Source organism: Gluconacetobacter dulcium (assembly GCF_014174165.1).
Taxonomy (GTDB): Bacteria; Pseudomonadota; Alphaproteobacteria; order Acetobacterales; family Acetobacteraceae; genus Gluconacetobacter; species Gluconacetobacter dulcium.
The window spans coordinates 56,610-285,283 of the sequence record NZ_JABEQN010000001.1 but is presented as its reverse complement, the minus strand read 5'-3'; the positions used below and the strand labels follow the sequence as shown (position 1 = coordinate 285,283).

Sequence of the window (228,674 nt, the reverse complement as noted above, 5' to 3'; positions counted from 1 at the left end):
ACCGGAACGGCCAGGATGACGATCGGGCAGCCGGCTGCGCCCTCCAGCGTCGTCGCCGTGACCCCCGGCATGACGGGACCGGGCTGGAGGAGGGGATCGTGGACGCGGATGCGGCAATGGGCAGCCAGATGGGTGGCGATCAGCCGGCCGAAGGCGCCGAAGCCGAACAGGCCGACCAGGGGGAGAGACGCCGGGGCGGGAGAGGAGAGAGACGATCCGTCTGACATGACACTGCTTTCGGGAAGCTGCGTTGCCAGGAGGACTCTCGGAGGTTCGACCGCTGACGACGCAGCGGTTGACCATGATAATACGCCCCCGCCGCTATGAATGCGGCGCGTAATACAGTCCGGAGAGGAAGGACGGGGTGCTCATGCGACGCACCTAAGGGGATTTGGCGGGGCCGGTCAAGGTCGGCGGGGGCTTTGCCGGGGCGGCGACCAGCAGCCATGTCCCGACCACCTGGAGCGGCAGGCCGGCGACCAGCATCACGAATCCTGCCCAGTGCTGATCTTCAAGCGGTGTCAGATCCCATCGGCACAGTACGTCCAGATAGGGGGCGTACAGCACGCGCGGCGCCGTCATCCAGACGACCGCCACCACCGTCATCGGCAGGCTGCCCAGCAGCGCATAGGCTCCGGCCAGCGGGTTGTGCCGGATGAGCCGGCTGTCCGGCATCAACTGCGCCCAGAACAGCAGGCCGGCCAGCAGGTCCAGCAGGCCCAGCGGGGCGCTGAACAGCGCGTTGGCCAGCGAACGGTCGAGGATCGCGGGCAGGCCGGTGGCGATTGCCAGCCCGCCGAACAGGGCCGCCGCCACGCCGGGATCGCGTGCCCAGCCCGCGACATGGGGGGCGCGCCGGTGTGTCGGCATGGGCATGGCGAGCAGCAGGAACGGGGGGACGACCTGGCCCAGTACCATCAGGCCGGCGGTATATTGGGTCATCGAGGCCAGCGGGTCGCGCAGGCCGGTGCAGGAGGCCGCCAGCAGGGCCGTGCCGGCGCCCGCCGCCGCCAGTCGCCAGGATGGACGCTGGTGCCGGGCGGCCAGGAGCAGGATCGCGGAGCCGGCGAGCAGCCCGGCGGCGACCCAGCCGGCCTGGAACAGTGGGCTCCAGCCTCTCATCGGGACAGGACCGCGTGGATGTCGGCGGCCATGGATTCCGGGGCGTTGAGTTGCGTCATGCCGTAGCGCGCGCGCATCTGCCCGTCCGGGCCGACCAGCGTCAGGACCGAATTGTGGTTGATGTGGCCGTCGGTGCCCGTCCAGCCGATGCCCCAGGCGCGGGCCGTGGCGGCCAGTTCGTCCGGGCGGCCGGTCAGGCCGGTGGGAGCGGGCTGGAAATGGGAAAGGTAGGCATGCAGCACGGCGGGCGTGTCGTGGGCCGGGTCCAGCGTGACGAACAGGACGCCCGTTCGCGCCGCGTCGGGGCCCAGCCGGGCGAAGACCTGTTCCAGCGCCGCCAGCACCGTCGGGCAGACATCGGGACAGCGCACATAGCCGAAATAGACCAATGTTGCCCGGCCGCGCAGCGTTGCCGGGTCGAACGGGTGGCCCAGATCGTCGCGCAGGGCGAGGCGCGGGGCCGGGGCCGGCGGGACCGGAGAGCCGAACAGGCTGAAGCCGCCGCTCCAGCCGGCATAGAGGGCCAGCAGCGCCACGATGGCGGCCACCGTGCAGGCGGCACGGCGGAGCGACTGCCGGAGCGGTGGCGCGAGCGCCGTCATGCGTGCCCTACCAGAGAATCCAGCCCGGCGCCCGCGTGACGTGATGCAGGAACGGCCACAGGATGGGAATGTAGGCGGCGATGGTGGCCAGCGCCGTGATGCCGGTCAGCAGCCAGATATGATCCAGCGCGCGGATCAGCGGCGAGGCGGACCGGGCCGGGTTGGGCGGCGAGTCGATGGTGGAACTGGCCGGGCCGCCGAAGGACTGGGCGAAGGGAATGGGCGGCGGGGCCGCGTGCCGGCCGAACAGGAGGGTGCCGAAGAAGACGGCGAAGAAACTGTAGCTGGCCACCCACAGCAGGACGCCGCCGATGGCCACCAGCGCCAGCGGGACCGATGCCGCGCCGTAGAGCGCGTGATAGGTGCCGTGCGGCAGGGCGGAGACCCATGCCCGGCGCGGCACGCCGTACAGGCCCGCCCATGTCATGCCGATGGCGAAGATCGTCATGCCGATGAACCAGACCCAGACGGAGAACAGGGCCAGCCGCCGGCTGATCAGTTGCCGGCCGGTCAGGTGCGGCACCATCCAGAAGCTGATCGCCATGAAGGTCATGGCGGTGACGCTGCCGACGGTGACGTGGAAATGGCCGGGAATGAAGGTGGTGTTGTGGACGATGGCGTTGAGCTGCCAGCTTCCGTTGACGATGCCTGTGGCGCCGCCGAGGATGAAGGTGATGGCCGCGAGGACCTGGGCCGCCACGCTGGGATCGCCCCAGGGCAGGGCGCGGAACCAGCCGAACCAGCCCTTTCCGCCGCGCAGGCGGCCGGCATATTCCAGGCTCAGCCCGATGGTGAAGGCGGTCACCAGGCTGGGGGTCGCCACCGACATGGTCAGCACCACCAGGATGCCGCGCCAGATCGAGGAGAAGCCTGGGTCGGAGAACTGGTGGTGGGTGCCCACGGGCAGTGAAAAGATCATCAGCAGGGCGAAGGTGATCCGCGCCATCGGGTCGGAGACCAGCTTGCCGCCGACCTGGCGCGACAGCAGGCCGTACCAGGAGACATAGGCCGGCATCAGCCAGAAATAGACGATTGGGTGGCCCGTCAGCCAGAACAGCGTGCGGTTGATGATCGGGTCGACGGTGCTGATCAGCCCCAGCGACCAGGGGTCGAGTTGCAGCACCAGTTCGGCCACCACGCCCACGCCGGCCAGCCCCCACATCAGCATGGTGGTGAGCGACATGTACGTGACCAGCGGCGTGATTTCGCCGGGGCGGTGCCGGCGCCACGTCCTGCGCATGTCCATCAGGATCGGTAGCGGCATGGTGCTGCCGAGGGCCAGGAGGGTGATGCCGATATAGAAGAACGGGCTGCCCTTGAGCGGGGGATAGAACGTCCAGAGCACCGACGACGAATTGTCGCCCATCGCATAGAGCACGCACAGCGCGCCCACGGCCATGATCGCGAAACAGGCGCGCCACATCGTGAGATTCGGCGTGACCCCCAGTTCGCGGGCGGGGAGGTAGACCAGCAGCCCGCAGGTGATGAAGAAGGTGAAGACGTAGCCGTTCATCACCCCGTGGATGGTCAGGCCCTGGTAATAGCTTTGCAGCAGCGGGCGCAGGGCGGGATAGGCATCGACCCCGCCGTAATTCAGCGCCTGGAGCGGGCCGATCGTGGCCCCGACCAGCAGGGCCGAGAAGCCCGCGACCAGGAAGGCGAGCATCAGCCGGCGCATGCTGGCGGCGGCGCGATCGGACCCGGTTTGCGGAGGGGCGGACGCGAATGTGTCGGCCGCGATTTCGATGCTCATGGCGTACCTGCCGGATCGACGATGATGCGGGCCACCATGGCGTGGTGGAACATGCCGCAATATTCGTTGCAGATGATGCGGAACAGCCCGGTATGGTGGAACGTGTATTTCACCGTGCCGACCACGCCGGGAACGGCCGTGAGGTTGACCGGCGTGCCCTGGATTTCGAAACCGTGCAGCACGTCGGTGCTGGTGACGTAGAAGGTGATTTCCGCGCCTTCGGGCACATGGATCACGTCCGGCGACCAGTGCCAGGCGCGGCCGACCATGTAGACCGCGTAGGCGTTCGGGCCGGTGCGTACCACCTTGCCGTCCTGGAACGCGGCTTCGCGCGCCGGGGCCTGCGGGTCGGTCGCGTAGGAATGGGTGCCGGTCACCAGGCCGTAATCATGGACGACGTAGAACATCGTCCCGATCGTCAGCAGGACCAGCATCACCAGCACGCCGAAGATCCAGAACCGTTCGTGCCGTTCGGCCGAGGCGTGGAAGGCGGACTCGAGAGGGCTCATGCCCGTATTGTCGTTCATAACCGTTCCTCTCCCGTCACGCGCGATGCAGGAAGATCACCGAGACCAGGACCCAGACCGTCAGCACCGCCACCAGCAGCACGCCGCTGACGACCCAGGTGCCGACGGGCCGGACATCGATCATGGGCGGCGCGCCGCCGTCGTCGCTGTCGTGCTGTGTGGTCGGTGTGTTCATTTCGCGGCTCCCGCGTTCGGTCCCGGCAGGCTTTGCAGATAGGCCGCCACGGCCTGCATGTCGGCGTCGGTCATCGCGTGGGCTTCCGTCGCCATCATCTTGCCCATCGGATCGCGATCCTTGCCCTGGTGCCAGCCTCGCAACTGCTCCAGCAGATAGGGGGCGGACTGGCCGGCCAGATGCGGGGCGAAGGTGCCCATGCCCTGGCCCGCCGGGCCATGGCAGCCTCCGCATGGCATCACGCCGTTGGCCATGACCCCTTTCTCGAAGACCTCCTTGCCGCGCGCGCGCAGACCGTCGCTGGCCGGGTCGTTCTCGGGGGGAGGGGGTTCGGGCAGGCTGGCATAATAGGCCGCGACGTCCTGCATCTGCTTCTGCGTGAGCATCCGCGCGTAGGGCGCCATCCAGCTATTGCTGCGCTTGTCGGCGGCGAAGTAGCCGAGCTGCTGTTCGAGATAGGCGGCCGAGAAGCCTGCCAGGCGCGGTATGCCCACGTCGGGCTGGCCCGCGCCGTTCATCAGATGGCAGGCCGAACAGCCGACATGGCCGGTCAGGACACCCGTTTCCGCGATCGTCCGCCCTGCCGCCGCATCCGGCGTATCGGCCGCGCGGGACGGTTGCGCGGCCAGCAGGACAAACCCAAAGAGCGTCAGTACGCCAGCCCGTCGCCGGCCCGGACGGATGATGCTTCCCGCCGCCTCATGCATGCCTTTCTCCCGTTCGGCTGTCTTGCCGATATGATACGCTATGGGCGCTTGCCGGGGAGCGGGCCTGTCCCGCGCTCCCCCACGTCGCGATGTTCGTGCTTATTGTCCCGCGCGTGCTGTAGCCGGGACTTTCCGCTGTCGGCGATGGCCTGTCACGGGGGCGCCGCCGATCCGGAGATCCGACCTGTCGCAGAATTGAGACAGGATCGGACGAGCACGGCGGGGAAATCCGAAATATCGAGGCAGGATTATGGGCGCTTTCATCGTGGCGGCCATAATCTCTGAAACGTGATTATAGTCAATCCGTATCGATATCGCCGGGAAGAAAAGCGCCGTCCGGGCGTTTTTGCATCGCACCATGATGTTCGGGCCGTGTTGTTGTCCGGGCCGGCCCGGACTTGTCGCAGTTTTGCGACAGTCCAATGGCTCCATGCCCTTTCGGTGACGTGACAGAAACGACTGAACCGGCAAATGCTGGGAGGCCTGACACATAAGAACGACAACGTGCAGGTGGAGCATCGTCATGAACGGTTTTGCCTGGGGCAATTGAAGGATCCCGCAGCCGGACCCGCCGTTGGAGCGTTCCGCTTCCGCCGGGCGGCGTTCCGGCCGGTCGGGCGCGACCTTCGGTTGCTGAAAGCAGGTACCGCCGGCCTGACGATCCTTACCGGATAGAGTGTTGCGGGAGATCCAAGATGAAGTTCGCTTACCGTACCAGTGTCACCCGGCAGCCCCTGCGCAGGGCGGTGCTGGCTCTGCCGGTCGCACTGGCCTGTGCGACCGCGCTGACGGTTTCATCCCCCGTGCGGGCGGAAGGGCCGGCCGGGCCATACCAGCCCGTGACGAACGAGCGGCTGGCCCATGCGGCGCAGGGTGATGGCTGGCTGATGTACCGGCATGATTATTCCAGCACGGGATACTCGGTCCTCGATGGGATCAATACGGGCAATGTCGCCCGGCTCAAACCCGTCTGGGATTACGAGACGGGGTCGAAGAGCGGGCATGAGGCGCCGCCGATCGTCAATGGCGACTATATGTTCATCACCACGCCGAAGAACGGGCTTCTGGCCTTTCAGGCCAGTACCGGCAAGCTGCTGTGGAAATATCAGCGCGACCTGTCCGACGTGGGGCTGAAGACGATCTGCTGCGACGTGGTGAACCGGGGCGTCGCGCTGTACGGCAACAATGTCTACATGGCCACGCTGGACAATCATGTGCTGGCGCTGGATGCCACGACCGGCAAGGTGGTCTGGGACCAGGCGCTGGAGGCGCCGGACCTGGGCTATGCGATGACGCTGGCACCGCTGGTGGTCAAGGGCCATGTCATCGTCGGCGTCTCGGGTGGCGAGTATGGCGCACGGGGTTTCATCGCATCGCTGGATGCCACGACCGGCAAGCAGGTCTGGCGGCAATCGACCATTCCCGCACCGGGCGAGCCGGGTGGCGATACCTGGCCCAAGGGCGCGTACAAGACCGGCGGCGGCGCGACCTGGCTGACCGGCAGCTATGACCCGCAGACCGACTCGCTGATCTGGGGCGTGGGGAATCCGGGGCCGTGGCTGGCGGTGCTGCGGCCGGGCGACAACCTCTATACCGACAGCGTGATCGCGCTGAACCCGGCGACCGGCAAGATCAAGTGGCATTACCAGTACACGCCGAACGATACGTGGGATTATGACGGCACGAACGAGCCGGTGCTGACCGACCTGACCTATCAGGGCAAGGCCTACAAGGCGCTGGTCAGCGCCAGCCGCAATGGCTGGTTCTATGCCGTCGACCGGACGAATGGGAAACTGATCTATGCCGAAAAATTCGCGCACGCGACATCGGTTTCCGGATTCAAGGACGGCAGGCCGATCACGGACCCCGCCATGCGGCCGGATGTGGACAAGGAGGTCTTTACCTGCCCCAGCTTCCTGGGCGGCAAGAACTGGTGGCCCATCGCCGTCGATCCGCAGACCCATTTCGCCTATGTGCCGACCCTGCACACCTGCATGAAGATGAAGGGGGCCGCTGTTTCGTACAAGGCGGGCCTGCCGTTCCTCGGCGAGACGTTTACCGTCATGCGCGATCCGGAACATCCTGATGACTGGGGCTCGGTGCAGGCCATCGACCTGAATTCCGGCAAGCAGGCCTGGTCGTTCGAATCCGCGCTGCCGTGGAATGGCGGCATGCTGGCGACTGCGGGCGGGGTCGTCTTCTCGGGCAGCGCCGACGGATACCTGTATGGCTTCGATGCGAAAACGGGTTCCGTACTCTGGAAAAGTCCGAAAATGTCGTCGGGTGTGATTGGCGTGCCCAGCACCTGGAAGGTCGGCGACAGGCAATATGTGGGTGTTTATGCCGGCTGGGGCGGCGGCGTGCCGATCTGGGGTGGAGACATGGCGAAGGACCCGCGTGTCCGCTCCATTCCGCTGGGCGGCCATCTGTATGTCTTTGCGCTGTAAGGAGGACCGCATGCGCCAAAATATTGCCAGCCTGTCGCGTCGCGCCCTGGTCTGCGCTGTCGCGATCGGTGCTCTGGTGGCTGCTCGGCCGGCCGGGGCGACCGTCTCGGTCTGTATCGATTCCTCCAATCCGGCTCGTACGATGGATCGCCGGGTCGTCCAGGCCGTTGCGCGTCAGCAGGGTACCGATGCCGCGATCTATACGTTCGACGGCAGCGGAAAAGGGGACGACGATGGATTCGACGTCAAGACATTCAGCACGCTCGCGGCCTCGCGCTGCGCGCTGGTGCTGGGCTTTCCCGTGGATGCCCAGCATGGCGCGGTGCCTGAGGGGGTGCGGGCCACGGCGCCCTATGCGCGGATGGGATTCGTGCTGGTGACGCCACGCGGCCATGAGGCGGAAACGCTGGCGGCGCTGCCGAATGGAACGGATGTGGCGGTGACCTACCTGACGGCGCCGAACCTGTATTTCGTGAAGCATCCCAACGTGCAGGCCGATATCTATCCGACGGACGCGCAGACGATTGCCAGCGTGGTGCATCATACGAACCGGGCGGCGATGGTGTGGCGCGCCAGTGCCGTGGCCTATCTGCCCGGCGGGGACAAGGCGCGCGATTATTGCATCCATGCGCTGAACGAGCCCCATGCGGCCTGGGATGTGGTGGCGTTGTATGGGCCGCAGGGTGCGGCGGCGGCGGCTTCGTTCCAGAAGAGTGTCGAGGCGCTGCGGCGTTCCGGCCAACTGGCGGCCCTGTTGAGCCCGTATGCGACGTCACCGGCCAATCCGATCGTATTGGCGGCGGCGGATGTGCCGGCGGCCCCGGCGGCCGCGGCCGCTCCGGCTGCCGGTGGGGAGAAGCCCGCGCTCTTTACGGCGGCGCAGGCCGATGCGGGCAAGAAAGCCTATGCCGACAATTGCGCGCAATGCCACGGCGACAATCTGGAAGGGATGGCCGGTCCGGCGCTCAAGGGCAAGCATTTCGCCTCGCCCAAGGCGAATTTCCATGTTGGCGATATCTTCACCATCGTGTCGCAGAACATGCCGGCGACCCAGCCGGCCAGCCTGCCGCATGATGTCTATGTGGATATCATGGCGTTTCTGCTCCAGCAGAACGGCATGCCCGCCGGTTCGACCGCGTTGACGTTCGACGGCGCCAAATCGTCGACCGTGCCGCTGGTGTATACCGGCGAGTAACGGCGCAGCGGCGGCATGGCCAGGCTCCGCAAGGGGTCTGGCCGCATCGGCGCCGGGCGCGGAGGGACCGCGTGCCCTCCAAGACGTTACCGGAACATATACAGTTTTGTCATGTTTGGTGGTTCGCGCCTTAGATGGACGCTCTATAATAAAAACAAGAAACGATGGAGTTTGTCAGATGTCGGCAAGACATTGGGCGCATGTGGGTTTGACGGCCGTTCTGGCCGCTGGCGGCGTATCCATGCTGTCGGCTCGGTGCGCCCGAGCTGACGATTACAGTGATCTTCTTGATATTCTTCGGGCCAAGGGTGCGTTGACGCAGGTTGAATATTCGACCCTGCTGGCCAAACATCGGCATCATGCGGCGGAACCGGCTTCGGCCGAGGCGCCGCGACGGGGGCGGGGCGCCGCGCGTCATGGCGGGGTCGTAACGGCCGACGCCGCCGATGGCGCGGCAATGCCGGCGGTGCTGGCCGCGCAGCGGGCCGCCGACAGCGCGGCAGCGAGTGCCCGTGCCGCCGAAGCCTCGATGCTGGCGGCCCGCAGCACGATCGACAGCCCCAGTGTGGTCCGGGTTGCACCCTATGTTTCCGGCAAGGGGCTGACCTTCAAGGCCGGGCCGATCGATATCAATTTCTCCGGGTTCGTCAACGGGTTCTATAGCTACAACATGCCTGGCCACGGGTTGCCGGTGGCGGGGGGACTGTCGAGCGGCGGGAGCGGGTTCGATTCGTCGGCGGTGCGCAACGGCCTGTTGCCGGCGGGCTTCGTTCTGAAACTGTCCACGACGCAATCGGGGATCGACATGTCGGCGGTGCTGGGGCTGTATCCCGGCCTCAACAATGCCAATCCAGGTGCCTTCAACGCCAATTCCGGTGGGAGTCCGGTCGGGCTGGGGACGGCGGGTATCGACCTTCGTCAGGTCTATCTGACGGCGGGAACCAAGAGTTTCGGTACCGTCAAGCTTGGTCGCGACCTGGCGCTGTTCGGCTCCGATGCCATCCTGGAAGATGCGACGCTGCTCAGTGTCGGCTCCACGGGCAGCAATACCGCGCCGGCCAATACCTCGCTGGGGCGTATCGGCCTGGGATATGTCTATGCCGACTGGATTCCGCAGATTTCCTATGCCTCGCCGGTCATTGCCGGCTTCCAGGGGTCGGTTGGCGTCTTCCAGCCGCTGGATGCCTACAATTTTGCCGGTGGCCGCCTGTCCGCGGTATCGACGCAGCATAGTTCGCCGATGGTGCAGGGGAAGCTCACCTATACGTTCAAGGTCGGTGATCTGACGACAAAGCTCTGGTCCAGCTTCCTGATCCAGCATCAGCAGGGCCTGACGAGCACCATATTGGAGGAGGCCGAGCGGCGGGGCGCCATGGCCGAGGCTGGCGAAATCGGTGCCAAGCTGACCTATGGTTCGGCTCAGGCGGTGGTTTATTACTATCGCGGCAGCGGCCTCGGCACGACGGGCCTGTTCTTCGACGGGATCGCGCAGAACGGACGCAAGCGTGATTCGGAAGGCTATTACGTTCAGGGCGCGTATAACTTCACCAAGCGCTTCAAGCTGGTGGGGAGTTATGGCGTCAGCAATCTCTACCTGGCGGCGGGCGATACCGCGACAGGACTGGTGCGGCGCAATCAGTCCGAGATCGGCGCGGCTTATTACGACCTGACGGACTGGCTGAAGCTGGTGGCCGAATATGCGCATACCCAGGCGGCGGCGCATAACGGCAACTCTGCCAACGACAATACCGTTTCGGGCGGTGCGATCCTGTTCTTCTGAGAGGTTTTTGTCCGGGGGCAATGGAGCCCCCGGATTATTTCGAACGGCTTTATGCAGGTCATCGCGCCGAGACGATGGCCCGGACGCATGAACGTCTTTTTGCTTCTTTTTCGTAACGCCAAAGAAGCGTTCAGACCTTACGGCATTCGTCTGACGCCATCCATGGTGCCTCCCGCCTGTGTGGCGATGGCCAGGCGGATCAGGTCGACGGTACGGGCGACGCCCAGTTTGGTCTTGATCATGCCGGCGGTGTTGGCGACCGTCTTGTAACTGACGCCCAAAGTTGCCGCGATGTCGGACAGGCTGCGTCCTTCGCCCAGAAACCGCATGATATCCAGGTCGCGTGCTGTCAGGCGCCCGAAATCGCGGCCCAGAACGTCGCGATGTTCGTTCAGCATCGCGGCGATTCCGGCTTCGACGTAGCATTGTCCGGCCATGGCCTGACGGATGGCGTCCAGCAGGTCGTCGGCGCCGATCGTCTTCGAGACATAGCCTGTGGCCCCGGCATCCAGTGCGCGGCGGGCGTAGATCGGATCGGCGTGCATGCTCAGGACCAGCACGCGCAGGCCGGCGTCATGCAGGCGGGGCAGCAGCCACAGGCCGCCGGCGCCGGGGAGGCCGAGATCCAGCACCACGAGGTCCGGCTGTGTGTGCAAGGCGAGATCGTGGGCGGTCGGGGTGTCGGCGGCTTCGAGGATCGTGGCACCCAGGGCTGATGACAGCAATTGTCCCAGGCCGGCGCGCACCACCGTATGGTCGTCCACCAGCAGGATTTTCATGCGTCGTGCGCCTCCGGCGCCATGGTGCGGGGGGTGGGGGCCGGCACCGGGTGGGTGTCGGGATCGGGAAGGGTGGCGGTGACCGTCCAGCCGTGGTCGTGCGTGATGACGAGATGGCCGCCGAGGTCCGCGAGGCGGCGGCGCATGCCGGCGAGACCGAAGCCCGGTGTGCCGATGGCGGTCGTGCCGTTGTCATGGATCGAGAGGATGATCCGGCCTTCGTTGCGCGTGGCTTTCAGGGCGATGTGGGAGGGGTGTCCGTGGCGTGCGGCGTTGCAGACAGCCTCCTGAGCGACGTGGAACAGGGCCGCGCGGGTTACATCGTCCAGCGTGGCGAGTGTCGGGTCGCATGAGACCGTGAAAATGATGTCTGGTGCTATCGTGTTCCAGAACAGGGCGATCCCGTCGAGGGCTTCGGGCAGGCCGCCGCCGGGTGTGGTGTGCAGTCGCTTCAGGATGGCGCGCAGGGTGCGCTGGATGGAACGGGTGGCGTCCTGTATCGCACTGATCTGGGCGGGGATGGCGTTGTGGCGGCCCTCGGTGGCGGAACGGGCGAGGGTGGCGGCGAAGGTCGTGATTCCGAACAGCAGGGGGCCGACTTCGTCATGCAGGTCGCGCGCGATTTCGGCGCGTTCTTCCTCCGCGACGCGGGTGAGCTGGTCCTGGAGATGGCGGTTTTGCGCGGTTGCGGTGCGGAGTGCGCGCGCCATGCGATTGAAGGAGGCGGCTTGCCCGGCGATGTCGGCCGGGCCGGTTTCGGGGAGGTTCACCGTTTCGTCGCCTGCCGCGATGCGGGCATAGGCCTGGGACAATGTTGCAAGAGGACGCAGGCCGCGCACCACGATGACACAGCATGATCCGGCGATCAGCAGGACCACCAGTGTGATGGTGGCGATCTGTACCCGGAATTCTCCCCAGCGTTCGGCGGCTTCGTTGGTCGCATCGGCTTGCAGGTGCACTTGCCATCCGGCCGGGAAGCCGGTGGGGGAGAGCGTTATCGGGGCCATGGCCGGTGCGGTGGCGCGTAGGAACCAGGCGGGAGGGCGGGGACCTGTGGCCAGCTGGGATCGGTGTCGGAGACGCCCGGCCTGATCGGTTATTCGCGCCTGGATATGGCGGTTGCCGTCGAAACTGTCGCACAATTCCGCCGGCCAGGAGGCGGTGGACGCGGCTGGCGGGGGCGGCGTCGCGGCGATGTCGGCTTGAGCATTCGCCAGGGCGGCGGCGAGTTCCACCCGGATCGAGCGGGTTGCCTGCCACGCGGCGAGGCCGGAACCGGCCGTAAAGCCGATCGTGGCCGCTGCCGCGAGGGCGAGCAGCAGGCGCCCCAGCAGGCCCAGGCGCGTGGCGAAGGGCCGTGACGAGAAAAATCCCGTCCGGAACGGATTGTTTCTGCGGCGGTCGGGAAAATATCCCATCGACTTCCCTGGTTCCGTTCGGTCTGATGAACCGCGTGGCATGCCAATCAAAAGAGAAGAATAAACGCATGTTTGAAAAAATGACCGGGCGGAGGGCCATCTATCTGGCGTCCGCCGCATTGTGCTTTCTGCCCGCCCGCGCGGTGCTGGCGCAGACGGTGCCGGCGACGGCCGCGGATGGTGTGTCGGCCGGCGTACAGCCGGAAGACATTACCGTGATCGGTACCTCGCCCTTGCCCGGTTCGGGCATCGACCGCGACCGGCTGCCGGCGGCGACCGCCATCGTGACCGCGCATGACCTGCAACTGACCGGTACCGCTGACCTGCTGCATGCGCTGGATAGCCGCCTGGCGGGTGTCAGCCTCAATCTGGCCGCAGGGAATCCCTTTCAGCCCACCATCGTCATGAACGGATTTCAGGCATCGCCGTTGCAGGGCACGTCGCAGGGTATCGCGGTGTATCTCGATGGTGTGCGTTTCAACCAAGCCTTCGGCGATACGGTGAACTGGGACCTGATCCCGGATCTGGCGATCGAGCGGGTGGCGGTCGAGGGATCGAACCCCGTCTTCGGCCTGAATGCCCTGGGCGGGGCGCTGAATGTGCGAATGAAGAATGCTTTCAACACCCCGGCCGGCGGCGAGGCCGATCTTTCGGGCGGGTCGTTCGGACGGATCGTGGCGCAGGGCGATTATGCCGCGCGTCGGGGGAACTGGGGGGTGTATGTCGCCGGCCGGGAAGTGCATGAGGATGGCTGGCGGGACCTGCAAAGCACGGACATCCAGAGCCTGTATGCCGACCTTGGCTGGAAAGGGCTGGCGACCGAGGTGCATGGCAGCCTCGATCTGGCCAATTCGGTATTGAACGGCCCCGGAACGTCGCCGGTGGAACTGCTGCGCGCCGACCCCAGGGCGCAGTTCACCGCGCCCAATCAGATGGCGAACAAATTCATCCAGTTCGCGGTGAATGGCCGGCACAGCTTTACCGACACGCTCTCGGTGCAGGGGCAGGTGCATTACGATTATTTCCAGCAGCGGGTGAACAACGGCAACGCGCCCAACGATGCGCCGTGCGACGATGGATCGGGCCTGATGTGCACCGACGATGGCGATCCTTCGACCACGCGGGGCGGGGCGACGATTCCTGACTTTCTGGATGGGGGGGCGTATTCCGAACTGGATCTTCAGACGACGAACACCAACGGCTATGGCGTGTCGATGCAGGAGACCGAGGACCATTCGGTGTTCGGCCTGCGCAATCATGAAGTCGCGGGCGTCAGTTTCGACGGTGCGCAGACGATGTTCACCGGCTCTGCCGTGCTGGGGGGGCTGACCCCGGTGACGCGGGAATATTATGGCCCTGGCTATGTGATCGACGAACCGGGGGAGACCGTACCGGTACGGGTCCGGGTGAATGATGCGTATGTCGGCGTGTTCGCGACCGATACGATCGATCTGACACCGCGCCTCTCGCTGACCGGCTCGATGCGCTACAATTTCGCGCAGATCAATCTGGCCGACCAGAATGGTGGGGATTTGAGCGGCCACCATGCTTATTCGGCGGTCAATCCGGGGGGCGGCATCAGCTATCGCCTGACGCATTGGGCCACGATCTATGGCGGCTATGCCGAGGCGAACCGTGCGCCGACGCCGGCCGAACTCTCGTGCGCCGGGCCGGAGAATGCGTGCAGCCTGGCCAATTTCTTCGTCGGCGATCCCGAACTGAAGCAGGTGCGGGCGCATACGTTCGAGGCCGGCCTGCGGGGCGGATTCACGATCGGGACCGCCGGGCGGCTGAGCTACGATCTGGGGCTGTTCCGTACCGATGCCGACAACGACATCGTGTTCATCAACAGCGAGACGCTGAACCGTGCGTTTTTCGCCAATATCGGCGCGACCCGCCGTCAGGGCGGCAAGGTGCATCTGGCCTGGCAGGCGGATGGCTGGTCGGCCTGGCTGAACTATACCCATACCGATGCGACCTATCGCAGCGGCTTCGTCGAGGATGCGGGCAGCAACCCGGCCGGCGATGATGACGGCGACATTACCGTGCGCCGGGGCAACCGTCTGCCGGGGATTCCGCTGGACAAGCTGACCGGTGGGGTGGATGTGCGTGTTACCCCGATCTGGACCGTCGGTGGCGATTTTCTCTTGCAGGGCGGGCAGTATCTGTTTGGCGACGAAGCCAACCTGACGCCGCGCCTGCCGGGGTTCTTCGTGCTGAACCTGCATACGTCGGTCCAGGTGACGCGCTCGCTGCAATTGTTCGGCAGCATCTCGAATGTTACCGATCGGAATTACTACACGTTCGGCACGTTCTCGCCGACCGGTTCGGTCTATCTGGCGCAGGCGCCGGGGGCGACCAATCCGCGCAGCTACAGCCCCGCCGCGCCGATCGGCGGGTTTGGCGGCGTGCGCGTGACGTTCTGAGAACCCGATGGGTAATCCAGGCCGGGTGCCTGTCGGCACCCGGCTGACCCGTTGGGGGCGGGCGCTCAGAAGAACCCCAGTTTCTTCGGGGCGTAGCTGACCAGCAGGTTTTTGGTCTGCTGGTAATGGTCGAGCATCATGCGGTGGTTTTCCCGCCCGATGCCCGATTGCTTGTATCCGCCGAAAGCGGCGTGGGCCGGGTAGGCGTGGTAGCAGTTGGTCCAGACGCGGCCCGCTTTGATGGCCCGCCCGACGCGGTAGGCGCGGGTGCCGTCGCGGGTCCAGATGCCCGCACCCAGGCCGAACAGCGTGTCGTTGGCCAGTTTGACCGCCTCGGCATCGTCGCGGAAGGTGGTGACGGAGACGACGGGGCCGAAGATCTCTTCCTGGAAGATCCGCATCCGGTTGTCGCCCCTGAAGACGGTGGGCTGGATGTAGCAGCCGTTCGACAGTGCGTCGCCCACGTCGGCCCGGCTGCCGCCGGTCAGCAACTGGGCGCCTTCCTGCCGCCCGATATCGATATAGGACAGGATCTTGTTCATCTGGTCGACCGATGCCTGGGCGCCGACCATCGTCGCCAGGTCCAGCGGATTGCCCTGCCTGATCGCGGCGACCCGGCGCAGCGCGCGTTCCATGAAGCGGTCATAGATGGATTCGTGGATCAGGGCGCGAGACGGGCAGGTGCAGACCTCGCCCTGGTTGAAGGCGAACAGGACGAAGCCTTCGATTGCCTTGTCGAGAAAATCGTCATCTTCGGCGGCGATGTCGGAAAAGAAGACGTTGGGGGATTTGCCGCCCAGTTCCAGCGTGGCGGGAATCAGATTGTCGGCGGCGGCGTGGGCGATCATCTTGCCGGTCGGGGTCGATCCGGTGAAGGCGATCTTGGCGATCCGGCTGTTGGAGGCCAGCGCCGTGCCGGCTTCCCGTCCGAAGCCGTTGACGATGTTGAGCACGCCGGCCGGCAGGATGTCGGCGATCAGTTCGGCCAGGACCATGATCGAGGCCGGGGTCTGTTCGGCTGGCTTCATTACCACGCAATTGCCCGCCGCTAGGGCCGGCGCCAGTTTCCAGGCGGCCATCAGCAGGGGGAAGTTCCAGGGGATGATCTGGCCGACCACGCCCAGCGGTTCGTGGAAATGATAGGCGACGGTATCGTGGTCGATTTCCGACAGCGAACCTTCCTGCGCGCGGATGCAGGAGGCGAAATAGCGGAAATGGTCGACGCAGAGGGGGAGGTCGGCGTTGAGCGTCTCACGCAGCGGCTTGCCGTTGTCCCAGCTTTCGGCACGGGCCAGCAGTTCGAGATTCTCGTCGATGCGGTCGGCGATGCGGTTGAGCAGCAGTGCGCGCTGGGCCGCGCTGGTCTCGCCCCACGCATCGCGCGCGGCGTGGGCGGCGTCGAGTGCCCGCTCGACATCCTCGGCCTTGGAACGGGCGACCTTGCACAGGATGCGCCCGTCGACCGGTGACGGATCGTCGAAATACTCCCCGTCGAAAGGGGGCACCCAACGGCCGCCGATGAAATTGTCGTACTGCGCCTTGAACGGTGACGACATGTCGATTCGATGGCTTTCCAGCGAGTCCATGGTCATTCTCCTTCTTGGTCGCCGCGGATGGAGCGCGGTCGACATTCGAAAGAGTGGCGATGGGGACTGGATTTGTCAGCCGGCGGGGATGGGTATGACGCCTGATCTGTCGCAGTTCCGCGACAGTGGCGGGGCCTCAGTGGGCTTCGTGACGTTTCAGCCGGCGATGCAGCGTGGCACGGCTGACGCCCAGTTCCCGCGCTGCCGCCGAGATGTTCCCGTTGCAGCGTTTCAGCACCCTTTGCAGGGCGGCGTGGGCAGCGCGTGCGGGATCTTCGTGGCCGGTATCCGACAGCAGGTCAGGGAGCGTCATGGGTTTGTCGGGGCGGAGGCCGAACAGGGCGCGGGCGGCCTTGTTGGTGCCGACGATCACCTCGTTTTCATCGACCGCCAGCAGGGCCTGTGCCTCGTTGCCCAGCGAGATGATGCGGTGGTCGGCGAAAGCCTCGCCGAACAGCCTGGTTTCGATGCGGCGGGCGGCGTCTTCGACCACCAGGGCCAGAAAGGAGAGTGTCGCCGTGTCGCAGTCTTCGCGGCATGAGGAAATGTCGATCCCGCCGATCGGACTGCCCGAGGGATCGTGGATCGGCGCCATGGTGCAACTGAGCCCGGCGTTACGGGAGAAGAAATGCTGGTCGCGATGGATCGTCAGCACCCGGTCTTCGGCGAGGCAGGTACCGATGCCGTTGGTGCCTTCATGGGCTTCGTCCCATACGGCGCCGAGATTGAGGCCCCAGGAACTGAATATCTCTTCGTCGGCGGCCAGGCATCTCTGTTCCAGCGCGATGCCGCGCGCGTCGCTGAGCAGCATGCAGAAGCCGCCGCGCCGGACCGCCGAGGTCAGCCGGTCGAGAACGGGCTGGGCCGCATGCAGGAGCAGCGCGCTGCGTTCGCGTGCCTCGCGATAGCCTGGGGCATCCAGACGGTGGGGGGGAGCGTTATGATTCGGGCTTAGGCCGTAATGACGCAGCGAGCGTGACCAGGAGGCCGCGAGCGCCGAGCGGCCGGACGCGGATTCGTCCCTCAGCATGCTATAGACGCGATCCGCGTGGTGAATGCTCACTGAAGCGTGATGATTGTCGAGTGATCTTGTTTTCGTCACTCTTGGCCTCTGCATTTTGGGCATATGTGTTATGCCCATACGATAATCCTGATACGATCGGCCGGGCAATCATGTCGTGTTCACAAATGCGCGGGATCCTGGAGGGAGGAATCTGTCCTGGACCCGCGCTGGAAACCCGCGCGGCTGAATGCGGTTGAATGGCCGTAATGGTGGGAAGGTTACGATGTCCATACGTGAACATGACCATTCCGGGCCTCGGCGGCCGATGCCGACGCCCTCACCTGGACCGTATGATCCGGATGAGCCGATCCCTGGCGAGGTGCCGGACGAGGGACCGTTTGAACCCGACGATGATGACGAAGGACCGGTTTTGTAATCGTGCCGACTCCGGGGGCGTTCGGGCGGCCCGTCACGACCCGTTTGGCAATGTGCCCTGTTGGGAAATATGCGTTGCCAGGAAGGTCGTTAGATCATGCGGATGCCGACGATCGTGAGCACGGTGGCCAGAACCGTGCGCTGGATGCTTTCGCGGACCATGCCGACGAAGAGGCTGCCCAGAATGATGCCCGGGATCGAGCCGACCAGCAGGGACAGCAGCATGCCGCCATTGACCGAGCCAAGGAGCCAGTGGCCCAGACCGGCAACCAGGGTCAGCGGCACCGCATGCGCGATATCGGCCGCGACGATCCGCGCCGTCGACAGTCTGGGATACAGGACCAGCAGGACCGTGACGCCGATGGCGCCCGCGCCGACCGATGACAGTGAGACCAGAAGGCCGAGCAGTGCCCCGACGGCGATGGTCAGGATATGGGTCCGGCGGTCGGACAGGCTGGCGGAGAAACCGGCCAGACGTTGCATGATGGCGGCGCGAAACAGAATGCAGGGAGCCGTCAGCAGCAGGGCGACGCCCAGGCTGCGGGTAATGAGGTGGGTGGTGATCAGGGACGGCGCACCCATGGTGTGCAGCACGATGAGGGCCAGGGCGGAGGCGGGTATGCTGCCGCTGGCCAGGCGGCGGACCACTTTCCAGTCCACCCCGCCGGAGAAACCATGCACGCCCGTGCCGACCGCCTTGGTGATCGCGGCGTAAAGCAGGTCGGTGCCCACCGCCGTCTGGGGATGTACGCCGAACAGCAGGATCAGGAGCGGCGTCATCAGAGATCCGCCGCCGACGCCGGTCAGACCCACCAGAAACCCGACGCCCAGACCGGACAGCGCATATAACGGTTGGATCGTGTCAATAAAACTCATTACGGGAATTCCGGCGGGTTAAAAACCATCATGTACGGTCGATATGCGACAAACAGGTCGGCCCTCGAAGTCAGACGCATCATAATGCGGTATTTATTTTAATCAACGATCCAATGTGGTGATAAAATTTGCGGCCTCGATCCGATATCGTCGGCATCGCGGCCTGTTCGTTCTATTGTTTCGATGTCATTCTTATTCGCGGCCTGACGGATGGGAGCCGATGCCGCCGGAGGGCGACCGGCACGCCGAGGCCGTATCGTGCCGGCGCGGAGGGGCGCGTGATCATTCTTCTGCCGTTTCTGGTGTTGTGCGGGCTGTTGGCCTCGGTCTTCTTCATCGGCGCGGATCTGCCTGCCAATGCTCCGTCATGGGATGGTGCGATGGCCTGCGGCTTCATCGCCTATGTGTTGGTGGCCTTCCTGTTTTTCCTGACGGGGCGCCCGCTGCGGTTTCCTTTCAATGACGGCAAGTTTTTTACCGTTGCGCATCGCCTGCTCGGGTGCGTCGCGGGTGGGTTCATCGTTCTGCATGTCGGCCTGTCGCTGTGGGCCGAACCATTGACGGGTCGCTACCTTCTGCCGGGTGGTCCGGGCTACATGCTGGCGGGCCTTGCGGGGTTGCCGCTGGCCGCTTTGGCCATCGGTCCGTCCTTTCATGCCCTGCGCGGTCGGATCTGGCGGAAAGCGGCACGCTTTCGTCAGGCGCATGGGCTGATGGCAGTCGTCCTGCTCGGCACGGCCAGCTTTCATATCACGGGGGCTCGCCTGCATGTGCGGGCAAGGGAGCAGATGATCGCGCTGTCGGTGATCGCCGCCTGCTGCGCCGCCCTGCCGTGGGTGGGCCGCTATGGCAGGTTGCCCCGGCCTGCCGGGCATCGGCGCCGTCATACCGCGCCTGTCGCCGTTCGGCTGGCAATGGTGGTTGGCGGTGTCTCGCTGGGTGTCTGCGTTCTCTATGGCGTGCGTCTCAGCCAGTGGCTGGCGCCATGAAGGAGTGGCTCCCTGTCTGGGTACTGGCCGCGATTCTTGGCCTCGGGGGCGGCGTGGCATGGTGGTGTGGGTCGGGCATCAGCCACGCGATGCCGATCCCGGTCGTGTTCATGCATCGCGACCACGCGGCCTATAATTGTGTGCAGTGCCATCATGACGTGCTGGAGCCCGCGCTGGCTTCCGCCCCCGACCGGACATGCATCGGTTGTCACCGGACGCGGCCGGATCAGGCGGCCCTGGCATTGTCGACATTTCATGATTTCTGTGAGGGTTGCCATCTGGCGCGTCGTCGCGAGCATGGCACGGCTGGCCCTGTTCGGTTGTGCCGCGGTTGCCACCGGCCGCCGCAGGGCAGGAAGGGGCAGGATATCTTCTGAAGCGCCGGATTTCGGCGGGCCGCTAAACGGCCGGGTGGTTTGCTTCCCCTCCCTTTGCATCGGCAGGACGTACACAACGCGCCCCGACCTGTCCTGTCCTGTCGGCGCCGAAGCCGTTGGTGGCAATCGAATCGGCGGCAGTCGCATGAGGCAGAACCCGGGGGGAGGGATTATTGTTTCTTTACCGGAATTATGTGTGTGATGTTGGCCGCAGTGAGCTTCGACGTCGGAGTATATCGTGCGACGACCGGAGCATCGGTGGCAGGGCGGGGCAGGATGGAGCACCTGCTTCATCAGGCTGATTTGCCCGAGTTAAAACGGCAATAAAAACAATTAAATAAACGGATGTTTGCGATTGCCGCGGCAATGAGGACCTGGGAAGCATGTCGGGAAAACGGCAATAGATCGTGCGGGGCGACAGGGGGCCGGGCAAGGAGACGTTTGTTGCAACTTTGTCACGCGCAACGGATTTTTCATTCGTTTTTAAAAATGAGTTTGAATAATTAATGAAATTTCTGCTGCTCTCTATACAAAACCAGACCAATCGGTCAGGTTCCCGGAAAAATGACCTCGGGGGGTCATCTTTCATCAATGGAGATTGTATGACAAACTATATCAGGTCGACGATGCTCGCTCTGGTGTCTTCGACTGTGCTTTCGTCGATGGGGGGAGCTGCGTTCGCGCAGGACGTTGCGCCGTCGGCATCCAAGCCGGTTGCCAAGGCGCCCGCGACCAGAGAGGCACGTCCCGCCGAGAAGGTGGCCGACGCACGCGCGACGATGCTGGGGGCGACCGAGCCGACCGATCAGGAACGCATCGAGGTACGCGGCGTCCGGACCCTGGGCGACGGTGTGACCGGTCGCGCGTTCGGTGGCGGCCTGATGGGTAAGGAAGATGCGCCGAAATCCATCTCGGCCGTTACCCGCGACTGGATCGCCAAGCAGAATCCGGCGGAAAACCCGATGCAGCTGATCGCGCTGCTGCCCGGCGTCAATACCTCCGACACCGACCCGATGGGGATGACGGGCGGAAACATGTCGGTACGCGGTCTGACCGAAAGCCAGATGGGCTTCACGCTTGAAGGTTTCCCGATCAATGATATCGGGAACTTCGCCGTTTACCCGCAGGAAATCGTGGACTCGGAAAATCTGAAGACGATCCGCGTGGCCCAGGGTTCGGCGGATCTCGACAGTCCGCATCTGAGTGCCACGGGCGGCACTGTCGATATGTACATGATCGACCCGAAGGCGAAGATGGGTGGCCATGTCAATATGAGCTACGGCTCGTACAATGGCACGCGCGGCTTCCTGCGCTTCGATACCGGTTATCTGGGCAATACCAACCTGCGGGCCTATTTCTCATACTCGCAGGCGCGTCAGGACCATTGGCGCGGCCCCGGTGTCGAGGACAAGAAGCACGGCGAAATGAAGCTCGTCTCCGACTGGGGCGACGGCAACCGCTGGTCGTGGGCTGTAGTCGGCAACGGTATGGAAAACAATGCCTATCGGGCTGTCTCGCTGTCTTCCTGGGACCAGTATAAGCAGTATGGCGACAAGGGCGTGAACCCGCTAAGCCCGCCGGCGAACTACAGTGCCATCCCCTATACGGTCTCGCCGAACGGGACGAAGACCTACAACAGCAACTACTACAAGCTGCACCCCAATCCGTTTACGAACATCTATTCCTCGATGCCTTCGACGTTCAACCTGGGCCATGGCGTGGTGCTGACCGATACGCCGTATTTCTGGTACGGGTATGGCGGCGGCGGTGGCGGCCTGTCGACCTATTGCCTCGACGGCAATGCCTGTAGCGCCAACAAGATGTCGGTGGTCGGACAGACGGTGACCGGGTCGGTCGATGGCGTGACGTCGGGAACCTATCCGTTCTACTACACCAGCCTGACCCAGACCTATCGTCCGGGCAACACGGCCAAGGTCACCCTGACCACCGGCGTCAACCGGCTGATGATCGGTTACTGGTTCGAATATTCCAAGCAGACCCAGACGTCGCCCTACAGCCGGGTCGGCGAGGATGGCGCGCCGTTGAATTCGGCGGACGATACCGGCAACCTGGTCATCACCAGCGGTCCGTATCGCGGCGAGACCCTCCAGTATCGTGATTCGTTCACGCAGACCCGGGTTCATACGCCATTTATCGGTGATCAGCTCTCGCTTCTGAATAACCGCCTGACGATCGATGCCGGGCTGAAATATGCCATCGTCGATCGCAGTGGCAGCAACTATCTGCCGATGCCATCGCAGAAATATGTCACCACCAATTACCGGGTGGCGCTGCCGACCGGTGCGATCCGCTACAAGATCGACGCGCACAACCAGGTCTTCGCCTCGGTTTCGACCAATTTCCGTATGCCGCAGAACTATTCGCTTTATGATTCTGGTACATACAACACGAAGACGCACGGCTACAGCACGGTGCCCAACCCCAAGCAGGCGCCTGAAATCTCGATTTCCGAGGAAGCTGGTTGGCGTTATCAGGATAGCCTGATCTCGGCGGCGGTGACTTATTTCCATTATGCCTTCACTGGTCGCCTTTATACCCAATTGCTGCCGGACCAGGTGACTACGACCAACATCAATGCCGGTAGTTCGCATGCCGACGGTATCGACGTTGAGGTGGGAACGGCGCCGCTGCGCTATCATCTGCGCCCGTATGCCTCGTTCGAGTATCTGCATGCCGTGACCGACAGCAACATGCCCGCCGGTGGCGACTATCTGCGGACCAAGGGCAAGATCGCGCCGCAGGCACCGCAATACCAGGTTGGTTTCGGCCTCGATTACGATGATGGCCATGCGTTCGCCGGGTTCAACCTGAAATATGTGGCGCGGCAGTATTCGACGTTCATGAATGACCAGAGCATCCCTGGTTATGTTCGCATGAACATCCATGTCGGGTATCGTTTGCCGAAGCTCGGTTTCTTCCAGAACCCGGAGATCCGCCTGAACCTACAGAATATCTCCGACAACCGCTATCTCGGTTATGTCACCTCGCCGCAGGGCAATGCGGTGGCGACCGTCGGTGTGAACGGCAGGAAGATCGGGGCCAGTTATCCGAACTACTCGATCGCGTCGCCTTTCGCGGCGATGGCCACGATCGGTAGCGATTTCTGATCTCTATAGCCTCTTCGGGATCGTGCCTGCGGGGATGATCCCATCAAGCGGAATACGGCGCAGTGGCTTATGGCCACTGCGCCGTATTGTTTTTGGGGAAATGTCCGTCGCCTGATGCGACGGGTGACGCGACCGGAGGCGGTGCGGTGATCGTACGCGTGACGGTTCAGTTCAAGCTGGCGGGCGGCGATGAGGTGCCGCAAGGACCTGAAGGTCAGCGACGATGTGGCGGATCGGGTCCGACCAGTCGAGAGGTACGGCCTGCTGATAGATGCGCAGGCTGTCATACCATGGGGAATCGGTGCGGCCGGAAAGCCAGCGCCAGCATTGGTCGTAGCGAGACAGCATCCAGACCGGCTTGCCCAGTCCGGCCGCGACATGCGCGGTTGATGTGTCAACGGCGATTACCAGGTCGAGCGCATTGACCAGCGCGGCAGTGTCGCTGAAATCGTGCAACAGGGGGGTATGATCGACCAGATGCATGCCGGTAGGCGGGGTTCGGGCCTGCCAGGATTTTTCGCCGATTTGTAGGCTGTAGAATAGAATATTCGCATCTGTCCGGGCTAGAGGCGCGAAGGTTGCAAGGTCGGTCGAACGTCGCCGGTCGGCCAGTTCGGCCGCCTGGATCTCGGGATGCGGAGCGCCTGCCCATACCAGACCGACGCGGAGGGGATCGGGACGTGCCCCGTTTGCTGCGTCGTCCTGATGAAACATCTGGTGCCAAAAGGATGTCTTTTGCGCATCTGCGTGAAGAAAGCCGCCGGCGCCGGGGATGGTCGCCAGGGTCGTGCTCAGTGCGAAGGGCAGGCTCAGCACAGGGCATTGGAGATCGTGCGGCGGCACCACGTCGTCTTCGGAAAAAAACTGCTGTTCGGGAAAAGATTGCCGCAGCAGGGTCAGCAATTCCTTCCGTGCCCGGACGATGACATGGCCGCCCCGCTGGGCGGCCAAGGGAATGAAGCGGGAGAACTGGATCATGTCGCCAAAGCCGCCCTCGGTATGGATCATGAGGGTACGGCCTGGGAAATCCTCGCCTTTCCATTGTGGTACCGTCATGCCGTAGCTGCGCGAACTGTGCGTTGTCCAACGCCACTCATATTCTCGAAAACCGGCGACATAATCGCCCTGCGCCAGTAGTGAGATGGCATAGTTGGTGCGTGTATGCACGTTGTCGGGTGAAAGCTGTATGGCGACCTGATGAAATTTCTGGGCCAGTTCATGTGCGCCGCGATGGTCGAGGAGCAAGCCGAGATTGCTCAGGGCCAGGGCGTGCGCCGGATTGCGTTGCAGGCAGTTTCTGTATGCCGCGATCGCGTCATCGTAGCGTGCCAGGTGCAGCAATGTGTTGCCCAGGTTGGACCATGCATCGGGTTGGGTCGGGTCGAGCGCAATCGACCGGGTGAGGACTATGTATGCGTCGTCAAAACGGCTGCTTGCGTTTAACAGTCCGCCGTAATTGCTCAGGGTTCTGGGATCGTTCGGGGTGGATGCCAGCCGGATCTGATAGGCTGCCGCGGCCTCGTGCAGGCGTCCGGCAAGCTGCAATGCCTCGGCGCTGTCTTCGGGATGAAGCGCCTGTTCCGCAGAAGACCCGACTGTCTGGGACAATGACGTGCACCCCTTATGCTCTTGGGAGAAGAAAAATGGCGACGGAGGTGCGCGATTTTTCGGGAAATCGGCCTGACGGCTGCATGTTCTGACGGAAGATGGAAGGATGCGCTTCAGAGCGATGAAAACAGCTGATGGCCGGACAGCGCCGACAAAGCCGGCATCGAAGCAAGAAGGTTGGGCCTGATATCGGCACGCTATCGTCTGGAGAGGAAACGTGCGGATATCAGGGTGCGTTTTGCTGGTCGCTGGATCGTGTGCGGAAAGGCTAAAGCCTGCGAAGATTAGATATAATCTGCCAGCGTCATGCCCTTCATATCGGCAACCAGCTTGTAGGAGACTTCAAGCTGCAATTTGACGGATGCGACCTGGGTGGCGACGACAGCGGGATCGACACCCATGGAATCGTCAAGCTGATCTTCCAGCGTCGACTGGACATTGGTCAGCAGGCTCGATTGTGCCGTCAGGTTATTCTGGGTGGTGCCGACCGACGCTTCCAGTTCGGTGAGTTGGCTGATGGTGGTTTGCAGTGACGAATAAAGCTGCTTCGCCATGTCTGAAAAGCCGCTTGTCGATGATGACATGCCACCCATGGCCGAGGTCATCATCATGTCGCGCATCAGGTCGCGGATCGGCGATCCCGTCGATGTCGAGGACGCTGCGGAGGTCGTCGAGCTTTGTGTCGCGACGATACCGACATTTGTCGTCGAGTCGTTGTTCGTCACCGTGACACGCTGCTGGTCCTTGGCCGAATTGGCTGAAACCGAAATGGACGAGGCAAAGACAGAGAGCGGATCGCTGGAAGACGCATCGTTCGTTCCGGCGGCCGTCGTGGCCTGTTGCAGTGCCGATGTCGCGCCATCGGTGGAGAGCGCGTTCATGATGCCAGAAATCGTCGTTGCGAGCTTGCTGTTCGCGAGCGGCTCCGAGCCGGCGATCGTCGGCGTGTTGGTATCGGTTCCGGAAAAGATATAAGTCGAACCGCTGGTCGTATTGAGGACGCTCTTGAGGGCGGAGAGGGAACTTGTGGCCTGTTCGGCCACGGCCGATACCGCGCTGGTCTCGGTTGTGCCGGAAACACTGAGCAGGCTTGTCGCCATGGCCTGGGCTTGTGAGACAAGCTGGGCCAGGGCGCTGGCCGTGACGGTCAGGTCGGTCTGCGCATTCGTGATATTGGATTGCCATGCCTTGATCTGGGTGATTTTCGGCGTGAGGCTGATCGCTGTCGATCGTGTGGAACCGAGGCCGGCGAAGGTCGGAGCAATGGTGCCGTTGCTGGCCTGCCAGGTGAGGGTTTCCTGTTGGAGGGACATAGCCTTGATGCCGGCGGAAAGAATCAGTGAGGGCGCGCCGCCGCCATATTGATTGATTGCCGAACTCATCAGTTTTCTATCCCGATCTTGTATTAGTTGATGGCGTTCAGAAACGCGGTAAACATTGTCTGGACTGCGGATACGATCTTGGCGTTGGCAGTGTAGGCGTTCTGCAAGGCCACGACCTTGGCCAGTTCGTCATTGACGTTGACGCCGGAGACATCCGCGACTTTTGCCTGCAGGACGGTCTGGACCGATGTGCTGGCCGCCAGATTGCTGCTGGTCGCCGCGATGGTCGCGCCCTGGTCCGACGTGAGCGCCGTGGCCAACTGAAGCAGCCCCTGGGCGCCGGTATAGCCGGTCGAGATATTTCCGTTCACGCCCAGATTGTTTGTCGGGGCCGCGAGATCAGGGCCGCCGGAACTGGTCTGGTCGCTGACATTGGCGGCGCTGGTGCCGAATGCCTGGCTGAGAACCTGCTGAATGATGGTCGAATCGCCGGCCGTTGTCGTGCCGGTGGTCGTATTGGTGGCGGCCGTCGTCGTCTTGTTGCCTGCGTTGTCGGTTGTGGTCGTCGTTGTCGTCAGCAGAGACGGTGTATTGACATACATGGTGCTGACGCTGATCGCGGAGGACAGGCCGACGATGCCGGCCGGTGTCGTTTGCGTCGTGTTGGACGATTGGGGCACGGTCGTGCCCGTGGCATCGGTGCCGTTCGTGAACAGCGAGAGGCCCGCGTTATTGAAGCGGTTGATCAATGTATAGGAGAACGAATCCAACTGCGCCTGCGCCTTCGGGTAGGTCTCGTCGCGCAGGGTAATGTTTGCACCGAGCGTGCCGCCGGCCAGATGCGAGGTAATGTCGGTGCCGGTCAGCATGATGCCGGGGATCGCCGAGGTGCTGCCACCCGTGTAGGACATCGCTGATGTAACGGTCACGTCGCTGGTGCTGAGCGGCCAGGTCGTGGAAGGCAGCTTCTGTGAACTGTCGCTGAGTCCGATCTGGTCGGGACGGGTCGGCAGTTTCGTGCCGTCCTCGGTCCGGACGATCATGTCGCCGTTCGATGACTGGGAAAATGTGACCGACAGCTTCGACGACAGGTCGGTCATGACCCCCAGGCGCTGATTCTCGAGATCGGCCGTATCGGAGCCGAGCGACTTGAACTTCACGATCTGTTGCGAAAGAACGCCGATCTGCGTCAGGTCGGAATTGATGGCCGGGACCGTCGAGGCGACACTGTCCTGCGCATTCTGGCGCTGGGTCGCATAGGTCGATGACAGCGTATGGATCGTATTGGTCAGGGACTGCGCGCCCGTAATCACCTGTGTCTGCGCTACGCTTTGCAAGGGCGTGGAAATCAGCGATGTCAGCTCGGCCTGCACGTTGCCCAGTTGATCGGTCAGCGTATTGGTGGTGCCGGCAGGGGTGGTGTTTGTCGAATTCGCTGCCGTCGTGCCCTGGACCGCCGAAAGCGCGGTGAGTGAATTGTCCATCGCGGTGTAGGATGCGACCTGGGCATTCTGCGCATACAGGGCGGATTGCAGCGCCTGATTGATATGCAGTTGCGTCGCGCCGATACGGACGCCATTTCCGACGCCGGCGGTGACGGCGCTCGTGACGGTCGCCGTCTCGCTCACATAGCCTGTGGTGCTCTGGTTGGCGACATTCTGGGATGTGACGGAATATTGATATTCGATCGCATTCAGGCCGCTGGTGGCTACCGAGAGAGAGGATAACAGATCCATCGTTGTAAAATTCCCTGTACCTAGCCACCTGTCCGCGGAACATTCGCGTTCGCCGCCGAAATATGGCAGACCCCGAGACTATGTTATGGATTTTGCTATCCGTTAATGGTTTCTAAAAGGTTACGCGCAGCGCCGCCCGCTATCGCCGAACGGTCTTTCTTCAAAACGGTCTGTCTCAGACCGACGGCTCGGCGGTGATCTTGTCGATCGCGTTCATGTTGCGGGTCGATTCGGTCTGTATGAGCTGGAATGTCAGATCATAATCCCGCTGGATCTCGACCATTCTGGTCGCTTCCGAGACCGCGTTGACGTTGCTCGATTCCAGCATGGCCTGCCGGATCTCCGGACGGACGACGGTGTGGGTCTGGGTGGTTGGCCGAAGAAGAAAATGACCTTCGGGCATTAATGTCTGGGGATTGTCGACCGTTACCAGACCGATTGTTCCGACGACGCCGGTCTGGGTCGAGATGCTGCCATCGGTCGCGACAGAGAGCAGGTCTTCTTCGTTCTGCAGGACCAGGTTCCGGCCGGCATTGTCCAGAACGGGATTTCCCGATCCGTCGACGATCGTACCATCCATGCGGCGGTGGAACTGGCCATTGCGCGTCAGCCTAATTCCCTGGGTGGTGCGGACGGTAAAGTAGCCTTCGCCGTTGATGGCGAAATCGGTCAGGTTGCCGGTGGCCCTCAACGGGCCTTGAAGCTGGTCGCGATAGGTTGCCTGATCCTGCGTATAGGCTTCCTGCTTGTCCCCCGGCAGGGTGTTCGGCCCTTTCTGTTTGACGAGATATTCGGAAAACAATTGCCTGCTCGCCTTGAAGCCGTCCGTGTTGGCATTGGCGAGGTTGTTGGCCGTTACATCGAGAGCGCGCGTCAATGTATCGACGCGGGACAGGGCAATATAGGTGGTATTGTCCAATGTCGCTCTCCAGAAGGAACCGGGCGGAGCGCCCTCAGGCCGGTGTCCGTCCGATCAGTTGACCAGCAAGCCCGGCAGGCGGAAACGGCGACGGACCATGCGTGCCAAGAGTAACGAATTGCTCGTGCAACGGCAACAGGAGAGGCGCGCGTCTGCGGTCTGTGACCCTGCCGAAGGCGCCGTCCGGCTTGTCCTTATTTCATCAGGTTGATCGTGCGTGTCAGCATGGACCGCGTGATCTGCATGGTGTTGAGGTTGGCCTCGTACGAACGTTGCGCTTCATGCGTGTCCAGGATTTCGACCATCGCGCTTACGTTCGGCATCTTGACCAGGCCGTTGGCATCGGCTGCGGGATGGGACGGATCGTATTTTGTCTCGAACGGGGTCTGGTCCTGTCCGATTTCCTTGATGTCCACACCGGAAACGCCGGAGGTGCGATTCAGGGTTTCCTTGAACGTAATCGTCTTACGCCGATAAGGGTCTGCGCCGGCTGTCGTGCCGGTGGTTTCCTGGTTGGCCAGGTTTTCGGCCGCGATCTGAAGGCGCTTTGCCTGGGCACGCATGCCGGAGGCAGAGATGCCCATTGTATCGGAGAAATCCATGATGGGCCTCGTGCGATCAGGAGGATGAGGAGCCGAGGGCTATCGAGTACATTGACATATAGACGCTGTAGGCGTTCGTCGCGAGACGTTGCTGGTCGTTAGTGTCCGCGATCTTTTCAAGTTCGCCTTCGATGTTGACCTGATTTCCGTCGATGGAGGTGCTGGTGCCTGTTCGCGTTGCGCTGCCGACGGTGCTGCGTCCGGCCAGATGGCCCGGAGCGGTCTGTGCCAGCGTCATGGCCATCTGGTTTTGCAGCACACCCTGAAACGATGCGATGTCCTTGGGCGCATAGCCCGGCGTATTCGCGTTGGCGACATTGCCAGCCAACACGGATTCGCGGTTTTGCAGCCATTGCAGGCGGCGCCCGGCCAGGTCCAGCACATCGGTGCCGCTATGAGCCTGTGACATTTGGGATGACAAGGCTTCCAGCATACGCTGTCAATTCCCCTGGTTTTCGTTCTGGCTCAGATCCTGAGCGTGTGCTTTTCGTATATAGTGCGTATTGGCGTCTGAATAGTGTGCCTTTATGGCAAGAAGGCAGTTTTTTTAGTCCGGTTAGAGGGGAGCCGCCGCGGGCGACGTGTCTGCGCCTCCGTCCGGCGACTTGGTCATCAGCCTGAACATGCGTCCACGATCCCCGTCCGGCATCCGGTCTCCGACGCGGTCGGCCACCCAGCCCAACAAGGTTTGATCGGCCGCCTGCGAGGCATCCGAGGCTAGGCGGAGGGCCAGGATCTGCTGGCTATCGGTCAGGGGGCCGGTTGGGGGGAGCAGGTCTGCTGCCATCTTGCGGACGTCGCTGGCCGCGGCTGCCCATTCGCCTTTCTGTTCATGCACGCGGGCTGTCAGGTCGAGCGCGGAGGTGTTCGCGCTGTTGCGGAGAAGGGTCAGGGCCTTGGCCTGGTCGCCAGTTGCAAGCGCGATGCGGGCGGTGAGCACCTGTCTGGTGGTCTTGATATCGTCCGGAAGGGAAGGATCGTCCGTGATCGTCAAAGCCTGCGCCGCCTCCTGGGGAAGCCTTCTTTCGATATCGGTTTCCGCCAGTGCCGCGCCTGCCAGCGCACGCAGATCGGGGGCGGTGAGCATGGGAATGGCATCGGAAAACGCCTGGGCCGCATCATCCGGCAGGCCGAGGGCGAGAAGCATCCTGCCGTAAGAGACCAGAATGTTGCCCTTCCGTGCTCCTGGCGGCAGATCGGGCAGATGGACCTTCAGCATCGCCGTATCGTGCAGAAGACCTTTCTTGTCCGATGCGGGGGGGATCGAATCGGCAAGGCCGGTGAGGGCCTGGGACAGTAATGGCGCCACCATGTCCTTTGACGAGGTGTCGGGGTGCAGCCGGGCTGCGTCTATGGCCTGGAGTGCGTCGCTCCAGCGCTGCGTCTGCATATAGGCGTCGGCCTGCATCAGGCGGAGCTTGGCCTCGCGGCCGGCCAGTCGCGCGTCTGGGATCATGGTTTCGAAGAGTTCGGCCGCCGCGTCCGGTTTGATGCGGCCATCGGCGAGTTCGATCGCTGTTTTCTGTTCGAGCGCCTTTTCGGCGACCTGGGGATCGCGACTGTCGGCCAGCTTCTGGAACGCGGCGTAGGCTAGGTCCCGCTTGCCGGAGCGCATCTGCCTGAATGCTGTTGCGAGTTGATAGGCAGGGCCGCTGGGCAGGTCGTCCAGCGCCGCGAGATCGTCCGGCGTGCCGTAACGGGCGATTTCCTCGGAGGCTATCGGCAGGAGTACGTCGCGAACCGGGGCGGGATAGGATTTGAGTCGCGCGAAATCGCGAGCCAGCAGTTGGGCCGCCGCCGCATCATTCTCGCCGGTGGCGGCCAGATAGAGCCCCTGCCATAGCTGGGTTGCGCGCTTCTGGCTGGCAGGCCAGGGGCCATTGAGCATCGAGGCGCCGTCCATGTCGCCGCACAGCAACTCGGCGGCGCCCAGAAGGAACCGGACGTCGGGCAGGGCGGCTTCTTCCGGGTCGTCCTGGAGGGCGACGGTGAGGATGCCGCGGGTCTCGACGAAGGCGCCGAGGCTGAAGGCGGCTTTCGCCGCCTTCAGCCGCTGCGTGAACCGATGGAAGGGATCCGAATCCGCGGCGGCGAGAAGAGCGGCGTGATAGCGTCGGGTCAGGGCGTCCAGGGGAAGATTCTGTAGCCCCAGCCATTTCAGATCGACATCGTTGGCATAGGCGGCTTCGCCGTGATCCAGAAAGCCCTTGCCGTCCTGGGTCAGGAGGATGCCGCTGGGGACAGGTTTCAGGTCAATGCGCGGCGAGTGGGCCGCGATCACGACGCCTTCGGACGTCGGCCATACGTCATAGCCGTCGCCGTTTCGCAGGGAGAGAATACCGCCATCGTCCAGGATCGACGTGCCGACCAGCAGCCGATCTCCGGACGCGGGATCCGCGATCGAAAGGACGCGACCGGATCGGCGCATCGGATACAGGATGCCGCTGTCGGTATATTGCGGATTGATCACGCGCCTGTCGTCGTAATGGTCGCCTGGAGGCGGCTTGTCGCCCAGCACCCACCCTTCCGCTTGCTGGGAAAGGTAGAGACGTCGCGTATCCGGGAGGCGGACCTGGATCAAGGTCGCGTCCGGGAGGGTCTTGACGGACAACGTCGAGAAGAGGCCGTCACCGCGCAGGGCGCTGGTATCCATCGGCTCCGCATTGTCGACGACAATAATGAATCTGTCGCCGCTCTGAAAGGCCGCGATGCCCATGCGCGACGGCACCGGAAGCAGAATGCGGCTGGTGGACGCAACGCTTTGTGGGGGAGCCCCGGCACCGGCTGTCGCGGGCGTCTTCGATGAGGATACGCGTGACGCCTCTTTCGTACCGCTCTTCGCGGTGGCTGGTCCGGTGGGAGGTGTCGTGGCTGGCACCTGCGGCGGGTCCATGAGCGTTGCCCGCCAGGAGGAGGGCAAGCCCTTGAGCAGGATCGAATCGGGCAGTTCGACATCCTGCGACGGATCGGGCGTCGGCTTCGCGGCTGGAGATGCAGGTGCCGGGGGAGGGCTGGAAGACGAGGCGGCGTTGCGTCCGGTGTGGCGGTGGGCCGCCGCATGTGGATTTGCCGCCATGGCGGACGGAAGGGTGGAGCAGGACAGACATACGAGGACTGAAAGCGTGACACGGTGTCTTACGCGGGAAGGTCGGCTGAAAGGCACGTGTCTTTAATCCTGACGGGGAGTATTTCCCCGCTGTCTCGAGGTCATCGTCTCTGAACGGATCTTATCGCTAGATGTCCGCGAAGACAGGATTGGAGTAGCCATGTCGTCAGACGGGACGCTGTGGATCGATCGGGAAGAACAAAGCCGGACGAATTTCATCTGCCAGCAGGCCGGTCATACGACAAAGACATGCTGGCAGCGAATAGGCCGGCCGGCGGCGATCGATCAGGCGAAGAGATCAACGGCGCTGGCGGTCGCGGATTCCTTCTTGTTCTTCGTGCCGGTCGGCACAATCTGGCCGCTGGCGTCGAACTTTATGGACGAGGACGAACCATCAATGCCGCTGGAGCTTATATTGACGCCAGTCGCTGCCGCATGCGCGGGGCGCGCGCTGCGGTAGGCGACGTGAGAGGCCGTCGAGGTCGCTTGGCGGAGGCTGGACGCGAGAAGCGAGGCAGCCGTGATGTCAACCATTTCGTTATCCTTCAAAACCAGAAAGCAAAATAAATACCGGCTGAAAACGCAGCCGCGAGATGCCTCACATTCCCGATCCGCCTGTGTGCCGGGCGGCAGTCATATGGTCCAGCCACGAGGGGCTAAGGCAGATTATCCCTGATAAGCGTTCCCTGTCGGACAAAGTGCGTCTTTCCCGGACCCAATCCAGTTATGCGGCTACACGTCCCGGCTTTCGTTTCGAGGAAACGCGGTGCGAAAGCTACAGAAATGATTCAGTCATATCTCATAGTATAACCGAACTATGCTCCCTTCAGTTTATGGGATGGCTGCGGCTTCGCCAAGATGGTTTTTTCCTGTTCAGGGCGTGCCGCCGATAATCGTTCAAGGCTGCGGAGCCTGTGCAGTTGTCGCTGTCTGTGGCAGGTATGTGAAGACATGAGGGCAGGGTAGTGTTCTTCCGATGATAACGGTGCCGCCGTGATGTGTCGGCCTTGACACTTGCCGCTATATGGGGACTTTTGGACACACCACCTATTCCGATATTGAACAGACGTGACTGTCTGGCGGAAGCAGCAGAAAATTGGATAGAGGACAAGTATAGTCCTGTATTTCCTCGCGATAAGCGACCATACATTTGAGGCGGAAGTGGATATGCGCGTACTCTGCGTTGGCGAAGATTCGACTCGGGGAAATGGTCGACCCTACGAGGGATTGTCCAAGGCCGCGGTGGATGGGTCGGTCTCGATAACGATGTCGGGTTCTGCCGGAGTCGTGGAAACGCTGCGGCGGTCCCATTACGATATCGTCGTCATCCAGCAGGCTTCACCCGATATGAAGTTGCTGCGTCATATCCGCAACAGCCGGGTGCCGACGCCGGTTATGGTCATTGCCCTAACGTCCACGCCATTGGAAGTGGCCGAACTGCTGTCCATCGGTGCCGATGATTGTGTGCCGGCTTCGGTTGATCCCGCGGAGCTTCTGGCCCGACTCCGCGCCATTGTCAGGCGGGTCAGCGGACATGACAGCCTGACCCTGCATATCGGCCGCTTGACGGTTGGTGTCGACAGACGGGAAGTCCATATCGATTCCAAGCCGGTGCCCTTGACGCGCAGAGAGTACGACCTTGTGGAACTGTTGGCCCTGCGCAAGACGCAGGTTCTGAGCAAGGAAACGGTTCTGGATAGCCTCTATGCCGGGGAAAGTGAGCCCTATGGCAAGGTTATCGATGTCATGATCTGCAAGATACGTAAGAAAATGCGCAATTTCGGCATTGATGAGCCGTTTACGACCCTGTGGGGGATTGGCTACCGGCTGAATGAGGTAGCGTTTGCTCCGCTGGGAGCGAGAGCGAGTGCCGTAGAAAGCCGGACCGGTCAACCCGCGAAGGAGTCCTGTATTCCGGTCATGTCCGGCATCAACATCATGTCGTCGACGACGTTGGATCTTGTGTAATTTGCGGCAGGGGTAACGCGCGCCGGAATGTGTCTGATAGCTGGATTGTCTGGAGCCGCGCGCGGGCGGTAGGCCGGCGTGTGCTTCCTGCAAATTGGCTGTTCACGGCAATGGAATCGGGAGGGACTCTTTCAACGTGGCCCACTGATGTCGATCTGGTGGCGATGTTGCACGCTTCGTGACGGGCCGGCCATCAAGGCGGCCCCGTTCCAATGCTCAAAAAACACCCCGGACGCATGGTGCACGTCATGCGTCCTCGCGATCGGGATTGTCCGGGCTGAGGGGCCTCCTCCGGGGCGTGATGCCGGAAGAGGCGTATTTTCAGGAACTGGCGCTGCTTGAACCGGTGCTGCTTTTGGTTCCCGATGAGATATTGGTTACGTTCGACATCGGGATGGTGGCGCTGCCCATTTCGAGTTCCATATCGGAATCTCCTTTTTGGACGCCGGTGATGGTTCCCGTTACGGTGAAGGGAACGCTGGATGTGGTCCCGGTGGAACTGATCGTCTGTACCGAAACACTATAGGCGCCGTCGGCCAGTTGGTGGCCGTTATTGTCGGTGCCGTCCCATGTCCAGGTGTTGGTGCCACTGTCGGCGGTTGCGACGACATCCTTGACAATGGTGCCGGCGGAATTGGCCACTGCGATGGCGACCGTTGAGCCCGATGTGCCGGAGAAGCTGAGCGAGGCGGAACTGTTCTGAAGCGGCAACGTCGTCGTGCTTGCGGTTGCTTTCTGGCCGACCAGGGCGGTGCTGTCGGTCATCTGGCTGCTTTCATTCAGCGAGATCAGCGAGGAGAGTTTTGAATTCGTCTCGACCTGCTGCTCTACCCCGGCAAACTGCGCGAGTTCCGACGTGAAGGTGTCGGTATTCATCGGGCTGCTCGGGTCCTGATGCTTCAACTGCGTGGTCAGGAGCGACAGAAAGGTGGTGTAGTTATTCGCCAGAGAAGACAGGGCCGAAGTCGTGCTGCCGCTGCTGCTTGAACTCGAACTGCTGGAAGCGGATGTGTTCGCAGCACTCTTGGCGGCTGCTTCCGCTGCCTGAATAAGCTGGGTCTCGTTGCTGACACGCGATGTCGTCGTCATTTGCCTGTTCCCTTTCTCCCCGCGACGGCCATTGGGGTCATGCGGTAATGTTGACGCCGCTCCCGGCATAGGGGCCGGACGGTCTTGTGGAATGCGAGCCGCTTTGCGTCTCGGGATTACCTGCGCCCTGGTCGGACGCGATGCTATTGGTGCTCCCGGCGCTGCTGCCGTACGATTGCTGACCGTTGTGCCCAGAGCTGCCGCCAGACATGTTGCCGGAAAAACCGCCATTATATGCGGTGCCGTCGGCATTCTGGTTTTGGTTCTGGTCCTGAAAATTATCGCCATTGTTGCTGCTGGCGGTGACAACGTCAATTTTCAGATTGCTCACATCCACACCGGCGGCGCTGAGTGCCGCGACGAGTTCATGTCTGTTGTCGGCCATGTGGCGTGCGGTGCCCACGTCTTCGCTTTGAAGAAAGACCCCGGTTGTCAGGCCATCCGTACCTTCGAGACGCACATGCACTGGAGTGGAATCGTCGGTCATGATGGTCATGGAAAGAGATGTCGATCCGTCATCGGCTTGTACCGTGAGCGGGGAAGTTATCGTCTTGCCGTCCGTTTCACGCGACGTACCAGTCTCTTTCGAGGTGAAGTCCCCCTGGGGTGCCGACCCCGTGTCGTTCAGCGCGGTTACAAAGGCACCTGACGGCGTGAGGCTAAGGGGCAGATTGAGGCCGGTGGATGTCCGCGAGGCAGTCTGGGCGTTCGCTTCGTCGCCATTGTCGTCGGCGGAAGCGGATTCTCCGTGCGTGCCGCTATGTCCGCCTGATTGTATGGCAGAGCCGTCCGAGCCGTCGGGAAGAGGCGTGAGACTGGAGACAGGAGTTGTCGCATCGTCAGGCGAGAGTGACAGCGCGGCCGATGCAGGGCTGCGGTGCTGACTGTTCTGATTCGCTGAGGCGGATTGCCGGAGCGGAAGCGGAGGGGACGATCCACTGGTCGCGGATGCCGTGGTGACGGTCGCACTATCTTTCTGGATGGAAGACGTGTCATGCGATGCATGGCTGCGGTCGTTTGCCGTAGTGGCAGAGGCCGGGAGCGCCGATTGCCCTGCGGGAGAGGTGGTAGCGGTCAGGATCTGCGGGCTGTCCGGCGTTGGCGTGGTGCTGTTCTGGGTTGCGGTTGCCGGCGTGATTGTAGCGGACTGAGGCGCGGCGTTGGCCAGGGTCTGCGGGTTGTCGGGCGTCTGCGTCGGCTTGGCCGTGGTGCTGTTCTGGGTTGCGGTTGCCGGCGTGACTGTAGCGGAGTGGGGCGCGGCGTTGGCCAGGGTCTGCGGGTTGTCGGGCGTCTGTGTCGGCTTGGCCGTGGTGCTGTTCTGGGTTGCGGTTGCCGGCGTGACTGTAGCGGACTGAGGCGCGGCGTTGGCCAGGGTTTGCGGGTTGTCGGGCGTCTGCGTCGGCTTGGCCGTGGTGCTGTTCTGGGGTGCGGTTGCCGGTGTGGCTGTAGCGGAGTGAGGCGCGGCGTTGGCCAGGGTCTGCGGGTTGTCGGGCGTCTGCGTCGGCTTGGCCGTGGTGCTGTTCTGGGTTGTGGTTGCCGGCGTGGTTGTGGCGGGCTGGGGTGTGGTGCTGGCCAGGATTTGCGGCTTGCCGTTCGGCGTCTGGGCTGGTGTGGTCGTGGTGCTGTTCTGAGCGGTTGACACCATTGTTTGCGATGAGGTGGAGACCAGGATCTGTGTGCTGGCGGGTAACTGCGTGGAGGCGGCTTGGCCAGCCGCGCGTGCCACGCTCTGCGTCGGCGCGGTTGTTGGATTGCTCTGGTCGGTTGCCGCAGAGGAAGTCGCTGGCGACTGCGAGGCAGTGGTCGTGACCTGCTGGTTGTCCGGAATCTGGGCCAGGATAGCGGCGAAGGAGTTCGGATCGGTCATTGCAGTGTCGGACGGAGTCGCGAGTGCGACTTGCGGCTCGGACATGGATACCGGGGTCTGCTGGCTTGCGGCCACCTGTGCGGGAGCGGAGGTGGAGGGCGACTGAGACGACGGGTTTGCCGAGATGGCGGCGTCTGTCTGGCTGGCCGGCCTCTGTGGCTGTGATGACAAAGGAGGAAGGTTCTGCTGCAGTCCGAGGGTCTGAGACAGGATGTCTGTCAGCAGGTTCTGGTTCTGAGATGTCAGATCGGATTCCGTGGCGGTGTCGGTCGCTGTGTCCGGATCGGATTTGACCTTTTTCGCCTGACTGGCCGTGGATTGATCGGTCGCGGTATCCGTTGTCTTGACAATTTGTGAGGACAGCGCGGTCGTAACCGTGGCTGCCGGCAGGTCGATGGTCTGTGCCGTGTTTTGCCCGGCCCGATTGTCGGCCGGGCCCTTCGATGTCGTCTGGGGGGCGTGGGCAGCCGTTTCATGGGTGCCCGCATGGTCCTGCGATCCGCCAGCGTGTTCGTCTTGTGCGTTCTTGAGGTGGGCACTGAAGGACGCCTGCCCGTTGGAGGGGCGCCGTGTCGTCCGGGACCTGGACGTCGTCGCCCCGGAGGTGGCGGAGCCAGAAGAGACAGGGAGCGGCGAACCGGATGACGAAGAGGCAAGCGCCTGATCCGTTTTCGTCGAAACTTTTGACATCGTAATGCCCATCGGACGTACCGTATTCCCTGTCGTCATTCCGCTCCGTCAGGCCGCGGCAGCCATGGTGGGCTGCGACACGGATAATGCCGTATCGAGCTCTGTAAACGAAGGCATAAAAGCGGGCGGAATGTCCTTGCGTCCGATTTCGGCACTGACCTGAGGCGGGTTGCCTTGAAGATGCGCCACGAAGACAATCCGGATGATGTCCTGATAACGACCATCCTGGGTTATCACATCGCGCATCCGGGCAGCGAGAGGTGCTACGACGCCATAAGACAGCAGCACGCCGAGAAAGGTGCCGACCAGGGCGCCGGCGATCATTTCACCCAGAACGGCTGGCGGCTTGCTGATCGAGGACATCGTCTTGATGACGCCCAGGACCGCGGCCACGATGCCCAGTGCCGGCAGGGCATCCGCGATGCTCGTCAGGCATTCGGCGGTATGCAGCTTCGCCGTCAGGTTCTTTTTCAGCTCGCGGGCCATGACTTCGTCAAGCTGGTAGGCATCGTCCATATTGAGGCTGATCAGCCGCAGATAGTCACAGATCAGGTTGCGGGTTTCGAGATCGTCGCGGATGGCGGGCGATTGCGCGAAAATGCTGCTTTCGGCCGGGTTTTCGACATGTTCTTCAAGCGCCATGTTTCCCTTCGCATGGGCCAGGCGCGTGAACCGGAACAGCGTGAGCAGGAGTTCGGTATAGGCCGCCTTGTCGTAACGGGGGCCTTTCAACGTCGATTTCAGGTCGGGAAGCAGTTTTTTGAGTGCTCCGGCGGAATTCGACATCACGAAGATGCCGGCCGCCGAACCCATGATGGTCAGCATCTCGAAAGGCATCGAGGCGAGCAGAGGGGCCAGGACACCCCCGGAGGCCACGAACGAGCCGAAGACGCAGAGCAGCGCAAAGACGAGGCCCCCGATGAAGAGCATTGAGTTGTCTCCGTTTCACCCAGATATGCCGGCCGGCACCCGCCGGTCGCAGTGATATGCAGTGTTCTCGATCCCAGGCTGTCGGACCGACGTCTTTGGTGCCCGCTTCGTGGCTGCGGAGGGGCGTTATTTCGGCTTTGCCGCTTCGGATGCCTGCTGTTTCACGTCCGTTCCTTCGGGTCCGGGTGATACCGGAGCGGGATTGTCCGACAAGGGAAGGACGGGCGGGGCAGCATCCCCATACATCTTGTGCATGACAATCACGACCCGCCTGTTGGCTGCGGCCGAAGGGGTTGCGGGAACGGCCAGGGAGCGATCGGCTCTTCCCGAGACATCGAGGATATTGGTGTCGGGATAGCCGGCCTTGACCAACGCCTCACGGGCGTAATCCGCCCGCAGCGCGGAAAGGGTCCAGTTGGACATGCTCCAGTTCTTGCCGGGGCGGTACATGTCGGAATCGGTATAGCCGATGATGGAAATGCGTTCCGGCATCGGAGCGAGCCATTTGGCGATTTCGGCCAGCATCTGCCGGCCCTTGCTGTTGGGGGCCGGCGATCCCGAATCGAACATCGGTGTATTGTTGGCATCCCGAAGCTCGATCCGGATGTCGTTCCGGCCGAAACTGACCGCCACGTTGGAGCTGGCGTCGTGAAGGGTCGGGCTTTTCTGGATTGCCTGCTGAAGATCGGACGCCATCTGTTCGATCTTGCCCTGTTCGGCGGCTGCGTCGTCGGCGCCGACATAGGCCGTATGCTGGGCGCCGCCGCTGTCCGGTCCGCCAATCGGGACGACACTGGGGGGGCGTGGGACGAATGCTGTCCTGATCCCGTAGGTGATGTCGTCAGGAGCGCCACCTTCTATGGACGTGATAGGGCCGCGTCCTGCGCCGAGCTTTCTGGATTGTGGCGCGTTCGAACTCGTATCGTTCTTGATCATCTGCAACGATTTCCCCGCCGTGAGCGGGGATGGGGAGGCGTCGAGCACGCCATCCGTCGGCGGTACAAGAGTCTTGTTGTCCGCCATGGGATTGAAGAATTGCGCGATGCCCCGGCGTTGCTCGTCCGTTGTCGCGTTGAGGAGCCACATGACCAGAAAGAACGCCATCATCGCCGTCATGAAGTCGGCATAAGCGATTTTCCACGCCCCGCCATGATGGCCCGGCTCGTCGGAAGACTCGCCGCTGCGCCTGATGATGACGGGAGGTTTGTTGTTTCTGGCCATGTGGAACTACCGTGACCTTACAGGGCCTTGTGATGGACCATGCCGACGCGGCAGGACGGATCTCCGCGATAGGCCGCCCGCCCGGCATGGGTCAGGACAATGGAGGTATCGAGCCAGACTTCGCCACCGAGTTCGCGCCAGCGCCGGCAGAACGTGAAATCCTCGCTCAGATAGGTGCCGGTTTCCGGGTCGATGCTGGCGTCGAACAGGGCGTGATACAGGCCGGCATCTCCGCTGCCCGCGGTATCGATCCGGCGATAGGCGGTTTCGGGATAATGCTTGATCATGCGGGCGATCGCCTTCCGGCTGATCATCATGAACCCCGTGCCGGCGTAATGTGTCCGCATGAGCGGACCTTTTTCCCAGGTCTCGTGCATGGCGTCGGTCTCGCCGACATAGCGCAGGGAGGCCGATTCCTGGGGTTCGCCGCGCAGGATGTTTTCCTGGGTGCCTTTATCCCAGAACCGGTCCTTGATCGGATACATGCCCGCGATCAGGTCCTTGTCGGCCGCGAGAAGGCGCGCCGGCGCTTCCGCGGGGAAGCCGATATCGGCGTCGATGAAAAGGAGATGCGTGGCGTCGGACCGTGTGAAGAACTGATGGACCAGGGTATTGCGCGCCCTGCTGATCATCGCGTCGTCGCCGAGCAGGGAAAGAGTCATCGGAGTCCGCATCACGCCGGTGCAGGCGATAATGGATTCCATGTATTCCTGCGTTACCAGACCGCCGAAACAAGGCGTCGCAATGAATAATTTTGCGGTCTGTTGTTCTGTCTGTTCCATGCGCTTTCCTGGTCGCTCACGTCCATGGGGATGATCGGATCGATATCAGGCACGGTTACGCGCCGACCCCGATAATAGCGATAGCCGGGGCATTGCACTTACTCAAGGACGAAACAGGATAAAAACGACGATCGTCTTGTCGGAATGATACGTGAACATTGGAAGTCATCCTGGCGTCATGCGTACCCGTCGTGACAGGTCGTCGATTTCGGCCAGTTCCCGCCTCGTGCGGATCTCTTTTTCCTCTTTCATCCGCCGATCGAGGATCGAGGTTGCCGCCTTCAGAGCAGCATTGGCCTGCATGAGGGCTTCGCGCGCATGGTCCGCTGCCTGGCTGGCGCTGTGCAGCGTGTTCTCGGCACGTTCGACGGCCTCCTGTCCGAAGGGTAGCCAGCGACGGAAATCGTCCATCGAGACGTGCTCGGCCATGGCGGCCTGACGTTCGCTTTCGATCGTCGCCTGACAGCTTTCCAGTTGGAGGCGTGCGGTATGTTCGCTGGCCAGTGCCTCGGCCATGGCGGCCTTTGCCTGGTCGACCTTCGTTTTGTGGAGGCGGATCAGGGAGCGTAACGCGCGTGTGCGGGCATTCATCGCGATGTGCGGGAAGCCGAGAGCGCGCCGCGCAGGGCGTCGAAGCTTGCGGCGATCGTCGCCTTTTCCTGGCGTGACTGCTTCAGGATGCCTTCGATGACGGGCGCGACCTGAATGGCCTTGTCGGTGAGCGGATCGTTTCCTGCCCGATAGGCGCCCAGGCGAACCATGTCCTGGATATCTTCCCAGGTCGCAAGATCGGTTCGTGCTTCCTGGGTCAGGGCGTTTTCCTCCACGCTGTTGCATCCGGGAACGGTGCGCGAGAGAGAGCGGAGGACGTTGACGGCCGGATAGCGCCCGGCCTCGGCGATCCGCCGTTCCAGCACGACATGCCCATCGAGAATGCCGCGCACCGCATCGGCGACCGGCTCGTTGTGGTCGTCGCCTTCGACCAGTACCGAGAACATGGCCGTGATCTGGCCGGCCTTGCCGTCCGGCCCGGCGAGGCCCGGGCCTGCGCGCTCCAGCAGACGCGGCAACTCCGCGAAGACGCTGGGCGGATAGCCCCGGGTCGCGGGAGGTTCGCCGGAAGACAGCCCGATTTCACGCAGGGCCTGGCAAAAGCGGGTGACGCTGTCCATGAGCAGCAGCACTGATTTGCCTTGATCCCTGAAATATTCCGCTACCGCCATGGCCGAATAGGCGGCTTCCCGTCGCATGAGGGGGGACGTGTCGGAGGTGGCGACCACGACGACCGATTTGGCCAGCCCTTCCGGCCCCAGATCGTCTTCCACGAATTCCCGGACTTCCCGGCCGCGTTCGCCGACAAGCGCGATGACTGCCACGTCGCAGTCGGTATTGCGCGCCAGCATCCCCATCAGCGTGGATTTTCCCACGCCGGAGCCGGCGAACAGGCCGAGTCTCTGGCCTTCGCGGCAGGTCGTGAACAGGTTGAGCACCCGGACGCCGAGGTCGATGCGTGGTCCCAGGCGTGCCCGCAGGCCAGCTTCGGGAGGGGGGGCGTGCAGCCGACAGGGTTCCCCGCCTGGGGGAAGCGGCCCTTTGCCGTCAACGGGGCGCCCCATCGGGTCGATGACACGTCCTTGCCACAACGGACTGACGACCAGCGTGCCGCCCGCCCGGCGCCGCCTCTGTTCCTGATCATAAAGCCGGAACATTGCGCGGCAGCCGGAGCCTATGCCCGCCAGGGCTCCGAACGGCATGGCGATGGCCGTGTCTCCCCGGAACGCTACGATTTCCGCCTCTGTCTCGCGCCCGTCCAGTCCGATAATGCTGACCCGGTCTCCCACACCGGTGAAGTCGCGCATGCCGCTGAGGGAGACGGACAGGCCGGTCAGTCCCGTCACACGCCCTTCCAGCACGCCTACGGGAACATCGTGGAAGGGGCCGGCTACGGCCTGACGGAGCGCATGCAGGGTGTGGGCCATACCGCTGGCAAGCGCATCGTCCTGCGATGCTCGCTCGGTTTCGCTGTTCGTTTCGGCAGGCTGCATGCCGTGCTCACCCAGTCAGGCAGGTTGCGCCTGCAACCACCCCTTTAAAACAGGCTGGAATCAGGATTTCAGCTCGAGGATGACGTGTTGACGCCAAACAGTGCGGCGATGCCCTCGGCACTTGAACCGCCACCGTACAGATCCAGCATGGTTGCCGGCTTGTCGGGCGTCTGCGGGTTGACCTGGAGCATGGCCAGGTAACGCTCGGCATATTGCTGGATCTGCTGCGGGGTCGAGAGCTTGCTGAAATCTACCTTGTTCGTCAGCATCCGAACCTGTTGGTCGTAATCCAGGGTTCCGAATACCGAGGGATCGTAGCCTGCGACCGTTTCCGCGACTTTCAGCAATGTAGGGTCGGACATCAACTGCGCCAGGGTGGTGACGCCGCTCATCTTGCGCGTGAAGTAGAGCGCGTTGCCGACACCGTTATCCTGCATGTCGGTGCTGTTCTCGTACTGACTCAGCTCGAATTGCGAGACGGCAGTGTTGATATTGACCCCGGTTACCGTGCTGGCGACCGTGCTGTCGCTTGTCAGGGTCGAATTCTGGGTCAGCGGCGACGTCGAGAGATTCGGGGGTTGGACATTGACAGTGTATGTAACCCCGTTGACCTGCGCTTGCAGGGCGGGAATGTCGTGTGAATACTGGCCGTTGACCTGCATCACATTCCCCGTGTTGTCGAACGTGGTCGAAAAAGTCGTGCTGGTGACCTGCGTGCCGTAGGGGTCGATGATATAAGCCTGCCAGGTGGAGGGCGAGGACGTGTCCTGCACCCATTTGACGGACAGGGTGGTCCGGTTGGCGGCACTGGTGCCGTTTGCGTCGTCCGTGGCCTCGTTCGGGTCGAACGGGGCCGTGACGTATGTCTGGTTCGTTCCCGATGTGGTGCCGAGGGTAATGGACGGAAGGGTCAGGGTGGTGCTGGAGTCGGCCGAGGACGTCAGGCTGACGATCTGGCTTGGGCTGGCGGTGCTGGTGCCGGAGCTCTTCGGAGCCATGGTGACGCCGCTCGTTCCGCCCGGTGTTCCAAGATTCAGGTTGATGGATTGCTGGATGCTGCTTCCATCGGACTGCATGATGTTCAGGCTGATCGGCAGTGCGACGGTGCCCGCGGTGTCCGCTGCCACCGCCTTGCCGGTGGACATGTCGGTGGCTGATGCCAGGGTGCCGTCTTGATTGAAGAGGACCTGATAGGCATTCGTATCGATCGTTGCATTGCCGTCGGCATCATAGGCGCTGACGGTCCACGACAGGGGATTGCTGGAATCCTGGGTCCATTTGAGGGCCACCTGGTGAGCGTCCGAATTCGCATCGTAGGTTGTGACGGGCGCCGTGGTGTACGTCTGGCCTGTTGCGCTGGCGGAAGGAAGGATGGAACTGACCGAAAGGGTCTTTGTTGCCGTATAGGTCGTGCTGAGGACGTCGGAAGTCGCGTCGGTCAGGAAGGGCGATACCGTTGATGAGCCCTTGTTCTGACCCCAGGTCTTGAAGGCATCGGCAAAGGCCAGCCATGCTGCATTGCCTGATGATTTGGCGAGGGACGTGGAGGATGTCGGGTCCTGCGTCAGCAGGTCTTTGATCACGGCCGTCTGGCCGGCAAGGGAACTGAGACCGTAAGCGCCGAGCACCACCTGCAGGACCGAATAATTTTTCAGCAGCCCGTCAGCCGATGTAATGGACGCGGCGCTGTTCTCGAAGGCCGCGACTTCGAGCTTGGTCGTGCTGTCGACCTTTGCGTAGGTTTCCGCAGCCGTCGTTTCGTTCTTGATGGCGGAAACATATGTCGCAATCGGAGAGACGCTCGAGATGGACATCAGCCCGATCCTTCATATCCTGCCATGACGCGGAAGACGCGACCAAAATTCTATCCGGTTGGTATAGAACCTTCTGTTGGTCGTGACCATAGGGTCATTCTTTCGGTAGCGTGAAAGATGGTGGATCTGGTCGGGTGGACCACCTCTTTACCTGCGCCTCCATGGAGATGGAGGTGTATTATGGTCTATTCTTCTGCATTTCAGGTAATCGTTGCGATCGTCTTGATGCGGGCGCGTGGGTATATTTCAGATTGTGAGAGGACCGACACGTTCGGTCGGACGCGCTCCACGATCGAGCGCATGGAGTCGCGGACCGGCGTCGAGACGACGATGACGGGTACCTCGCCGCTGGACGAGAGGGTGTTGAAGACATCGCGCAGTCGCGTGACGAAACGATTCAGCAGCGAAGGCGGCATGGCGAGGCGCCGCTCCTCGCCTTGTCCGGTGATGTGGTTGATGAATTCCGCCTCCCATTCCGGGGACAGCGTGACCATCGGAATATAGCCGCCTGGCCCTTCCAGCGTGCTGCAGATCTGTCGGGACAGACGGACGCGCACATGGCTGGTCAGGTTCTGTATGCCGCGCAGGCCGAGGCCGCTGCCTTCCTGGATGCTCTCCAGGATGGTCGGAAGGTCGCGGATCGAAATGCGTTCGGCCAGCAGCGACTGCAGGACGCGCTGCACGGTGCTCAGTGTCACCTGGGACGGGATCAGGTCGTTGACGAGCTTCTGCTGCTCGCGAGGCAGATCGTCGAGCAGCGACTGGGTGGCGACATAGGTCAGGAGGTCTGGCAGGTTCTGCCTGACCAGTTCGCTGAGATGCGTCACGATGACGCTGGCGGGGTCGACCACGGTGCATTTCAGGGCGATGGCCTTGGTTTTCAGGGACGGATCGATCCATACTGCCGGCAGGCCGAATGCGGGTTCGATCGCCTTGTCTCCAGCCAGGGGCGGGGTGCCGCCCGACGGGCTCATGGCCATGAGCTTGCCGGGCTTCGCCTCGCCTGATCCGATCTCGATCTCCTTGAGCTTGATGACGTACTTCTCGGACGGAAGCAGGATGTTGTCCTGAATCCGGATGGGCGGTGTCACGAAGCCCATTTCGGTTGCGATCGCCCTGCGCAGCGCCTTGATCTGCTCGGTCAACTGGGAGTTATCGCCGCTTGTCAGCGGCAGCAGGCCGAAGCCGAGTTCGAGGCGGAGCAGGTCGAGCTTGAGGACGTCGGAAATCGGTGTCGTCGCCGGGGTGGGGGCGGTTTCGGTAATGTCGCCGTCGCTGTCCGTGGTGGGGGTCTTGTGGCGAAACCAGGCGCCCGCACCGGCCAGGGCGGCAATGGTGAGGAAGGGAAAAGCGGGCAGGCCGGGCAGCAGCGCGAAGCAGGCCGACAGGACTGCGGCCATGGCCATCGGCTTGGGATTGCCGCCCAACTGACGGACCAGCGTGACGTCGGCGGACCCGTCTGTTCCGCCCTTCGTGACGACGATGCCGGCGGCGGTGGAAACCAGAAGGGCGGGAATCTGCGAGACGAGGCCATCGCCCACGGTCAGGGTCGTGAAGGTGTTCGCGGCTTCGTTCACGGGCATGCCGTGACGCAGCACGCCGATGGCCAGGCCGCCGACGATATTGATGCCCGTGATGATGATTGCGGCGATCGCATCGCCGCGCACGAATTTGGCGGCGCCGTCCATGGCGCCGTAGAATGAGCTTTCCTCTTCCAGTTCCTTGCGCTTCAGGCGTGCTGTCCGGTCGTTGATCGCGCCCGAGGCCAGTTCGGCGTCGATCGCCATCTGCTTGCCCGGCATGGCGTCGAGGAAGAAGCGCGCCGCGACTTCGGCTATGCGGCCCGAGCCCTTGGTGATGACCATGAAATTCACCACCAGCAGGATGCAGAACACGATCCCGCCGATGACGACATCCCCGCCCATCAGGAAGCCGCCGAATGCGGCCACCACATGGCCGGCGGCATAAGCGCCTTCGTTGCCGTGGCTGAGGATCAGGCGTGTGGTCGCGATTTCGAGTGCCAACCGGAGGAGTGTGGTCAGCAGGAGGAGTGTGGGAAACGAGGTGAACTCGACCGGTTTCGCCAGAAACAGCGACACCATGAGAACCAGGGCCGAGGCGGTGATCGACAGCGACAGCCCCATATCGAGGATGAAGGTCGGTAGCGGGACGATGAGAATGGACAGGAGCAGCAGAACGCCGACCGCCAGGCCGATATCCGTGCCGGGGATGAGGGAACGCCAGGAAACGGCATTCAGGTTGCCGCCGCGCAGCAGACTGGTTGCAGAGGCCATGCCGCGCGAAAGGGATGGGAACTTGCCGCGCGCGGCGGTTCCGTCAGTCAGCTTGCCATCGCCGGGCCCGGCGATTGTGCTGCCATTGGCGGGGTCCAAGATGCCACATTCCCTTTCGCGTGCCGGTCATGGTCATAACGATATCTGGCGATGATCTGCGGCCATATGCTGCGAGATATACCGTACAGGACCGGTTTCTGGGGGCGATAAGTACCGTTATAGTCGGTTTTGAGCAAGGCGCGAAAAAGGGCGCCTGCGTGGAATATGGACCCTTCCGGCCGATCTGCCGGCGGGGAGGTGACGGGTTGATCTTCGGGTGGTTCGAGAACCGCCCCCCGTTGTGAGGCAGAGCGCTGGGCATGGCTCCCGGACGAGGCGAGGCAGGATTTGTGACGGATATTGAAACGAAGAGGGGCCTGGGGTCCGAAATGGGCGATGCCGCGCAGTTCGTGGATGTCGCGCTTCTGAAGGAAAGCCTGCTGCAATCGCCGACGCCAGCCCATCTGATCGAGGCGTGCGATAAGTTGGCGGCGAAAGCGCACCTCATCGAGGTTACCCGGCTGGTACTGGAGGTAACGTCACTGCATCTGGACGACGGGCAGTTGAGCCTGGCCGGTGCGACGGTGATCCTGCGGTACAGTTCCCGTTATGATATTGTCGAAACATTGGCGCGCAATACGCTGCGGGTCGATCCGGACGATGTGTCGGCACAGGCGTTTCTGGCGCATGTTCGCGTTGTTAGCGGCGATGTCGCCGGAGGGTGCGCCCTGTTCTCCGGCATGATGGAGCGTTATCCAGAGAAGCGTGCGAATATATGTGAATTCATATCGATGTCGCTTCTTGAAGCCGGATACCCGGTGGAGGCGCTGAAGATCCTGCAGTCTCATCTCATGAACGGAGACGTGACTGCGGCTCTTCTGAACAATATCGGATGCGCCCTGGGGCGTCTCAATCGGTCGTCCGAAGCCCTTCCCTGGTATGAAAGGGCGCTGGCACTTGAGCCGTCGCCCGACGCCAGCTTCGGTTATGCCTGCACGCTGCTGAAGGCCGGGAGGCTGGCGGATGGTTGGCAGATTTATTCTAAGCGGGACCTGATTGTTAAGGACAAGTCGGCATGGTACCTGGAATTACCGCGCCTGGGGCCTGATGATGACGTATCGGGGCGGAAGGTTCTGCTGTTCGACGAGCAGGGGTTCGGCGATACTATTCAATTCATCCGCTGCCTCCCTTATCTGCTGGAAAGGGGGGCGGAGGTGACTGTCGTCGTGCCTCCGATGCTCGTTCGTCTTTTGTCTCAGTCTTTCCCTGGCGTGTGCGTTCGCGACAAGTGGAGCTTTGGCCGGGAGGACGGCTACAGCTATGCTGCCCCGATTCCGGATCTTCCTTATATCAGCGGTGTGATGTCGGTGCGGGATATTCCGGCTGCCATTCCCTATCTGCGTGCCGAGGAGGGGGATGTCGCACGGTTTGCCGCCCTTTTGCCCGACAGGCGGCCGCGTGTCGGGCTGGTCTGGGCGGGCGAACGGCGGGCGCAATCCGAGTATGATCTGGCGGACAAGCGTCGTTCGACCACGTTGGCCGAGATGGGAGCGGCCCTTACCCCGGTGGAGGCCACGCTGGTCAATCTACAGTTCGGTGGGCCGCGCGCGGAAATCGAGGCATGGAATGGTCAACCGCTCTTCGACCCGATGGGCGATGTACGTGACATGGCCGATACCGCGGCGATCATGAAAAATCTTGATCTGGTCATTTCTGTCGATACGGCACCGCTGCATCTTGCCGGCGCCCTCGGCTGCCCCGTGTGGCTGGTCAGCCGTTGGGATGCCTGCTGGCGATGGGGCGATGAAGGAAGTGGCACGCCCTGGTATCCGAACATGCGCGTGTTCCGGGCGAGGGAGCGATCGTTCGCACCTGTATTGCAGGAAGTCGGGCGGGCTTTGCGCAACTGGCTCTAACGCTGGGCTGGTTCGGGCGGGGCGATGTTTCGCGTGGAACGGTTCGGCACGCCGGGCATCAGCCCGTCGGGCGGGCCAGCATGACGGGGTTGGCACGGTAGGATGCCAGCGTGCGCCCCCGCATGCCGCCCGTGGTCGGGCGGTGGATCGTGGGCTGGGTGAAATGCGCAAATCCCTGGAACGGGTGAAAGACCTTGGCCGGCGCCGGGGGAGCGCTGCCGTCGGTATCGGGTTGTGCGTCGGCCGTGAGGGTTGGTTGCTGTATCGTTTTGGGCGTGGACGGATGCATGGACGCTGGCGTGATGGAGGATGCCATGCGGACGTTCTGGCGCGCCGGCGCGTGTGTATCCCGTCCATCCTGCGGGATCGCCCAGGCTTCCAGGACCTTCCACTGGTAGGGGGTGCCGATGCCGGGTGTCTGGGAGTGGTATGCGGCTGCGGCGCGCGGCCAGCTTCCCGTCTTGTCATACATCTGGAGCAGGAACCGGCCGGCGTACAGCGTATTGGCGACCGGGTCGAATGCCTGGTCGAGCGAGGCGAAGGCGTCCGGATGCTGTTGCAGGTTGACCTGCATGCAACCGACGTCGATCGACTGGATCCCTTGCTGACGAAAGGCTTCCACGGCCGCGACGGCTTCGGCGCGCGTTGAATAATAATGGCCGATTCCCGACGCCGTGATCGTCCACGGCCATGCGGAAATGGTGCCGTCCGGGCCTGGCTTGCCGCTTTCGACCCGGCTCATGGCATTGAGAAAACCATCCGGGACATGGAGAGCCCGTTCCGCTTGCGCTGTCGCCGCGATGCAGAGCGACGCTTCCGGGGGGCGGGCGAATGCGGTGCGGGCCGGCAGGAGCAGGATGAGGACGGCCAGTGTCGTCCGACATGCGTGGTGTCGTGGAGCGTGGCAGCGCATGGCCGGTATCGGGGCTGGACCTATCACAGGCCGTCTCTCCCTGTATCGTAGGCCGTTCGGCGGCGCATGGAACGGCGAGGTCGTCGCGCATGCGTTCTGAAACGGGTCTATCGAACTTTGAGGTATGGGCAGTCGACCGGCTTTACCTCATTTCCTCGATGGTCCACAACCGGACGGAAGCCGAAGAGACAAGGCGGACTATCCTTCTCATTTCACGTCGTTGGGCCATTGAATGTGGTGGTCCCGCGGCGTATTCTCAAAATCTGCCATGGTCACTTCGCGGAATGCCATGGGCCGAAGTGCAAAAGGTGACCAGTGTCTATGAGGACTTGCCTCAGGGCGGCCAGCCTCTATCGCAACCATTTCGGTCGCGGCGATGGAACGGATGCCGCGTCTTTCAGTCGGAAAAGCATGCAGGTGCCTTGTTTCCGGCGGATTGTGGCGCTGGTTTCGACCGCGTTTCTCCTGATCGGGCTGCTCCCGTTTCCGTCGGCCAGTGCCGCGATGGTTCGGGTGAAGGATATCGTCGATTATGAAGGCGTGCGCGACAACCAGTTGGTCGGCTATGGCCTTGTCGTCGGACTCCGGGGTACGGGCGATCGACTGACCAATACCATTTTCACGCGCGAAACGCTGATCAGCATGCTGAACCGCCTCGGGGTGAATATTCGCGACCGCGAAGTGCAGCTTCAGACCCATGACGTGGCCGCCGTGATGGTGACCGCGACCCTGCCGCCTTTTTCGCACGGGGGCGGACGGATTGATGTGACGGTTTCCGCCGTCGGTGATGCGCGGGACCTCGCCGGCGGGACGTTGCTGGTGACGCCGCTTCAGGCCGCGGATGGCGAAGTTTATGCCGTCGCCCAGGGATCGCTGGTGACCAACGCATTCGCGGCCAGCGGAGCCGGCGGCGGCATGACGCAGAATATTCCGACCAGCGGCCATATTGCCAATGGGGCGGTGGTCGAACGCGAAGTGCCGGTCAATCTGGGGGCAGGCGGGATTATTCATCTTTCCCTGCGTAATGCCAATTTTACAACTGCGAACAGAATTGTCGATGTGATCAACCGCTCTATCGGGCGCGGCATGGCACGGGTTGACGATCCGCGTACCATTGCCATCGACCTCTCCGGGCGCAATGCGGCGACAACCCTGTATCGGATCGGCGACCTGAGCATCGAGCCCGATACGATGGCCAAGGTGATTGTCGATGAGGCCAGCGGAACGATCGTCATGGGCGACAATGTGCGCATCAGCACCGTTGCCATCGCACAGGGAAATCTGACCATCCAGGTTACGGAACTGCCTGTGGCGTCCCAGCCTGGCCCGTTTTCCAATGGAACGACCGCTATTCTGCCACGAACGCAGATTGAGGCGAACACGGGGAGTTCTAATCGGCTGGGGATATTGCGCGAGGGGCCGACTCTTGCCAGTTTGGTTGCAGGTATGAACGCTCTGGGCATGGGGCCGCGGGATATGATCGGTATCCTTCAGGCCATCAAGGCCGATGGGGCGCTCCAGGCCGATCTTGAGGTAAGGTAGCGACGCATGAGTGGTATAGGTGATGTCGCGTCCTCGTTGTCCACGATGAGCCGGCAGCAGGTTGCGACCGGGCAGGCGAACCAGGATTCGGCCCGTACGGAAGAGGCCCGCAAGGCGGCCGTCTCGTTTGAAAGCGTGACCATCGGCGAATTGTTGCAGCCCATGTTCGATACGGTGGACACGTCCAAAGGCATGTTCGGGGGCGGTGCGGCCGAGAAGCAGTTCCGATCGCTTCAGGTTCTGGAAATTGGCAAGCAGATCGCCAATAACGGTGGTATCGGCATTGCCGACAGCGTCTATCGCCAGATTCTGGCCATGCAGGAACAGGCGCAGCAGGAGCAGAGCCAGTCATGAGCCGCGCGTCGGCCGGAATGGCGGCTTCCCTTCTGACCAGCTTCCAGACGGTCTGCTCCGTGCTTGAGACTGAGAACGATCTTCTGAAAGCCGGCAGGCTGCGGGAGGTCGTGGATATGCTTCCGGCAAAGCAAAGAGAAATGGACGCTCTGGAGCGCATCCTGGCAGTGAGTCGTGCCGATTCGTTATCGGCCGACCAGATTCATGGTCTGAAGACGTCGGAAATCGAAGATGTGGCTGGCCGCTTCGGTGCATTGGTGCACGCCAATCGAACATTGCTGAAAAATGCGATCGACGCGCAGAATATCCTGATTCGGCTGATCGTCGTGGATGCGACGCAGGATGCAGGCGTCGGTTATGGTGCTTCGGGTCAATATATGCCCAATCCCTGCGCGCAGGCAGCACTGACATTGCGCAGCGATGTCTGACGCCGTCTGTTCGTTCGTTTCCTTCTGCCGTCGGAATGTGCCTGGACGGCATGCGGTATAGACTGAAGAGACCTCTTTGGGCTGGGCACGTCTGGATGGAAGGGGTTCGAATGTTCGGCTTCTCGGTATCCGGAAAAGAGAATTCATGAATCTACGATGTCATTTCGCGGCTTTGCTGCCTGATATCCGGCGGCATGCGATGCGGGTGGGTGCGGTGACCCTGGCGTCGGCCGGGCTTGCGGGCTGCCTGTCGCCGGCCAAGCCATATCTGGATATGGGACGCCGTCTGGCAGACGCCGGCTTTGTGGCGCACAAGGCGGACACGACCGCACGCTACGCCATGATGAATACGCTTCCGCCCGGCGAGGTCACGTATCGGCCGTCCACGGTCGGGCCGGTGTATCTCTATGCCGATCCGATCGGCTGTGGCTGTGTGTATATGGGGTCGGCGACAGCCTACAGCTATTATGTATCGTCGGTTTCCGCAGGGAAGAAAGCTGTCCCCGCCCCCTCGGCAATCCCTGCGATGGCGGCCGAAAACCGGCGCGATACCGCGTCGTGGGACTGGAGCGCATGGTCGCCCAACGCTGATCCCGGACCCAGCCAGCCCCGACATGTCATCGGTGGCTACTGGTAGAACAGGGGGGCTTTACCGAGCGGGCCGGCCGAGAAAAGTGTTCTCGAGCCTTTTCATCTGATGATTTTTCTGACGATTTGAGGTCGATGCTCGGCTTCTGGCATTCTTCGGCCCGTCATTTTCCCTTTCCGCTGCCGGAGGGGGACTCGGGCGAAGGGCCGGACTTTCATCGCGTGTCGCCCTGAGTGTGACGTTATCAGCCGCAGGTTGGGCGATTGGCGGTGTTGTGTTCCGAGGGGGGACAGGCTCGTCCTGCTTCGCGGATTGCTGTGACCGCGCGGGTTCGTGACGGTTCTCCTGTATCTCTGCCGGAACCGCGGCGGCAATGGTGTGCTCCGTGTCTTCGGATACAGGTTGGTTTTGGACTTCGGCATGCAGCTTTAGCTCGATTTCGGATGCTTTTTCGAGCAGTTGTTCAAGCTTCCTTTCGTGCGGAGAAGCCTTGATCGTCGCCATCTCCAGACGTCCGGCCGTCGCGTCGGCCTTCTCGACCATGGTGTCGAGTTCGGTGCCTGTTACCTTGGCCAATTCGATCATGCGGCTGAGTGGGCGGCCGCTGACTTCCCCGGCTATGCGCAGTTTCTCCACGCCTTCTTCCGCGCTTTTTACGCTGGCTTCGAGCTTTTCGACCAGGCCCATCAGGCTTTCGCGGTCGTGCTTCAGGTTGGAAAGAACCCGACTGAGATAAAAGCTGTAGATAATTCCCAGAAGCAGGAAGAACGATAAAACGATTTCGATGATCAGCTGGATCTGAGTCAGCATCTGCCAGATGTCTCCAGTCTGGCCCGGTTGGGAAGCGACGGGCGGGTCGTGAGAGAAGGAATCGGGGTTGTCCTGTTTGCTTATTCGCCTGACGCAGGCGGTGGGGTGGTGTGGGTATGGGGGCTGTCGGGCGGTACCAGCCGTCGTTCGATTTTCACTGCTGCCTTGCCGTGCAATTGGCCGAGCCTTCCCACGAAGAGAGAGGTTTGTCCGCACTGCAGCGTGACATGGATATCGGCGTCTTTCCTGTAGGGAAACGCGATCTGGGCACCGGGGCGCAGGTTGAGGACTTCGGAAAGGGAGACGAGCTTTTCCTCGAATACGGCCGACACTTCAACGTCGGTTTCGAGAATCTCGGAGATCAGATGGTTTTCCCAGATTGAATCGCGACCAAACCGTTCGCCCATGAACTGCTGGGACAGGCGATCGCGCACCGGTTCCAGGGTCGCATAGGGAATGATGAGATCCAGATTTCCGCTCTTGTCTTCCATGTCGATATGCAGCTTTGTCATCACTACGGCATTGGAGGCGCGGGCGATGGCAGCGAAACGGGAGCTGACCTCGAGTCGTTCGAAGGTGAGGTCGATGGTGCAGACGGGATTGAACGCCGCCGAGAGATCGTTGAGGGTCAACGTGATCAGTTTTTCGATCAGGGACCGTTCGATCGCCGTGTGCGGGCGGCCCTCGGTCCCGGCGTGACCCACGCCGCGCGGACCGCCCATCAGAATATCGATAATGGAATAGGACAGTGCGGAGTCGACGACGACGAGCCCGTAATTCTCCCACTGGACGGCCTTGAAAACCGCGAACAGCGAGGATGACGGCACAGTGTTCATGTAGTCGCCGAAACACATCGAGCGCGTGCTCTCCATGGTGATTTCGACGTTGTCGTTCGTGAAGCTGCGAAGCGTTGACGACAGGAGCCTGACGAGCCGGTCCAGCACGATTTCCAGCATCGGGAGGCGTTCGTACGCCACGAAGCCGGCCTTGATGACCCGTTCCATGCCGGTCTCTTCCCGGTCGGGGAGTCCGGCGAATGTATTGCCAAGCAGACTGTCGATTTCAGACTGATCCAGCACATGGCTGCTGATCATGCTGTTTTCGAAGCCCGTAGACGCATCTTCTCGCGTGGTATGGCCCGCATCCGACCCGTGGCCCGGCGTTTCGTGCGGCGCGTCGGCGCTGGCCTCATCGGGCTCGACGGCGTCCGGCGTGTCGTTTACGTCCTGCATATTGTCTTCGCCACGGTTTGATCTGTACTCTGTATGAACATCAAGTAAAACGTTCCGATTACTGAATTAGGAATTCAACCAGATACAGATTCGTCACCTGCAAGGGCGTCAATTCCGCCCTGAGACGACGGATCATCGCCTCGCGCAGCCGGTATATGCCATCACCCCGGATATCCTGCGGGCGTGTCTCATGGAGGTAGGTCTGAAATATGTCCTGCACCCGGGGAATCATATTCTGGAGCGAGGCTTCGTCTCGTGCGCCTGAAATTTCGACCTTGGCCGTCAATTTTACATAGACCGGGCGGCCATCGCCATTGTCGAGATTGGATACGATCGACGGGATACCGAGAATGATCGGCGGATGCAGCATCTGGCTGGCGCGGTCTGCCATTCCGCTTTGAACCGAATGGAGCAGACGACCCTTTTCGAGGAATACGGCACCGCCGCCGCCCACAGTGAGAACGAGAGCTGCCAGGCCGATGAAGAGAAACATCTTCCTGGAACGGCGGGGCTTCGCTTCCGCAGCGATGGATTGCCGCTTCTCATCCCCGGCAGAGGGCTCCGGTGCACCGCCGCCGGTTACAGTCTCGCTCATATGCAGGTGGCTCCCGGAGGGTGGATAAACGATTTATTGACAGTGTAGCTACTGGCGGGAGCATGCTCAATGGGATGGGTGCGGGGGGGGCGACAATAGACGGATATCACCGTCGTAAAAGCGGAAATTCCTGCACTCTAGGAGGGTATGGCAAGCGGCATTGGTCCGTCGATGCCTGGATTCAACGAGGGGAACAGGTGTATTCGACCTGCCTTGAAAAACCAGAATGAGAACAAAGTAATCTCCGACGTATGTGGACCCAGGTGGGTAGGTCCTGCATCTTCAGGTCCGGCCACATGTAGAAGATTACTTGTTTTTCGCGCCTGACAGTCTCACAAGAGCATCTTATGGAGACGTGTCTGTCAATTATTGGCTGGCTATGTCGAAGACACGGCCAGCCGGTTGGTTTTTACTGCTTCATGGCGATTGTTGTTTGCAGCAGTTGGTCCGCAGTCGTGACGATCTTGGTGTTGGCGGAGTAAGCCTCCTGCGCGACGATCAGGGCCGACAGGTCACTGGTGAGGTCAGTCGTGGACGATTCCACAGATCCTACCGACAACGTGCCAGTGCCATTTGCCCCGGCCAGACCGATCTTGGCGTCGCCAGAAGACGCCGTGGCGGTATATGCTTGTCCGTCGACCGCATTCAGACCGTCTACGTTGGCAAAATTCGCCAGTGCGATCTTGCCGATCAACTGGGTTCCGGTATCGAACTTGGCCATGAGCGACCCGTCGCTTTCGATTTCCACGCCCTGGTAGGTGCCGCTGGCGATGCTGTCGGATTGCAGGGCCGTCGTATCCGTTGGCAGACTGCTGGCCGTTGAAAGCGTCGTCTGGCTGAGGTTGACTGTATATGACGTGCCGCCAATTGTGGCGCTGAGTGCACTTAAAGATGTCGTCACACCTGTGGTACTGTCCGTAACCGACTGGACGCTGCCATCTGTGTTGAATACGACCTTATAGGTGTCGCTGCTAACGGGCGACGACGATGATGTATCGTAAGGATCGACCAGGGACAGTGACCATGTCGGCGGTGAAGCGGCCGTCTGAGTCCATTTGGCTGCAACCGGAGTACCGTTGGCATCGGTAGGCGATGTCATCGACGTTTGATTACTGCCGGTCGTGGTGCCGATCACATCGGATTTGCTCATGGTAAGCGTCGTGCCCGACGCGGTCAGAGCATTGGCTTGGTTGGTGCTCGCCGTACCTGTGGATGCTGCCATAACGGTACCGCTGGTGCCGCCGATCGTTCCCAGATCGAGCGTGATGTTTTGCGCGACGCCATTGTAATTGGCCGTAATGGGGATCGAAGCACTTGCCCCTGTCAGGGTCGATCCGATCGTCTGGCCAGTAGTAGCGTTGGCAACCGATGCCAGAGAACCGTTGCTGTCGAACGTCACCTGATAAGAGTTGTTGGCTATGGTGCCGGTACCGTCTGCGTCATACGCGCTGACGTTCCAGACCAGAGGGTTGGTGCCGCTCTGCGTCCAGGACAAAGCGATCTTGTGTGGTGTCGCCGACGCGTCATAGGTGGTGACGGGAGCCGTCGTATAAGATTGAGCATCCGCTGCCGTATAGCTGGCATTGCTGGACGGCATCGTTCCCACCGTCGCCGACAAGGTCAGCGTCGTGGTCTGCGTCGGGCGGAAGGCCACATTGGCGACATTGAGCTGCGTCAGCGATGCGTTCAGCGAGCCTGTGGTGGGGTCCACCATATAGCCGTCGAGGTAATAGCCACTGGTGTTGACCAGGTATCCGGAGTTGTTTTTGTAAACTTCTCCATTCCGGGTGTAGTAGTTCTGGGACTGAAATTGCGTGTTTTGGGATGTCGATGCGCCGCTTTCTTTGGAAACGACGAACAGGCCACTCCCTGAAATGGCAGTGGCAAGGCTGTCCGTGCTCGTGGCTGCGGTGCCTTGATTGTCCACATGCTGGACAGTGACGGCGGCTACTGAATCCGAGATATCGGCTGAAGACGCATTCTGGCCCAGTGAGCCGGCCACGAAATCCTGGAATGCCGTCGTGGTGGCTTTGTAGCCGACCGTCTGGCTGTTGGCGATGTTGTTACTCAGGTTCGTGAACGCGGTCGACTGGGCGTTGATCCCGCTGACTGCCGTGGTGAGGGCGTTGAAAACTGACATATGCCGTCCCTGCCTTGTGCGCGCAGTTAACTGTTCCGCCTACCGTCAGGCAGGAAAATCATGATCCGATCATGACACAGACCATCTTCTGGCATGATGGAATGTTCGGATCGGTGATCTTACGGACATGGAATGGTGGCTGAAACATTCCCCGCGCTGCACCTGTGCCTTTCTGAGCATCTGAGTAGCATGCGTAGCGCGAAATACAAGGATTTCCTGTATCGTTTTTAGGGGTAGCGATAGGGAGAAAGTGTTACGGAATTGTTTCCTGGCGGCGATAAAGGGGTATGTTTTATGAATGCGGGCATGAATGCATCGATGCGACAAGCGGCCCTGATGTTGGACTGACCGGAGGCATCGAACGGTCTTTTATTGCCTGGGCGCGCGCGAGCCGGGTGTCTTGAGTTTCATGACGTAGGCGATGATCGCGGCGACGGGCTGGAAATATTCCGGCGGTATTTCGGAATCCACAGGCAGGGCGTAGAGCGCGCGGGCCACGGGCGGATTTGAGACGATCGGGACTTTTGAGTCTTCAGCCGCCTCGCGGATTCGGGCGGCCACTTCGTCCGCGCCTTTGGCGACGATTTTCGGCGCCGCATCCGTGCCGTTGTCATAGGAAAGCGCCACGGCATAATGGGTCGGGTTGGTGACGATGACCGTGGCCTTTTTGACGGCCCGGATCATCATCTGTCGGGCGCGCCGCATGCGGATCTGTTTCTGCTTGGCCTTGACCTTGGGGTCGCCGTCTTCCTGGCGTATTTCCTCCTTGATATCCTGATGGCTCATGCGCAGCTTCTGCAACCGGTGATAGCGTGTCCATACCTCGTCGAGGACGGCGATCGCGGCCTGGATCATCAGAATGATCATCGTGGCATACACGAACCAGGAGATGAGCTCCGACGTCAGATGGTGGAGGGTCCAGCGTTCGGCCTCGGGCGCCACGCGCAGGGTGCCTTTTGCCACGCCGTAGAGCACCGCGCCGAAAACGACGAACTTGGTCAGGCTCTTCAGCATTTCAATTACGTTGTTCATGCTGAATACGCGCTTGATCCCCGATAGGGGGGACAGGCGCCCGATATCGGGAATGAGCGCCTGGGGGCGGAACAGCAGGCCCGTCTGAAGCAGGCCGGACACGACGACGACCACTGCGCAAACGAGTGCCAGGGGCGCTGCCAGAAGGATGCCTTCGCGGATGGACTGCTGGAGGGCGAGATAAAGTGCGCCGCCATCGGGCGAGACTGTGTCGAAATGCTCCATCAAACCCCGCATGTGGCGGAGAAACGTGCTGCCCGAGACGGCGGTCGTCATCGTGAAGACGGCCAGAAACGCGCTCAGGATCAGGAACATCTGCGTTTCGCGGGAGTGGGCGACATTGCCTTCCTCGCGTGCCTTCTGTAGCCGCTTTCCGGTCGGGGCCTGCGACTTGTCGTCGCTGGCTGATCCTTCTTCCGCCACGTGGGCCTATCCTCTTATGGTGCCGACATGCCGGACGGGCGCACCCCGCCGAAAAAGGGAGCGCCGCGCTATCGGCATGTCCGAGGTCCCGGCATAGTGCGCCGTGTGGATGGCGGCCGGGCCACGGTATGTCAATGTGGTGGCGGCGTTGCGCCTACGCCGGGCAGCGCGACGAGCAGATCGTTCATTCTTTCCTGCCAGACGCCGGTCATGACCTGGATCAGCATGGCCAGCAGAAGGATACCGCCCAGTAATTGGGCCGGCATGGCAATACCGTAGACCTGGATGGACGGCATCAGGCGGTTCAGTACGCCCAGCATGGTCGGCCACAAGGTTCCGATCAGGACAAAAGGGGCGGCTAATTGCAGCGCCAGGACGAATGACTGCGCCGTGGCAGCGACGATGCTCTTCGTCATGTCGCCGAGCATCGGCATGTGGCCGGGCGGAAACAGGTGGTAAGAGCCTGTCACCGCGGCCAGAGGGAAGACATACAGTCCGGTAGATAGAAAGATGACCGGCGTTAGAGCGGAGGCCATATGGCTGATAGCCGTGCTGGATGCCCCGAGTTCCGGGTCCGGCTGCAGGATGCTGGCCAGGCCGGCAAGGACGGCGATGAACTGCATCGCAATAATCAGCGCCATGGAAATGAGCCGGGCCAGGAGTCCGATGAATGCGCCGCATAGAAGTTCGCCCACGATGATGGCCAGCACCATGAACGGATGATGCAGTGCCGGCCCGGATACGGCCGCGAGGTGGTCCTGCACCACCGGCAGGATGGTAATGGTGACAACCAGCGCGATTCCGGCCCGGACCACCATGGGGGAGGTGGTTTCGCCAAAGCCGGGGGCCGTCATGACCATGGCGCTGACCCGGCACAGGGTCAGCAGAAACATGGCAGCCAGCACGGGGATGGAGCCGCCGGGAAAGAACAGGTCCCCGGTCATTCCGGAAGGGGCGCCGCCGGCATGCGGCCTGCTTTCACGAACCGCCCACCATGATCATCTGGTCGAAAATGGTGTGGGCGTAGGTATGAAGTGTGGAATACATGAACGAGCCCGTCAGCATGAGAGCGGCTGTCGCGGCTATGAATTTCGGCACGAAGGACAGGGTCGCCTCGTTTACCTGGGTTACGGCCTGGAACAACGAAACCAGAATGCCCGCGCAGAGGGACGACAAAAGGGACGGAGCCCCCATTTTGACCGCCACAAGCAGGGTCTGGCGCAGGATTTCGTGGATATCGACCGTATGCTGCATGCGTGACGGCTTAGATCGACATCTTCATGACGTCCTGATAGGCCTGAACGATCCGGTCCCGGACCGTGGTGACGGTCTGAAGGGTCAGCTTCGCTTCTTCCACGGACGTTGCGATGTCGGTCAGGTTGCCTTTTCCGGACAGGCCCTGGGCCGTCAGCGTCTCGGCACTCTTGCCCGTCTGAACCGCGTTCTTGAGCGCGCCGTCCAGAACATTGCCGAAGCTGGATACGCTATCGGACGAGGCGTCGTTCTGGGTGTCGTCGGTCGAAGGCTGCAACGCCTTCTGTGTCTGCCCATAAGCGTTGAGCGCATCGAAGCTGCGGGTGGTGATGTCGCTGATCATCGTGTGCGTGCTGCGCCCCTTGCTGCCTGGTCGGAGATCCCCGACAGAGTACCAGGATTCAGTGCCTAACCTAGTCTTGCCATAACGGCAAGGCCACCGTTTTTTACCTTTAATCGAAACAGCATGACTGATCGGGAACGCTTTTGAGCGGGCAGAATCGTTTGGGCTGGCGATCAAGGCGTTGGGTGGTCGGTGGATAAATTCGTCTCTGTCGGACGCTGTGCGGCGGGTAGGGATCATGATAGAGGGTGTGTTCGCGCGCTTCAGCCGTCATGGGGCGTCTGAGCCGTCGTGGCATGGCGACAGAAGATCGCCCGGTCGCATGTACGTGGAGTACGGCGTTGATAGGTCTTACAGAGTCAATATGCGACGTTCGGTGAATGCTGCCCGTGCCGAAGCCGGCAGGAGACGATTGGCCTACGCGACGGCGCTGGTTGCCTTGTTGGCCGTGGGGGGTGGCTGCGGAACTGCCGTGGCCAGGGGCAGCAGCAATGGCGGTACGAACACGACCGCGCATATCGGAGATGACGGCCTCCACTGCCCGGCGGGGCCGGTGCATATCGCTGAAATCCAGGCGATCACACGACAGAATAATGCCGGAGATCCGAATCTGCCGCTCGGTGAGGCTTCGATTGAGATCTGCGCGACGGATGCCACCAAATTCACCGATGTCGTGACGCGCGGTACGCCTGATGGCGGGGCGGCGGGCGGTTCGGTGGGGCAGAAGACGGGCGTCGATGGAACGCTGCAAATACGCGGCCGCACCGCGCAGATGGATGCAACGGTCTATGTTCCGCTAGCCGCGGCGGATATGGCGCAATGTAGCTTGCAGGACGATGGTCAGCAGCAGGATGGTGCTGGTAACGGCACATGCAGGCCGCATGGATTCGTCGCGAGCTTTGCCGGGACATGGGTGTTCTCGCCGGGAAAGTGGCAGAGCTTTCAGGCAGGAGCGGATTCTTCGGGGAATCCGATCGTTCTGGCCGTCAGGATTCTGAACGGTCCTGTGGAATGACGATCTGATCCGGCGGGGGAAAGACCGCTGGGACGCATGATGCGTATGCGGCTTCGGGGAATGGCTGCCCTGCTGTAGCCGGTTATTTTTCAACCGGGTTCGACAAGGGGCATAAAAAATGCCCCCGGCAATTGCCGGGGGCATCATCCATACTACGCTGTGAGCGCGGGAATGGATTACTGGAACATCGACAGGATGTTCTGCGACTGCGAGTTGGCAATCGTCAGCGACTTGATGGCCAGCTGCTGCTTGGTCTGCAGCGAGGTCAGCTTCGCGCTGGCAGCAGCCATATCGGCGTCGGTCAGGGCGCCAATGCCGTTGGTCAGGTTGTCGGAGATCGTCGAGCCGTAGGTGCTCATGCTCTTGATCACGTTGGTGTTCGAACCCAGGTCCGACGTGACGTAGGTCATCGCCTTGATCGCGGCCTGAACCTGCTTGATCATTTTCGCAACGGACGCGACGCCGGAGCCGACGTAGCTGGAGCCGAATGCGCCGTCGGTCGTCACGAACACGTTGGCCGTCGGGTTCTTGCCGGCGACGCCGCCGGTGGAAAGGCCGAGAAGGTCGGTCAGAGTGCTCGTGCTCGAGGCGCCAAGAGACCCACCCGAAGACGTCAGGTACTTGCCGATCGAGCCGTTGCCGGACGAGGCGGCGAAGCCGGTGACCGTCGTGACATCGCCCTGAAGGCCAGCGACATAGCTCAGCTTGCTGGTGCTGATGCCCAGCTTGGTTCCGACTGCTGCGTTGTTGTAATCCGGTGCCAGCAGGTTGACGCCATTGAAGGTTGCATTGCGTGCGATCGTATCGATCTGGGCGAGATAGCCGTTGATCTGAGTGCCGATCTGGGATTCGGAGGCATCGACGCCGAAGCTGTTGCCCAGCGAGGTGACGGCCTGCTGCACTTGCTGCAGCACGCTGATGATCTGGTTGGCGGCGCTGGCCGTCGAGCTGACCGTCTGGGCGGCGAAGGACAGGCCGTCATTCACGGCGCTCTGGCCGGAGACGTTGCCCTGCATCTGCTGCGCGATGCCGAAGGCAGCGGCGTTGTCGGCGGCGGTGGAAACCTTCAGGCCGGTCGAGACGACGTTCTGCGTGCTGCTCAGGTCGGTCTGGACGGCATTCAGCGTCTCGATGGCGACTTTCGAAGAGGCGTTGTTGTTGATGGAAAGGCTCACGGCATTTTCTCCATGCGGACTATCCTGGGGTAGACCAGGTCCAGGCCACAAAATCGGGAAATGGCTAAGAGAAGGTTACCAGAGAGGCGCGATGAGCATTTTTCCTGTGGAATGCGCCAGGCCGGGATAGAGGAAATGCTCTGTGCCGAGGGGCGGGCGGGATGGTCTTTGCGCGCGGAGTAGGCTAAGACAATGGGTGTCCATTATGACAAATTGCAGACGGTACGACGATGATTCATCCAGCACTTCGGGCTTACCAGACCGTGACGGAAACTTCCCTGACGGGGAGGGAGGCCGAAGCGGTTTGTTTCAGAATGCTTATCGATGAACTGGAAGCCGCTAACCAGAGCGCCGATTCGCAGGTTCGCAGCCGCGCACTGGAGCGGCATCAGCGTCTATGGTCGATGATCATGAAGGCCAATATCCTCGATAATGGTCTGACGGTGGAGGAGGATCGGAGGCTTTTTGTCAGGCTGGCCGATCAGGCGCAGAAATATGGCATCCAAGCCATTCTGGATCCGGAAATGTCTCTTGTTCCCCTGATCGAGATTGCGGAAAATGTTCTCGCCGGCCTGGAAATGGCTCCGGGAGGGAAAGAGCAGGGTTCCTCTGCCTTGGCCTGATCACCAGAGTGGACATGTCTGTTTCTGGCAGGAGATAAATCCCAAGCCGATTTGGTAGGGCGCGTCGATTTGGAATAAGAGCCTGTCTGCAAAAATCGCTGCTGGCGGTAGCATGGCGGGCTGCAATGCCGGGGCGTGAGTCAGATGGTGCTGGAAGCAGGCATCACGCTCTCACCAGAGGATTTTTTCAGGCAGTCTCCTAAAAGAGGTCCATTTCACCGGGCGTCGTGGTGTGACCCGGTGTGTCTTCACCCTTCAGCACCTGCACGACGTCGCCGAGTGTGATCCCCTCGTACAGGCGGGCCACGCTGACAGTGTCCTTGATGCCGGTCGGGGCAAGAGACATCAGGTTCTTGAGTACTGTCGCTGCGGAGGCGACTGTCTGCGTTGCCAGGTCCAGCTTTTGCAGGCGGCATATTTCCGAACTGGTCATGGACGTGTCGCGCATGCATTCCGCGACTGCCTGCTGGGCGTTCGTGAGTTCTTCACCGGCCATGTCCAGAAGGCGCAGAACCTTGAAGACAGTATCATGCACCGTGATTTTCACAGGGGGTGCCCCTTGTGTGACGGTGGAATGCATGGTCATCGCTGTCTCTCTTTCCACGCTCAGGTGATCAGAACAGTTCAATGCTGGAACTGGCCTCGCGCGCCCATCTGCGTTCGGCTTCGGCTTCCTGCCGGTTATAGGCCTCTTCCTGACGAACGATGGCCTGGCCATCCTGTATCAGGTTCTGCTGGGCTTTCCCCGATGTCGGCCAGAATCGCACGCGCCTGGCCTGCGTGCCTCCGAGGCTCTGGGCGATGCAGGGGATGCCTTCGTCCGCCAGATATTGCCGGACAAAAACGCTGTTTTCATGCCCGATGCGGCCGAGGGACGGGACGATCGCAGCCCCTCCGAACGCCTTGCAGCGCAGGCGGTCGCGTTTGCCGCCCGCCTTGAGAATGCCGTTGATGAGCTTTTCCATGGCATTGACACCGAAACGCATGGCCGTGCCATCATGGCTCTCGCCCCCGCCGGGCAAGAGAAAATGGTTCATACCACCGACCTGCGTCACCGGATCGAACATGCACACCGAAATGCAGGACCCCAGAAGGGTCGTGAGAAGAGCAGACGGATTGTCCGAAACGACGACTTCGCCCTGTACAACTGTCGTGGGTGCCAATGCGTGGGTCACGTTATGGGTCCGAATACCTTCTCGAGCACTTCCCGCAGTTTCGCGACCGTGTAGGGCTTGGCGAGAAAATTGTTCACCCCCGCCTTGACGGCCTCCTGAACGAGGTCGCGGCTGGCTTCGCCGGTCAGGATGATGAAGGCGACCTTCTGAGTCTTGGGATTGCCGCGAACGCCACGAAGCAGTTCCAGACCGTCCATGACAGGCATGTTGAAGTCGGAAATGACGAGGTGCGTCGGGTTCTGGGCAAGATACTCAATGGCTTCCTTGCCGTCCTTTCTCTGGGCGATATGGGCGAAACCCAGTTGCAACAGGCTGTTGGCCAGGATCTGGCGAATGGAAGACTGGTCATCGACGATGAGGACCCTGATCTGTGAAGCCGCGGGCAATTTTTCCTCCTCTTTCCCTTTTTAAGTCTGGCTGGGGCGCCGGTATCACTCGCTGTGCGCGCGTGGCTGTGATGCACGATCGCGCTGTCGTTCGGCTTGTATCAGCGTATTTGGGCGTTCATGGCGGCAGCACTGATCTGACCAAGGGGGACGATCTGGGAGGTCGCACCAAGCTCGGCTGCAACCCGCGGCATTCCATAGACGACGGAAGACGCCTTGTCTTGTGCAATTGTCCAGGCTCCGGCCCGGTGCATTGCAAGCAGGCCTTCGGCGCCATCCTGCCCCATTCCGGTCAGGATGATGCCCAGGGCATGGTTGCCCGCAGACTCGGCGACGGAGTCAAACAGGACATCGACGGACGGGCAATGTCCATTGACCGGAGCGGCTTTCAGCAGGCGTGTGACATAGTGGCCGTCGCGTCGCTCCACGGCTGTATGGCGATCGCCTCCCGGGGCAATCCGGACTGTGCCGGGCAGGAGGACCTCACCATTCCTGGCTTCGCCGATGGAAAGAGCCTCGATCTTCTGGTTCAGTCTGTTGGCGAAACTCGCCGTGAACAGGGCTGGCATGTGCTGGCAGATGACGATGGGTGGGCTCTGGCGCGGAAAGCCCGACAGGACCTGTTCCAGGGCTTCCACGCCGCCCGTCGATGCGCCGATCGCGACCAGCTTGAAATCATGGGTCCATGATTTCTGGTGCTGGGCGGCGCCCTGCTCGGTGCGCTGAAACTTCGCGACCGGGGAATGGGCGGCCTGTCGGACGAGACGAGCCAGGCCGGCAAACGCATCGCCTCCCGGCATGACGGAAGAGGGTTTCGGAAAGCAGTCGAACGCGCCCATCTGGAGCGCCGTGATCGCGATATCCGCGCCCCTGGCCGTGAGACCGGATACCATGACGACGGGAATCGGGCGCAGCCTCATGATCTTGTCGAGAAACTGCAGGCCATTCATGCTCGGCATCTCGACATCGAGCGTGATGACGTCTGGCTGATCCTTGATGATCAGATCCCGGGCTTCGATCGGGTTCGCGGCCTCGCCGCAGATGACGATGTCGGGGTGCTGCTCGAAAGAGCGCCGAATCAATGCCCTTGCTGTTCGTGAGTCGTCAACCACGAGAACCTTTATCGGCTTCTCCACGCTTTACTGGTCCTTTCGGTAAATAGTCGGAGCGACCTGTGTCAGGCCGCATTGGCTTGCGCAGGATACGCGTTCGGAATGGCCGACATACAGAAAGCCATTGGGTTCGAGCTTGTCCGCCAGACGCTGCCAAAGATGTTCTCGGGTGGCGTCATCGAAATAGATGACGACGTTCCGGCAGAAAATGGCTGAAAAGGACCCTTGGATCGGCCAGGACGCATTGAGGTTGAGGACACGGAACGCGGGCAGGCGACGGATCGGGCCGTCAAACCGGTAATCGCCGTTGCCGGTAGGCTCCATGAACTGAGATTTCCTGGCCGGGGGAATGCCTTCGATTTCTTCGGCGTTGTAGGTACCCTCGGTGGCCTGGGCGACGACATTGGCATTGATGTCGGTCGCAAGGATGCGAAAATCGTGCGAGGCCGCGTCGGGAAACGCCGTCATGACCGACATGGCGATGCTCCAGGGCTCCTGGCCCGTGGAACAGGCGGCCGACCATAGCCGCCCGCGTTTTCCGGCCCGGACCTTCATGGCCATCTGCGGAATCACGACGGATTCGAGATGATCGAAGTGGCTCCGTTCCCGGAAGAAACTCGTGACGTTGGTGGTCAGGGCGCAGATCAGGTTCTGCATCTCGTTCTGGCCGGCGGCCGTCGTTACGAAATTCAGATAGGCCTGGAACGAACTCTGGTTCAGTTCGCGCACCCTGCGGGAAACCCGGGAATAGACGAGAGCCTTTTTGGTGGCGGGAAGATGGATGCCGGCCTGTTCACGCGCGATCTGCCGGACTCTCTGGAAATCGGCATCGGTATATTCGGACTCGCTTACCGGAAACTGGTCTTTCATTCGGAAATGGTGTCCGTGACCAGTTGTCCGACGACGGTCTCCAGCCGGAGGAGACCGATCATCCGATTGTCGACCAGGACCAGGCCGCCCAGACAACTCCCGTCTTCGGACACGGCCTGGACATCGTTCAGATTGATATCCGCCATGTCGATAACGCGATCCACAAGGAGCCCGCAGACGACGCCATTCTTCGATTCGACAATGACCACGACGCGGCGCGGGTTGTCGGTCTGCGGCGGCACATTCAGATAGACCGCGAGATCGACCACCGTCAGGATGATCCCGCGCAGGTTGATGGCTCCGCAGACATAAGGAGGGGCAAACGGCAACGTCGTCGTCTTCTCGAACCCACGGATCTCGCGAACGCTGAGGATCGGAATGCAATATTCCTGCACGCCGATGGCAAACACGATCATCTTAACGATCTTGGTGTCCGTGGCTTCTTTGAGCTCTGTCTGTTCCGTCATGGTCGGTTCCCTGCTTAAATGTCGAACGCCAGTATGGTCTTGCTAGGCTGCCAGTTCGGCGCGGATGTTTGATGGCTTGATGTCGATATGTCCAATGGCCGAGGCCACCAGTGCCGAGACGTCGAGGATCAGGGAAACGCTGCCGTCACCGAGGATGGTTGCCGCCGACACGCCGAATATCTGCCGGTAATTGCTCTCGATGCTCTTGATGACGACCTGCGTCTGGTCACGGATTTCGTCAACGATGAGGGCAGCCCGGGCGCCGGATTCGTTCTCGACGACGAGGATGACCGAGGCATCGAGGCTATCCGGAGTCGAGGAGTTGGACAGTTTCAGGACTGTCGCCAGGGGAATCAGCGGCATGCAGTCGCCACGGATGGAAATCACGTTGCTGCCGTCGGGCAGGGCGTAGACATCGCTCTGATTGACGATCATGGTTTCGATGACCGACGAGATCGGAATGACCATGGTCGATCCGCTGGCAGAGATCAGCATGCCGTCGAGAATGGCCAATGTCAGGGGCAGGCTGAAACCGAATGTGGTTCCCTTGCCGGGCACGCTGCTGATCGAGATCCTGCCGCCCAGGCTTTGAATGGCCTGCTTGACGACATCCATGCCCACGCCGCGGCCGGAGAGGTTGGAAACCTGCGCGGCCGTCGAGAAACCGGGCATGAAGATCAGGTTATTGATCTCTTCATCCGACAGGACCGCATCTGCCGGGATAACGCCCCGTTTGACAGCCGTTTCGAAGACGCGCTGACGGTTGATGCCTGCGCCGTCGTCCTTGATGGTGATCAGGATCCGGCCGGAACGATGTTCGGCGGACAGCACGATGTGGCCTTCTGCCGGCTTGCCGGCGGCGATGCGGGCTTCCGGGCTTTCAATGCCGTGATCCACCGCGTTCCGCAGCATGTGGGTCAGCGGATCGGTCAGCTTTTCGACCAGTGTCCGGTCGACTTCCGTATCCTCGCCCTCAAGCGTCAGGACGATGTCCTTGTGAGTCATGGAGGACGCTTCGCGCACCACGCGCTGCATGCGCTGGAAGACGGCGCGGACGGGCTGGGCCCTGACCGCCATGACGGCGTCCTGGATATCGCGCGTCAGCGACTGCATGCTGCTGATGCTCTGGACCAGTTCGTGCTGTCCGGCCGCATCGGTCCGGCGGGAGAGGGATTCGATTGCCGCCTGCGCAATCACCAGTTCGCCGACCAGGTCCATCAGATCGTCAATCCGGTGCAGGTCGACGCGGATCGAGGCTTGTTCGGGCTTGCGGGCGGCAGTCTGGGCGGCACCATTGGCCGTTGACGACGCTGCGCTGCCGGCTGGGGAGGGGCCGGGATGCGCATCTGGCGTTGCCGGAGCAGGCAGGGGGGAGAGTATCTGGATCGGGTGCGCTACTGAAGGCGCCGGAGCAGGGGGCGGCGCCTCGTGGTCTTCCACGGGCGGCATGACGGCGACCACCTCGGCTGGTTCCGGCTGTTCTGCCGGGGGTTCCTGGGGCGCAGCGGCCTCGGCTCCTTCACGGACGATCGAAAAATCGCAATCTTCGCTGACCCAGTCGAAGACCGCATTGGCGCTGTCCTCGGAAACTGCGGGCGGCAGAACGACCTGCCAGGAGAGGTATGATTTGTCAGGCAGCAGATCGGTGAGAGGAGGCAGGGCCGATCGATCGCAGGTGGTCTGGATCTCTCCGTCACATTCACGAGCGAGATCGGTCAGGCCGATCAGGATGTTCCTTGCGTCATCTCCGCGCTCATACAGTGCGTCGTGAGGCCGAAAAGTCACGAGCAGCGATGCGGCAGCCGGGGTGGCTTCTTCTTCGCCAAAGTCAAAATCAAAGGGGACCGGTTCGAAATCCGTGGGAACGGGCTCGAAATCCATGGGGACGGGCGAGAAATCCGCTGGAATGACGTCTTCGGTCGTCGCGGCCTGCGAGGCGTTCTGGTTGCCGCCGGTGCCGCTGATGTCGGCCAGTTCGGCATGGCTTTCGGCGACGCGCGCCGAGTCGACCGTGGCCCCGCCACGGGCCTCGTTGACCAGATCGCTCAGGACATCCATGGCTTTGAGGAAAACCTTGACGACATCATGAGTCGGCGCAAAACGCCCCGAACGCAGGCCATCGAGGGAATTTTCGAAGACGTGGGCGAACCGGACAAGATTATCCAGTCCGAAAGACGCAGCGCCGCCCTTGATCGAATGAACGGCACGAAAGACGGCATTGACGGTCTCATGTTCGGACTCGCCATCCGACAATGCGGAAAGCCCGCGTTCGAGCTCCTGTAACTGCTCGTCACATTCCTGGAAGAAGATCTGGAGGATATCATCCATATCGGAACTCATGCCGTTCCCCCTTTCTTCAGGCTGTTACCCGACGGATCGCCGCAACCAGGCTGTCGGAGCTGAAGGGTTTGATGATCCATCCTGTCGCGCCGGCTGCTCTGGCGCGGGCCTTCTTTTCCGGATCGCTTTCGGTGGTCAGAACGATAACCGGCAGATGCTTGAAGGCGGGCATCTTGCGAACGGCCTCAATCACGCCGAAGCCATCCATGCGCGGCATGTTGATATCCGTAATAATCACATTGGGCGGGGGATCGGCGCTTTCCAGAACTTCGATGCCTTCGACACCGTCCCCCCCCTGAATGACATCGTAGCCGGCTTCTTCCAACGCCTTGCGCAGCATGCCTTGCATGGTTCGGGAGTCATCTATCGTCAGGACACGCAAAATTTTTTTTTCCGTCATGCTGAAAGCTCGCTAGAGGGAGTGGACGGTTCTGACAGGAATTCACTGACCCCAAAAAGGGCGAACGCTTCCCTGACTTTCTCCGACGGCGCGACCAGGGGGCGACCGCTTGCCAGAAGAACCTGAAGACACAGCCCGCCGACATAGGCAACGCCTGAGGCATCCAGAGCGGATTCCGTCGCCTCGGCCTGCTGCACAAGACCCTTGAGCACCCCGACCGTCGCGGTGTCCAGGCGTTCCGGCAATGGCACCGGCGCGGTGGAGGGCACGGCGGGCGTCTCGACGTCAGCGGTCATCAGAAATCTTCCCATCCCTGATCGGAGGACGTGGTCAGGAGCGCCGTTGCCGACGGGCTGACTGTGGACGACCGGGAGGGCTTGGGCGCGGGGGCGCGCGCCGACGGAATCGTGACGGTGCTTTCGTCGAACATGTTTTCCCGACGGTCATTACCGACTTTGAACCGGCTGATGGTCTGGGTCAGCGTTCTGGTTTCCGCCGTCAGGTTATGGCTGGCAGCCGTCGTTTCCTCGACCATCGCGGCGTTCTGCTGCGTCACCTGGTCCATGTCGCCGATCGCCGCCGTGACTTCGGACAGGCGCTGGGCTTGATCGCGAGTGGAGACGGAAATTTCTTCGACCCGCGTCGAAATATTCTGCGTGCTGCCGGCAAATTCGTTCAGGTAACGGCCGGTCTGCTGGACCAGATCGACACCCTTGTCGACCTGATCGGCCGAAACTGAAATCAGGCGCTTGATCTCACTGGCGGATTTGGCCGATTTTTCGGCAAGGGACCTGACTTCCTGCGCGACCACGGCGAAGCCGCGGCCTGCATCACCGGCCCGTGCCGCTTCGACACCCGCATTCAGGGCCAGCACGTTGGTCTGGAAAGCGATGCCGTCGATGACAGAAATGATCTCGCCGATCGCATCGGATGATTTCTTGATGCCATCCATCGCCTGCGTCGTTTCGGTCATGACGGCAGTGGCGGATTTCACCTTGTCCAGAGACTGTTTTGCTTCCGCACTGGCCTCGGTGCTGGCTTTGGCGGTGCGCTGGACGCCATCGGTAATGGTGCGGACCGAAGCAGCGGCCTGACCGAGATTGGCGGCCTGCTTCTCCGTGCGTTTCGCCAGATCGTCGGACGCGGTCGAGATTTCCGTGGCGCCCGTCGCGATCAATTCGGAATTGCTTGCCAGGGCGCGCAGTGCGTCGTTCAGGTGCGCCGCCGAATTGTTGAACGCATCGCGCAGGGGAGCGAACTCGCCGTCGAAGATATTGGAGGTGATCCGGCTCCGGAGGTCGCCGCGGGCCATGTCCGCCAGGGCGGATCCAAGTGCGTCGATCACTTCGTGGGTCTGTTTGTCGCGGGCCTGGCTATGTTCGAGGGACTGCTTGATTTCCTCGGCCATGGCGGACTGGCGGGTCTGCGCCTGCTGCTGTTCCTGCAGGCTGCGCGCAAACTCGACCATCACGCGGGCCATGCGGCCGGTGCAGTCCTTGTTCTCGAGAAAGGGAATACTCCCGCGAATATCTCCGCGGCCGAGCTGCTCACCCAGGTCGGTGAGGGTTTCAAGCGGCTCGGTGACCACGCGGGTCAGCATGAACCAGATGATCTGGACGACGATCGCGCCGAAAGCGAGGGCGCACATATTCACGACGAACATGTGCTGGATCGGCTCATGGACCAAATATCCAACGACCTCGATAACGATCTGAAGCAGGAGATATGCTTCCAGACCCAGCATCACCGTTCTGATCTTGCCTCGGAACGGTGCGTCCCGATACAGCCAATTCAACATGCTGACCTAACTTTCCTTACGCATCTGGCGGGGCGCCGTCATGTGGAGCCGCGCGCATACGGTCTCGCTTCGGGCGGAATGCCGGATCCCGATGGCTTTTCACGGCTGCCTCTTGGCTTGCGCCGAGGATAATGGGCTGATGCCTGTTCTCCAAGGCCCTGTGGGAACCTTGTAAACGGGTGATTCTATCCGAATGTGTGTCAGGGACGAAGGAGGGATGGCCAGCCAGCCGGCGCGGAGCCGGAAGGCAGGAAGTGGTCCTTGCATACGGTATTGCTCGCCAACTTCGAACGCTTGCATTGCCTGTTGGCCATTCTCGCTTTGTCTACCGCCGCCGGAACGGGCATGTCCCGAAGGGATGGTCGGAAGAAGGTCTCCCATACCCCGGGATATCGCTATTGGACATGACGTAAATCAATTAATAAGTCGTTAAATCTTATTGCAGATCGGGTGCCATCGATACCGCTTCGGAGGGCGGCTTTTCGTCGTGGCGGACGGATTCTGTCACCTGTCAAAAAGCGGGAACGATGCGGCGCGCATGCATTGTCCTGTTGCCAGGTGAGGATGGCTCATCCGCCGAAGCTTCGGACGAGGCCGCCTGCCACCATCTGCCAGCCATCCACCATGACGAAGAAGATCAGCTTGAAAGGCAGCGAGATCGTCGCTGGGGGCAGCATCATCATGCCCAGGCTCATCAGTACGCTCGCCGTGACGATATCAATGACGAGGAATGGAAGATAAAGCAGGAAACCCATTTCGAAGCCGCGGCTGAGTTCACCGATCATGAAGGCTGGCATGATGACCCGCCAGGGCGTTTCGGCAGTCGTCTTCGGCGGCGGAAGGTTGGCCAGATGCTGAAAAGTCGCGATGTCGGCCGGTCGTGCGTTGGCAAGCATGAAGGTGCGGAAGGGCTCGGCTGCTGCCTTCAGGCCATCGATTTCGCTGACCTGTCCTTCCATCATGGGGGCGATGCCATGGTTCCAGGACTGTTCGAGGACCGGCTGCATCACGAAAAAGGTCAGGAACATCGCCAGACCGATCACCACCGTGTTCGGCGGCGTTCCCTGCGCGCCGATGGCGCCGCGCAGCAGAGAGAGGACAATGATGATGCGTGTGAACGCGGTGACCATTACCAGCAGGCTGGGAGCAAAGGACAGCAGGGTGATGAGCGCCGTCAACTGAATGAGGCGGCTTGTCGTGCCTGTGTCTCCGAGCCCCTTGCCGAGATCCAGGGTCAGTGCCTGTGCATGGACCAGGTCGGGCATGACAGCCAGCACCGCAAAGGCAAGAATGCCTGTGATGATGGCCCCGAAACCGGCAGGACGGTTCGTGGGCAGTCGGGTCGTCAACGCATCACGCTCCCCTGTTCCTCTTGATCCCGAGGATGGTCCGAATCCGCATTGTGTGAAATTCGGTGCGGTTTCATTAAACGCTCTCATGGCGGTCGGGCAGGCTCGCGCATGCTTCGGGGGAGGTGCGCCTTCAGCCGGCATGGAGGTCCGCCGGCAGGATGGGCGAGGGCGGCTGTGAAGTGCCCTGCTCGTCCATCCATCCCAGGAACAGGTCATTTCCGCCGCCGGTCAGGATCAGTCCCGTTCTGCTGTTGTATCGTATGATACTGAGCCGTCGACGCTGGTCGATGGCCAGGCTTTCGACGATCGCCAGACTACGGGTCCGACGCCCTTTAAGCAGGTAGGGCTCCAGATATTTCAGACCGTGGCGGCTGAGGAGAATCAGCGCGATGACGATCACGAACGACGCAAGATAGGCAAGCCATGCGGAGGCGAAACTGCCGGTCCCGTGCGCCAGTGATCCCGCCTGGGGCGTAAGGAGGCCTGTTGCCGACATTCCGCCTCTTTCAGCCCTGCTGAGTGGGCGAGGAGGACAGGATTTCCGTCATCGTCACGCCGATATGGTTGTCGTCGACAACCACGACTTCACCGCGTGCGATCAGTCGGTTGTTCGCGTAGATATCCACCGCTTCGCCCAGCTTCTTGTTCAGTTCCACGACCGCGCCGCGCCCCAGTCGCAGCAGTTGGCTGACGGGCATGGTCGCCGTGCCGATGACGGCCGTGATCTTGACCGGGATGTCGTAGACCGCTTCCATCTGGCTGGCGCCAACGGTCGTTGCATCCTTGTCGGCAGGTTCCGTCGCGGCAGCGGCCGGTGTTGCCGCCGCGCTGGTGGCGAAATCTTCCAGTCCCATGTGTCCAGTATCCGAATTCATGATTCTCTCCGCCTGGTCTATGCCTTCGATGTTCGTTGATCCGCGCGCTGTCCGGCCAGGGCCGTGACAGCGGTGACAATCTTTTCCGCAACGGATTTTCGCCACTCTTGCGGATCGATGACAATGCTATTCGCCGCCGAGACGATGCTGATGATGGCGGGTTCGGTATCAGGGACAGTTTCTATCTGGATACGTCCCTCCGCCCCGATGACCGATTGCAGGAAGCCCGCGTCAGTCTCTCGGCAGCGGATCGTGACGGCGCCTTCGCACTCCGTGGCGAAGCATGCGGCATCTGCCACAAGATCGCGTTCCAGCCCGCCCAGTACCGTGTGATCCAGGGCCGTCAGGCTCCTGACAATCTCCACGACGGCGGCGACGAAGGATTGAGTGGCTTCCGCGACAACCTGATGCCGCCGGGTGCTCTCGGCCTCGAATGAGGCGGCAAGAGAGGCCAACTGGGAGGCAAATTCGTGACGGAGCGCCTCTTCCTTCTCTTTCGCGCCTTGTTCCTGACCTTCGCGGAACGCCGCGTCGCGTAGGGCTGCGATTTCGTCGCGATGCATCGTGACGAGATTCGGGTCCGGTGCGGGCTCGGCAGTGGCGGCGTCATCCGCCGTTATGCTTTCGGCATCCAGTCCCGGCGCCGCGCCGAAATCTTCCAGATCGAGCAGCGGTCGCAAGATGCGCGTATTGTTGACCGCGCGCGCGCCTTTCGGCCGGGTCTCTGTTCCCGCCATGTCAGGCACGCCCGGCCGGTTGGCGGGAGGGGGCGTCACGGAATGATTTCATCATTGCCGGCGCTTTCGGTCAGGTCGATTTCGCCGGCATTCGCCAGATTCTTGATCGTCAGGACGATTTCAGTCTGTGCCGTTTCGACATCTTTGACGCGGACAGGCCCCAGCGAGGCGACTTCTTCGAGCAGCATGCTGCCAGCGCGCTTGGACATGCATTGCAGGAACAGCTTGCGGATCGTGTCGGACGCGCCCTTCAGGGCTAGCGGCAATTTTTCACGATCGATCTCATTGACGATTCGCATGAGCGATTCACGCGGCAGCCGTTTGATGTCCTCGAACGTGAACATCAACGCCTTCACTTTTTCCATGTCGTCGTGATTGCGTTTGTCCATCGACTCCATGAGGCGCGCTTCGGTCTTGCGGTCGAAGTTATTGAAGACTTCGGCAAGCAGTTCAAAGCTGTCTCGCCGGGTCGACCGGCCGAGGGTGGAGATGAATTCGGAACGCAGGGTCGCTTCGACACTGTCCAGAACGTCGCGCTGGACCGTTTCCATATGCAGGATGCGCATCATGACATCGGTCGCGTAGTCCTCCGGCAGCAAGGAGAGGACGCGCGCGGCATGGGCGGGCTGCAGGCGGGTGAGAATGACGGCGGCGGTCTGCGGGTATTCGCTGCGCAGGTAGTTGGCCAGTACGGTTTCCTGCACGTTGCCCAGCTTGTCCCACATCGTCCGGCCGGCGGGACCACGGATTTCGTCCATGATCTTTTCGACCTGGTCGGATGGGAGAGCCCGGCGCAGGAATTCCTCGGTGGTTTCATATGTGCCGACCAGGCCGTCTGGCGACTCGAAGTTCTTTGTGAACTCGTGGCAGACGCTCTCGACCGCTTCGGCCCTGACGATGCCGAGGCTGGCCATCGCGATGGATATATCGCGGATTTCGTCCTCATGCAGTAATTTCAGCAGTTTGGCCGCCTTGTCGCGTCCGACTGCCAGCATAAGGATGGCGGCCTTCTGTTTGCCGGTCAGGTGGAGCACCTGGGGCGGCGACGGCGCCATGAATCCCGATGCGGCTTCCATGGCGCTGTCACTCACGGTCTCGTCCTTTCTTGATGTCCGGCGCGGCGAGCCAGTTGCGGATGATGAAGATGGTCTCGCGGGGGCTTTGCTCTATACGATCCGATACTTTCGTAAGGGCTGCCATCCGGAGTTTTCCTTCGATTCCCTCGATGGAAACCGTGTCGTCGACATTGCCTTCGACCGCGGCCAGAGCCGGGCCTGGCTGCCCTGGGATCTGGCCGACGGCGGCGGCGCCGGGGGGGGCTCCCGGCAGCGTCTCCAGAGGCGTCGTTGCAAGGAGTTCGGGCAGATTCTTGCCGCGCCGCAGAATGGGACGAATCGCCAGGAAGATGGCCCCGACCGCCAGGAGAATGGGAACGACCCATTCGGCGACGTAAATCAGGGTATCACGTGTGAACAGGCTGGAACTCTCCGCGCCGAAAGCGCCTTCGGGCTCTGCCATGAAGCGCATGGAGACGACATTGACCTCGTCGCCACGGCTCTTGTCATAGCCGACGGCGGTTCTGACCAGGGCCGTCAGCCTCTCGACCTCGGCGGTGTCCAGCGGCTTCCAGACGTCGTTGCCCGCCTTGTCCTTGCTGTATGTGCCGTCGACCAGAACGGCCAGACTGATTCTGGAGACCCGGGGGCGGGTCTGGCTTATGATCCGGACCCGCTTGCCGATCTCGTAATTGTCGGTCTCTTCCTCGCGGTCGTCATTGGAGCCGGTGCGATTGTTCTGGTTCGCATTGGCATTCGGCAGATTGTTCGCGACCGTGGTGTTGGGCGTCGCTTCGGTGTTGACGCTCTTGTCGGACGTCGTCTGCTGCGACCTCAGGACCTGCTGATTAGGGTCGTAATTTTCCTCGGTTTCGTGAATTTCGTCGGTATTGATGGTGACGGCCGCGCGCGCCCGGACATGGCCGCTGCCCAGCGTGGGGATCAGGATCTCTTCGGCGGCCTGGGCCAGGCGCTGTTCTTCGGCGTGGCGGAATTTCTCAAGCGAGTTGGCCTGGCCATCCGGGCTGTCGGGATCGCCTGGCTTGGCCAGCACGTCGCCGCGCGTATCGACGATCGAGATGTTCTGCGGGCGCAGGCCGGGTACGGCTGCCGCCACCAGGTTCTGGATGGCCTGGATGCCGTCTGGCGCGATACGCCCGCCGCGGCCGATATCGAGCACCACGCTGGCCTGGGAGGGGCTGGTCTGGGTCGAGAACAGGTCGCGGTGGGGCAGGACGAGATGAACCCGGACGTTGCGCACCCCCTGCAGGAGGCGAATGGACCGTTCCAGTTCGCCTTCCATGGCCCGGGTTTCGTTGATCGTCTGCTCGAACTGCGTGCTGGTGAGCGTCGCGCTCTTGTCGAACAGTTCGTATCCGACGCTTCCGCCGCTTGGCAGGCCGTCCTTGGCGAGTAGGAGGCGCGCGCTAGCGACCTGATTCTGTGGGACGTAGATGCTGGTGCCGTCGCTGTTCGTACGGTTGGGAATATGCGCCTTGGTCAGGTCCTCGACCATATGGGCGGCCTCATTGAGGTCGACACCACCATACAGGAGGGCCATCGACTGGCCGCTGCCCCGGAAGGCGAAAAGGCCGATTGCCGTAAGGAGGACTGCCGCGGCAGCCCCCATCACCATCAATCGCGTACGCCCGAGCCCCTTAAGGCCAGCCAAAAAATTTTGCATAAGAAAACCGCTACGTTGATACAGTGCCGGGCCGGGAACTTGTGTTATCCCCAGGGAGTTTGATCATTCGAAATCTCTGCCGTTCGCATTGCCACCGCGCTGTCAGGCGCATCAACGCGATCCGGAAGCACTGTGCCGCCATCATAGCGCAGCCGGTCTTCTCAGGAAGAGCGAAACGCCAATTCATGACGAAAACCCGCAAAAAACCGGATTCGGTCATGTGGCAATTGGAAGACGGATTGCCTCCGCTGTTCCTGTTCTGGACCCTGCGTCCTGTCCCACGGGTTCAAGGGATGTAATCGTTGGTCGGCGGCGCCTGTTTGACGTTCATGTTCAGTCGGTCCGCGTTCTGGTCCTGAGTCAGGCCGGTCGGACCCTGGGCCACTTGCCGTGCGACGTTCGGCATCTGGTCCGGACGGCCCCAGCAATCCACACCGTTCCAGCTCTGGGTGCAATAAGGCTGTGGAACGGGTGGTCTTTCCGGCGGCGCGCACCAATCCTCGCCTTTCTGGATGTAGCCGGCATTGCATTCACGGCCCGTGAGGTGCCGGGCGACCGTGTCGGCGGAGCAGCCCGCGAGAAGTGTGGTCATCAGTACCATCGCTCCGCGCCTGACTGTCATGACTGCCCGTTCCTGCCCCTCAGTAAGACTGCCTTCCGATCGCATGATGTCTGGGTGTTCCAGAATGCCGTACGGAAATGATGCCGAATATGCCTGCGCGCGCCCACCTTCACAACCGGTGGTGTCGGTTTTTCCGTGTGCAACATTCGGAAAGAAATCAATCCACTTTCGTGGTGGGTTCAAAAGTAAAAAACTACAATGTTGGATGTGATTATTTTCGAATCGGACGAATGGTCGTGAAACGGTTCCGTCATGGGGTGGAGGATCACTGGCGCGACAGTTTTAGGGCGTTCTGGTCGGCCCTCGATTTGGGTAACCAGGTCAGTGCTGCCGAATCTCCAGGCTGTCCGGTCATGCCATCAAGAGACGTGTGGAGAGGGCGGAATGTTCTGACCCCTGCCATGTATTGCGAAACGATATTGACCCGCTCGGGCATCATATACCCCATGACGGCCGATATTTTCCGGGGGCTCATTTTGTTGGCGATGGAAACCAGCACATGGATGTCCATGATGTTGAACACCGCCGCAGCTTCCTTGGGAGGCATTTCCTCGTAGATCCTGACCAGCCTGTCTGTTTCGGCTGACATCGTTTCGCGATGCGCGGCCTGCCGTTCGGCAAGGGCCGCCATTGAACTGTCCAGGTTCCGCATCTTTTCATTGATGGCGGCCTGGGCGGCATCAAGGATATGTTTCTGTTCTTCGAGGTTTTTCTGTTCGTCGTCGAAGGTGGATTGTCTCGTCAGAATGTTCTGGACCAGATCTGCTTCCGCTTTGGCGACTTCGGGATCGGCGCTCTGACTCGGCTTCGCTGCATTCGCCGCTACAGGAGGGCAATCTTCGTCCAGGCAGAGTTCGGAGGAGTGGGTGGCGGCTGCGGCGGTCGGCATGGCCGAGCCTGTGGCACGCTTTGCCACGTCATGTTCGTCCGAATAGAGAACCGAGGTCCACCCTTCGGTGGCATTCTTCGCGGTGTTCAAGGTGCGTTCTGTGGTTTCCGCAGGTCTGCCTTGGTCTTTCTGCGGGGCTGGGGTCTGCGTCGTCGTGTCGTCGGCCTCTATGGTGTCATCTTTCAGGTGGCCGGCGAGCGCATGCATGTTCATCGCCAGCAGCAGAGTCATCAGAATCGACGACACATGCACGAGCTTCCCGAATGACAGGCGAGGTATCAGCATCTTAACCTGATCGGCTTTCGGATTCGTGTCGAAGACGTGACATGGTGTTGGACCAACTCGGGAATACAGGCGATAAAATGGACTTACGCGGGCAACTCGTTACGGGTTTTCGCGCTTTGTCCATAATGAGTTTTGGCGGAATCTGTGACTGGCTTGCTTTTCTGCAAGTTACGGAGTCTCCGTAGGCATTGAATGCAACGGACGCGGTAATTCGGAAACCGAAATCGCATGTTTCTGTTGCCGCGCAATAAAAATGCTGGGAATGACGGCCTCTGTCAAGTCGGGCCATGGCTTGGCAGCTTGTTTTCTCAGGGCGGAGTAGAGCGCGGCCGGAGGAAAGGCAAGGGGCGATGTCGGGACGTATTTCCGGTTTGCGGGGCTTCAAAGCCGGCAGGCGGTTCCATACAGGGACCCGGGCGTGCTGGGTCAGGGTGACGTAGCGGAAAGAACTGACCTGGATTTACCGGATGGCTAATGGTCGGCTATTTGGGGGAAGAGCGCATTCTGTCATTGTATTGTTACAATTATTGTAACAATTTTGCCGCCGTTTTTTGAAAAAAGAATGGTGGAAGGGGTTGGATTCGAACCAACGTAGGCGTACGCCAGCGGATTTACAGTCCGCCCCCTTTAGCCACTCGGGCACCCTTCCGTGTTGGGAAGGGTGGTTAAGGCTATCGGCGGGACCTGTCAATGGGCTTGTCATGCGTTCTCGTGTGTCACGTCGTGACGGGCGAGGCAGTTCGCCCTATATCAAGGAGATGCGTAACCGCTCCCCGCGTCGTCCGGACGCCCGAATCGCCCCTCATTCGACCGATAATCGGGCGGAGACTGCTGCCCGTGAGCCCTCCCGACCTTCCCGGCGGAGCGGGGGAACCACGCCGCGCGGTACGTATTGGCTGTATGGCCTGCATCCGGCCCTCGCGGCGCTGGCGAACCCGGAGCGGCGAATCCGTCAGATCCTGACGACGGAAGAGGGGGAGGCCGCTCTGCGTCAGCGGCTGGAAGCGTCCCTGCCGATGCAGCCCCAGCGGGCTGACCGGGCGCGGTTCGAGGCTCTGTGCGGTCGTGACGCGGTACATCAGGGGGTTGCGATCCTGACCGACATCCTGCCGCCACTGGCGATCGAGGATGCCGTGGAGCGCCCCGGCCCGCTGCTGCTGCTGGACCAGGTGACCGATCCGCGCAATGTCGGGGCGATCCTGCGTTCGGCTGCGGCGTTCGGCGCCGCCGCAGTGGTGGTGATGGATCGCAATGCGCCCGACGAGACGGGGGCTTTGGCCAAGGCGGCTTCCGGTGCGCTGGATGTCGTGCCGCTGGTCCGCGTGGTGAATCTGGCCCGTACCCTGGATCTGCTGAAGGCGCGGAATTTCTGGGTCGTGGGGCTGGATGCTGGTGGGGGCGTGCTGGATGGAGGTACGTTCGGACAGCGGCGTGCCGCCCTCGTCCTCGGGGCCGAGGGGGACGGATTGCGGCGCCTGACCCGCGAACATTGCGACGAGATCGCCGGATTGGCGATGCCGGGTGACATGGAAAGCCTGAATGTTTCGAATGCCGCGGCGGTCGCGCTGTATGAGGTGACCCGTCGACGCTGACAGTGCGGGAGGGGGATTCTAAAATTGCCATCATGACCCGTGGAAGGCCGGGCGTTCTGCTGACGGAACCGCTGAGATCTGACATTCTGGGCCTGTCCTGCGGAGAACGTTTCCGACGAGAGCCGTTATTCCTCTTCGGTTCGTTGCGCCCCTCATGCTTGCCGGCTGCGTTGAACGGCGGTCCGACGGGATCATTGCCCGTTTCGATATTTCGATGGGATCGGTCACCGATGCCCATTTTGTACGGGAGTTCACGGTGGCGACCGGTCAGCCCGGCATTGTGAATACATGGTTCATGCTGAATCCGGACTGTTCGGTCGTCGGCCAGGTCACGGCGCGGGTGCAGGATATGTCGGCGCACGGCACGGTGACGGTCGAACCGGGGGCATACTATTCCAACTATGCTGTCGGCGACCAGCGACATGCCTGCAACATGCGGCCTCGACAGGGTGTGCGGGCCATCTATCATCCTGCGGGTGGCGCGGTGGGGCCAGATGGCTTCTCCATTCTTGTCATCTGGCTTTCCGGTGACCCGGAGGCTGTCATGCGTTGGGATCTGCCGACGGCTGCCAGCCTCGCCACCGCGATTTGCCGGACCTATGGCACGCCCGTTCCGCATGCCACGCGGAACGGGCAACTGATGATCGTTCCGGCTGGCACGCTGGACGACCCCGGCATATGGCCACGCCGACAGATCTTCACCGTTTCGCAGGCGGCTTGGTGCATCGATCTTGAAAATGTGCCGGCCGAGACGTGATCATGGCAGCCGGAACGTGATGGATGTTCGGTCATGCGACTATTGGCGTTGGCGCCGCCATGGCCTGTGGCGGCGGCGACGAGAGGGTCTCCGGTTCACGTCCCCATGATGGGTTGTGGGTCCGATTATTTCGGTGCCTATGTACGCGATCCGAACGGCGATAAACTGCACGTTGCCTGTGGGCGGCTGAAGGAGCAAGCGCTTCGTCCTGCTGACGGATTGATGGGGCGCGGCGCCGTTTCGTCACGAGGGAACTGGGTCTGTGGCCACACGAAGCGGGCAGGCGGCGATATCGAGATGAACCGGGGAAAACCCTTTTCTGTCGCCGTCGCTCTGGATAGGGATTGCGGCATGGGATGGCACCTCGACGGTCGTGGCGGTCAGGGTCCGCGCTCCCTTCTGCTTTCCGATCCGGCCGAGGAACAGGGAGAGAATTGTTCTTGCCAAGGCCAGCCTGCCGGATGTTTGGAACAGGATGACCGAGAATGCTTTCTGCTCGTGCGCGGAGTGGTGCGTCAACTTATACTTTCCGGCGTAGAGCGATCCTTTTGACACGATGATGGTCGTGGCCTGATAGGGAATATCATCAATGAGGGCGGTGAATTCCGTCAGTTCATACCGGAAGAGGGATGAGAGCGTGCTGGCGGCATAAGCGGCACGCCCAACCCAGCTCTTCAGCCGCGTCGATGTGCCGTGTACGATGTGGGCGTCGAACCCGATGCTTGCCATCTGCACGAAAAGCTGGCTTCCGGCGTTTGTGTGGAGATAGCCCGGCCAGATGGTCGTGAAATGCCCGGAGTGGATCAGGGTAGCGTTCCTGAACTCCTTGAAGGGGATCCTCAATTCCTGTGCCAGCACGTTGGCTGAGCCGAGGGGGAGGATGCCCAGGATGGCGGATGTGCCGATCATGCCCGCCGATACTTCTGCGATCGTGCCGTCTCCACCCGCCGCGACGATGTGGGAATAGGTTCCGCTCTCGGCGGCGTTGCGGGCCAGGAGGGTCGCGTGGCCTGGATAGTGCGTGCGTACGATCGTCGTGCGCAGGCCGGCCTGTTCCAGGTGGCGTATGAAGCGGGAAATTCTTGAACGACTATGATGCCCGGCCGTTGGATTTGTAATAATAATGACGTGTTTCATCGAAAATATTCATCTTCTGGAAAATTTTCGCGATCATTATACATGGATACGGCTGGTCATGGGGGCATTGAGACGGAAGGATTGGTCAGCATTCCGGGAAATTGACGGCCAGGCCACCCAGCGCTGTTTCCTTGTAGCGGTGGTTCATGTCCCGGCCGGTTTCAGCCATCGTGCGGATAACCTGATCCAGCGAGACATGATGTGCGCCGTCGCCATGCATGGCCAGCGACGCGGCGTTGATCGCCTTTACCGCACCGAAGGCGTTGCGTTCGATGCAGGGGATCTGCACCAGGCCGGCGACCGGGTCGCAGGTCATGCCCAGATGATGTTCCATGCCGATCTCGGCGGCGTTTTCGATCTGGAGCGGCGTTGCGCCAAGTGCCGCCGCGAGGCCCGCCGCCGCCATGGATGAGGCGACTCCCACTTCGCCCTGGCAGCCGACCTCGGCGCCTGAGATCGATGCATTGAGCTTAAACAATCCGCCGACCGCCGCCGCCGTCAGCAGGAAATCATGCATACCGGCGCGCGAGGCATCAGGACAGAAATCACGATAATAGCGCAATACGGCCGGAATGACCCCCGCGGCGCCATTGGTTGGGGCGGTGACGACGCGACTGCCGGCGGCGTTTTCCTCATTCACGGCGATGGCGAACAGGCTGACCCAATCCATCGCCTCATGCGGTGGACGTTGGTTGAGGCGCGCGCGTTCCATCAGGCGTTCGTGTAGTGCGGCCGCGCGGCGACGGACCTTGATCCGACCGGGTAGCGTGCCATGCTGGACCAATCCACGTTCGACGCAGGCCATCATGGTCTCGATGATCAGGTCCAGATAGGCTGCGATCTCGGTTTGGGGACGGAGTGCGCTCTCGTTGGCGAGGACGACGCCCGCGACGGTCAGGCCGCTTTGGCACGTTCGATCCAGCAGTTCGGTGCCGCTGGTGAAGTCGAGCGGCATGTCCGGCTGGGCATAACTGGCTTGTTTCGTTGCGTCTTCTGGCACGATGAAGCCACCGCCAACCGAACAGAAGCGCGCGGTATCCAGTACCGTCCCGTCGCTGGCCAGGGCCTCGAATTGCAAGGTGTTGGGGTGGATGGGCGGAATCGTCTCGCGATCCAGCACGATATCGCAGGTAGGGTCGAAGGCCACGGGGTGACCATGCACGAAGAGTCTGCGGTCGATGCCAATCTGGTGGACGATATCATCGGCTGCATCGGGATTGACGCTTTCCGGTGCTTCTCCCGCCAAACCGAGGATGACGGCCTTGTCGGTCGCATGACCGCTGGCGGTCCAGGCCAGCGAGCCATAGAGCGTGACGCGCAGTCGCGCCACCGGAAACGTGGGGTTGAGATGCGCGATGAAGCGCCGGGCTGCGCGCATCGGTCCGACCGTGTGGGACGAGGATGGGCCGATACCGATCTTGAAGAGGTCGAAGAGGCTGATCATGCTTCCTTATGGTGCGCGCTTGGCCGGTGCGGCACAAGGAGGAAGGAGGGGCATGAGGACAGCCCGCCTGCGTCCATCTTCAGACAGGCTATGAGATGACAGGTTAGGGCAGATTTTGTTTGAATGGGTGCGCTCAGGCCGGTGGAAATGCGCTAGAATGGCAGAACGCTATCCATAATCTGCTGTCCGTAACGCGGTGTCTGAATCCGGCTCAACTGACCGCGGCCACCGTAGGAAATTCGCGCTTCGGCAATTCTGTCGTGAGTGACGATATTGTCTTCGGTGATGTCTTGCGGTCGGACGACACCGCTGACCATCAACTGACGCAGTTCGCCATTCACACGGACTTCCTGCCGAGCCACGACAACGAAATTGCCGTTGGGCAGGACTTGGGTAATCGTGCCCGCAAGGGCGAGCGTGACCGTTTCGTTTCGCGTGATCGTGCCGGTGCCGGTATTGGCGCTGGCACTGCTGGTGTCCAGGGCCGAGGAACTGGACAGGGTCTTGCCCTGGGCGCCAAAGAAGCTCGGAATGCCGAATGTCTGTGAGCCGCTGCCTGCGGCGCTCGTATTGTTTCTCACCGCTGCATTGTCGGCGATATTGACGTCGATCGTGATCAGGTCGCCGACCTGCGAGGCTCGCTGGTCTTTGAAAAAGGCCCGGCTGCCCGGTCGCCATAGGCTTCCGACTTCTGTCGGAGGGGGCTGGAGTGGCGGCATAGGCATTGTGACCGGACGGTAATCGGGCGCCTGGGTCGGATCTGACGTTGTCGTCATGCGGGGAGGGTGGCCGATCTCGCTCATATCAGCGAGCCCGGTGCATCCGGACAGGCACAGTAATCCAGCGAGGACCGCCCCGGACAGGGGATGTTTCATGACAGGCAGGCTCCAGCGCATATGCGACCGCTACCGAAGGGACAGATCCGCGCGCGAAGCGTTGCGCGCAGGCGCCGTCAGGCGTCGCAGTGTATTCCCGTCGGAGGGAACCGGATTGCTCCCGGCCTCGACCTCGATTTCCGATGCGTTGACCACTCTGCCTGTTACGATCATGCCGCTCGATACGTTGAGGATACGGATATATTGGCCCGCACCGCCATCTTCCAGTGCGCGGCCTGTTGCGGTCAGATGAACGCCCGGAGCGGCGAATGTGATCATCGCCGGGTCGCCCTTGTGCATCAGCACGGTGCGATGGAGATCCTGGTCGAGGACGGGCGAACCGGCGACGACGCCATGAGTCACGGTCATGCCATCAATATCGGCCTCTTCGGTGTAGGCCCTTGAGGAAATGTGTCCCGCATAGGATTCATCGATCTGGACGTCGGAGGCTGAGATCACGCTGCCGGCGGGAAGAGCGTGGGCATAAACCAGCAGCCGGCGCGCCGCGTGGATGACGCCTGTCAGCATGAAGGAATCCTGCGTGATATCGCCGCTCGGCTGGCCGCGATAGACAGTCGCGGAAAACCATCCGCTGCGCTGATCCCATTTGACGTCGGACAGCACGACCGGCTTCGGGTCATCAGGCGCGACCATCATGGGATGAAAATCGCGGAGGTCGATGGAAACCGGGCCATTGCCGAGTTCCGGCAGGTTCTGCCTGATGAGGTCAGCGAAATAAGCCTGATCAAGCACGCGGCTCGCACGGGTAATGGTCGCCACGGCGTTGGGTGATTGATCGAGCCAGTCCACACCATACTGGTCCGCAATGGCGAGCAGTTGCGCGCCACCGACCTGAATGCTCGCGCCAGGAGCCGGACCCGGCCCGAGAGCGCGGTCCTGCCCCGGATCCAGATCGGCAAAGAGGTCGGACAGTCTGACTGTGCCGGACGTGATGACCGAGGCATTCCGGAGTGTCGCCGCCTGGGAATGCGCAACGGATGTTGCTATCAGGCCCGCCGCGAATATGCCCCCAATGACCCCGCGCTTCCGCATGTTATCTCAGGTTCGTCAGCGTCTGCAGCATTTCGTCGGAGGCAGTGATGACTTTGCTGTTCATTTCATAGGCGCGCTGCGCCGTGATCAGATCGGTGATTTCAGTGACCACGTTGACCGATGACTCTTCCACGAAGCCTTGCCGGACCGATCCGTAGCCTTCGCTTTGGGGCGTGCTGAGATTTGCCGTGCCTGATGAGGTCGTTTCGGTGAACAGGTTCTGCCCCATCGCCGCCAGACCGTTTTCGTTCTGGAAGGTCGCGAGCTGAATCTGGCCTGCGACCTGGGCCGTCGTCTGGCCGGACAGGGTGTACTGAACCTGGCCGGATTGGTCGATGGTGATGTTCTCGGCGTTGTTCGGCAGGGAAATATTGGGAGACAGAGGATAGCCGTCCGCCGACACGATGGTTCCGTCTTCCGATAGCGAGAACGTTCCATCGCGCGTATAGGCATATTCACCAGAAGGCAGCGTTACGCGGAAATAGCCGCGTCCCTCGATCGCGAGATCAAGTGAGTTGCCCGTCTGTTCGAGTGTGCCCTGTTCGTTGATCCGGTAGATGCCAGCGGTGCGTACACCAAGGCCGATCTGGGCACCTGCCGGGACAAGGTCGCCGGTATCGGAACTCATGGTCCCGGCCCGACGCAGATCTTGGTAAATCAAATCCTGGAATTCGGCGCGGCGACGCTTGTAGCCCGTCGTGGTCATGTTGGCAATGTTATTGGAAATCGTCTCGACATTCGTCGTCTGAGCCTGCATGCCCGTATTGGCGATATCAAGCGAACGCATCATGGGAAGAGAGTCCTCCGGGTGTGCCGCGTGCTATGCGGTTACCCACTATAACAAATGTAGGGCCGTAATATTCGCATATGCCATAGTCCGACGGATCGTATCCATCCCTGCATTGCCATGGACACAGCTACGATCATGTTGCGTGCATGGCAAGGTCTTTCCCTGATCGGGGGGCGTTAAATTTCTATGCCCGTACACTTCTTGTATGGAAGTCAGCATCTGGCAGGTTTCTCACGACCCGGCATATGCCGTTGCTCATGCAGGTCAAAGCGATCGGGGAGCGTCATATCTGGGCGGATCTACCCTGCGAACGGGGATTGGGGGGGGGGAGAACGAAGCGGAAGCTCTGTCGACGGCTTTTGTCGCTGCGGCGCATCATGCCGGGAATCCAGCGCACCGGTCCGGATGTAGCCGTGCGCTGCCGTCTGATAGCCGGCGCGTGTCAAGGAGTTGACTGTGCGACAGTGGCCGGGAACGATCGGCACGGTTATCGGTCGCCGATGAGGAAGATGGATCATGTCCTTGAAATCGCCCCATGTCTGGAAGCCGCTCAACTGGTTTTACCGGGACCGCCACCGGGCCGACCAGCCGCCGAGCGCCCCGCGATGGATCGACGCATTCAATGATCGCCTTGCCGTCAAGATGACGGTCATGTTCGGCAGCATCTGGTGTGTCTATATGTTTACCGTTTTCTCGCTGTTGCCGCTGGTCAATGCATCATGGCAGGGGCCATTGCTCTATATCAGCAACTGCATCCAGCTTGTCGCGCTCCCCGCGTTGATGGTCGGCAATGCGGTCATCGCACGCGGCACCGACCAGCGTGCGATTGAGGACCATACAGCCCTGATGGAAATCCTTAACGACGTGCGCGAGGAACTGGCGCAAGTGCGGGCCTTCACCGCCGGTATTGCCCAGGCCCAGAAGGAGAACACGGAGCGGCCGGCGGATATTATCTCCTTCGCCAATGAAGCTGTCATTACGGTGAACGAGGCAACCGCGTCGAAATCCTGAGCAGGAACAGTCTTCGCATTTTGCGGAGGCGGCGGCGGCGGCGATGTTCAGGGAGTGGCTGTTTTCTGCGGGTATTGGCGGAGAGGGTGGGATTCGAACCCACGGTACGCTTGCACGCACGGCGGTTTTCAAGACCGCTGCCTTAAACCACTCGGCCACCTCTCCGGCGGGATTGAACGGTATGGGCCATCAATCGTATCCGCGAACGGATACCACATATCGGCTTTCTCCGGTCAACCGCCATGTCGCGTTTCGCGACCTGACGACGCCCTGATGCCGGACTGATCGACGCGGACCAGCCCTCGTACCAGAACGTTGCTACTGGCGCGCCCTGCTGGATTCGAACCAGCGACCCACAGCTTAGAAGGCTGTTGCTCTATCCAACTGAGCTAAGGGCGCATGCGCAGTGGCGCTTCTTCTGCCAGAGCACGGTCAGTGCGTCCAGTTCTGGACCCGGTCGTAGCGGAAATTGTCGGCGTAGAGTTTCGGTTTGCGCACCCGGGCCACCGGCAGTTCCAGATCGTAGGGAACCGCATGTCGGTCGGCATAGGCGACGGCGCTTTCGCGGTCGGGAAATTGCAGACGCAACTGCGAACGGGTGTCGCGGCTGCCGGTCCAGCCCATCAGCGAGTCCTGCTGGCGGGGTTGGGTCTGTCCGTATTCCAGAATCCAGTCGTGGGTATTCGCCTGGCCAGATTGGGTGGCCGTCTTTGCCTGCCTGTAGATTCGGGCCCGCATGGAACGAAACTCCCTTTAATTTTTTGCTGGTCGGGGCGCCCGGACTCGAACCGGGGGCCTCGTGTACCCAAAACACGCGCGCTACCAGGCTGCGCCACGCCCCGAACCTGGGGGGAAGCTATGAGTCCTTGAGGGCGCTGACAAGCGCCCCACGAAATTTTTCCTATGGCCGCATGCGGATCAGCCAGTCGTGTTGCCCTTGCGTGCCAGGGGGGGGATGAACAGGGGCGCGGTATCCCATGGGAACAGGACCCAGGTCTCCTGCGGTACTTCGACCACGAACAGATCGGTCAGCGGCTTGCCGGACGGCTTGGCGTACAAGCACGCGAACAGCGCCTTGGGCAGGAGCTGGCGTACGATCTGGGCGGTGACGCCGGAATCGACCAGGTCGTCGATGATCAGGAATCCTTCGCCGTCACCAGCGGCCACGGGCGACTTCAGTACCGTGGGGAGGCCCTGTTCTTCCTCGTCGTAGGTCACGACCGAGATCGTTTCGATCAGCCGGCAGTCGATTTCCCGCGCGATGATGGCGGCTGGGATCAGGCCGCCACGGGTGACGGCCACGATTCCTCTGAAAGGGCCGCGGGGGATGAGGATTTCGGCCAGTTGGCGGGCATCGCGATGAAGCTGGTCCCACGTTACGGTTGCATAGTTGGTGGCCATCAGAACAGCTTTCCTCCATCTGGCACGGTCAGGTCGGGTCTGATCAGGACGACGTCGCCCTTCGTGTCGGGCATGCCCAGGGTCAGGACTTCACTCAGGAACGGGCCGATCTGGCGCGCCGGGAAGTTGACCACGGCGCAGACCTGCCGTCCGATCAATGTATCGGGCGTGTAATGGACGGTGATCTGGGCCGACGAGCGCTTCACGCCGATCTGCGGCCCGAAATCGATCCATAACTGATAGGCCGGCTTGCGGGCTGCGGGAAAGGGGCGGGCCTCCACGATGGTGCCCACGCGGATGTCGAGGCGTGCGAAGGTCTCGAAATCCGTGGGGGGAAGTGGCGCGGATGGGACGGTCTCTGTCATGGAACGGTTTTGCCCGTGCGGCAGCGGATTTGCAAACCACCTGCGGCCGTAGATGTTTGATGATCGGGGTGTGATGGCACGCACGAGAGACAGTGGATGGCAAAAATCCGTCATCGGGCTATTGTTCGTCCACCATGCCAGATCACTCGGACCGGGCGGACGAATCGCGGGCGCCATCCGCCGCCCCCATGCAACCGCCGGCGCGCCTGTTCAGCCATCGGGGTTTCGCCGTTTTTCTGACGGCCCGGACCCTGTCCTCGTTCTCTTCGCAGGTTCAGGCCGTGGCGGTCGGATGGCAGATCTACATGTTGACCCATAGCGCGAGTGCGCTGGGGTGGGTCGGTCTGGCGCAGTTTTTGCCGATGTTCTGCTTTACTCTGCTTGCCGGGCATGTTGCCGACCATTTCGACCGACGCTTCATTACCGCGACCTGCCAGATGCTCGAAGCCTGCGGGGCGTTCATCATGGCGATCGGGTCGTTCGGCGGCTGGCTGACGCCTGGCATGATCTACGGCATGGTCGCGCTGTTCGGAACCGCCCGGGCGTTCGAGATGCCTAGCCAGCAGACGTTCCTGCCGGCGCTGGTGCCTCCGGCACTGTTTGCGCGCGCGGCCGCGCTGTCGTCTTCGTTGTTTCAGGTGGCGTCGATCATGGGGCCATCGGTGGGCGGTCTGTTGTACGGTGTTGGGGCAGGGATCTGCTACAGCGTCTGCGTGGTCGGGTTCGGGCTGGCGTCGGTGGCGACGCTTGGTATGCGGCTGGAGGCACCGACGCGGGTGCGGCGGCCCATGACGCTGGAAACGGTCTTGGGAGGGCTTCATTTCATCCGGGCTCATCCTGAGATGATGGGGGCGATCTCGCTCGACCTGTTCGCGGTATTGCTGGGTGGGGCGACCGCGATGCTGCCGCTCTACGCCGATTCCATTCTGCACGCCGGGCCGACCGGATTGGGTATCCTGCGGATGGCGCCGGCGCTTGGGGCGCTGCTGGTCGCCCTGATCTTTGCACGCTGGCCGTTGAAGCGCCGGGCAGGCGAGGCGATGTTCGCTGCCGTCGCCGTTTTCGGTGTCGCGACGATCGTGTTTGGTCTGTCCCGTTCGCTGGTGGTGTCGGTGGTGGCCCTGGCAGTGCTGGGAGGGGCGGACGTGATCAGCGTGGTGGTTCGTGGCGCGCTGGTGCAATTGCGCACGCCTGACGAAATGCGGGGCCGGGTTTCGGCGGTGAACATGCTGTTCATCGGGTCGTCGAACCAGTTGGGCGAGTTCGAGAGCGGCATGCTGGCCAGCCTGATCGGTCCGGTGGAGGCCGTGGTGCTGGGCGGTGTCGGCACGATTGCGGTCACGCTGCTGTGGATGAGGCTATTCCCCGGCCTGCGGCGGCTGGACCGGCTGGACGATATCCATCCGGCGGGATGAGCCGGCAAGGCGCCGACCATCGGACATCATATAGAAGGAGCGGGCGGATCGGGGTATGGTGACGTTTCGAATGGATCAGGATAGCCGTTCTTCATGCCCGTCTCCACGCTTCCGACCGGTCCATCCATCGCGCTTGTCTGTCTGCTGATCGGGTTTCTCTGCCAGGTTGCCCGTCACTATCGGCGGGACCCGGCGCTGCTTCTGGTTGAGATGGGGACGTTCGCCGCGGGGGTTGGCATTCCGCTGGTGGTGATGCGTCCGGCGGTTCCGGATTTTATCGCCATTTCGTTCGGGAACGGAGCCCTGATGTTCGCCCTGGCCATGTTCTGGCAGGCCGTGGCGCAACTTAATGGCAAGTCTGTCTCGCGCTGCGGACTTGCTGCCCCGGTTCTGATCTGGCTGACTTTTTGCGCGTTGCCGCAATTCCGGCATTCGCTTGGCGTGCGTGTGGAAATCGCTATGGTGATGGCGATCACGCTGGTGGTGCTGGCGCTCCGACAACTGATCCGGCTTCCGCGCGAAACCCGCTCGCATCAGATGCTGATCATTGTATCGGGGTTGCATGTTCTGAGCTGTGTTGCTCGGGGGCTTCTGGTGGCGTTGCCGTCGCTGGCGCTTTGGGTGCCCCTCATGATGGCGACCATTCCTTTCGAGATGCTGACCTATGTGGTTCTTTGGCCCGGCCTGATGCTGACCCTGGTTGCTGAACGGGCGGTTCTCGAGGCGCGGGCGGCGGCCCTGCGGGATGACATGACCGGCTTGCTGAACCGGCGGGGGTTCTGGCAGATGGCGGAACATGTGCCGCAGCGGGGCATGCTGCTGTTCGATATCGATCATTTCAAGCGTATCAACGATACGTTCGGTCATGCGACAGGTGATTCTGTGATCAGGCATTTCGGCACCGTGGCGACGGCGGTCATGGATCGCGAGGCCGTTTTCGGGCGGATCGGCGGCGAGGAGTTCGCGGCGGCGGTCAGTGGCCTGTCCGAGGATCAGTTGGGCATGCTGGCCGAGCGGGTACGCTTGGCCTTCGAGAGGACGCCCCTGTCCGATGACCTGCTGGCGACGGTCAGCGTCGGCTATGCCTGTGCCACGATTCCCGACCGGTCGCTCGGTGAACAGATGGCGCTGGCGGACGCCGCTCTCTATCGCGCCAAGCAGCAGGGGCGTAATCGCGTGGAAGAGGCGGTTGCAGAGGGCAATTCCACCGTTTTCATGCCTGTCCGGGTTTGTCGCAGGACCATCGAAGCCGGGGAAAGCCTATCCGCGGACCTGGATTCGGTGGCTGCCGCTCCGAACGGCCAAGCCTGACCTCTTGCATCCAGACTCGCATCCGGACCTGACCGGCACCATGTACGTGCGCGGCGTGGTCGCTGCGCGCATTACGGGGACGGGGGCATCGCCCCGGTAAAAATTTTCATGAGATGTGTGATGAAGTGGATCGTCTGCGGCACATAAGCGTTTCATATCCCCAGAGCGGAAATGATTGGTCTTTCGTGGAGTGAGGAATGATCTGCCAGTGTCTCGGAACCTGGACGAGAATGCTTGTTGGTGGCGGTTTAGAAGTATTTGAAAATAAAAAGACAATAATATATCTTCCGGGAGGGGAATTTGTCATCGGGAAGAGAAAATGAAGGGAGGGTTTCTGTCGTTGTTCCCTTGTACAATCATGATTCATACATTGTGGGTGCGCTTCAGAGCGTGATTGACCAAGGAAATATCGTTAAAGAGGTTATTGTTATTGATGATGGCTCGAAAGATGACTCGCTGCGCATCGCGCGGCAATTTGCGATCGGCAACCCTCGGATCCGGATATCCAGCCAGAACAATTCCGGTGCCGCTGTAACCCTGAACCGGGGGGTGCAGATGGCAAGCGCCGAGTTTGTGGCCATTCTGAATTCGGATGATGTCTGGGCACCGGGTCGGCTTGATCGCCTTGTCAGGGCACTGGACCTGGATGTGGGGTTGGATCTTGCGGCCAGCGGCCTCTCGTTCATCAATGATGACAGTGTCGAGATTCGCAACGCCTGGTATGAAAAGGTGCGGGATAGATTCATCGAGCGCCGAGATCTTGGTCTGGCGCTGATGGATGCCAATATTCTGATGACGACATCGAATTTCGTCATCAGGCGTCGTGTGTTCGATGAACTGGGCGGCTTCGCGGACCTCAGATACGCTCATGATCTGGATTTCGGTCTGCGGCTGACGCTTAACGGTCGTCGGATCGGTTTCATCGACCGGGCGCTCATGGCCTATCGGGTGCATGAAACCAACACGATCAAGGAAAACCATGCCAGCGTCCGTGTCGACTGGGCTATGGTGGCGTCATTCTTTCTTTGGAGCCTGTTGCGCAACGGGTCGCGGAATGTTGAACGAATCCAGCTGGCTTGGCAGATTCTGGAGACGCACGATCTGACTAGGGCGGCGCGTGAATGCCTTCGCTATTTCGATGCTCATCCCTCCGCCTCGCTGGCCACCAGTGACCTGCTTGCCGATTCGGTCACGAAATCGAAGCTGCTGTTGGCGGTATGATGAAAATTCTCTTTGTCAGTAATCTTTTCCCCCCGAACCAGATCGGGGGCTACGAAGTCCTCTGCGCCCGCGTAGCCGGTTTGATGGCGCGGCTTGGGCACGAGGTGCATATTCTGACGAGCTGCTATGGCGGCAGGCTACCCGTCTCTGATGAAATGCCTGTCAGTCAGGGGCTGCGGTTGCTCTGTGGCGACACTATCTATCACCCTTTTGCCAAAGGGGATCTGCGTCGTCAGGTTATCTCCGACGACAATGCGGTCGTGACCCAGGAAATGGTTGAACGGCTGCGCCCCGATGTTGTGTTTGCCTGGAATCTCTACGGTCTTCATAGAGAGTATTTCCATGTGATCGAACGTCTCGGTGTGCCGGTTGTCTGCATGCTGACCGACAACTGGCTTGCCGAGATGATGGCGCGGGATTTCATAGGCACCTATTTCCAGCGTCAGGTTTATGGTGACAGGCCGGGTGGCGGTCTGGTTCCGGTCGAGCCCGTTCACAAGTTGAAGGTTTCGGCGATTTTTGGCGCTCGCTCGATGCAGGATCTTTATACCGCCGCCGGACTTGGCTTTCGGGACGCGACAGTCATTCATAACGGCGTCGACCTGACGGCGCCGCTCGCCCGTGAACGCAAGCCCCGCCGGGAGTGTGGCGACAATCCGATCCGGTTGCTATTCGCCGGCCGCCTTGTCCGGCTGAAGGGGGTGCATACCGCGATCGAAGCCCTGGCGGAACTCGATCGGCGTTCAGTCTCCGGGCAGCGATCCTTTGTCCTGAACATCGTCGGGGACGCGACGGATGAGGCTTACCTTGCCCAATTGACCTCCCTGATCGCGAAACTGGGACTGGCGGAACGGGTCGTATTCCTGCCGCCGGTTGCCGAGGCCGAGCTTCCCGACCTGTTCGACCGGCATGATGTCTACGTGTTTCCCTCGCTCTACGAACCGTTCTCGTTGACGCTTATCCATGCCATGGCGTCGGGGATTCCGATCGTGGCGTCCGCCGTCGGGGGGAATGTCGAGATCGTGGAGGATAAGGAGACCGGACTGCTTTTCGCGCCGGGAGACGCCAGCGATCTGGCCGCCAAGATTACATTGCTGGCGGATGACGGCGAATTGCGCGAACGGATATCTCGGGCGGGGAGGGACGTGGCGGCGCAATTCACCGTGGCACGGATGGTCGGCCAGATGGAAGATTATCTTATCAGGCAGAGTCAGGGATGAGGGCCGTGACGTTGGCCGGTCGGAGTTGCCTGGTTCTGGGTGCCGGCGGATTCATCGGTCAGGCGCTTTCCGACAGGCTGGTGGCGGAAGGGGCATTGGCCCGTGCGTACGGGCGGCGGCCACGCTTACGCGATCCCGATCCGCGCTTCGACTGGTGGGGGCACGATTTTTCCGACGATCTTGCCCTGGCCCGTGCCGTTGATGGCTGCGATTATGTCTTTCACCTGATTGGCGGAACCCTGCCTGAAAGCGCGAACAGGAATCCCGAAGCCGAGATCCTGGGCAGCGTCAATCGCACGATCCATCTGCTCGATCTCTGCCGGATGTCGGGTGTTCGCAAGGTGGTGTTCGCGTCCTCGGGCGGTACCGTCTATGGTATTCCGAAATCCATTCCGATCGGCGAGACCATGGAGACCTTTCCGATCTCGGCTTACGGCATCGCCAAGCTGACCATCGAGAAATTTCTTTATCTTTACAAATATCTTCACGGCCTGGAGTCCGTTGCTCTGCGGATTGCCAATCCATTTGGTCCCTATCAGGACCCTGGCAGGCGACAGGGGATTATCGCCGCTGCGATCGCGAGCATCTTCGCGGGCAGGCCGATCGAGATCTGGGGCGACGGAACGGTCATTCGCGATTTCATCTATATCGACGACGTGATATCGGCCTTTATTGCCGCCGCGGATTACGATGGGCCGACTGGTATTTTCAATATCGGATCTGGGATCGGCCGAAGCGTCAACGAAATCGTCGCCTCCGTTGGGCAGGCGATCGGTGTGGACGCGCCCCATAGGATCTATCGGCAGGGGCGTCCGAGCGACGTGCCGGTCAATGTGCTGGATATCGCCCTTGCCCGTCAGGAACTGGCATGGGCGCCGACGGCCGATTGGGCAGAGTCGCTCCGTAGTACGGCCGAGTGGCTGAAGACCTCGCAGACGGTGTGACCGTCGATTTGTCGTTCATTGAGGAATGATAGCTGTCGTGCCCGATATGAATCAGATTGAGACGATTTTTCAAGCCCTGCTTGGCCGGGCGCCGCTTCCGCATGAGGTGCGGGCCTATGAAGAGTTGCAAGACTCTCCGCAGGCGCTCGGTCTTCGACTGATAACATCGCAGGAATTTCGCAGGAGAGCGTTTCTGGGCGAGTTCCCCGCGGGGAGCACGCAATGGGTCTGTGCGGAGATCCGCGACGGACTCAGGCTCTGGGTTGACCTGATGGATGCAGGCGTGTCCGCTGGGGCTATTGCCGATAACTGGGAGCCGGCGGAGACCAGTTTCATTCTCTCGATTCTGCATAAGGGTGGAACATTCGTCGATATCGGCGCGCATATCGGCTGGTTTACGGTATTGGGCGCCCATAAGGTCGGACCGGACGGTCGGGTTTATGCTTTCGAGCCGCGTCCTGCGATTTTCGAGCGTCTGCGTGCATCTGTCGAAGCGAACGGCTTTCAGGATCGCTGTGTCCTGCATTGTGCGGCATTGTCGGACAATGCCGGCACTGTCAGCATGGCGACGTTCAGCCGCCAGCGCAATTCGGGCCACGCTGTCATGGTCTCCGACGCGGTCCCTGAAGATGCCAGTCTGGATGAGGATATTCCGGCCATCGTTCTCGATGGCCTGGTGTGGGATCGGCGGATCGACCTGATCAAGATTGATGTCGAAGGCGCCGAAGCGCTGGTGCTGCGGGGAGGGCGCGCATTGCTCATGCGTGACCGGCCCATCATCGTCAGTGAATTCTTTCCCGCTTGGCTGAGACGGGTCAGTTCCGTTTCCCCGGATAATTTCATGGCCTTCCTGAAAGAGCTTGGATATCGCGTGTTCGAACTGACATCGCAGGGGATTGGCCGCGAGATGCATGCGCTGGAAAGGAATCGCGCTTTTGACGAAGATTATTTCACCAATATCCTCGCGCTTACCGATGCGCATATCGATCAGTATCTGCTCCGTCCGCTCGACGGGAGTGTGAGGGCGTACGAAACCGCGTTTAAACATTTGCAGGCCGAGCGCGACGTGAAAAAAATGACGCATGAAGAGGAACTGGCGTGCGAGCGCGAACAACTGGCGCGCCTGCGCGAACAGAGGGAACTGCACGAGGCGGCCCTCGACCGTCTTCGGACGGAATTGGGCGCGGAGAAGGCCGTGCAGGCGCAGCAGGCCGAGCAACTCGCTCGGAGCGCCGCGGATCTTCAGGAGTTGCAAAGTCGGGCAGATAATCGGATCTTGCATATCTCGCAAGAAAATAGCGCTCTGATTGCCAAGGTTCATCTCCTGCAAGAGCAGCGGAGCAATTTGATTGCGCAGAATGAAGCCTTGCAGGCGAGCAATATCTGGCGGGCCTGCACGGTGTTGATACGGCTGGCCCGGCGGATCCCGGCGCCGTTGCGCAAGTTGATGGTTCGGAGCACGAAGCTCGGTTGGTGGACGGTGACGGGGCAGTTGCCTCGGCGCAGGCGGGAGTGGCGGCAGGCCCGGCAAAGGCGCAGTTTGGCGGCCGTAGGACCTCAGATAATGCTTCCGGCCCCCGTCGAGGATCCAGCTGCGGAACTGGCCAGATGGGCGGGTCGGCGGGGGCCGGTGGCTCTGATCGTGGATGATCGGTGGCCGGAGCCGGATCGGGATTCCGGTTCGGTGGATGCGGTCAATCTGGTACGGAACCTGATCTCGATGGGGTTCGATGTTGCCTATGCGGTGGCGAGCGATCTGGTCCAGGATAGGCGGTATCGCGACGGGCTGGTTGCCATGGGAGTTAGGGTGCTGCCGCAGAATGGCTTGGCCCATATCCGGAAATATATCGAGGATAATCGGGATATCTTCACGCTGGTCATCCTCACGCGGGTAACCTGGGGGGGCGTACTGTTCGAGCTTGTTCGTTATAATTGTCCTGACGCCAAGATCATCTTCAATACCGTCGACCTGCATTTTCTGCGCGAGCAGCGGGTGGCGCGATTGAGTGGAAGCGATGAAGCCATCGAAGCGGCGAACCGTACGCGGGACCGCGAGGAATGGCTGGTCGGGCATGCCGATCTGACAATCGTCGTGTCGGAGACCGAGCGGGAAATTCTCTCCGCATCCGTTCCGCGCGCGCCGGTCCTGCATCAGCCTCTGGTCCGCGATGTCATCCCGCCGACGGCGCCGTTTTCGGCCCGCAAGGGAATCGGATTCGTGGGAGGGTTCGCTCATCAGCCGAACCTGGATGCCGTTCGCTGGTTCCTGACCGACATCTGGCCCCTTGTCCGTCGGAGATGCCCGGATCTGACCTTTTCGATCGTGGGCACCAATCTTCCGGACGGTATTGCCAAAGCGGAAGAGGGGGTGACCTATCTCGGGCCGGTTGTTGACCTGCATGCATGGTTCGAGACCTTGCGCGCGTCGGTGGCGCCGTTGCGTGTCGGTGCCGGTGCCAAAGGCAAGGTCGCATCCAGCCTGGCGAGCGGTTTGCCCTGCGTGTTGTCGGCCGTTGCTGCGGAAGGCATGAATCTGGTTGACGGGGAGAATGTCCTGATCGCGGATACGCCCGAGATGTTTGCCGACAGGATCTGCGCGCTGACCTCCGACGACGTTCTATGGCAGAGGATTTCGGCCGGTGCGCTTGCCCTGGCGCGGCAGCAATTCTCTCATGAAGCCGCCCAGCACGGGCTTCATGCCGCGTTGATCAAAATGGGGGTGCCGGTGCCAAGGGCGCTTCCATTGGCGGAAGCCGTGGGATCCTATTGACATGTACCGGATTCGGCCGCTCTGCCGCCCGACTTAGCCGGGCTTGCGATAGCGTCGTTCGCGCCGGGGAGGGGAGGCTAGGGTGCAGTCCGGGTTCTCCAGCGTGTAATTCGGATTGTAATACGGATCATTCAACAGATCGTCGCGCCAGTGCGTGATCATGAAGTCTGTCTCGCGCCGGAACCGCTCCGCTTTTTCGCCGAACCTATCCTGCCCCCGCGATGCGCTTTCATGATGATAGAGTTCTGCGAATGGCGTGCAGACGATACGCAGCCCTAGTTTCCGGATCTTTAAGCATAAATCGACGTCGTTGAAGGCGACGGCCAGATTGGCTTCGTCCATTCCGCCCACCTGTTGCCAGACATCGCGTCGCAATGCGAGACAGGCGGCTGTGACCGCGCCGGCGCTGCGCAGCAGCCCCAGGGTGCCGAATGGTCCGGGATCTTCGCGCCGTGCGCCGACCAGAAGATGGCCACCGACGCCGCCGATGCCGAGTACGGTTCCTCCATGCTGCAATCGGCCGTTCGGATAAAGGAGCCGGCAGCCGACGGCACCGATGGCGGGCCTGAGTGCATGCGAAACCATCTCACGCAGCCAGATGCTGTCGATGACTTCGATATCATTGTTGAGCAACAGCAGGATTTCGCCGCGTGCCTCGGCAGCGGCCTGATTGGTGATCCGCGCGAAATTGAACGGGCCGGGCATATCGAGTACCCGTACGCGCGGGTCGGACTCGGTGGCCCGCAGGAGGGCAAGAGCATCAGGCTCCGTGCTGCCATTATCGGCGACCAGCACTTCGAGGGCCGGATAATCTGTCCGATTCAGAAGACCCTCCAGGCAGACCCGCAACAGGTTCGCCCGGTTGCGGGTTGGGATCAGGACCGACACTAGCGGTGCGGGTTCGGGCACTGGAAAGACGATCCGGTGATGGGATCCGGCCGTCGGCAGAAGCGTCACTTCGATTCCGCGCGCCGCTAGGTGTTCGGTGACAGCCTGACCTGTTAAGGCGGCGTGGTGCCTCATTGTGCTCTGGGAAACCGGTTGCCTGTCGGCAGGCTGGTGCTGATGATACAGGACGCGCGCAATATGACGCACGGCCGTTGGACCGCAGGCGGCGGTTGCGCGTAGAGCCAGATCATGGTCCTGGACGCCTTCGAACCCTTCGCGGAAACCGCCGATGGACAGGAGGAGGTCCCGCCGGTAGGCCGTGAGATGACTCAGCAGATTTTGTCCCAGGAGCAGGTCGGGATCGAAATCCGGCTTGAAGTAAGGCGTGTTGCGATTGCCCTGCGCGTCGATTCTGTCCTCGTCGGTATAGATGACCCGTGCTTCGGGATGATCGAGGATTTCGGCGGCCAGTTCGTACAGGGCGTCGGGCGGTAGCAGGTCGCCAGGTTCCAGGAAGGTCACCCATTCGCCCTGCGCCTGGCGCAGGGCGCCATTGGATACGGCTGAAATGCCGCCCTGCGTCGGGCAGGCGATGACACGCATCCGGGGATCGGCGGATGCGGCCCCCGGGCGCCTTGATGCCGCATGGGTGCCGCCCGACCCATCGGTCAGGCAGAGTTCCCAGTTTTCATAGATTTGGGCCTGGAGCGAGGCGATCGTCGCGCGCAGCGCGGCCTCGGGCGCCTGATGGGGCGCCATGACGACCGACAGCAGCGGCTGGCGTGGGAAGCGTGCGATATCGGCGCGAATGGCGGCGTCGTCCGCCTGGGTGATCGTTTCGTAGCGGACCATCCAGCTTTGATACTCGTCGCGTGAAATATAGCGCGACCGGAAGGGAATGATCGACGGCATGACAAGGTGCGCGGCAGGACGCAGCATACGTTTTACCGCTGGGTGCTTCCGAACGAAGCGATGCGCCGCGCCCATGACCTGATAGAGCTTTTCGACTGCCATTCTGCGGAGTGCTGGGGTTACTCGTCCGGTAAGCAGGGGCATGGCGTGGCTTTTCCTATGCGGCCAGATAAGATGCGGGACGGCCGTCGGTTCGAGGATGTCCTACGGACCGGCGCCGACCTTCGCCAGTTCCCTGAATGCCGCAGGCGGAAGGTATTGTTCGAGAATGCTCATTGGGTCACCGTCTCCCCTGATCTGACCGTTCTCGATCCAGAGCAGGCGATTGCACCATTCGATCAGGATCGAAGGAGAGTGGCTGGCCAGCACCAAGATGTCGGCGTGGCGGACCATGCCTTCCACTCTTTTCTTGGCCTTCTCCATGAAAACGGCGTCTCCGGCGAGTATCCACTCATCCATCAGCAGGATTTCGGGCGGGAAGGCGGTGGCCATCGCGAATGCCAGTCGAATCGTCATGCCGGAGGAATAGTTGCGTACCGGAAGATCGAGAAAATGTCCGAGTTCGGAAAAATCTTCCACATCCTTGACGAGTTCCATCGTCTGGGAAACGGACAGGCCGAGATAGAGGCCGCGCAGGCGGATATTCTCCCGGCCGGTGAGTTGGTGGTTCATGCCCTGTCCGGGGTCCAGCAGGGCCGTCAGGCGCCCGTCCGCCGACAGGACCCCCCCCGTTGGTTGGTATATCCCCGAAAGAACGCGCAGGAGGGTTGTCTTTCCCGATCCGTTCGAACCGATCAGTCCGAGACGATCGCCGGAATTCAGGGAAAAGGAGATATTCTGAAGCGCCTGGACCACGGGACGATTGTTGGTGTCTCGGCCGAAGCGTGCCGATGCTTGCCCGAGAATGGTCTTCTTCAGCGAGCGGCTGTCGCTGTGATACAGCGGAAAATCAATCGAGATGTCGGATGCGGTGAGATTTGCCATTGTGTTCAGACCCAGAAGGCGATCCGGCCGCGCGTTCGCGCGAAAGCGATCCATGAGAAAAGGATAAGGATACTGGAAATGAGCAGCGCGTAGATCCAGGTTTCGGCCGGCAATGGCGTGCCCAGGAGAGGAGCCCTGAGAATTTCAAGGAGGTAATAGAACGGGTTGAAGCGGATCAGAAAAAGTGCCTCGCGGTGGCCGTTGAGGATATTCGCGTTCCACATGACCGGCGTTATGAAAAAAGCGATCTGCATGATTGCCGAGATGATCTGCGGCACGTCACGGAAGCGGGCGCACAGGGCGCCGAACAGGAGCGAGAACGCGAATCCATCGACAAGCCACAGGCCGAATGCCGGTAGCGCCATGAAGGAAAACAGGGATTGGTGCACGCCCATGATCGCGAAAACCGCAATGACGATCACGATATTATGGGCAAGAATCATTGTGTTGCGCATAAGGCTGCGTGCCGCGTGAACGGTGAAGGGCATGCGCATGCCCTTGATGACGGAGTCGGACTGAATGAAACAGCCGCCGCCGTCGGTGACCAGTGCGTTCAGGTAGTTCCAGGCGATGAGGGAGAGGGACAGGAAGGGGAGATAGGTATGGATGTCGGTGTGGAAAAGATCGGCATAGATGAAGGCCATGGCCCCCACTTGGACGCCCATCGAAATGGTCAGCCAGAATGGTCCGAGTGCGGAACCGCGATATCGGAGTTTGATATCGAGAAAACCGAGGACCGCGATGAGTCTCCACAGATGGACCCCTTCGCGCAGATCAGCCAATGCCAGTTGGAACCGTTGTTTCCATCCGCGATCCGCTGACAGAATAAAATGGGCCGGTTTTCGAAAAGCTCCGTCTTGCGGCATCGTAGAGAGTGCTTTGGTCATGAGAATGGAGCCTTTGATACCCTTATATCTGCCTGGAACCTGGGCAAAAACGCGTGCGAAGGGTGATCCGGCACGCATTTGCGGTCAGGTTCCAGTGGGGTGACCATACGCGGATCGAACGTCGAGAGGCAAACCGGCGCAGATGGGAGATCCGGGTTCATCCCAGCACGAACCAGAGGCGGAAAATCATCTGCTCGGCACGGGTGCTGCGTCGCATCTCGGGCATCGTTCGCAGAAGCCGCCAGCGGGCGAGGCAGCCGGCCGGGCCGGGGATATCCAACGCCTGGCGGAGTCTGCCCAGGCGGGCGACCGCCGGGTCCGTCAACAGGTCCCCGTGGCGGAGAAGCTGCGTGACGTTGGCGCGGAAGGTGGACATGAACAGAGCCGGCCCTCGTCGAAGGGCGGCCCGTGCCCGCGCCGCGAAATGCGCGGGTGCGCCCACCACGTTGCTCTGGTGCTGGCGGTAATAGAGAGTGGGCTGGTTGTCCGTCACGACATGGCCGCCCGCACCGGTGACCAGAAGATAGCTCCACCAGTCATGCAGTGTTCCCGCCGGCGGTGGCATGGCGGCCCGCACCAGTCGGATCGCGGCCGGTGAGAGCATGATGGTGCAGCCGGTGGCGATGTTCTGGGTCAAGGCCATGGGAAAAGCGGGCTCGGGCGGCAATGCGGGCGAAAGGCCGAGACGGGCGATCGCCGAGTCCGTGAGCATCTGGCGGGAGCAATACAGGGCTGGCTCGTTGGTCGCGTGGAACGGCGCCAAGGCATTTACCGCGCGTTCCAGCTTGTCTGGAAACCAGACATCGTCCTGGTCGCAGAAAGCGGCCAGGTGACCGTCTGGCACATGATCCAGCAGCAGGCCGAACGATCCGGCTACGCCGAGGCGCTCCACGCTCCGGGTGACCTGGACGCAGCGCCCGGTGGGCAGGTTGTCGGCGAAGCGCCGCACGATCTGCGCGCTGTGATCGGTCGATCCGTCATCCCGCCAGACAAGTTGCCATGCCGCATGGGTCTGCTGTCCCAACGACTGGAGCAGGGCATCGAGAAAGGCGGCGCCGTTATGGACCGATAGCAGGATGCACACCGGCATGACGTTGCGCGCGGGAAGGCGGTCGGAACTCATCACGCGGAAAGATCCCATGCTGGAACGTTGGTTCAGGGGCGGCTGGGAATCTGGTCGACAGCCTGTGGAGGGTGCCTTCCCACCAAGGCTTGTCGTGCCGAGAAAGGGAGTGGCTATGATTTGAAAACGATGCCTGCGTCCCTCATATACGCTATGTCGCTATGTTTATTAAGAAGATTGGGGCGCCATCATGACGGACGGACAGTTTGAAACGAAGCTGGAAGAAGGGGTCGGTCGGCTTCAGGACGGGCTTGGCGGGTTGCTGGGTGATCCCGTGCTTCAGATGAAGGGCAAAGGGCGCGTGCTGTGTGCCAAGGCCCGTTCAGCCGGTCTTATGGCCGGAGATGCCGTGCGCGACCTGACGGTGGATCAACCGCTGGTAGCTGTGGTGACGGCCGGTTTGGCCGGGTTTGTCCTGGCCATGACGTGGGTGCGGCGCTGAGGAACCGCCGGCCCGACCCGGCGTTCGTCATGCAAGGATTATGGATGGAGCGTGGATGATGTTGAAGTTGGCCCTCTTTTTTCTGGTGATTTCGATCATCGCCGGCCTGTTCGGGTTTACCGGAATTTCCGCTGCATCCGCTGGTGTCGCGAAGATACTGTTCTTCCTCTTTATTCTTGCCTTCGTCGTCTTTCTGCTGATCGCGTTGCTGACAGCCAAAACGATCTTGTGACGACGCATTCCGGGCCGCACTGCGGCCCGGAATGTTGTCTTGGGGCTTGCAGGGCGGATGTGCCCTATTGATTCTTGTCTTTCTGGATGAAGGACGGAAGGAGTGGATTGTCGGTCTGGAGCGACGCCTTCGACGGCAGGCGTGCGGCATTCCATCCCCCTCCCAGGGCCTGCACCAGGGCTACGCTGTCGACCATGCGCTGCTGCTGGATGGAGAGGGTCGTTTCCGCGATCCCCAGAGCCGTGGTCACGTTGGTGATGACGGTGGTGTAGATCTGCGTTCCGGCTTCATACTGGTTCATCGAGACCTGGACGGCCTTGTTGGCGTAATCCAGCGCGACCTGCTGCTGTGCGGCCTGCTGGGCGAGGATACGCAGGTTAGACAATTGGTCTTCGGTGCCCTGCAAGGCCGTCAGCACGGTCTGGCGATAGGTGGCTACGGCGCTGTCATACTGGGCGTCGGCCGAGTGGACGGCCGCCGTGCGCGACCCGCCGCTGAACAGGGTCTCGGTTGCCGATGCACCCAGCGACCAGACGCGGTTGGCAACGCTCATCAACGAGGTCACCGGATCGCCGCCGCTCTGCGAATAGCTGGCATTGATGGTGACGTTGGGGAAGAAGGCCGCAATTGCGGCGCCGATCTGGGCGTTGTACTGCTCCATAGCGCGCTCGGCGGCGGCGATGTCGGGGCGGCGTTGCAGCAGGTCGGCGGGAACGCCGACCGGAATCGGCGGAATGGCGCGGCTCAGAGCGCCCGGCGTGATCGTCAGTTCGGCGGGCGAACGGCCGGCCAGCACGGCGATGGCATGTTCGTACTGGGCGCGGGCAACGCCGGCCTGGATCAGCGATGCGCGGTTCTGCTCCAACTGGGTGCGGGCCTGCATGACCGCCGTGGGGTCGGCGATGCCGGCATCGTACTGATTCTGGGCGATTTCCAGCGCCCGGGTGTTGAAGGCGACATAGCGGCGCAGCAGGTCCTGCAGCGAATCCTGGTAGCGCAGGTTGAAATAGGCCGTCGCGAGTTGTGCCTGGTAGGACAGGGTGGCGTTGGCCAGATCGGCGGCGCTGGCCTGCGCTGCCGTTACCTGACTCTGGATATTGCGGCGGATCTTGCCCCATAGATCCAGGTCCCAACTGGCGCTGGGGCCGATATTGTAGGAATTGTACTGCGTGCCGGAATTGGCATAGGAACTGCCCGACGAGGACAGGGACGAGCCGCCATGGGCATTGCGGTTGAAGCCGATGCTGCCGCTGATGGTGGGGAACAGCTGCGCGCGCACACTGTTGATGGTGGCCCGGGCCTGACGGTAATTCGCCTCGTACATCCTGACGTTCTGGTTCGAGATCGCGACCCGCGATTCCAGATCGTTCAGGATCGGGTCGTTATAGATCGTCCACCAGGCATCCTTGGGCAGTTCCGCCATGGCGGGTTGCGCCTTCACCCATCCGGGTGCCGGCACCAGTTCCTTGAAGCGGGCCGAAACCGGTGCGGTCGGGCGATGATAGGACGGGCCGACCATGCAGCCGGTCAGCACCAGTGGCGACAGGGCGGCGCCCAGCAGCAGGGCACGCCGACGCGGCGCGCGTGCGCCGGGGCGGGGTTTCGGGGCGATCGGGCGGGAGGGCGGCAGGGACATCCGGGTCAGGCATCCTGTTGGGAAAGGGGACCCTGCCGGCCCGTGAGGGCTTTGGCCAGGGAACGGAACTGGCGTCGGCACCATAGGCCGAAGCGGTCGAGATACAGATAGACGACAGGAGTGGTGTAGAGCGTGAGCGCCTGGCTGACGACCAGTCCGCCGACGATGGAGATGCCCAGCGGGCGGCGCAGTTCCGAACCATAGCCGTGACCCAGGATCAGCGGCAGGGCCCCGAAGGCCGCCGCCAGCGTTGTCATCATGATCGGCCGGAAGCGCAGCAGGCACGCGCTGTGGATGGCCTGTGCCGCCGGCTGGCCTTCGCGTTCGGCCGCGATTGCGAAATCGACCAGCATGATGGCGTTTTTCTTCACGATGCCGATCAGCAGGATCACCCCGATCATCGCGATCAGCGAGAAATCCTCGCCGGCGAGATCCAGAGCCAACAGCGCGCCGACGCCGGCCGAGGGCAGGGTGGAGAGGATGGTCAGCGGGTGGACATAGCTTTCGTACAGCATGCCCAGCACCATATAGACCGCCGCCAGCGCGGCCAGGATCAGCAATGGTTCGTTATTGACCGATTTCTGAAGCTGGCCGGCATTGCCCGCAAAGCTGCCATGGATGGTCGTGGGCACATGCAGGCGCACTATTTCGGCGCTCACGATCTGTGTCCCGCGCTCCAGCGGCACGCCGGTCGCGAGATTGAAGGACACCGTGGCGGCGACCGACTGGCCCTGATGGTTGACCGAGAGCGGCGTGAGCTGCGGGGCGACGGTGGAGACGATGCCGAGCGGCACCATGGTTTCGGAATTGGTCGAAACCGCCGAGCCGTTGGAAGCCGAGCTGCCGCCTGCGAGGCTGTTGGCGATCTGGTTGCGGAAGGACTGGCTGCTGAGGCTGCCGGCCTGACTGGTGGCGCTGGTTGCGGCCGAGACCCGGATGGTGTTCGCGCGGGTACCGCCACCGGCCGAGCCGCCGGCGGTGCTGACCCAGACCTGCTGGAGGCTGGCGGTGTCTTTCCAGAACCGGGGTTCGACCTCCATCACCACGCGATACTGGTTGAGCGCGTTATGGATGACCGAGGCCGCGCGCTGGCCATAGGCATCGAACAGCGTGTTGGCCACCAGCTGCGGCGTGATCATGGTACGGGCCGAGGTTTCGCGGTCCAGCGCCACGTTGAGGGCTGAACCGCCCTGCTGCACGTCCGACGAGACGTCGGTCAACTGCGGGTATTTCTGGAGGGCGGCCACCAGCTTGGGGGTCCACTCATACAGGTCGGTCGGTGAGTCGGATTGCAGCGTGTACTGATAGGCGGCGTTGGATTGCCGGGCGCCCATGCGCAGCGTGCCAGGGGCCATGGCGTAGAAATGCGCGCCCACCATGTTCCGCAGTCGCTCGCCGATGCGCATGATGGTGGTGCTGGGCGGGCCGTCGCGCTGGGACTTGTCCTTCAGCACCACGAACATGTTGGCCTGGTTGGACGAGCCGCGACCGCCGGTGAAGCCGGTGATGCTGACGACGTCGCGGTCGGACAGAACGGCCTTCTGGACCTCGTCGATCTTGCCGACCATGGCTTGGAACGAGATCGACTGGTCGCCCTGAAGATGGCCCATCAGCATGCCGGTATCGCTGTCGGGGAAGAAGCCCTTGGGCATGTGGATGAACAGCGCCACCATGAGGACGACGGTGCAGGGCAGCGACAGCAGCACGAGGCGCGGATGGGCCAGCGCCGCGTCCAGCGTCTGCGCGTACCCCCGCTGCATGGCGTGCAGCATGCGCTCCAGCATTGCCGAGATGCGAGCCCACGGGCCGGTTTGGGGTGGTGCGATGTGGGCGGGCAGGAACAGCGCCGCCATCATCGGGGTGAGGGTCAGCGACAGGACCATCGAGATGAGGATCGTCACCGACATCGTCATCGCGAATTCGTGGAACAGGCGGCCCGCGACGCCGCCCAGCAGCAGGATGGGAAGGAAGACGGCGATCAGTGACATGGTGATCGAGAAGACGGTGAAGGCGACTTCCTGCGCACCGAGCAGCGTGGCCTCGAGCCGGCCTTTGCCGTCTTCGAGATAGCGGCTGATATTTTCGATCACCACGATGGCGTCGTCGACTACGAAGCCGGTGGAGACGGTGAGCGCCATCAGCGACAGGTTGTCCAGCGAATAGCCCAGGAGTTGCATGGCTCCGAACGTGGCGATGATCGAGGTGGGGACCACGACCGCCGGGATCAGCGTGGTTCGGCCCGAGCGCAGGAAGACCAGCACCACCAGCACCACCAGCACCACCGATATGACCAGCGTATATTGGGTGTCGGCCAATGCGGCGCGGATGGTCACCGATCGGTCGAGGACGCTGTGCAGTTCGACCGTTGGTGGCAGGGCCGCGCGCAGGGCCGGGATTTCGGCCTTGATCTGGTCGATGGTGCGAATCACGTTGGCGCCCGACTGGGCGAAGATGATGGCCAGTACCGCCGGCTGGCGGTTGTAGTAGCCGGCATTGCGCAGGTCTTCGACGCCGTCATTGACCTGGGCGACATCCGCCAGACGTACCGGCCGGCCGGACCGGTAGGCGATGATCAGATCGCGATAGGCCTGGGCGTTTCGGGCCTGATCGTTGGTGTCCAGCGTGTAGCGGGTGCCCTGATGGTCGATGAAGCCCTTGGGGGTATTGGCGTTGGCCGAGGCCAGCGCGGCGCGGACGTCCTCGAACCCGATCCCGAATTTGTATAGGGGCAGCGGGTTCATCTCGACGCGCACTGCCGGGAGCGAACTGCCACCGACCTCGACCTCGCCCACGCCGCGGATCTGCGAGAGATGTTGCTGCAGGACGTTGGAGGTGAGGTCGTAGAGCTGGGACATCGTGCGCGTCTTCGATGTCAGGGCCAGGATCATGATCGGCGCGCCGTTGGGGTTCGCCTTGAAGTAGCTGGGGTTCTGGCGCAGCGACGACGGCAGGTCGGCCCGGGCGGCCTGAAGGGCGGCCTCCACATCGCGGGCGGCCCCGTTGATGTCGCGGTTGAGCGCGAATTGCAGGGTGATCCGGGCCTGGTTCTGCGTCGACTGGGACGTCATTTCCGTCAGGTCGGCGATGGCGCCCAGGCGCCGCTCCAGCGGGGCGGCGACGGAGCTGGCGATTTCCTCCGGCGACCCACCGGCCTGGCGCGCCTGGACCTGGATCACCGGAAAATCGACATTCGGCAGGTCGGCGACCGGAAGCGCCCGATAACCGATGATGCCCGCGATCAGCAGCGCGATCGTCAGCAATGTCGTGGCGACGGGCCGGAGGACGAAGAGCCGGACCGGATTCATGTTGCGGTCTGGTGCGGCGGAACGTCACGGGCCGGCGCGGTTGTCGCCCCGAAGCGGCGCCGCAGGTTCAGGCTGATCCGGTCCATCAGCAGATAGATGACCGGGGTGGTGAACAGGGTCAGCAACTGGCTGAGCAGCAGGCCGCCGACGATGGCGATGCCCAGCGGGCGGCGCAGTTCCGAGCCGGTGCCGGTGCCGATGACCATCGGCATCGCACCGAGCATGGCGGCCAGCGTCGTCATCAGAATCGGCCGGAAGCGCAGCAGGGCGGCGTGATGGATGGCCTGGACGGGCGGCATGCCTTCGATCCGCTCTGCTTCCAGCGCGAAATCGATCATCATGATGGCGTTCTTCTTCACGATGCCGATCAGCAGGACCAGGCCGATGATGCCCATGACGCCGAGGCCCGCACCGCTGAGTTGCAGGGCCAGCAGGGCGCCGACACCCGCCGACGGCAGGGTGGAGAGGATGGTGATGGGGTGGATGAAGCTCTCATACAGAATGCCAAGCACGATATAGACCGCGACCAGGGCGGCCAGCACCAGCCACATCTCGTTGCCCAGACTGTTGCGGAACGCGGCCGCCGTACCCTGGAACGAGGTCTGGAAGCTGGCGGGCAGGTGCAGCGTGCTTTCCACCCGCTCGATCGCATCCGTCGCCTCACCCAGCGAATAGCCGGGCGCGACGTTGAACGAGATCGTGGTCGCTGGGAACTGGCCGACATGAGTGATCAGCAGCGGCGCGGTGCTGCGGGTGACGGTGGTGACCGTACGCATCGGCACCAGGCCCGAAGTCGGCGCGCGGGTCGGGCCGGAGGTGCTGCTGCCCGAATTGCCGCTGATGCCGGGCAGGTACAGCTTGTCGAGTGACGCGAGGTCTTTCTGGAAGACCGGATCGGCCTCCAGGATCACGCGGTACTGGTTGGACTGCGTGTAGATGGTCGAGATCTGGCGCTGGCCGAAGGAATCATACAGCACGTTGTCGATCGTCTGCGGGGTGATCGAGTACCGTGCGCCGGTGGTGCGGTCGAGGGTGACATGGGCGACGAGTCCCTCGGCCTGGAGGTCCGACGTGACGTCGGCCAGGGCCGGTTCCTGGCGCAGGGCGGCAATGACCTTGGGCACCCAGGTGCGGAACTGGTCGTAATCGGGATTTTCCAGCAGGAACTGGTACTGGGTCGCGGACACAGTCGTGTCCAGCGACAGGTCCTGCACCGGCTGGAGATACAGGCTGGCACCGGGGATGTCGGCCGTCTCCTGCTGGATGCGGGTTGCGATCTGGGAGGCGGTCTCCGACCGGTCGTCATGCGGGCGCAGATTGATCAGGAACCGCCCCTGGTTCAGTGTCACGTTCTGCCCGTCGACGCCTATGAAGGATGACAGGCTGACGACATCCTTGTCCTGCAGGATGCGCCGGCCGAGTTCCTGCTGGTGGGCCGCCATCGCATCGAAGGACGTGGATTGCGCCATGACCGAGATGCCCTGGATTACCCCGGTATCCTGCACCGGGAAGAACCCTTTGGGGATCGACCAGGCCAGCAGGCCGGTCAGGCCCATCGTGGCAACGAAGATGGCCAGGGTCAGCTTCTGGTGGCGCAGCACGACCGTCAGCGCGCGGCCGTAGGCGGCGATCACCGCTTCGGTCCAGCGCTCGACGGCGGCCGACCAGCCCCGCGCGTCCGGTCCGTGCGGGCGCTCACTGAGCAGCCGGGCGCACATCATCGGCACCAGCGTCAGCGAGACCACGGCGGAGAGGACGATCGTGACCGACAGCGTGATGGCGAATTCGTGGAACAGGCGGCCCACCACGTCGCCCATGAACAGCAGCGGGATCAGCACCGCGATCAGCGAGACGGTCAGGGAGATGATGGTGAAGCCGATTTCGCCGGCGCCCTTGAGCGAAGCCGTCATCCGGTCGTCGCCCATTTCGATGTAGCGGGCGATGTTCTCGATCATCACGATGGCGTCGTCGACCACGAAGCCGGTCGCGATGGTCAGCGACATCAGCGACAGGTTGTCGAGCGAGAACCCCATCAGATACATGATCGCCAGCGTGCCGATCAGCGACAGCGGAACCGACAGGCTGGGGATGATCGTGGCCGGCACGTTACGCAGGAAGACGAAGATCACGGCCACCACCAGCGCCATCGCCAGCACCAGTTCGAACTCGACGTCGGCAACCGAGGCGCGGATGGTGGTCGTGCGGTCGGTCAGCGGCGTGATGGTGATGCCCGGCGGCAGCGCCTGCCGCAATTGCGGCAGGGCGTATTTGATATTGTCGACCACCGAGATGACGTTGGCGCCCGGCTGGCGCTGCACGTTCAGGATCAGGGCAGGCGTGGTGTTCGACCAGGCGGCGAGCTGGGTGTTTTCGGCTCCCTGGACGACGGTGGCGACGTCGCGGATGCGGATCGGGCCGCCGTTCTGGTAGGCGATGACCTGATTGAGCAACTGGTCGACGCTGGCGATCTGCCCGTCGACCCGCAGGGTGGAAGCCCGCTGCGCGCCGTCGAACGTGCCGGTGGGCGAATTGACGTTGACGTTGCCGATCGTGGTGCGCAGCGTGTCCATGTCCACGCCGAACGATGTCAGCTTGGGCACGTTGACGCGCACGCGGATCGCCTTGCGGTTGCCGCCCGACAGCGTGACCAGGCCGACGCCCGAGATCTGGCTGATCTTCTGGGCGAGACGGGTATAGACATAATCCTCGACCTCGGTCAGCGGCATCGTCTTCGAGGTGATGCCCAGCGTCAGCACCGGGGTGTCGGCCGGGTTGACCTTGGCATAGATCGGCGGCGCCGGCAGATCGGTGGGCAGCAGCATCTGCGCCTGGTTGATCGCTGCCTGGACTTCCTGCTCCGCCACGTCCATCGACATGGTCAGGCCGAACCGCAGCGTGACGATCGAGGCACCGCCGGAGGATTGCGATGTCATCTGGTCCAGACCCGGCATCTGGCCGAACTGGGTTTCCAGCGGCGCGGTCACCGACGTCGCCATGACGTCTGGCCCGGCGCCGGGATAGAAGGTCTGGACCGTAATGGTCGGGTATTCGACCTGCGGCAGCGCCGAGACCGGCAGGAAATGATAACCCAGCAGACCCGCCAGCATGATGGCGAGCATCAGCAGCGTCGTGGCGACCGGGCGTTCGATAAACAGGCGGGACGGATTCACGCACGGCTCTCCGGCTGAAGGCGACGGACCTGGTGTCGGGCCGGGATCATTGATGGGGTTGTCCGCCGGATGTGCCGCCAGAGGTGCTGTCAGTGGTGCCGCCGGTCGTGCTGCCGGTCATGTCGCCCTGTCCGCTCGCATTGTGGCGGCGGTGGCGATGCCCCTGTCCTGCCGCCGGGGTGACCGCATCGCCGGGGGCGGCGGTGCTGTCGGTTGCGCTCGGGATTGTAACCTTGGCGCCGGCACGCAGATGGTCGGTGCCGTCGGTCACGACCGATTCTCCCTCCTTGAGCCCGCTGGTCACCACCACGCTGTCCCCATGCGACGTGCCGGTCGCGATGTCGCGGACCTCGACGGTGTTGTCCGACTTGACGACATAGACGAACGATCCGCTCGGCCCGGTCTGCACCGCGTTGGCGGGGAGCAGCAGCACGTCATGCTCGGTATTGACCAGCAGGTGCGCATTGACGAACTGGTTCGGGAAAAGGGTTTCGTCCTGATTGGGGAAGATCGAACGCAGCTTGACCGTGCCTGTCGCGGTGTCGATCTGGCTGTCCAGCACGCTGACGGCACCATCGGCCAGCTTGCGCGTGTTGGTGCTGTCCCACGCTTCGACCGGCAGGGAGACGCCGCTGCGCAGCCGCTCGGCCACCCGGCCCAGTTCGGTCTCCGGCAGGGTGAAGATCACGGAGATCGGCTGCATCTGGGTCAGGATGACCAGGCCGTTGGTCTGGCCGGCGGTGATGTAGTTGCCCATGTCCACCTGGCGGATGCCGACACGGCCGTCCACCGGGGCAATGACGTGGCAATAAATGATCTGGAGCTTTTCGTTGTCGACCTGAGCCTGATCGACCTTCACCGTGCCTTCGAGCTGCGCGACCTTGTATTGCTGGTCGACGGCCGTCTGGGCCGCGATGCTGTTCTGGCGGATCAGGCGCTGATAGCGGGCATTATCCACCCGGGCCTGCTCCAACTGGGCGATGTCGGAGGCGAGTTGCCCTTGGTACTGGGCCAGCAGCACTTCGTAAGGCCGTGTGTCGATCAGCGCCAGGAGGTCGCCTTTTTTGACGTGCTGGCCCTCGGTGAACAGCACCTGCATCAAGTAGCCGTCGACGCGCGACTGAACTGTGACGTTGGTGATCGGGACCACCGTGCCCAGTTCGGTCAGTTCCACCGGCATATCGCCTTTGCGCACGACGGCAACCGCCACCGGTTGGACATCCGCCGCCATCTGGTGAGCATGCCGTCCGCCACCGCTCTGGCCGTGCGGCCTCAGAAAGGCCGCCGCAATCACGGCGGCACCCACCAGCGCCGTGCCCCATAGCAGTAAACGGCGGCGCGATTTCTTCCCGGCGCTGCCCTGCCGGCCGCGCCCCGTCGATTGCTGCGCAGGCGCGTCGGACGGGTCCAGAGTCGGTTTGTCCATGGTCCTCAGGTCTTCCTCAATCCAATGACGTCGGGCACGCCGCAGGCGTGCGATTTGTTGGGGCAGTGTTAGCAGCTACGCGAAAAAAGATGCCTAAATCCTTGCTTAGGAAACTGTCTAGAAATGTAACAATTTTTGTCGTTCGCCAACTGGCTGTCATGCGTTTTCATCGAATGCCATCAACTATTCCATTGGTGGCGGGATCTGGGCGCCCGCGATAGCGTGCCATCCGGTCCGGATGATCCGGTCCGCCCGGGGGCGGCATGCGCAACCGGGGCGTATTCGATCCGTTTCCATAGAACCGACCCGTGCGGGTTGGTCCGTTTGGAGGAGAAAAAAGCATGACGGAATCCGGTAACGACACATTCGTCGAGAAGGTGAAGGGCACGATCGAGGAAGGGACCGGTCGCCTGAAGGACGCGGCTGGTGGCCTGACGGGTGATCTGGGCATGCAGGCGGAGGGTAAGGTCGATCAATTGAGCGGCATGGCCCGCCGCGAGTTCGCCGAGCTTTATGAAGAGGGCGAGGGCAAGGTGGAGAAGGCGGTGCTGTTCGTGCAGGACCGGCCCCTCCTGTCGGTGGCGGTTGCGGCCGTGGTCGGGCTTCTGGCCGGCCTGATTCTGCTGCCGCGGCGGACATCGAAGGGCTGAAATTTCCGTGGCCCGAGTCCCTGGCGGAAGAAGTTTTTTGCGTTTGAAAGGACTCGGCATGGAATCAGTATCTTGCGCAACATGACGTAAAGATGGTTTCCATCCCTTCAGGACGTGATTCGGTGTGCGAATCGGGCGACAGGCGCCCGGCTCGGCCCGGTTCGGGATGGGGTGAATGCCGGATTACACGCGCGAAGCGCAGCATGGCGGCCGGGTTGCCGGGGTGGATGAGGTGGGTCGTGGCCCGCTGGCGGGTCCGGTTGTCGCGGCCGCGGTGATCTTTGATGGCGGCGTGCCGGCCCAACTGGCCACCCTGCTGGATGATTCAAAGAAGCTGTCTGCCGTGGCGCGGCGTCGTGCCTATATTGCGCTGCGTGGCGCCCGTGGGGTGCATATTGCGGTTGCCGCGGCTTCGGTCGCTGAAATCGCGCGCCTAAATATTCTGCATGCCGCCTTTCTGGCGATGCGGCGCGCTGTCGCACGCCTGTCCGTGCGGCCGGAACTGGTGCTGGTGGACGGAAATGCCGCCCCCGATTTCGGGTGCCCGACGGAATGCGTGGTGGGTGGCGATGGTGAAAGCCTGTCCATCGCGGCGGCGTCGATCGTGGCCAAGGTTGTGCGTGACCGGCTGATGGAGCGCCTCGCCGTCCGCTGGCCTGCCTACGGATGGGAGCGCAACGCCGGTTACGGCACTGCCCAGCATCGGGCGGCGCTTTGTGACGTCGGTAAGACCCCGCATCATCGGGAGGCGTTCGGCTTGGTCCGACAATTGTCGCTTGGCTTGCCCGCCGACGGCCGCCCCGCGGCCTGGGGTGTGTCATGAGCGGCGCGGTTATGATGGAATTGCCCCTTGATCAGATTCTGCGTGGCGATTGCATCGAACTGATGCAGACTCTGCCGAGCGGGTCGATCGACTGTATTTTTGCCGACCCGCCGTACAACCTTCAGTTGCGTGGTGAACTACGCCGCCCCGATGACAGCATTGTGGACGGGGTGGATGATGACTGGGACAAATTCAGCGATCTTGCGGAATATGACCGGTTTACCCGTGCCTGGCTGGGCGAGGCCCGCCGCCTGCTGCGCAAGGACGGCACGATCTGGGTGATCGGGTCGTATCACAACATCTTCCGGATCGGCGCGATCCTCCAGGATCTGGGGTTCTGGATCCTGAATGACGTGATCTGGCGCAAGTCGAACCCGATGCCGAATTTCCGGGGGCGGCGCTTCACCAATGCTCATGAGACGCTGATCTGGGCCGCGCGGGGTGCCGACAGCCGCTATCGCTTCAACTACCAGGCGATGAAGGCGCTGAACGACGACGTGCAGATGCGCTCGGACTGGTATCTGCCGCTCTGCACGGGGGGAGAGCGGCTGCGCAATGCCCATGGCCTGAAGCTGCACCCGACGCAGAAGCCCGAAAGTCTGCTGCACCGAGTGCTGGTCGCTTCGACCAATGTGGACGACATCATTCTCGATCCGTTCGCCGGCACGGGCACGACGACGGCTATGGCGCGGCGGTTGCGCCGCCGCTTCATCGGGATCGAGCGTCATCCGGATTATGCGGAAGCAGCAATCGGTCGTGCCCGGCGCGAGCGCCCGGTGCCTCTGGACAGCGTGCTGACCACACCTGCCCGCCGCGAGGCACCGCGCGTGCCGTTCGGCAGCCTGGTCGAACGTGGACTGCTGCCGGCCGGAACGATGGTCTATGATCGTCATCAGCGCGTGTCGGCCACCGTTGCGCCTGACGGCACGCTGGTCAGCGGTACGCAGCGCGGATCGATCCATAAGCTGGGGGCGTTATTAACGAATGCCCCATCCTGCAATGGATGGACCTTCTGGCATCTGATGCGCGAGGGGCAGATGGTTCCGCTGGACATCTTGCGAAGCGAAATCCTGTCACAGGACAGCGCAGCCAGCTAGAACACATTCTGTTTGAATGCGTGCATTCAAACAGAATGTTCGTAAAAACAATAAACTAGCATGTTCCGGAACGCCGGTCAGTGAAGCGATGTTTCCGTTCGGATTTGTCACTCGGAACGGGTGGCCAGCCTCACGAAATGGATTGTCAGCCGCCGCCGAAACCGAGGAACCCGATTTCGGGCCGAGGCGTGCCATTGTCTCGGGGGGCGGTACGGCTTGTCGCCATCATGACGCCCGATCGGGACCCATGGCTGGTGCCATCGATGGTCAGGTGGCCGCTGCCATTATGCATCGTGATGCCGGAATGGGTCGTCGAAGCCGCGATGACGTGCTCGTCATCAAGCGTGCGGAGCGACAGCAGCAGGAAGGTAATGTCGTTGCGGTTCAGGTCGATCGCCATGTCCAGAGGCGTCTGGCCCAGAACATTGTGACCTTCCATGTCGGCACCACGGTTCAGGGCTTCCTTGGCCGCGCCGAGGCTGCCGCGATTGATGGCGTCGAACAGGGCCGCGGTGGGATTCAGGTCGCCATTCGCATGACCGCCGATCTCTTCGTTCGACTCTGCGCCGGGCAGGGCGGCCGGTGGGGCTGAGGCGCGTGCGGCGCGACGGGCTTCGGCCTGCTTCGCCGCATCGGCAGCATCGGCTTCTGCCTCATCGTCATCCGACTGGGCACAGGCGAAATGCATCGGAGCCATGATTGCCGCGCTGCCGGTCAGCAGCGCGAGAAAGAGAAGGCGGATACCTGTTCTGATAATCATTATTCGTCTCAGTAACATTCGTCTCGATGACAGGCGCGACCTGTTCGGGGCGGATGCGAACCGTCCGATATGGACCGGCCTGCCGGACGCGGTCCCGGCCCCCTTTTATAGTCCAGATCGGGCTGAGATGCGATGGAAATCGCTGGATCGTGAGTCACGGGGCCTTTTGGAGAGGATGCTGCAAGCCGGCGGACCGGGGTGCAGCACTCTCTTTCAGCGGCCTTCGCGCCACCAGCCGGTCAGTAGAAGCATTGCGGCCAGCGCCAGTACCAGCCATGCGGGGAGAAGTGGACTGGCGGTGCGACCGGTGACCAGACGGGCATCGCGTTGCGGAAAGCCCATCCAGTCCGGTCCTGACACGCGGCCTGAGGCCGGGGCGCGCAGTGCGGGCAGGTGGAGATTGGCAGGGTCGTCACCCAGCCAGTAGATGCCGCCGCCCGTCTGGCCGGCGAGGGGAGCCGTGACGCTTGCCGTGGCACGCAGGTCCGACCATTCCACCGGATCGTCCTGGGTCGGAGCGGCGAAAGCGCGGTGCGTGCCATCATCGGCCATCCAGATGCCCTGCTGGGTCGCGGGCGCATCGGCCTGGGAGAGGCCTATGCCGGTGGTATGCAGGGGTATCTGGCGGGTGGTGCCGTCGGGCGCGGTGATTGTGACCGCGTGCGGCGCGACGGCGGCTGCGGTGCGGCGGGTTATGACGATCCGGTCATTGGCGATGGTGGCCGTCAGCTGTTCTTCTTCCAGTTCCGGTTCTTTCATCAGCCAGTGAGAGACGTGCCGCAGCAGTTCGGATTGCGGGCCGCCGCCACCCTCGCCGTGCGACCACAGCCAGATCTGGTCCGACAGCAGGAAGGCGACGCGGCCTCGGTCCACCCGGTCCAGAACCAGCAGCGGTGTATGGGCCGGACCGTCCATCAGGACCTGCCCGTGGACGGAATCGGTTCGCAATACACGGTACCATGGCCCCCAATCGGCATCGTGCCCGTCCGGTGCGGTGCCGGCTCCCGGCAGCCCCGCCGTGACGGGATGGCGATGACCGTCGGCCGTGAGGGCGGGGCGGAAGCGCTGTTCCACCAGCCCGCCTTCGGTTGGGACATGGGCCGGCAGGATGTCGCCCAGCGGCGTATCCTGCAGAGAGCCCGCCCCCAGGAATTCCGGGCCGCCGATCAGCAGCAATCCGCCGCCGTCACGCACATACTGGGCGATGTTTTCCAGATAGGTGCGCGGCAGGATGGCACGGTTCTCGAACCCGTCGAGGATGATCAGGTCGAACTGGCTGATCTTTTCCTGGAACAGTTCGCGCACCGGGAAGGCGATCAGCGCCAGGTCGGACAGCGGTGTGCCGTCATCCTTGTCGGGTGGGCGCAGGATGGTGAAATGCACCAGATCGACCGATGGGTCGGCCTTCAGCAGACGGCGCCAGACCCGTTCACCCTGGTTGGGCGTGCCCGAGACCAGCAATACCCGCAGCCGGTCGCGGACTCCGTTGATCCGTACCACATCCTGGTTGTTGACGGTCGAGACTTCACCCTCAAGTGGCGAGACCGATAGCCCGACCAGCATCGGGCCGGGATGGGTGACGGGCAGGGTGATGTCCTGAGGCTGGCCGACGCGGACGGTTTTGTGCAGCGGAGGTTCGCCGCCGCGATCCAGTGTCAGGTCGACTTCCGTGCCGTTATCGGGGTGCGGGCCCAGATCGTCCACCTGCACCCGCAACGTGGCATTCTGGCCGACGATGGCATAAGGCGGCGCCTGGAGGATGCGCAGTCGGCGGTCGGTTTCCTCTCCCCGTCCGGTCAAGAGCACATGCAGCGGCAGGGTTGCGTGCCGGCCGCCGGAATCGGCGGGGCGCAGTCGTTCGGGCGGCTGCGGCGGGGTATCGTGGACTTGTCCGTCGGTCAGCAGGATCGCGCCCGCCAGCCGGGCCGGCGGGATGTCGGCCGCTGCCTGGTCGAGAGCTGCGAACAGGCGCGTGCCCTGGCCATGGCCGTCATGCACCGTGACGGTGCGCAGCGTCAGCCCCGGCACATGCGCGGCTTCGGCCTGGAGGCGTTCCGCCGCCTGATGGGCTACGGCGGCGCGTTGGCCTACGCTCATGGAGGAGGATTGATCAACGACCAGGATGGCGGTTTCGGGCAGGGCCTGCCCGGTCTCGCTGATGCGTTCGGGGCCGGATAGCCACAGCAGGACGATCGCTGCCGCCGCCGCGCGCCACAGCGTGCCGCGCGCCCGGCGTAGCAGCCCGGCCAGCAGGACAATCATGGCCAGAATTGCCAGCGTGTAGAGCAGCCAGGGGGGCAGTAGCGGAGAGAAGGACGTCATGTGCCGCAGGGTGGTCAGGTTGGGCATGGTCATTCCCCCAGCCGCCGCAGCAGGGCCGGAACGTGGACCTGGTCCGCCTTGTAATTACCCGTCAGGGCGTAGAGTACGGCATTGACGCCGAACCGGTAGGCCATGACGCGCTGGGTGCTGCCGTCCGGCACCGTGGCGTAGGGGGTGTCGCCCTGTGCATCGACGGCCCAGGCATGAGCCCAGTCGCTGGATCCGATGATGACCGGGCTGACGCCGTCATTCGCGCTGTCGCCCTCGCGCGCCACCCAGACCGGCAATCCGTCATAGCGGCCCGGAAAGCTGTGCAGCAGGTAGAATGTGTGGGCCAGGACGTGCTTGTCGGTCAGCCGGGTAAGGGGGGGGACGTCCAGCCCCCTGGTCATGCGCCGCAGTGCCGCCGCCGTGCCGGGGGCCTGGGCGGCGAAGCCGGCACCGGAGGGGCTACCGGCGCCGGGCGCGGCGGGATCGACGCCCTGGCTGTCGATCAGCAGGATGCCGCCATGGCGCATATAAGCGTTCAGCGCCGCCGTGCGCGCGGGGTCGATCGTCGCGTCGGCCACCACCGGCCAATACAGCATCGGGTAGTAGGACAGGTCGTCGCGATCGGGCACCACCCCATCCGGGTGGCCCAGTACGGCGGAGGTCCGGGCGTTGGTGTAATCCGACAGACCTTGCAGCCCTTCACGCGAGACGGCGTCGATATCGGCGTGGCCGGTCTGGATATAGCCCAGCCTCGTTTCCAGTGCGGCGCCTGGTACGCCATCGGGGCGAGGATCGGCGCGGGCCGGGGACGACAGGGTGGCCAGCAGGATCGCGCCCGTCAGCGCTGCCTTTCGGCCTGACAGGCGGCCCGCCCGCAGCAGTAATGTCAGCATCGCGTCCAGCGCCAGCAGCAGCAGGGCGGCGGCGACCAGCCAGGGGCCGAGTGCGCGGTCGCGTGACTGGCCGCTCAACGTGACCTCGTGCCCGATGGTGCTTTGGGCGGCGAGTGGTCCGATGACGTCGCCCAGATTCAACGCCCGCCGACTGGCGCGTGGGCCATACAGGCCGGGCGGATGGGCGGCGGAGGCTGGTGTGGTGCCGAATGCATCGGATGGGAGAGCCCGCGCGGCCGGCGGGGGGGGGCTCAGGGTCGCGTCGGCATCCAGAGTCATGTAGGGCGCCAGCAGGCTGTGGTCGGCCGGGGCGTCGATACCGACCGAGCGTTCGGCCAGTCGGCGCAGCATATCGACGAACAGGCCCGACAGCGGCAGGTTGGACCATTCCGCCGTACTGGTGACATGGAACAGCACCACCTCGCCCGCGCCCAACGCGGCGTGGGTGACCAGCGGTGTGCCGTCGGTCAGACGCGCCCAGCTATGCGTGGCCAGGTCGGCTGCCGGGCGGGCCAGGACCTGACGGGATACCGTGACGTCGGCGGGAACCGCCAGTCCGTGGAACGGCGAATCATCGGGGAACGGAGCCAGATGTTCCGGCTTGCCCCAGGACATTGCGCCACCCAGTTGGCGTTCGCCGTCCATCAGGGGGACGGGGAGCAGGGCATCGGGTAGCGGGGAAGATGCGGCGGGGTTGCCCGAATCCATCCCTGAGTCCGGGGTGGTCGGGTCGTGGTCCGGACTGCCGTTCAGCAACGGGCCGGCGAAGCGGATCAGCATACCGCCCTTGCGCACCCATTCGGTAACGATACGTCGGGTTTCGGGGCTGTCCAGCGCGCCGTCCGGCGCGATCAGGATCGAAAGCGGGCGCTTCAGCAGCGTGGGCACCGGGCCTTCGCGCAGTTCGGCGGTGGGGGAGAGGGCGCGGCGGAGATAGAACAACGTGCCCACCAGCGGCGTATCTGTGCCGGCGACGCCGATCAGCCCTACCGGGCGGCGACGATCGCCCTCGTCCAGCAGGCGTACGCCGGCCGGGCCGGGCATGTCGCGCAGGACCAGTCGGCCGATCCGGTTACGCAGTTCGGCGGGTAATGCCACGCCGGCCGAGCCGTCCCGTGCGCCGGCCGCGACCGGCACCGGCACCAGCGACAGGACGCCGCCATCCATGGCCTCGGCGCGCACGGTCAACTGACGCGGATGGGGCAGGGGCAGGGTGCTGATGGCGATGTGCAATTGCTGGTCGCCATTGGTGGGGGCGGGTGTCAGGACCGCGATCGTTGCGTCGCGGTCGATCAGGGTCTGGACGGGACCGAGCGCGGTCAGTGTGGCGGCGAAAGCCGGGTCGTCGGCGCTTGCCAGGCCGTCGGAGACATAGACCACGCGCCCGTGCCACCCGCCGGATGCCAGGTCGCGCAATGCGCGCGTGGCGGCGGCGCGGTCGGTCGGCCAGGGCATGGGCCGCGTGGAATCCACCATGCCGCGCAACAGGGAGGGTGGTGTCGGCGCGCCGACGGAGGGCGCTTCGCCAGCCAGGCCGGGCGCGGTCGTCAGCAGGCGGACGGGATGCGTTGCGCGGTCCAGCACGGCATCGATGGCGGCCAGTCGGCGGGGCCAGTCGGGCACGGCGGCCCAGCCGTTGTCGAGGACGATGATCTGTTCGGTGCCCCGGCCGCCAGGTGCCGGCTGGCCGGCCCGGTCCTGGCGCAGCACCGGACCGGCCAGCCCGACGATGAGCACCGTGAGCGCCACGCAGCGGAGCAGCAGCAGCCAGAGTGGGGCGGTGGCGGCCTGGGTGACCCGTGCGCGCAAGCCGCGCAGCAACATGATGGCGGGGAAGGCGCGGCGCTGGGGCGGCGGCGGCAATGTGCGCAGCAGCAGCCACAGCACCGGCAGGATGGCCAGCGCCGCCAGTAGCCAGGGAAGCTGGAAGATCATGGGCGCTCTCCCCGCCCGGACAGGGCGGCGTGCAGGGCCAGGAGGGCCTCTTCGGGCCGGTGGTCGGTTGCATGGCGGATCAGGAGATGACCGTTGACGCGGCAGAGTTCCGCCAGGTCGGCCTGATGGCGGGCATAGGCCTCGCGATAGGCGCCGCGTACCTGTTCGACGCCGGGGAGCGTCAGCGTTTCCTCGCCTTCCAGGCCCGAAAAGCGGATATGTCCCGCGTAAGGCAGTTCGGCTTCCGCCGGGTCATTGACCAGAAGGAGCATGGCGTGGGCCGGGCGGGCCGTCAGGCCGCGCAGCAATGTCGCCATGGCCGGCAGTCCGCACAGCCCGTCGCCGATCAGGACGACCCTGGCATGCCGGGGGACCTGCTGCGGATGGGGCAGGCCGGCATCTTCCGGGTCGTGGTCCAAGGTGCGCATCAGGGCCACGGCCAGCCGGTCCAGCGCCGCCCGTCCGCCGGGGGGGATATCGACCGGTTCGCCCGGCGTGAGCAGGCGTACCCGTTCGCCCCGGCGTAGCAGCAGCGCGCCCAGCGCGAGGGTAAGCAGGATGGCGCAGTCCGATTTCAGCGGCAGCGTCGGCACGGAACGCCAGCGCATCGAGGCGCTGGGATCGCACCACAGGCAGACGGTCTGCGCGGCCTCGGCTTCGGTTTCGCGGACATAGGCCCGGCTGCTGCGTGCGGATTGCCGCCAGTCGATGCGCGTGACCGGCTCGCCGGGCTGGGCGGGGCGGAACTGCCAGAAATCCTCGCCCGGACCGGCCTGGCGCCGTCCATGGTGGCCGGCCGCGACGGTGGCGGCGATGCGCTGGGCGGACAGGATCAGCGCCGGCATGCGCGCGGCCAGGTTTTCCGCCGCCGCCAGCGGGACGGCGGCCGGAGTCAGGCCGGCATCGGGCGTATCCGTCATCGGGACGTGCCGCGCCAATGCGCGGCGCAGGAAGGCGGCCGCGCGGCCGGGCAGGGAAGGGGGCCGCGTCATCGCGACGCTCAGTCCAGCGTGCGGAGCAGGCCGTCGATCAGGTCCGGCAGGCGCCGGTTCTCGGCCCGGGCGGTGAAGGTGAGGGACATGCGGTGCGCCAGGACCGGTTGGGCGAGGGCCGCGATGTCGTCGATGCTGGGGGACAGGCGGCCGTCGAGCAGGGCGCGGGCGCGGGTGGCCAGCATCAGCGCCTGCGCAGCGCGGGGGCCGGGGCCCCAGGCCACGGAGTCGCGGATGGTGGCGTCCTGTGTCGTTTCCGGCCGGGCGGAGCGGACCAGCCGCACGATGGAATCCACCACCCGGTCGCCGACCGGCAGGGCGCGGACCAGGCGCTGGGCCTCGATCAGGTCGCGGTCGGTCAGGACCGGACGGGGCACGATGTCCTGGCTGCCCGTGGTGGCCAGCAGCATCGCGCGCTCGGCGGTCTCATCGGGGAAACCGAGGGGGATCTGGAGCATGAATCGGTCGAGCTGGGCCTCGGGGAGTGGGTAGGTGCCTTCCTGTTCGATGGGATTCTGGGTGGCAAGGACGTGGAACGGGGTGGGTAATGTGTGGTCGGTGCCGGCGATGGCGACCCGGTGTTCCTGCATGGCCTGCAACAGGGCGGACTGGGTGCGGGGGCTGGCGCGGTTGATTTCGTCGGCCATCAGCAACTGGCAGAAGACGGGGCCGGGTACGAAGCGGAAGCTGCGGCGGCCGTGTTCGTCCTCGTCGAGGATTTCGCTGCCGGTGATGTCGGACGGCATCAGGTCGGGCGTGAACTGCACGCGCCGGGCGTCCAGGCCCAGTACCGTTCCCAATGTCGTGACCAGCAGGGTCTTGCCCAGCCCCGGCGCGCCGACCAGCAGCGTGTGGCCGCCGGCCAGGATGCTGGTCAGCGTCTGGTCGATGACCGTGCGCTGGCCGTGGATGACGCGGCCGATTTCGGCCCGGGCCGCCCGCAGCAGACTGCCCAGGCGTTCGGCCTGTGCGAGGTCGGCGGTGGCGTTCGGGGCCGAGAAAGGGGGCAGGCCCGGCGCGGTGCCGGAGGCGGGGGGCAGGGCGTCCGATATCGTCATGCGCTCAATCTGACAGGTCTGGGGGTTTCATCAAGTCGGGGATGATCCCTATATCGGGGGTCTGACGATTCAACAGGCGTGGGTTATGCAGTTGGCTGACGATCTGAACAGGCGTGCCGTTGCGGCTTTCGATGGCGCCCAATGCTCCTCCCGCCCTGTCATGCCCTCCATGTCGGCGTCGTGCGGGGTGTTGCCGTTCCGGATACAGCGGGATGGGACATGGCTTTATCGCGGCACGCCGATCCGCCGCAAGCCGATGGTCTGCCTGTTCGCGTCGGTGCTGACGCGGGACGCCGAGGGGGCATACTGGCTACAGACGCCGACCGAACGCGGCACGATCGAGGTCGAGGATGCGCCGTTCGTGGCGATGGAGCTGCATTGGAGCGGCTGCGGGCGCGAGCAGGTGCTCTCCTTTCGGACGAATGTGGATCTGGTGGTCTGTGCCGGGCCGGACCACGCGATCGTGGCGGAATGGGATGTTCCCTGCGAGGAATGCGGCACTGGCCCGGTTCCCTATCTGCATGTGCGCGACGGTGCCGGGGCTTACCCGATCCAGGCCCGAATCGCCCGTTCGGTCTATTACGAACTGGCGGCCCTGGCGGTTCCCGGCACCTGTCGCGGCACGCCGTGCCTGGGCGTGTGGAGCCAGAATGTCTTTTTTCCCCTCTCATGCCTGCCGGCGGGGGACGGGAGCTGAACCGGGGTGGCGAACTGGCGGACCGGCTGGCGACCTTGCCGCCGGATGCGTGGCGGGGACTGACGCGGCTGTGGGGTTTGTTGCCGGGGGCGCGGCTGGTCGGCGGGGTTGTGCGCGACCTGCTGGCCGGACGGGCTGTGGCCGATATCGACATGGGTACGCCCGAACCGCCTGAGCGTGTGCAGGCGATTCTGACCGAGGCTGGAATCAAGGTCGTGGCCACCGGGTTGGCCCATGGCACGGTGACCGCCGTGATCGACGGCCGACCCTATGAAATCACCACGTTGCGTCGGGACGAGCGGACCGATGGGCGGCATGCCGTGGTGGCCTGGACCGATGACTGGGAAGAGGATGCGGCCCGGCGGGATTTCACGATCAATGCGATGTCCTGCGATCGGGACGGGGTGGTGCACGATTATTTCGGTGGCCGGGTGGATCTGGCGGCTGGGCGGGTGCGGTTCGTCGGCGATGCAGCGGCGCGCATTCGCGAGGACGCGCTGCGGGTTCTGCGCTTTTTCCGCTTTCACGCCCGCTATGGGCGGGGTGCGCCGGACGGGGCGGCGATGGACGCGATCGTGGCCTGTCGTGACGGCGTCTGTCGGCTTTCGGCCGAGCGGGTGTGGTCGGAGTTGCGGCGCATCCTCGCCGGGCCGGCCGTGGTGGCGACCCTGACGCTGATGGCGGAATGCGGTGTGCTGGCCATCCTGCTGCCGGAGGGATGCGACCTGCCGGCGCTGGCGCGGCTGATCGGGAGCGGAGCGCCGGATGACGCGGTGCTGCGTCTGGCGGTGCTGGCGCGGGCTGAGCCGGAGGAACTGGCCGGGCGCCTGCGCCTGTCGCGGGCCGATGTGGCGGCCCTTGCCGCGATCCGGTCGGGGCCGGAGCCTGATCCGGCGCTGGAGGAGGACGACCGCCGTCGCCTGCTGGCCGACGAGCCGGCACAGGCCCTGGTCGGGCGGAGCTGGCGGGTGCAGGCGGAGCGGCTGGGGACGGCATCACCCCTATGGGACGCGCTGCGGGCCGATCTGCTGGCCCGTGCGCGACCGGTCTTTCCGCTGGCGGGGCGGGATCTGGTGCAGGCCGGCATGGTGCCCGGCCCGCGTGTGGGGCAGGTGCTGGAACAGGTCCGCGCCTGGTGGCACGCCGGAGGGTGCCGGGCCGGGCGGCGGGCGTGTCTGGCGCAACTGGAGCGGCTGACGGCGGGGACCGCTTGATACCGGACGGCTCGCGGCCGGCAGCGGCGTTGCTTTCTTTGTCATCCACGGCTTGGTAAAGGGCTGCATGAACGTCGTTTCGTCCCGGACCCCGGCCTCTTCCCCGCCCATGCCTGCGCCGGCCCGGCCGGCGGGAGGCGATGCGCATGAGCGGGGCATGGACCTGCTGCGGCGCGTGTGGCGCGAGGACGTGCGCCACCATCGCGGACGGATCGCGGCGGTGATCGGGCTGACGATCCTGATGGCGTCGCTGACCGGGCTGTATCCGCTGGTCATCCAGCGGGCGCTGGATATGTTCGCCGACCACGATCCGCGCATTCTCTATCAGGTGCCGGCGCTCGTGATCCTGATCACCGCCGCCAAGGCGCTGTCGCAATACGGCCAGACCGTCGCGGTGCAGAACCTGGTGCTGGTGGTGATTCGCGGCTTGCAGGAGCGGATGTTCGCGCATCTGCTCCATGCCGACATCGCGCGGGTCGAGCGCGAGGCGCCGGCGCAGCTTGCCGCCCGGTTTACCACCGATGCCGTCTCGATCCGCGAGGCGATGATCCGTGTCGTCAATTCGCTGGGCGATGTCGTCACCGTCGCGGGGCTGGTGGTGTCGATGTTCTATATGGACTGGGAACTGAGCCTGATCGCGGCGGTGCTGTATCCGATCGCGGCGGTGCCGATCCAGCGGCTGGGTAAACGGGTCCGGCGGGCCTCGGGCGGCATGCAGGAGCGGATGGGCGAGACCTCTGCCCTGCTGACCGAGAGCTTTTCGCAGGCGCGCACCGTGCGGGTCTATCGTCTGGAGCAGGCGGAGACGAAACGGGTCGATCAGGCGTTCGACCAGTTGCATGCGGCCCTTCTGCGGATTGCGCGGGGGCGGGCGCGGGTCGATCCGGTGCTGGAAGTGCTGGGCGGGGCGGCGGTGGCCGCCGTACTGGGTTTTGCTGGCTGGCGTGCGGCGCTGGGCGGGGCGACGCTGGGCGATTTTTCGGGATTCGTGGCGGCGTTGCTGCTGGCCTCGCGGCCGTTGCGGGCGCTGGGGTCGCTGAATGCCGCGATGCAGGAAGGGTTTGCCGGGCTGGAGCGGATCTTCGCCGTGATCGACGAACCGGCCGATATCGTGGAGGCCCCCGATGCCGGGCCGCTGCCCGAGGGTAATGGCCATCTGCGTTTCGAGGCGGCCTCGTTCGTCTATCCCGATGGGCGGGTGGGGCTGAGCGGACTGAGTTTCGACGCGCGGCCGGGGTTGACGGTGGCTCTGGTCGGGCCGTCCGGTGCCGGGAAATCGACCGCGCTGTCGCTGATTCCGCGCCTGCATGATGTCAGTGGCGGGCGGATCGTGCTGGATGGGATGGATCTGCGGGCCGTGCGGCTGGCCGATCTGCGCGACGCCATTGCCTATGTCAGCCAGGATACGCTGCTGTTCGACCTGTCGGTGGCCGAAAATATCCGGGTGGGCCGGCCGAGTGCCACGGATGCCGATATTCGGGCGGCGGCGCGGGCGGCGGCGGCGGAAGCCTTTATCGACGCGCTGCCTGAGGGATTTGCCACCCGTGTCGGCCCTGGCGGGCAGCGCCTGTCGGGCGGCCAGCGCCAGCGGGTGGCGCTGGCGCGGGCGCTGCTGCGCGATCCGCGCGTGCTGTTGCTGGACGAGGCGACCAGCGCCCTGGACAGCGAGAGCGAGGCGCTGGTGCAGGAGGCACTGGGCCAGTTGCGGCAGGGGCGGACGACCATCGTCGTCGCCCATCGGCTGTCGACCGTGCGGTCGGCCGATCTGGTCGTGGTGCTGGCCGACGGGCAAGGGGTGGAATGCGGAACCCATGCCGACCTGATGGCGGCCGACGGGCTGTATGCCCGTATGGTACGAACCCAGGCTTTCGGCCTCTGAATCGCAGGCCGGGGGGAACCGGCCAGTCTTTTCGTCGTGTCTGCCGGGTGGGGCGGTTGATGGATCGGGGACTTCGTGTCATGGATTGACCGACCGGTTCGGTCATTCGACCGCGCTGACGCTATGAGCTGGAACGCAAGAGGAACCGTATGGCCGAGCAAGACGGCGCAGGGTCGGGCGACAAGCCGGAAGAATCGCGCAAAAAGAAACCCAACCCGCTGGTCCGTGTCGGCCTGATCCTGTTTGTCGTCGTCCTTGTGGTGGCGGCCGGGGTCTACTGGTTCCTGACCCGCCATGACGTTGAGACCGACGATGCGTTTACCGCCGGGCGTGCGGTGACCATTGCGCCGCATGTGCGCGGCTATGTGACGGAACTGCTGGTGAACGACAACCAGTTCGTCCATGCCGGGCAGGTGCTGGCGCGCATCGACGACCGCGACTATCGGGCGGCGCGCGATAATGCCGCGGCGACGTTGCAGGTCGCTCAGGCCCAGGCGGAAGGGGCGCAGTTCGGACTGACGGTCGCGCAGAAGGATTTTCCGGGCCGGTTGCTGATGGCGCAGGGCCAGTTGCAGGCCGCCCAGGCGCAGCAGTTCAGGGCCGAGACCGATTACCGCCGCCAGCACGCGGTGGCGCGGGCCGCCACCACGCAGCAGGATATCGACTACGCCACGGCGGCGCTTCAGGCCGCCAAGGCGCAGGTGACGCAGGCCGAGGGCAATCTGCGGATTGCCGAGCCGGTGCAGGCCAATATCTCGAACACCCAGACGCGGATCAGCCAGTATGACGCGCAGGTGGCGCAGGCCAGGGCGCAGTTGGTGCAGGCCGAACTGAACCTGGGATGGACGGAGATCCGTGCCCCGCATGATGGCTGGATTTCGCAGCGCAATATCGAGCGCGGCAGCTTTGTCAGCGAGGGGCAGTCGCTCTTCTCGATCGTCGAGCCGGAAGTGTGGGTGGTGGCGAACTACAAGGAAACCCAGATGACCCATATGCGGCCGGGTCAGAAGGTGGACATCGCGGTGGATGCCTATCCGTTCCTGAACCTGAAGGGGCACGTGGATTCGATCCAGCTTGGTACCGGGGCGACGTTCAGCGCCTTCCCGCCCGAGAACGCGACGGGCAACTATGTGAAGATCGTGCAGCGTGTGCCGGTGAAGATCGTGATCGATCAGGGGTTGCAGCCTGACCTGCCACTGTCGCTGGGGCTGTCGGTCGTGCCGACGGTGCATACGGAATGAGCGATGGCCCGGCGGCCGGCGCGTCTGCCCCGGCGGAGAGGCCATGGAAGCCCAAGGCGAATCCATGGCTGATCGCGGTCGTCGTGACGGTGGCCGCGTTCATGGAAATCCTGGACACGACCATCGTCAACGTCTCGCTGCCGCATATCGCCGGCAGCCTGTCTTCGACCTATGACGATGCGACCTGGACGCTGACATCGTATCTGGTGGCCAACGGCATCGTGCTGACCATTTCGGGGTGGCTGGGAAAGCTGCTGGGCCGAAAACGCTATTTCCTGATCTGTATCTTCATGTTCACCGTGTCGTCGTTTCTGTGCGGCATGGCGACCAGCCTGCCGGAACTGATTCTGTTCCGGCTGATGCAGGGGTTTTTCGGCGGCGGGCTGCAACCCAACCAGCAATCGATCATCCTCGATACCTTCCCGCCCGAAAAGCGGGCGGCGGCGTTCGGGCTGACGGCGATTGCCACCATCGTCGCGCCCGTGATCGGGCCGGCGCTGGGCGGGTGGATTACCGACAATTATTCCTGGCGCTGGATCTTTTTCATCAACGTGCCCGTGGGGCTGGCGGCGACGTTTGCCGTGTCGATGATCGTGGAGGACCCGCCGTGGGCGGGCAAACAGAAGGCGCCGCTGGATATCGTGGGGATCGGGTTGATCGCCATCGGGTTCGGCTGCCTGGAAGTCGCGGTCGATCGCGGCGAGGACGAGGACTGGTTCGGTTCGTCCATGATCCGGATCATGGCGGTTCTGGCTGTGCTGGGAATCGGCGGTGCCGTGGCATGGTTGTTGCGGACCAAAAAGCCGGCCGTGGACCTGCGGGTTTTCAAGGACCGGAATTTTGCGACCGGCACGCTGCTGATCGGGGCGGTGGGCGCGCTGCTCTATGCCTCGGCGATCATCGTGCCGCAGTTCGCGCAGCAGGTGATGGGCTATAACGCCACGCTTTCGGGCCTGATCCTGTCACCGGGTGGCATCGCGGTCATCATCCTGATTCCGCTGGTCGGGCGGTCGATGAAATATGTGAGCCTGCGGACGCTGATCGCGATGGGCTTCTGCTTCATGGGCGTGTCGCTGTTCTGGTCGGCCCATCTGGTGCCGCTGCTGGATTTCCGGCATCTCGTGCTGTTCCGCATGAGCCAGACGGCCAGCCTGGCCTTTCTGTTCGTGCCGATTTCGACCATCACCTTCGCGACCCTGCCGCGCGAGTTGAACGGCGATGCCTCGGCGCTGTTCAGCATGGCGCGTAATGTGCTGGGGTCGATCGCGATTTCGGGTTCCACCGCCACGCTGACGGAGATCCGTCAGGCGCATCAGACGCAGATGGTGCATTGGATGACGCCGTTTCATCAGCCCTATAACGACTATCTGGCCAGGGTGAAGCAGGCGGCGAGCGGGCACGGGGTGGCGCAGGGGGCATTGAATGCGGTCGCGCAGCATCGGCTGTTCGTCGAATTCACGCGGCAGATTTCGATCCTGGCCTACAATGAAGTGTTCATGATCCTGGGGATCGGGGCCTTTCTTGTCGTGCCGTTCTGCTTCCTGCTGTCGCCGATCAAGGGGGGCGGCAAGAAGCCGTCGGCCGGGCATTGAGCGGCAGGAAGACGCGGGGGCGGGTGATCAGCGTCGTGTCGGCTGCGATCGTGCGGGATGGGGCGCTGCTGGTGGTGCGCAAGCGCGGCACCGACAGCTTCATGCTGCCGGGTGGCAAGGGCGAGCCCGGCGAGACCGAGGCCGAAACCCTGCAACGGGAACTGCGCGAGGAGCTGGGTTGCGGGCTGCATTCTGACGGGCTGGCGCTGCTGGGGCATTTCGAGGCGCCGGCGGCCAACGAGCCGGGATGCCTGGTCCGGGCGGCGATCTATCGTGGGGACCTGGACGGCGTGCCGGTGATCGCGGCGGAAATCGCGGAGATGCTGTGGCTGGATGTGGAGGGGGAGGAAGACCCGCCGATCCGGCTGGCCCCGCTGCTGAACCGGCATGTGCTGCCGGCCCTGCGCGACGTGGTGGCATAGTCCCTCTCCGATCGACGAATGGGGATGCAAGGGCCGAGGCCCTTGCCGGGTTCGGGCAGAGCCCGACCTTTTCCGCGCGGCCGGCCCATGCGCGCATCGGATGGCGCTGACGGAGGGAGGAACGCATGACGGAGAAACAGATCGGAACGGCCAGGGGCATGGCGATCGGGGCGCTGGTGTCGGTGGTGGTGATTGGTCTTCAATATCGTTTCAGGGTGCTTGTGCCCGCCGAGGCGTCCTTTCTCTCTGACATCCGGTTCGTCATGAGGGCCGATATCGTTCTGGTCCTGTGGCTGCTGGCGGGTATCGCGCGGATCGCGACGGTACGGTTTTTCTCGCCGCAGGATATAGACGGCAGCGGGCTGACGACGCCTTCGGCGGCGGTTTCGGTCGATCGTGCCGTGCTTCAGAATACGCTCGAACAGCTTGTGCTGGCGCAAGGGGCCTATTTTGCCATGGTGGCGGCCAGCCATCGGACGGTGGTTCTGATTCCGGCCCTCGTGCTGCTGTTTAGCGTTGGGCGGCTGCTTTTCTGGAGGGGATATGAACGGGGGGCGGCGCATCGTGCCTGTGGTTTTGCGCTGACGTTCTATCCCACGATATTCGCCTGTCTGGTGGCGGTCGTTGCCATGGTGTGATCCGGGGCCGCCATGGGGCATGGTCACATTCTATTGTGTCTTTGAGGTCGGTATGGCCGCGTCAGACCAGCAGCCTCTCCCGGTGAAAAGGAAAGGTGCAGGCCAGCGGAAAAGCTGTGCGTGATTTTCGGATCGGGCTGCGTGATGGTGTAGATCTGCTGGTTCGGAGGGAAATGAAAGCGGCAAAGGGCGTAAGCCGCACTTCAGCTACGAGGTGGATACTGTAATCCGCCTCAAGCGTCTGCTCATGGGCGGACATGTGGCCGGAGCGGCCCGAAGCCATGATCCTGTCATCCAGATAATCTGTAGCGTTCCTGTTGAGATGGTGTTCTGTCGCCTTGAACGCCAGAAAATCATGCCTGCGACTGGGGAATCGCGCTGGTCTCGATGGATCGGCAGCGGAGACGCGCCGATGCAAGGTGCGTGCGGCGCTCGCTGTCAGGGGCGGTTCGCATTTCTTGTATCGGCATCTCTGCCCTACTGTTTTTGAAGAACGGTGGCCGTCACGACCTGATGGGGAGTAAAGCCAAGCGACCGATATAATGCGATGGCCGCTTTATTGTCGGAGTAAGTGTGGAGGAAAGGCGTCTCGCCTCTATCCAGAATACGCTGGGCGACAATACGCATGAGAAATCCAGCATATCCGCGTCCTCGATAGTGAGGGTGAGTGCATACACCGCTGACCTCCGTAAAATTTCCTGGCTTCATGCGTTCTCCAGCCATGGCGACCAGACGTCCCGCTTCGCGGATACCGACGAAACCGCCCAACTGCCATGTGTCTGCCAGGAAAGGGCCAGGGACAGTGAGCATCGCGAGCTCTCGCATTTCAACGATGTCGTCTGCCCCTAGATCAAAGAAAGAAAAATCGTGTTCACTATCAGACATATGCGATGCCACCATCTGTAGGCATTCCGCAGTTTTTACGACTTTCAGGCCAGGCGGGGTGGGAAAGCTTTCCTTTTCCACGAGCCAGATCTCTTCATCCGGAGAGAGCAATTCCCCAAATGCCCGAAGATCAATGTCTGTGGCTCCGGCGGACGCGCCGAACGGGGTAATCGTTCTTTGGTAGCACAATGCATGACTATTACCGACAGAGAGTGCGCTTTGCCGGCCCGTGAGAGCATGCCAGACGGGGCGATTCAGAACATCTAACGGAGGTAAGGCGGGTGTGCGGGTGAGCAAATTCCGAACTGAAGTCAGTGCCTGCGCGAGTGTCTGCCGTTCAGTCTCATTCAATTGTAACAGGGTAGCCTCAATGACATCGTATTGTCTTTGATCGACGTTTTCGAAAACGATACGTCCCTTGGCAGTCAGTTTCATGGGGCGTGAACGGCCATCTTCCGATGATCGTTCGCGTGCTATCCATCCTTCATTCTCGAACCGACGTATCATGCGGCTCAGATACCCGCGATCCAGTGTCAGGACATCCTGCAGGACATTGGCCTGAACGGGTTCGCGGTTTGCGATTTCCAGGAGAAGACGGGCTTCCGTCAGCGTCATGTCGCTGCCCAGAAAGCGTGAATCGAGCGCCCCGACATATCGCGTGTAAAAGCGGTTGAAATCACGAACCGCTGCTATCGCCTGTTTCATATTCATCCATTCTGGCAAAAAAGTTGCCTGAAGCAACTATATGCCTGATCGAGAGACAATGCACGCGTTTTGACTGGAAAGAGCCCGCTTCATGGCGAACGAACCCTGTCGCAAGGTGACGGACAGGGAGGCGGTTGAGATCGGCAAGCGGGCGGGGGGCTTATCCTGAATTCATGTGCCTCGTGTGATGCTGGAGAAGGAGACGCATCATGTCCTGGCGCAAGAGGCCGGTGGCGGCATTGCTTCCGCTGGTAGAAGCCTTCTGCCCGGTCGGTGGCCTGGTCCTGGACCCGTTCGCGGGTTCGGGTTCGTCTTTGGTGGCGGTGGAGCATCTGGGGCGAGACTGGCCGGGCATGGAACTGGAACCGGACCACCTGGTCACGCTAACCTGCCGGGAGGTCTGGCACGGAACGGCGAGGGGACGGCGTAAGTGCCCCCTTTCTTCATCTCACCTGCTCGCCAGTTCCAACCGCAAGGCCAGTCTCAGCCGGACGCGCACGGTTCCGGTCGCGTAGACTGCCGCGACGGGGTTGGAATATGCTGGCGGCATGAGGATTGCCGTGATCGCCGATGTCCATGGGAACAGCCTGGCTCTGGAAGCCGTGCTGCATGATATTGCCCATGAAAATCCCGACCTGATCGTGAATCTGGGGGATCTGGTTTCCGGACCGTTCGACCCGGCGCGCAGTGCGGATATTCAAATGTCGCTTTCTGCCGTAACGGTGGCAGGCAATCACGAACGCCAGTTGCTGACAGGCGGGGCGGGTGCCTCCGATGCTTATGCGCGGCCGCGCCTGTCGGAAGACCATTGGAAATGGCTGCGGTCGCTTCCCGGTACGGCGAGGTTGCTGGATGGGCGGGTGTTCGCCTGTCATGGCAGCCCGGCCGGAGGCGACCTGGAATACTTTCTGGAAGATGTCTCGACGGGGCACGCGCGGCTTGATCGCCCTGACGCTATCCGCCGTCGGCTGGTCGGGGCCGGTGATGCGCAACTCGTGCTGTGTGGGCATACCCATATCCCGCGTGTCGTTGTGAGTGATGGCGTTGTTATCGTTAATCCTGGCAGCGTCGGGATGCCTGCCTATGACGACGATCGCCCGGTCGCGCATGTCATGGAGGCGGGGTGCCCACATGCGCGCTATGCTCTGGTCGCCCCATCGCCTTCGGGATGGCGCGTCGACCTGCGGGCCGTTCCCTATGATTTCGAGGCGGCTGCGCGACAGGCGGAGCAGGCCGGACGGCCTGAAATCGCGTTTGGGGTGCGTACAGGTCGAATGCCGTGCTGAATGGTGTTGGGCGCGGGGGCTTTTTGCGCGACCTGGGGAGGTGACGATTCGGCGTATGGTTTTCGGTTTTGCGATGCGCGGTTTGGGCGTCGGGATGACGGTGAGTGCTGCCTGTCTGCTCAATTTTCGAAGCCGACAGGCAGATATGGGGGGAAAGCGGACCGGCAGCTTCTGGGCAGCGAACTAGAGAAACCGCTACCAAATTAATTACGCTTTGTGCAGATCGTCTGGGCAGGCTTCATTATGGGACGATATTGGGTCACAGATTGAAATCATAGGACGGTTTAGGTCGATTTGATACTTGATGAACAACTTTCTGCATTCAATAATGCGCCTCAGTCGAGTTGTTGTTGCCATGTAAACAGAGAGGGTTAGCTTGCAACTTCTGTTTGAGTGCTCAAACACACTGGGACGCCTCTTGCATGACAAGAAATTTGATCTATTAAAATCTAAGAGAGTATTTCGGAGGGCGGAATGGCCACATCAATAGCGTTCTTTAATAATAAGGGCGGAGTGGGAAAAACGACGTTGCTATGCAATGTAGCCGCCTACGCAGCTGAGGAATACAAATTTCGCGTCCTGGTGATTGACGCGGATCCACAGTGCAATGCGACTCAATATATGTTTGACGACAAGAAACTTACGTACTTTTATGATGAAACTTCATCTTTCACGCTTCATAATGTGATACGGCCGCTCTCACTTGGTAAAGGCTACAGCAAAGAGTTCAATGTCAGCACAAGTCCACGTTTCGGTGTGGATGTATTGCCAGGGGATCCTAGACTAGCTCTAGCTGAAGATTTACTCGCGCAGGATTGGGGGGCGGCGATTGGCGGCGACCCGCGCGGCATGCGAACGACGTTGATGTTCGCAGAGCTCATGAAGCGCTGCGAGGATTACGACCTCGTATTTTTTGATGTGGGTCCATCACTTGGTTCTATCAATCGTTCTGTTTTGTTGGCTAGCGACTATTTCGTGGCCCCCATGTCCATAGACATCTTCAGCGTTAAGGCGATCGACAACATTGCTGCATGGATGTCTAGGTGGCGAAAGCAATGGATTTCTGGCGTTGAGAACGTCGATGATCCTGATGACGTCGGCACAAATCTCGCTAGAAGTATCGGATTCCTTGGCTATGCATCTCAACACTATATTGCCAAAGCAGACGCTTTTGGCACGAAACGTGCTGTGAATGCTTATGAGAAAATTATGAAGCAATTCGAGAGCATAGTGTCTTCGAAGCTATCAACAATTGCTCCGCCTCCCAGTAAAATTACTAGCTTCCTACTAGGTTCAATTCCCAACCTCCATAGTCTTATCCCCATGTCGCAAACCGCCCGTGCCCCGGTGTTTGACCTTAAGGCGGCTGACGGCGTAAAGGGCGCTCACTTTTCGAAGGTAAAGGACGCTCGTGAAACATTCGGCACAGTCGCAGAAGAAATTCTTGCTCGGGCGGGATTGAAGTAATGATCAATTGGCCAGAACAGCTTAAACGCGATCTTATATCTAGGCGAGTTGTCGTTTTCCTCGGTAGTGGAGTTAGCAAAAACTCGGTGGGTAAAGACGGAGAAACGCGTCCTCCACTATGGAGCGAGTTCCTTGAACGTGGTTTGGCCAAGATTGGATCTAAGGGCACGGCTCATATCAGACGAGCGATCAAAGATAATGATTTGCTACACGCTTGTGAGTGGATCAAAAGCAGGATGGAAGAGGAGTGGGAACACTTTATTAGGGAATGCTTCATCACGCCTGCGTATGCGCCCGCTGAGATACACAAGCTAATATTCAACTTGGACCAAAGAATATATTTGACACCAAATTTCGATCAAATATTTGAAAATTATGTGATGAGCGAGACTGGTGGTCAAGTGACGGTTAAACGGTATTCTGACCCAGACGTGCACAATTTTTTGCGAGAGGACCGGACCCACATTATTAAGGTCCACGGATCAATCGACCACCCCAACGAACTGATATTCTCAAATCACGATTATGCTAAAGCGAGAGTATCTTACTCGGCATTCTATGACGTTCTAGATGCTTGCCTCTTGTCTCATACTTTTTTAATTATCGGATGTGGCATCTCAGACCCAGACCTCAGTCTGCTTCTCGAAAACCAGCGTTTCAATTTTCCAAATTCACGACCACATTACTTAGTAACATCATCGCATATAGCGCCAGATATGGTGAAATCGTTGCGATCAAATCGGAACTTAAAGTGTCTCTGCTATGATCCGGATAATCACCACGCTGATCTGGTAAGGTCACTCGAAAAGCTTGTCGAATTGATGGATCAAGTGCCTGCCCAGCCCCTTATCAACTAGCAATTATTGCGAGTTCTCTTGCGTAGCTGTTTTCCTCCCCAACTGCTGACGCCTACTCATCGGCCTCATCACAGCGGAAACTGAGCTCGGATAGAGCGGATCGTAGAACTAGGATTTCAGATATCGTCATCGAAAGCTGCTATTCTGCATACTTTCGTGTGCATATCAAAGGAATTCGATAGGTTCTCTACCTTGTCGATTTGACACCGTAGACGCCTGAGCAGAACGACTGCTTTCGGGAATTTGCATAGCTAGACTGAATGGCAGGAATGAGGCGAAAGCAGCCTGTCTGTTTGATTCCGGAAGACGACATACAGCTTTACGAGGAAAGCACGCGGTCTGATGCTGATGACAGATATTTCACGGGATTGATCATCGCATCAGGTCGTCAGCGAAGCGTCGTAGAAGCGTTCGTAACTGATCGAGGTCAGTATCTGTCCAGTCGACAAGGATGCGGTTTGCCAGCCTTTCGCGGGCCGCATTCAGCATGCCGACCATTTCTCGTCCCTTTCCCGTCACGGTCGCTTCGCGAACACGTTTGTCCGTCGCGGACGGGTGGCGCTCGATGAGGCCCAGTTCCTCCAGCCTGCTCATCTGTCGGCTGATCGTGGTGTGGTCGCGGCCCGTCCGGTCGGCCAGATCGACCACGCCGATGGGACCGTAACGCCATACGCGCGCGAGAAGCGGAAACAGAGCCCGGTCCAGTGGAATGCCCGCTTCTTCGATCAACCGGTCGTCACGGCGCGGCCGATTGATCTCATCGACCAGGTCGATGATCGCGGCGTGGAGGCCGCGCAGGATTTCGGGATCGTGTGCATTATTCACGTTTTTCGTTGCCTTGGGAGCCAATCTCAGATACGTGAATATTGCACATTGATTCGTGGAGCTGCCAGTGTCTTTCGATACAGATGTCCTGATCTCGGGTGCGGGGGCCGCTGGCCTGACCCTTGCGATCGACCTCGCCCGCCGTGGGGTTTCGTTCCGACTGATCGAGCAGAGCGCGCAGCCGTTCAGCGGGTCGCGCGGCAAGGGCATCCAGCCCCGGACGATGGAAATTTTTGAAGACCTGGGCTTCGTCGACCGCGTGGCGGCGGCAGGCGGGCCTTATCCGCCGCTTTGTCAGTATCGTCCTGATGGAACCCATCAGATGTCGCTGCTGACGGAAGCGGACGTCTCCCCGTCTCCCGCCGAACCTTATGCCGCGCCGCTGATGCTGCCGCAGTTCGCAACCGAAGCGGTCATGCGGGAGCGGCTTGCCGAACTGGGTCATTATCCCTGCTTCGGCACGCGGCTGGTCGGATTCGAGCAGGACGGCGATGGCGAGGGCGGAGGCGCAGGCAGGGGCGGGGGCGTGACGGCAAGGGTGGAACGGGAAGGCGGCGCGTCGGTTATCCGTGCCCGGTTCCTTGTCGGGACCGATGGCGGCCGCAGCTTCGTGCGCCATGCCCTGGCGATCGATTTTCCGGGAGAGACGCTGGGCGTGCGCGCGATCGTTGCCGATGTGCGGCTGGAGGGGCTCGATCGGGTCGCCTGGCATCGTTTCCAGCTCGGTTCGCCCCGGACGCAGGTCTTGATTTGCCCGCTGGCCGGAACGGATCTGTTCCAGGTTCAGGCGCCCGTGGCGTTGGACGGAGAGATCGACCTGTCTCCGGCCGGACTGACCGCGCTCATCGGAGAGCGGACCGGCAGAGGGGACATTATCGTCCGCTCGGTGTCCTGGTCCTCGGTCTACACGATGAACGCGCGTCTGGCCGATCGCTATCGGGTCGGGCGCGTCTTCATCGCGGGGGATGCCGCGCATGTTCACCCGCCAACGGGCGGTCAGGGCCTCAATACCAGCGTACAGGACGCCTATAATCTTGGCTGGAAGCTGGCGGCCGTGCTCGCGGGGGCGCCGGAGGCGCTGCTCGACAGCTACGAGGCGGAGCGGCGACCGATCGCGTCGGACATGCTGCGTCTCTCGACGCGTCTGCTCGGGGAAGCAAAGCAGGGCACCATGCGGCGCGATCGCGAAGCGCGGCAGATCGACCTCGGCTATCGCGGTTCGTCGTTGAGCGTGCCCGGTTCGGTGGGTGGCACGGTGCAGGCGGGCGATCGCGCGCCCGATGCGCCCTGTCGCGGGCAGGCGGGGCAACGGACACGGCTGTTCATGCTCTTTCAGGGACCACACTGGACCTTGCTCGGTTATGAGGCGCGCGATCGGCCATCGGCCATCGCGGGCGTCCGTATCGTTACCGTCGGCGCCGGGCATGAACTCGTCGACGATGGCGGCCATATCGCCGAAGCGTACGGGATCGAACCCGGCCAATGGGTGCTCGTGCGTCCGGACGGCTATATCGCCGGGATCTTGTCCTCCGACGGATTGGAGCCGCAGCTTTCGCGCTACCTGGCGCACACGCTGCCGGCCCGCTCGGCCGAACGGCTCGAAAAATCATGATCCTGGGCTTTCAGACCTCGCTGGATTTTGCGCTCTTTCTGGTTCTGGCTATCACGGCGCGGTTTGCACAGTCCTGTGTCAATAAAATCCAGCTTAATTCCAGCGTACTTCCAGCGACGGCATGACCGTTTCCAACTGATGGATACGGTCGCCTATCTGTATTTCGTGGTCGAGGTCATCCGGCTCCGGGACTGAGCGAAAGGAGTCGAGACCCTGCTTTCGCTCGGACATCGGTGATCCCGGCGCCGTGTTTCCGGCTGCCTGCGGAATTTCCGCAAGCGGCGTCGGTCTGGTCCGGGCCGACGGGTTCGTCGTGTGGAAGGCCGTGCGGACAACGATTTTCTTTGAAACGGCGTTTCTGGCCGTTCTCGTCAACGCGTGGGGAGTGCGCGGGCCCGTGGCGTGATGCCGGCTGCGCGCGAGGGCAGAGCGCGTCGGCAATGGCTCGATCTCTCGCCGTCTGGATCGACGCGTGCGATCGTTCCACCATGTATGCCGGACAGGTCGGTCAAGGCCCGGATGCGATCGCGCGCGGGCTTGTCGTTGAGCATTGTCGGCCGGACGATGGTCCGGTCCAGGGTGCTGGCCCGGATAATGTCTTCCTGACGGTTCTTGTCGTCATAGATGTGGCGCAGCAGCAAGGGCAGGAGCGGCCGGCCGAAAAAGAAGCCGCCGTGTCCTCGGCTGTCGCCCGCGCCGAGGCCGGTGATGCATGCCAGCCGGCGGATCGTCCGCGCGTTCATCACGTCCATGAGCACGCGTGTTGCCGCATAGAGCATCGTCACTTTTCCGGAAAAAATCTTTGTTCCGTCGAGGTGAATGCGGTTAGGGCCGGTGCCGTGCCCGGATCTGGCGCGGCGGGCCGTCGCGATCAGGGTGGGGCAATCAGGGTGGGGTGTCCGGGTTTTGGCGGGGGAGTGCGACGAATGCCACGCACGCTGCGATCAGCCCGGCGACCGCGCCGATGCCGAGCGCCCAGCGTGGACCGAACGTGTTGGCGACCCAGCCGACGATCGGTGCCCCGATCGGTGTGCCACCGAGCGCCACGCCCACGCGCAGCGCCATGACGCGCCCGCGCATCTCGGGCGCTGTCGAAAGCTGCATCAGGCTGTTCGTCGTGTTGGTGACGGTCAGTGCGGCTACGCCGATTACGACCAGGGAAGCCGCGAAGGCCCAGTAGGTGGGCGCGATGGCCGCGAGGGCGCAGCCGGCGCCGAAAATGCCCGCGCCGGTCAGCAGCAGGTCGAAGCGGGGTGCCTTTCGGCCGGCACCGAGGAATGCGCCTGCCATCGTGCCGATCGCCATGATGGAGGATAACAGTCCGTAACCCTGGGCATTCGTGTGGAACACGCCGACGGCCATGGTCGAGATGAAGATCGGAAAGTTCAGTCCGAACGTGCCGATCAGGAAGAGCATGATCAGGATCGCCCGCAGGTCGCTGCGGCCCCATGCGTAGTGGAAACCCTCGGAGAAACCGCCTTTTTTCCGGTGTGCGCGGATCGCCGGTCGCAGTTCGCCGGCCCGCAGCGCCATGAGGGAGAGCAGCACGCCCGCAAACGAGGCGCCATTGATCAGGAACGCCCAGCCCGTGCCGATGGCCGCGATCACCAGCCCCGCCACGGCGGGGCCGATCATGCGCGCGGCATTGAATGAGGTGGCGTTGAGCGCCACCGCATTGTGCAGGTCCGTGTCTCCCACGAGTTCGGCTACGAAGGTCTGGCGGACGGGGGCGTCGAATGCGGCGGCGCATCCGAACAGGAAGGCGAAGACATCGACATGCCAGAGCCGCACGAGGCCGGTCACCGTCAACACACCCAGCGCCAGCGCCAGGACGCCCATTGTTGCCTGCGTGATCATCAGGAGTCTGCGCTGGTTGAAATGGTCGGCGGCGAACCCCGTCCAGGGCAACAGAAGCATCTGCGGCCCGAACTGCAACGCCATGACCAATCCGACGGCGGTGGCGTCGTGATGCGTCAGTTCTGTCAGGACCAGCCAGTCCTGGGCTGTCCGCTGCACCCAGGTGCCGATATTGGACACGAACGCGCCGCCAGCCCAGATCCGGTAATTGACGTTGCGCAGCGAGCGGAATGTTCCGGACATTGTAAAGATCACGGCTTTTCCGGTGTGTTGCCGCCGTGGATGTGTCGGGAATGCGGGAGCAGCAGATCAAGCCCCTGCATGTCCGGCATCTTCTCTTGTCGGTAACAGGGCCATGATATCCGCGCTCGTACCCGTCTCGCCGAGGCGGGGGAAAACGGACCGGATGCTGTAATCATGGGCTTCCGCGCGGGAATCCGTCATGGCGTCGCAGGCGAGCGTGACGTTGAAGCCGGCTTCATAAGCCTGGCGTGCGGTGGCTTCGACACCCGTGCCGGTCGCGACGCCGGCGACCACGATTTGCGTCACGCCGCGCGCCCTTAATTGTGCTTCCAGATCGGTGCTGGCAAAGGCGCCCCATGTCCGCTTCGTCACCACGATATCGTCAGGCAGTTGATCGAGTTCCGGCACGAGGTCCGTCCATCCTGTCGGGCGCGGGCCTGTCGGGCGTTGCTGTTCCGTCCGGCCGGGTGCGCTGCCGGCGACGTTGACCAGAACGACCGGCAGGGCGCGGGCGCGAAAGGCATCGGCCAGAGACCGGGCGTGCCAGATGACCGGTTCGATCGGGTGCGCGAGCGGCAGGCCGACGATGCCTTGCTGTAAATCGACGACGATCAGCGCGGTTACAGGGTCCAGTGTTGTCAGCGCCATGGGGCTCTCTTTTCCAAAAGCATAATCAGGGGGGAATTGGGCAGGGGTGAATGGTGGAGGGGTGAATGAGGGAGGCGGTTTTGCCATGCGCTATCATTCATCGACGAGCCGCTTCAGGAGCGCGACGGACCGGGTGAGTTCGGCTTGTTCCTGCGCCGAAAAACGGGACTGCAATGCCCGTGTCAGCCAGTCCTGGCGTGCGGCGCGCCCTGCGAGGATTTGCCTGCGGCAGGCGTCCGTCAGGGATAAAAGGGTCTGGCGCCCGTCCGAAGGGTCGGGATGGCTGCCGATAAAGCCGGCATCCGTCAGCGCCGCGACGATCGGTGCCATCGATTGCGGACGGATGCCCTGCGACCGGGCGAGATGCGACGTCGTTGCGGGGCCATGCGCTTCCAGGTGCAGCAGCACCGATGTCTGGGATGGCGTCAGTTCCCCGACATGGGCCTGTTCCCGCAGCCGTCGCTTCAGTTTGCTCAGAAGGGCGCGGAGATCCTGCGCCAGGGCCGCTGCCTCGTGAAGGGGCTGTTCATTCTGGGGATCAGTCATTCCGTCACGATATAGATAGACAGGTAAGCTGTAAAGATATCTGTTTAGACAGGCTGTCCAGGATCGTGGGTTCCATCATCCATGTCGTGGTGCAATGACCACTTGTATGTAAGTGAGTACTTACTTATGTTTGTCCGCGAGGAGAAACCATGTCATCACGTCCATCCAGACTTTCCGCGACTGATCGCAGGCAGGCGATCCTGTCGGCTGCGGCGCCCATTTTCGCCCGGCTCGGTCGGGAGGGCGCGACGACGAAGGAGATCGCCAGGGCGGCGGGGGTCTCCGAAGCCCTTCTTTACCGGCACTTCGCCAGCAAGGAGGCGCTTTACGCGGAACTTGAATCCCATTGCGTGGAGGCCAACGCGGTCGGGAGCCGTCTTCTCGCCGAGGCGGTTCCTTCGACGGCGACGCTGGTCAGAGGGGTTGCCCTGCTTGTGCAGGCGGTCTTTCCCGGTATCGGTGACGCGCGCTCTCATGACGATACCAAGCGGCTGGTCACCGCCAGTCTGCTGGGCGACGGCCAGTTCGCGAAGGCTTTCCTCGACCGGCATGTGACGCCCTGGATCGGCGTTTTCGAACGATCCTTTCAGGTTGCGCAGGGGGCGGGCGATGTCGAGGACGGTGTTCATACCGGCAGTGCGGAAATCTGGTTCGTCCATCATCTGGCGAACACGCTGCATCTGATCAGCCTGCCCGACATCACGATCGTCGAATACGGCGTGACACGCGAAAGGCTGATCGAGAACACGGTCCGGTTCCTGCTGCGCGGGATCGGCCTGAGGAGTGCCGCCATAGACCGGCATTACGACCCTGAAAAACTTGAAACAATTTTTGCGTCGATGGATCAGGACACAGCATGAAACCGATCAGGACAATAGCCGTCATCGGCGCGACGGGGCGGCTTGGCGCGCCGGTCGCGACCGAACTGGCCAGACATTTCGAGGTTCGGGCCGTTGTCCGCTCGCCCGACAAGGCGCGCAGGATGCTTCCGGACACTGTCGAAATCGTTCGGGCCGATCTGCGGGACGTTCCGGGCCTGCGCGCCGCCCTCGACGGGGTGGATGCCATTTATCTCAATCTCGCGACCGAGACGGCGGACCTGGATCTTCCCTTCCATGAAGAGCGGGACGGTGTGCGAAACCTGATGACCGCGATCGAGGGGCTGAACATCCGGTATATCGCCAAGATCGGTTCCCTTGGCGCCTATCCCCCGGCGCTGGGAAACATCAGACGGAACGTCGTGCCCAATCTCATCCGGATGGAAGGGCACAAAATCATCGCGGACTCCGGGATTCGTCATACCTTTTTCGCGCCGACGCATTTCATGGAATTGCTGCCGTACATGATCAGCGGACGCGCGCTCCGGTGGGTCGGGAATACGCGCGTCAGGATCTGGTGGATCGGTGTCGCCGATTATGCGCGGTGGGTGGTCGAAGCGTTTCAGAATCCTGAGGCGATGCCGGAACATTGTCCTGTGCAGGGACCGGAAGCGATTTCTGTCAGGCAGGCGATGGAACGGTTTGTCCGAGCCTATGATCCCTCGCTCAAAATTCGCGTGGCTCCGCTCTGGGTCATGCGGATGATCGGTCTTTTCAATCCGAAAATGAAATTCGTGGCGCATCTGTTCGCGTATTTCGGAGATCACGAAGATCCGTTTTATGCCGAAGAAACCTGGGAAAAACTGGGCAGGCCGACGACCACGCTTGAGATGTTCGCGCTCGGGCTTCGCGAAAGCCGGGGTTTGCTCCGAGCGCGCGATTAAACTGTGAAAGTCTGACGCGCAGAAAAATCGGCTGACTCGTGGAATTGTGCCATGTGGGGCGGATGCGCCGGGGTCAGGGTCAGGGTCGGGGGTGAGCGTAGGACGCGAAATCCTGGGCCAGGGTCTGGTAGATGGGGCGTTTGAAGCCGACATTGCGGTCGGGCAGCGTGGCGAGGTCGATCCATTGCCAGGCGTCGAATTCCGCCGGCTGGTGGGCGTCGAGGCGGATGTCGGCGTCGGTGCCGGTGAAGCGCAGCGCGAACCATTTCTGGGTCTGGCCGCGATAGCGGCCGCCAAGGGCCTTGCCGAGCAGGGCGGGTGGCAGGTCGTAGGTCAGCCATTGCGGGTGGACGGCGAGGATTTCGGCGCGGTCAGTGCCGATTTCCTCGTGCAGTTCGCGCAGGACGGCCTGTTCGGGGGCCTCATCGGCGTCGATGCCGCCTTGCGGGCATTGCCAGACGCCTTCGGACAGCGGGCCGCCGGCGCCGGGCTGGTCGGTGCGCCGGCCGATCAGGATCTGGCCCCGGTCGTTGAACAGCATGGCGCCGACATTGCGGCGGTAGGGCAGAGACGCCGCGTCAGTCATGATGCGGCGGGTTGGTCGGCGTGGCGGCCGCCGTATGCTGGCCGGTGGCCATGGCGCGCACGATCTTGAGCCCCTGCTGCAACTGGAAGTCGGTCGTGGGCTTGGTCATGTCGAAGGCGGGCCAGTTGGCCGGCGGCTCGTTGGGAATGGACGAGACGATCGACGGCAGATCGACCCGTGTCGGCGGCTTGGCGGTGTTGCCGCCCTGGTTCTTGATGATGTGGCTGAGGTCGGCTTCGCGGATGCTGTAGCCGGGGTCCTCGCGCGTTTCGCGCACCGTCACGTCGGGCACGATGCCCAGGCCCTGGATGGAGCGGCCGGACGGCGTGTAGTAGCGCGCCGTGGTCAGGCGCAGCGCGCCGTCGCCGGGGATGGGCAGGATGGTCTGCACCGAGCCCTTGCCGAAGGATTTCTCGCCGACCAGCACGGCGCGCTGATGGTCTTGCAGGGCGCCGGCGACGATCTCGCTGGCCGAGGCCGAGCCGCCATTGATCAGCACCACCATCGGCAGGCCGTCGGTGATGTCGGTGCCGTGGGCGTCCCACCGCTGGCTTTCCTGCGCGTGGCGGGCACGGGTCGAGACGATCTCGCCATTGCGGATGAAATCGGCGCTGACGCCGATCGCCTGGTTGAGCAGGCCGCCGGGATCGGAGCGCAGGTCCAGCACCAGCCCGGTGAGGTGGCCGTGGGCCTCGGCCTTCAGCTTGCGATAGGCGGCTTCCAGCCCCGGTGTGGTTTCCTCGTTGAACTCGGACACCCGGATATAGCCCGTTGAATCATAGAGGGCCGATTTGATCACCTGGATGTGGATGATCGCCCGCGTCATCGTCACGATGATCGGCTTGGGTGTCTTTTCGCGGATGAGGGTCAGGGTGATCTTGGTATCCGGCTTGCCGCGCATGCGCTGCACGGCTTCGTCCAGCGGCAGGCCGTCGATGTTCTTGCCGTCGATGGCGACGATATAGTCGCCGGTCTTGATGCCGGCCTTGGCGGCGGGCGTGTCGTCGATCGGCGAGACGACGCGGATGTGGCTGTCATCGGGCTGGACTTCCAGCCCCAGGCCGCCGAACTCGCCCTTCGTGCGGGTTTGCAGGTCGGCGTACTGTTTTTCGGTCATGTACGAGCTGTGCGGGTCGAGGCCGCTCAGCATGCCGTTCAGCGCGTTGATGATCAGTTCGCGGTTGGAGACCTGATCGACGTAATTCGCCTTCACCTGTTCCAGCACATGGCCGAACAGCGACAGGAGGCGGAAATTCTCGGCCGGGGAATCCGAATCGCTGTCCTTGGCCAGGCTGGCGGCGAGGGCGTTGGATGTCAGGCTATGCCCTCCGGAGAGGGGAAGGTGGGCGATCTGTGGCCCCGCCGCGATGCCCGCCAGAAAGGCGCAGCCAAGCAGCAGGCCGGTGCGGAACGTCATACCGTGCGTCTCCTGAGTGAAACCGCCCCTGCCGTGGACGGGTGGAGCCCGTGCCGTCGGGAAACGGCCCGGACCATCGTCATTGGGACGATCTTATACCGAACTCGCGCCGGGCGGAAACCGCCGAGAGAAAGGACTATAGAAACGGAGCGGGATCGACCGCCCCGCCGCCGTGCCGCAACTGCACGAACAGGGTTGGCCGCGCGCCCTGGCCGGACCAGTCGGGCATGCGGCCCAGCGGGGCGCCGTGGGCGAGCGCCTGGCCGGTCGAGACGGCGAGCGCGCCCAGCCCCGCCAGCACGAAACGGTAATGGCGCCCGCAATTGAGGATGACCATCTGGCCGTAGGAGCGGAAGGCGCCGGCGAAATCGATCTGCCCGGCGCAGGGCGCGCGCACCGTGGCGGCCGAAGGGGGGGCGTAGGTGATGCCGGATGCCGGCCCGGCCTCGGTCGTGGCGCCCCAGGCGGTGACGATGGTGCCCGGTACGGGCGCCCCGCGCCCGGCCGGCGTGCCCGATGGCGGCGTGGTGAGGCCGGGGCCAGGCCCCTGAGCGATGGCGGCGGCGCGGGCGCGGGCGGCCGCGGCCTCGTCGGCGCGGTGGGCGCGGATGGCGGCCTGGGCGGCCTGTTCCAACTGGTCCTCGGCTGCTTTTTCCAGGGCTTCGATCCGGTTGACGGCGTCTTGCAGGCTGCTGGCCCTGCGCGTTGCGTCCTCGACCCGGCGGGCGGCCTGGGTGGCGGCGCTGTTGGAACGCTGCTGGGCCTGGCGCGCGGCCTCGGCGGCGCGGGCGACGCTGTCGCGCTGGGCGGCCTGCTTCTGCTGGAGTGCCGCCAGTTGCGTGCCCTTGGCTGCCAGGTCGGAATCCAGTTTTGCCAGGATGGCGCGGCGGGTGCGGATGGCGTTGGCCCGCTGTTCGAGCTGCGCCGACAGGCCCTGGATGACCAGCAGGCCCGCGATGGCGCGGTCGGGCGGGACCGGGGCGGCCAGCAGCGTATCGGCGGGATAGCGCGCCAGCCGCGCCGCGAGCGGCAGCATGGGGGTGACCGCCGCCGAGTCGCGGCTCAGTTCCGCGCGGAGTTGGGCCTGCTCGGCCCGCAGGGTGGCCACGCGGTCGCCCAGGTCGGCGGTCTGCTGTTCGGTCTGCTGCAATTGCGTGGTGGCGTCGACCGTTGCCTCCGACAGGGCGGCGGCTCTGGCGGCGTCCTGCCGGGCCTGGGCGCGGGCGGCGTCGCGGGCGGCGGTGCGGGCCGCAAGGTCGCGGGCCTGAAGCTGCTGGCGGGCGATCAGCGCCTGCTGGGCGGCATGGGCCTGCGCTACCGCGCGGCGCGCGGCGGCGGCGGCGTGGTCGGCGGCCGCGCTCTGGCTGGCGTGCGGTGCGGCGTGGTGGTGTGGGCCGGGGTGAGACGTGTGCGGCGGGGCCGCATCGGACGGGTCGGGAACAGTCAGTCCGGCGAGCAGTCCGGTGGCCAGGCCGATGGTCGGGAGCGAGAGGTGCAGCGGCCGTGTGGTCCGCAGGCACCGGCGTGGCGTAAACGCGCGCAGGATGGTCGCCGGCGCGCGTTTACAAACGGACATCTCAGAAGCCGTGTTTCGGCACCAGCAGCGATGTTCCCGTCATCGCATCCGGTTGCGGCAGGCCCATCAGGGCCAGCAGGGTGGGGGCGATGTCGGACAGGCGGCCGTCATGCAGGGTGACTTCCCGCGCGCCGGACAGCACCACGGGGACCACGTTGAGGGTGTGGGCCGTGTGCGGGCCGCCGGTCTCGGGGTCGAACATCGTCTCGGCATTGCCGTGATCGGCGGTGATCAGGATGGCGCCGCGTTGGCGATGCACGGCCTCGACCAGTTGCTTGAGGCCCCGGTCCACCGCCTCGATCGCCTTGACCGCCGCGCTGAAGACGCCCGTGTGCCCGACCATGTCGGGGTTGGCGTAATTCAGGATGATCAGGTCGTAGGTGCCGCTATTGATGGCCTGGACGGCCTTTTCGGTGAGTTCGGGCGCCGACATTTCCGGCTGGAGGTCGTAGGTCGCGACCTTGGGCGAGGGGACCATGATCCGGTCTTCGCCCGGCAGTTCGCCTTCCTTGCCGCCATTGAGGAAGTAGGTGACGTGGGGATATTTCTCGGTTTCGGCCATGCGCAACTGGCGCTTGCCGGCCCTGGAGACCACGTCGCCCAGCAGGTCGTCCAGCGACTGCGGGGGGAACAGCACGCCGATCAGGGCCGCCAGGCGGTCGCTGTAGCGCGTCATGCCGACGGCGGCCGAGACCTGGACCACGCGCGAGCGGGGGAAACCCTGGAAATCCTTCTCCAGCACCGCATCCAGCAACTGGCGGATGCGGTCGGCGCGGAAATTGAAGGACAGGACGGCATCGCCATCCTTCATGCCGCCATAGGCGCCGAGGACGGTCGGCGGCAGGAACTCGTCGGTCGTGCCGGCCTTGTAGGCGGCGTCGAGCACGGCCAGCGGATCTTCGCCGTGCGGACCCTGGGCGGCGACGATGGCGTCGTACGCCTTTTCTACCCGGTCCCACCGCCGGTCGCGGTCCATGGCGAAATAGCGGCCCGAGATGGTGGCGATGGTGACGGTGGGCGGCAGGTCGTTGAGCAGGCGGGTGACGTAGTCGCGGCCCGAATGCGGGGGGGTGTCGCGGCCGTCGGTGAAGATGTGGAAGGCGACCGGCACGCCGTTATTGGCGAGGATCCTGGCGAGCGCCACGGCGTGGTCCTGATGGGAATGCACGCCGCCGGCCGAGACCAGGCCCATCAGGTGGCAGGTGCCGCCGGTTTTTTTCACCGCCGCGATCAGGTCGGTCAGGGCCGGGTTGGTTGCCAGGCTGCCGTCGCGGATGGCGGCGAAGATGCGCGGAAGTTCCTGCATGACGACGCGGCCGGCACCGATATTGAGGTGGCCGACCTCGGAATTGCCCATCTGCCCTTCCGGAAGGCCGACATCCTCGCCACATGTCTTGAGGAAGGCGTGGGGGCCTTCCTGCCACAGGCGGTCGAAAGTGGGGGTATGGGCCGCGCGCACGGCGTTGTCGGCCACGTCCTCGCGCCAGCCGAAGCCGTCGAGGATGACGAGCATGACGGGACGGCGGGGGTGGAGGTGAGTCTGGTCGGCCATGGGTATTCTCTCCCGTTATTTTGTCGCCCATGATGGCACCGATTACCGGGATTGCGAATGGCCCGGCACGGGCTCCCGAGAGATTGGTGCCCCGGATGGAGGAAGCGTAATGACATCGAACGAAGCGAACCTGACGGATGGCCCGGCCTGCGGCAGTGGCTGCGGCCCGCTGACGCCGGACCAGATCCGCGTGATGCGCGATCATGGCACCGAACGCCCCGGATCGAGCCCGCTGAACCATGAAAAGCGGGCGGGGCTTTATCGTTGCGCGGCCTGCGGCACGCCGCTGTTCCGCTCCGAGGCCAAATATGACAGCGGCAGCGGCTGGCCCTCCTATTATGACGTGCTGCCGCATGCGGTGGAAAGCCATACCGATACCAGTCACGGGATGGTCAGGACCGAAATCCATTGCGCGTCCTGCCAGGGGCATCTGGGGCATCTTTTCCCCGACGGGCCGCGGCCGACCGGGCTGCGCTATTGCATCAACGGGCTGGCGTTGAATTTTGTGCCTGACGCCGCCTGAGCGGGCGGGTAGCCCTTTCGGTTGCGCCACGATCTGCCGTAAAAGGGCAGGATGAGCGAGAATGTGATTACCCCCCCTTCCGCGCCCGTGGTGGTGCTGGATCATCCTCTGGTTCAGCACAAGCTGACCCGGCTGCGGCAGGTGAGCACGTCGACGGCGGGGTTCCGCCGCCTGACGCGCGAGATCAGCCTGTTGATGGCCTATGAGGCCACGCGGGACCTGCCGCTGGAGACGGTGGAGATCGAAACGCCGCTGGAGCATATGGAAGGGCGCCTGCTCTCGGGCAAGAAGCTCTGCCTGGTGTCGATCCTGCGGGCGGGCAACGGCATTCTGGACGGGATGCTCGATCTGCTGCCGGCCGCCCGGGTGGGGCATATCGGCCTGTTCCGTGACCCGGAATCGCTGGAGCCGGTCGAATATTACATGAAGCTGCCCGAGGATATCGACGTGCGGGTCTGCATCGTCGTCGATCCGATGCTGGCGACCGGGCACAGTGCCGCCGCGGCGATCGACCGGCTGAAGGCCGCGGGGGCGCGGCAGCTTGTCTTCGTCTGCCTGCTGGCGGCGCCGGAAGGGGTGGCGTTTCTCTCGGCGGCGCATCCCGACGTGAAGATCATTACCTGCTCCATCGACCGCGAGCTGGACGCGCACGGCTATATCCGGCCCGGCCTGGGCGACGCCGGGGACCGGTTGTTCGGCACCAAGTAGCCGGCTGGAACCCGGACTGGCGGGAGCCGTTGTTCCTCTGTCGGAGGCTGTTGGAACAGCCTCTCGGGACAGGGAGGAACATCATGTCCGGACATGTCTACAAGGTGGTCGAACTGGTGGGTTCGTCGCCCGACACGATCGAAGCCGCGATCGGCAGCGCGCTGTCGCGTGCTTCCGACAGCGTGCATGCGATCCGCTGGTTCGAAGTGGTGAATACGCGCGGCCATGTGGTCAATGGCCAGGTGGGCCATTATCAGGTGACGCTGAAGGTCGGGTTTACCATCGACGAGACCTGAGCCGCCCGGTCGCGGATCGGGCGGGGCGTCAGTCCAGGCCGTGGACCCCGTTCAGGGGCCAGTTCCAGTGATAGAGGCTGAAATCGTCCATGCGTTCGCCGGATGCTACGCGGATACGGTCGTGCGTATCGCGTAGCGGGCCGACGAAGGGGGACCAGCCGGCCATGATCCGGTCTCGCGCGGCATCGGCCTGCCGCCGCACGGCCTCGGGCACCCGCGCGCCCCACGCATCGCGATCGACGCCGGCGCCGAGGGGCAGCAATCGGGCGGTCGGGGTCCAGCTTCCCTCCAGGCGGGCGCGGACCTGATCGACGTAATAATTCCGGAAATCATAGACGACGGAGCTGAGATAGGCGTCGGGGCCGCTCGCACGCTGGTCGGTGCTGGACATGATGCCCCACAGGCCGCGCTGCTGGGCGAGGCGCAGATAGCTGGGCTCGTCCATGATGCCGGCCAGGACGTCGCATCCATTGTCGGCCAGGGCGGCCGCCGCGCCCAGCGCGCCCTGCGGGTCGAACCAGGCGTTGATGGATACGACATGCATGGTCGTGTCGGGACGGACGGAGCGTGCGCCGAGCAGCAGCGCGTTGGCGCTGCCATAGACGCTGGGCAGCGGGAAGGACGCGATGAAGCCGAGGCGGCCGGTGCGCGTCAGCCGGCCGGCGGCGATGCCGATGACGTAGGACGCATACCAGTGCGCGATATAATACCAGCCGACATTATGGGCCAGGCGGTTGCTGTCGCACTGTACGAAGGCGACCTCCGGCGCGCGTTCGGCGACATCGGTTAGGAAATCGCCGTAATCGGCGCCGGCCAGGACCATGTTCGCGCCCTCGGCCACGAACTGGCGGAGGATGCGTTCGGCGTCGGCCGAGAACGGGACATTTTCCACCCAGACGGTGCGCAGGCGCGGGAAGGCGGCGTGGACGGCCTGGACCGCGCGGTTATGCAGCGAACTCCAGCCGCCATCGGTGACCGGGCTGATATGCGCGATGGCGAGGAGGGCATCTTCCTCGCGGATCGGGGGGAGGGGTGGTGTGGACCATTGGGCGGTCAGCCTGGCCAGGGTCGGGTCGTCGGGCGGGAGGTCGCGGGCGGTGGCGCGGCCGGGCAGGGCCGTGGCGACCGAGGCGGCGGTGGCCATGTGCAGGAGACCCCGGCGCGTGGCCATGCGGGAGGCGGGCAGCCGGATGCGGGTCATCCGGGGGAATCGAGGAAGGGCAGCAGGATGTCGAGCAGCGCATCCGGGGCGACGACGTGGGGGGCGTGGCCGGTGTCGATGGTGCGGATGGTCGCGCCGGGGAGCCGTTCGCACATGAGGCGCTGCAACGGCAGGGTGACGGACCTGTCGCGGAGGGCCTGGACGTAGAGGCGCGGGATGGTGCCGAACCGCTCCGGCGTGAGATGCGCGGTCAGGGCGCGGCCGCGTTCGCCCTGTGGCGTGAGGCGGCGGGAGGCCGGCACCGCGAGAGCCGGGGGGCAGTCCTGGAGGAAGAAGGCGATGGCGGCTTCCGGCGGGACGACGGAGATTGCGCCCGGTACCGGCCAGTCGAGCCATGGGGTGACGCCGGAGGCGGTCGGGTCGGTGGGCAGCAGGTGGTTGACCATGGCCGCGAAGCCGGTTTCCGACGGCAGCATCATGCCGGCGATATAGACCAGCCGGCGCGTCAGGCGGGGATGCCGCTCGGCCAGGGCCGAGGCGACGACCCCGCCGCCGGAATGGGCGACGATGCTGAACGGGCGCCCGATGTTGGCGACGATCTGGTCGAGATGGTCCAGATAGGCCGGCAGGGAAGCGGTGGCGGGCGGCGCGCCGTCGGCGCCGTTGCCGGGGAGGTCGACCGCGATGGCCGGGCGGTGGTCGCCGCGCCGGGCGAGCGCCGCGCGGAAGCCGTCCCAGACCCATGCGCCCTGCCAGGCGCCGTGGATGAGCAGGAGCGGCTCGGCACCGGTATCAGCCATAGGTGCGGCGATACATGGCGCGCAGATGGTCCTGCACGGTGACGGGCGGGTAGCGCGGGGTTTCGCCCGGCGCGAGGCAGCCGGGCAGGCAGGAGACCGTGTAGTCGGCGTTGCCGGTGTAGAAGAAGGGTACGGAGTAGCGGTCGCCGCCGGAGGTGTTGACGACGCGGTGCAGCGTGGAGCGGTAGCGGTCGTTGGTCCAGCGCGCGATCATGTCGCCCAGATTGACGACGAAGCTGCCGGGGATGGGGGTGGCGTGAATCCAGCCATCATCCGGCCCGCGTACTTGCAGGCCGCCGCTCCCGTCCTGCAGCAGGAGGGTGAGGCCGCCGAAATCGGTATGGGCGCCGCAGCCTTTCTCGCCGGGTTGCGGGTTGGCGGGCTGGGGCGGGTAATGCAGCAGCCGCAGCGTGATCTGGGGATCGCGGCAATAGGTGATGAAAAAATCTTCCGCCAGTCCGAGGGACAGGGCCAGGCCCTGCATCAGCCGCTCCGCGATGACGGTCAGGGCGGCGGAATAGGCCATCATCGTCGGACGGAAGCCGGGCATGGCCATGGGCCACTGGTTGGGCCCCTGGTTGAAGCGTAGCCCGCCCGATTCCGGCTGCTCGGCGCCGATATAGAAGCCTTCCTTGAGGTCGGGCGGGGTGCCGGCTTCCAGCGTCTGGTTGCGGAGCGGTTCGTAGCCGCGATTGCAGGAGGACAGGGATTTGTCGAGGCGGGTCTTGTCTTCCGCTGGCAGGGCGAAGAAATGCCGGCTTTCCGCCAGCACGGCGTCGATCAGGCCCTGTGGTACGCCGTGATCGACGCAGTAGAAGAAGCCGGTCTGCGTGCAGGCGGCGCGCAGGGCGTCGCCGACGGCCTGACGTTCCGCGGGATCGGCCGCGCAGAGGCCGGCGATCGAGATGACCGGCAGGGAGTCGGCGCCGACCTGTCGGGCGTCCAGTCTGGTCGGATTGTCCATGCGCCCCCACGCCCGGTTCGATCGTTTCGGGACGATATCGGTGCGCGGGGGAGATGACAAGGAGGCGGGGCGTCAGACCCGGCGGACGATGTAGGTCTTGGCCAGTTCGTCCATGATCTGCTGGGCGTGCAGCGGGTCGCGGGCCTCGATCATCACTTCCAGTTCGGCGGCCTGGACGCTGGCGGCGGTGAACAGGCGCTGGTGCGAGACCTCGATGATGTTGCCGCCGGCATCGCCGATCTTGCGCGAGATGTCGGCCAGCACGCCCGGCCGGTCGGGGATGTCCATCTTGAGGCACAGCAGGCGGCCGTCGCGCAGCAGCGTGCGCAGCAGGGTGTTGGCCAGGATGCGGCTGTCGATATTGCCGCCGGTGACGGGCAGGGCGACGCGCTTGCCACGGAACAGTTCCGGGTAGGTCAGCACGGCCGCCAGGGCCGCGGCGCCAGCACCTTCGCTGACCTGCTTGGCGCCCTCGGCCATCAGGGTGATGGCGTCCTCGACCGCGCGTTCCGGCACCACCAGCACGCGCGAGACGTGATCGCGGATGACCGAAAGCGGCTGGCGGCCGATGCGCAGGACCGCGATGCCCTCGGCGATCGTGGCGCCGCCGGGTGGTGTGAGCTCGTCGCCGGGGAAGTCGGAGAGGGAGGAATAGGCTTCGACCTGCACGCCGACGATGTCCATCTCCGGCCGCAGGGCGGCGCCGGCCACGGCGCAGCCCGAGAGCAGGCCGCCGCCGCCGATGGGGCCGACGAAGACATCCAGCGGGCCGGCATCCTCGAGCAGTTCGAGCGCGAAGGTGCCCTGGCCGGCCATGACCGCCGGGTCGTCGTACGGGTGGACGAAGACGCGGCCTTCCGCCGCGCACAGGGCGTCGGCATGGGCGGTGGCTTCGGCGAAATTGTCGCCGTGCAGCACCACGCGCGCGCCCCACGCGGCGGTGCGCGTGACCTTGGCGGCGGGGGTGAAGCGCGGCATGACGATGACCGCGTCGATGCCCAGCAGCGCGGCATGGCGGGCGACGCCCTGCGCGTGGTTGCCGGCCGAGACGGTGATGACGCCGCGCCCGCGTTCCTCGGATGTCAGCAGCGCCAGCTTGTTGGCGGCGCCGCGTTCCTTGAACGAGCCCACGGCCTGGAGATTGTCCAGCTTGAGCACGATCTCCGCGCCTGTCGCCTTCGACAGGGCGTGCGAGGGAACCGTGGGGGTGCGCAGCACGCGCCCCTCGATCCGGGCGGCGGCCGCCCGGACGTCATCGAGCGTGATCATGACCGGCTGCCTCAGCCGTAGGTGACGGCCAGGATTTCGTAGGTCCGGTCGCCGCCGGGGGCGGGGACCGAGACGGTATCGCCGATCTTCTTGCCGATGAGCGACTTGGCCAGCGGCGAGGACACGGACAGCAGGCCCTGCTTGATGTCGGCCTCGTGCACGCCGACGATCTGGTAGGTGGCTTCCTTGTCGGTCTCTTCGTCCACCAGGCTGACCTGGGCGCCGAATTTCACCTGGTCGCCCGACAGGGTGGACGGGTCGATCACCTCGGCCGAGGAGACGATCTCTTCCAGTTCGATGATCCGGCCCTCGATGAAGGACTGACGGTCTCGGGCGGCGTGGTACTCGGCATTTTCCGACAGGTCGCCGTGGCTGCGGGCTTCGGCGATCGCGCGGATCACGGCCGGGCGCTCTTCACTCTTGAGTTTGCGAAGTTCATCTTCCAGCCGTTGCAGGCCCTTGCCTGTCATCGGAAATTTCTGCAAGGCGCGTCCCCAGGGTGAAGGTCGGTCAGATGGCCGACATGGCAGATTGCAACAAGAGCATCCCACAAGACCGACAGCGCCGGAAACGGGGCCGGCGGTGCCTGCCCTGTTCCCGGCGTGGGTGTGGTACGCTCAGAACGATCCGTTAAAGTAGGATTGAAGCGGCGCGACTTCAAGCGGTCCTTCCCGCATCGCCGCGATCGCGTGGGTTGCGGCGCGGGCGCCGGCGATCGTGGTGAAGTGGGGAATGCCCGAGATGAGGGCCGAGCGGCGGATGTCGAAACTGTCCGCGACCGACTGCGCGCCGTGGGCGGTGTTGATGATCATCTGCACCTCGCCCGAGCGGATGGCGTCCACGCAGTTCGGCCGCCCTTCCAGCACCTTGTTGACCACCTGGACCGCAATGCCCGCGTCGCGCAGGTGCTGCGCGGTGCCGCGCGTGGCCAGGATGGTGAAGCCCATATCGACCAGGCGGCGGGCCAGCGCCGGCACCGCCGGCTTGTCGCTGCCGCGCACCGACAGGAACACCGTGCCCGACAGCGGCAGGCGCACGCCGGCGGCGAGCTGCGACTTGGCGAAGGCGCGCTCGAACGAGGCGTCCAGGCCCATGACCTCGCCGGTCGAGCGCATTTCCGGACCCAGGATCGTGTCCACGTTCGGGAAACGGTTGAACGGGAAGACGGCTTCCTTGACCGCGACATGCGGGGCGACCGCGCGGTCGTCGAGGCGGAATTCCGCCAGCTTCGCGCCCGCCATGACCCGCGCGCCGATCTTGGCCACCGGCACGCCGGTCGCCTTGGCGACGAAGGGCACGGTGCGCGAGGCGCGGGGATTGACCTCCAGGACGAAGATCTCCTGGTCCTTGATCGCGTACTGGACGTTCATCAGCCCGACGATGCCCAGTTCGCGGGCCATCGCCTCGGTCTGCGCCTTGAGTTCGGTGACGATGGCCGGGGACAGGGTGTAGGGCGGCAGGGAGCAGGCGCTGTCGCCGGAATGGATGCCGGCTTCCTCGATATGTTCCATGACGCCGGCGACGTAGACCTCCTGCCCGTCGGCGATGCAGTCGACATCGGCCTCGATCGCGTCGTTGAGGTAGCGGTCGATCAGCACCGGGCCGGAGGCGATGTCCTGGCCGGCCAGTTGCAGGGCCACGCGCATGTAGCGTTGCAGGCTGGCGCGGTCATGGACGATTTCCATCGCGCGGCCGCCCAGCACGTAGGACGGGCGGATGACCACCGGGTAGCCGATGCGGTCGGCCACGTCCTCGGCCTCGGCCGGGGTGCGGGCGATGCCGTTGGCGGGCTGGCGCAGGCCCAGACGCTGGAGCATGGACTGGAACCGCTCGCGGTCCTCGGCGCGGTCGATCGCGTCGGCGGGCGTGCCCAGCAGGGGGATGCCGGCGGCTTCCAGCGCGTGGGACAGTTTCAGCGGCGTCTGGCCGCCATACTGCACGATGCAGCCCAGCACGGTGCCGCTTTCCTGCTCGCGGCGGATCAGGGCGATGACGTCCTCGGCGGTCAGGGGCTCGAAATACAGCCGGTCCGAGGTGTCGTAGTCGGTCGAGACCGTCTCGGGGTTGCAGTTGACCATGATGGTCTCGAACCCGGCCTCGCGCAGCGCATAGGCGGCGTGGACGCAGCAATAATCGAATTCGATGCCCTGGCCGATGCGGTTGGGGCCGCCGCCGAGGATGACCACCTTCTGCCGGTCGGTGGGGCGGCTTTCGCATTCCGGCGTGCCGAACCCGCCCTCGTAGGTCGAATACATATAGGGCGTGTCGGAGGCGAATTCGCCGGCGCAGGTGTCGATGCGCTTGTAGACCGGCGTGACCGCCAGACGGGTGCGCAGGGTGGCGATCTCGGCCGCCGAGGTGCCCGACAGGCGGGCAAGCTGGACATCGGAGAAGCCCATGGCCTTGAGGCGGCGCATGGCCTGGGCGTCGCGCGGCAGGCCGTCGCGGACGACCGTGTGTTCGGCCGCCACGATCCTGGCCAGTTCGCGCAGGAACCAGGGCTCGAACTTGCAGGCGGCGTGGATGTCTTCGATGCTCAGGCCGGCGCGCAGGGCCTGGGCGGCCATGAGAATCCGTTCCGGCCGGGGCTGGGAGAGGGCGGCGCGGAAGGCGTCGGTGCCGCCGTCGCCGGGGGCTTCCACCGGGTCCAGCCCGGCGAGGCCGGTTTCCATCGAGCGCAGGCCCTTTTGCAGGGCCTCGGGGAAGGAGCGGCCGATGGCCATCGCCTCGCCCACCGACTTCATGCTCGTGGAGAGCAGGGCCGGGGTGCCGGGGAATTTCTCGAAGGTGAAGCGCGGGATCTTGACCACGACATAGTCGATGGTCGGCTCGAACGACGCCGGGGTGGAGCCGGTGATGTCGTTGGCCAGTTCGTCCAGCGTATAGCCGACCGCCAGCTTGGCCGCGATCTTGGCGATGGGGAAGCCGGTGGCCTTGGAGGCCAGGGCGGACGAGCGCGAGACGCGGGGGTTCATCTCGATGACGACCATGCGGCCGTCTGCCGGGTTGATGCCGAACTGGACGTTGGAGCCGCCGGTTTCCACGCCGATGGCGCGCAGGCAGGCCAGCGATGCGTCGCGCATGCGCTGGTACTCTTTGTCCGTCAGGGTCAGCGCCGGGGCGACGGTGATGGAGTCGCCGGTATGCACGCCCATCGGGTCGATATTCTCGATCGAGCAGACGATGATGCAATTGTCCGCGCGGTCGCGGACCACCTCCATCTCGAATTCCTTCCAGCCCAGCACCGATTCCTCGATCAGGACTTCGGTGGTGGGGGAGGCGTCGAGGCCCGAGGCGACGATCTGGTCGAATTCCTCGCGGTTATAGGCGATGCCGCCGCCCGAGCCGCCCATGGTGAAGGAGGGGCGGATGACCGCCGGCAGGCCGACATCTTCCAGCGCCGCGCGGGCTTCGTCCAGCGTGTGGGCGATGGTGCTGCGGGGGCTTTCGATGCCGATCGCATCCATCGCCTCGCGGAATTTCTGCCGGTCTTCGGCGCGGTCGATCACCTCGGCATCCGCGCCGATCAGCTCCACGCCGTGCTTCTTGAGGAAGCCCGACTTGTCGAGCGCCATTGCGGTGTTCAGCGCCGTCTGGCCGCCCATGGTGGGCAGCACCGCATCGGGCTTTTCGCGCAGGATGATGCGTTCGACGAATTCGGGGGTGATGGGCTCGATATAGGTGGCGTCCGCCAGGCCGGGATCGGTCATGATCGTGGCCGGGTTGGAGTTGACCAGGATGACCCGATAGCCTTCCTCGCGCAGGGCCTTGCAGGCCTGGGCGCCGGAATAGTCGAATTCACAGGCCTGGCCGATGACGATGGGGCCGGCGCCGATGATCAGGATCGAGCGTATGTCTGTCCGTTTGGGCATGGGGCGCGACTTTCAGGCGGGCTGATTGGTGCGGTCGATCAGGGCGACGAAGCGGTCGAACAGGTAGTGGCTGTCCGACGGGCCGGGGCTGGCCTCGGGGTGGTACTGGACCGAGAAGGCCGCGTAGCGCGTGGAGGCGATGCCTTCGTTCGAGCCGTCGAACAGGCTGGTATGCGTCACGCGGACATCGTCGGGCAGGCTGGATTCGTCCACCGCGAAACCGTGATTCTGGCTGGTGATCTCGACCTTGCCGGTGCCCAGGTCCTTGACGGGCTGGTTGGCGCCGCGATGGCCGCGCGCCAGCTTGTAGGTGCGCGCGCCCAGCGCCTGCGCCAGGAGCTGGTGGCCGAGGCAGATGCCGAAGATCGGCTTGCCGGCCTTGAGCACGCCCTGGATGGCCGGCACCGCATAGGCGGCGGTCGCGGCCGGGTCGCCGGGGCCGTTGGAGAGGAAGACGCCGGCGGGATCGAGCGCCAGGATCTCTTCCGCCGTGGCGGTGGCGGGGACGACCGTGACATCGCAGCCGGCATTGGCCAGGCAGCGCAGGATGTTGCGCTTGGCGCCGTAATCGACGGCGACGACGCGGCGGCGTTTTTCGGGCAGGGGCAGGGTGCCGCCGGGCCAGGTCCATACGCCTTCGGCCCATGGATAGGCCTGGGCGCAGGTAACGTCGCGGGCCAGGTCCATGCCTTCCAGGCCGGGCCAGGCGGCGGCCTGGGCGCGCAGGGCGTCGAGGTCGAACGCGCCGTCGGCGGGGTAGGACAGGATGGCGGTCTGCGCGCCGCCGTCGCGGATGCGGAGCGTGATCGCGCGGGTATCGACGCCGCAGATGCCGGGGACGCCCTGGGCCTTCAGCCAGCGATCGAGACCCTGCGTGGCGCGCCAGTTGGCGGGTTCGGTGAGGTCCTGCTTGACCACCAGGCCGCGTGCCGCGACGCGGGTGGCTTCGTCATCGGCTTCGTTGGTGCCGACATTGCCGATATGCGGAAAGGTGAAGGTGATGATCTGGCCGGCGAAGGACGGGTCGGTCAGGGTTTCCTGATAGCCGGTCATGCCGGTGGAGAAGCAGAGTTCGCCGATGGCGGCGCCGGTGGCCGGCGTGTGCGCGCCGAAGCCGCGCCCCCACAGCACGGTGCCGTCGGCCAGCACCAGGGCGGCGGTGGCGCCCGTGGGAATGGCGGCTTGGGACGAGGCGGGAACCTGGCGCTCGGTCATCTGGGTCTCCGGTCCATCGGATGCTTGGTCGGGGGGCACGCTATCGGGTTGCAGGTCGGACAGGCTGAGGCCGGTATGGCGCAGGATCACCGTCCAGTGCTTGGGCGGAATCGCGCCGGCCTGACGCCATTTGCGAATGGCCTCGGTCCCGACGCCGGTCAGGCGGGCGGCGTTGTCGGCCCCGCCCAGACGGTCGATGATGTGGTCGATCGATGACGGCATGGAGAATTCTTCCTTCCGGGGTTATCTCCTACCAGCCTCTCGTGGGGCTGGGAAGAAAATTCCCACCCTGATTGTTCCCTGTCGGGTGGGAAAAATCTTCCGGCTGTTTACCCGAAGGCACCCCGTCCGGTAGGTGCCTCTCAATTCAGGAGTGACGGATCATGAGCCTTCGCGCACGTTTCATGGAAGACCTCAAGGCGGCGATGAAGGCCGGGCAGAGCGCGCAGGTGGCGACCCTGCGCATGGTCAATGCGAAGCTGAAGGATGTGGACATCGCCGCCCGTGCGCGGAGCGCCGAGGTGTCGGAGGACGAGATCGTGTCGATGCTGCGCGGCATGATCAAGTCGCGCACCGAGTCGGCCACGATGTATCATCAGGGTGGCCGGCCCGAACTGGCCGAGAAGGAAGAGGCCGAGATCGCGACCATTCGCGCCTATCTGCCCGCCGAACTGGACGCGGCGACGCTGGAGGCGGCGGCGCGCGAGGCGATCGCCGAACTGGGGGCGGGTTCGATGAAGGATATGGGCAAGGTGATGGCGGCGCTGAAGGTGCGCTTTGGCGCGGCGCTGGACGCGGGACAGGCCAGCGCACTGGTCAAGTCGCTGCTGTCCGCCTGACGCGGTGGCACTCGACCCCGCCTTTCTGGAGGAGCTTCGTGCCCGCACGCCGATCGCTGCCGTGATCGGGCGACGGACCCGGCTGGTCCGTTCGGGGCGGAACTGGAAGGCGTGCTGCCCCTTCCATGGCGAGAAGACGCCGTCCTTCTACGTCTATGACGACCACTACCATTGCTTCGGTTGTGGGGCGCATGGCGATGTGATCACGTTCGTGATGCAGAGCGAGGGGCGGGGGTTTCCCGAGGCGGTGGCCGAACTGGCGGCCGCTGCGGGCATGGAGGTGCCGCGCGCCAGCCCCCAGCAGCGTGAGAACGAGCAGCGCGCCCGCGACCTGGCCGAGGTGCTGGAACTGGTGCAGGCCGACTGGGTGCGGCGGCTGCATGCGCCGGAAGGGTGGAGCGGGCTGGCCTATCTGCGCGGGCGCGGCCTGTCCGACGAGACGATCGCCGGATTCGGGCTGGGCTGGTCGGGCGATGGCCGGGGGGCGCTGCTGGAGGAGCTGCGTCCGAAAGGCGTGACGCCCGACCTGCTGGCGCGGGCGGGGCTGATGCGGGTGGATGAGGACGGGCGGCCGAAGGGGGAACTGTTCTTCAACCGCGTCACGTTTCCGATCCGCGACCGGCGGGGGGCGCTGGTGTCGTTCGGCGGGCGTATCCTGGGCGACGGGCAGCCGAAATATCTGAACGGGCCGGAAACCGAGCTGTTTTCCAAGCGGCGGGTGCTGTTTGGCATGGACCGTGCCCGCGGCGCGCTGCGGATGGCGCGGCCGCGTGGGGCGCCGCCGGTCGAGTTGCTGGTCGTCGAAGGCTATATGGATGTTATCGCCCTGCATCAGGCGGGTTTTCCGGGCGCGGTGGCGCCGCTGGGCACGGCCCTGACCCCCGAGCAGATGGAGGAACTGTGGCGTCTGGCGCCGGCGCCGATCTTGTGTTTCGACGGGGATGGCGCGGGGCAGCGTGCGGCGGTGAAGGCGGCCGAGACCGCGTTGCCGCTGCTGTCGATGGATCGGACGGTTCGTTTCTGCACCCTGCCCGAGGGGGAGGACCCGGACAGTCTGCTGCGGACGCGCGGCGCGGGGGCGGTTGCCGCCCTGGTGGAGGGCGCGCGGCCGTTGAGTGCGGTGTTGTTCGACCTGCTGACCCAGGGGGTGCGCGATCCGGGGCCGGAGCAGCGGGCGGCGCTGCGCCGGCGGCTGACCGATGCGGCGGCGATGATCGCCGACAAGAGCCTTGCCTCCGAATACCGCTCGACATTGGTGGACCGGTTCTTCGAGACCTATCGGCGCCGGCCGGGTGGCGGGGCGCGTCGGGACGGCGCGGCCCGGCCGTCTGTCGTCTCGGTGGTGTCGGCGCCGTTCGATGCCCTGGCGGCGACGGAGGAGCGCATGCGAATCCTGACGGCGATCCTGCTGCGTCATCCGGGGCTGTTGTCCGAGGTTGAGGATGCCTATTGCCGGCTGGATCTGCCGCCGGTGCTGGGCCGGGTCCGGGCGGGGCTGATGGATGCGGCGTCGGAAGGGGTGCCGATGGATGCCGATGCGCTGGCGGCCTGGATGGACGAGGCCGGGCTGGCGGACGAGCGCGCCGCCGTGCTGTCGGCCCGGCCGCTGCCGATGGCGCTCAGTGCGCCTGACGATCTGATGGCGGTCGATGTCGCGCAGGAATGGTGGCATTTCTATGCGCTGATGAATGTGCGCCGGTTCGGCGAGGATCTGCGGGTGGATACCGAACGGATGTGCGCCGGCACGCTGGACGCGCGCGCGTGGGGCAGTCTGCGCCCCCGGCTGCTGGCCTGGGAAGCCCTGCGGCGGGGGGAATTATCGGCCGACGACGGGTGACATTCCGGGGGCTGAAACAAGCCGGGCCTTGACTTTGGCGGGTGAATCGACCACCTGCACACCACTTGTAATTTGTCAGATGCGATAGAATGGCCGTTTCGTATCCGGAGGTTTGTCTCCCACACCCGTGAGGGAGACCGGATGTGAGGCAGGGCCGGCGATGCCGTGGCGCGGGGAAAGCGTGGCGGCGGGTTAGCGCTTAGGGATAGGGCAGGCGATGGCTACAAAGACAGCCGCGGGTTCGGAAGCGACTTCTGGCGACCAGGATAACGACACCACTCTGCTGGATACGCAATCCGGAGCTGTCAAGAGGCTGATCGCCCGCGGCAAGGAGCGGGGGTACATCACCTTCGACGAACTGAACGCCGTCCTGCCGCAGGACCAGATGTCCTCGGAACAGATCGAGGACGTGATGGCGGTGCTGTCGGAGATGGGCATCCAGGTCGTCGAGAACGAGGATAACGACGACACCGAGGCGAACCGCGAGGAAAAGACCGAGGAAGCCGAAACCGAGGAAGAATCGGCCAGCGGCAACGTCGATACCGAGAGCCTGGGCCGTACCGACGACCCGGTGCGGATGTATCTGCGCGAGATGGGGTCGGTCGAACTGCTGTCGCGCGAGGGCGAGATCGCCATCGCCAAGCGGATCGAGGCCGGCCGCGACGAGATGATCGGCGGGCTGTGCGAAAGCCCGCTGACCTTCAGCGCCATCATCTCGTGGCATGAGCGGCTGAAGGCCGGCGAAATGCTGCTGCGCGACATCGTGGACCTGGAGGCCATGCAGTCGGGCGGCGCCGAGGAGGAAGGTGTCGAGCCGTCGCAGGAAGATGGTGGTTTCGAGGCCCCGGCCGAGAATGAGGAAGGCGAGGAAGGCGACAGCGCCGGCCTGTCGCTCTCGGCGCTGGAAGAGAAGCTGAAGCCGGAGATCCTGGCGCAGTTCGAGGAGATCGAGGAGCTTTATTCGCGGCTGCAGAAATTGCAGTCCAAGCGGCTGGAGACCCTGACCTCGGGCGCCGAGATGTCGGACAAGTCCGAGAAATCGTACGAGAAGCTGCGCGAGGAACTGGTCGGCAAGGTGCAGCAGGTGCATCTGCACAATACCCGGATCGAGTATCTGGTGCAGCACATGAAGGAGATCTTCCAGCGGCTGAACGGGCTGGAAGGGCGGATGCTGCGTCTGGCCGAGAGCACCAAGGTCTCGCGCGAGGACTTCCTGATCAAATATCGCGGCAGCGAACTGGACCCCGGCTGGATGGACATGGTGTCCGCCCTGCCGGCCAAGAGCTGGAAGAACTTCGTCGCCAAACATACCGCCACCGTGCTGGAACTGCGTGGCCAGGTGGCGGCCCTGTCGCAGGAAACCGGCCTGCCGGTGGGCGAGTTCCGCCGCGTCTATGCCACCATTTCGCGCGGTGAGCGGGATTCGGCCCGCGCGAAGAAGGAGATGATCGAGGCGAACCTGCGGCTGGTGATCTCGATCGCCAAGAAATACACCAATCGCGGCCTCCAGTTCCTGGACCTGATCCAGGAGGGCAATATCGGCCTGATGAAGGCCGTGGATAAGTTCGAGTACCGTCGCGGCTACAAATTCTCGACCTATGCCACCTGGTGGATCCGGCAGGCGATCACGCGCTCGATCGCCGATCAGGCGCGGACCATCCGTATTCCGGTGCATATGATCGAGACGATCAACAAGCTGGTCCGGACCTCGCGCCAGATGCTGCATGAGATCGGGCGCGAGCCGGCGCCCGAGGAACTGGCCGAGAAGCTGGGCATGCCGCTGGAGAAGGTGCGCAAGGTCCTGAAGATCGCCAAGGAGCCGATTTCGCTGGAGACGCCGATCGGCGACGAGGAAGACAGCCATCTGGGCGACTTCATCGAGGACAAGACGGCGGTGATTCCGCTGGATGCCGCGATCCAGACCAACCTGCGCGAAGCCACGACGCGGGTGCTGTCCTCGCTGACGCCACGCGAGGAGCGCGTGCTGCGCATGCGCTTCGGCATCGGCATGAACACCGACCACACGCTGGAAGAGGTCGGCCAGCAGTTCAACGTGACGCGCGAGCGTATCCGCCAGATCGAGGCCAAGGCGCTGCGCAAGCTCAAGCACCCCAGCCGCAGCCGCAAGCTGCGCTCGTTCCTCGACGATAACTGAGGCCGGGTGTCGTGAATGCGATGATCGGGTCCGGGCCGACGACCCGGATCGTCGTCGACGTGACGTTCCTGTGCATGGACGCGCCGCCTGCGGGTGCCGCGCCCGTGCTGCCGGCGGCGTACCGGATCGTGCGGCAGCCGGCGCCCGAGGCTGCCTTCTATCGGCGTCTCTATGACGGTGTGGGGCAGGATTATTGCTGGTGGATGCGCCGGGTCATGCCCGAGGGGGAACTGGTCGCCCTGCTGCGCGATCCGCGCGTCGAGGTGCATGTCCTGTGGCGGGGTGACGAGGTCTGCGGTTTCTTCGAACTGGATCGGCAGGTGCCCGGTGAGGTCAATCTGGCCTATTTCGGGCTGATGCCGGGGCAGATCGGGCAGGGAATCGGGCGGACCTTCCTGCGGGCCGCGCTTGACGCGGCCTGGGCCTCGCGGCCCCAGAGCGTGCGGGTCAATACCTGCACGGCCGACCATCCCAGGGCGATGGAGACGTATCTCCAGGCCGGATTCCGCAAGGTGCGCATGGTGCGCGAGGTGTGGGACATTCCCGACCGGCTGGGCATGAGCGTGCCGGCCTGGCTGCGCGATTAGTTTTTCCTTGTGATCGGGCGGGGTTTGTGCTTCACACCGCTCCTTCCCTGCTCGGGCGCGGCATCGCCCCGGCTATACCCATGCCCCCCGGGAGGGGCGCCGTGCGGACCGTGTCCGAGGCGGCCGGGTTGACCTTATCCGAAGGGAGTTCCCATGCCGTTATATGAGACCGTGTTCATTGCACGGAATGACGTGTCGCAGCAGCAGGTCGAAGCCGTCGCCGACGGAATCGCGGCCCTGCTGGAGACTGATGGCGGTGCCGTCAAGAAGCGCGAATATTGGGGCCTGCGCAGCCTGGCCTATCGCATGAAGAAGAACCGCAAGGGGCACTACATGCTCCTGGGTCTGGATGCGAAGCCGGAGACGATCAAGGAGATCGAGCGCCAGCTGAGCCTGAACGAGGACGTGATGCGCGTCCTGACCCTGCGCGTCGAAGAGATCGACGAGGCGCCGTCCGTGATCCTGTCCCGCAAGGGCGACGAGCGCGAGCGCGGTTTCCGTGGCCCGAAGCCGGCCGGCCGGTTTGAGAGCGGCCGTGGCGGCCCCCGTCGCAGCTATGACGACCGCGAGGAATTCCGCGCCCGCAATGACGAGCCGCGCGATATCGACGGCGAAGCGGAGTAAGAATCCATGTCCGACACCACCGAAATCAATCCCGCCGCCCGTCGCACGGCCGTGGGCGCCCGTCGGCCGTTCTATCGCCGCCGCAAATCCTGCCCGTTCTCCGGCCCCAACGCGCCGAAGATCGACTACAAGGACGTGCGTCTGCTTAGCCGCTTCCTGTCCGAGCGCGGCAAGATCGTGCCGAGCCGCATCACCGCCGTTTCGGCGAAGAAGCAGCGCGAGCTGGCCCAGGCGATCAAGCGGGCCCGCTTCCTGGCCCTGCTGCCTTACATCGTCGGTTGAGGGAGGCAGATCATGTCCGCAGTAGAACTGATCCTGCTCCAGCGCGTCGAAAACCTGGGGCAGATGGGCGACATCGTGAAGGTGAAGCCGGGTTATGCCCGTAACTTCCTTCTGCCGCAGGGCAAGGCGATCCGCGCCAACGGCATGAACCGCGAGCGTTTCGAGCGCGAGCGCGTGCAGCTTGAGGCGCTGAACCTGAAGCGCCGTGAAGAGGCCGAGCGCCTGTCCGAGCGCATGCATGGCCTGTCCGTTGTCCTGATCCGTCAGGCCGGCGACAGCGGCAGCCTGTATGGCTCGGTCACGACCCGTGACGTGGCCGAGGCCACCACGGCGGCCGGGCTGACGGTTTCGCGCACCCAGGTTGTCCTTGAGCACCCGATCAAGCAGCTGGGCCTGTACACCGTGCGCGTGGCGCTGCATCCGGAAGTGTCGATCCCCGTCACGGTCAACGTGGCGCGGTCGGAAGAGGAAGCCGAGCGTCAGGCACGCGGCGAGGCCATCGGCGCTGAAGAAGAGCCTGCCGGCTTCGTCGAGGAAGCACTGGTCGAGGAAACGGAAGAGGCTTCGGCCGAAGCCTGATCCGACTCGCGGCGCAGGCCGCCGAAGCTGCGAAAGGCCCGGAAGAGTTTACTCTTCCGGGCCTTTTGTCGTTGAAAAACCATCGAAAGCACCGCTGCTCGTTCTTTACGGATGGCGCTACAGACTTCATGCTGCCCTCAAAAGGGAGGGAGCCGAACGATGACGCCGGTGATCGACAGGATCTTTCGCAGCTTCATCACCCAGGGGCGGCTGGATGTCGTCTTTTCGGACGGGACGCGACGTACCTATGTCGGCACGCCGGGGCCGGTCGCGGCGATGCGTGTGCTCGCGCCATCGGTGGAGCGGCGGCTGATCGCCAATCCGGGCCTGGCCTTCGGTGAAGCCTATATGGACGGGCTGGTCGAGCCGGTGGGCTGCACGCTGTACGACCTGCTGGGCCTGCTGATGACCAACAGCATGCGCGCCGGCCATATCGGCGAGGCCGTGGCGGCGGTGATCCGCTATGGCAAGCGGACCTGGACCCAGTTCAACCCGGCGACGCGGTCGCGGCGGAACGTCGCCCATCATTACGATCTGAACGGGGCGCTGTACGACCTGTTCCTGGACAGCGACCGGCAATATTCCTGTGCCTATTTCGCGCGGGGGGACGAGACGCTGGAAGAGGCCCAGAGGGCCAAGAAGCGGCATATCGCGGCCAAGCTGCGTCTGGACCGCCCGGATCTGGAGGTGCTGGATATCGGCAGCGGCTGGGGCGGCATGGCGCTGACGCTGGCGCGGGACTATGGCGCGCGGGTTACGGGCATCACCCTGTCGGAAGAGCAGCTTGCCGTCTCCCGCCGTCGGGCGGTGGAGGAGGGGCTTGCGGACCGGGTGCGGTTCGAACTTGTGGATTACCGCGATGTGACGCGACGCTTCGACCGGATCGTGTCGGTCGGCATGTTCGAGCATGTGGGGGTTGGCCATTATCGGCAGTTCTTCGAGAAGGTGCGCTCGATCCTGGCGCCCGACGGGGTGATGCTGCTGCATTCCATCGGGCGGAATGACGGGCCGGGTTCGACCAATCCGTGGATCGACCGCTATATTTTCCCCGGTGGCTATTCGCCGGCGCTGAGCGAGACCTTCGCCGCGATCGAGAAGGCGGGGCTGTGGGTGACGGATTGCGAGATCCTGCGTCTGCATTACGCACGGACCATCGCCCATTGGCGCCAGCGCTTCGCCGCCAACCGGGACCGGGTGGCGGCCCTGTATGACGAGCGGTTCTGCCGGATGTTCGAATTCTATCTGGCGGGGGCGGAACTGTCGTTCCGCGTCCAGGGCCATCTGAATTTCCAGGTGCAGATCACCCGCTCGATCGATGCGGTGCCGCTGACGCGGGATTATATGGTCGAGGCCGAGCGGGCCGGAGCCCCCGCGGCTGAACCCGCCGCCGCGCCGCGTCGCCGGGTTCGTGGCCGCAAGGACCGGGTGGCGGAGTAGGGGCGGCGCGTCCCTGCCCGTCAGGCGGTCCGGGCGGCGTGGCAGCGTGCCAGCCGGTCGAATTCGGCGATCGATAATGTTTCCGCCCGGCGTTCGCCGGCGATTCCGGCTTCGCCCAGCAGGGCTTCGCCGCCGATGGCGCGCAGCGATCCGCGCAGCATCTTGCGCCGCTGGCCGAAGGCGGCGGCCGTGACCTGCTCCATGGCCCGGAACAGCGCAGGTTCGGGCTGGGCCGCGTGGGGGATCAGGCTGACGACGGCCGAATAGACCTTGGGTGGGGGGGAGAAGGCGCCGGGCGGGATTCGCATGACCAGGCTGGCCTGGCAGGTCCATTGGGCCAGCACCGCGAGGCGCCCGTAATGGTCGGTGTCGGGAGCGGCGCAGATCCGCTCGCCGACTTCCATCTGGAACATCAGGGTCAGCCGTTCCCACGACGCGGCCTGGCGCAGCCAGCCGACCAGCAGCGGGGTGCCGACATTATAGGGCAGGTTGGCGACGATCTGGCGCGGTGTGGGGCAGAGTTCCGTCAGGTCGCGCCGGGTCGCGTCGGCTTCCACCAGCCGCAATCTGTCGGGGAAATGGGCGACCAGTTCCTCGATGACCGCGACCGCCCGGCGGTCGATTTCCACCGCCGTGACGCTGGTGGCCGGGGTGGCCAGCAGGGAGCGGGTCAGGCCGCCGGGGCCGGGGCCGACTTCGATGACATGCCGGCCGGTCAGGTCGCCCGCCAGGGCGGCGATCCGCGCCGTGATGCCGGGATCGAGCAGGAAGTGCTGGCCCAGCGCCTTGCGGGCGTCCAGCCCGTGGCGGGCGATGACCTCGCGCAGCGGCTCCTGGACCGGATCGACCATGGCCGTGGCCATGGTCGGATGGCTCGGGTTGGTCACACCTTCGACCGGATGTCGATGACGGCGCGGCGGCGCAGGTCGCGGTTCAACTGGCGCGATGTCTGTTCCACCCGCTCGTTCATCAACTGGTCCGCGATTTCGCTGGGGGTCTGCTGGGCGAAATTCTTCTGCTGGCGCGCGCAGACCATCAGCACGGCGATGCCGTCGCCCGAGACCAGGGGGTGGCTGGCCTTGCCGGGCGGCAGGTTGGCCAGGATCTGCTGCATCTGCGGATTGATGCGCTCCAGTTGCAGGTCGCCGGGATTGGCGGGGCGCTTGTCGCCGTATTTGTGGTTTGCCGCTTCGAGGTCCGCGCAGCTATGCGCGTTGGCGGCGAGTTGCTGAGCCTCTTGCAGCATCTGGCGCTGCTGCTCGGAAGGGGCCTGCGGATTGAGCGGCGTGGTGAAGGGCAGGTACGCCTGACGCAGAGTCAGCAGCGTGCCCATCTGGTGGCCGATGGTGCGGCGGCCGTTCAGCGTGGCGATGACATAGCCGCCGGCGACGCGGATCGGGTTGGAAATGGCGCCTTCGGGCATGGCGCGGGCGACGGCGACGACCTGCGGGTCCAGGCTGTCTTCCTGCACCCAGCCCATCATGCCGCCTTCCAGCGCCGTCTGGCTCTGCGAGAACTGGGCGGCGACGATGGGGAAGGGCGCGCCGTTGCGCAGTTCCTGGATGATCGTCTGCGCGAATTTCAGCTCATCCTCGGAATGACGCGCGTCATCGACCGGGATGAAGATCTCGCTCATCAGATACTGCGTCTTGCCGTCTTCGTGGCGCAGGGCTTCCTCGCGCTGGGCGATCTCGGCGGCGGTGGTGCGTCCGCGCGAGCCCAGTTCCTCGCGCAGGACCTGCGACCAGCCCAACTGCACCCGGATCTGGTCGATCATGGTGGTCAGCGAGATGCCGTCCGCCGCCAGACGGTCGCGCAGGGCGTTGTGGGGCATGTTGTTGCGCCGTTCGATATCGGCGATCGAGGCGGCGATCTGCTCCGGCGGCACGTTGATGTGGCGTGACAGCATCTCCTGCTGCCGCAGGCGTTCGTCGATCAACTGCCGGACGATCTGCGGACGCAGCCGGTTCATGAGGTCGTCGGTCAGGTTCAGGCCGGCCGACAGCGCGAACAGACGGCCGCGATTCTCCACGTCACGCCGCGTCAGCACCGTGCCGTTGATGACCGCGACGATCGAATCCTGCGGGATCGAGCCGTCGGACGCTTCGGCGTCCGGCCTGGCGGCCGGCTTGGCAGTTGGCCTGGCGGCATGGGCGGCATCGGCGGGCAGGGCGATGCCCGCCGTCCAGGCCGCCAGGCCGGCGGCGGCGATGCGGGCCAGGAAGGGCGATGGGAATCCGGTCGGGGAAAGGCGGCGTCGCATTCTGTTCGGTCTTTCGCGCGTCGTCGGGTCAGCCATGGATACCAAAGGCCCCGATGGTCTTGAAGGTCAGGGTGAACATGATGGTCGAATTCCGCTGTTCGCCGCCGATCGAGGTATATTGCTTGATATACATGACGTTGAAGGCAAAACAGTCATTCTGGTAGCCCGCATTGCCGCCCATGCTGACGAATTCCTTGCGGGACAGGCTGCGCCGGACGAAGCCCGAGAGGCTGTAGCCGCTCCAGCTCGTCGAGGCGCCGAGCGTCAGTTCGTTGGTGCGGACATAATAGGCGGAGGGCGGGCCGCTGGTCTGGAGGTTGGTGGCGTAATAATAATATGGGGTCACCGGCTCGTAGACATAGCCGCCCGTGACGCGGAAATGCTCGACGCCGGTGGAAAACAGCGCGTCGCCGAAATCGATGCGCCCGGCATAGGGGTCGACGCGGGTGCGGCCGGTGAAATCGACATAGCGGTTGGGGGCGATGCGCGCCCGCGCGACCACGTCGGAGAGATGATGGCTCAGCCCCGAATAGGGGATGCGGTTGCGGGTGATATGCTCCTGGATGCTCTCGCCGACCAGTGTGTCGATTTCATGCCCGTCCCAGGTCCAGTTGGCATGGACGCCGAAATTGCCGCGCAGGCCGCCATCCAGCCTGTCGGTGCCCGGATAGCGGTTCAGCGCGAACAGGGTCGAGTCGGTGAACTCGTATGACAGGCTGTCTTCGTTGGGCATGTTGCGGGTGACGCTGTTGCCCGTGTTGGGCGCGGCGATGATCTGGGCGATCGGCTCCAGGATCTGGGTGCCGCTTCCATGCTGGAAGGAGCGCAGGAACGGCCAGTTCATCTTCAGGGCCACGGTCGGCAGGACCTGGCCGGTGACCGCGGCGCGGCGGGCCGTCGTCAGGGCGTAGAGCGGCTGCTCGTTCAGGCTGGTGGCACGATGGATGGCCGATTCCAGGTGCAGGGTCAGTTTCCAGAGCTGGCCCAGCCGGTTGCGGAACGGCCGGTCCCAGTTCGCCGAGATCTGCCCGCGCTGGTCGGAGACGCCGTTATTGCGGTAGACGTAGAAATCATCGGTATCCAGCGACAGTCGGCCGCCCCAGGCGTCGGGCTGGCCGAAATAGCTGAACGCATAATGCGGCAGCACCCAGGGCAGGTCGGTGTTGCGGATGACGCCCTGGTTCAGGCCCTGATAAGCCTGGGCGTCGAGGCGCGAATAGGAACCGGTGCCGAACCCTTCGAGAAAGACGTTCGACGACAGCATTTCCTGCCCGTAGCCGGTCACCCGGTAGTCGCGCATGTAGTTGGCGGAGGTGGCGACGTTGATGTTCATCCCCGTTCGCCATTCCCGCGAGATCGAAGCCTTGCCCTGGGCGAAGAGGAAGCCCTGCACCCCATGTTCGTTGGCCGAGCCGACGGTGTTGCCGAACGTGTTGATATAGGCGCCCTGGCGATGGGTATCGTACGCCAGGCCGGCCAGGATGTTCAGCGTGCCCCAGTTGAATATGTTGCGGTACTGGGTGCTGACCTGCGGCCCGGTCCGGGTGGAGAACAGCCCCTGGACCGTCAGGTCGGACTGGCCGTCGATCGCCCAGTAATAGGGAATGGTGACGTAGGCGCCCAGATAGCGGTCGTGCGGGGTAATGCCGGGGGTGAGGAAGCCGCTCTGCCGCCGGACCGACGGATCGGACATGGAGAAGACCGGCAGGTACATGACCGGTATCCCGAACATGTCGAGATAGGCATCGCGGAACTCGATGCGCTTGTGCTCGGTATCGTCGATCGCGTCGTAGGCCCGCAATTGCCAGAACGGCGGGCGGGCGGGATGCTTGGCGCAGATCTCGCAGGCGGTGTAGACCGCGCGGGTCATGTCGTTGATATGCGCGCCGGTTCGGCGCATGCCGTTGGCGGCGAGCTTGGCGTTGTCGGCCATCAGCGCGTGCAGGCGCGTCATGATGCCGTCGCGCATGCCGTTGCTGAGTTCGGCATAGTCGCTGAACAGCACCGTGCCGTCCGCCTCGACGATCGCGACGTTGCCGCGCGCCGCCGCGATGCCTGTCGTGCGGTCGTAGGTGACCGTATCGGCCCGCAGGACGTGGTCGTTCTGCCAGATCTGGACATTGCCCGACCAGGTGACGATCCCCTGCGCGTTGTCGTAGGACACCGTGTCGGCCTGGAAGGTCACCGGGTCTTTCTGGGACACCGACGTGCCTGTGCTGACATGCACCGGACGGATCTGGGCGTGGGCATGGTGGATCTGGAACGCGGCGCCCAGAACCGTGCCGCCCAGCATGCTGGCAGCCAGCAGCGTGCCGCGTGCCTGCGCGGATGTTCCCCCGATGGGGCGGTACAGGCAGCGAGGCATGAGAAAGGGCATCATCCGTCTTCTAGATGAAGCAGCAGCGAAACTGCAAGGCAGAGACCCGCTCCGGTCGGGGCCCAGGCGGCCAGAATCGGCGGCATGGCGCCGGATTCCCCGAATTGCGCCGCGACTTTGGACAGTGTGAACAATGCGAAGCCGGCGGCCACGCCGCCGCCGACCATGCGCGCCACCCCGCCGCGTCGGGTCGGACGCATCGAAAAACCGGCCGCGACCAGGGCCATGGTGCCCGCCAGAATGGGCAGCGTCAGCAGCGACTGGAAATGCAGCCGGTGCCGGATGGATGAAAAGCCCGAACGCTCCAGAAGCGTGATGAAGCCCGGCAGCGCCCAGACCGACAGCGTGTCGGGCGAGGCGAAGCTTTCCTGCACGCGCGTGAGCGTCAGGTCGGTCGGCAGCGTGAACCGCCCCACCTGGACGGGCAGGCGGTCGGGCCGGATGGTATGCGTGTCGTCCAGCACCCATTCTCCGTCGCCCAGGTGCCCGCTGGGGGCCTCGACGCGGACGATCATGCGGTCGGCCTCGTCCAGCCGGAACAGGCTGATGCCGCTGATCTGCAGGACGCCGTCCCGCAGATGCACGTTGCGGGCATGCAGGATCGCCACCCCGTGGGGGGTCAGGCCCTGGTCGGCCTGGCGGATCCATAGCGCGCCGTCGGCGAGGTTCAGCGGGCCGCCGCTGCGCAGATAGACATGATCCAGGGTCTCGGCCCGGCGGTACATGATCGAGGAGAGGGGCGACAGCACGCCGGTGGCCAGGGCGCCGATCAGCAGGGCGCAGGCCAGCGGGCCGGTCAGGAACTGCCATGCGGAAATGCCGGCCGCCCGTGCCACGATCAGCTCGGACGACCGGGTCAGGCGCCAGAAACAGACGATCCCGCCCAGCAGTACGCCGAACGGCAGGATTTCGATCGTGAAATAGGGAATGTGCAGCAGCGCGATCTCGCTGACCAGGCGCGTGGGGACGTTCGGGCGCGTCGCGACCCGGCGCAGCAGGTCGATGAAATCGAACAGCGAGACCAGGCCGGTCAGCGACAGGATCATCGCCATGACCGCCAGCGTGAACTGACGGGCGATGTAGAAGGAGAGGGTAACCGAGACGGTCATGGCCGGGGTGCCTGACCCGGCGCGGCCGGTGCCATGCGCGACGCGGCCCTCGCCCGTTGCCGCAGCCGCCATTCGGGCAGGAACAGCACGATCGCGCACAGGGCGCCGGGGACGATCGCCTCGACCCACATCAGGGGGACCAGGCCGGGATTGCGGCCGGCCAGGTTCTGCACCATCAGGCTGAGCGCCAGCAGGCACACCACGCTCATGATCGCGGTGAACGGGCGCAGGATGTTGCCGTGCCGCGAGAACGTGCCGCGCAGCACGCTGACCAGTCCGATCATCGCGAACGAGAACGCGGTGAAGGGCGATGTGAGCCGCCGCCATGCCTCGACCGCGAACTTGCCGCGATCGCGGGCGGAGACCTCGCGCGGATCGGGATGCAGCAATTCATGCAGCGACATCTCGCTGGAGTCGCGATAGCGGATCTGCTCGTCTCGGGGGGCGGTCAGGTCGATGGTGTTGCGGGCGAACGTCAGGACGTTCAGCCGGCCGGTCCGGCGATCGATTTCCTGTCGCGACCCGTCGAACAGGACCACGCGGGGCTGGTCGTTGACGATCAGCATCGTGCCGCGCTCGGCCAGGATGGTCGAAGGATTGTCGGGCTGGCGGTCGTCCTCGACCATGATGCCGTGCAGCGTGCCGTCATGATCGCGGGAGCGGACATAGACGGTCATGGTGCTGGACAGGGGGGTGAAGACGCCATCCTGGAGCATGAAGGCCGCGATGCGGTTGCGGATCTGGAATTCATATTGCTTGAACGCGTGAAAGGCTTGCGGGACGATCCATACATTCAGGACCAGGCAGAGCATCACCGACGCGCCCGCGCAGAGCAGGCCGGCCCGTGCCACATGGAAGGGCGACAGGCCGGCCGCGCGCATGACCGTCAGTTCGCGGTCGGTCGCCAGACGCTGATAGACGAACTGCACCACCACGAAGGTCGTGATCGGCAGGATGATGGCGACGAAGGAGGGGACCAGCAGGCTGGTCAAGCCGACGAAGACCCGCAGCGACAGGCCGCGTTCGACGACCAGGGACACGAAACGCAGCGATTGGGTGAGCCAGATCAGGGCCGCGAGGCCGCCCGTCGTCGCCGCCAGTGCCATCAGGAGCTGCCGCAGGACGTAGCGGTCGAGCATCGGCAGGTGCGCCCTTGACGGACGTCTTGTTGCGGATCGGGCGAACGACATAGGTCTGTGTAGCTCCCCGGAGGATATGGTGAAAAGCCCTGCGTCCCCGGTGTGGTGCGACCGTTACGGCTATCCGGGCCGCCGGTTCCCGGTCGTCGGGACGAGGGGGCCGGTTGAGGCGGCTTCCGTCCCGATGGGGGCGCCGGCGCGGGGGAAGATGCTTGTGGAAAATTAAGGAACCGGAAACGCGCCGGTGCGTCGGCCCGCGACGGCCCTAGCCCGCGGGAGGAAACAGCGTTGCCGGGTTCATCAGTCCGTGGGGGTCGATCGCGTCCTTGATCCGGCGCATGGTGGCGAGTTCGGCGTCCCCGCGCCAGTCTGGCATCATGTAGGGCTTCAGGCGCCCGACCCCGTGCTCGGCCGAGAAGGAGCCATCCAGTTCGCGCACGATGGCGGCGACCGTATCCATGATCCGGTGATCCTGCGCCAGGAAGTCCGCCGGGTCCATGCCCTCGGGCTGCACCAGATTGAAATGGATGTTGCCGTCGCCGATATGGCCGAACGGCGCGGGGCGGATGCCCGGGATCAGCGCCGCGCAGGCGGCGCTGGCGCGGTCGATCAGCTCGGGCACGCGCGAGACGGGAACCGAGACGTCGTTCTTGACGCTGGCGCCCGCCCTGCGCTGGGCCTCGGCGTGTTCCTCGCGCAGTTTCCACAGCGCCAGGCGTTGCCCCTCGCTTTCGGCGATGACGGCGTCGCTGACCGTGCCGGCTTCGAACATGCCGGCCAGGACGTCCTCCAGCGCCGCGCGGAGGTCGGCGTTGCGGCGTGGGGTTGCCAGTTCCACCAGCACGTAGGCCGGGGCGGCTTCGGCCAGCGGCAGGCTGGCGCCGGGCACCAGCCGCGTGACCAGCTCCATGCCGGCGCCCGACATATATTCGAACGCCTGGATCAGCGCCGGGTCCTGGTCGCGGAAGGCGGCGAACAGGGTCAGGGCCGCGCTGGCGTCGGCCACCGCGCAGAGCGCCGCCTCGACCGCGCGGGGCTGGGGCTGCAATTGCAGGATGGCCGAGGTGATGAAGCCCAGCGTGCCTTCCGACCCCACGAAGAGCTGGCGCAGCGCGTAGCCGGTATTGTCCTTGCGCAGCCGGCGCAGGCCGTTGAAGACGCTGCCATCGGGCAGCACGACTTCCAGCCCCAGCACCAGCTCCCGCGCGTTGCCGTAGCGCACGGTGTTGTTGCCGCCCGCGTTGGTGGCCAGCACGCCGCCGATCTGGGCCGAGCCCTCCGACGAGATGGAGAGCGGCAGCATCAGGCCGGCGTCGCGCGCCGCGTCCTGCGCCGCCTTGAGCGTGACGCCGGCCTCGATTTCCATGGTGTGGTCCAGCGGGTCGATCCGCCGTACGCGGTTCATCCGCGACAGGCACACCACGATGTCCCGCCCGCTTTCGTCGGGCGTGGCGCCGCCGACCATGCTGGTATTGCCGCCCTGCGGCACCATCGCGACGCCGGCTTCGGCGCAGAGGGCGACGGCCTGGGCCAGTTCGGCCGTGCCGGCCGGGCGCAGGACGGCCGCCGCACGCCCGTGATAGAGCGAACGCCAGTCGGTGCAGTAGGGCGCGATGTCGGAACTGTCCGTCAGGATGCCGGACGGCCCCAGCAGCGCCGCCAGACGGGCCAGCAGATCGGCGGTCGGGGGGGCGGAGGACTGGGGAGCGGTCATGACGGGGTTCCGGTGGTCGATGGCGGGTCGGCGCGGGAGGCGGCGGTGCCTGTCTTGTGGGGGCCTGTCTTGGGACAGAATGGCGGGCGTGGCAATCTTTCGCACGCGCGCCGTCCGAATCTGTGGATCAGGTCCGCCGGTCTGGTCCGTCGGTCAGTTCAGGGCGGTCGTTCTGAACGGGACGGCGGGCACGTCCATCGCGCGGACCATGCCCATGCCGATCGCGCCGACGAGGGCGCCGACGGCGAAGGCCAGGGCGACGACCGAGCGCCGGCGCTGCGCGGGGCGCGCCCGCATGACGGACAGGGCGGCCTGTGTCTCGGCCCGCGCCTGCTGGGTCAGGTAGAGCTGCGATCGCAGTTCCTCATTGCGCGCCCGTGCGCTGCGCAGGTCGAGGTCGAGCCGGTTGATGCTTTCGGTCAGTTGCAGAATCCGCGTCCGCGCGGCCTGCATTTCCTCGGCGGCGGCCCCGGAGGCGGCGCGGGATGCGCGCGGGCGCGGCGGCGGGCGCGCGGGCGGGTTGGGCGCGAGCGCGGTGAACAGGTTCTTCAGTGCCCCGCCGGTCGTGCCGTTGCGGCGGGCGCGATTGCGGATGGCGTCCAGGGCGTTGGCGGACTGTCCTGGGTGGTCTTCCAGCACCAGTGCCAGGATGTCCGCCAGGATCTTGAGTTCCTTGGGATCGAGTTTGTCGCTCATGGCGGCGGATCACGGGGTTCGGGGCAAGCGGTTGTGGACGGATAGCGCATCATGCGGGGCGCGGCGAGGCGGCGCGGCGCAGGCGGTCGCGGATGGCCAGGCCCAGGCCGGCGCGGGGGATCGGCATCGCGGCGATGCGGGTCAGGCCACGCCGCGCGCCCTCGCTGTCCAGAAAGCGCAGGCCCGCGAACAAGCGGGCCGCGGCTTCGTCCACCGTGCCCGAGGGGCTGAGATTCCAGACCAGCCCGGCCCCTGGCAGTTCCGGCCCGAAGGCCAGGAGGGCTTCGTCGGCGCCGACCTCCTGCGCGTCGAGACGGACGGGCAGGGAGGGGGCGTAGTGCGAGGCCATCCGGCCCGGCGAGACCGGCAGCGTGTCGGTGTAGTCGTCGGGATGCGAGATCGGGCCGCAGATTTCGGCCAGGGCCTCGATCGTGACGCCGCCGGGGCGCAGCAGGACCGGGGCGGTGCCCGTGAGGTCCAGCACCGTGCTTTCCACCCCGACCGGGCAGGGGCCGGAATCCAGCACCGCGTCGATGCGGCCGGTCAGGCCGCGCAGGACGTGATAGGCGTCGGACGGGCTGACCTTGCCGGACAGGTTGGCCGAAGGTGCCGCGACCGGGCGCCCCGTGGCGCGCAGCAGGGCGGCCGTGACCGTGCCGCGCGGTACGCGGACGGCCACCGACGGCAGGCCGGCGGCGGCGAGGTCCGAGATCGTGCCATCCGGCTGGCGCGGCAGGATCAGCGTCAGCGGGCCGGGCCAGAACCGGTCGGCCAGGCGGCGTGCGAGATCATCGGCCACGGCCTCGGTGAAGGCGGCTTCGGCATCGGGGAAATGGCTGATCAGGGGGTTGAAGCGCGGGCGTTCCTTCGCCGCGAAGATGCGGGCCACGGCGGTATCGCTGGTCGCGTCGGCGCCAAGCCCGTAGACGGTCTCCGTCCCGAACGCCACGAGGCCGCCTGCCCGCAGCAGCTCCGCCGCGCGGGAGATGCCCGCTTCGTTTGCTTCCAGACGTTCCGTCATCTCCCGTCTACCCGCCCGTTTTGCCGCCGATCATAACGTGTCACGCGCCTGATGGCTCCCGCTTTCCGGCGCAGACGAAGTGCGGGTTGCGCCAGTCGGGCTTGCCGTAGCGCAGCGGTTCGCCATCCATCATGGTGACGCTGCCGCCGGCGGCCTCGACGATCACCTGCGGGGCGGCGGTGTCCCATTCCATCGTGGTGCCCAGGCGGGGATACAGGTCGGCCGCGCCTTCGGCCACGCGGATGAATTTCGCGGCGGAGCCGATATTGCCCAGATGGGCGATCCGCCGGCCGCCCAGGAACGAGGCCAGCCGTGGGTCGTCGGCGTAATGGCGCGAGGCCAGCACCGTCAGCCCTTCGGGGGGGACGGCGCGCGCGTGGATGGCGTGCGTGCCGTGCGCGTCGATGCGGCGGGCGCCGGTGGCGACGTGGCCGGCGTAAAGCTGGTGGTAGGCCGGCAGGGCGACCGCGCCGAGCACGGCGCGACCGTCGCGGACCAGGCCGATATTGACGGTGAAATCGTCCCGGCCGGCAGCGAACTCGCGCGTGCCGTCCAGCGGGTCGACCAGCCAGAAGGTGTGGCCTGCCTCGACGCGCACGCCGGCGGCGGCCTCTTCCTCGGCGATCACCGGGATGGTCGGCGCCAGGGCGCGCAGGCCGGCCAGGATATGGGCCTCGGCCGCGTGGTCGGCTTCGGTCACCGGGGACGAATCGGATTTGGTTACGGTTTCGAACCCGCGCGCGCGGATCACGCGGATCAGTTCGGCGGCCTCGTCAGCCAGCCGGGTCGCGAGATCCAGCAACATATCGTCGCCGGGATGAAGCAGGGAGGAACGGTTCATGGGTTCATGGAATTAGCTTACTCGCGGCCGCGCGTCATGCGCCTTTTCTTGCGTCCCCGGCCTTTCGGCGGCATCGCTCGGGGGTGCGCTTTGGACAGACGGGCCGGCATGCGGCATGCTGCGGCACCTGTTCCGGGGCCAGGGCGCCACCCTGTCCGACCGATCGTTGCGGAGTATTCAGCGCCATGTTGCAGACCGGCTTTTCCGACATCACTCTTCCCGTCGATGGTGTTCTGGCCATCCTGGTGCCGGAGGATGGGCCACGGCCGGCGTCCTATCTCGCGGCCGACCGGGCGACTGGTGGCGCGCTGGAGCGCGCGGTCGCGGCGGCGTCGTTCGTATTCGGTGCCGGCCGGACCTGCATGCTGCTGGCGCCGGGGGGCGGGTTTGACCGGGTTCTTCTGGTCGGGCTGGGCAAAATTGCCGAGATCGGTGCCCGCGCCGTGGAGAACGCGGCGGCCGCCGCCGTCACGGCGCTGGGCAAGCTGACCACGACCGCGCGGATCGCGGCCGATGGTGTCGCGCCCGAATTGGTGGCCCATGTCGCCCAGGGGGCGACGCTGGCCGCCTTCCGCTTCGACAGCTACCACACGCGGCTGACCGAGGATGCGCGCTGGCGCCTGACGGACCTGACGATCCTCACCCCCGACGTTGCCCTGGCGGAGGCGGCGTCGGCGGACCTGCTGGCCGTGGCGCGGGGGGTCTATCTGGCGCGCGATCTGGTCAGCGAGCCCGCGAATGTGCTGCGTCCGCCCGAATTCGCGACCCGGATCGAGGCGTTGCGCGATCTGGGGGTCGAAATCGAGATCCTGGATCGCGACGCGATGGCGGAACTGGGGTTCGGTGCGCTGCTGGGCGTCGCGCAGGCCAGCGATGCGCCGCCGCGTACGGTGCTGATGCGCTGGAACGGCGCCGGGGACGATTCGGCGCCGCTGGCTTTCGTCGGCAAGGGCGTGACCTTCGATTCCGGCGGGATCTCGATCAAGCCGGCCGGTGGCATGGAGGAGATGAAGACCGACATGGCCGGGGCGGCGGCCGTGGTGGGGCTGATCGCGGCGCTGGCCGGTCGCAAGGCGCGGGTCAATGTCGTGGGCGCGGTCGGGCTGGTGGAGAACATGCTGGCCGGCAATGCCCAGCGGCCGGGCGATGTGGTGCGGACCTGTTCGGGGCAGACGGTCGAGGTGATCAATACCGATGCCGAGGGGCGGCTAGTACTGGCCGACGTGCTGTGGTACGTGCAGGACCGCTTCAAGCCGCGTCTGATGGTCGATCTGGCGACGCTGACCGGGGCGATCGTCGTCGGGCTGGGGCATGAATATGCCGGCCTGTTCGCCAATGACGACGCGCTGGCCGGACGGCTGGTCGCGGCGGGCGAGGAAACGGGCGAGCTTCTGTGGCGCATGCCGCTGTCGGATGCCTACAACGAGGCGCTGCGCTCGGATATCGCCGATTTCAAGAATGTCGGCGGCCGGCCGGGCGGTTCGATCACCGCCGCCAAGTTCCTGGAGCATTTCGTCAACCATGTGCCCTGGGCGCATCTGGACATTGCCGGCACCGCCTGGGCCAGGAAGACCGTGCATTGCACGCCCAAGGGGGCGACGGGCTTCGGCGTGCGCCTGCTGGACCGCTTCGTGCGGGAAAATCACGAAGGGTGATGCGGGGCTGAGGCGGGATCGCGGCGCGCTATGGCGGAGATCGGCTTTTATCACCTGACGCGGACCAGTGTGGACCAGGCGCTGCCGGCCCTGCTGGGCCGGACGCTGGAGGCCGGGCGGCGGGCCGTGCTGCGCTGTGGCGACGCGCAGCGGGTCAAGGCGATGGATGAGGCCCTGTGGCGCTCCACCGATCCGCTCTGGCTGCCGCATGGCAGCGCCGCGATGGGGCATGGGGCGTTGCAGCCCATCTGGCTGACGGCGGGGGAGGACGTGCCGAACGGGGCGACCTACCTGTTCCTGATCGATGGGGTGAACTGCCCCGACGCCGCTGCGTTCGAGCGGGTGTTCGATCTGTTCGATGGTGGCGACCCGGAGGCCGTGGAAGCGGCCCGCCAGCGGTGGACCATTGCCCGCGAGGCCGGGCACACGCTGGTCTACTGGCGGCAGCAGGCGAAGGGATGGAGCCGGGGAGGCCGCTGAAAGGCGGGTCCGGACGTGCTTCCCCTCGATGCCCGAAGATCATCGGTCTCCGGGACGTTTGTCTGGGGAACTTGTCTGGGGAACTTGCGAGGAGGAGCGCGCGGCATGATGACTTCCGTCACGTTTCCCGGTGGCATGTGCCTGCCGGCGCTGGGAATGGGCACCTGGGCGCTGGGTGATCGTGCCGAGCGGCGCGCGCAGGAGATCGCCAGCCTGCGGCTGGGCCTGGATAGGGGGCTGCGGGTGATCGATACCGCCGAGATGTACGGCGCCGGGCGGTCGGAACGGCTGGTGGGCGAGGCGATCGCCGGGCGGCGGGACGAGGTTTTCCTGGTTACGAAGATCCTGCCGTCCAACGCTTCGCGTGCCGGGGTGGCGGAGCGTTGCCGGGCATCGCTGCGGCGGCTGGGTACCGACCGGATCGATCTGTATCTGCTGCACTGGCGAGGGGGCGTGCCTCTGGAGGAAACGGTCGGGGCCTTCGAGCAGCTCAAGAGGGAAGGGCTGATCGGCGCCTGGGGCGTGTCGAATTTCGATATCGGGGACCTGGACGATCTGGCGCGGGTTGCCGCGCCGGGGGCCTGTGCCGCCAACCAGATTCTCTACAGCCTGGATTATCGCGGGGTGGAGTTCGATCTGCTGGAGGCGGACCGGCGGCGCGCCATCGTGACCATGGCCTATTCTCCGCTGGGGCAGGGCGGCGACCTGCTGCGCCAGCCGGTGTTGCAGCGGATCGCGGGGGAGCACGAGACCAGTCTGGGGCCAGCCACGCCCGCTCAGGTGGCGCTGGCCTGGGTGCTGCGGCAGCCTGGGATGCTGGCGATCCCCAAGGCGGGCAGTCCGGACCATCAGCGCGAGAATGTCGCGGCGACCGAACTGGTGCTGACACAGCATGACCTGGACGCGATCGACCGGTCGATCCCGCCGCCGCGCCGCAAGGTCCCTCTCGCCATGATCTGAACGGCGTGGTTTGATGCGGGCTCGATCGGACCCGTGATTCGGGGATGGGGCCATCCTGCCGCTGTTTCTCATGCTTGTGCTGTCGGTGCTGCTGCTGGACGGCCTGATGCCCCGGTTCGCGGTGCCCCAGGCGGCGCGGGCGGGGTGGGGGCTGGCTCTCGTGCTGGCTTTGGCGATGGCCTGTCTGCCACCTGGGTCGGCCCTGATGGCGGGCTCCCCAGTGGGGCCGGTGGCCCTGTTGCGGGTCGATGCGCTCTCGCTGCCCTTCGTGATGATGCTGTCGGTGGCCGGTCTGGCCTCGGGGGCGCGGGGGCCGGTGCTGGCGGGGGCGGCGCTGACGGTCGGTACCGGCAATCCTGTCCTGTTCTGTATCGGCGCGGCGGGGTTGCTGCCTCTCCTGCGCGCCGAGGGCGCCGTGCCGCGTGGCATGGTGGCCTGGGGGAGTGCGGGCGTTGCGGTCGCGACCGCGCTGCTGTCGGGTTCGGGCGGCTGGCGGCTGATCGTGCTGCCGCTTCCTGCTCTGCTGGCCGCTTCGGCGTTGATGGGGCTGTCGCTGCGGCCATTGTCCGGCGCGCGGCATGGGGCGCCCGCCGGGGTGGCGCATCTGGCCGGGCTGGCGGTCGGACTCTGCCTTGCGGTGCGGATGCTGGTCGACTGGCCGGTGGAGCCGGTCGGCGCCATGTGGGGCGGTGGCGTGGTCGTTGCGGGGCTGGTGCTGGCGCTGACGGGATGCTGGCGGGCCAGGGGGGCGCGCGATGCCGGACGGGTGGTGGCCGGCCTGTTGAACGGATGGGGCGGCATGGCGCTGGTGCTGGTGGGGCTGGTGGTCACCGGGCGCGCGGATGACCTGCCGTTGCTGGCGCTGGGGGCATTTCGTGGCCTGATGCTGCTGGTGGGTGGGGTGGGGCTGGCGGTTCTGGCCGCCATCCTGACCCTGGCGCAGATGGCCGAGGCGGCGGGTTCGCTGGGTCTGGCGCGTGTCGGGGGGCTGGCGGCCCTGATGCCGAAGGCGTCGGCCATGCTGGCTCTGGCGCTGGCCGGGGTGTGTGCGCTGCCGCCCTCCGGCGGGTTTGCGGTGGCGTGGCTGCTGGTGCAGTCGCTGCTGGCGCTGCCGCGCGCCGAGGGGCTGGCGGGGGCGATGCCGCTGCTGGCGGTACTGGCCGGCGTGGGGCTGGTCTGTGGATTGCTGATCCTGGCGGCGGTGCGCCTGTTGGCCTGTCTGGTGCTGGGCCGGCCGCGCACACCGCGTGCGGCCGGTGCGACCGACCCCGCGTCGGGGCGGCTGGCCGTGCCGGCGGCCTGCCTGGGTGGGGCTGTGAGCGTGGTGCTGGTGCCTGGGGTCTGGTTGTGGCTGACGCGGGGGGCTGGCTGGGCTGCTGCTGGCCTGAAGGGTCCGATTCCGTCCGGTGCGCGGCCGGACTGGCTGGCTCTTGCCGCGCCGGGGGGCGGCGGCGTGCTGTATCCAGCTGGTATTGTCGCGCTGCTGGCGCTGGCGGGTGCTCTGGTGCTGGCATTGTCGCGTCTGGGGAACACGGTGCCGTCGCGCCCGGCGCCGGCCTGGATGGAGGGGGCGCCGCCATCGCCGCCCTGGATGCCGTTCGGCGAGCCGGTGGCGCAGGCCGGCCCGGCGCAGTTTGCCGGTGTGCTGGCGTGGGGCATGGGGCGGCGTGCGGTGTCGCGGCGTATCCGGCGGGTGGTCCGCTGGGGCCGGGATGGCGGGAGGCGGGTATCGGTGCTGATGGAGGTTGGGGTGGCCTGGGTGTCGCGCCATGCCATGGGGCTGGTGCTGCTGTGGTTGGCCGTGGCGGCGCTGCTCCGGATATGGGGCCATTCGCGATGATGTCGTGGGTGGTGATTGTGGTGGCCGGGAGTGCGCTGCTGGCCGTGCATCTTGTGTTGATGGTCGCCTGTGCGCCGCTCGTGCGGGGGGGGCTGGTGGCCGGCGTGGCGCGGGTTGGTGGCGGGGAGGGGCTGCCGGTACTGGCGCGCTGGCGGCTGATCCTGTCCTGCGCGCGCCGGCATGGGGTGCGTGCGGCCGGCGGGGTGGAGATCGTGCCCGCGATGGCGCTGGCGGTCGCGCTGGCGGCCTGTCTGCTGGTGCCTTCCTTCGCGCTGGGCCTGCCGGGGGCCGGGCTTTCGGACCTGCTGACGGTAGCGGGCCTGCTGGTGCTGGCCCGCCTGCTGCCGCTGCTGGCGGCGCTGGAGCCGGGTGGCGCACGGGCCGGGCTGGCGGCGGCCGGCGACACGGCGGCGCTGGTGGTGATGCAGGCGGTTTTTCCGCTGACAGTGGCCGCGGCGGTGATGGCGACCGGGCATGGGGGGATTGACGCCCTGCTGACGCGCCTGCGCGAGCCTGACATGGGGAGCGGGCGGGTGTCGGCCATGTTGATGGCCCTCGCCCTGCTGCTGGCAGGGCCGGATATCGGGCCGGGCGATGAGGCGCGCGCGGCGGAGCGGATGGTCGATCTGGGCGGGCGCGGCCGTGCCGCCATGGAACTGGCGCGGGATCTGATGCTGATGGCCTGGATCACGCTGGCGGGCGACCTGGCGTGGCCGGGAGGGCTGGCGATGCTGCAGGAAGGTGGTCTGTTGCCGGCTGCAATGTCGCTGCCCGGCGCCATTGTGGCGTGGCTGGTGCGGACGGGGGTGATCTGTGCCGGAATTGTCGTGGCGCGGGTGGTGGTGATGGGCTCGGTGCGGGGAACGCGCGGCCGGCTGGTGCTGGCGCTGCTGTTTGCGACGCTGGCGGTGGTGGTGCTGTTCGCGGACCAGGAGGGCGTGTGATGGCATCGCCGCTTCCCGGCCTGCTGATCGCGGCCTCTGTCGTGCTGTCGGGCCTGCGTTGGGCGTTGCCCTGGCAGGCCGGGCTTGTGGTCCTGACGCTGCTGGCGGGGGCGCTGGATGATGGTGCGCCGGTGCGGCCCTGTCTGGCGGCGCTGTTCGTGGTGGCGGGGACGGCGGCGCTTGTCTGGGGGCTGGCGCGGCTGGAGGATCGGGCACCGATGCCGGGGGAGCGGATATCGGGGGTCGGTGGGGGCCTGATGCTGACGATCCTGGCCGTGCTGGCGGTGCCGCGCGGTTTGGTCGATGCCGTGAGCCGGCCGGATCTGATCGCGGCGCTGGTGGCTATTCTCTGCGGGGTTCTGGCTGCTGCGATCCGGCGTTCGGTGGTGGGGCAGTGCGCGGGGCTGGCGGGGGCGGTGAATGGATTGCTGCTGCTGGCCGGCCTTGGCGGGCGGGACGCGGTGCTGGCGGGGGCGGTGGCCTTGCAGGGGGCGCTGCTGCTGGTCGCCTTCGTCTGCCTGCGCCGTATTGCCTGGGGGCGGGAACTGACGTGAGCATGGCCGCCGTTTCGTCCCCGATGCTGTCGTTGCCAGTGTTGTCGTTGCCGGTGCTGATGCCGCTGGCGCTGTGCTGGCCGTTCCTTTCGATGGGCGTGCTGGCCGCCTGTTCGCCGGCTTCGGCGCGGGCGGCGGCCATCGGGCTTTCTGGGATCGGGCTGGTGCTGGCCGTTCTGGCGGTGGCGGCGCGGAGCGTCTGGCCGGCGACCCCGTTTGCCGTGCCGTCTGGTCCGCTGGGGCTTCTGCTGCCCCTGCCGCTGGTGGCGCTGTTCGTGGCCAGCCTGTCGGCCGACGCGGCGCCGGGTCGGCGGGGAACGCGCGTGCTGACCCACGGGCTGGCCGGCGGCGCGGTTGCCGCCACCGCGTGCGCCGATCCGCTCTCCGGCGCCGTTGCCATCGGCGGGGTGGCGATGCTGGTGGCGCTGGCGACCGCCGTGACGCGCGGTGCGGCGCGGGCGGGGTGGGACCTCTTTCGCCTCAGCCTGTCCGGCACCCTGCTGGCGGTGCCCGGTGCCGCGCTGCTGGCGGCGTCTGACGCGGCGGGGCGGCTGGAGGGGCTGGGCGGGCTGTTGCTGACGCTGGGGCTGGGGACCGTGGCGGGGCTGGGGCCTGCCGCGCCGGTCGTGCTGGCGGCGGGCGATGCCGTGGCGCCCATGGCCCTGGCGCCGGTCATGACCGCCGTGCCGGTGCTGCGCCATCTGGCGGAAGGCCCTGACCGGATGGGGGTGATGGCGCTGGGGCTGGTGACGGTGTGGCTGATGGCGCTGTCGATCCGCGTTGCGCCGGCGGGACGGCGGGGGCGGCTGTCGGTGGGATTGATGATCGGCCTGGGGGCGATGGCGGCCGGGGCCGGCGGGGGCGCCGGTCAGGCAGGGCTGGTGGCCCTGATGTTGTCGGTCGCCCTGATGGGGCCGCTGGCGCGGCAGGACGTGGCGTTCGGTTGGGCGGCGCCGCTGGTTCATGCGCCGTTCCTGCCGTTCGGGGGATTTGTGCTGACGCTGGTGGCGTTGTGCGATGCGGCGCCGCTGCTGGTGTTGCCGGTGGCGGTTGGCGTGGCGGTCGGTAGTCCGGGGGCTGTTGGCGGTGCCTTTCGGACAGGATGGCTGGGGCGTGGCGTGGCGGCGTTGCTGCTGGCTGGTCTGGTGGTGGTGCTGTGGGGGTGGCGATGACGGTTCGGGCCGATGCCGATCCGTTGCCACGGACTGCCGCCGGGCTGATCCGGCGCGGCGAGGCTGAAGCGGGGGCGTGGCGCTTTCGGCTGGATGAGGACGGCTGGCGGGATCTGGTCGAGGCCCTGCGGCATGATCCGCTGCCGTTCGTGACCCTGTGGGCGGATGGGCGGGATGTGCATGCCCTGTTCCTCGATGGTGGGGAACGCCCGCTGGTGGCGAGTGTCGAACCCTATGGCGGCCGGTATCTGGGGCTGTCTCCGGTGCGCCCCGCCGCCGCGCCGTTCGAGCGTTGCATGCAGGATCTGTGGGGATTCTCGGCGATGGACGCGCGGGATTCGCGCCCATGGCTGGATCAGGGACTGTGGAGTGCGACCTGGCCGTTGAGCGACCGGCCTGGCCCGGTCGCCTGGCCGCCCGAGCCGCCGGATTTTCGGCCGGTGCCGGCGGACCATATGATTCTGGGCAGCGGCCCGGCCGATGGCGGGCATCATGCGCCCGGTCATCTGCGGCTGGCGCTGGATGGCGGCGGTGCGGTCGGGCAGGCGGAATGGCGTCTGGGCTATGCGCATCGCGGCGTGGCGGCGCGGTTGTCGGGACTGGATGCGGCTGGGGCCGTCCGCCTGGCCGGGCGGGTTGTCGCGGGTGCGTCGGTCGCCCATCAATCGGCGCTGTGCCGGGCGATCGAAAATGCGACGGGGCAGGCGGCCGATATCGCCACGACGCGCTCGCGCGTGCTGCTGGCGGAAATCGAGCGGGCGGCGACCCATCTGCTCGACCTGTCGCGCGTGGCGCGGCCGGCGGGGGCGGGGGCGCTGGCGGCGGAATGCGAGCGGGTGCGCGAAGCGATTCTGGAGCGATGTGGCCGGGTTGGCGGCCATCGGCTGCTGATGGATTGCGTCGGCCCTGGCGGCGCGGGTGATCCGGCGATGGACGATGCGGCGGCGTCCATGGCGGTCGGGGTGGCGGATCTGCTGGAGTCGGCTCGGGACCGGCTGGTGCGGTGTCGGGCCTGGCCGGGGCTGGAGATGCGCGTTGCCGGCGTTGGTGTGCTGGAACAGTTGGTGGCGCGGACGCTGGGCGTGGGCGGCGTGGTTGGCCGGGCGTCGGGGCGCGAGGAGGATCTGCGTCGGCTGGTGCCGGGCTATCGGCGCGAGTGGCTGGATAGCGGGGTGCGGCGTGGTGGGGATGTGGCGGCGCGCATCGACCTTCGGCTGGCGGAACTGGGCAGCGTCGCACGGGTATTGCGGGCGGCGGCAGGCAGCGCGCCGGCTGTGGCGCGGACGCTGCCGGGTGTTGGCGAGGGCGTGGGCTGCGCGGAGGGGCCGCGCGGGGCGGTCTGGTATTGGGTGCGGATTCTGGACGGGCGCGTTGCGGCGGCGCATGTGTGCGACCCCGCGCTGGCGCAGGCCAGTGCGCTGGAGCATGTGCTGGTCGGGGCGCAGGCCGAGGATGTGGCGATGATCGTGCGCTCGTTCGGCCTGTCGGCCGCCGGCGCGGATCTTTAGGCGGGGGACGGGGCTTGGCGCTGCTGCGTGCGATCTTGACGCGGGGATTCCGGCCCGCCATCCGCCTGCCGGCCGTGGGGACGATGGCGGTGTTTCACGTGGAGACCGGTGGCTGCGAGGGGTGCGCGATGGAGGTCGCGGCGCTGGATGGCGCGGCCTATGCGTTGCCCAGGGCGGGTGTGCGGTTCGTGACGACGCCGCGTCTGGCGGATGTGCTGCTGGTGACCGGGCCGCTGACCCGCGCCATGGCCCCGGTGCTGGAGGCGGCATGGCATGGCATGCCCGACCGGAAGGCCCTGGTCGCTGTTGGGGCCTGTGCGATCGACGGTGGCCCGTTCGGGGAGAATTATGCCGTTCTGGGCGGGCTGGAGGGCCGGGCGCCGCTGGATGCGTCGATCCCCGGCTGTCCGCCTTCGCCCGCGGCCATCGTTGCCGGGCTGGCCGGGCTGCTGGGGGCGTCGGAGCCGTCTTCCTCGGCCTGAAGGGCCAGGGCTTCCTGCTTCAGGCGGCGGAAGCTGCGGCGGCTGAGGGGCAGCAGGGCGATATAGATGACGCCGGCGGCGGCCAGCGCGCCCCACGGGTCGGCGACCAGCACGGCGGCATAGGCCCCGGTGCCCAGCATCAGCGGCAGCACGTAGGCCGACGGGACCTTGAAATTCTTGAACGACCAGACGGGCAGCGTGGAGACCAGCAGGAACGCGGTGCCGCTGAGCGTCAGCGCCGGGAGGATGGGCAGGCGGGTCATGTCATAGAGCTGGTTCCAGCCCAGCTTGCGGGCCTCCAGGCCCAGGAACAGCGGAAACAGCGCCAGCCCCGCGCCGGCGGGAGCAGGGACGCCGGTAAAGAAATTGCTGGCGTATTTGGGCTTGTCGGTGTCGTCGAGGCTGGCGTTGAAGCGGGCCAGACGCAGCGCCATGCACACGGTGAACATGATGCAGGGCAGGTAGCCGTAGCGCCCGGCGTCGCGCAGCGCCCACAGATACAGGACGAAGCCCGGCGCCACGCCGAAACACAGGAAATCGGACAGGCTGTCGAATTCCGCGCCGAAGCGGCTGGTGCCGCGCAGCAGGCGGGCGATCCGCCCGTCCAGCCCGTCGATGCACGCCGCGATCAGCAGGGCCACCGCCGCGTCGCCGAACCGGTCGTCCAGCGCGAAGCGCATGCCCGTCAGCCCCGCGCACAGGCCCAGCATCGTCATGATGTTGGGAATCAGCCGGTTGAAGGACGGGCCGCGAACGCGGGGCCGCCGCCTGCGGATCAGCCGCCGCCGCCGCCGGGGTGCGGCGGGGGCGGAAGAAGGGGGGATGTCGGGCAGCGCCATCGGGGTCAGAGACGCGCCATGACCGTTTCGCCGCCGATCATGGTCTGGCCGGCCGTGACCAGCGGTTCCACGCCCGGCGGCAGGTACAGGTCGGTGCGCGAGCCGAAGCGGATGAGGCCGAAGCGCTCGCCGGCCTCGTAGGTCATGCCTTCCTCGGCGTCGCACAGGATGCGCCGGGCGATCAGCCCCGCGATCTGCACCACCGCCAGGTTGCGCCCGTCTTCCAGCGTCAGGCGCAGGGCGTTGCGCTCGTTCAGTTCGGACGCCTTGTCGAGGCTGGCGTTGAGGAACTGGCCGGGGTGGTAGGCCACGCGCGTGACGGTGCCGGCGGCGGGCATGCGGTTGACGTGGACATCCAGCACCGACAGGAAGGTGGCGATGCGCCAGACCGGTGCGTCGCCCATGTCGAGCGACGCGGGGGGGGCGATCTTTTCCACCGACACCACGCGGCCGTCGGCCGGGGCGACCGCCAGATGCGGGTCGGCCGGGGGCACGCGCTGCGGGTCGCGGAAGAAATAGAGGCAGAAGCCGAAGAACAGGCCCGCCGCGCGGCTGAGCCAGCGGGCCGGGCGCCAGGGCAGGAGCCGGGCCGCCACGGCGGTGGCGCCCGATGCCAGAAGAAAGGGACGGGCTGCCGGATGCGGCCGCGCGAGGACGAGCTTGATGGACTGGATCAGGGACATAGGCCGAGCTTCATGAGGTTTGCGGGGGAATGGGTCAAGCGTGGCGGCCAGTGTGGCATGGATCGGAGGGCCGGTCAGCCGGGTTCGTAGATCCGTCTTGGCGCGCGGATCAGGGCGGGGGCGGTGACGGCCGGAACGCCGGACCAGACATCCTTCACCGCCTCGATGACGAAGACGCCGCCCAGTTGCGGCAGCAGCATGTGGCCCGCATTTTCGGCCAGTGCGGCGGCGCGCCGGTGCCCGGCCCCCGGCGGCGGCATGAACAACGCGCCGTCATGGCGTTCGGCGCACAGGAGGGCCTGCGACAGGCGCCGCGCGATCTGGCGGGCGGAAAAGGGCTCGCCCTGGCCGAAGGGCGTGCCGTCGGAATGCGCCCACCAGCCGGCGCGGTTGGGCACCACCAGCAGCAGGCGGCCATGGTCCTTCATGACTTTCCACACCGAACGGATCAGCGCGTCGGGCCGCTGGGTGACTTCCAGCGCGTGGACCATCAGCACCCGGTCGAAGGACAGGTCGGGGAAGGGCAGGCGGTCTGCGGTGACCACGCAGTCGCGTATGCCCTCGGGCGTGACGGCGGGGGCTTCGCGGGTGACGGGGGTGTTCAGGCGCGCCGATATGCAGGGTGGGCCGTCCGGCCTGGCCCAGAGCGGCAGGAAGGGTTGGGTAAAGCCCAGCCCCAATATCCGGTCGCTGCCCGTGCGGGGCCAGAAAGCCTGCATGCGGTGCCGCAGCAGGCGGGCGGTGTTCTCACCCGCTCCGCTCGCGTAGAATCTGGCCGCGGTGCAGATATCGTCTTGCATCACACCTGATTAGCACAAACTGTTGGACGATGCCGGGATGCCCCGGAACTGCATACGAGACGGAGACAGATCATGGTGCTCGTCATTCGCCCGGTCCCGATCCTGACCGACAATTACGCCTGGTTGCTGCGCGACGAGGAAAGCGGCGCCACGGCGCTGGTCGACCCTGCCGAGGAGGCGCCGCTGGTTGCGGCCGTGGAGGCGGCCGGCGGCCGGCTGGACCAGATTTTCCTGACGCATCATCATGCCGATCATGTGGCGGCGACGGATGCCCTGCGCAAGCGCTACGGGGCGATTGTGACCGGGGCCGCGGCCGATGCCTACCGCCTGCCGATGCTGGACCAGGCGGTGGATGACGGTGACGGCGTGACGCTGGGCGGGGCCATCGGCACCGTGATGGAGATGCCGGGCCATACGCGCGGGCATATCGCGTATTATTTTCCGCTGACCCCGGCGCTGTTCTGCGGCGACACGCTGTTCAGTCTGGGCTGCGGGCGGCTGTTCGAAGGCTCGCCGGAGGAGATGTTCCATTCGCTGCGCCGGATCGCCGCCCTGCCGGATGCGACGCTGGTCTGCTGCGGGCATGAATATACCCAGTCCAATGCGCGCTTCGCGCTGGCGGTCGATCCGGACAATGCCGCTTTGCGCGAGCGGGCGGCCGAGATCGACAGTCTGAGGGCCGAGGGGCAGCCGACGGTGCCGGTTCGGCTGGGGGTGGAGAAACGCACCAATCCGTTCCTGCGCGCGCCCGACGTGGCGGCGTTCGCGCGGTTGCGGCGGGAAAAGGACGGCTTTCGCTGAGGATGGCGGCCCGGCTGGTTCCGGCGCGTCGTGCCCGTCCGGCAGCGTGGCCGGTTGCATGCTCTGTCGAAGAAGAGCGATGTCTCCGCGTTTTCGGAGACCAGGCCGTCATAGCGGTTTTTGCGTGAGACCGGTCTGTCGTGCGAAACATTCCGGGCCTGAATGTGGCTGACGATGCCGGTTGCCGCCGGCCCGGTGCCGACTTGCCGACTGTCCGAGGATATTGCCTGATGAAGCTCTACCATGCCCCGCTCAGCCCTTATGCGCGAAAGGTGCGGGCTGCGGCCATTCTGCTTGGCCTGGAGACCCGGCTGACGGAAATCGTGGTGCGGGTCGCGGACGCGCCGCCCGAGGTGCTGGCGGCGAATCCGCTATGCAAGATCCCGACCCTGGAACTGCCGGATGGGGAGGGGGTGTACGACAGCCGCGTCATCGTGGATTATCTGGACGGGCTGGCCGGTGGGGGCCGGCTGGTGCCGGCCGAGGGAGACGCGCGCCGGCGGGCCTTGCGGATGCAGGCGTTGGGGGATGGGCTGGCCGATGCCGCGATTCTGGTGCGGACGCTGATCCCGGCGGGACTTGCGCATGACCATCCGCTGGTCCAGCGGCAGCTTGCGGCGGTCTGGCGCAGTCTGGACCGGCTGGAAAGCGCGCCGCCCGCGCTGGAGCCGATGGATATCGGCGGGCTGTCGGTGGCCTGTGCGCTGGGGTATCTGGACGTGCGCTTCGCCGAGGACCCGTGGCGGCGCGATCGTCCGGCGCTGGCGGACTGGTACGCGGCGGCCAGTGCCCTGCCGTGCCTGGCCCGGACGGCGATATCCCCATAGCCCCATCCTGATGGCACCCGGCCGATCGGCCGTCGGGTGGCCGGCGGCGTGGCCGGTCATCGGAGCGGGTCGCGGCACCTGCGGGCGGTTTGCGCGTCTGGCGCTGCGCGGCCGTGCATCGGGGGGATGGTCATGCTAGGGTCCGCGCCCCCGGTGCCCATATTCGAGGCGATCGCGCGGGGAACGCGCTGGGTGGATGGTCGTTTTCGCGTTGTTTCGCCGGGGTTTGCCCGGCGGTTCGTTTCATGCTCCGGCCATCTGCCGGCCCAGCCCGTCGATGGAGGGTATATTGCCGGATGCCTGTCGCCCGTGCGGCCCGATCGTCATCAAGAAATACGCGAACCGACGTTTGTACGATACCGAGCGCTCGATCTATATCACGCTCGACACGCTGGCGGATATGGTGCGGTCCGGCAAGGAGTTCGTGATTTTCGATGCCCGTACGGGCGACGATATCACGCGCGCCGTCCTGACCCAGATCATCATGGAGGAAGAGACCAAGGGGCGGGCCATGCTGCCCGCGTCCTTCCTGCGGCAGATCATCCGGTTTTATGGCGACAGCATGCAGGGGCTGGTACCGGAGTATCTGGACCAGATGATGGAGCAGTTCACCGCCAACCATCAGCAGATCCGCACCACCATGCAGCGGACGATGGAACAGTTCCTGCCGCCCGGTATCGAGCAGCTTGGCCGCCATGACATCGAGATGATGGACCGGGCGATGTCGATGTTCGCCTCGCTCTACCGGCCGGAGGCGGGACCCTCGTTTTCGGCTGGCGCGGGGGGGCGTGACGAGGGGAGCGGTCGTGCCGCGCCGGTGGACGAAATGGTGCCCGAGGCCGTGGAGAGCATGGAAGAGGAAGTGACGCGCCTGCGCCGCGAGGTGGCCGAGTTGCGGGCCGTGCTGGGGAGGACGCCCGGCGTGAAGGGCTGACGCCGCCGCGCCACTTCAGGGCAGCCCGCTTCAGGGTAGCCAGTCCGTGACGTGACCTAGAGGCAGGGCGCCGATGAAGACCATGCCGGCGTTCAGGCGCAGGGGCAGGCTGATGGGGCGGTCGGTGAGGGCGGGCGTGTCGGGCGTGGCGGGGGCGGTGATGACGCCGGGAGCGGCGGCCGCCAGTTGGTCGATCGCCGCGACCAGATGTGTGAGGTCCGGTGACAGCGTGCCGGCCCGATCGAGCGCGCGGACGGTCTGGCCGATGCCCGCGATGGACAGGGTGAAAGCGCCCTCGGGACCGCCGGGCGCCGTGAGGTGGGCGATTCCTGCCGCCGACAGGGAGAGGTGCGTCCAGCGCGCGTGCAGGTCCTGCACCAGCAGGGGGATCGCGGTGCCGCCGGGGAAGGAGACGGTCAGGCCGGCATCGGACAGGCGGTGCGCGTCGGTCGGGGCGGTGGGCAGCGGCCAGGCGGGCGGCAGGTCGATCGTGGCGGCGTGGGTGGTCATGGCGACGCGGCTGGACTCGGGGCCGGCCTGGCTGTTCCAGAGGCCGTGGCCGCGCAGGTCGTGCAGCGTCAGGTCCGTGCTGTGGCCGTCCGGGTTCAGGATCTGGAGGGTGAGGGAGCGGGCGGTCCAGGCTGCGTGACCGGTGGCGGCGTCGGCTGGCAGGCCGAGCGGCAGGAAGAGGCGGGCATTTTCTGTCTGGAGCCTGAGCGCCTGCTGGGTGTCGGGGCCGGTCAGGCGGGCGGCCTGCGTGTTGCCGGGGTCGATCCGGAGCGTCATGGGGTGCAGCAGGGACAGGGACAGCGTGATCCTGTCCGCGCCCCAGGCGATGGTGCGGTTGCCGGCCGGGCCGTTCAGACGTGGATTCCGGAGGGTGAGGCGGGCCGTCAGCGGGGAGCCGCCCCGTGTGGTCTGGCCGGGGTCCAGCGTCCAGCCTTGTCGGTGTAGTTGCGTGTGCCAGTTTGTGACCGTTCTGCCCAGTTCATGCTGCGCGGTCTGCCAGGCCAGGCCGTCGAGGGCCGCGAACCCGAGCAGGGCGAGGGCGGCCCGGCGTGGCCATTTGTGTCGGCTGGGCCGGCGCGGGCGCGCGGGTCGGGGAGCGTGCTGGGACATGCCGTACTTGATAGGGCACTTTCCGGAAGGCCGGGAACAGATTGATTCACAAATGTTTCACGTGATTACCCGCTCTGGAAAAGAGCGGGGGAGCAAATTTATCCACAATGAAGGGCAGCCGGGTGCATGACGCGGGGCCAGGGCAGGCCGCCGGCCGGTGCCATGCCGGGTCTGTCAAGAGAGAATGTTAAAAACGGGTGTAAGTTTAATAAGTTATTACGCGTTTTTCCACCGCCCTGCGCGGAGGAGCGCGGCGTGGCGGCCGGTGGCGGGAGAGGGATGCGCGGCGGTGGGCAAACGGACAGTCACAGGCTCATGGAATGACCGCTTTGACTGCCCACAGAGTTATCCACAGGCTTGTTTGTGCCCTCGGTCCTGTCGAACTGGTTGGACAGGTCCTGCCACGCTGCTGTGATTCCGCTGAGAATGCCGGCCTTGCCCAGATCGGCGGGGAGTGCCGGGCCGATGGCGATATGGATGGGGCCGGGGCGTTTGACGAAGGCCCTGCGTGACCAGCGAAGGCCGGAATCGGTCGCCGCCGGGACGATGGGCAGGCCGGCATGGGTGGCCATGGCGACGATGCCGGGATGCAGTCGTCGCGTCTCGCCGACCCTGGCGCGGGTACCTTCGGGGAAGATCACGATCTGGCGCCCGTCCGCGACGGATCGGTCGGTGGAGATCAGGAGTGCCCGCAGCGCCTTGGCGCGGTCGGCGCGACGCACTGGAATCATGCCTGCCAGGAGCAGCATCGGCCCGAAGAGCGGGATACGTGTCAGTTCTTCCTTCATCACATAGGCGGGACGATCGACCAGATTCATCCAGACCAGGGCGTCGAAGGCCGATTGATGTTGGGCCGCCAGCAGGCACGGCCCCTTCGGCACATGCTCGCGTCCCGTCACGACGATCGTGATCCCGCAGATCCGGCATAGTCCCGCCAGCGAAAGGCGCGTCCATAATTTGGCGTAGGGCAGCGCGTAGCGGCGGGCAAACACGCGGATCGGCATCGCCGCGATGCCCATCACGATCGTCAGCAGGACGAAATAGAGATTGAAGAGGCAGGTGCGGACGAAAATCATGGCGGGCGGGGGGCGTTCCGGACGGGTGAGGCACGGCATGCGTGCGGCGTGGCGCGTACAACAGAAAAACGGCCGGGAGACAAGGGTACGAAGGCGCGGGACTGGTCGCCGTCAGTTCTGGGCCCTGGTCGTCATGTTGCGGGCCAGGCCCAGGCTGGCCATCAGCCATTTGTCGTATTCCGTCGCCATCAGCCGCACGGAGGAACCGCGCAGCGGCGATTGCAGGGCTGGCGGGCGGACCGCGTAGGGGTAGAGCGCCACGTCGGGCAGGGTGCGGTGGATTTCCATCATCGCGCGGCGGATGTGGTAGCCGGCGGTGACCACGATCAGCGAATGGAGGCCGTTGTCGCGCGCCCATTGCGCTGTTTCGTCGGCATTGCCGATGGTGGAGGTGGCGTGCCGGCCCAGCGTGACCTGGTGCCAGAGCCCCGCCGGCAGGCGGGCCGCCATGTCGGGTGGGAGCGCGCCGGCCACGGTGGCGGTCGTGGCGTGGGGGGCGACGCCGGAGATCAGCAATTGCCGGGCCTGCCCCTGGGCCAGCAGCCGCAGCGAGGCTTCGATGCGGCCCTGTCCGCCGGTCAGGGCGACGATTCCATCCGCCACCGGCGGGCGGAGAGGCGATGTGAGCGCGTCGTGGACGAACCATGCGAAGCCCGCGCCCCACAGGAGCATGCAGCCCAGCAGGCCCGCCAGCGTGCCGAGAAGGAAGCGTCTGGCCGCGCCGTCGTCCGGTTTCATTATGGCAGGGTTCGCAGCCAGGCGCGCACCGTGGCCTGGGTGGTCAGCCAGCCGATCAGCGCCGCCGCCGGTGCCAGGGCCAGCAGGGTGGCGACCAGGGGCGGGGGCAATGTGTCGAGCAGCATGTGGGCGCGCGTCGCCCAGTCCGCCGCCGCCATCGCGGCCGATGGGGGAAGGGGGGCTGCGGTCGCGAAGGGGGCGGCGACGTGGGACAGCAGCACCAGGAGCGGCAGCGCCAGCACGCTGCCGGCCAGGCCGCCGATGAAGGCCAGCAGGGCCGTCCGGCGGGCGAAGCGCCCGGCGATGTAGCCGTCGGTGGCGCCCATGGCGTGGATCAGTTCGATCGGCATGCGGCGCGCCGCCAGCCCGGCGCGGGTGGTGGCCATGATCAGCACCACCGCGATTCCGGCCACGATCGCCACCGCCAGCAGCGCGCAGCTATGCAGACTGTCGGCCAGCCGGCCCAGCCGCGCGCCCCATTCGGCGTTGCGCTCGACCAGCGTGCCGGGGGCGATGGCCGCCAGCCGCCGGGCCAGCGCGCCGGCGTCTTCGATGGGGCCGGTGGCCAGATGCAGTTCGATGATCGCGGGCAGGGTGAGGGCGAAATCGTTGTCGCGGCCCAGCCAGGGGGCCAGCAGGGCGTCCAGCTCCGCCTTGTCCAGCCGGTGGACGCGCGCGGCGCCGGGGGTGTCGGCGAGGGCGGCCAGCACGGCGTCGGAGCGGGTCAGCGGGGTGGTGGGGGTTTTTGCCGCTGTCGGTGCGTCGGGATCGGGGACCTGGACGGTCAGCATCGCTGCGGCGCCGCTGGACCAGCGGGCGGAGAGGATCTGCGCGCCCGTGGCGCCGGCCAGCGCCAGGGCCGCCAGCACGGCCATGGCCGCCACCAGCAGGGGCAGCAGCCGGTCGGGCAGGGCGCGGCGCAGGGCCAGCCCGTCGGCGCGCCGGGCCTGGTTCCAGCGGGTGAAAAAGCCGGTCTGGTGCGCGCGTTCAGCCATCGCGCACCAGCCTGCCCTGGGCCAGTTCCAGCTCATGGGCCGGGTAGCGGCGGATCAGGGACTCGTTATGGGTGGCGACCAGGATCGTGGTGCCCAGGCCGGACAGGTCGCGGAACAGTTCCATCAGCCGGTTGGCCTGGAGTTCGTCCAATGCGTTGGTGGGTTCGTCGGCCAGCATCAGGGCCGGGCGGTGGATCACGGCGCGGGCGATGGCCACGCGCTGCTGTTCGCCGCCGGAAAGCTGGGGCGGCAGGGCGGTGGCGCGGGACGCGAGGCCGACCCAGTCGAGGATGGCGTGGACTTCGTCGCGCACTTCGTCTTCCGGCCGGCGTTGCAGGCGCAGGGGGAGGGCGATGTTGTCGAAGACCGGCAGGTCGGGCAGGAGGCGGAAATCCTGATGCACGATGCCGATGCGCCGCCGCAGCCGGGCCAGCGCGGCGCGGCTGGCATGGCCGATATTGCTGCCCAGGATTTCCAGCGTGCCGGCGGTCGGGCGCGCGCCCAGGGCCAGCAGGCGCAGCAGGCTGGATTTGCCGGCCCCCGACGGGCCGAGCAGCCAGCGGAAACCGCCCTGCGGCACCGCGAAGGAGATCTGGCGCAGGGCGATCGGCGCCGAGGCGCCGGAGGCGCCTGGGGCATCGTAGCGGAAACCGACGTCGCGGAGCCGGATCACGGGAGAGGGGCGGGCAGGATCGGCGTCACATCTCGCGCGCCGCGACGGCGGCGAGCGTGGCGCAGAGGGCGGCCGCCGCCATCATCAGAAGCCCGTCAGTGACCAGCGAAGCGGCCGTGACGATATGCGACCCGATGACGATCTGATGCGGGATGGTGCCGGCGACGTGGGTGACGATGTCGCGCGTCTGCGGGTCGGCGGCGGCGGCGCTGGTGCCGATGGCGCCGACGATATGCGGGAGCGCGCTCCAGCCCACGCCCAGGATCAGCACCAGCGGGGCCAGGAGTTCCGTGACCTGCTGGACGAAATAGAAAAGCCCGTAAAAGACGGCGCAGATCGCTACACGCGCGATGCGGGCGATGGGGAAGCGCGACGGTCCTTCCGCGCGGGGCGGGAGGAACCGGTCGGTGGCGCGGTCCGAATTGAAACTGTCCATGACGGTCGGATCTCCGGCGGCGGCTGCGGCGCGCCCGATCTGCCGGGAACGCATCCCTGCCGGAGGTAGCCGTCACTTGTATTAAATGCAATCTTCGGGGAGAAAAGGAGGCAGGAAACGCGCCGGAAAGGCATTGCCGGACCGGCTCGGATGGAAGGCAGCAAAGCCCCGTGTCAGTGGCCGTCGTCATCTTCCGTCTTGTGGATACGTGCTATGGCCTGCCCGCGCCCGCGGTGCGGGAATGCATGTCCATGCCGGCGCTTGTCCGCCCGGCCGGGACCCCCGCGCCGGTGCTGGGATTTTTTCGCCTGGGTGCCGAACGGGTGGTGGCGATCGACCTTGCGGCGTTGCTCGGCCTGCGGAGCTGGAGCGTGCCGGAGGTTGACGCGATGCTGTATCGGCCGCTGCTGCTCTGCGGCCCGGCCGAAGGGGTGAGAGTGGCCTTCATGGTCGATAGCGTGCTGGATGTGCGGCAGATGGCGGGGGCCGTGACGGCGTTGCCCGCCGAGGGCGTGCCGGCCGGCGGCTGGCTGACGGGGGAAGTCGAACTGGCCGGAGGAATGACCGCCTTGCTGATGGACCCGGATCGGCTGCTGATGGAGCGCGAGCGGCGGCGGATCGAGTCCCTGGCGCTGGACACGGCATTGCGCGACGCCCTGTGGGAGCGTGCGGATGGCTGACCGGCAGCGTGCCCTCGAACGGCTGGCCACCCGGATCGTCGCGCGGACCGGGCTGCATTATTACGCCGACAAGATGGACCTGCTGGAAATGGTGCTGCGGCGGCGCATGGAGGCGTGCGGCTGCGCCGAGCCGATGGATTACCTGTCGCGGCTTTCGGACGATGCGGCGGGCGAGGCCGAGTGGCGGGCGCTGGAATCGGCCGTGACGATCGGCGAGACGTTCTTCTTCCGCTATGCCGAGCAGTTCCATGCGCTGGAACGCACGATCCTGCCCGATTTGATCGCCCGGCTGCGCCCGGTGCGCACGATCCGGATCTGGAGCGTGGGCTGTTCCAACGGTGCCGAGCCGTATTCGCTGGCCATCCTGATGCGGCGCCTGCTGCGGACGCGGGGCGAGCAGGACTGGACCGTCGAGATCCTGGGTACCGATATCAGCGAACAGGCGCTGGAGCGGGCGCGTGCCGCCGAATATGGCGCGTGGTCGCTGCGCGATGTCGGTGTCTCGGAACGGCGGCAATGGTTTCGCCCCGCCGCGTGCGGGCGGCACTGGGTTCTGCGCGACGTGTTTCGCCGGATGGTGCGCTTTGAATACGGAAACATCATGGACCTGCCTTCGGGCGGGGGGCCGGCGGGGCCGTTCGACCTGATCCTCTGCCGCAACGTGCTGCTTTATTTCGAGGAGACGCAGGCGCTGGACCTGATGCGGGCGCTGGCGGGCCGGCTGTCGCCGCCGGGGTGGCTGCTGCTGGGCCATTCGGACCCGATCGGCGAGTGCGGCGGCGTTCTGGAAACGGTGACGTTTAGCGGCACGGTGGCGTTTCGGGTGGCGGGCTCTCGCCAGGGGCCGGTCGCGCCGCGCCGCTGCGTGCTCTCCCGGTCGCCCGATCCACGGCCTGGCGTGCCGGTGCCGCGCCCGCCGGCGCGGGAGCCTGCGCGCGATATCGTTGCCCGCGCGGATGCGGGGCTGGCGCGGGCGGAGGTGCGGGCGCTGGCCGATCGCGGGGCGGTGGCCGAGGCGCGGGCCTGCTGCGGCGCGGCGCTGGCGCTGCATCCGCTGGATGCGGGGCTGCATTTTCTCTCCGCCGTGCTGGCGGAGGATGCCGGGGCCGCCGGGGAGGAGTTCCGGCGCACGCTTTACCTGGATCGCGCGCACATCATGGCGCATGTCCATCTCGCCCGGCTGCTGCGGGATGCCGGGCAGGTGGACGAGGCCGAACGGATGATGCGGCAGGCGCGTGCCCTGCTGCACCGTCTGCCGCCCGCCGCGCCGGTCCCCGATGGGGATGGCCTGACGGTTGCCGGGTTGCTGCGGCTGGTTGGCGGGGATGGCGACGACATGGCTGAGGCCGCGCCGTTGCTGCTGGCGCGGAGCGTGTTCTGAACGGTCGCGGCTTCATGCCCACGCCGAACGCGGCATGCGAGGGTGCCGCCGGGGGCGCGGAGGGCTATGCCCGCCGGGTGATGGCGGAGCGGGCGCGGCTGCTGGCCGCGCGCGGGCAGGCGCCGAGCGACGATGCGGGGCGGCGCGCGGCGGTGATCCTGGATGTGGGCGGGCAGGGCCATGCCATCGACCTGCATCATGTGCTGCGCATGACCGAACCGGCCTGGAGCGCCATGCCCAGGCGCCCGGACTGCCCGGCGGCGGTGCGGGGTGTGTTTGGCCATGTCGGCCATCTGTATACAGTGATGGATCTGTCGGTTCTGCTGGGCGGGGCGCCGATGGATCATGCGGGGGCGATGGCGTTGCTGCGCCCGGTGGCCGGCCTGCCGGTGGCGCGGATCGCGCTGCTGGCCGGGCGGACGCTGGGCGTGGACGATGTTGTGGATGCGCCTGCCGCCGTTTCCGTGCCCGGTCACCCGATGGCGGCCCTGCCGGACGGGCGGCTGGTTGCGGTACTCGATCCTGCCCGCCTGTTTGCCGCGCGTTCATTCGGAGTCTGACCTGTCGTGACAATCGCCAATCGTCTTCTGTTCGGGTTTCTGGTCGGTGTGATGCTGATGGTGTCGATCGGCGTCTATGCGCTGGGGCAGATCCGCAATGTCCGCGACGAGATGACGGTGATCGTGACCCGCGACCTGCTGGTCTATCGGCACCTGAACCATCTGCGGGTGCTGGAGAACGATCTGGTCGCGCGGCGGCTGTCGATCCTGTCGCATTATTACGCGCGGGATTACCAGAAGGAGCCGGCGAAGCTGGATGCCGCGATCGCGGACTGGACCGGGATCGACCGGCAGGCCGAGGACACGCTGGTGCAGGCGCTGGCCGCCGCCAGCCAGGCCGACGACGAGGCGCGGATCGACGCGCGGCGCGCCATGTTCGCCACCATTTCGACCCGCCTGCGCGAGGCGCTGGACCAGGCGCGGCAGAATGCCGAGGCGGTATCGGACCTGTTCGCGGCGATCCGGCAGGGCGACGATGGCGCGGTGCGCCAGCAATCGGCGCGTTCGGACACGCGCGACCAGACTATCGACCGGCTGATCTCCGAGGCCGGAACCACGCTGGATGGCGGGGTGCAGGCCGGGGAGACGCAGAGCAGCGCACTATATGAATTCAGCCGCCGGTCGCTGATCCTGGGGCTGACGGTGGCGGTGATCGTGGCGCTGATCGTGACCTTCTGGACCCGGCGCTCGATCCTGGCGCCGCTGGCGGCGCTGATGCGGGTGATGGAACTGGTGGGGCAGGGGGACCTGTCCACCCATGTGGCGGGCGGCGGGTCCGGCGGGGGACGGGACGAGTTCGAACGGCTGGCCAGCGGCCTGAACCGGATGATCGACGGCCTGCGCGAGATCGCGCAGCAGAGCCGCGACGCCACGCGCAACCTCGACGCGGCGGTGGCCGATATCCGCGCCTCCGCCCAGCAGCAGGCGGCGAGCGTGGAGGAACAGTTCGCGGCGGTGCAGGAGACGGCGGCGACGGTGGACCAGATCACCCATTCCGGCGCGCAGATCAGCAAGCGGGCGCGGGAGGTGATCTCGTCGGCCGAAACCATCGTCCATAGTTCGGCCAGCGGGCTGGAGGCGGTGGAGGAGACCGCGCGGGCCATGGAGCGCACGCAGGAAGGCGCCGAGGCCGTGGCGTCGAACATCGTCGCGCTGTCGGAGCGGACGGATGCGATCAGCGAGATCATCACCGCCGTCAACGATCTTTCGGAACGCTCGCACCTGCTGGCGCTGAATGCGGCCATCGAGGCCGCTGCCGCGGGCGAGCACGGTCGGTCGTTCGCCGTGGTCGCGGCCGAGATGAAGATTCTGGCCGACCAGTCGCGCGATGCCACCCAGCATGTGCGTTCGATCCTGGGCGACATCCAGCGCGGCATCAATACCTCGGTGATGCTGACGGAAGAGGCGGTGAAGCGTGTTTCCGCCGGCAAGGAGCGGACCGACATCGCCTATCGCACCATCGAGCGGATGACCGGCGGCATTGAGGAAGGGGTGAATGCCTTCCAGCAGATCGTGGCCTCGACCAACCAGCAGCAGATCGGCATCGAGCAGGTGATGACCGCGTTGCAGAGCATCCGCCAGGCCAGCCAGCAGACGGCGGCGGGAACCCGCAACCTGGAAGCCTCGGCCAGCAATCTGGGCAGCCTCTCGCACCAGCTTCTGGCCATTTCCGCCCGTTACCGGACCTGACGGCCGGCCGTGGAGGCTCTGCGACAGGAACTTCTGGCGGTCTTCGATGCCGAATATCGCGACCATCTGCGGGTGGTGCGGGATATTCTGGCCGCCGGCCCGCTGGATGGGCGCGGGATCAGCGAGATTTTCCGGCGCGTGCATTCCCTGAAGGGGGCGGCCCGCGTCGTCGAGCGCGCGGATATCGAGACCATCGCCCACGCGCTTGAGAGCCGGCTGTTCGGGCTGCTGGACGGGCAGCAGCCGGTGACGGCGGAGGATCTGACGGCCATCGGCGCGGCGATGGACCAGATCGACGCCCGCATGCAGGATGTCGGGGAGCCTTCGGCCGAGCCTGAGCCGGGCTCGGCGAGCCCGCCAGCGCGCGAGGAAGTGGCCGACAGCTATGTGCAGGTGCCGGTGTCGCGCCTCGATGCGCTGGTCGGCGTGGTGCATGACATGATGGGCATTGCCGAGCGGCAGGAGCGGTTGTGGGCGGATCTGGAGGATCTGACCGCCACGGCCGCGCGGCGGGTGGGGCCGGCCACCGATCCGGCGGTGGAACTGGCGCGGCTGACCCGTGCGCTGTCCGCCCTGTCGCGCGAGCGCGGGCGGATCGCGGGGCAGGCCGACCGGGCCATGATGCGGCTGGAGGAAGAGGTGCGGGCGGTGACGCTGGTGCCGGCCGGGACGGTTTTCGGGTCGTTGACCGGCATGGTTCGGCAGATCGCGCGCGAGCATGGCGGCGGCGAGGTGACGGTGCGCCTGCTGGGCATGGAGGTGCGGGCCGACCGGCGGGTGATGCAGGCGCTGCGCGACCCGGTGATCCATCTGCTGCGCAATGCCATTATCCATGGGCTGGAAAGCCCGGCCCGGCGGCGGGCGGAAGGCAAGCCGGCGGAGCCGGTGCTGACGCTGTCGGTGCGGATGCTGGGCGTGCGGCTGCTGGTATCGGTGAGCGATGACGGGCGGGGGCCGGACCTGGAGGCGATCGCCGCGCGGGCGGTGCGTCAGGGTTTGATGCAGCCGGATGATCCGCGCCTGCCCGAGACATTGCTGGGCATGGTGTTCGCGCCCGGCTTTTCCACCAGGGCGGCGGCCGACCGGATTGCGGGACGGGGGATGGGCCTGTCGGTGGTGGCGGAGGCCGCGCGGGCCTTGCAGGGCTCGGTCCGCATGGAAGCGGGCAGTCCGTGGGGGACGGTGGTGACGATGGCCGTGCCGGTCTCGCGCCGGCAGCGCACGACGCTGGTGGTCGAGGCCGGGGAGATGACGGTCGGGCTGCCGGGGCGGGTGATCGAGCGGTTGGCGCGGGTGCGGCAGGCCGATGTGCGCATGGTCGATGGCCGGGCCTGTTTCTCTCTGGAGCGGCGGCGGGCCGTGGCGGGCGGCGGGGCCGGCGCGGCCGTGCTGGTGCCGGTGGCGCCGTTGGTCGCCTTCCTCGGTCAGCCGGATGCGGCGTTGCCGGTGCATGACGGGGCGCTGTCGGTCGTGGTGCTGGGCATGGCGGACGGCGGGTGTTGCGGGTTTGCCGTCGACCGGATGCGCGAGGTGCGGACCCTGCATATTTCCGACGCCGAGGCGGTGGGGCTGGACAGTGAATTGATCCCCGGCGTCGGCTGGCCGCGCGGCGATCGGCCGGTTTTCGTGCTCAGCCCCGATACGCTGCTGGAGCGGTGGCAGAAGGCGGGGGCGACCGGCGGGTATTTCGCCGGGGCCGACGATGCGGTGCCGGAGGGCGGGGGGATGGCGCCCCGGCATGTGCCGACCGTTCTGGTGGTTGACGATTCGATTACCACACGGACTCTCCAGAAGACGATCCTTCAGACCCACGGTTATGATGTGCTGCTGGCGACGGATGGTGTCGAGGCGCTGTCGTTGCTGCACCGGTCGTCACGCCGGATCGACGTGATTGTGACGGACGTGGAGATGCCGCGGATGGATGGTTTCGCATTGCTGGACGCGGTCAGGTCCGACCCGCGCCTTTCGCGGATTCCGGTGGTGCTGATGACCTCGCGCAATGAGGAAGCCGATATACGGCGCGGACTGGAAGGCGGAGCCCGGGCCTATGTGACCAAGCAGGGATTCGAGCAGGGCGAATTGCTGGACATCATCCGGGGCGTATTGTGACCGGCCGGGCCGGACTGCGCGTCCGGGTGCTGGTGGTGGAGGATTCGGCGGTGGTCCGGCATGTGCTGGTGCGGCTGATCCGCGACGATCCACGGCTTGAACTGCTGGAAGCGGTGGAAACGGCGGAGGAAGCGCTGCGCCTTGTGCCGAAGCTGCGGCCCGACGTGATTTCGATGGACGTGCGGCTGCCCGGCATGGACGGGCTGGAGGCCACGCGGCGCATCATGGCCGAGTGCCCGACGCCGATCGTGATCGTCAGCGATTCCTCGACCGATCCGGCGTTGCGGATTTCGATGAACGCGCTGCGCTCCGGTGCGCTGTCGGTGGTGCAGAAGCCGGCCGGCTGGCCGGTCGACGCCGCCGGAGGGGCGGCGATCGCGACCCAGCTTTACATCATGAGCCAGGTGCCGGTGATCCGGCATCGGATGCGTTATGGCGCGGTCGCGCCGGTTGACGGGGATGTGCTGCCGCCGCCGCGCCTGCGGCCGCGTCTGGTCGGCATGGCGGCTTCGACCGGCGGGCCGCAGGCCTTTGCCCATATCATGGGGGCATTGCCGGCCACGTTCCCCTGGCCGATCCTGCTGGTGCAGCATATGGGCATGGGGTTCATGGAAGGGTTCGCCGCCTGGCTGGATACCCAGACGAAGCTGTCGGTCGGGCTGGCCCGGCAGGGGGAACTCATGCGGCCGGGGCATGTTTATGTCGCGCCGGCCGAAACGCATCTGACGCTCGGGCCTGGCGACGAGATCCGGTTGGTGAGCGCGCCGCCGGTGGGCGGGCAGCGGCCTTCGGCGACCGCCCTGTTCAGCTCCATGGCGCGGGTGGGGGCCGGGGCGATCGGCGTCCTGCTGACCGGCATGGGGGAGGATGGGGCGATCGGGCTGCGCGATCTGCGCCGGGCGGGGGGATATACCATCGCCGAGGACCGGAGCACGTCGATCGTGCATGGGATGCCGGGGGCGGCCGAGCGGCTTGGTGGCGTGTCGATCAGCCTGCCGCTGGGGCAGATCGCGCCGCATCTGGTTGCTGTCGCTTCGGCCGCGGTACCCCTGCCGGCGGTGGTCGGGATGGAAGGGCGGGCGTGATGAACGACGCCTCCGAAGGGCCGCCGACGCTGCTGCTGGTCGAGGATTCCGACACCCAGGCGTTGCGGATACGCCGGATGCTGGAAGGCCATGGCTTCGCGGTGACGCGGGTGGCCAGCGGCGAGGCCGCGCTGGATACGCTGGATACGCGGATAACGGATCTGGTGGTGGCCGATTACCATCTGCCGGGGATGAATGGCGGGCAGATGGCGCGCCAGCTTCGCATGAGCGCCGCCACCCGCATGATCCCGGTGCTGATGCTGACCGAGGGCGGCGAGCCGGGCCTGGAGCGCGAGGGGCTGGAGAGCGGCGCCGACGCCTACGTGCCCAAATCGGCCGAGCCGGATCTGATCGTCTTTCGCATCCGCGCGCTGCTGCGCGAGGGGGCGGGTACGGGGGGCGGGCAGCGCGCGGATGCCAGCCCGCTGTTTCGTCGCGCGCGGATCCTGATCGTCGGGGGGGAAGGCGCGCGCGCGCGGGCGTGGTGGCGGGGCTGGCGGCCCTGATGCGCAATGACGGGCATGATGTGACGGTGATCGGGTCGCCCGGCGCGATGGCGCGGGACGACTGGTTCGACCCCGTGCGCGCGCCGGACTGCGTGGTGGTCGATCTGGTGTCCGACCGGTTCGACGGCATCGCCTTCTGCCAGGCGCTGGACGATCTGCGGCAGGATGTGGTGGTGGCGGGCGGCGGGGCACCGCGCATTCTGGGCCTGAGCGGGCCGGGCGCGGCGCGGGGGTTTTTTCCTGCGCGGGCGTTCGAGGCCGGGGTGGACGATATCGTGGCCGACGATATCGAGCCCGATGTGCTGGCATTGCGGATTCGCGCGCTGGTGCGGCGCAAGCTATTGCAGGACGATGTGCGGCGCATCGAGCTGGACCGGCAGGCGCGCGAGATCGCGGTGGAGGCCGCGCGGGCCGAGGCGGCGGCGATTGCCTCCAAAGCCTCGCTGGCCGAGGCGCTGGAACAGGCGAATGCCGAACTGGCCGATGCCAACCGCCGGCTGATCGAAACCCAGGGCAAGCTGGTGCAGACCGCCAAGATGGCCTCGCTGGGTGAATTGGTGGCGGGCATCGCGCATGAGATCAACAATCCGCTGGCCTTTATCCTGGCCCACAAGGATACGGTGGCGCGGCTGCTGGCGCGGGTGATCGCCGAGGACGAGATGGCCGGGGACGCGGATGGCGAGCGGCATGCCACGCTGATGAAATGCCGCGATCGCGTCGGCTCGATGAGTCTGGGGCTGCGGCGCATCCAGAACCTGGTGCTGAACCTGCGGAAATTCTCGCGGTTGGACGAAGGGCTGTTCCAGGTGATCGACGTGCCCGAGGCGCTGGAGACGGTGCTGGCGCTGCTGACGCAGAAATTCGGCAACCTGATCGTGGTGGAACGGGATTATCGCGCGCCCGAGCGCCTGTACTGCCAGTCCGCGTTGCTGAACCAGGTGATGATGAACATCATCAGCAATGCCGCCGATGCGATCCATTCCATGCTGGAGGAGGCCGGGCAGGGCGGCGACGCCACAGGACCGGCGCGGGGGGTGATCCGGATCGTCACCGAATTGCGGGTGAGTCCGGCGACGGGCGAGCAATGCTATGTCTTTATCGTGACGGATAACGGGCCGGGCATTCCCGCTGAGGTGAAGGAACGGATCTTCGAGCCGTTCTTTACCACCAAGCCGGTCGGGGCGGGGACGGGGCTGGGGCTGGCCATCGCCTATAGCGTGGTGCAGGCTCATCATGGGACGATCACGATCGCCGATGCGGTGCAGGGCGCCGGGGGCGCCAAGGGAGGACGGGGAAGCGTGTTTACCATTTCGGTGCCGTGGCAGCCGCATTTCGAGGCGATGGCCGAGCCTGCCCGTGGCGTGACGGAGATGCCGGCGTGACCGATCGCCCCGTCGTGCTGCTGGTGGATGACGAGCCCGAGATCCTGGTGGCGCTGACCGATCTGCTGGAGGATGATTTTACCATTCTCTCGACCACCTCGCCGGTGGAGGCGCTGACTATCCTGGCCGGGCGGCGCGATGTCGACGTTATCGTGTCGGACCAGCGCATGCCCGAGATGGGGGGCGACGTGATGCTGGCGCGGGCGCGGGGGCTGTGCGACGCGCAGGCGATCCTGCTGACCGGGTATGCCGATATCGGCGCGGTGGCCGCCGCGCTGAACCAGGGGCGGATCTCGTTCTATTCGCACAAGCCCTGGGATGGGGATGCGCTGCGCGCGATGGTGGTGCAGGCGGCGCATCGCCACAAGCTGGAAGGCGAATTGCAGACCGAGCGGATGCTGCTGCGGGGGTTGCTGGGGAATCTGCGCGCGGGGCTGGCCTTCAAGGACCCGGATGGGCGGTTTATTCGCATCAATCGCAAGGCGGCCGCCTTCTATGGCCGGGACGAGGCCGATTGTCTTGGACGGCGGGAGGAAGACCTCTCCGACCCCGCTTTGCTGCCGGCGGTGCGCGCGGCCGAGGCGCGGCTGGAGGCCGAGGGGCGGGACGAGGAAGTGATGTCCGTGCCCGGCCCTGGCGGCAGCGTGACGTGGCGGGAGTTTACCCGCGCGCAACTGGGGGTGAACAGTCGGGGCGAAGCCTATTCGGTGCTGATCAATCGGGACATCACCCGGCAGCGGGAGATGGAAGCCCGTCTGCGCCAGGCGGAGAAGATGCAGGCGCTTGGCACCATGGCCGGCGGAATCGCCCATGATTTCAATAATCTGCTGACGGCGGTGATGGGCTCGCTGGAACTGGCCGTCGATATGGGCGAGGGGCTGGACGACCGCACGACCCATCTGCTGGACAATGCGATGGGCGCGGCGCGGCGCGGCGCCGATCTGACGCGGCGGCTGCTGAATTTCAGCCGTCCACGGGATCTGAGCCTGCAGCCGGTCGATGTGAATGCCCTGTTGCGCGGTCTGCACGATCTGCTGGTGCAGGGGGTGACCGCGCGTCGGCGCGAAGGGGCGGCGTCGCGCGCGCCGGTCGAGATCGTGGTCGAGGCGACGGACCCGGCCGGGGACGTGCCGATGGTGCGGACCGATGCCGGGCAACTGGAACTGGCGCTGCTGAATCTGTGCCTGAATGCCAGCGATGCCATGCCGGATGGCGGCATGATCATGCTGTCGACGCATGTTGCGCGGCTGGAAGCGCCGGCGGTGGAAGGCGACCTGCCGCAGCATGACCTGCCGGAAGGCGCGTATGTGGTGGTGTCGGTGGCCGACCAGGGCACCGGCATGGCGCCGGAGACGCTGGCGCGGATCTTCGAGCCGTTCTTCACGACCAAGGATGTCGGTCGGGGGACCGGGCTCGGCCTGTCGATGATCTATGGGTTCGTGCGGCATGCCGGGGGCGATGTGCGGGTGACCAGTGCGCCGGGGCAGGGGACGCGGGTGGATCTGTACCTGCCGGTCCATCGGTGCCCGGCGGCGGCCCTCGATCGGCCGGAGGTGCTGGTGCATCGGCCGGTCCGCAAGGGGTTGCGGGTTCTGGTGGTGGATGACGAGGATACGGTCAGGACCGTGACGGCCGGTTTTCTGCGCGGCATGGGGCATGAGGCGATCGAGGCGCCGGGTGGGGACGAGGCGCTGGCGCGGATCGGCGCGATGGCGCCGCATCAGCCCGACCTGGTGGTGCTGGACGTCATGATGCCGAAAATGGGCGGCGAGGAGGCGGCGCGCCGGATCGGGGCGCTGTGCCCCGATACCCGTATCCTGTTCCTGACCGGCTATGCCGACAATGCGGTGCTGCCCGAGGATGCGCTGGTGCTGCGCAAGCCGTTCACGCAGGCGGAATTGTCGGGGCTGTCGCCCGCGCGATGGGTGGATGATGGGGCGGCTCTTGTCCTGAGGCGCGAACGGCCTATTTCTTTCAGTCATGCATAACTTACACGCGACTCCCCATGATCCAGTCGGCTGGCATGGAACGACGATCCTGTGCGTGCGACGCGGCGCGCAGGTGGCAATGGCCGGTGACGGGCAGGTGACGCTGGGCGCCACCGTCATCAAGGGCAATGCGCGCAAGGTGCGGCGGATCGGGCCGGCGGGCACCATCCTGGCCGGGTTTGCCGGTGCCACCGCCGATGCCTTCACCCTGCTGGAACGGCTGGAGGCCAAGCTGGAGCGCTTTCCCAACCAGCTTGAGCGCGCCTGCGTCGAACTGGCCAAGGACTGGCGGACCGACCGCTATCTGCGCCGGCTGGAGGCGATGATGGCGGTGGCCGACATCGAGCGCTCCTTTACCCTGACCGGCAATGGCGACGTGCTGGAACCTGAGGATGGCATCATCGCCATCGGTTCGGGCGGGAATTACGCCCTTTCGGCCGCGCGGGCGCTGGCCGAAATCGATGGTCTGTCGGCCGCCGAGATCGCGCGGCGGGCGATGCGGATCGCCGGCGAGATCTGTGTCTATACCAACCATTCCGTGATCCTGGAGACGCTGGGCGAGAAGGGCGGGGAGAACGCATGATGGATATTCCCAATCATTCCCCGCGCGAGATCGTCTCGGAACTCGATCGCTTCATCATCGGCCAGGGCGACGCCAAGCGCGCGGTGGCCATCGCGCTGCGCAATCGCTGGCGGCGGGCGCAGTTGCCCGACGGGATGCGCGACGAGGTGGTGCCCAAGAACATCCTGATGATCGGGCCGACCGGCTGCGGTAAGACCGAGATCGCCCGGCGGCTGGCGCGGCTGGCTCAGGCGCCGTTCCTGAAGGTGGAGGCGACCAAGTTTACCGAGGTCGGGTATGTGGGGCGCGATGTGGAGAGCATCGTGCGCGATCTGGTTGAGGTGTCGCTGAACATGCTGCGCGACCTGCGGCGGCGCGACGTGCAGGCGCGGGCCGAGCAGGCGGCGGAGAACCGGCTGGTGGATGCGCTGGTGGGCGAGGGGGCATCCGCCGACACCAAGGGCAAGTTCCGCCGCATGCTGCGTGCCGGCGAACTGGAGGAGAAGGAGGTCGAGATTTCGGTCGCCGATGCCCAGAGCGGGCCGGGCATGGGCGAGATGCCCAACATGCAGCCCGGTACCGTCATCAATTTCTCCGACATGATGAAGGGGTTGATGAACCGTGTGCCGCAGCGCCGGAAGATGACCGTGGCGGCGGCGCGCGAGGCGCTGACGCGCGAGGAAGCCGACAAGATGCTGGACAACGATGCCCTGGTCGGCGAGGCCGTGGCGCATGCCCAGGATCATGGCATCGTGTTCCTCGACGAGATCGACAAGGTGTGCGCGCGGTCGTCGGAAAGTGGGTTCCGGGGCGGAGATGTCTCGCGCGAGGGGGTGCAGCGCGATCTGCTGCCGCTGATCGAGGGGACGACGGTTTCGACCAAATACGGGCCGGTGAAGACGGACCATATCCTGTTCATCGCCTCCGGCGCGTTCCATATCGCCAAGCCGTCGGACCTGCTGCCGGAATTGCAGGGGCGGTTGCCGATCCGCGTGGAGCTTTCACCGCTGACGCGCGAGGATCTGCGGCGTATCCTGACCGAGCCGGAACATTCGCTGCTGAAGCAATATACGGCGCTGCTGGGGACCGAGGGGCTGGATCTCGATTTCTCGGACGACGCGGTGGATGCGCTGGCGGAACTGGCCGCCGACATCAACGAGCGGGTCGAGAATATCGGCGCGCGGCGGCTGGCGACGGTGCTGGAGAAGCTGCTGGAGGAGGTGTCCTTCACGGCGGCGGATCGCTCTGGCCAGACCGTGCGGATCACCGCCGCCGATGTGCGCGACCGGGTGGAGCCGCTGGCCAGCAAGGGCGACCTCAGCCGCTTCATCCTCTGAGTTTGTAGCCGTAAACGCGCGCTGGCGGCGGGCGGCGATCCGGCCCGCGTTTCCTGTGCTCCGATGCTCACGGCCGGTAAGGCCGCTCCGCTTCGGTGCTCGGACACGCACACCGGGCGTGCCGCTATGCGGCACTCTCGCGCGCCAGCCCACGTTTCCGGCCACAAACCAGGTGCCGGGAGGGGTGGGCTTCTAGCAGGTGAGGATGTGTTTTAGTCTGTGCTCGTTCATTTGCTTATTCTTGTCAGGTAGCTTTGATGACTGATCCTTTCGTCCTCCCCCAGGATGCGACCGCCGCTGCCGCGATTGCGGCGATCGGGGAGGAACTGGACCTCTTCGATGACTGGATGCAACGCTACCAGTACATCATCGAACTGGGCCGCACGATGCCGCCCTTTCCCGCCGAATGGACGAATGATGCCCATCGCGTGCCGGGCTGCCAGAGCCAGGTATGGCTGGAAATGACCGACCGTGACGGTGTGCTGTTCTTTGCCGGGGCGTCGGATGCCGCCATCGTCTCGGGGCTGGTGGCGCTGCTGCTGCGGGTCTATTCGGGCCGGAGTGCGGAGGAAATCCTGGCGACCGATTCCGGCTTTCTGCGTGATCTGGGGCTGGTGCAGGCGCTTTCGACCAATCGCGGCAATGGGGTCGAGGCGATGGCGCGCGCCATCCGGCATGCGGCCGCGCAGGTCGCTCCCTGAGCGGAAGGGGTCTGGCGACCCGGTGCTGAGGCCGGGTCGCGCACGGCCTTACTGGCGGTCGGCGGATTCGGCGTCGGCGTCGTACAGCACTTGCAGCACCACGCACCAGGGGTAGCGTGGATCGTAGCTGTGGCCGGTGGGATCGGCCAGTTTGCCGTCCGCGCCGACCGGGACGTGGGTGAGGGCCACCGCGTCGTCGACATTGCCGCCGATGATGCTGATCTGGTGGCCGAAGGGCTGCCCGTTCTGGTTGGTGGCGACGACGATGCCGCAATGGGCCGGGAAACCATATTGGGTCGGCAGGTCGGCGAAGCGGACCGATTTGCTCGCACCCCGCCCGACGCAGATCAGGTCGCCCAGCGCCGGGGCGTAGGAGGCCGGGTCGCGGGCGCGGACGCCGCTTTCGGTGCCGGCGGCGGCGGCGTTGATGTAGGTGGCATGATTCGGCGAATAGGCGAAGCGGCCGTTCGCGCCCGCGACCCGCATGACGTAGGAAATGAAGGCCGCCGACCAGGCGAACATGCCGTCATGCACGTAGTTGGTGATCGCGCCTTCGGTATTGTGCTTGCCGGTCCAGGCGACCTCGCTTTCGCCCGGGTCCTGGCCGATCCACCAATATTCGCCCACGCGCTGCCACAGGCCGGGCATGCGTTCCGGCTTGACGGTCGCGCTGGTGGCCTCGGGGCGCTGTTCGGGGTCGTCGTCATTCACCGGCTGGCCGAACAGCCGCCATTCCCGCATCGCGATCGCGGCCACGTCCTGACGGGTGAACGGTTCGAAGTTTCGGCTGGCGAAATCGGGGACGTGGTCGTCCACCATCAGCGCGCCCTGACCGGCGGCATATTGCGCCGATGGCGTGTGGGCCGGCTGGGACGAGGGGTAACGCGGGGCGCAGGCGGCGAGGAGCGCCAGGGGGGCCATCAGGGTGATCGTGCGTGATACCGTCGGAGCGACCTTGCGCGACATTGCTTCGCTTCTCCATTCAGCGCGGGCCGGTCGTGTCGCGCACACGACGCCGGCACCCTACCCATAGGACGCGACGCAGGATGGGGAAAGAGGCGGCGTGGCGTGGCGGGGCCGCGTCATGCGGCCGTTCACGGGAAAGATAACAAGATGAAATGCTTTTTCATTGTCGTACGGCCGGTTCGGGTGCCGGATGGAACGTGACGGCTCGGCCGTCGCTTGCATACGAGGGAAAACTTGGCCGGGGTGCTCGCGCGCTCCGGTCCTTTTTTTGCGTGCTTTCCCGATTGCTGAGCCCGCCCTCCAAAGGGTGGGCAGGAAGGAGCATTTCATGCCGATGGAAACCATGGCCGTCTCGGGCATTCCCTTTCCGGTCTCGCGCATTGCGCTGGGTACGTGGGCGATCGGCGGGTGGATGTGGGGCGGGGCCGACGACCGCCAGGCCATCGCCACGATCCATGAGGCGCTGGATCTGGGAATTCGCCTGATCGATACCGCGCCGGTCTACGGGTTCGGCCATTCCGAGGAAATCGTGGGGGAGGCGCTGGTCGGACGGCGCGACACGGTGGCCATTGCCACCAAGGTCGGGCTGGACTGGAAGGACGGCAAGCCGTTCCGCAACAGTTCGGCCGCGCGTATCCGCCAGGAAATCGAGGATTCGCTGCGCCGGCTGCGTACCGACCGGATCGACCTCTATCAGGTCCATTGGCCGGACCCGGCCGTGCCGCTGGACGAGACGGCTCGGGTGCTGGAAGATCTGCACCGCGAGGGCAAGGTGCTGGCGCTGGGGGTGAGCAATTTTTCCGTCGCGCAGATGGAGCAGTTCAGTGCCGTGGCGCCGCTGGCGGCCGTGCAGCCGCCTTATAACCTGTTCGAGCGTGCGATCGAGGACGATATCCTGCCCTGGTCGGCCGCGCATGGTCTGGCGGTGCTGGCCTATGGGCCGCTTTGCCGGGGGCTGCTGTCGGGCAGGATGACCGCGGCCAGCCATTTCGGCAGCGATGATCTGCGCAGTGCCGATCCGAAATTCCAGGCGCCGCGCTTTGCGCAGTATCTGGCGGCGGTGGCGGCGCTGGAGGCGTTCGCGAAGGAGCGGTTCGGGCGCTCGGTGCTGGCGCTGGCGATCCGCTGGGTGCTGGATCAGGGGCCGACCATCGCGCTGTGGGGCGCACGCAAGCCCGAGCAGATCGCGGGGATAGACCAGGCATGCGGGTGGACGCTGTCGGCGGCGGACAAGGTGGAAATCGACCGTATTCTGGCGGCACATATCACCGATCCGGTGGGGCCGGAATTCATGGCGCCGCCGGGCGGCTGATATGTTGGCGTGATCGGGCGGACAGGCCCGGTCACGCTTCAACGGGCGGCGGGGGCGTTGCTCTGACGGGTAATTGCGTGGGGATAGATTTTCAACGGGGATTTTTGGACTGGGAACCGCCCGGATCAATGGGTTTATCCTGGCCGTAGGGCCGATTGCCTCTGTTTGTCCGACCGGAATAATGTTCTGGTTCGTTGTTTTTATTGCTATTTTTATATCTCTGATGCGCGCGTTCAATTTTATCAAAAAAGCGGAATCTCTTTTCGATTGGTTCTATCGATCAGGCCAGGGTGCTGTTGCCGGAAGGTGAGCGGTGGATCGGTGCGAAAGAAGATTTATTCTGACATTTCTGAAACTCGGATGCGCGCCTGGTGGGTTTTTTCAAAATGCAGGTCTTTCCCTGCCGTGCGGCGATCGGGTTTCCGGTCGGAGAAAAATATCTTGCCGTCCGCATAGTCAAACAGTACCTCGCGCCCCTCGAAGAATGCGTTGCCGACAGATCCGTAGGAAATACCTTTGAGGAGAAGAGCTTTTACATCATGTTCACAAAATTCTTTTGCGCAGAGCTCTTTTATGGAACCGATATACCCTAATTTCGGGTCTTTGTCGTAAATTGTCATGGTATTGTAAGCGGGAGTAGATTTGGAATTCGTCTTGATCCATTTTATGGGAATTTCGGTATCGGATAGCGCGGTATCGATGTGTAAATCACGCAGTGTGCCATTTATCCTGAGTCGCATCGCCAGGTTTCTCTGGTCTTCTACCAAATCGGCGTTGTGGAATTTTTCCTTCAAATTATCCATGTTCTTGATGGAGCATTCGTCATTATTCCTGTGGGGTAAGAAATATAACTTATTATTCGGATAGTCTATTAAGACATTGACAACCTTGAATATATTCTCGCCGATTACACCAACGACGGGTATGTCCCGTATGTAGTCGATTGGGTAATAATCGCTTGCTACGGCGGTTGTCGCGCCGACATTCATATTCCCGATCTTGAATCGCTCGATCATTACAAGATGTGCATCGTTGTAGTCTTCGCCGTTACTTATTATTAAGACCTGCTTCAGGGGGGCGGAAAGGTCGAGGTTTATTTTGTCATTGATATAGATATCATCAAAATCACCGCTTAGGTACATTCCAGCTTTATGGCCATTTATATCGACTTGTATGATGGGACTATCGGTTTTCCCCCCGAGCATATCCATATCGACGGCGCCGGCGCACGGCTCCGCTGCGGCGGGGAGGAGAAAAAAGTGACACATTGCGAGGAAAAGGAAGCCACTTCTTGCAATGGATGCGAAACTGAGGATCTTCTTTGCGGAATGGGGTGATCGGCGGGTTGCGGTACTGTGATGCGGGGGACGACGCGACCGGTCTTTCGATAATGCACCGGATGAATGCGAAGGCGCGGGTGACATTGGCTTTTTTCTCTCTATCATTGAAAGAATGGCGTGTGATGGCCTGTTTATTCGCCCGTCTAAAAATATCCGGATGGCGAGGGGACATAATATTGATGTCTATATATCGGGACGTTTGAAGACGGGGGAACTCTCCCATGCCAGCGTATTGATCGGGTCGGTGACATCCAGATTGCCAGAAATAATGGCGGAATGCGCAAAATTTTCCTGCAATGACGGTATATGGAAATGTCTCGTCGGGCCGGGTTTTTATGGTCAGGCGGTTTCCGTTTGGCGACGGAGGATCGTGACAATCCCGGTCGGAGATTTTCGCGGTCTGGACAGGACAAATCGACGGGGTCGGCGTTATGTCTGATGCCGTGTTGAAAAAACGCGATCGCCGGGGCGTGTGAGGTGATGGATGTGGGGTGATTGTGAGCATCGGCCTGTCGCCACATTTGCGTTCTATAGGCTGGATGCCTTCAATTCATGCCGCAGCATTTTTTGTATTTTTTGCCGGAGCCACAGGGACATGGCTCGTTTCGTCCGATTTTTGTCGATGTGGCTGGTCTGTTCGCGAGCCGGTCCATGCTCTCTGACAGGCGCGCGACGTGGAGCGCCTGTACCCATTCGGGGATAAGATCGGGCGCGGTTTCCGACAGCAGGGTGCCGAGTTCGTCGTCACTGTCGGGCGGTGAATCGGTCATGGCGACAAGCTTGTGCAGACCGACAAGGGCGGGACCGACGGTTTCGTCGGAACCACGGAGCAGGTCGTTCCAGGCTTCAGGTCGCAGCGCCATGGCGCGTTCGAAGCCCTCGATCCATAACTCCCAGATTACCTCGTCATGCCTCGTGTCGATATTGAACAGGGGCGCATAATGGCCGCGACCGAGATCATGCAGCACGGCGTTGTAATGTTGCAGGATCAAGCGGACATCGTTCTCGTGTTCGAGAACGGGATCGCCCTCCTCATCGGGATCGAGCACCACGGGCAGCCATTCGGACGGCAGGATCATCTCCGGGCAGACAAGGACGCCGGCGAGGAAGCCGTCCAGCTCGCTCAACAGCATCGCCGTCTCGAGGCGTGCGAGCACGCGCTCGAGTTGGCGGAGATAGGGAGGGAGTTTCGTCGATCCTGGCATGGTGCGCATCAGCGCAGCACTTCGGGCAAGGTGGATCAAGCCTTTTCAGGCGATTTCCAGGGCGTGGCGGGAGGCGCCCCCTGATAATATCCTGTTATTGAGGCATGAAACAGACTGCGAGGCTGCGGACGCCCTGGGCGCCGCGGATGAGGACGCCCTGGATGTCGGCGGTGGCCGAGGGGCCGCTCATCAGCACGCCGTAGCGGGCGGTGTGGAATTCCGGCCGCAGGTAGGCAGTGTGCATGTTGGCCGTGATCTGGGCCGGGTCCAGCAGGACCACCATGTGCTGGGTCAGGTGGGCGATGGCGTTGAGGTGAAGCTGGGCCTCGCTGAGGAAGATCGAGCCGGTTTCCGCGATGCCGAAGGCGGCGCGGACGATGGTGACATCGACCGGTTCGGCGGATTGCGGGGTGGGCAGGTCCTCGATGCGTACCGTGCCGGTGGCCTCGGGCACCAGGGAGCAGATCATCAGGCCGGGTTTGGGGAAGCGCAGCGCGATTGCCTGATCGAGCGTTTCGCCCTGCTGGCGGTCCAGCATCGTGCCGCCCATCTGGAGCAGGCTGGCGCTGAATCGCTCCGGGCTGGCGTCGGCCTCGCCCAGCACGGCCGGGTCGGGCAGGGGGTGGGCAGCGGGTGGCGGGCTGTTGCGGCGCAGGGTGGCCAGGATGCTGTCGCGGGCGCTCATGCCTTTGTCTCCGTCTTCACGGTTTCTGGCGTCGCTTTTCCGGCTGTCGGGCGGTTGCGGCGGTACCAGCTATGGAAGGTTTCCTTGACCGGGGCGGGGAGTTCGCGATTCTTGCCCCAGGGGTTCAGCCAGTTGTAGAGCGCGAAGCGGGGCAGGGTGCCCAGCGCGGTTTCGGTGCCGTTGATGGCGGCGCGATAGAGTCTGGGCTGGCCCATCAGCTTGCCGGCCATGTGCATGATCTCGCGCTTCACGAACGGCATCTGGTGATGTTCGACCAGCACCTGGCGCCATTTGTAGAGCTGCTCGTGGATGTTGATCTTGACCGGGCAGACATTGGTGCAACTGCCGTTCATCGTCGAGGCGTAGGGCAGGGTGCTGTATTTGCGCTCGTTGAAGGTGGGGTCGATGATCGCGCCGATCGGGCCGGAATAGACCGCGCCGTAGGACAGGCCGCCCGAGCGGCGATAGACCGGGCAGGTGTTCATGCACGCGCCGCAGCGGATGCATTTGAGCGAGGTCCAGAAATCCGCCATGCCCAGGCGGGCGGAGCGGCCGTTATCGACCAGCACCACATGCATCTCGCTGCCATCCTGCGGGCCGCGGAAATGGCTGGTATATTGGGTGATGGGCGAGCCGAGCGCGCTGCGCGACAGCAGGCGGATGAACACGCCGAGGTCTGCCATGCGGGGGACGACGCGCTCGATGCCGATGGTGGCGATATGCACGCCGGGCACGGTGGCGCTGAGGTCCGCATTGCCCTCGTTGGTGCAGACGACGAAGGTGCCGGTCTCCGCCACGAAGAAATTGCCGCCGGTCATGCCCGCGTCGGCATGCAGGATGACCGGGCGGGCGGCCAGGCGCTGGGCCTCGGCCAACTGGTGCGGGTCGTCGGCGTTGGGGTCGGTGCCGTAGGAGCGGGCGAAGATGCGCGCCACGTCGCTGGTCAGCTTGTGGACCGACGGTACGACGATGTGGCTGGGCATCTGGTCGTCGAGCTGCTGGATGCGCTCGCCGAGGTCGTTTTCGGTGACCGTGACGCCGCGCGCCGCCAGGTAGGGGCGGAGGTCGCATTCCTCGGTGACCATCGACTTGCTCTTGATGAGCGTTCTTGCGCCGCGGGCTTCGAGGATTTCGGCGACGATGCGGTTATGCTCGGCGCCGTCGGCCGCCCAGTGGACGTGGATGCCGTTGCTTTTGGCGTTGCGCTCGAATTCCTCGAGATAATCGGCGAGGTTCGCCAGCGCGTGTTCCTTGATGGCGGAGGCGCGGCTGCGCAGGTCCTGCCATTCGGGCAGCAGGTGCATCTGGGCATCGCGCTTCTGGCGCATGTCCCACAGGCGGGCATCGTGGAAGTCCAGATGCGGCTTGTCGGCGATGAAGGCGACGGCCGCGCCGGCATGGTTGACGGGCTTTTCTCTCATTGCCGGGCTCCGTTCAGGATTTCAGCGATGTGAATGAAGCGGATGTCGACATGGTTGCGTTCGGCGCAGCCCTGCTGGTGCATCATGCATGAGGAATCGGCCGAGACGATATATTCGGCGCCGGCGTGGAAATGATCGCGGACCTTGTCCAGGCCCATGCGGGCGGACACGGCTTCTTCCGTGACCGAGAAGGTGCCGCCGAAGCCGCAGCATTCGTCGGGCCTTGCCGGGGTGGCGAAGCGGATGCCCTTGACGCCGGAGAGCAGGGTCTTGGGCTTGGAAAACGCGGGTTCGCCCAGTTCCGACATGCTGGCGGTGCGCAGCGCGCGCAGGGACGAGCAACTGTTATGCAGCCCGACCGTGTGGGGAAATTCCGCCCACGGGAAATCGCGCACCTTCAGCACGTCGTGGAGAAATTCGACCAGTTCGTAGGTGTTGGCGCGGACATGGCGCACCGCGTCGGTCTGTTCGATCGCGTCGAAATGCGCGCGGACGTGATGGGTGCAGCTTCCCGACGGCATCACGATGGCGTCGAACCCCGAGAACAGCTTGACGAACAGGGCTTCGGCCGCCGCCGAATCCGACACGCAGCCGGCGTTGGTCATCGGCTGGCCGCAGCAGGTCTGCTCGGTCGGGTAGGTGACGTCCTGCCCCAGCCGTTCCAGCAGTTCGAGTGTCGCGATCCCGACGCCGGGATAGAAGGCGTCGATATAACACGGCACGAACAGGCCTATTTTCATTCCCATCGGGTCTTTTCCCTCGGCGCCGCCGCTTGTGCGGGCTCTTGTGTGCGGACCATTCGGTCTTCTGAGTTTTCGGACAGCATCTTGTTATAACAAGATGCCGGACGGACTCAACCGGGGGATTTTGCAGGGGGGCGTGCCGGGGTCAGGGGGTGCCCGGCTGGTCGCCCGGTTGATCGCTCGGGCGATCGCCTGGGGCGTTGCCGGTGATTTGAATCCACGCGCCACGGCTTTCCATGCAGTGGGCGTAGTACGTCTTCAGGCGCTTGAACTGGTTGCCGCCGCTGCCGGTCATCACGGCGCCGGTGGTCGCGGCGCTGACCGAGGCGTCGGTCTGGCAGAAACTGTCGGCGGACCGGTAGGCGTCGCTGTCATGATCGAGGATCGCGCGATAGCCGGCAATCGAGCCGTAGATCGAATGTTCCTTGTGCGTGCGTGCCTGCGCGGGGCCGGCAAGGGCCGCGCCCGTTCCGGCCAGCAGCAGGAGCAGGCGGGCGTTGAGGCGGATGGTCATGGTCGGGGTCCCTTTTTCCTGCCCCAGCCTAGCGCGCCGCGGGCCGGGTGCGAAGCCGCCCGGCGGGACAGGGCGCGCGCAGGATAGCTGCCTTGCGTGCGGGCTTACATTGACCGGCCGGCGGCTGCTCCCCATTATTTCAGACAAGGGGCGCGTCCGGATGATGGCGTGCCGGGGCGGAGCTTGGTGCTGCGCCCGAATCTGTTCGATATCGCGTGCCGCCAGGGAGAAGACGCATAACCGTGAGTACCGATCCGTACGAGATCCTGGGCCTGTCGCGCACGGCCAGCCAGGACGACATCCGCAAGGCCTATCGCAAGCTGGCCAAGAAATATCATCCGGACCTCAATCCGGGTGACAAGGTGGCCGAGGAGAAATTCAAGGCGATCGGCTCGGCCCATACGTTGCTGTCGGACGCCGATCAGCGCGCGCGCTTCGACCGGGGCGAGATCGACGCCGCGGGCCAGGAGCGCGGCTGGGCGGGCGGCGGCGGCAGTGGTTACCGCGACCATGCCGAGGGCGCGCAGGGCTTCCGGTATTCGGCCGGTGGATTTTCCGAGGACGATCTGGGCGACATGTTCGGCTCGATGTTCGGCCAGCAGCGCGGCTTCCGCCGCCGTCCGCAGGGGCCGGCGCGGGGGGATGACCGGAATTTCTCGCTGACCGTCAGTTTCGAGGATGCGGTCAATGGCGGCACGTCGCGCGTGACGCTGCCGGGCGGCGGGACGTTGGATGTGAAGATTCCGCCGGGGATCGAGGACGGGCAGATGATGCGTCTGCGCGGCAAGGGCGGCGAGGGGCATCAGGGCGGGCCGGCCGGCGATGCGCTGATCACCATCAGCATCGCGCCCAGCGAGATCTATACCCGTGACGGCAACGACCTGCGCATGACCCTGCCGGTTGGGGTGAAGACCGCCGTGCTGGGGGGACCGATCAAGGTGCCGACGCCGGGCGGGTCGGTCTCGATGAACGTGCCGGCCCATTCCGACACCGGCAGCGTGCTGCGGCTGCGCGGCAAGGGCGTGAAGGCCCATGGCGGGCAGGAAGCAGGGAACCTGTATGTGACGTTGCAGGTGACGATCGGCCCGGTGGACGCGGCACTGGAGACCTTCCTGAAATCCTGGACGCCGCCGGGCGAGGCGAAAGGGGGAGGTGCCGCATGATCACGATCGAAACCCTGTGCGTTCGGGCGGGCAATGTCAGCGTGGTCGAGGTCCAGCATTGGATCGACAGCGCATGGCTGCGGCCGGAGGGTGAGCCGGGGGCGTATGTCTTTCAGGACATCGACGTGGCCCGCGCGCGGCTGATCGCCGAACTGACCGGCGAACTGGGGATCGGGGAAGACGGTATGCCCGTGGTGCTCTCGCTGCTGGACCAGCTTTACGACGCGCGGCGCCAGATGCTGCACCTGCGCGCGGCGCTGGACAGCCCCCAGGCCGCCGACCTGCGCACGCGCCTGCTCACGTTGCTGGACGTGCAGGACAAGGGGCGCGGGTAGGGTCCCTTATCGAAGAGTGAAGCTGACGGTGGCCGCGCAAAGCCTGCGTGGACAAGTGGGCTGGTGCGCGAGCACGCCGCCAGACCGCCTGTCCACGCAGGCTTTTAGTCGTTGCGGCTCAGGGGGAGGCTGACTGTCTGCCCCGGTTTGGTGCCCTTGATCGTCAGGGTGGCGCTGTTGGCCGAGACGAGGTGCAGCGTGACCTGCGGGTCGTGGCCCGGCGATTGCAGACCATCCTTGCCGAGGGGCGCCAGCGTGACCTGGTGCGGGGCGTAATTGCGCAGTTCGTCGGGCAGGGTGGCCTGCACCTGATGATGGGCGTCGGGCGCGCCGACCACGACCGGAGAGAGGCCCATGGCGGCCCATTCGCCGGTAAAGGGGCTGGCGGTGCCTGCCGCATGGGCCTGGGTGACGGAGAAAGCCAGCAGCGCGCCGGCGGCAAGGGCATGAAGGCGGGGCATGGCGTACTCTCCGGGTCTGTCTCGTTGTCGGGCGGACCTTACCGCTTCCGCTCCGTGTCCGACAGGGGCGCGCCGGCCTGGTCGTGCAGCACGGCGTTGGGCGGTTTGGGGCGGATCAGGAAACGCTTCACCCCGTCGAACAGGCTGGCCCATGACAGGCGGGGCCGCCGGCCGTCCGGCATGACCATCGCGACGCTGGCCGTCATGCCCGCCGAGAGCGTGAGGCCGGCGGGGATGGTGTCGATATGGATGCGGACCGGAATACGCTGGGCCAGCCTGACCCATGTATAGACCGGATTGACCGAGGGCAGGCCCTGGGTGGAGCGTTCGGCGTTGGTGGAGGAAATGCCGCGCGTGATGCTTTCCACATGACCCCATAGCGGTGTGGGCACGCCCATCAGGTCGATGCGCATCAGCGCACCGCGATAGAGGCCGCGCAGCCGCGTTTCCTCGAAATAGCCGTCGACCCAGAAGGAATCGGCGTCGATGACCTGGATGTCGGCCACGCCGGCGGTTGCGAAATCGCCGACGCGCATCGTCAGGTTGGTGACGTAGCCGTTGACGGTGCTGTGGATTTCGGTGCGTTCCAGGTTGATGCGTGCCTGCGACAGGGCGGCCAGGGCCTCGGCATACTGGGCCTTGGCCTGTTCCGCCACGGCTTCGAACTGCTGTTTTTCCTCGGCGGAGGCGGAGGCCGAGGAGAGTTGCTGGCGGCGCTGGTGCTGGGCCAGGCGCAGGGTCATGTCGGCCTGGCGTTCGTTGACGCGGGCCGTGGCCTGCGCCACCGCGATGCGGAAATCGAACGGGTCGATGGTGTACAGCACGTCGCCGCGATGGACGTACTGGTTGTCGGTGACCTTGATATCGATGATCTGGCCCGAGACGCGGGGTGCGATATTGGCCACCTGGACGCGCACCTGGCCGTTCCGGGTCCAGGGCGCCGCCGTGTAATATTGCCAGAGCGCCAGCAGGACGACCGTGGCGAGGGCCAGGATGGCCAGTGTGGTGGTTATCCGCATGACCATGCGGGCACGTTCGAACACCATCAGACCCTTTTAAAGAAGAAAGACATAGAGGCCGACCAGGCAGATCAGGATGCCGAATTCGGCCAGCGGCACGTTCCACAGCCGTTTCTGCACCATCCGGCTGGCCAGCAGCGGGCGCAGGGCCATCAGGGTGAGGACCGCCAGCCCGGCATCGACCAGGAAGGAGGCGATTTCGACCCCGGCGATGGTGATGGTCGGCGTCATCGCGCGGACCCCGGCACGGGCAGGATGCCGTAATGGCGCAGGGCGCTTGCGTTGCGGTCCAGCAGGCGGGCGGCGCCGAACAGGCCGGAGACCGCGCCGATCAGCGTTTCGCGGTCGGCAGGGGGCAGGCTGTCGACCGCCGCCAGCAGGTGGGTGGCGTGGCGCAGGATCGGAGCCCCGGCTTCGGACAGGTTGAGGGTGCGCAGCATGTCCTGCGTGCGGGCGACCGGTTGGGCCACCGTCGGGATGGTGGCGGCGCGCATCAGGTGGCGGCGGGCGCGTGCCAGCGCGCCGTTGAGGTCGCCCAGGGATACGATGCGGTCGAACACGCGCAGGGTGATGGGCTTCTGCGGCAGGTGGCCGGTCCAGGTCCGGGCCTGGAGCAGGCGGTCATATTGCCGGCTGATCAGCAGGGGGCCGGCGATGTCGCCTTGTCCGGTGAATTGGCGCCGCAGGGTCATGGCGACCGCCATGGCGATGCGGAACCGCCGGCGGCGGGCCGAGGGCGGCGCCAGCGTCAGCGCGAAATACAGGATGATCGCGGCGAGCATGTAATAGAGATTGCGGTCGACGAACTGGGTCGGGTCGTAATTATGGACATTGTCCAGGCCCAGCACGATGAAGAAGAAGACCCCGAAATTCAGCCCGATCGGCATCAGGCGCGGGTGGATCAGCAGCAGGCAGCTTGCGAAGATGATCGGGGCCAGCATCAGCGCGAAGAAGACCATGCCCGAGCCGTAAGGCAGGATGCGGGTATCGAGGATCATCGCGCAGACCGTGGATAGCGGCACGCCGATCAGGGCGCCCATGCCGAAGGCGCGGGTGTCGAAGGTCGTGATCGACAGGGTGAGGATGCTGGCGACCTGCAACAGGGTGGTCGTCGTATCCGGCAGGCCGCTGAGGATGCAGACCAGGGCGGCGGCGGCGAAGCCCGTCATGACCCGCGCGCCATTCAGCATGGCCAGCACCGGGTCCTGCTGGCGGGCGATCCGGACCTTCTGGGCGAGGCGGGGGGCGGTGCGGCCTTCTTCGAGCGTGCGGATGCCGTCGCGGACCCAGCGCCCGTAGGAGAGCAGGGCCATCGTGCGTTCGATCAGGTAAGCCTCGGCCGGAGTGAGGGGGGGCTCGTCGGGCTCGCGGTGCAGCAGGTCGTTCAGCGCCTGGCCGGCTTCGTCTTCATTGGCGAAGGGGGTGCCGTCGCCGAAACGCTGGCGCACGCGGGCCAGGAGGGCAGGCCGGACCTCCTCGTCCATGCGCAGGATGCCGCTGATGGCGCGGCTGCATGAGATCATGTCCAGCATCGCGACCATTGCCGAGCGGGCGCCCGTCATGCGCAGGGCGCTGTCGGCGAGTTCGGTGCGGGCGAACGAGACCTGGCTGGTCAGCGCCATGATGCGCCCCGCCAGGGATACCCAGGTGACGTCGTCGGGTGCCGCGAGCCCGTGGACGGCGTCGCGCCCGATCTGCTGCACCTGGGTCGCGCCGTGGCGCAGGCCGGTGGCCAGCCGGTGCCAGGCGGAGGGCGAGCCCGTCACGTCATTGACGATGGCGACCGAGACGATGCCGATCGTGATGGCGGATACGCGGAAGATCGCCACGTCGAAGACGTTCTGCGGGTGGTCGATGCAGCCGATGCCGATGATGGCGACCGTGTAGCCCGCCAGCAGCGCGCCATAGGCCCGGAAATCGCGTGCCAGCGTGCCCAGCACCACGCAGAGCCCCAGCCACAGCCCGACACCGCCCAGAAACATCAGCCGGTCCTGCCCGAAGGTGGCGATCAGGCCGATGGCGACCGCCGCGCCGGCCAGGGTGCCGGCCATGCGGTACAGGGCCTTGGACAGGATCTGTCCGCGCAGGGGCTGGCTGAGGATCATGACCGTGACGCCCGCGCTGGCCGGCGAATCGATCTGCAACCAGAAGGCCGCGCCCAGCGCCAGCATGACGGCGGCCCAACTGCGCAGGCAGAAGGCGACGCTGCCAGGCGGCAGCCAGGACGGGCGTGCCGCCGGTAGCCAGAGCCAGCGCGCGAGCGCCGCCGCCCTGGCCGTTCCGCCGCCCTGTTCCATCGCCTTCATGGTTCTCCATCTGCTCGTAAGCCGCGGACTATGGCGGCTGTGGGCGAGCCGTATATGTCCGGCTTGCGACAAACCGTATCAGGTGCCGGAGGTTCCGGGGATCGGAAAAGTATGGATTGGAAAATGAGCGATTGGATAAAGGAAGATTTCCTATTGTCTGTATGGAGTGGGTTTTGTTCAGGGAAAATGATGGCTGGTATGCAGAGGGAGCAGTCCTGTCGTCCCTCTGGCCGTTGTCGCCGGATCGGGCAATAAGAGGGCATGCGCCTGCTTCATACGTCTGACTGGCAGATCGGTAAGGTCTTCCGCTTCGCTGACGACGATATCCTGCCCGTCCTGCAACAGGAACGGCTGGAAGCGATCGGCCGGATCGGCCGTCTGGCCCGTGCCCAGGGGGCGGACTGCGTGGTGGTGGCGGGAGATATCTACGACCATCTGCGCCCCTCCGAACGCACGTTGCGCCAGCCGGTCGAGCGGATGCGTCAGTTTCCCGACCTGCGCTGGCATCTGATTCCCGGCAATCATGATTTCAACGAGCGGGACGGGCTGTGGGACCGGCTGGTGCGGACCGGGTTGCCGGATCATATCGTGCCGCATCTGGCCCATGCGCCGGTGCCGCTGGATGAAGGGGGCACGGCGTGGCTGTTGCCCGCCGGGCTGGGGCATCGGCATGTGATCGGCGACCCGACCGCGTGGATGGAGGGGGCGGCGACGCCGGAGGGGGCGATCCGCGTCGGGCTGGCGCATGGGTCGGTGCGCAGTTTCGGGGAGGATGCACCGGGGCATAATCTGCTCGCCATCGATCGGGCGCGGCAGGCTGGGCTGTCTTATCTGGCGCTGGGCGACTGGCATGGCGCCGTGAAGATCGATGCCCGGACCTGGTATTCGGGCACGCCGGAGGTGGACGGGTTCGATGTCGGCGGGGCGGGGGGCGGACAGGCGCTGCTGGTGACGCTGGACGGGCCGCGGGCTGAGCCGGTGGTGGAGCTCCATGTCGTGGGGCGCTTTCGTTGGGAGCGCGCGCAGGCGGTGCTGACCTGCGCCGACGATATCGCGGCGCTGGAGGGCCGGCTGCGCGCGCTGGACCCCGACGACCCCAGCCGGGTGCTGGTGTGGCTGGCGGTCAGCGGGGCGCTGGGGCTGCCGGACCTGGAGGGCTGGCAGGCGCGGATCGTGGATGGGCTGGGGTCGGCATTGCGGCTGCTGCGGATCGATGGCGCGCCGGGGCTGGCGGCGTCATCGGACGATCTGGAGGCGTTCGGGCCGGGAGGG

Annotated in this window: 204 protein-coding genes, 4 tRNA genes and 2 pseudogenes (2 of these 210 cut by a window edge); 81 read left to right on the top strand and 129 right to left on the bottom strand. The window is 64.6% G+C overall.

The window, feature by feature from the left end; genetic code table 11:
- The 7 genes from HLH25_RS01315 to HLH25_RS01285 all read right to left on the bottom strand — a co-directional run.
- On the bottom strand, window positions 1-227 hold the beginning of the coding sequence (locus HLH25_RS01315; protein WP_182972327.1) for a prephenate dehydrogenase/arogenate dehydrogenase family protein. The gene continues 577 nt to the left of window position 1, outside the view; the window shows 227 of its 804 coding nt (coding positions 1-227); the start codon lies at window positions 225-227; its stop codon lies beyond the left edge, outside the window.
- 154 nt (window positions 228-381) lie between these two features.
- Complete coding sequence (locus HLH25_RS01310) at window positions 382-1,122, bottom strand: cytochrome c oxidase assembly protein (protein WP_182972326.1); 741 nt, start codon at window positions 1,120-1,122, stop codon at window positions 382-384.
- Window positions 1,119-1,724, bottom strand: coding sequence for an SCO family protein (locus tag HLH25_RS01305; RefSeq protein WP_182972325.1), 606 nt, complete (start codon window positions 1,722-1,724; stop codon window positions 1,119-1,121). The genes HLH25_RS01310 and HLH25_RS01305 overlap by 4 nt, the downstream gene beginning before the upstream one ends.
- A gap of 7 nt (window positions 1,725-1,731) precedes the next feature.
- On the bottom strand, window positions 1,732-3,477 hold the full coding sequence (locus HLH25_RS01300; protein WP_246400824.1) for a cbb3-type cytochrome c oxidase subunit I: 1,746 nt from the start codon (window positions 3,475-3,477) through the stop codon (window positions 1,732-1,734).
- Window positions 3,474-4,004: a cupredoxin domain-containing protein gene (locus HLH25_RS01295; RefSeq protein ID WP_182972324.1), complete on the bottom strand. Its 531-nt coding sequence runs from the start codon at window positions 4,002-4,004 to the stop codon at window positions 3,474-3,476. Before HLH25_RS01295 ends, HLH25_RS01300 begins: the two co-directional genes overlap by 4 nt.
- 16 nt (window positions 4,005-4,020) lie before the next feature.
- Window positions 4,021-4,179 (bottom strand): hypothetical protein, encoded by a 159-nt coding sequence (locus tag HLH25_RS01290; RefSeq protein ID WP_182972323.1) that lies wholly within the window; start codon window positions 4,177-4,179, stop codon window positions 4,021-4,023.
- Complete coding sequence (locus HLH25_RS01285) at window positions 4,176-4,886, bottom strand: c-type cytochrome (protein WP_182972322.1); 711 nt, start codon at window positions 4,884-4,886, stop codon at window positions 4,176-4,178. Before HLH25_RS01285 ends, HLH25_RS01290 begins: the two co-directional genes overlap by 4 nt.
- Window positions 4,887-5,581: 695 nt before the next feature.
- Here HLH25_RS01285 and HLH25_RS01280 point away from each other — a divergent pair.
- From HLH25_RS01280 to HLH25_RS01270, 3 genes are all read left to right on the top strand, one after another.
- Complete coding sequence (locus HLH25_RS01280; RefSeq protein WP_182972321.1) at window positions 5,582-7,333, top strand: methanol/ethanol family PQQ-dependent dehydrogenase; 1,752 nt, start codon at window positions 5,582-5,584, stop codon at window positions 7,331-7,333.
- A 10-nt stretch (window positions 7,334-7,343) separates the two neighbouring features.
- Entirely contained in the window at window positions 7,344-8,528 is a 1,185-nt protein-coding gene (locus HLH25_RS20120; protein ID WP_182972320.1) for a c-type cytochrome, read from the top strand.
- 178 nt (window positions 8,529-8,706) lie between these two features.
- Window positions 8,707-10,308 carry a porin gene (locus HLH25_RS01270; protein WP_182972319.1) on the top strand — a complete coding sequence of 534 codons (1,602 nt, stop codon included), beginning with the start codon at window positions 8,707-8,709 and terminating at the stop codon, window positions 10,306-10,308.
- A gap of 137 nt (window positions 10,309-10,445) precedes the next feature.
- Here the strand turns inward: HLH25_RS01270 and HLH25_RS01265 are convergent, their stop codons facing one another.
- Both HLH25_RS01265 and HLH25_RS01260 read right to left on the bottom strand, forming a co-directional pair.
- Window positions 10,446-11,087 carry a response regulator transcription factor gene (locus tag HLH25_RS01265; protein WP_182972318.1) on the bottom strand — a complete coding sequence of 214 codons (642 nt, stop codon included), beginning with the start codon at window positions 11,085-11,087 and terminating at the stop codon, window positions 10,446-10,448.
- Window positions 11,084-12,505 carry a sensor histidine kinase gene (locus HLH25_RS01260; protein WP_182972317.1) on the bottom strand — a complete coding sequence of 474 codons (1,422 nt, stop codon included), beginning with the start codon at window positions 12,503-12,505 and terminating at the stop codon, window positions 11,084-11,086. The genes HLH25_RS01265 and HLH25_RS01260 overlap by 4 nt, the downstream gene beginning before the upstream one ends.
- Before the next feature lie 68 nt (window positions 12,506-12,573).
- Here HLH25_RS01260 and HLH25_RS01255 point away from each other — a divergent pair, with 68 nt between their 5' ends.
- Window positions 12,574-14,931: a TonB-dependent receptor gene (locus HLH25_RS01255; protein WP_182972316.1), complete on the top strand. Its 2,358-nt coding sequence runs from the start codon at window positions 12,574-12,576 to the stop codon at window positions 14,929-14,931.
- Window positions 14,932-14,996: 65 nt separating this feature from the next.
- On the opposite strand, the gene exaC is transcribed toward HLH25_RS01255, so the two are convergent.
- The 3 genes from exaC to HLH25_RS01240 form a co-directional block, all read right to left on the bottom strand.
- Window positions 14,997-16,517, bottom strand: a complete 1,521-nt coding sequence (gene exaC / locus HLH25_RS01250; protein WP_182972315.1) for an acetaldehyde dehydrogenase ExaC — start codon at window positions 16,515-16,517, stop codon at window positions 14,997-14,999.
- Between the two features lie 136 nt (window positions 16,518-16,653).
- Complete coding sequence (locus tag HLH25_RS01245; RefSeq protein ID WP_246400822.1) at window positions 16,654-17,547, bottom strand: helix-turn-helix domain-containing protein; 894 nt, start codon at window positions 17,545-17,547, stop codon at window positions 16,654-16,656.
- 498 nt (window positions 17,548-18,045) lie between these two features.
- Window positions 18,046-18,831 carry a sulfite exporter TauE/SafE family protein gene (locus HLH25_RS01240; protein ID WP_182972313.1) on the bottom strand — a complete coding sequence of 262 codons (786 nt, stop codon included), beginning with the start codon at window positions 18,829-18,831 and terminating at the stop codon, window positions 18,046-18,048.
- A gap of 278 nt (window positions 18,832-19,109) precedes the next feature.
- Here HLH25_RS01240 and HLH25_RS01235 point away from each other — a divergent pair, with 278 nt between their 5' ends.
- The 3 genes from HLH25_RS01235 (at window position 19,110) to HLH25_RS01225 (ending at window position 23,325) form a co-directional block, all read left to right on the top strand.
- Entirely contained in the window at window positions 19,110-19,820 is a 711-nt protein-coding gene (locus HLH25_RS01235) for a ferric reductase-like transmembrane domain-containing protein (protein ID WP_182972312.1), read from the top strand.
- The gene (locus HLH25_RS01230) at window positions 19,817-20,197 is read left to right on the top strand and encodes a cytochrome c3 family protein (protein WP_182972311.1); all 381 of its coding nucleotides are present in this window, start codon (window positions 19,817-19,819) and stop codon (window positions 20,195-20,197) included. The genes HLH25_RS01235 and HLH25_RS01230 overlap by 4 nt, the downstream gene beginning before the upstream one ends.
- A gap of 602 nt (window positions 20,198-20,799) precedes the next feature.
- On the top strand, window positions 20,800-23,325 hold the full coding sequence (locus HLH25_RS01225; protein ID WP_246400812.1) for a TonB-dependent receptor: 2,526 nt from the start codon (window positions 20,800-20,802) through the stop codon (window positions 23,323-23,325).
- A gap of 171 nt (window positions 23,326-23,496) precedes the next feature.
- On the opposite strand, the gene HLH25_RS01220 is transcribed toward HLH25_RS01225, so the two are convergent.
- The 8 genes from HLH25_RS01220 to HLH25_RS01185 all read right to left on the bottom strand — a co-directional run bounded on the left by HLH25_RS01220 (window position 23,497) and on the right by HLH25_RS01185 (window position 33,152).
- A complete protein-coding gene (locus HLH25_RS01220) occupies window positions 23,497-24,933 on the bottom strand; it encodes a tetratricopeptide repeat protein (RefSeq protein WP_246400801.1) in 1,437 nt (478 codons plus the stop codon).
- A 284-nt stretch (window positions 24,934-25,217) separates the two neighbouring features.
- The gene (locus HLH25_RS01215) at window positions 25,218-26,315 is read right to left on the bottom strand and encodes a flagellin (protein ID WP_182972309.1); all 1,098 of its coding nucleotides are present in this window, start codon (window positions 26,313-26,315) and stop codon (window positions 25,218-25,220) included.
- A 23-nt stretch (window positions 26,316-26,338) separates the two neighbouring features.
- Window positions 26,339-27,991 (bottom strand): flagellar hook-associated protein FlgK, encoded by a 1,653-nt coding sequence (flgK, locus tag HLH25_RS01210; RefSeq protein ID WP_182972308.1) that lies wholly within the window; start codon window positions 27,989-27,991, stop codon window positions 26,339-26,341.
- A 175-nt stretch (window positions 27,992-28,166) separates the two neighbouring features.
- Window positions 28,167-28,910, bottom strand: coding sequence for a flagellar basal-body rod protein FlgF (gene flgF, locus HLH25_RS01205; RefSeq protein ID WP_182972307.1), 744 nt, complete (start codon window positions 28,908-28,910; stop codon window positions 28,167-28,169).
- Window positions 28,911-29,104: 194 nt separating this feature from the next.
- Window positions 29,105-29,512: a flagellar basal body rod protein FlgC gene (gene flgC / locus HLH25_RS01200; RefSeq protein ID WP_182972306.1), complete on the bottom strand. Its 408-nt coding sequence runs from the start codon at window positions 29,510-29,512 to the stop codon at window positions 29,105-29,107.
- A gap of 16 nt (window positions 29,513-29,528) precedes the next feature.
- Window positions 29,529-29,945: a flagellar basal body rod protein FlgB gene (locus HLH25_RS01195; protein WP_182972305.1), complete on the bottom strand. Its 417-nt coding sequence runs from the start codon at window positions 29,943-29,945 to the stop codon at window positions 29,529-29,531.
- 123 nt (window positions 29,946-30,068) lie between these two features.
- Complete coding sequence (locus HLH25_RS01190) at window positions 30,069-32,588, bottom strand: hypothetical protein (protein WP_246400792.1); 2,520 nt, start codon at window positions 32,586-32,588, stop codon at window positions 30,069-30,071.
- A 315-nt stretch (window positions 32,589-32,903) separates the two neighbouring features.
- Entirely contained in the window at window positions 32,904-33,152 is a 249-nt protein-coding gene (locus tag HLH25_RS01185) for a hypothetical protein (protein ID WP_182972303.1), read from the bottom strand.
- A 633-nt stretch (window positions 33,153-33,785) separates the two neighbouring features.
- On the opposite strand from HLH25_RS01185, the gene HLH25_RS01180 reads away from it, so the two are divergent.
- Complete coding sequence (locus tag HLH25_RS01180; RefSeq protein WP_182972302.1) at window positions 33,786-34,586, top strand: response regulator transcription factor; 801 nt, start codon at window positions 33,786-33,788, stop codon at window positions 34,584-34,586.
- A gap of 321 nt (window positions 34,587-34,907) precedes the next feature.
- Here HLH25_RS01180 and HLH25_RS01175 read toward each other — a convergent pair whose 3' ends face one another.
- The 9 genes from HLH25_RS01175 to flhA form a co-directional block, all read right to left on the bottom strand.
- Entirely contained in the window at window positions 34,908-35,675 is a 768-nt protein-coding gene (locus HLH25_RS01175) for a flagellar hook assembly protein FlgD (RefSeq protein ID WP_182972301.1), read from the bottom strand.
- Window positions 35,676-35,712: 37 nt separating this feature from the next.
- Complete coding sequence (locus HLH25_RS01170) at window positions 35,713-38,244, bottom strand: hypothetical protein (RefSeq protein ID WP_182972300.1); 2,532 nt, start codon at window positions 38,242-38,244, stop codon at window positions 35,713-35,715.
- A gap of 36 nt (window positions 38,245-38,280) precedes the next feature.
- Complete coding sequence (gene motA, locus HLH25_RS01165) at window positions 38,281-39,162, bottom strand: flagellar motor stator protein MotA (RefSeq protein ID WP_182972299.1); 882 nt, start codon at window positions 39,160-39,162, stop codon at window positions 38,281-38,283.
- A gap of 126 nt (window positions 39,163-39,288) precedes the next feature.
- Complete coding sequence (locus HLH25_RS01160) at window positions 39,289-40,383, bottom strand: flagellar motor protein MotB (protein WP_182972298.1); 1,095 nt, start codon at window positions 40,381-40,383, stop codon at window positions 39,289-39,291.
- A gap of 17 nt (window positions 40,384-40,400) precedes the next feature.
- Complete coding sequence (locus HLH25_RS01155; RefSeq protein ID WP_182972297.1) at window positions 40,401-41,165, bottom strand: hypothetical protein; 765 nt, start codon at window positions 41,163-41,165, stop codon at window positions 40,401-40,403.
- A gap of 165 nt (window positions 41,166-41,330) precedes the next feature.
- On the bottom strand, window positions 41,331-41,756 hold the full coding sequence (locus tag HLH25_RS01150) for a flagellar FliJ family protein (RefSeq protein WP_182972296.1): 426 nt from the start codon (window positions 41,754-41,756) through the stop codon (window positions 41,331-41,333).
- Entirely contained in the window at window positions 41,753-43,144 is a 1,392-nt protein-coding gene (fliI, locus tag HLH25_RS01145; protein WP_182972424.1) for a flagellar protein export ATPase FliI, read from the bottom strand. The genes HLH25_RS01150 and fliI overlap by 4 nt, the downstream gene beginning before the upstream one ends.
- A 134-nt stretch (window positions 43,145-43,278) precedes the next feature.
- On the bottom strand, window positions 43,279-45,024 hold the full coding sequence (locus HLH25_RS01140; RefSeq protein WP_182972295.1) for a DUF1217 domain-containing protein: 1,746 nt from the start codon (window positions 45,022-45,024) through the stop codon (window positions 43,279-43,281).
- Window positions 45,025-45,224: 200 nt separating this feature from the next.
- On the bottom strand, window positions 45,225-47,318 hold the full coding sequence (gene flhA / locus HLH25_RS01135) for a flagellar biosynthesis protein FlhA (RefSeq protein WP_182972423.1): 2,094 nt from the start codon (window positions 47,316-47,318) through the stop codon (window positions 45,225-45,227).
- Window positions 47,319-47,920: 602 nt separating this feature from the next.
- Here flhA and HLH25_RS01130 point away from each other — a divergent pair.
- On the top strand, window positions 47,921-49,273 hold the full coding sequence (locus tag HLH25_RS01130; protein WP_246400782.1) for a glycosyltransferase: 1,353 nt from the start codon (window positions 47,921-47,923) through the stop codon (window positions 49,271-49,273).
- A 58-nt stretch (window positions 49,274-49,331) separates the two neighbouring features.
- Here the strand turns inward: HLH25_RS01130 and HLH25_RS01125 are convergent, their stop codons facing one another.
- Window positions 49,332-50,213 (bottom strand): transglycosylase SLT domain-containing protein, encoded by an 882-nt coding sequence (locus HLH25_RS01125; protein WP_310889033.1) that lies wholly within the window; start codon window positions 50,211-50,213, stop codon window positions 49,332-49,334.
- A 384-nt stretch (window positions 50,214-50,597) separates the two neighbouring features.
- Between HLH25_RS01125 and HLH25_RS01120 the strand changes: the two genes are divergently transcribed.
- The 4 genes from HLH25_RS01120 to HLH25_RS01105 all read left to right on the top strand — a co-directional run bounded on the left by HLH25_RS01120 (window position 50,598) and on the right by HLH25_RS01105 (window position 53,147).
- The gene (locus tag HLH25_RS01120; protein WP_182972420.1) at window positions 50,598-51,728 is read left to right on the top strand and encodes a flagellar basal body P-ring protein FlgI; all 1,131 of its coding nucleotides are present in this window, start codon (window positions 50,598-50,600) and stop codon (window positions 51,726-51,728) included.
- Window positions 51,729-51,734: 6 nt separating this feature from the next.
- Complete coding sequence (locus HLH25_RS01115) at window positions 51,735-52,082, top strand: rod-binding protein (RefSeq protein WP_182972294.1); 348 nt, start codon at window positions 51,735-51,737, stop codon at window positions 52,080-52,082.
- The gene (locus HLH25_RS01110; protein WP_182972293.1) at window positions 52,079-52,510 is read left to right on the top strand and encodes a hypothetical protein; all 432 of its coding nucleotides are present in this window, start codon (window positions 52,079-52,081) and stop codon (window positions 52,508-52,510) included. Before HLH25_RS01115 ends, HLH25_RS01110 begins: the two co-directional genes overlap by 4 nt.
- A 145-nt stretch (window positions 52,511-52,655) precedes the next feature.
- The gene (locus HLH25_RS01105) at window positions 52,656-53,147 is read left to right on the top strand and encodes a hypothetical protein (RefSeq protein WP_182972292.1); all 492 of its coding nucleotides are present in this window, start codon (window positions 52,656-52,658) and stop codon (window positions 53,145-53,147) included.
- A 12-nt stretch (window positions 53,148-53,159) separates the two neighbouring features.
- On the opposite strand, the gene HLH25_RS19960 is transcribed toward HLH25_RS01105, so the two are convergent.
- The 8 genes from HLH25_RS19960 to HLH25_RS01065 all read right to left on the bottom strand — a co-directional run bounded on the left by HLH25_RS19960 (window position 53,160) and on the right by HLH25_RS01065 (window position 60,928).
- Window positions 53,160-53,909: a DUF6468 domain-containing protein gene (locus HLH25_RS19960; RefSeq protein WP_220791619.1), complete on the bottom strand. Its 750-nt coding sequence runs from the start codon at window positions 53,907-53,909 to the stop codon at window positions 53,160-53,162.
- 80 nt (window positions 53,910-53,989) lie between these two features.
- Entirely contained in the window at window positions 53,990-55,141 is a 1,152-nt protein-coding gene (gene fliM / locus HLH25_RS01095) for a flagellar motor switch protein FliM (RefSeq protein ID WP_182972291.1), read from the bottom strand.
- Window positions 55,142-55,199: 58 nt separating this feature from the next.
- Window positions 55,200-55,736, bottom strand: coding sequence for a flagellar basal body-associated FliL family protein (locus HLH25_RS01090; protein WP_182972290.1), 537 nt, complete (start codon window positions 55,734-55,736; stop codon window positions 55,200-55,202).
- Window positions 55,737-56,145: 409 nt separating this feature from the next.
- Window positions 56,146-57,876 carry a flagellar hook-basal body complex protein gene (locus tag HLH25_RS01085; protein ID WP_182972289.1) on the bottom strand — a complete coding sequence of 577 codons (1,731 nt, stop codon included), beginning with the start codon at window positions 57,874-57,876 and terminating at the stop codon, window positions 56,146-56,148.
- Between the two features lie 369 nt (window positions 57,877-58,245).
- Window positions 58,246-59,331, bottom strand: coding sequence for an EscU/YscU/HrcU family type III secretion system export apparatus switch protein (locus tag HLH25_RS01080; protein WP_182972288.1), 1,086 nt, complete (start codon window positions 59,329-59,331; stop codon window positions 58,246-58,248).
- A 131-nt stretch (window positions 59,332-59,462) separates the two neighbouring features.
- Window positions 59,463-60,224 (bottom strand): flagellar biosynthetic protein FliR, encoded by a 762-nt coding sequence (locus tag HLH25_RS01075; protein WP_281376784.1) that lies wholly within the window; start codon window positions 60,222-60,224, stop codon window positions 59,463-59,465.
- 85 nt (window positions 60,225-60,309) lie between these two features.
- Entirely contained in the window at window positions 60,310-60,585 is a 276-nt protein-coding gene (locus HLH25_RS01070; RefSeq protein ID WP_114726411.1) for a flagellar biosynthetic protein FliQ, read from the bottom strand.
- Between the two features lie 10 nt (window positions 60,586-60,595).
- Window positions 60,596-60,928: a flagellar hook-basal body complex protein FliE gene (locus HLH25_RS01065; protein WP_182972286.1), complete on the bottom strand. Its 333-nt coding sequence runs from the start codon at window positions 60,926-60,928 to the stop codon at window positions 60,596-60,598.
- A gap of 250 nt (window positions 60,929-61,178) precedes the next feature.
- Between HLH25_RS01065 and HLH25_RS01060 the strand changes: the two genes are divergently transcribed.
- A complete protein-coding gene (locus HLH25_RS01060) occupies window positions 61,179-61,943 on the top strand; it encodes a hypothetical protein (protein ID WP_182972285.1) in 765 nt (254 codons plus the stop codon).
- A gap of 176 nt (window positions 61,944-62,119) precedes the next feature.
- Here HLH25_RS01060 and HLH25_RS01055 read toward each other — a convergent pair whose 3' ends face one another.
- A complete protein-coding gene (locus HLH25_RS01055; RefSeq protein ID WP_182972284.1) occupies window positions 62,120-63,118 on the bottom strand; it encodes a flagellin in 999 nt (332 codons plus the stop codon).
- Between the two features lie 230 nt (window positions 63,119-63,348).
- On the opposite strand from HLH25_RS01055, the gene HLH25_RS01050 reads away from it, so the two are divergent.
- Entirely contained in the window at window positions 63,349-63,741 is a 393-nt protein-coding gene (locus HLH25_RS01050) for a flagellar biosynthesis regulator FlaF (protein WP_182972283.1), read from the top strand.
- Between the two features lie 199 nt (window positions 63,742-63,940).
- Here HLH25_RS01050 and HLH25_RS01045 read toward each other — a convergent pair whose 3' ends face one another.
- The 19 genes from HLH25_RS01045 to HLH25_RS00955 all read right to left on the bottom strand — a co-directional run bounded on the left by HLH25_RS01045 (window position 63,941) and on the right by HLH25_RS00955 (window position 80,437).
- The gene (locus tag HLH25_RS01045; protein WP_182972282.1) at window positions 63,941-64,327 is read right to left on the bottom strand and encodes a hypothetical protein; all 387 of its coding nucleotides are present in this window, start codon (window positions 64,325-64,327) and stop codon (window positions 63,941-63,943) included.
- A 28-nt stretch (window positions 64,328-64,355) separates the two neighbouring features.
- Window positions 64,356-64,916: a chemotaxis protein CheD gene (locus tag HLH25_RS01040; protein WP_310888918.1), complete on the bottom strand. Its 561-nt coding sequence runs from the start codon at window positions 64,914-64,916 to the stop codon at window positions 64,356-64,358.
- Window positions 64,913-65,302, bottom strand: a complete 390-nt coding sequence (locus HLH25_RS01035) for a response regulator (protein ID WP_182972281.1) — start codon at window positions 65,300-65,302, stop codon at window positions 64,913-64,915. The genes HLH25_RS01040 and HLH25_RS01035 overlap by 4 nt, the downstream gene beginning before the upstream one ends.
- A gap of 101 nt (window positions 65,303-65,403) precedes the next feature.
- Window positions 65,404-66,438 carry a protein-glutamate methylesterase/protein-glutamine glutaminase gene (locus HLH25_RS01030; protein WP_182972280.1) on the bottom strand — a complete coding sequence of 345 codons (1,035 nt, stop codon included), beginning with the start codon at window positions 66,436-66,438 and terminating at the stop codon, window positions 65,404-65,406.
- 3 nt (window positions 66,439-66,441) lie between these two features.
- Window positions 66,442-67,284, bottom strand: a complete 843-nt coding sequence (locus HLH25_RS01025; protein ID WP_182972279.1) for a CheR family methyltransferase — start codon at window positions 67,282-67,284, stop codon at window positions 66,442-66,444.
- Entirely contained in the window at window positions 67,281-67,751 is a 471-nt protein-coding gene (locus HLH25_RS01020; RefSeq protein WP_114726421.1) for a chemotaxis protein CheW, read from the bottom strand. The genes HLH25_RS01025 and HLH25_RS01020 overlap by 4 nt, the downstream gene beginning before the upstream one ends.
- Before the next feature lie 42 nt (window positions 67,752-67,793).
- Window positions 67,794-70,079 (bottom strand): chemotaxis protein CheA, encoded by a 2,286-nt coding sequence (locus tag HLH25_RS01015; protein ID WP_246400778.1) that lies wholly within the window; start codon window positions 70,077-70,079, stop codon window positions 67,794-67,796.
- A 28-nt stretch (window positions 70,080-70,107) separates the two neighbouring features.
- A complete protein-coding gene (locus tag HLH25_RS01010; RefSeq protein ID WP_182972277.1) occupies window positions 70,108-70,491 on the bottom strand; it encodes a response regulator in 384 nt (127 codons plus the stop codon).
- Complete coding sequence (locus HLH25_RS01005; RefSeq protein WP_246400769.1) at window positions 70,488-70,787, bottom strand: STAS domain-containing protein; 300 nt, start codon at window positions 70,785-70,787, stop codon at window positions 70,488-70,490. Before HLH25_RS01005 ends, HLH25_RS01010 begins: the two co-directional genes overlap by 4 nt.
- Window positions 70,787-72,289 carry a methyl-accepting chemotaxis protein gene (locus HLH25_RS01000; RefSeq protein WP_182972275.1) on the bottom strand — a complete coding sequence of 501 codons (1,503 nt, stop codon included), beginning with the start codon at window positions 72,287-72,289 and terminating at the stop codon, window positions 70,787-70,789. The genes HLH25_RS01005 and HLH25_RS01000 overlap by 1 nt, the downstream gene beginning before the upstream one ends.
- A 569-nt stretch (window positions 72,290-72,858) precedes the next feature.
- Complete coding sequence (gene fliP, locus HLH25_RS00995) at window positions 72,859-73,554, bottom strand: flagellar type III secretion system pore protein FliP (RefSeq protein WP_182972418.1); 696 nt, start codon at window positions 73,552-73,554, stop codon at window positions 72,859-72,861.
- 217 nt (window positions 73,555-73,771) lie between these two features.
- Window positions 73,772-74,137: a hypothetical protein gene (locus tag HLH25_RS00990; RefSeq protein WP_182972274.1), complete on the bottom strand. Its 366-nt coding sequence runs from the start codon at window positions 74,135-74,137 to the stop codon at window positions 73,772-73,774.
- 10 nt (window positions 74,138-74,147) lie between these two features.
- Complete coding sequence (gene fliN / locus HLH25_RS00985) at window positions 74,148-74,516, bottom strand: flagellar motor switch protein FliN (RefSeq protein ID WP_182972273.1); 369 nt, start codon at window positions 74,514-74,516, stop codon at window positions 74,148-74,150.
- A 17-nt stretch (window positions 74,517-74,533) separates the two neighbouring features.
- On the bottom strand, window positions 74,534-75,253 hold the full coding sequence (locus HLH25_RS00980) for a FliH/SctL family protein (RefSeq protein ID WP_246400767.1): 720 nt from the start codon (window positions 75,251-75,253) through the stop codon (window positions 74,534-74,536).
- Between the two features lie 35 nt (window positions 75,254-75,288).
- Complete coding sequence (gene fliG, locus HLH25_RS00975; RefSeq protein ID WP_246400759.1) at window positions 75,289-76,329, bottom strand: flagellar motor switch protein FliG; 1,041 nt, start codon at window positions 76,327-76,329, stop codon at window positions 75,289-75,291.
- 7 nt (window positions 76,330-76,336) lie between these two features.
- Window positions 76,337-77,938 (bottom strand): flagellar basal-body MS-ring/collar protein FliF, encoded by a 1,602-nt coding sequence (gene fliF, locus HLH25_RS00970; RefSeq protein WP_246400757.1) that lies wholly within the window; start codon window positions 77,936-77,938, stop codon window positions 76,337-76,339.
- A 340-nt stretch (window positions 77,939-78,278) separates the two neighbouring features.
- Window positions 78,279-78,614, bottom strand: coding sequence for a hypothetical protein (locus HLH25_RS00965; protein WP_182972271.1), 336 nt, complete (start codon window positions 78,612-78,614; stop codon window positions 78,279-78,281).
- A gap of 265 nt (window positions 78,615-78,879) precedes the next feature.
- Window positions 78,880-79,749 carry a MotE family protein gene (locus HLH25_RS00960; RefSeq protein WP_182972270.1) on the bottom strand — a complete coding sequence of 290 codons (870 nt, stop codon included), beginning with the start codon at window positions 79,747-79,749 and terminating at the stop codon, window positions 78,880-78,882.
- A gap of 602 nt (window positions 79,750-80,351) precedes the next feature.
- Window positions 80,352-80,437, bottom strand: a tRNA-Tyr gene (locus tag HLH25_RS00955).
- A 52-nt stretch (window positions 80,438-80,489) separates the two neighbouring features.
- On the opposite strand from HLH25_RS00955, the gene HLH25_RS00950 reads away from it, so the two are divergent.
- Both HLH25_RS00950 and HLH25_RS20115 read left to right on the top strand, forming a co-directional pair.
- Window positions 80,490-81,380, top strand: coding sequence for a TrmH family RNA methyltransferase (locus HLH25_RS00950; protein ID WP_220791617.1), 891 nt, complete (start codon window positions 80,490-80,492; stop codon window positions 81,378-81,380).
- Between the two features lie 154 nt (window positions 81,381-81,534).
- Window positions 81,535-82,137, top strand: a complete 603-nt coding sequence (locus tag HLH25_RS20115) for a GFA family protein (protein WP_246400755.1) — start codon at window positions 81,535-81,537, stop codon at window positions 82,135-82,137.
- A 243-nt stretch (window positions 82,138-82,380) separates the two neighbouring features.
- On the opposite strand, the gene HLH25_RS00940 is transcribed toward HLH25_RS20115, so the two are convergent.
- The 5 genes from HLH25_RS00940 to flgG all read right to left on the bottom strand — a co-directional run bounded on the left by HLH25_RS00940 (window position 82,381) and on the right by flgG (window position 87,433).
- The gene (locus tag HLH25_RS00940) at window positions 82,381-83,274 is read right to left on the bottom strand and encodes a diacylglycerol/lipid kinase family protein (protein WP_182972268.1); all 894 of its coding nucleotides are present in this window, start codon (window positions 83,272-83,274) and stop codon (window positions 82,381-82,383) included.
- Between the two features lie 85 nt (window positions 83,275-83,359).
- Window positions 83,360-84,718: an L-serine ammonia-lyase gene (locus HLH25_RS00935; RefSeq protein ID WP_182972267.1), complete on the bottom strand. Its 1,359-nt coding sequence runs from the start codon at window positions 84,716-84,718 to the stop codon at window positions 83,360-83,362.
- Between the two features lie 152 nt (window positions 84,719-84,870).
- Window positions 84,871-85,593 carry a flagellar basal body L-ring protein FlgH gene (gene flgH / locus HLH25_RS00930; RefSeq protein WP_246400754.1) on the bottom strand — a complete coding sequence of 241 codons (723 nt, stop codon included), beginning with the start codon at window positions 85,591-85,593 and terminating at the stop codon, window positions 84,871-84,873.
- Window positions 85,594-85,623: 30 nt separating this feature from the next.
- A complete protein-coding gene (flgA, locus tag HLH25_RS00925) occupies window positions 85,624-86,646 on the bottom strand; it encodes a flagellar basal body P-ring formation chaperone FlgA (protein ID WP_182972265.1) in 1,023 nt (340 codons plus the stop codon).
- Window position 86,647: 1 nt separating this feature from the next.
- Window positions 86,648-87,433: a flagellar basal-body rod protein FlgG gene (gene flgG / locus HLH25_RS00920; RefSeq protein WP_182972415.1), complete on the bottom strand. Its 786-nt coding sequence runs from the start codon at window positions 87,431-87,433 to the stop codon at window positions 86,648-86,650.
- A gap of 645 nt (window positions 87,434-88,078) precedes the next feature.
- Here flgG and HLH25_RS00915 point away from each other — a divergent pair.
- Window positions 88,079-88,447, top strand: a complete 369-nt coding sequence (locus HLH25_RS00915; protein WP_246400945.1) for a hypothetical protein — start codon at window positions 88,079-88,081, stop codon at window positions 88,445-88,447.
- A gap of 75 nt (window positions 88,448-88,522) precedes the next feature.
- Here HLH25_RS00915 and HLH25_RS00910 read toward each other — a convergent pair.
- The 6 genes from HLH25_RS00910 to HLH25_RS00885 all read right to left on the bottom strand — a co-directional run bounded on the left by HLH25_RS00910 (window position 88,523) and on the right by HLH25_RS00885 (window position 90,213).
- Window positions 88,523-88,612: transfer RNA gene (locus tag HLH25_RS00910), tRNA-Ser, on the bottom strand.
- Between the two features lie 157 nt (window positions 88,613-88,769).
- Window positions 88,770-88,846: transfer RNA gene (locus tag HLH25_RS00905), tRNA-Arg, on the bottom strand.
- A gap of 33 nt (window positions 88,847-88,879) precedes the next feature.
- Window positions 88,880-89,185, bottom strand: a complete 306-nt coding sequence (locus HLH25_RS00900; protein ID WP_182972264.1) for an ETC complex I subunit — start codon at window positions 89,183-89,185, stop codon at window positions 88,880-88,882.
- Between the two features lie 27 nt (window positions 89,186-89,212).
- A tRNA-Pro gene (locus HLH25_RS00895) sits at window positions 89,213-89,289 on the bottom strand.
- Between the two features lie 76 nt (window positions 89,290-89,365).
- Entirely contained in the window at window positions 89,366-89,848 is a 483-nt protein-coding gene (gene gpt / locus HLH25_RS00890; RefSeq protein ID WP_182972263.1) for a xanthine phosphoribosyltransferase, read from the bottom strand.
- A complete protein-coding gene (locus HLH25_RS00885; RefSeq protein WP_114726440.1) occupies window positions 89,848-90,213 on the bottom strand; it encodes a tRNA-binding protein in 366 nt (121 codons plus the stop codon). The genes gpt and HLH25_RS00885 overlap by 1 nt, the downstream gene beginning before the upstream one ends.
- Before the next feature lie 134 nt (window positions 90,214-90,347).
- Between HLH25_RS00885 and HLH25_RS00880 the strand changes: the two genes are divergently transcribed.
- The 6 genes from HLH25_RS00880 to HLH25_RS00855 all read left to right on the top strand — a co-directional run bounded on the left by HLH25_RS00880 (window position 90,348) and on the right by HLH25_RS00855 (window position 99,094).
- Window positions 90,348-91,628, top strand: a complete 1,281-nt coding sequence (locus tag HLH25_RS00880) for an MFS transporter (RefSeq protein WP_375288943.1) — start codon at window positions 90,348-90,350, stop codon at window positions 91,626-91,628.
- A gap of 93 nt (window positions 91,629-91,721) precedes the next feature.
- On the top strand, window positions 91,722-92,939 hold the full coding sequence (locus tag HLH25_RS00875) for a GGDEF domain-containing protein (protein WP_182972262.1): 1,218 nt from the start codon (window positions 91,722-91,724) through the stop codon (window positions 92,937-92,939).
- A 300-nt stretch (window positions 92,940-93,239) separates the two neighbouring features.
- Window positions 93,240-94,160: a glycosyltransferase family 2 protein gene (locus HLH25_RS00870; RefSeq protein ID WP_182972261.1), complete on the top strand. Its 921-nt coding sequence runs from the start codon at window positions 93,240-93,242 to the stop codon at window positions 94,158-94,160.
- Window positions 94,157-95,380, top strand: a complete 1,224-nt coding sequence (locus HLH25_RS00865; protein ID WP_182972260.1) for a glycosyltransferase family 4 protein — start codon at window positions 94,157-94,159, stop codon at window positions 95,378-95,380. Before HLH25_RS00870 ends, HLH25_RS00865 begins: the two co-directional genes overlap by 4 nt.
- Window positions 95,381-95,385: 5 nt before the next feature.
- Window positions 95,386-96,324: an NAD-dependent epimerase/dehydratase family protein gene (locus tag HLH25_RS00860; protein ID WP_182972259.1), complete on the top strand. Its 939-nt coding sequence runs from the start codon at window positions 95,386-95,388 to the stop codon at window positions 96,322-96,324.
- A 46-nt stretch (window positions 96,325-96,370) separates the two neighbouring features.
- Window positions 96,371-99,094, top strand: coding sequence for an FkbM family methyltransferase (locus HLH25_RS00855; RefSeq protein ID WP_246400932.1), 2,724 nt, complete (start codon window positions 96,371-96,373; stop codon window positions 99,092-99,094).
- Window positions 99,095-99,127: 33 nt separating this feature from the next.
- Here HLH25_RS00855 and HLH25_RS00850 read toward each other — a convergent pair whose 3' ends face one another.
- The 4 genes from HLH25_RS00850 to HLH25_RS00835 form a co-directional block, all read right to left on the bottom strand.
- Entirely contained in the window at window positions 99,128-100,996 is a 1,869-nt protein-coding gene (locus HLH25_RS00850) for a glycosyltransferase family 2 protein (RefSeq protein ID WP_182972257.1), read from the bottom strand.
- A gap of 102 nt (window positions 100,997-101,098) precedes the next feature.
- Window positions 101,099-101,878, bottom strand: a complete 780-nt coding sequence (locus HLH25_RS00845; RefSeq protein WP_182972256.1) for an ABC transporter ATP-binding protein — start codon at window positions 101,876-101,878, stop codon at window positions 101,099-101,101.
- Between the two features lie 5 nt (window positions 101,879-101,883).
- Complete coding sequence (locus tag HLH25_RS00840; RefSeq protein WP_246400752.1) at window positions 101,884-102,843, bottom strand: ABC transporter permease; 960 nt, start codon at window positions 102,841-102,843, stop codon at window positions 101,884-101,886.
- A 79-nt stretch (window positions 102,844-102,922) separates the two neighbouring features.
- Window positions 102,923-103,888 carry a glycosyltransferase gene (locus tag HLH25_RS00835; protein ID WP_246400923.1) on the bottom strand — a complete coding sequence of 322 codons (966 nt, stop codon included), beginning with the start codon at window positions 103,886-103,888 and terminating at the stop codon, window positions 102,923-102,925.
- Window positions 103,889-104,078: 190 nt separating this feature from the next.
- Between HLH25_RS00835 and HLH25_RS00830 the strand changes: the two genes are divergently transcribed.
- Both HLH25_RS00830 and HLH25_RS00825 read left to right on the top strand, forming a co-directional pair.
- Window positions 104,079-104,330, top strand: coding sequence for a hypothetical protein (locus tag HLH25_RS00830; protein ID WP_182972254.1), 252 nt, complete (start codon window positions 104,079-104,081; stop codon window positions 104,328-104,330).
- A gap of 58 nt (window positions 104,331-104,388) precedes the next feature.
- The gene (locus tag HLH25_RS00825) at window positions 104,389-104,562 is read left to right on the top strand and encodes a DUF1328 domain-containing protein (protein ID WP_114726676.1); all 174 of its coding nucleotides are present in this window, start codon (window positions 104,389-104,391) and stop codon (window positions 104,560-104,562) included.
- A gap of 64 nt (window positions 104,563-104,626) precedes the next feature.
- On the opposite strand, the gene HLH25_RS00820 is transcribed toward HLH25_RS00825, so the two are convergent.
- From HLH25_RS00820 to HLH25_RS00805, 4 genes are read right to left on the bottom strand one after another with little or no spacing between them, the layout of a single operon-like run.
- Window positions 104,627-106,198, bottom strand: coding sequence for an efflux transporter outer membrane subunit (locus tag HLH25_RS00820; protein ID WP_182972253.1), 1,572 nt, complete (start codon window positions 106,196-106,198; stop codon window positions 104,627-104,629).
- A gap of 5 nt (window positions 106,199-106,203) precedes the next feature.
- Window positions 106,204-109,503 (bottom strand): efflux RND transporter permease subunit, encoded by a 3,300-nt coding sequence (locus tag HLH25_RS00815; RefSeq protein ID WP_182972252.1) that lies wholly within the window; start codon window positions 109,501-109,503, stop codon window positions 106,204-106,206.
- Window positions 109,500-112,673, bottom strand: a complete 3,174-nt coding sequence (locus HLH25_RS00810) for an efflux RND transporter permease subunit (RefSeq protein ID WP_182972251.1) — start codon at window positions 112,671-112,673, stop codon at window positions 109,500-109,502. Before HLH25_RS00810 ends, HLH25_RS00815 begins: the two co-directional genes overlap by 4 nt.
- 46 nt (window positions 112,674-112,719) lie before the next feature.
- The gene (locus HLH25_RS00805) at window positions 112,720-114,099 is read right to left on the bottom strand and encodes an MdtA/MuxA family multidrug efflux RND transporter periplasmic adaptor subunit (RefSeq protein WP_182972250.1); all 1,380 of its coding nucleotides are present in this window, start codon (window positions 114,097-114,099) and stop codon (window positions 112,720-112,722) included.
- 341 nt (window positions 114,100-114,440) lie between these two features.
- Between HLH25_RS00805 and HLH25_RS00800 the strand changes: the two genes are divergently transcribed.
- The 3 genes from HLH25_RS00800 to HLH25_RS00790 all read left to right on the top strand — a co-directional run bounded on the left by HLH25_RS00800 (window position 114,441) and on the right by HLH25_RS00790 (window position 116,669).
- Window positions 114,441-114,749, top strand: coding sequence for a CsbD family protein (locus tag HLH25_RS00800; RefSeq protein ID WP_182972249.1), 309 nt, complete (start codon window positions 114,441-114,443; stop codon window positions 114,747-114,749).
- A 175-nt stretch (window positions 114,750-114,924) separates the two neighbouring features.
- On the top strand, window positions 114,925-115,572 hold the full coding sequence (locus tag HLH25_RS00795; protein WP_182972248.1) for a ribonuclease HII: 648 nt from the start codon (window positions 114,925-114,927) through the stop codon (window positions 115,570-115,572).
- Window positions 115,569-116,669, top strand: a complete 1,101-nt coding sequence (locus HLH25_RS00790; RefSeq protein WP_182972247.1) for a site-specific DNA-methyltransferase — start codon at window positions 115,569-115,571, stop codon at window positions 116,667-116,669. Before HLH25_RS00795 ends, HLH25_RS00790 begins: the two co-directional genes overlap by 4 nt.
- A gap of 145 nt (window positions 116,670-116,814) precedes the next feature.
- Here HLH25_RS00790 and HLH25_RS00785 read toward each other — a convergent pair whose 3' ends face one another.
- The 5 genes from HLH25_RS00785 to HLH25_RS00765 all read right to left on the bottom strand — a co-directional run bounded on the left by HLH25_RS00785 (window position 116,815) and on the right by HLH25_RS00765 (window position 124,620).
- Window positions 116,815-117,429, bottom strand: coding sequence for an ankyrin repeat domain-containing protein (locus HLH25_RS00785; protein ID WP_182972246.1), 615 nt, complete (start codon window positions 117,427-117,429; stop codon window positions 116,815-116,817).
- Between the two features lie 213 nt (window positions 117,430-117,642).
- Entirely contained in the window at window positions 117,643-119,778 is a 2,136-nt protein-coding gene (locus HLH25_RS00780; RefSeq protein WP_182972411.1) for a VWA domain-containing protein, read from the bottom strand.
- A gap of 2 nt (window positions 119,779-119,780) precedes the next feature.
- Window positions 119,781-122,570: a DUF4159 domain-containing protein gene (locus HLH25_RS00775; RefSeq protein WP_182972245.1), complete on the bottom strand. Its 2,790-nt coding sequence runs from the start codon at window positions 122,568-122,570 to the stop codon at window positions 119,781-119,783.
- Window positions 122,567-123,562 (bottom strand): DUF58 domain-containing protein, encoded by a 996-nt coding sequence (locus HLH25_RS00770; protein ID WP_182972244.1) that lies wholly within the window; start codon window positions 123,560-123,562, stop codon window positions 122,567-122,569. Before HLH25_RS00770 ends, HLH25_RS00775 begins: the two co-directional genes overlap by 4 nt.
- An 8-nt stretch (window positions 123,563-123,570) precedes the next feature.
- Window positions 123,571-124,620 (bottom strand): AAA family ATPase, encoded by a 1,050-nt coding sequence (locus tag HLH25_RS00765; protein ID WP_182972243.1) that lies wholly within the window; start codon window positions 124,618-124,620, stop codon window positions 123,571-123,573.
- Between the two features lie 160 nt (window positions 124,621-124,780).
- On the opposite strand from HLH25_RS00765, the gene HLH25_RS00760 reads away from it, so the two are divergent.
- The 7 genes from HLH25_RS00760 (at window position 124,781) to HLH25_RS00730 (ending at window position 132,303) form a co-directional block, all read left to right on the top strand.
- On the top strand, window positions 124,781-125,317 hold the full coding sequence (locus HLH25_RS00760; protein ID WP_246400907.1) for a DUF1285 domain-containing protein: 537 nt from the start codon (window positions 124,781-124,783) through the stop codon (window positions 125,315-125,317).
- On the top strand, window positions 125,290-126,531 hold the full coding sequence (locus tag HLH25_RS00755; RefSeq protein WP_182972241.1) for a CCA tRNA nucleotidyltransferase: 1,242 nt from the start codon (window positions 125,290-125,292) through the stop codon (window positions 126,529-126,531). The genes HLH25_RS00760 and HLH25_RS00755 overlap by 28 nt, the downstream gene beginning before the upstream one ends.
- Window positions 126,532-126,640: 109 nt before the next feature.
- Window positions 126,641-128,410 (top strand): ABC transporter ATP-binding protein, encoded by a 1,770-nt coding sequence (locus HLH25_RS00750; RefSeq protein WP_246400750.1) that lies wholly within the window; start codon window positions 126,641-126,643, stop codon window positions 128,408-128,410.
- Between the two features lie 149 nt (window positions 128,411-128,559).
- Window positions 128,560-129,651 carry an HlyD family secretion protein gene (locus tag HLH25_RS00745; protein WP_182972239.1) on the top strand — a complete coding sequence of 364 codons (1,092 nt, stop codon included), beginning with the start codon at window positions 128,560-128,562 and terminating at the stop codon, window positions 129,649-129,651.
- Window positions 129,648-131,243 carry a DHA2 family efflux MFS transporter permease subunit gene (locus HLH25_RS00740; protein ID WP_182972238.1) on the top strand — a complete coding sequence of 532 codons (1,596 nt, stop codon included), beginning with the start codon at window positions 129,648-129,650 and terminating at the stop codon, window positions 131,241-131,243. The genes HLH25_RS00745 and HLH25_RS00740 overlap by 4 nt, the downstream gene beginning before the upstream one ends.
- Window positions 131,240-131,665, top strand: coding sequence for an NUDIX hydrolase (locus HLH25_RS00735; RefSeq protein ID WP_220791614.1), 426 nt, complete (start codon window positions 131,240-131,242; stop codon window positions 131,663-131,665). The genes HLH25_RS00740 and HLH25_RS00735 overlap by 4 nt, the downstream gene beginning before the upstream one ends.
- Before the next feature lie 125 nt (window positions 131,666-131,790).
- Window positions 131,791-132,303 (top strand): MAPEG family protein, encoded by a 513-nt coding sequence (locus HLH25_RS00730; protein WP_182972237.1) that lies wholly within the window; start codon window positions 131,791-131,793, stop codon window positions 132,301-132,303.
- A 61-nt stretch (window positions 132,304-132,364) separates the two neighbouring features.
- Here the strand turns inward: HLH25_RS00730 and HLH25_RS20730 are convergent, their stop codons facing one another.
- Together HLH25_RS20730 and HLH25_RS00720 are read right to left on the bottom strand one after the other, a co-directional pair.
- Window positions 132,365-132,721, bottom strand: coding sequence for a carbohydrate porin (locus HLH25_RS20730; protein ID WP_182972236.1), 357 nt, complete (start codon window positions 132,719-132,721; stop codon window positions 132,365-132,367).
- Window positions 132,722-132,780: 59 nt separating this feature from the next.
- Window positions 132,781-133,893 carry a GNAT family N-acetyltransferase gene (locus HLH25_RS00720; RefSeq protein ID WP_182972235.1) on the bottom strand — a complete coding sequence of 371 codons (1,113 nt, stop codon included), beginning with the start codon at window positions 133,891-133,893 and terminating at the stop codon, window positions 132,781-132,783.
- 209 nt (window positions 133,894-134,102) lie between these two features.
- Between HLH25_RS00720 and HLH25_RS20725 the strand changes: the two genes are divergently transcribed.
- The 4 genes from HLH25_RS20725 (at window position 134,103) to HLH25_RS20720 (ending at window position 137,503) form a co-directional block, all read left to right on the top strand.
- Complete coding sequence (locus HLH25_RS20725) at window positions 134,103-134,408, top strand: DNA methyltransferase (RefSeq protein WP_182972234.1); 306 nt, start codon at window positions 134,103-134,105, stop codon at window positions 134,406-134,408.
- A 33-nt stretch (window positions 134,409-134,441) separates the two neighbouring features.
- On the top strand, window positions 134,442-135,179 hold the full coding sequence (locus tag HLH25_RS00710; protein WP_182972233.1) for a metallophosphoesterase family protein: 738 nt from the start codon (window positions 134,442-134,444) through the stop codon (window positions 135,177-135,179).
- A gap of 474 nt (window positions 135,180-135,653) precedes the next feature.
- Window positions 135,654-136,646, top strand: coding sequence for a ParA family protein (locus tag HLH25_RS00705; RefSeq protein WP_182972232.1), 993 nt, complete (start codon window positions 135,654-135,656; stop codon window positions 136,644-136,646).
- On the top strand, window positions 136,646-137,503 hold the full coding sequence (locus tag HLH25_RS20720) for an SIR2 family protein (protein WP_182972231.1): 858 nt from the start codon (window positions 136,646-136,648) through the stop codon (window positions 137,501-137,503). The genes HLH25_RS00705 and HLH25_RS20720 overlap by 1 nt, the downstream gene beginning before the upstream one ends.
- Before the next feature lie 372 nt (window positions 137,504-137,875).
- On the opposite strand, the gene HLH25_RS00695 is transcribed toward HLH25_RS20720, so the two are convergent.
- Window positions 137,876-138,328, bottom strand: a complete 453-nt coding sequence (locus HLH25_RS00695; RefSeq protein ID WP_310889035.1) for a MarR family winged helix-turn-helix transcriptional regulator — start codon at window positions 138,326-138,328, stop codon at window positions 137,876-137,878.
- A 67-nt stretch (window positions 138,329-138,395) separates the two neighbouring features.
- Between HLH25_RS00695 and HLH25_RS00690 the strand changes: the two genes are divergently transcribed.
- Window positions 138,396-139,940 (top strand): FAD-dependent oxidoreductase, encoded by a 1,545-nt coding sequence (locus HLH25_RS00690; RefSeq protein ID WP_182972230.1) that lies wholly within the window; start codon window positions 138,396-138,398, stop codon window positions 139,938-139,940.
- Window positions 139,941-140,311: 371 nt separating this feature from the next.
- Here HLH25_RS00690 and HLH25_RS00685 read toward each other — a convergent pair whose 3' ends face one another.
- The 4 genes from HLH25_RS00685 to HLH25_RS00670 form a co-directional block, all read right to left on the bottom strand.
- Window positions 140,312-140,719 carry an NAD(P)H-binding protein gene (locus HLH25_RS00685; protein ID WP_182972229.1) on the bottom strand — a complete coding sequence of 136 codons (408 nt, stop codon included), beginning with the start codon at window positions 140,717-140,719 and terminating at the stop codon, window positions 140,312-140,314.
- A gap of 106 nt (window positions 140,720-140,825) precedes the next feature.
- A complete protein-coding gene (locus HLH25_RS00680; protein WP_182972228.1) occupies window positions 140,826-142,040 on the bottom strand; it encodes an MFS transporter in 1,215 nt (404 codons plus the stop codon).
- 66 nt (window positions 142,041-142,106) lie between these two features.
- Complete coding sequence (locus tag HLH25_RS00675) at window positions 142,107-142,688, bottom strand: isochorismatase family protein (RefSeq protein WP_182972227.1); 582 nt, start codon at window positions 142,686-142,688, stop codon at window positions 142,107-142,109.
- A gap of 93 nt (window positions 142,689-142,781) precedes the next feature.
- Window positions 142,782-143,234 (bottom strand): MarR family winged helix-turn-helix transcriptional regulator, encoded by a 453-nt coding sequence (locus tag HLH25_RS00670; RefSeq protein WP_182972226.1) that lies wholly within the window; start codon window positions 143,232-143,234, stop codon window positions 142,782-142,784.
- Window positions 143,235-143,383: 149 nt separating this feature from the next.
- Here HLH25_RS00670 and HLH25_RS00665 point away from each other — a divergent pair, with 149 nt between their 5' ends.
- Both HLH25_RS00665 and HLH25_RS00660 read left to right on the top strand, forming a co-directional pair.
- Window positions 143,384-144,094, top strand: coding sequence for a helix-turn-helix domain-containing protein (locus HLH25_RS00665; RefSeq protein WP_182972225.1), 711 nt, complete (start codon window positions 143,384-143,386; stop codon window positions 144,092-144,094).
- Complete coding sequence (locus tag HLH25_RS00660) at window positions 144,091-144,996, top strand: SDR family oxidoreductase (RefSeq protein WP_182972224.1); 906 nt, start codon at window positions 144,091-144,093, stop codon at window positions 144,994-144,996. The genes HLH25_RS00665 and HLH25_RS00660 overlap by 4 nt, the downstream gene beginning before the upstream one ends.
- Window positions 144,997-145,075: 79 nt before the next feature.
- Here HLH25_RS00660 and HLH25_RS00655 read toward each other — a convergent pair whose 3' ends face one another.
- From HLH25_RS00655 to gpmI, 4 genes are all read right to left on the bottom strand, one after another.
- On the bottom strand, window positions 145,076-145,582 hold the full coding sequence (locus HLH25_RS00655) for an RNA pyrophosphohydrolase (protein WP_182972223.1): 507 nt from the start codon (window positions 145,580-145,582) through the stop codon (window positions 145,076-145,078).
- Entirely contained in the window at window positions 145,575-146,999 is a 1,425-nt protein-coding gene (locus HLH25_RS00650) for a S41 family peptidase (RefSeq protein ID WP_182972222.1), read from the bottom strand. The genes HLH25_RS00655 and HLH25_RS00650 overlap by 8 nt, the downstream gene beginning before the upstream one ends.
- Before the next feature lie 136 nt (window positions 147,000-147,135).
- Window positions 147,136-148,575: a murein hydrolase activator EnvC family protein gene (locus tag HLH25_RS00645; protein ID WP_246400738.1), complete on the bottom strand. Its 1,440-nt coding sequence runs from the start codon at window positions 148,573-148,575 to the stop codon at window positions 147,136-147,138.
- A 1-nt stretch (window position 148,576) separates the two neighbouring features.
- Complete coding sequence (gene gpmI / locus HLH25_RS00640) at window positions 148,577-150,127, bottom strand: 2,3-bisphosphoglycerate-independent phosphoglycerate mutase (protein ID WP_182972221.1); 1,551 nt, start codon at window positions 150,125-150,127, stop codon at window positions 148,577-148,579.
- Window positions 150,128-150,236: 109 nt separating this feature from the next.
- Between gpmI and msrB the strand changes: the two genes are divergently transcribed.
- From msrB to HLH25_RS00625, 3 genes are all read left to right on the top strand, one after another.
- Window positions 150,237-150,650 carry a peptide-methionine (R)-S-oxide reductase MsrB gene (msrB, locus tag HLH25_RS00635; protein WP_182972220.1) on the top strand — a complete coding sequence of 138 codons (414 nt, stop codon included), beginning with the start codon at window positions 150,237-150,239 and terminating at the stop codon, window positions 150,648-150,650.
- A 51-nt stretch (window positions 150,651-150,701) separates the two neighbouring features.
- On the top strand, window positions 150,702-151,358 hold the full coding sequence (gene upp, locus HLH25_RS00630) for a uracil phosphoribosyltransferase (protein WP_182972219.1): 657 nt from the start codon (window positions 150,702-150,704) through the stop codon (window positions 151,356-151,358).
- Between the two features lie 83 nt (window positions 151,359-151,441).
- Window positions 151,442-151,654, top strand: coding sequence for a dodecin (locus tag HLH25_RS00625; RefSeq protein ID WP_114726476.1), 213 nt, complete (start codon window positions 151,442-151,444; stop codon window positions 151,652-151,654).
- 28 nt (window positions 151,655-151,682) lie between these two features.
- On the opposite strand, the gene HLH25_RS00620 is transcribed toward HLH25_RS00625, so the two are convergent.
- From HLH25_RS00620 to carA, 7 genes are all read right to left on the bottom strand, one after another.
- Window positions 151,683-152,855, bottom strand: a complete 1,173-nt coding sequence (locus tag HLH25_RS00620) for a BMP family ABC transporter substrate-binding protein (protein ID WP_182972218.1) — start codon at window positions 152,853-152,855, stop codon at window positions 151,683-151,685.
- On the bottom strand, window positions 152,852-153,616 hold the full coding sequence (locus tag HLH25_RS00615) for an alpha/beta fold hydrolase (RefSeq protein ID WP_182972217.1): 765 nt from the start codon (window positions 153,614-153,616) through the stop codon (window positions 152,852-152,854). The genes HLH25_RS00620 and HLH25_RS00615 overlap by 4 nt, the downstream gene beginning before the upstream one ends.
- A complete protein-coding gene (locus HLH25_RS00610; RefSeq protein ID WP_182972216.1) occupies window positions 153,609-154,580 on the bottom strand; it encodes an isopenicillin N synthase family dioxygenase in 972 nt (323 codons plus the stop codon). The genes HLH25_RS00615 and HLH25_RS00610 overlap by 8 nt, the downstream gene beginning before the upstream one ends.
- Before the next feature lie 72 nt (window positions 154,581-154,652).
- Complete coding sequence (locus tag HLH25_RS00605; RefSeq protein WP_182972215.1) at window positions 154,653-155,849, bottom strand: threonine ammonia-lyase; 1,197 nt, start codon at window positions 155,847-155,849, stop codon at window positions 154,653-154,655.
- Window positions 155,850-155,860: 11 nt separating this feature from the next.
- Window positions 155,861-156,334, bottom strand: coding sequence for a transcription elongation factor GreA (greA, locus tag HLH25_RS00600; RefSeq protein WP_114726480.1), 474 nt, complete (start codon window positions 156,332-156,334; stop codon window positions 155,861-155,863).
- 132 nt (window positions 156,335-156,466) lie between these two features.
- A complete protein-coding gene (carB, locus tag HLH25_RS00595) occupies window positions 156,467-159,721 on the bottom strand; it encodes a carbamoyl-phosphate synthase large subunit (RefSeq protein ID WP_182972214.1) in 3,255 nt (1,084 codons plus the stop codon).
- Between the two features lie 12 nt (window positions 159,722-159,733).
- On the bottom strand, window positions 159,734-161,158 hold the full coding sequence (carA, locus tag HLH25_RS00590; protein ID WP_182972213.1) for a glutamine-hydrolyzing carbamoyl-phosphate synthase small subunit: 1,425 nt from the start codon (window positions 161,156-161,158) through the stop codon (window positions 159,734-159,736).
- Window positions 161,159-161,319: 161 nt separating this feature from the next.
- Between carA and HLH25_RS00585 the strand changes: the two genes are divergently transcribed.
- From HLH25_RS00585 to HLH25_RS00550, 8 genes are all read left to right on the top strand, one after another.
- On the top strand, window positions 161,320-161,775 hold the full coding sequence (locus tag HLH25_RS00585) for a GatB/YqeY domain-containing protein (protein ID WP_182972212.1): 456 nt from the start codon (window positions 161,320-161,322) through the stop codon (window positions 161,773-161,775).
- Window positions 161,776-161,779: 4 nt separating this feature from the next.
- Entirely contained in the window at window positions 161,780-163,612 is a 1,833-nt protein-coding gene (dnaG, locus tag HLH25_RS00580) for a DNA primase (RefSeq protein ID WP_182972211.1), read from the top strand.
- A gap of 217 nt (window positions 163,613-163,829) precedes the next feature.
- Entirely contained in the window at window positions 163,830-165,767 is a 1,938-nt protein-coding gene (rpoD, locus tag HLH25_RS00575) for an RNA polymerase sigma factor RpoD (protein WP_182972210.1), read from the top strand.
- 20 nt (window positions 165,768-165,787) lie between these two features.
- Window positions 165,788-166,354 carry a GNAT family N-acetyltransferase gene (locus tag HLH25_RS00570; RefSeq protein ID WP_182972407.1) on the top strand — a complete coding sequence of 189 codons (567 nt, stop codon included), beginning with the start codon at window positions 165,788-165,790 and terminating at the stop codon, window positions 166,352-166,354.
- A gap of 153 nt (window positions 166,355-166,507) precedes the next feature.
- Window positions 166,508-166,978, top strand: coding sequence for a 30S ribosomal protein S6 (gene rpsF / locus HLH25_RS00565; protein WP_182972209.1), 471 nt, complete (start codon window positions 166,508-166,510; stop codon window positions 166,976-166,978).
- 6 nt (window positions 166,979-166,984) lie between these two features.
- Window positions 166,985-167,260, top strand: a complete 276-nt coding sequence (rpsR, locus tag HLH25_RS00560) for a 30S ribosomal protein S18 (RefSeq protein ID WP_114726487.1) — start codon at window positions 166,985-166,987, stop codon at window positions 167,258-167,260.
- Window positions 167,261-167,272: 12 nt separating this feature from the next.
- Window positions 167,273-167,839 (top strand): 50S ribosomal protein L9, encoded by a 567-nt coding sequence (gene rplI / locus HLH25_RS00555; RefSeq protein ID WP_182972208.1) that lies wholly within the window; start codon window positions 167,273-167,275, stop codon window positions 167,837-167,839.
- Window positions 167,840-167,998: 159 nt separating this feature from the next.
- A complete protein-coding gene (locus tag HLH25_RS00550) occupies window positions 167,999-169,276 on the top strand; it encodes an SAM-dependent methyltransferase (protein ID WP_182972207.1) in 1,278 nt (425 codons plus the stop codon).
- A gap of 20 nt (window positions 169,277-169,296) precedes the next feature.
- Here HLH25_RS00550 and rsmA read toward each other — a convergent pair whose 3' ends face one another.
- The 9 genes from rsmA to cysQ form a co-directional block, all read right to left on the bottom strand.
- The gene (gene rsmA / locus HLH25_RS00545; protein ID WP_246400896.1) at window positions 169,297-170,127 is read right to left on the bottom strand and encodes a 16S rRNA (adenine(1518)-N(6)/adenine(1519)-N(6))-dimethyltransferase RsmA; all 831 of its coding nucleotides are present in this window, start codon (window positions 170,125-170,127) and stop codon (window positions 169,297-169,299) included.
- A gap of 32 nt (window positions 170,128-170,159) precedes the next feature.
- Window positions 170,160-171,539, bottom strand: coding sequence for a peptidylprolyl isomerase (locus tag HLH25_RS00540; RefSeq protein ID WP_246400736.1), 1,380 nt, complete (start codon window positions 171,537-171,539; stop codon window positions 170,160-170,162).
- A gap of 28 nt (window positions 171,540-171,567) precedes the next feature.
- A complete protein-coding gene (locus tag HLH25_RS00535) occupies window positions 171,568-173,904 on the bottom strand; it encodes an LPS-assembly protein LptD (protein ID WP_375288944.1) in 2,337 nt (778 codons plus the stop codon).
- 11 nt (window positions 173,905-173,915) lie between these two features.
- The gene (gene lptG, locus HLH25_RS00530; RefSeq protein ID WP_182972204.1) at window positions 173,916-175,025 is read right to left on the bottom strand and encodes an LPS export ABC transporter permease LptG; all 1,110 of its coding nucleotides are present in this window, start codon (window positions 175,023-175,025) and stop codon (window positions 173,916-173,918) included.
- On the bottom strand, window positions 175,022-176,164 hold the full coding sequence (gene lptF / locus HLH25_RS00525; protein ID WP_246400734.1) for an LPS export ABC transporter permease LptF: 1,143 nt from the start codon (window positions 176,162-176,164) through the stop codon (window positions 175,022-175,024). Before lptF ends, lptG begins: the two co-directional genes overlap by 4 nt.
- A gap of 265 nt (window positions 176,165-176,429) precedes the next feature.
- On the bottom strand, window positions 176,430-177,878 hold the full coding sequence (locus HLH25_RS00520; RefSeq protein ID WP_182972202.1) for an FAD-binding oxidoreductase: 1,449 nt from the start codon (window positions 177,876-177,878) through the stop codon (window positions 176,430-176,432).
- 153 nt (window positions 177,879-178,031) lie between these two features.
- Window positions 178,032-178,574, bottom strand: coding sequence for a hypothetical protein (locus tag HLH25_RS00515; protein WP_182972201.1), 543 nt, complete (start codon window positions 178,572-178,574; stop codon window positions 178,032-178,034).
- Window positions 178,575-178,623: 49 nt separating this feature from the next.
- Window positions 178,624-179,595 (bottom strand): L-threonylcarbamoyladenylate synthase, encoded by a 972-nt coding sequence (locus HLH25_RS00510; RefSeq protein WP_182972200.1) that lies wholly within the window; start codon window positions 179,593-179,595, stop codon window positions 178,624-178,626.
- 40 nt (window positions 179,596-179,635) lie between these two features.
- Window positions 179,636-180,436, bottom strand: coding sequence for a 3'(2'),5'-bisphosphate nucleotidase CysQ (cysQ, locus tag HLH25_RS00505; protein ID WP_182972199.1), 801 nt, complete (start codon window positions 180,434-180,436; stop codon window positions 179,636-179,638).
- Between the two features lie 185 nt (window positions 180,437-180,621).
- Here cysQ and HLH25_RS00500 point away from each other — a divergent pair, with 185 nt between their 5' ends.
- The 9 genes and pseudogenes from HLH25_RS00500 to HLH25_RS20615 form a co-directional block, all read left to right on the top strand.
- Window positions 180,622-182,091, top strand: coding sequence for a leucyl aminopeptidase (locus tag HLH25_RS00500; protein WP_182972198.1), 1,470 nt, complete (start codon window positions 180,622-180,624; stop codon window positions 182,089-182,091).
- Between the two features lie 30 nt (window positions 182,092-182,121).
- Window positions 182,122-182,571 carry a DNA polymerase III subunit chi gene (locus HLH25_RS00495; protein ID WP_182972197.1) on the top strand — a complete coding sequence of 150 codons (450 nt, stop codon included), beginning with the start codon at window positions 182,122-182,124 and terminating at the stop codon, window positions 182,569-182,571.
- 105 nt (window positions 182,572-182,676) lie between these two features.
- Window positions 182,677-183,531, top strand: coding sequence for an aldo/keto reductase (locus HLH25_RS00490; protein ID WP_182972196.1), 855 nt, complete (start codon window positions 182,677-182,679; stop codon window positions 183,529-183,531).
- Between the two features lie 70 nt (window positions 183,532-183,601).
- Window positions 183,602-185,371: a hypothetical protein gene (locus HLH25_RS00485; RefSeq protein ID WP_182972195.1), complete on the top strand. Its 1,770-nt coding sequence runs from the start codon at window positions 183,602-183,604 to the stop codon at window positions 185,369-185,371.
- Window positions 185,368-186,315 (top strand): hypothetical protein, encoded by a 948-nt coding sequence (locus HLH25_RS20450; RefSeq protein ID WP_220791612.1) that lies wholly within the window; start codon window positions 185,368-185,370, stop codon window positions 186,313-186,315. Before HLH25_RS00485 ends, HLH25_RS20450 begins: the two co-directional genes overlap by 4 nt.
- Window positions 186,315-186,869 (top strand): hypothetical protein, encoded by a 555-nt coding sequence (locus HLH25_RS00475; protein ID WP_182972193.1) that lies wholly within the window; start codon window positions 186,315-186,317, stop codon window positions 186,867-186,869. Before HLH25_RS20450 ends, HLH25_RS00475 begins: the two co-directional genes overlap by 1 nt.
- 2 nt (window positions 186,870-186,871) lie before the next feature.
- Window positions 186,872-188,041, top strand: coding sequence for a hypothetical protein (locus HLH25_RS00470; RefSeq protein ID WP_246400885.1), 1,170 nt, complete (start codon window positions 186,872-186,874; stop codon window positions 188,039-188,041).
- Window positions 188,038-189,549, top strand: a complete 1,512-nt coding sequence (locus HLH25_RS00465) for an NADH-quinone oxidoreductase subunit D-related protein (RefSeq protein WP_182972405.1) — start codon at window positions 188,038-188,040, stop codon at window positions 189,547-189,549. The genes HLH25_RS00470 and HLH25_RS00465 overlap by 4 nt, the downstream gene beginning before the upstream one ends.
- A 14-nt stretch (window positions 189,550-189,563) precedes the next feature.
- Window positions 189,564-190,004 (top strand): annotated as a pseudogene (locus HLH25_RS20615) (NADH-quinone oxidoreductase subunit B family protein); the annotation flags it as partial.
- Here HLH25_RS20615 and HLH25_RS00455 read toward each other — a convergent pair.
- From HLH25_RS00455 to HLH25_RS00445, 3 genes are all read right to left on the bottom strand, one after another.
- Window positions 189,896-190,870, bottom strand: coding sequence for a CDP-alcohol phosphatidyltransferase family protein (locus HLH25_RS00455; protein ID WP_246400732.1), 975 nt, complete (start codon window positions 190,868-190,870; stop codon window positions 189,896-189,898). The pseudogene HLH25_RS20615 and the gene HLH25_RS00455 sit on opposite strands and share 109 nt — an antisense overlap.
- A gap of 5 nt (window positions 190,871-190,875) precedes the next feature.
- A complete protein-coding gene (locus HLH25_RS00450; protein WP_182972191.1) occupies window positions 190,876-191,553 on the bottom strand; it encodes a phosphatidylserine decarboxylase in 678 nt (225 codons plus the stop codon).
- Between the two features lie 74 nt (window positions 191,554-191,627).
- Window positions 191,628-192,353: a class I SAM-dependent methyltransferase gene (locus HLH25_RS00445; protein WP_182972190.1), complete on the bottom strand. Its 726-nt coding sequence runs from the start codon at window positions 192,351-192,353 to the stop codon at window positions 191,628-191,630.
- A gap of 72 nt (window positions 192,354-192,425) precedes the next feature.
- On the opposite strand from HLH25_RS00445, the gene gloB reads away from it, so the two are divergent.
- The 3 genes from gloB to phaR all read left to right on the top strand — a co-directional run bounded on the left by gloB (window position 192,426) and on the right by phaR (window position 194,915).
- Entirely contained in the window at window positions 192,426-193,154 is a 729-nt protein-coding gene (gloB, locus tag HLH25_RS00440; protein WP_182972189.1) for a hydroxyacylglutathione hydrolase, read from the top strand.
- 230 nt (window positions 193,155-193,384) lie between these two features.
- Window positions 193,385-193,981: a glutathione S-transferase family protein gene (locus HLH25_RS00435; protein WP_182972188.1), complete on the top strand. Its 597-nt coding sequence runs from the start codon at window positions 193,385-193,387 to the stop codon at window positions 193,979-193,981.
- A 289-nt stretch (window positions 193,982-194,270) separates the two neighbouring features.
- Window positions 194,271-194,915 (top strand): polyhydroxyalkanoate synthesis repressor PhaR, encoded by a 645-nt coding sequence (phaR, locus tag HLH25_RS00430; RefSeq protein ID WP_246400730.1) that lies wholly within the window; start codon window positions 194,271-194,273, stop codon window positions 194,913-194,915.
- Window positions 194,916-194,945: 30 nt separating this feature from the next.
- On the opposite strand, the gene HLH25_RS00425 is transcribed toward phaR, so the two are convergent.
- The 6 genes from HLH25_RS00425 to HLH25_RS00400 form a co-directional block, all read right to left on the bottom strand.
- The gene (locus HLH25_RS00425; RefSeq protein WP_182972186.1) at window positions 194,946-196,034 is read right to left on the bottom strand and encodes a DUF2125 domain-containing protein; all 1,089 of its coding nucleotides are present in this window, start codon (window positions 196,032-196,034) and stop codon (window positions 194,946-194,948) included.
- 305 nt (window positions 196,035-196,339) lie between these two features.
- Complete coding sequence (locus HLH25_RS00420; protein ID WP_182972403.1) at window positions 196,340-197,110, bottom strand: lysophospholipid acyltransferase family protein; 771 nt, start codon at window positions 197,108-197,110, stop codon at window positions 196,340-196,342.
- Between the two features lie 111 nt (window positions 197,111-197,221).
- Window positions 197,222-197,848, bottom strand: a complete 627-nt coding sequence (locus HLH25_RS00415) for a YdcF family protein (protein ID WP_182972185.1) — start codon at window positions 197,846-197,848, stop codon at window positions 197,222-197,224.
- Window positions 197,848-198,843: a cell division protein FtsX gene (locus HLH25_RS00410; protein WP_182972184.1), complete on the bottom strand. Its 996-nt coding sequence runs from the start codon at window positions 198,841-198,843 to the stop codon at window positions 197,848-197,850. The genes HLH25_RS00415 and HLH25_RS00410 overlap by 1 nt, the downstream gene beginning before the upstream one ends.
- Window positions 198,836-199,516, bottom strand: coding sequence for a cell division ATP-binding protein FtsE (locus HLH25_RS00405; protein WP_182972183.1), 681 nt, complete (start codon window positions 199,514-199,516; stop codon window positions 198,836-198,838). Before HLH25_RS00405 ends, HLH25_RS00410 begins: the two co-directional genes overlap by 8 nt.
- A gap of 25 nt (window positions 199,517-199,541) precedes the next feature.
- Complete coding sequence (locus tag HLH25_RS00400; protein WP_182972182.1) at window positions 199,542-199,952, bottom strand: hypothetical protein; 411 nt, start codon at window positions 199,950-199,952, stop codon at window positions 199,542-199,544.
- Window positions 199,953-200,122: 170 nt separating this feature from the next.
- Between HLH25_RS00400 and HLH25_RS00395 the strand changes: the two genes are divergently transcribed.
- The 11 genes and pseudogenes from HLH25_RS00395 (at window position 200,123) to HLH25_RS00345 (ending at window position 213,932) form a co-directional block, all read left to right on the top strand.
- Window positions 200,123-200,632: a chemotaxis protein CheW gene (locus tag HLH25_RS00395; RefSeq protein WP_182972181.1), complete on the top strand. Its 510-nt coding sequence runs from the start codon at window positions 200,123-200,125 to the stop codon at window positions 200,630-200,632.
- Complete coding sequence (locus tag HLH25_RS00390; protein WP_182972180.1) at window positions 200,625-202,013, top strand: CheR family methyltransferase; 1,389 nt, start codon at window positions 200,625-200,627, stop codon at window positions 202,011-202,013. The genes HLH25_RS00395 and HLH25_RS00390 overlap by 8 nt, the downstream gene beginning before the upstream one ends.
- A 14-nt stretch (window positions 202,014-202,027) precedes the next feature.
- A complete protein-coding gene (locus HLH25_RS00385; protein WP_182972179.1) occupies window positions 202,028-202,573 on the top strand; it encodes a chemotaxis protein CheW in 546 nt (181 codons plus the stop codon).
- Window positions 202,574-202,579: 6 nt separating this feature from the next.
- On the top strand, window positions 202,580-204,262 hold the full coding sequence (locus HLH25_RS00380) for a methyl-accepting chemotaxis protein (protein WP_182972178.1): 1,683 nt from the start codon (window positions 202,580-202,582) through the stop codon (window positions 204,260-204,262).
- Window positions 204,263-204,271: 9 nt separating this feature from the next.
- On the top strand, window positions 204,272-206,371 hold the full coding sequence (locus tag HLH25_RS00375; RefSeq protein ID WP_182972177.1) for a hybrid sensor histidine kinase/response regulator: 2,100 nt from the start codon (window positions 204,272-204,274) through the stop codon (window positions 206,369-206,371).
- Complete coding sequence (locus tag HLH25_RS00370; protein ID WP_375288946.1) at window positions 206,365-207,456, top strand: chemotaxis protein CheB; 1,092 nt, start codon at window positions 206,365-206,367, stop codon at window positions 207,454-207,456. Before HLH25_RS00375 ends, HLH25_RS00370 begins: the two co-directional genes overlap by 7 nt.
- Window positions 207,456-209,344: pseudogene (locus tag HLH25_RS00365) on the top strand (response regulator). Before HLH25_RS00370 ends, HLH25_RS00365 begins: the two are co-directional and overlap by 1 nt.
- Window positions 209,341-211,332 carry a response regulator gene (locus HLH25_RS00360; RefSeq protein ID WP_182972176.1) on the top strand — a complete coding sequence of 664 codons (1,992 nt, stop codon included), beginning with the start codon at window positions 209,341-209,343 and terminating at the stop codon, window positions 211,330-211,332. Before HLH25_RS00365 ends, HLH25_RS00360 begins: the two are co-directional and overlap by 4 nt.
- Window positions 211,325-211,915: an ATP-dependent protease subunit HslV gene (gene hslV, locus HLH25_RS00355; RefSeq protein WP_182972175.1), complete on the top strand. Its 591-nt coding sequence runs from the start codon at window positions 211,325-211,327 to the stop codon at window positions 211,913-211,915. The genes HLH25_RS00360 and hslV overlap by 8 nt, the downstream gene beginning before the upstream one ends.
- Complete coding sequence (gene hslU / locus HLH25_RS00350; RefSeq protein ID WP_182972401.1) at window positions 211,915-213,231, top strand: ATP-dependent protease ATPase subunit HslU; 1,317 nt, start codon at window positions 211,915-211,917, stop codon at window positions 213,229-213,231. The genes hslV and hslU overlap by 1 nt, the downstream gene beginning before the upstream one ends.
- 257 nt (window positions 213,232-213,488) lie before the next feature.
- Window positions 213,489-213,932, top strand: a complete 444-nt coding sequence (locus HLH25_RS00345; RefSeq protein ID WP_114726534.1) for a SufE family protein — start codon at window positions 213,489-213,491, stop codon at window positions 213,930-213,932.
- 48 nt (window positions 213,933-213,980) lie between these two features.
- Here HLH25_RS00345 and HLH25_RS00340 read toward each other — a convergent pair whose 3' ends face one another.
- Window positions 213,981-214,898, bottom strand: a complete 918-nt coding sequence (locus tag HLH25_RS00340; protein ID WP_182972174.1) for a DUF2272 domain-containing protein — start codon at window positions 214,896-214,898, stop codon at window positions 213,981-213,983.
- A 328-nt stretch (window positions 214,899-215,226) separates the two neighbouring features.
- Between HLH25_RS00340 and HLH25_RS00335 the strand changes: the two genes are divergently transcribed.
- On the top strand, window positions 215,227-216,210 hold the full coding sequence (locus HLH25_RS00335) for an aldo/keto reductase (RefSeq protein ID WP_182972173.1): 984 nt from the start codon (window positions 215,227-215,229) through the stop codon (window positions 216,208-216,210).
- A 335-nt stretch (window positions 216,211-216,545) separates the two neighbouring features.
- On the opposite strand, the gene HLH25_RS00330 is transcribed toward HLH25_RS00335, so the two are convergent.
- From HLH25_RS00330 to HLH25_RS00305, 6 genes are all read right to left on the bottom strand, one after another.
- Window positions 216,546-217,634 carry a hypothetical protein gene (locus HLH25_RS00330; protein WP_182972172.1) on the bottom strand — a complete coding sequence of 363 codons (1,089 nt, stop codon included), beginning with the start codon at window positions 217,632-217,634 and terminating at the stop codon, window positions 216,546-216,548.
- A gap of 461 nt (window positions 217,635-218,095) precedes the next feature.
- Window positions 218,096-218,794: a YecA/YgfB family protein gene (locus tag HLH25_RS00325; RefSeq protein ID WP_220791611.1), complete on the bottom strand. Its 699-nt coding sequence runs from the start codon at window positions 218,792-218,794 to the stop codon at window positions 218,096-218,098.
- 55 nt (window positions 218,795-218,849) lie between these two features.
- Entirely contained in the window at window positions 218,850-219,440 is a 591-nt protein-coding gene (locus HLH25_RS00320; protein WP_182972171.1) for a LutC/YkgG family protein, read from the bottom strand.
- Window positions 219,437-220,861: a lactate utilization protein B gene (locus HLH25_RS00315; protein WP_182972170.1), complete on the bottom strand. Its 1,425-nt coding sequence runs from the start codon at window positions 220,859-220,861 to the stop codon at window positions 219,437-219,439. Before HLH25_RS00315 ends, HLH25_RS00320 begins: the two co-directional genes overlap by 4 nt.
- Window positions 220,858-221,601 (bottom strand): (Fe-S)-binding protein, encoded by a 744-nt coding sequence (locus HLH25_RS00310; RefSeq protein WP_182972399.1) that lies wholly within the window; start codon window positions 221,599-221,601, stop codon window positions 220,858-220,860. The genes HLH25_RS00315 and HLH25_RS00310 overlap by 4 nt, the downstream gene beginning before the upstream one ends.
- Window positions 221,602-221,749: 148 nt before the next feature.
- Window positions 221,750-222,118: a hypothetical protein gene (locus tag HLH25_RS00305; RefSeq protein WP_182972169.1), complete on the bottom strand. Its 369-nt coding sequence runs from the start codon at window positions 222,116-222,118 to the stop codon at window positions 221,750-221,752.
- 242 nt (window positions 222,119-222,360) lie between these two features.
- Here HLH25_RS00305 and HLH25_RS00300 point away from each other — a divergent pair, with 242 nt between their 5' ends.
- The gene (locus tag HLH25_RS00300; RefSeq protein WP_114726541.1) at window positions 222,361-223,281 is read left to right on the top strand and encodes a DnaJ C-terminal domain-containing protein; all 921 of its coding nucleotides are present in this window, start codon (window positions 222,361-222,363) and stop codon (window positions 223,279-223,281) included.
- On the top strand, window positions 223,278-223,616 hold the full coding sequence (locus HLH25_RS00295; protein ID WP_182972168.1) for a chaperone modulator CbpM: 339 nt from the start codon (window positions 223,278-223,280) through the stop codon (window positions 223,614-223,616). Before HLH25_RS00300 ends, HLH25_RS00295 begins: the two co-directional genes overlap by 4 nt.
- Before the next feature lie 104 nt (window positions 223,617-223,720).
- Here HLH25_RS00295 and HLH25_RS00290 read toward each other — a convergent pair whose 3' ends face one another.
- Genes HLH25_RS00290 through HLH25_RS00275 form a run of 4 tightly spaced genes read right to left on the bottom strand, consistent with a single transcriptional unit; the run spans window position 223,721 to window position 227,402 of the window.
- Window positions 223,721-224,077 (bottom strand): hypothetical protein, encoded by a 357-nt coding sequence (locus HLH25_RS00290; RefSeq protein ID WP_182972167.1) that lies wholly within the window; start codon window positions 224,075-224,077, stop codon window positions 223,721-223,723.
- A gap of 38 nt (window positions 224,078-224,115) precedes the next feature.
- Window positions 224,116-225,120, bottom strand: a complete 1,005-nt coding sequence (locus tag HLH25_RS00285) for an HlyD family secretion protein (protein WP_310888924.1) — start codon at window positions 225,118-225,120, stop codon at window positions 224,116-224,118.
- A 12-nt stretch (window positions 225,121-225,132) separates the two neighbouring features.
- Entirely contained in the window at window positions 225,133-225,327 is a 195-nt protein-coding gene (locus HLH25_RS00280; RefSeq protein WP_114726545.1) for a DUF1656 domain-containing protein, read from the bottom strand.
- Window positions 225,324-227,402, bottom strand: a complete 2,079-nt coding sequence (locus HLH25_RS00275; protein ID WP_182972165.1) for an FUSC family protein — start codon at window positions 227,400-227,402, stop codon at window positions 225,324-225,326. Before HLH25_RS00275 ends, HLH25_RS00280 begins: the two co-directional genes overlap by 4 nt.
- A gap of 261 nt (window positions 227,403-227,663) precedes the next feature.
- Here HLH25_RS00275 and HLH25_RS00270 point away from each other — a divergent pair, with 261 nt between their 5' ends.
- On the top strand, window positions 227,664-228,674 hold the 5' portion of the coding sequence (locus tag HLH25_RS00270) for a metallophosphoesterase family protein (protein ID WP_182972164.1). 132 nt of this gene lie beyond the right edge of the window; 1,011 of the gene's 1,143 nt are visible here — the first part of the coding sequence; it begins with the start codon at window positions 227,664-227,666; the stop codon falls past the right edge of the window.

Coding starts and splice junctions, on each gene's coding strand:
- HLH25_RS01045 (WP_182972282.1), bottom strand. CDS start 64,327: ATGACCATGCATTCCACCGTCACACAAGGGGCACCCCCTGTGAAAATC.
- HLH25_RS00770 (WP_182972244.1), bottom strand. CDS start 123,562: ATGACGCGGCCCCCTTCCCTGCCCGGCCGCGCGGCCGCCTTCCTGCGC.
- HLH25_RS00535 (WP_375288944.1), bottom strand. CDS start 173,904: ATGCCTCGCTGCCTGTACCGCCCCATCGGGGGAACATCCGCGCAGGCA.
- rsmA (WP_246400896.1), bottom strand. CDS start 170,127: ATGGTCGATCCGGTCCAGGAGCCGCTGCGCGAGGTCATCGCCCGCCAC.
- HLH25_RS00935 (WP_182972267.1), bottom strand. CDS start 84,718: ATGATCAGCCTCTTCGACCTCTTCAAGATCGGTATCGGCCCATCCTCG.
- HLH25_RS00885 (WP_114726440.1), bottom strand. CDS start 90,213: ATGACAGAGACCGTCCCATCCGCGCCACTTCCCCCCACGGATTTCGAG.
- HLH25_RS19960 (WP_220791619.1), bottom strand. CDS start 53,909: ATGCTGACTCAGATCCAGCTGATCATCGAAATCGTTTTATCGTTCTTC.
- HLH25_RS20725 (WP_182972234.1), top strand. CDS start 134,103: ATGTCCTGGCGCAAGAGGCCGGTGGCGGCATTGCTTCCGCTGGTAGAA.
- HLH25_RS00500 (WP_182972198.1), top strand. CDS start 180,622: ATGTTGCAGACCGGCTTTTCCGACATCACTCTTCCCGTCGATGGTGTT.
- HLH25_RS00415 (WP_182972185.1), bottom strand. CDS start 197,848: ATGAAACCGGACGACGGCGCGGCCAGACGCTTCCTTCTCGGCACGCTG.
- HLH25_RS00795 (WP_182972248.1), top strand. CDS start 114,925: ATGCCGGATTACACGCGCGAAGCGCAGCATGGCGGCCGGGTTGCCGGG.
- HLH25_RS01295 (WP_182972324.1), bottom strand. CDS start 4,004: ATGAACGACAATACGGGCATGAGCCCTCTCGAGTCCGCCTTCCACGCC.
- HLH25_RS00780 (WP_182972411.1), bottom strand. CDS start 119,778: ATGCCCAACCTGACCACCCTGCGGCACATGACGTCCTTCTCTCCGCTA.
- HLH25_RS00845 (WP_182972256.1), bottom strand. CDS start 101,878: ATGGCAAATCTCACCGCATCCGACATCTCGATTGATTTTCCGCTGTAT.
- HLH25_RS00685 (WP_182972229.1), bottom strand. CDS start 140,719: ATGCTCTATGCGGCAACACGCGTGCTCATGGACGTGATGAACGCGCGG.
- rplI (WP_182972208.1), top strand. CDS start 167,273: ATGTCCGCAGTAGAACTGATCCTGCTCCAGCGCGTCGAAAACCTGGGG.
- HLH25_RS00880 (WP_375288943.1), top strand. CDS start 90,348: ATGCCAGATCACTCGGACCGGGCGGACGAATCGCGGGCGCCATCCGCC.
- HLH25_RS01280 (WP_182972321.1), top strand. CDS start 5,582: ATGAAGTTCGCTTACCGTACCAGTGTCACCCGGCAGCCCCTGCGCAGG.
- HLH25_RS00710 (WP_182972233.1), top strand. CDS start 134,442: ATGAGGATTGCCGTGATCGCCGATGTCCATGGGAACAGCCTGGCTCTG.
- HLH25_RS00465 (WP_182972405.1), top strand. CDS start 188,038: ATGACGGTTCGGGCCGATGCCGATCCGTTGCCACGGACTGCCGCCGGG.
- HLH25_RS00615 (WP_182972217.1), bottom strand. CDS start 153,616: ATGGCTGATACCGGTGCCGAGCCGCTCCTGCTCATCCACGGCGCCTGG.
- HLH25_RS00510 (WP_182972200.1), bottom strand. CDS start 179,595: ATGACGGAACGTCTGGAAGCAAACGAAGCGGGCATCTCCCGCGCGGCG.
- HLH25_RS00485 (WP_182972195.1), top strand. CDS start 183,602: ATGCTTGTGCTGTCGGTGCTGCTGCTGGACGGCCTGATGCCCCGGTTC.
- HLH25_RS00840 (WP_246400752.1), bottom strand. CDS start 102,843: ATGCGTGCCGGATCACCCTTCGCACGCGTTTTTGCCCAGGTTCCAGGC.
- HLH25_RS01140 (WP_182972295.1), bottom strand. CDS start 45,024: ATGTCCATCTCGAGCGTCTCTCCGATTGCGACATATGTTTCCGCCATC.
- HLH25_RS01225 (WP_246400812.1), top strand. CDS start 20,800: ATGACAAACTATATCAGGTCGACGATGCTCGCTCTGGTGTCTTCGACT.
- HLH25_RS00625 (WP_114726476.1), top strand. CDS start 151,442: ATGTCCGGACATGTCTACAAGGTGGTCGAACTGGTGGGTTCGTCGCCC.
- HLH25_RS01270 (WP_182972319.1), top strand. CDS start 8,707: ATGTCGGCAAGACATTGGGCGCATGTGGGTTTGACGGCCGTTCTGGCC.
- HLH25_RS20720 (WP_182972231.1), top strand. CDS start 136,646: ATGATCAATTGGCCAGAACAGCTTAAACGCGATCTTATATCTAGGCGA.
- flhA (WP_182972423.1), bottom strand. CDS start 47,318: ATGGCCTCTGCAACCAGTCTGCTGCGCGGCGGCAACCTGAATGCCGTT.
- HLH25_RS01155 (WP_182972297.1), bottom strand. CDS start 41,165: ATGGAACAGACAGAACAACAGACCGCAAAATTATTCATTGCGACGCCT.
- msrB (WP_182972220.1), top strand. CDS start 150,237: ATGACATCGAACGAAGCGAACCTGACGGATGGCCCGGCCTGCGGCAGT.
- HLH25_RS01265 (WP_182972318.1), bottom strand. CDS start 11,087: ATGAAAATCCTGCTGGTGGACGACCATACGGTGGTGCGCGCCGGCCTG.
- HLH25_RS00275 (WP_182972165.1), bottom strand. CDS start 227,402: ATGAAGGCGATGGAACAGGGCGGCGGAACGGCCAGGGCGGCGGCGCTC.
- HLH25_RS00755 (WP_182972241.1), top strand. CDS start 125,290: ATGCCTGCCGGCGGGGGACGGGAGCTGAACCGGGGTGGCGAACTGGCG.
- HLH25_RS00750 (WP_246400750.1), top strand. CDS start 126,641: ATGCCTGCGCCGGCCCGGCCGGCGGGAGGCGATGCGCATGAGCGGGGC.
- HLH25_RS00495 (WP_182972197.1), top strand. CDS start 182,122: ATGGCGGAGATCGGCTTTTATCACCTGACGCGGACCAGTGTGGACCAG.
- HLH25_RS20450 (WP_220791612.1), top strand. CDS start 185,368: ATGATGTCGTGGGTGGTGATTGTGGTGGCCGGGAGTGCGCTGCTGGCC.
- carA (WP_182972213.1), bottom strand. CDS start 161,158: ATGCCGTCATCGATCGACCACATCATCGACCGTCTGGGCGGGGCCGAC.
- fliN (WP_182972273.1), bottom strand. CDS start 74,516: ATGAATTCGGATACTGGACACATGGGACTGGAAGATTTCGCCACCAGC.
- motA (WP_182972299.1), bottom strand. CDS start 39,162: ATGCTCTTCATCGGGGGCCTCGTCTTTGCGCTGCTCTGCGTCTTCGGC.
- HLH25_RS00765 (WP_182972243.1), bottom strand. CDS start 124,620: ATGACGATATCGGACGCCCTGCCCCCCGCCTCCGGCACCGCGCCGGGC.
- HLH25_RS00475 (WP_182972193.1), top strand. CDS start 186,315: ATGGCATCGCCGCTTCCCGGCCTGCTGATCGCGGCCTCTGTCGTGCTG.
- HLH25_RS01005 (WP_246400769.1), bottom strand. CDS start 70,787: ATGACCGCTGACGTCGAGACGCCCGCCGTGCCCTCCACCGCGCCGGTG.
- HLH25_RS00340 (WP_182972174.1), bottom strand. CDS start 214,898: ATGTCGCGCAAGGTCGCTCCGACGGTATCACGCACGATCACCCTGATG.
- HLH25_RS00610 (WP_182972216.1), bottom strand. CDS start 154,580: ATGGACAATCCGACCAGACTGGACGCCCGACAGGTCGGCGCCGACTCC.
- gpmI (WP_182972221.1), bottom strand. CDS start 150,127: ATGGCCGACCAGACTCACCTCCACCCCCGCCGTCCCGTCATGCTCGTC.
- HLH25_RS00775 (WP_182972245.1), bottom strand. CDS start 122,570: ATGATCTTCCAGCTTCCCTGGCTACTGGCGGCGCTGGCCATCCTGCCG.
- HLH25_RS00335 (WP_182972173.1), top strand. CDS start 215,227: ATGCCGATGGAAACCATGGCCGTCTCGGGCATTCCCTTTCCGGTCTCG.
- fliP (WP_182972418.1), bottom strand. CDS start 73,554: ATGCCCGACCTGGTCCATGCACAGGCACTGACCCTGGATCTCGGCAAG.
- HLH25_RS00785 (WP_182972246.1), bottom strand. CDS start 117,429: ATGATTATCAGAACAGGTATCCGCCTTCTCTTTCTCGCGCTGCTGACC.
- HLH25_RS00855 (WP_246400932.1), top strand. CDS start 96,371: ATGAATCAGATTGAGACGATTTTTCAAGCCCTGCTTGGCCGGGCGCCG.
- HLH25_RS01300 (WP_246400824.1), bottom strand. CDS start 3,477: ATGAGCATCGAAATCGCGGCCGACACATTCGCGTCCGCCCCTCCGCAA.
- HLH25_RS00570 (WP_182972407.1), top strand. CDS start 165,788: ATGATCGGGTCCGGGCCGACGACCCGGATCGTCGTCGACGTGACGTTC.
- flgG (WP_182972415.1), bottom strand. CDS start 87,433: ATGCGTTCGCTTGATATCGCCAATACGGGCATGCAGGCTCAGACGACG.
- HLH25_RS00490 (WP_182972196.1), top strand. CDS start 182,677: ATGATGACTTCCGTCACGTTTCCCGGTGGCATGTGCCTGCCGGCGCTG.
- HLH25_RS00980 (WP_246400767.1), bottom strand. CDS start 75,253: ATGGCGGGAACAGAGACCCGGCCGAAAGGCGCGCGCGCGGTCAACAAT.
- HLH25_RS01180 (WP_182972302.1), top strand. CDS start 33,786: ATGCGCGTACTCTGCGTTGGCGAAGATTCGACTCGGGGAAATGGTCGA.
- HLH25_RS01160 (WP_182972298.1), bottom strand. CDS start 40,383: ATGGCCAGAAACAACAAACCTCCCGTCATCATCAGGCGCAGCGGCGAG.
- hslU (WP_182972401.1), top strand. CDS start 211,915: ATGGATATTCCCAATCATTCCCCGCGCGAGATCGTCTCGGAACTCGAT.
- fliM (WP_182972291.1), bottom strand. CDS start 55,141: ATGCAGGACGTAAACGACACGCCGGACGCCGTCGAGCCCGATGAGGCC.
- HLH25_RS01075 (WP_281376784.1), bottom strand. CDS start 60,224: ATGTTTCTGCTGACCCTGTGCCGGGTCAGCGCCATGGTCATGACGGCC.
- hslV (WP_182972175.1), top strand. CDS start 211,325: ATGCATAACTTACACGCGACTCCCCATGATCCAGTCGGCTGGCATGGA.
- cysQ (WP_182972199.1), bottom strand. CDS start 180,436: ATGAACCGTTCCTCCCTGCTTCATCCCGGCGACGATATGTTGCTGGAT.
- HLH25_RS00740 (WP_182972238.1), top strand. CDS start 129,648: ATGAGCGATGGCCCGGCGGCCGGCGCGTCTGCCCCGGCGGAGAGGCCA.
- HLH25_RS00330 (WP_182972172.1), bottom strand. CDS start 217,634: ATGTCACCCGCGCCTTCGCATTCATCCGGTGCATTATCGAAAGACCGG.
- HLH25_RS00760 (WP_246400907.1), top strand. CDS start 124,781: ATGCCCTCCATGTCGGCGTCGTGCGGGGTGTTGCCGTTCCGGATACAG.
- HLH25_RS00310 (WP_182972399.1), bottom strand. CDS start 221,601: ATGAAAATAGGCCTGTTCGTGCCGTGTTATATCGACGCCTTCTATCCC.
- HLH25_RS00540 (WP_246400736.1), bottom strand. CDS start 171,539: ATGCGACGCCGCCTTTCCCCGACCGGATTCCCATCGCCCTTCCTGGCC.
- HLH25_RS20115 (WP_246400755.1), top strand. CDS start 81,535: ATGCTTGCCGGCTGCGTTGAACGGCGGTCCGACGGGATCATTGCCCGT.
- HLH25_RS00345 (WP_114726534.1), top strand. CDS start 213,489: ATGACTGATCCTTTCGTCCTCCCCCAGGATGCGACCGCCGCTGCCGCG.
- HLH25_RS00425 (WP_182972186.1), bottom strand. CDS start 196,034: ATGTCCCAGCACGCTCCCCGACCCGCGCGCCCGCGCCGGCCCAGCCGA.
- HLH25_RS01105 (WP_182972292.1), top strand. CDS start 52,656: ATGAATCTACGATGTCATTTCGCGGCTTTGCTGCCTGATATCCGGCGG.
- HLH25_RS01310 (WP_182972326.1), bottom strand. CDS start 1,122: ATGAGAGGCTGGAGCCCACTGTTCCAGGCCGGCTGGGTCGCCGCCGGG.
- gpt (WP_182972263.1), bottom strand. CDS start 89,848: ATGGCCACCAACTATGCAACCGTAACGTGGGACCAGCTTCATCGCGAT.
- HLH25_RS20120 (WP_182972320.1), top strand. CDS start 7,344: ATGCGCCAAAATATTGCCAGCCTGTCGCGTCGCGCCCTGGTCTGCGCT.
- HLH25_RS00650 (WP_182972222.1), bottom strand. CDS start 146,999: ATGACGTTCCGCACCGGCCTGCTGCTTGGCTGCGCCTTTCTGGCGGGC.
- HLH25_RS00290 (WP_182972167.1), bottom strand. CDS start 224,077: ATGCCCCGCCTTCATGCCCTTGCCGCCGGCGCGCTGCTGGCTTTCTCC.
- HLH25_RS00400 (WP_182972182.1), bottom strand. CDS start 199,952: ATGGACAGTTTCAATTCGGACCGCGCCACCGACCGGTTCCTCCCGCCC.
- HLH25_RS00745 (WP_182972239.1), top strand. CDS start 128,560: ATGGCCGAGCAAGACGGCGCAGGGTCGGGCGACAAGCCGGAAGAATCG.
- HLH25_RS00450 (WP_182972191.1), bottom strand. CDS start 191,553: ATGTCCCTGATCCAGTCCATCAAGCTCGTCCTCGCGCGGCCGCATCCG.
- carB (WP_182972214.1), bottom strand. CDS start 159,721: ATGCCCAAACGGACAGACATACGCTCGATCCTGATCATCGGCGCCGGC.
- HLH25_RS00295 (WP_182972168.1), top strand. CDS start 223,278: ATGATCACGATCGAAACCCTGTGCGTTCGGGCGGGCAATGTCAGCGTG.
- fliG (WP_246400759.1), bottom strand. CDS start 76,329: ATGGAAGCCGCATCGGGATTCATGGCGCCGTCGCCGCCCCAGGTGCTC.
- HLH25_RS00435 (WP_182972188.1), top strand. CDS start 193,385: ATGAAGCTCTACCATGCCCCGCTCAGCCCTTATGCGCGAAAGGTGCGG.
- HLH25_RS00320 (WP_182972171.1), bottom strand. CDS start 219,440: ATGAGCGCCCGCGACAGCATCCTGGCCACCCTGCGCCGCAACAGCCCG.
- HLH25_RS00830 (WP_182972254.1), top strand. CDS start 104,079: ATGACGGACGGACAGTTTGAAACGAAGCTGGAAGAAGGGGTCGGTCGG.
- HLH25_RS00515 (WP_182972201.1), bottom strand. CDS start 178,574: ATGAGCGACAAACTCGATCCCAAGGAACTCAAGATCCTGGCGGACATC.
- HLH25_RS00875 (WP_182972262.1), top strand. CDS start 91,722: ATGCCCGTCTCCACGCTTCCGACCGGTCCATCCATCGCGCTTGTCTGT.
- HLH25_RS00315 (WP_182972170.1), bottom strand. CDS start 220,861: ATGAGAGAAAAGCCCGTCAACCATGCCGGCGCGGCCGTCGCCTTCATC.
- HLH25_RS00680 (WP_182972228.1), bottom strand. CDS start 142,040: ATGTCCGGAACATTCCGCTCGCTGCGCAACGTCAATTACCGGATCTGG.
- HLH25_RS00820 (WP_182972253.1), bottom strand. CDS start 106,198: ATGTCCCTGCCGCCCTCCCGCCCGATCGCCCCGAAACCCCGCCCCGGC.
- HLH25_RS01175 (WP_182972301.1), bottom strand. CDS start 35,675: ATGACGACGACATCGCGTGTCAGCAACGAGACCCAGCTTATTCAGGCA.
- flgC (WP_182972306.1), bottom strand. CDS start 29,512: ATGGATTTCTCCGATACAATGGGCATCTCTGCCTCCGGCATGCGTGCC.
- HLH25_RS00865 (WP_182972260.1), top strand. CDS start 94,157: ATGATGAAAATTCTCTTTGTCAGTAATCTTTTCCCCCCGAACCAGATC.
- HLH25_RS01215 (WP_182972309.1), bottom strand. CDS start 26,315: ATGAGTTCGGCAATCAATCAATATGGCGGCGGCGCGCCCTCACTGATT.
- HLH25_RS01170 (WP_182972300.1), bottom strand. CDS start 38,244: ATGGGCATTACGATGTCAAAAGTTTCGACGAAAACGGATCAGGCGCTT.
- HLH25_RS00850 (WP_182972257.1), bottom strand. CDS start 100,996: ATGGCAGTCGAAAAGCTCTATCAGGTCATGGGCGCGGCGCATCGCTTC.
- HLH25_RS00420 (WP_182972403.1), bottom strand. CDS start 197,110: ATGATTTTCGTCCGCACCTGCCTCTTCAATCTCTATTTCGTCCTGCTG.
- HLH25_RS01110 (WP_182972293.1), top strand. CDS start 52,079: ATGAGCCGCGCGTCGGCCGGAATGGCGGCTTCCCTTCTGACCAGCTTC.
- HLH25_RS00385 (WP_182972179.1), top strand. CDS start 202,028: ATGCCCACGCCGAACGCGGCATGCGAGGGTGCCGCCGGGGGCGCGGAG.
- HLH25_RS01070 (WP_114726411.1), bottom strand. CDS start 60,585: ATGCAGCATACGGTCGATATCCACGAAATCCTGCGCCAGACCCTGCTT.
- HLH25_RS00550 (WP_182972207.1), top strand. CDS start 167,999: ATGACGCCGGTGATCGACAGGATCTTTCGCAGCTTCATCACCCAGGGG.
- HLH25_RS00390 (WP_182972180.1), top strand. CDS start 200,625: ATGGCTGACCGGCAGCGTGCCCTCGAACGGCTGGCCACCCGGATCGTC.
- HLH25_RS01260 (WP_182972317.1), bottom strand. CDS start 12,505: ATGGGATATTTTCCCGACCGCCGCAGAAACAATCCGTTCCGGACGGGA.
- HLH25_RS01255 (WP_182972316.1), top strand. CDS start 12,574: ATGTTTGAAAAAATGACCGGGCGGAGGGCCATCTATCTGGCGTCCGCC.
- HLH25_RS00825 (WP_114726676.1), top strand. CDS start 104,389: ATGTTGAAGTTGGCCCTCTTTTTTCTGGTGATTTCGATCATCGCCGGC.
- HLH25_RS00950 (WP_220791617.1), top strand. CDS start 80,490: ATGCGTTCTCGTGTGTCACGTCGTGACGGGCGAGGCAGTTCGCCCTAT.
- HLH25_RS00445 (WP_182972190.1), bottom strand. CDS start 192,353: ATGCAAGACGATATCTGCACCGCGGCCAGATTCTACGCGAGCGGAGCG.
- HLH25_RS01230 (WP_182972311.1), top strand. CDS start 19,817: ATGAAGGAGTGGCTCCCTGTCTGGGTACTGGCCGCGATTCTTGGCCTC.
- HLH25_RS00900 (WP_182972264.1), bottom strand. CDS start 89,185: ATGCGGGCCCGAATCTACAGGCAGGCAAAGACGGCCACCCAATCTGGC.
- HLH25_RS01010 (WP_182972277.1), bottom strand. CDS start 70,491: ATGACGGAAAAAAAAATTTTGCGTGTCCTGACGATAGATGACTCCCGA.
- HLH25_RS01185 (WP_182972303.1), bottom strand. CDS start 33,152: ATGGTTGACATCACGGCTGCCTCGCTTCTCGCGTCCAGCCTCCGCCAA.
- HLH25_RS00305 (WP_182972169.1), bottom strand. CDS start 222,118: ATGACCATCCGCCTCAACGCCCGCCTGCTCCTGCTGCTGGCCGGAACG.
- lptG (WP_182972204.1), bottom strand. CDS start 175,025: ATGACCGTCTCGGTTACCCTCTCCTTCTACATCGCCCGTCAGTTCACG.
- HLH25_RS01020 (WP_114726421.1), bottom strand. CDS start 67,751: ATGACGGAACAGACAGAGCTCAAAGAAGCCACGGACACCAAGATCGTT.
- fliI (WP_182972424.1), bottom strand. CDS start 43,144: ATGGCCCACACCCTGCATGCGCTCCGTCAGGCCGTAGCCGGCCCCTTC.
- HLH25_RS01245 (WP_246400822.1), bottom strand. CDS start 17,547: ATGCTGAGGGACGAATCCGCGTCCGGCCGCTCGGCGCTCGCGGCCTCC.
- HLH25_RS01050 (WP_182972283.1), top strand. CDS start 63,349: ATGATTCATCCAGCACTTCGGGCTTACCAGACCGTGACGGAAACTTCC.
- HLH25_RS00990 (WP_182972274.1), bottom strand. CDS start 74,137: ATGTCGGCAACAGGCCTCCTTACGCCCCAGGCGGGATCACTGGCGCAC.
- HLH25_RS01150 (WP_182972296.1), bottom strand. CDS start 41,756: ATGAATGCCCGCACACGCGCGTTACGCTCCCTGATCCGCCTCCACAAA.
- HLH25_RS01025 (WP_182972279.1), bottom strand. CDS start 67,284: ATGAAAGACCAGTTTCCGGTAAGCGAGTCCGAATATACCGATGCCGAT.
- HLH25_RS00705 (WP_182972232.1), top strand. CDS start 135,654: ATGGCCACATCAATAGCGTTCTTTAATAATAAGGGCGGAGTGGGAAAA.
- HLH25_RS00940 (WP_182972268.1), bottom strand. CDS start 83,274: ATGAAACACGTCATTATTATTACAAATCCAACGGCCGGGCATCATAGT.
- HLH25_RS00670 (WP_182972226.1), bottom strand. CDS start 143,234: ATGACTGATCCCCAGAATGAACAGCCCCTTCACGAGGCAGCGGCCCTG.
- exaC (WP_182972315.1), bottom strand. CDS start 16,517: ATGGACTCGCTGGAAAGCCATCGAATCGACATGTCGTCACCGTTCAAG.
- HLH25_RS01085 (WP_182972289.1), bottom strand. CDS start 57,876: ATGTCAGTTTTCAACGCCCTCACCACGGCAGTCAGCGGGATCAACGCC.
- rpoD (WP_182972210.1), top strand. CDS start 163,830: ATGGCTACAAAGACAGCCGCGGGTTCGGAAGCGACTTCTGGCGACCAG.
- HLH25_RS01290 (WP_182972323.1), bottom strand. CDS start 4,179: ATGAACACACCGACCACACAGCACGACAGCGACGACGGCGGCGCGCCG.
- HLH25_RS00585 (WP_182972212.1), top strand. CDS start 161,320: ATGAGCCTTCGCGCACGTTTCATGGAAGACCTCAAGGCGGCGATGAAG.
- HLH25_RS01015 (WP_246400778.1), bottom strand. CDS start 70,079: ATGGATGATATCCTCCAGATCTTCTTCCAGGAATGTGACGAGCAGTTA.
- HLH25_RS00730 (WP_182972237.1), top strand. CDS start 131,791: ATGACGGAGAAACAGATCGGAACGGCCAGGGGCATGGCGATCGGGGCG.
- upp (WP_182972219.1), top strand. CDS start 150,702: ATGAGCGAGAATGTGATTACCCCCCCTTCCGCGCCCGTGGTGGTGCTG.
- HLH25_RS01090 (WP_182972290.1), bottom strand. CDS start 55,736: ATGAGCGAGACTGTAACCGGCGGCGGTGCACCGGAGCCCTCTGCCGGG.
- HLH25_RS00455 (WP_246400732.1), bottom strand. CDS start 190,870: ATGGCGCTGCCCGACATCCCCCCTTCTTCCGCCCCCGCCGCACCCCGG.
- HLH25_RS00805 (WP_182972250.1), bottom strand. CDS start 114,099: ATGGACAAACCGACTCTGGACCCGTCCGACGCGCCTGCGCAGCAATCG.
- rpsF (WP_182972209.1), top strand. CDS start 166,508: ATGCCGTTATATGAGACCGTGTTCATTGCACGGAATGACGTGTCGCAG.
- HLH25_RS01195 (WP_182972305.1), bottom strand. CDS start 29,945: ATGCTGGAAGCCTTGTCATCCCAAATGTCACAGGCTCATAGCGGCACC.
- flgA (WP_182972265.1), bottom strand. CDS start 86,646: ATGCGGAAGCGCGGGGTCATTGGGGGCATATTCGCGGCGGGCCTGATA.
- HLH25_RS00655 (WP_182972223.1), bottom strand. CDS start 145,582: ATGACTGACGCGGCGTCTCTGCCCTACCGCCGCAATGTCGGCGCCATG.
- HLH25_RS00815 (WP_182972252.1), bottom strand. CDS start 109,503: ATGAATCCGGTCCGGCTCTTCGTCCTCCGGCCCGTCGCCACGACATTG.
- HLH25_RS00470 (WP_246400885.1), top strand. CDS start 186,872: ATGGCCGCCGTTTCGTCCCCGATGCTGTCGTTGCCAGTGTTGTCGTTG.
- HLH25_RS00720 (WP_182972235.1), bottom strand. CDS start 133,893: ATGAAACAGGCGATAGCAGCGGTTCGTGATTTCAACCGCTTTTACACG.
- HLH25_RS00915 (WP_246400945.1), top strand. CDS start 88,079: ATGACGGTCATGTTCGGCAGCATCTGGTGTGTCTATATGTTTACCGTT.
- HLH25_RS00660 (WP_182972224.1), top strand. CDS start 144,091: ATGAAACCGATCAGGACAATAGCCGTCATCGGCGCGACGGGGCGGCTT.
- HLH25_RS01190 (WP_246400792.1), bottom strand. CDS start 32,588: ATGGCGGCAAATCCACATGCGGCGGCCCACCGCCACACCGGACGCAAC.
- HLH25_RS01285 (WP_182972322.1), bottom strand. CDS start 4,886: ATGCATGAGGCGGCGGGAAGCATCATCCGTCCGGGCCGGCGACGGGCT.
- flgH (WP_246400754.1), bottom strand. CDS start 85,593: ATGAAACATCCCCTGTCCGGGGCGGTCCTCGCTGGATTACTGTGCCTG.
- HLH25_RS00620 (WP_182972218.1), bottom strand. CDS start 152,855: ATGACCCGCATCCGGCTGCCCGCCTCCCGCATGGCCACGCGCCGGGGT.
- HLH25_RS00520 (WP_182972202.1), bottom strand. CDS start 177,878: ATGACCGCTCCCCAGTCCTCCGCCCCCCCGACCGCCGATCTGCTGGCC.
- HLH25_RS00790 (WP_182972247.1), top strand. CDS start 115,569: ATGAGCGGCGCGGTTATGATGGAATTGCCCCTTGATCAGATTCTGCGT.
- HLH25_RS01240 (WP_182972313.1), bottom strand. CDS start 18,831: ATGAGTTTTATTGACACGATCCAACCGTTATATGCGCTGTCCGGTCTG.
- lptF (WP_246400734.1), bottom strand. CDS start 176,164: ATGCTCGACCGCTACGTCCTGCGGCAGCTCCTGATGGCACTGGCGGCG.
- HLH25_RS01115 (WP_182972294.1), top strand. CDS start 51,735: ATGAGTGGTATAGGTGATGTCGCGTCCTCGTTGTCCACGATGAGCCGG.
- rpsR (WP_114726487.1), top strand. CDS start 166,985: ATGTCCGACACCACCGAAATCAATCCCGCCGCCCGTCGCACGGCCGTG.
- flgK (WP_182972308.1), bottom strand. CDS start 27,991: ATGGATCTGTTATCCTCTCTCTCGGTAGCCACCAGCGGCCTGAATGCG.
- HLH25_RS00665 (WP_182972225.1), top strand. CDS start 143,384: ATGTCATCACGTCCATCCAGACTTTCCGCGACTGATCGCAGGCAGGCG.
- HLH25_RS00280 (WP_114726545.1), bottom strand. CDS start 225,327: ATGACGCCGACCATCACCATCGCCGGGGTCGAAATCGCCTCCTTCCTG.
- HLH25_RS00645 (WP_246400738.1), bottom strand. CDS start 148,575: ATGTCCGTTTGTAAACGCGCGCCGGCGACCATCCTGCGCGCGTTTACG.
- gloB (WP_182972189.1), top strand. CDS start 192,426: ATGGTGCTCGTCATTCGCCCGGTCCCGATCCTGACCGACAATTACGCC.
- HLH25_RS01065 (WP_182972286.1), bottom strand. CDS start 60,928: ATGATCAGCGACATCACCACCCGCAGCTTCGATGCGCTCAACGCTTAT.
- HLH25_RS01120 (WP_182972420.1), top strand. CDS start 50,598: ATGCAGGTGCCTTGTTTCCGGCGGATTGTGGCGCTGGTTTCGACCGCG.
- HLH25_RS00835 (WP_246400923.1), bottom strand. CDS start 103,888: ATGAGTTCCGACCGCCTTCCCGCGCGCAACGTCATGCCGGTGTGCATC.
- HLH25_RS00965 (WP_182972271.1), bottom strand. CDS start 78,614: ATGACAGTCAGGCGCGGAGCGATGGTACTGATGACCACACTTCTCGCG.
- HLH25_RS01305 (WP_182972325.1), bottom strand. CDS start 1,724: ATGACGGCGCTCGCGCCACCGCTCCGGCAGTCGCTCCGCCGTGCCGCC.
- HLH25_RS01000 (WP_182972275.1), bottom strand. CDS start 72,289: ATGTTGAATTGGCTGTATCGGGACGCACCGTTCCGAGGCAAGATCAGA.
- HLH25_RS00605 (WP_182972215.1), bottom strand. CDS start 155,849: ATGATCACGCTCGATGACGTCCGGGCGGCCGCCGCCCGGATCGAGGGG.
- fliF (WP_246400757.1), bottom strand. CDS start 77,938: ATGGGGGCTGCCGCGGCAGTCCTCCTTACGGCAATCGGCCTTTTCGCC.
- HLH25_RS00410 (WP_182972184.1), bottom strand. CDS start 198,843: ATGGCTGAACGCGCGCACCAGACCGGCTTTTTCACCCGCTGGAACCAG.
- HLH25_RS00675 (WP_182972227.1), bottom strand. CDS start 142,688: ATGGCGCTGACAACACTGGACCCTGTAACCGCGCTGATCGTCGTCGAT.
- HLH25_RS00800 (WP_182972249.1), top strand. CDS start 114,441: ATGACGGAATCCGGTAACGACACATTCGTCGAGAAGGTGAAGGGCACG.